The sequence below is a fragment of the Paraburkholderia sp. BR10882 genome (assembly GCF_040948855.1).
Lineage (GTDB): Bacteria > Pseudomonadota > Gammaproteobacteria > Burkholderiales > Burkholderiaceae > Paraburkholderia > Paraburkholderia nodosa_A.
Genome location: NZ_JBFPKP010000004.1, coordinates 57,288 through 282,642, shown reverse-complemented (window position 1 = coordinate 282,642; position 225,355 = coordinate 57,288). Strand labels below are relative to the sequence as shown.

Genomic DNA, 225,355 nt, shown 5'->3' with positions numbered 1-225,355 from the left:
CGTCGCGACGTTCCACAAATCGAAACGCGCGCCAGGTTCGAGCGTTGCAAGCGCCGTCTTCAGGCTGCCGTCTGCGATGCCGGCCAGCAGCTCCGCCTTGCGCGCCTCGTGTCCCGCGCGCCCAATGAGCTTCGCGCCGATCAGAGCCGACGAAACGAACGGCTCCAGCACGAGTCCCCGGCCGAAGGCTTCCATCACGAGCATAGTCTCGACCGGGCCCGTGCCAAGCCCGCCGTGGTCCTGCGGCACGTTCAGCGCGAGCACGCCCATTTCGGCGAGCGTGGACCAGTGCGCATCCGACCAGCCCTGCGGCGTGGCGGCGAGACGACGCCTCGCCTCGAAGTCGTATTCCCTTTCGACGAAACGACCGACCACGTCGGCCAGCATCTGTTCCTCTTCAACCAGCGTGAAGTCCATGGCGTGTCCTCAGATGCCGAGCGCCTGCTTGGCGATGATGTTTTTCTGCACTTCGGTCGAACCGCCGTAGATCGAAATCTTGCGCCAGTCCAGGTAGTGCGCGGCCAGCGCGTTGAGCAATTCGCCGTTCGCGGTTTCGCCGCGCCAGTCCGCCTCCAGCGCTTCGCTTACGAAGGGCACTGCATAGGGGCCTGCGCATTCCATGATCAGCTCGGTGAGCTCCTGCTGAATCTCCGACCCGCGGATCTTCAGCACCGAGGCTTCCGGCCCGATGGGGCGCCCTGCGGTTTCGGCGGAGACCACGCGCAGAAGCGACCATTCGTGAGCGATCAAATCGATTTCCACCTTGGCGATGCGATCGCGAAAGCGCACGTCCTCGATGAGCGGTTTGCCGTGCTTGCGCTCGGTGCTCGCAATCTCCTTGAGACGCCGCATGAAGCGCTTGCAGTTGCCAAGTCCGGCGATATTCGTTCGCTCATGTCCGAGCAGATACTTCGCGATCGACCAGCCGCGATGCTCCTCTCCGACGAGATTGCTCACCGGCACTTCCACGTTGTCGAAGAACACTTCGTTGACGTCGTGACCGCCGTCCAGCGTGCGGATCGGCCTGACCGTGATACCGGGCGTCGACATATCGATCAGCAGGAACGAGATGCCTTCCTGCGGGCGTCCGCTTCCGTCCGTGCGAACGAGACAGAAAATCCAGTTCGCCCATTGCGCGAACGAGGTCCAGATCTTCTGGCCGTTGACGACATAGAACGATTGACCGTCACGCTCGATACGCTCTGCACGCGTTTTGAGCGAGGCCAGATCGGAACCCGCGCCCGGCTCGGAATAACCCTGGCACCACCAGTCCTCCATCGAGACGATGCGCGGCAGGAAGCGCTCGCGCTGCGCCGCAGTGCCGAACTTCTGGATCACGGGTCCGACCATCGAAAGGCCGAACGGCATCTGGCGCGGCGCGCCAGCGGTAAAGCATTCCTCGTCGAAGATATTGCGCTGCGCGGCATTCCAGGCGGCGCCGCCGAATTGCGTGGGCCATGCAGGGGCGCCCCAACCCTTTCCAGCCAGAATTCGTTGCCAGCGCACGTAGTCTTCGCGCGGCACATGGCGGAAGTTCAGCACGCGATCACGAATGTCGTCAGGCAAATGCGTCGCTACGAATTCCCGCACCGTGGCGCGAAACGCCTTCTCGGCGGGGCTTTCTCTCAGGTCCATCGTCAGGCTCCAGTCGCTGCCCGGCAAGTCGCGTTGGCGCTGCCAGGCGCGGTTTCAGGCAATTTCCACGATGCCGTTGTTCAGCACCACCACATCGCGCGCGTCAACACGCGCGCGCAAATGCAGGCGGGTGTCGCTATCCCTCCAGAACTGGAAACGCACTTCTTCGCCCGGATAAACCGGCGAAGTCAGACGCAGGGCGAGCCGCTTCAGACGGGTGGCATCGTTGCCGGCGAAGGTGCGAATCGCGGCGTAGCCCGCCATGCCATAGGTCGCGAGGCCGTGCAGAATGGGGCGGCTGAAACCCGCCTTCGAAGCCACTTCAGGATCCGCGTGCAGCGGGTTGGCATCGCCCGAAAGGCGATAGATCAACGCGGCATGAGCGCCGGTGGAGAAGACGTATTCCGCATCCGGCGCGCGCTCCGGCACCGGCGGAAGCGCTTCGGGCGGCACATCGCTCACGCCCGACTCCGCGCTAAACCCGCCGTCGCCACGCAGAAACGACACCTGGCGGACTTCGGCGAGTTGTTCGCCGCTCGAAACGTCGATGATGTCACGCATGAGCTCGACGATCGCACCCTTTCCCGCGCCTTTATCGGAGATGCGGCTCACGCGCGTCTTGCTGACGATGGTCGCGGCAACCGGCATCGGCCGCACGAAACGGGCGTCCTGCTCACCGTGCACGAGCTTCAGGTAGTCGATGCCCGTACGCGGATCGCGCATCCACGATTTCGGCCACGCGAACGCGGCCGCGCAAGTCGGCATTGCCTGCAGGTCCTTTTCATAGACGTAGCGCAGCTGGTCTGCGTCCAATGGGTCTCCGCCGAGGCCAAGGCCCAGCGAATACAGCATGACGTCGCGTTCGCTGTACGTCTGCGTAACATCTTCGATAGGCCAGTTCTTGACGACTTCGTAGTTCAGCATGAGGGTGTCCTGTAGGTGCTCAGTAGTCCGTGAAGTTGGGCTTGCGCTTCTCGAGGAAGCTCGCCATGCCTTCCTTGTAGTCGTCGCACTGGTTGGCGATCGGCATATCCAGACCGGCCGACATGATCGCCTCGTGCGGCGTCTGGAAAGGCACCTCCCAGACCTGTTCCTTCATGATGCGCATGGAGCGCGGCGAGCAGTAATCCGCCATTTCGCGCGCGTAGGCATAAGTCTCTTCGACCAGTTTCTCCGCCGGGATCGCACGATTCACGAGTCCCATGCGCTCGGCTTCGCGCCCTTTGATCTTGCGGCCCGAGAGCAGCAGGTCGAGCGCATGCGCCTGGCCCACGTGGCGCGCGAGGATCCACGCCATGCCGTATTCGGCGGTCAGACCGCGCCGCGCGAATGCCGTGGTGATGGTGGCGTCTTCCGAAGCAAACCGGATGTCGCAAAAGAGCGCGTGAATCAGGCCAATACCGACGGTCGCGCCATTGAGCATGGCGATCACCGGCTTCGGAATGGCCGGGTAATACGAACAACGCGTCTGCCAGTCCGCGCGCTTGCGCATGTCGAACGGACGCGGCAGCTTGGTCATGAGTGCGGCGGGGTCACCACCGAAGCTGTGAATATCGCCGCCCGCGCAAAACGCCTTCCCCGCGCCGGTGAATACGATGACACGCACACCGCGGTCCGCGCCCGCGGCCCGCATTGCCTCGTACACGTCCGTCGCCACCTGGTCGTTCCAGGTGTTCATGTGTTCAGGACGGTTGAGCGTGATCGTCGCGATACGGTCCTTGACGTCGTACAGAATGGTCTCGAAGCGCATGAGATCCTCTCTCGATGATCAGAATGAACGCGGCAGGTCGAGCACATGCTCGGCGACGTAGGACAGAATCAGATTCGTCGAAATCGGCGCCACCTGATAAAGCCGCGTTTCGCGGAACTTACGTTCGACGTCGTATTCGCAGGCGAAACCGAAGCCGCCATGCGTCTGCAAGCAGGCATTCGCCGCTTTCCACGAAGCCGTGGCCGCGAGATGCTTCGCCATGTTCGCTTCCGCGCCGCATGCCTGATGGTTGTCGAACAGTTCGCAGGCTCTGTAGCGCATGAGATCCGCCGCGCGCAGGTCGATATACGCCTCGGCGATCGGAAACTGGATACCCTGGTTCATGCCGATTGGCCGGTCGAAGACGATACGCTCGTTGGCGTATTTCGATGCGCGTTCAACGAACCAGTAGCCGTCGCCGATACACTCGGCCGCGATCAGCGCACGCTCGGCATTGAGCCCGTCGAGGATGTACTTGAAGCCCTTGCCTTCCTCGCCAATCAGGTTCTCTTCGGGAATCTCCAGATTGTCGAAGAACAGTTCATTGGTCTCGTGATTGACCATGTTGGGAATCGGCCTCACGGTCAGACCGTTGCCGATCGCCTGGTGCAGGTCCACGAGAAAGCACGACAGCCCATCCGACTTCTTCTTCACGTCAGACAAGGGCGTGGTGCGCGCGAGCAGGATCATCATGTCCGAATGCTGCACGCGCGAAATCCAAACCTTCTGGCCGTTGACCACATAGCGGCCGTCTTTCTTCACGGCGGTGGTCTTCAGCTTCGTGGTGTCCGTTCCCGTGGTCGGCTCGGTCACGCCCATCGACTGCAGGCGCAATTCGCCGCTCGCGATCTTCGGCAGATATTTGCGCTTTTGCGTTTCCGAGCCGTTGCGCAGCAGCGTGTTCATGTTGTACATCTGGCCGTGGCAGAACCCGGAGTTGCCGCCGTTGCGGTTGATCTCCTCCATGATCACGGACGCCTCGGTCAACCCGAGGCCGGAACCACCGTACTCCTGAGGAATCAGCGCCGCCATCCAGCCGGCCTTCGTCAACGCGTCGACAAACGCCTCCGGGTACACGCGTTCGTGATCGATGCGGCGCCAGTACTCATCGGGATATTCCTTCGAAAGGTCACGCAGCGCTTCGCGCAGTTCCTGATATTGGTCGGGAGAGGTAATTCGGCTCATGAATGGTTTCCGTATACTTGGCTGGACGCGGCTCACGCTGCTGCATCGATCAGCCCGCCGGCATTGGCGAGCTGGGTCAGATGATGTTCGGTCGAGCCGAACTGGATATCGATCACGCTCAGGCGTCGCATGTAGTGGCCGATCTTGCACTCCTCGGTCATCCCGATGCCGCCGTGCAGTTGCACACCTTGCTGGCCGACGAAGCGGCCCGAGCGTCCGATCTGCACTTTCGCGGCGGACAGGCTGCGATCGCGCTCCCCCGCATCGGGTTCCTCAATCATCATGGTCGCGAAGAGCGCCATGCTGCGCGCCTGCTCCACCATGACCAGCATGTCGACCGCCCGATGCTGGAGGGCCTGAAATGACCCGATGGGTACGCCGAACTGCTTGCGGACCTTGAGATACTCGACGGTTTCTTCGTGCGCGGCGGTCATCGCGCCTACAGCTTCCGCGCTCACCGCGGCGATTGCGTGCGCAACGACTGTCTCAATGAGCGGGAACGCGGCACCCGCGACACCCAGCACGTCGCTATCCGGAACTCGCACGCCGGAAAATTCGATATCTGCCGCGCTCAGCCGGTCCTGTGTCGGATACACGCGGCGTGTCACGCCCGCCGCGTCGCCCCTCACCACGAACAGGCCGATGCCGTCACGCTCGCGCCTGCCGCCCGACACCCGCGCCGACACCACGAGGAGATCGGCATTGCCGCCATGCAGCACGACGCGCTTGGCGCCGTCGATCACCCATGCGTCGCCTTCGCGCCGCGCGGTGGCCGCCACGTCCGCCAGGTCGTAGCGCGACTGCGCTTCGCTGTGCGCAAAGGCCATCAGCAATTCGCCCTGCGCGATCTGCGGCAGAATCGCCGTGCGTTGCGCCGCGTTGCCGCCAAGGCGCACGAAGCCGCCGCCCAGCACGACCGTTGCGAGGTACGGCTCGACCGCGAGGCCGCGGCCGAGCGCCTCCATGACGATCATCGTCTCGACAGGACCGCAGTTGCTGCCGCCGTATTCCTCATCGAATGAAAGACCCAGCAGCCCCATCTCCGCATAGCGCGCCCATTGCGCGCGGCTGAAGCCGTCCGGCTCCACGAGGTACTTCGCACGCTGCTCGAAACCGTACTCGTCCTTGACGAGACGCTCGACGCTGTCCTTGAGCATGCGCTGCTCATCGGTGAAATCAAAGTCCATAGCCCATGCTTCTCCGCTGTTCGACCGTCGCTCAAAGTCCCAATACCGACTTGGCGAGTATGTTCTTCTGAATCTCGTTGGAGCCGCCCACAATCGAAACGTGACGCGCAAAGTAGTGGTTCGGCGCGATCGTCAGCGCCCATTCGGGCTCGCGAACCGCGTCGCCAAGACCGCGCAGGAAGTCGATATCGAGCGGCAACGCATCCGGCCCCGCCACTTCCAGCAGCAGTTCGGCGGAAAGTTGCTGGAGTTCCGAACCCTTGATCTTCAGGATCGAAGTCTTGGGGTCCGGCACATGGCTCTCTTGCGCACGGCTTTCGGCGATCACGCGCATCTGCGTCATTTCCAGCGCCTTCAACTCCACTTCCACGGCCGCGACCCGCTCCCGAAAGCGCGGGTCGTCCCACAGCACGCCGTCCCCGCAGGGCACGCGCTTCGCGAGGTCCTTCGCATGCCGCACGCGCATCTTCGAAACGCCCACGCGTGCAATGCCGCTGCGCTCGTTGCCGAGCAGATACTTGGCGTAGTCCCAGCCCTTGTTTTCCTCGCCGATGCGATTCGCAACCGGCACGCGCACGTTGTCGAAGAACACCTCGTTGGTTTCGTGGTGGCCGTCGATCGTGATGATCGGGCGCACCGTCAAGCCCGGCGTCTTCATGTCGATCAGCAGGTAGGTAATACCCTGTTGCTTCTTCCCGCTCGAATCCGTGCGCACGAGACAGAACATCCAGTCGGCGTGATGCGCCGTAGAGGTCCAGAGCTTCTGCCCGTTGATGACGTAGTGGTCGCCTTCTCGAATCGCCTGGGTGCGCAGTGCGGCCAGATCCGAACCCGCGCCCGGCTCGGAAAAGCCCTGGCAGAACCAGTATTCGAGGCTCGCGATGCGGGGCAGGAAGTGGCGCTTCTGCTCTTCGCTGCCGAACGCGATCAGCACCGGGCCGATCATGTTCACGTTGAACGACAATGTTTCGGGCGCCGGGGCCATGTGCAGCTCTTCCTTGAAGATGTATTGCTGCACCGCGCTCCAGCCGGTCCCGCCCCACGCCTTGTCCCACGCGGGCGTCGCCCAGCCGCGCTCGTAGAGAATGCGTTGCCAGCGGCGCAGGTCGGCCGCCGAATAGCGCTGCCCCAGGGTGGCCTTGCGTCGAATGTCGGCGGGCAGCGCTTCCTTGAAGAAGGCTCTCACCTCATTGCGGAACGCCAGTTCTTCGTCGGTATATCGCAGATCCATGAGTGTCTCGTTTCGTTTTCTTTGGCTCGCCTGGCGTGTGCCACTCAGGCCAGCGTTCCCGCTTCTTTCAGCTCGCCAATGCGGCCCGGTTCGAGCCACGCAGCCAGCGCGGCGTCGACCGTTGCCGCGTCGGGCGCTTCAGGCGCGGTCGGTTTCGCGGGCACCGTGGCGGAAAAGCGCGGCGCCGGAGCGGGCTGCACGATGCCGTCGACTTCGATGAACGTGCCGCGCGCCTTCAGATGCGCATGCTCGGGTGCCTCGGTCCACGACAGCACCGGTGCGAAGCACGCGTCCGAATGCTCGAGCAGCGTGGTCCATTGCTCGCGTGTGCGGCACTTGAACTTCAGCGCAAACAGGGCGCGCGCGGCAGGCCAATTGCTTTCGTCAAGCTGAGCGCCGAGGGTTCGCGTGTCGATGTCGAGCAAGCGCAGCAGTTCGAGATAGAACTTGTCCTCGATGGGACCGATCGTGATCCACTTGCCGTCCGCGCATTCATACACGTCGTAGAAGTGTGATCCGGAGTCCGTGATATTCGTCCCGCGCCCATCACGCCAGATTCCGGCAGCCTGCATGCCGAAGAACGTAGTAGCAAGGTTGGCCGTACCGTCGACGATCGCGGCATCCACGACCTGGCCTGAGCCGCCGTTACGCGCGTGCAGAATTGCCGAGAGCAGCCCCATCGCGAGATACAGCGAACCGCCGGCATAGTCGCCGATCAGGTTCAGCGGTATCGACGGCGGCTGATCGCGGCGGCCAATCGCGTTGAGCACACCGGTGATCGCGATGTAGTTCAGGTCATGCCCCGCGTACTGCGCGAGCGGTCCGTCTTGCCCCCATCCCGTGATGCGCCCATAGGCGAGCTTCGGATTGCGTTGGAGGCAAACCTGCGGACCGAGCCCCAGGCGCTCGGTCACACCAGGACGGAAGCCTTCGATCAAGGCGTCGGCGCGCTCCGCCAGAGAAAGCACGAGTTCGACAGCCTCCGGGTCTTTCAGGTCGAGCGCGATCGTCTTCCGGTTGCGCAGCAACAGGTTGTAGCGCAGCGGGCGCTCGATACCGAGCTTGACCGGCTGGCGACGCTCGATGCGCAACACCGTCGCGCCCAGGTCGGCGAGCAACATCGCGGCCATAGGGCCCGGCCCGATGCCGGCAAGCTCAATGATTCGGACTCCCGCGAGCGGACCCATCGTTCAACCCTTGCGCGCATGGGCGCGCATGGCGTCCCATTGTTCGTCGGTCCAGTCCTGCATGGCACGGAAGGTCGGGCCGCCAACGCCCTGCATCCAGCGGCCGCCGTCGATCACGATCATGTCGCCGGTGATGTAGCCGGACCCATCCGATGCCAGATACGCGTAAAGATCGGCGAGTTCCGTGTGATCGCCGAAGCGGCGCAGCGGAACGGAGCGCTCCTGCGGTTCGACCTGCGAGCCCGGCGGATACAGTTGCTCCCAGGCGCCGGGCGTAGGGAAAAGTCCGGGCGCCACCGCGTTCAGACGGATGCCCTTCGGGCCCCACTCGACCGCAAGGCTACGGGTCATCGCGAGAACGCCCGCCTTCGCCGCGGCGGAGGGCACCGTAAAGGCCGAGCCGGTCATCGTGGGCGTAGACACCGTGCTAATCACGTTGCCCGCGTGGCCCGCGTCGATCCAGCGCTTGCCCGCCGCGATCGTGCAATAGAAGCTACCGTGCAGCACGATGCCGAGCACCGCGTCCACCGCGCGCGGCGAAAGGCTCTCCGTGCGCGCGATGAAATTCGCCGCAGCGTTGTTCAGCAGCACATCGAGCGGGCCGTCCTGCCAGATCGTGTCCATCATTGCCTCGACGGATTCCGCGCTGCGCACGTCCGCCTGCACCGTCGTGACGCGTGCGCCGGGCACCGCGCCGCGAAACTCGTCGGCGGTCGCGCCGAGCACTTCCTTGCGGCGGCCGCAGATGACAAGATCGGCACCCAGTTCGAGATAACGTCGGCCGATACTCTTGCCGAGCCCCGTGCCACCACCGGTGATCAGGATTCGTTTGTTCTTCAGCAGGTCAGGCGTAAACATTGGCATTGAACTTCCTGTAGAGACAGCAATGAAGAACGTCGGCTTCAGGCGCCCGTGAAAACCGGCTTGCGCTTTTCCATGAAGGCCTTCACGGCTTCCGTGTGATCGCTCGTTTGACGCGCCAGCGGATTGAGATCGGTCTCCAGACGGCATGCGTCCTCGATCGAGTTGCCCGCGTTGACGAGGCTCGCCTTCAGGAGCGCCAGCGTCACCGGCGGATAGCTCGCAAAGCGAGCCGCGGCCTCGATCGCCGCATCGAGCGCGTGTCCGCTCACCGTCAGCTCGCTGACGAGGCCGATGCGGCGCGCCGTGGTTGCATCGATGACATCGCCCTTCAGCATCAGTTCGCGCGCCTTGCCGCCACCCACCTTTTGCGGGAGCGTCCAGAGAATCCCGGTGTCGGGCAGCAGGCCTACCTTGCCGAAGGCACACGAGTATTTCGCCGTCTCGGCGCTGACCACGACATCACAGGCAGCAGCCAGCGAGACGCCCGCTCCGTAGCACGTGCCTTCCACTGCCGCGACGACGGGCTTCGTGCCCGTATAAATCAGCTTGAACAGACGCACGCCCACCGCAATGCGTTCACGCAGCGCGAGCAATGGCGGCGTGGCCGCGTGCATTTCCGAGAGGTCGCCGCCCGCGCAAAAATGACCGCCCGCTCCCGTCAGCACGATGGCGCGCGTATCGGGGTCGTCGTTCATGAGTCGCTGAAACACCTCCGTCAGCGCGAGCCGCATCTTCATGGAGAACGCGTTGCGGCGCTCGGGATAGTTCATCGTGACAACGCTCACGTCGCCTTCACGGCGCACCTGCACGACCTCGTCGGCGCCCGCAGTCATTTCCTTCTGCTCGATACTCATCGCATGGGTCCCCGCGCTCATTCACCGGTGAAGACCGGTGTGGTCTTTTCCATAAATGCCTTGCAGGCAGCCTGATGGTCTTTCGACTGACGCAGGATGGGCTGATAGTCGATCTCGGCGCGCAGCGCGCCTTCCATGGTCGTCGCGGCGTTTGTGAGCGACTCCTTCAACAGCGCCACGCCGAGCGGTGGCAAGGCCGCGAGGCCGAGTGCAACTTCAATCGCCCTGGCGCGCGCCGCGCCCGACTCGACCACTTCGTTTGCGAGGTCGATTGCCGCGGCCTTGTTACCGTCGATCTCCGTAGCGAGCGAAAGCATCTCGCGCGCGCGGGCCATGCCAATGCGCTTCGGAAGCGTCCACAGAATGCCGGTATCTGGAATCAGCCCCACGCGCAGAAACGCAGCGCAAAAACGCGCGCTCGACGCTGCGACGACGTAATCGGCCGCCACCGCGAGCGAGAGTCCGGCGCCGAAGGCCACGCCTTCCACCGCCGCCACAACGGGCTTCGGACCCGCTTGCATTTCGCGCACCACCATGCACGATTCCGCCAGAATTTCGCGGCTTTGGAGGATCGTGCGCTTCGTCATCTCGGAGATGTCCGCACCCGCGCAGAAATGCTCGTCGGCGCCTGTGAGTACAATTGCGCGCGACTCTGGGTCGTCGACCATGAGACGATGCACCGTGTCACGCAGCAACTGGCGCATCTGGCGCCCCATCGCATTGCGGCGTCGCGGATTGTTCAACGTCACGATCGCGACCGGCCCCTCGCGGGTCACCTCGATCAGCGCCGCCGTTTCGGTTGCTGCCGTTTGTTTTTCGCTCATGTTGGCTCCCTTCAGTCGGCCACGAACACCGGCTTGCGCTTTTCCATGAAGGCGCTCACGGCTTCCTGGTGTTCGCGGCTGCGGCGCAGGATGGGCTGCAGGTTGACTTCGGCTTCGATCGCCTCGTCGAGCGTGCGGATGCCCGTCGCGAGCGCGGCCTTCAGGTGCGCGGTGGCGACCGAGGGCAATTCCGCGTACTGTTGTGCCACCTTCAAGGCCGCGTTCAGCGCCTCGCCGGGCTCGACGACCTGATTCGCAAACCCGGTCTCGCCCGCTTCTACTCCGTTGAACTCGCGCGCGCTCAGCATGAGTTCACGTGCGAGGCCACCGCCCACGCGTTGCGTGAGCGACCAGTAGAGCCCCGTATCGGGCAAAAGCCCGACTTTCACGAACGCGCTCGCATAGCGCGCCGCCGACGATGTGACGACGTAGTCGCAAGCCGCTGCGAGCGAGAGGCCTGCGCCAAACGCAAACCCTTCGACCGCGGCAACAACCGCTTTCGGGCCTTCGACCATCAGTCTGAAGATATCGAGTGGCAGTTCATTGCGTTGCCGGTACTCGAGCACCTTGCGCGTCTGCATCTCCGAGATGTCGCCGCCCGCACAAAACGTATTGCCGGCGCCGGTCAGGACAATTGCGCGGCAACTTTCCTCGTGATGCATCAGACGATAAAGTTGCGCATACAACGTCTGACGCATCTTCAATGAAAATGCGTTGCGGCGTTGGGGATAATTCAATGTGACGATCGCGATTGCACCGTCTTGCTGGACCTGGACGATCTCTGTCGCGTCGCCGCCGATCTCTACGCTCATCTGTCCGTCTCCCATGCAAAACTGTTGACCGTGGCCTGTGCGGCCGCCGTGTCTTACAGCGTTTCCTCAGTTCCGAGAATCACCGTGGCCTGGCTCGAGAGCACGCCGCCGTTGCCGTGTGCGATGGCCAGCTTCGCGCCGGGAATCTGGCGTTCGCCGGCGCGCCCCGTCAGCTGCCGCATCGACTCTTCGATCAGGAAAAGCCCATACATGCCGGGGTGAACGCAGGACAACCCGCCGCCGTTGGTATTCACCGCGAGCCGGCCGCCCGGCGCGATGGCCCCGTCCGCGACGAAGCGGCCGCCTTCGCCCTTGGGGCAGAAGCCGAGGTCTTCCAGGAACAGAATGGTGTTGATCGTGAATGCGTCGTACAGCATCGCGACGTCGATATCGCTTGCCTTCACGCCCGCCATTTCATACGCGCGCCGGCCCGATTGCGCGGCCGCCGTCACCGTGAGATCGGGCATGCTCGCAATTTCGCGGTGTGACGTGGCCGAAGCCGCGCCGAGCAGATAGACGGGCTTGTCGGTCAGATCGCGTGCGCGGTCGGCGCGCACCATGACGACGGCCGCCGCGCCATCCGTCACGAGGCAGCAATCGCGCACGGAAAGCGGGTCGGATACGAGACGCGCGCCCATCACGTCATCGATCGACAAGGGCGTGCGCATGTACGCATCCGGATTGAGCTGCGCCCATTTGCGCGCGGCGACGGCCACCTCGGCCAGATGTTCGCGCTTCGTGCCGAACTGGTGCATATGCCGCGCCGCCGCGAGCGCATAAGACGAGACCGGATTCATCGGCTTGTACGGGCTCTCCCACGGCGAGGGACGCGACGACTGCACGAGCTTGCCCGCCGCGCTGCGCTGGTTGCTCCCATATGCGATCAGCGCGACGTCGATCTGGCCCGTAGACAAGGCCATCGCCGCAGTGTGTGCGTAAATCTCGAACGCCGAGCCGCCGCTTCGGTTGTTGTCGGTGAACTTCGGGTTAATACCGAGGTACTCGGCAAACGTGAGACCCGAGAGCATGTCGTCGGGCGTGCACACGAACAGGCCATCCACATCGCCGGGCGTGAGCCCTACCTGGGCCAGCGCGTCGACGCAAGCGCGCGCAGCAAGGTCCATTGACGACAAGCCAGGCGCTTCCCCCATCCCATAGGTGGCGCCTGCCACCAGTGCGGTACGCCCGCGCAAGTTGAATTCCATTCGATCTACCTTTCATCAGGTGCGACCGGCTCTTGACGGCCGGTTGCGGGTTAGCGGGCGTCAGGCTGGTTCGAATACGAGCAGTGCCGCATCCCCCCGGTAGACGATCTTCGCCTGCACGGGCATGCCAATGCGCACGGCCTCCGGCTCGATGCCCTCAACGCAGCTGAGCATGCGCACACCTTCCTCCAGATCGATCACTGCGACGTTGTAGCTCGGCGTGGGCGACTTCTGGCGCACGACCGTGGTGGAATAAACCGTGCCTTTCCCGCACGCGTCGACCCATTCCAGATCGCGCGCCCCGGTGACCGGCTCGGCCACGCGCGGATAGAACACATAGCGGCCGCTGCTGCGGCTGCGCTGGATCATCAAGCGGCCCTCGGCCAGAAACTTCTGATAGTCGACTTCAGGACAAAGAGAGTCCATTCCCCGCTCCTCCAAATCGTTTTTGCCTTAGGGCTCCCGCGAATCGAGCCGCTATGTCGGGCCAAAATGGAACAAATAACCGAACACTGTTCCAAATATTAAACGCACCGGAAGCGTGCTGTCAACGGTGGGAAAGCCCTGTCGTGCCCCGCCCCACAAGGCTGACACTACATCCCGGCGAAATTCCGGACGCACCTCGGACAAACCCGCGCCAGCGGGTTTCTGCGCTTGACGGCCACCTGATCCATCGTTTACTTTATCGAACATTGTTCAACATTTTGAAGAGACCGGGGTGATTCGGGAGTGGTCAGCGGGGGCAACCTGGCCCGCTCCGAAAGACGAATCCTGGCCCGATCCGGAAAACCGCCAGTAAGAGAGCTCGAAGTGACATACGAACTAACAGACGACCAGGTTCAGATCCGCGATCTCATCCGTCGCGTCGCAAGGGAGCGTGTGGCACCGCGCGCCGACGAGATCGACCGTACGGCCGAGTATCCGCATGACATGTATGCACTGCTTAAGGAACTGGGCCTCTTCACGTTGCCGTTTCCGGAAGCGTATGGCGGCGCCGGCAGTGTGATGTCGGCCTGTATCGCCGTCGAGGAGTTTGGGCGAGTTTGCTACAACACCGGCTATTTGCTGGTCGTGCAATGGACGCCCTTTGGCGCCATTCTCGAAGGAGGCACGGACGAACAGAAGGCACGCCTTCTGCCCGGACTCGCATCCGGCGAATTGCGCGGCGCGCTCTCGATTACCGAATCTCAAAGCGGCTCCGACGTATCCGGCATTCGCACCACAGCGCGCCGCAAGAACGGCGGCTATGTGCTCAACGGCTCAAAAATCTGGTGCACGAACTCCCATATTGCCGACTTCATTCTCGTCGCGGCAAAGACGCTCGATGAGGAAGGGCAGCCGCTGGGGATCAATCTTTTTATCGTCGATCGCAACACGCACGGGCTCACCATCGGTAATGAAGAAGACAAGATGGGCGCGCGAGGCGTAGCGTCTTGCCCCCTCTATTTCGACGACGCCTTCATTCGCGCGGAAGACCGTCTCGGGCCGGAAGGTGGCCAGGGTTTCAAGGTGGCCATGGAAGCGCTCAACACGAGCCGCCCCATCGTTGCCGCGCGCGCGGTCGGCATTGCGCAGGGGGCGATCGACCATGCCGTCAAATTCATTCAGGATCGCGTAGCGTTCGGCCAGACCATCAGCAACTTCCAGGGTGTGCGCTGGATGATTGCCGACATGGTCACGCAGACCGAAGCCGCGCGCCAACTTGTCTACCGCACCGCGTCGCTCGTCGACGCGGGCGTAAGCGGACGCGAACTCGCTCCAATGGCTGCGATGGCGAAGATGTTCGCATCGGATGTCGCCATGAAGGTCGCGACTGACGCCGTACAGCTTTTTGGCGCTGCCGGCATCTCCAACGAGTACCCGATAAACCGGTATTTCCGCGACGCAAAAGTTGTTCAGATCATTGAGGGCACGAATCAAATCCAGCGCAACATTGTCGCGGACAACGTGCTGGGCCGCATCAAGAAGAACTGAAAAAGACAGTTGAGCTAACAAGCGAGCGACAACAACAGAGGACAGGCAATGGAAGAAGTCGAAACGGTTGGTTTGGGTATCCACTGGGAGGACCTGCCCGTTGGACGCAAGTTCAAGACCGTGGGCCGCACAGTCACCGAAACGGACGTCGTGAATTTCGTATCCGTGACTGGCATGCTGGAAGTGCTGTTTACCAACACAGAGTTTCTAAGGGAGCAGTCCGCGATCAAGGGACGCGTCGCGCCGGGAGCACTCGTGTTTACGCTCATGGAGGGGCTGCTCACGCAGGCCACCATGCAGGGCGTCGGCTTCGCGTTCCTCAACATGGAGCTGGATATCAAGGGTCCCACCTACGTGGGCGACACGATTCATGTGGAATGCGAAGTCATCGAATGCCGGCCCAGCAACGGGCGCCCAGGACTCGGTCTCGTACGCACGCGTAATCGCGTGATCAAGCAGGACGGCACGGAAGTGATGGTGTACACGCCGCTCAGACTCGTGAAGGGCAAAGAATACAAGGCCTGAGCATGGAAAATCCACAACAACCCCTCGAACGGGCCACGGGCCCGTTAGCCGGTGTGCGCGTGATCGACCTGACCATCAACGTGCTCGGTCCGGTCGCCACACAGCTGCTCGGCGACATGGGTGCGGACGTCATCAAGATCGAACCGCCCGAAGGCGACCAGAACCGCAAGAACGGCCCCGGCCGCAATCCCGACATGGCCGTGTTCTATACGATCATGAACCGCAACAAGCGGAGCGTGATCCTGAACCTCAAACAGGCCGAGTGCCGCGAAGCGCTGCTCAAGCTTGTCGAATCGGCCGACGTCATCGTGCACAGCATGCGTCCGAGCGCCGCCGAACGGCTCGGCATCGGCTACGAAGCCGTACGGGCGCGCAACCCGCGCATCGTCTACGCGTCGGGCGCCGGCTACCGCATCGACGGCCCCTACAAGGACCGCCCCGCCTTCGACGACGTGATCCAGGGCGAAACCGGCATTGCCGCGATGAACCGTGACGCTGACGGCTCGCCGCGCTACTTCCCCACCGTGATCGTCGACAAGTTCTGCGGTTACGTGCTGGCCTCCTCAATTGGCATGGCGCTCTATCACCGCGAGCGTACCGGCCTCGGTCAGCTCGTCCATGTGCCGATGTTCGAAACGATGCTGCAGTTCAATCTTTTCGAGCATCTCTGGGAAGGCGCGCTGGGCTCCAATGACGGCACGGGCCTTGGCTATCCGCGCATGTTCTCGCCGTATCGCCGCCCGTATGCGACGAAGGACGGCCATATCTGCCTGCTTGCGGTGAACAACGAGCAATGGCGCCGCGTGCTGTGCGCGATCGATGCGGCGCATCTGCTGGATGACCCGCGCTTTTGCCACATGACCGAGCGCATGCGCAACATCAACGAGTTGTACCGCATCGTCGGCGACGCCATCCGCAATAAGACCACGGCTGAATGGAACGCCATTTTTGCCTTGGCGGACGTTCCGCACGGTCCCGTGCGCGACCTGAAAGACCTGATGCACGACGCGTACGTCAAGGAAACCGGCTTCTTCCAGCGCTTCGATCACCCGACCGAAGGCGACATGGTCATGACCTCGATCCCGGTGCATTTCTCCGAGTCGCCCGGCAACGTTCGCTATCTGCCGCCGAATCTCGGCGAGCACAGCATCGAAGTCCTGATCGAAGCGGGCTATAGCGTAAGCGAAGCCAGCGCGCTCGTCGCCCGTGCCACGGGAAAAGGCCAAGCCGTTACGGAAGCGTTGAGCAAAGACTAACTGGCGCGAACGCGCCTCGCACATCACGGAGGGGAACCAATGAAGGGGCTCAAGGAGAAGGTCGTCATCGTAACCGGCGCCGCGGGCGGGATCGGAACCGCCATCAGCAAGCGATTCGGCGAGGAAGGCTCGACCGTCGCGCTGTTCGATCTGAACGAAGAAGGCGCAGCACGTGTCGCGGCAGAAATCGAGGCGGCGGGTGGCAAGGCGCGTGCGTACCGTGTCGACATCACGGATCACGAAGGCGTGCATGCCGCGGTGGCCAAAGTCGAGGAAGACCTCGGTCCGATTGAGGTCCTCGTCAACAACGCGGGCTGGGACATGGGTTCGTTCTTCCTGCAAACGGAGAAGCCGTTCTGGGACAAGGTCGTCGCGATCAACCTGTACGGCCCGCTGAATATGCACCACGCCGTGTTGCGCCGCATGGCTGAGCGCGGCCGTGGCCGCGTCGTGAACATCTCGTCCGATGCGGGACGCGTGGGCTCCTCGATGGAAGCCGTCTATTCGTTCTGCAAAGGCGGTCTCATCGCGTTCACGAAAACCATGGCGCGCGAAATGGCGCGCCAGCATATTCCCGTCAACGTCGTGTGCCCCGGCCCCACCGCGACCCCGCTGCTCGACAACCTCGCGCAAGGTGAGAAAGGCGAGCGCATCAAGGCGGCGCTCGTGAAGGCCGTGCCTTTCGGCCGCATGGGCGAACCGGGCGATATCCCCGGCACGGTTGCCTTCCTCGCGAGCGACGACGCCGCTTTCATCAGCGGCCAGGTCATCAGCGTGTCCGGCGGCCTGACGATGGCCGGCTAACCGGCGTCTCGAACCTGCTCAATAAACAACATCGGAATACGACATGGAATTCAGGGACATTATCTACAAGGAAGCGGATGGCGTCGCGACGATCACCATCAATCGCCCCAACGTCTATAACGCGTTCAACGCCAACACCTGTGAAGAACTGATCAAGGCCTTCGGTCTCGCGGGGTGGAACAAGGACATCGGCGTCGTGGTGCTCACCGGCGCCGGCGAAAAGGCGTTCTGCACCGGCGGCGACCAGTCCGGCGACGGCTACAACGGCCGCGGCACCGTGGGCCTGCCGATCGAGGAACTGCAAAGCATTATCCGCGACATTCCGAAGCCGGTGATCGCACGCGTGAACGGCTACGCGATCGGCGGCGGCAACGTGCTCGTGACGATCTGCGACCTCGCGATCGCTTCCGAAACCGCGATCTTCGGCCAGGTCGGCCCGAAGGTCGGTTCGGTCGATCCGGGTTTCGGCACCGCGTACCTCGCGCGCATCATCGGCGAGAAGCGCGCACGGGAAATCTGGTACATGTGCCGCAAATACAGCGCGAAAGAGGCACTCGACTGGGGTCTCATCAACGCAGTCGTGCCCCCCGAGCAACTCGATGCCGAAACGAAAAAGTGGTGCGACGAGATTCTGCAGATGAGCCCCACGGCCATCGCGCTGGCGAAGCGATCGTTCAATATCGATACCGAGAATATTCGCGGCATCGGTGCATTCGCAATGCAAGCGCTCGCAATGTATTACGAAACTGACGAGTCCAAGGAAGGCGGCAATGCGTTCCGCGAAAAGCGCAAGCCGGAGTTCCGCAAGTACGTGAAATAAGCGGGAGAATGGCACGCAGGGCGACGCCTGGTTTTGGCGTCGCCCTGCGTGCGCTTGCTACATTGCAGTTGACGTTCAGTACTTGCGAAAATTTACGCCGACACGCGTGCCAAGCCCCGGTAGCCGGTTCATGGGGCGGCTGCCATGCTCCGGCGCCGCTTCGCCCCACGCGAACCATACATCGGGCTCGCGGGTGTCTCCTACACGCCGCCAGCGCCCGTCCACCTGCGGATTCTTGAGCGTCCCAAGACCGACGAGACGCCCGCGCGGATCGGGCACGAACTCCCACTCCTCGCCAAAGGCCGAGTAGCGGATACCCTCCTGCCAGTAGCCATTCGCGCCGAAGTCGACCGTGCCGGTCACGTCATAAGTGAAGCGCACCTCGCCCTTTTCGTTGCCGAGAATCGCAAAGCCGAACATGTCGTTGCCGAGCGTGAAGTGCCCAAAGTCGATACTGCCATCCTTGTATCGCGTGGCCCATGTGTACCAGACGAGTTCCAGTTTCTCCTGTACCAGGGCGTCTTTCGTTTTGTAGATCTCGCCGCCCTCGTACATATGGATCGGATCAAAGCCGATCATGCCGCGCACCTTCTTGCCGAGAATCGTACCTTCCATCTCGAAGATGTTCGCGACGTAATACATGCCAGCATCGCGGCCCGGCAAATACCAGTGCATGCCGGGCTTCACCAGCCTGCCTTTGATATCCATGGCGTTCTCTTCGTACCAGCTGCAGTCGTCGGGTGTCCAGGTGACGTGGAAACGGTTACCAGGCGCTTGTGGATGGCTGCGCCAGTGGATGCGCCCCTCTTCGAGCGATCGCGTAAAGCCGTCGTTCGGCACCGATGTCTTGCCTACCGGATGCATATGCATGCCGTCGTCGTGGCCAAGCGTCGTACACAGGTAGAAACGTCGGCGCGTGTCCTTCGCGTCGGTATTCAGGCCAGCGGGAATGCGTCGCATCGGACAGTAGATCTCACCGTCCTCGTCGCGTAGCGTCCCCCACAGGTAGAGCGCTTCGGGTGGCATGCCGAACTAGGCGCGATTGGACAACATGTCCTCGATGGTGGGCTCGAAGGCGCTGACGAGAGGCTGCCAGCCAAAGTCGCCGCGGCGCGGCATGGTGGGTTTGGTGTCGCTCATGGTTGAAGTGTCCATCGTCGTGGTGAGGTATTTGTAGCACCTCACTACTATAGGTATACCGGCTCACGGAAGAAAACCGGTTGATTCGTCCACCTCATCAGACGTGCGCCCGTGGAGAAACAGGCAGGCCCGTATCGCAGCTACCGCATTGATTTATCGACTTTCGCAGTTGCGCGGGAGAGCACATCGCCATTGCGAAGAGAGAGTTCGTTACATGTAACGATCGCGTGCGCTATATTGAACGCTGTTCGTTTATCGTTGCGACGAGACTGGACATGCCAAAATCCTCCGCCGAACGCGTCGCAGAATATCGCGCGCGAATAAAGACCAAAGGCATGGTGAGCCTGACGCTAGTCGTGCCGGCAGCCGACGTCGCGCTCTTCAATCAGTTCGCCACGCAACGCCGCGAGAAACTGCGCGAAGGCAGGCACCCTGCCGAAGCGCAGCGCCAGCAATGGCTCACGATGCTGGCTGCAATGACACCTGCGCTCTCGCCGGCCGACGAACCGCGCCGCAAGCGCAATTCGCTCGGCACACCCATCACGCGTGCCCAGACGCTCTTCTTGTCGCTTCTGAAGCACATCATCGAGTTGGGGTGGCCTGAGGGACTGCCTCTCGGCTCAGAACAGGATCTAATGAAGATCCACGGATCAAGCCGCACCACGGTGCGCGGCGCGATTCATCTGCTCGAGCACCACTCGATCGTGAGGGTGCAGCGTGGCACCGGCGGCAGCGTAATCGTCGCGCGGCCGGACCTGAACGCGACGATGCAGGGCGTCGGCGTCTATCTGGAGTATGCGGGCATCGCGCCGCGCGATATACTCGCGACTCGCCACGCGCTCGAATTGGCCGTCCTGCACCTCGCCATGGAACGACTCGATCAGGAAGGCGAACAACGTCTGCGTGATCAGGTGCAGGCCGAGGCGCAACTCGACGGCAGCGCAGGGGCCGATGCGCTCCTGCGATTTCATTTCCTGCTGGCCGAATTGTGCGGCGATCCCGCTCTGCGCCTTTTCGACGGCATCGTCCTGCAACTGGCCGACGCCCATTCCACGTTTCACCGGCGCAGCCGGCCCGAGCGAGACCGGGTCGTCGCCAGAATCAAGGCATACCATCGCGAGATTGCGTGCGCAATCATCGCCCGCGACAAGGATCAGGCCCGCGGGCACATGACCGAGTACATCGCTGGGATCAGAACGTGGCTCGAATAACGTTCACGTTTCCCCGCGAACCTCAACGACCGCCGATCTCGATCCACTTCCCGCTACGGCCGGATTCGATCACCGCCTCCACCACCCGGTGCGCGTGCGTGGCTTCCTCGAAGCTGGGTGACGGTGCCCGTTTTTGCTCGATGGCCTGGAGCATGTCGTGAAACATCCATCCCATCGACACCATATACGAAGGCGCGTTCTCCTTCGAGAACCCAGTTCCAGGCACCTCGAAATAGCGTGCGGGCGTTTCGAGCCACTCGCCTGCCGCAGTACCGAATTCGAATGGCTCCGGCTTTCCCGCGTAAAGACGCGACGAAACCCCATCGCCAAACGTGGGATCGACATAGAGCAGGCGTCCTTTCGTTCCCCAAAGTTCTGCGCGAATGCCCGGACCGTCGGCCACGGCCCAACTCGTCTGGACCGTGCCTAGCGCGCCGTTTTCCATGCGCAGCACGCTACAGCCGAGATCGGCGGTGTCCGGCGTGAATACGCTGCCGTCCGGCAGGCGCCATTGCTTGAGGCCCGTTGTGTCCGAACCGGCGGCCGCCTTCACCCGCCCGAGCAGCGGCATGAGCAGCAGCACCATGTGGCTGCCGAAATTGCGCCATGCGCTGCCACCGCTTTGCGCATCGGCAAGCCACTTGTAGGGCGAGACGCCGCCGCCGGGATAGGACGCGTGTGGATAGATGAAACCATCGTGGTTGCGCAGCGGCTGAAGCAGCTGAAAATTGAATCCGAGCGGTTCGCCGAGGAACCCTTCTGCGATCAGCGCCTGCATGTGCATCGCTGCGGGCACCCAACGAAACTGTGCATCGACGACCCCAACCAATCCTTTCTTCGCCGCGAGTTCGCTCTGCGCAACGGCATGCTCCGTATCGACCGAAAAGGGCAGCGCGTCATACACGTGTTTGCCGGCGTTGAGCGCAGCCATGACCATGTCGTAGCGATATGCAGGCCTGCTGCCGACATCGATGATGTCGAGCGTCGGATCGGCGACGAGATCGGCGACGTTCCAATACGCGCGCGGCACGCCGAATGCCTGCGCCGCCGCTTCGGCGGTCTCGCGGTGCGCGGTGCAGACCGCCGCCACCTCCACATCCCGCAGCAGCCGCCAGGCGCTGCCGTGCACTTTCAGGCTCCAGTTGGCGCCGATGATGCCGATTCTGCGTGTCACGATCGCTTCTCCATGTCTTGCATCCGATGGGTTTATTGCACTCACGTCTGCACTCCGACATCGACGCGCAGTCGCTGCAGTTTCATGCTCTTGATAAGCCACTGGCCGTCGATCTTCTCGTAGGTCTCGACATAGTGGCCGTAGCCATGCAGTGTGCGATTCGGATACGCCGACTTCGCCCCCCAGCGCAACATGTCTTCCATTGCCCAGGTGCCGTTGGCCGTGGTGCTCGATGTGATATCGATCTCGGGGCAATGGCCGTGATGAACACTTACGCATCCGGCAAGCGGGACACTGACCGCGCGCACGATGTTCTCCCTGCCCGCAAGAATGCATCCCGGCACATCGTCGCTGATGTCGAGTTGGCCATCAGGCGCGAACACTGCGCCGAATGCTTCCCAGTGCTTCGTATCGACACAGCGCAGATAACGCGCTTTGAGCTGCTTGATTTCCTCGATTGCAAGGAGTCGTTCGATGTCGGTCACGCAGGATCCTCCATGGATCGACGTCTTCGGCACATTGCTTTGATACCCTTGAGAAACAATAGCACCGTCGGTACCATTATTCAATACGCGGATTCTGCCGTGTTCTTCGCTCACTCACATCCCAATGAAAGGAGAAGCCGATGGAATTTCTGGATCGCAGGGGCGCGCTTGGAGGGCGCAGAGCCGTGTTGATTGGTGGCGCGGCAGGAATTGGCAAAGCGATCGCGCTTGCGCTCGGCGAGGCCGGCGTTGACATCGCGTTTTGCGACATCGATGACGAAAGCATTGCAAGCACATCGGCGGCGCTAAGGGAGATGGGACGCCGCGTGTTCGACATGCATGCGGACGCCACACGAAGTGACCAACTCGCGCAGTTCTATGGCGAGACCGCGCGCTTCTTCGACGGTATCGATGTGCTTGTCAACGTGGTTGGCGGCACGTGCATGCAGCCATTCATGGAACGCGCGAAGCGCGATTGCGCCGACGACGTTCAGCGCAATTTCGGCTACGTAGTCGAATCGATGCGTCACGCGGTGCCGCTATTACAGCGCAGCGGGCGCGGCGGATCGATCGTGAATTTCACGACCATCGAAGCACATCGCGGTGCCGGCGGTTTTGCCGTCTACGCAGGCGCGAAAGCGGCAACGACGAACTTCTCGAAAGCGATGGCATGGGAACTCGGCCCGCACGGAATACGCGTGAACCTGATCGCGCCCGATACGACGCCCAGCGCGGGCAACGCCGCAGCCATTCCCGAACCATGGCGCTCGCTCAACGCCGACGCCCCGGCCGAATGGTGGGCGAAGGCCTTTCAGATGTACATCCCGCTGCAAACGCCTCCTGCCGCGGACGACCTCGCCAATGCCGTGCTGTTCCTCGCATCCGACCTCGCGAGGTCGATCACAGGTCAGGTACTGCACGTGGACGGCGGTGCCGCAGCCGCCCTCGGCATGTTGCGCTGGCCTTACGACGAAGGCGCGACGCTCCCCGTTCCCATGGGCGGCACGTTGTGCAAACTGTTTGGTTAGCGCCGCAGCGCAAGCTCTCACTTATTTCCGTGCAGACGCACGCGGCAGTATGCCGTCCAGAAACAGCGTGAGCGCAAACTCCAGCGCGCCTCGCCGCTCGTTCTCGCGAGGCGGCTCGCCGAGGAAGCTGGCGAGACCGCCACTCGTCAGCGCGCCGAAACACGCAGCGGCCGCACGCGGCTCGGCAACAGCGATCTTTCCGTTGCGTGCCAGCGTAGCGAGATAGTCGGCGATGGGAGCCAGCGCCCTATCCTGCTGTTCTACGACGTGCCCCAGCATGTCGCCCAGTTCTTCCCTCGCCTCACTTACCGCCCGCCACATCGCGCGTATGCTCGGATCGGCGTGATAAGACTGAATGATTTCGCCGTAATCGCGCAGAACCGAGCGCGGCGAGCGGCGAGCATCGGTGGAGACCTGGGCAAGCGGATCGAGTAGCAGCGGAACGCCGCGCTCCATCGCCGCGCTCAGCAGACCGGCCTTGCTTCCATAGCGCCGGTAGATCGTGGACTTGCTCGCGCCAAACGAGGCCGCAATGCCGTCCATGGTCGCGGCTCGATAGCCCACAGCCATGAACTGCTCCAGTGTGTGATCGAGCAGTTCGTCCTGGCGCTTCGCCGCGTCGGCCTTGAATGGGCGCCCCCGCTTCGCACCTGGCAAAGCCTCGTCCTCAAGCGTGGCCTGCGGCCTTTTCACTGCGTTCATGGCGTGCCGATAGAGATTGCGTATGCATTACAGGTATTGAAACCAGTACGCCTGAGATTGTAGCCCAGGGGCCACGTGTGCCGGACCTGCCAGACCCCTGCACGCTCTATCGTCGCCATGACAACTTTCTACGTCATCAGTTTGCCCAGCCGGTCCGACGCAGCTACGGCGTCGTCGATCATCTCGTCGAAGATGGCTTCGACGTTCCTCACCGCATCGGCAAAGACCGCCGCGTGGCCGTAGTCGATCATGCCCTTGCGGGTGTCGCCAGTCACGTAGGCATCGTGTGCGAGCGCGCCCATCACGTGAGGACGGAATTGCTCGAATTCGGTCACCTGCGCGCGATCCAGCTCCAGGACCGCCTCAGCGCTCTCGTTGCGCAGCACGCGGTGGTGATCACGGATCGCAGACTTGACCACGACGCTCTCGCTGCCGTCGCCCGCCACCACCTTCGCCTTGACCTCGGGATGAATCCACAGCTCCTCTGCAACCATCATGCGCGTGCCCATGATGACGGCGTCGGCCCCCATCGCCAGCACGCCTGCAAGCTGGCGCCCCGTACCGATGCCGCCGCCAATCACGACAGGCAAGTCAACTTCCCGCGGCGCCTGCGCGGCCTGCACGATACTGCCGATCTGATAGATGCCGGGGTGGCCGCCGCATTCGTTGCCGACGACGATCACACCGTCGACGCCCATCCGCACGGCCGTATGTGCATAGCGCACAGCGGGCACCTTGTGCAAAATCTTGATGCCCGCCTCCTTGAGGATGGGCACGACCGCTTCCGGACTCGCACCCGCCGTTTCTACGCAAGCGACTTTCTCTTCGATCAGAATGCGGATCTGTTGCTTGACGCGCTCCACGCCACCCGCTTGCCGTGATATGTAGAGATTGACGCCGAAGTTCTTCGCACCGCTGAGTTCACGGCAGGTCCGCAACTCGTTGCGAAATTCGTCGGCATCGGGAAAGCCGGCGCCGACGATGAACCCCATGCCGCCTGCATTGACGACGGCGGCGACATATCGAGCGTCGGACACGCGTGGCCCGAGACCGCCGCAAAGAATGGGGTGGCGAATGCCGAGCAGATCGGTGATTCGCGTCTTGAACATCTGTGGGCGCACGATGCGGTTTCCTCGCGCAAATCAGCGAAACGAAATCGTGTGGCCACCGTCCACCACGATCGTCTGGCCGTTGATATAGCCACCCGAGGGCGACGCCAGAAGCACGGCGAGCCCGGCAATCTCCTCGACTTCGCCGAAGCGTTGCGACGGATTGCGGCCACGGTACCATTCGACCATCGCCTCGTCTACCCACTGCGATCGCGCCATCTCGGTCTTGAATGTGCCCGGCGCAATGCAGTTGGCAGTGACCCCCTTCGCTGCGAATTCCATCGCGAGGTTTCGCACCAGTTGCATGTCGGCGGCCTTGGTGAGCCCGTAGGTTCCCGTCACGGCGTCGCCGAACAGACCGACCACCGATGCCACCGAAATGAAGCGGCCATAGCCGCGCTCGATCATGCCCGGAATGGTCATCTGCACGAGCCAGATATTGCTCTGCACGTTGACTTGCATGAACTTGTTGAACGTTTCGTCCTGCAAATCGAGGGCAGATCCAATCCAGGGATGAATTGCCGCATTGGCCATCACGATATCGACTCTGCCCCACTTGCCGTTCGCAGCGTCCACGAGATTTTGCAGTTCGGCCTTGCGCCCGATGTTGCAGGCAAACGGCATGGCCACGCGGCTGCCGATCTTTTCGTTGATGGCTTGCGCGGCGGTTTCGCAGGCGTCGGCATTGCGCCCGGAAATGACGACCTTTGCGCCATGTTCCGCCATGCCGAGCGCGCTGGCGTACCCAATGCCGCGACTCGATCCCGTGATGATGGCGACCTTATCGGTCAAGTCGAAAAGCGAAGAGCCCATGCGTACTCCACATAAGAATGGGGTGCCGATGAAGGAGAATCACCGTGCCAATTAGCCCTGTTTGCGTTTCTGCTGAGCGATGAACGCCGAGGCAATCTCGTGATGCTCATTGCTGAGCGTTGCCGCAAGCTGCCGCGCAAGCGTCGTGTCGAGCATCAGCGCCGCGCTGCGATGGAGGTGGAGATTCATCAGCTTCTTGGTTTCGCGCAGCGCGTGACGCGGTTGCTTGAGCAGCTTTTCGGCAAGCGCCAACGCTTCGTCCATCAGCTTGCCCGGCTCCACGACGCGGTTGGCGAGTCCGTATTCAACCGCCTGCTGCGCAGTGATGCGATCGCCCGTAAAGATCAGTTCCTTCGCCCGCAGCAGGCTCGTGTAGAGCGGCCACGCTACGGAAATACCATCGCCCACGACTAGACCGATGTTGATATGCGGTTCGGCCAGAAACGATTTCTCGGACATCAGAACGATGTCGCACAACGTGGCCATCGTCGCGCCCCACCCTACCGCAGGGCCGTTGACCGCTGCGATAATCGGAATCGGTACGTCGATGAAACCGTGTATGGTCTGGCGTGCGTTCTCTTGAACCCGCCGGGCGAACTCGGGGTCGTCGAGCGTCTTGACGAAATGGTTCATGTCTCCGCCTGCGCTGAATGCCCGCCCCGCACCCGTGAGAATGGCCACGCTCGCCTCGGGATCGTCAGCGAGCGCCGCGAATAGCTTTGGATAGCTAAACAACATCTCCGTGGTCGACGCGTTCAGATCGTCGGGCCGGTTGAGCGTGATGATGCGCAGGCCGCCATCTGCCGTGACTTGAATATCGTCTGGAAGGCCGTATAGATTTGTCATGTTTGGCGCCGTGGGGCTAGAGTTGCTGGATGAGCCGGCGCTACCGCGCCCGGGTTACGCGCCTTGTTCGGCGAATCGATTATTTCTGAACTTGCCACGCCATGCTGCCGCGTTGCTTTCGTTCCGCCAGCGCGGCCTTCTCGATGCGCAAGGCATCCTGGAGTGTTGCCAGCGCGCCCTGATCGATCACCTGCTTGACGGTTGCGACGAGGTCGGGACGACGGCTCGCAATCGTCTTCGCAACCGCCTTTGCCCGCTCCATCAACTGATCGTGACCCACCACCTCGTTCACAAGACCAATGCGCAACGCGGTTGCCGCGTCGATCGGCTCGCTCGTCAGGCTGATCTGCTTGGCCCACCTCGGGCCCACGATATAGGGCAGCCGCGCTGTCATGCCGCCGCCTGCGAGCGCGCCGATTTTCGTATGCGTGTCGGCAAAGCGCGCTCGCTCGGACGCAAGGATGAAATCGCATCCCATTGCAAGCTCGAACCCGCCGGTAACGGCGGCGCCGTTCACCGCCGCGATCACCGGCTTGGTGATGTGCGGCCACATGTCGATCATTTCTGCGACTCGCGCGCGCGGCGCATCGGGCGCGGAGAAGTCATTGAGGTCGAGCCCCGAGCAAAAGGCCGGATCGGCGCCCGTCACAATCAGCACGCGCAGGCTTTCGTCGGCTTCGAAGCGGCGCAGTGCTTCGACCAGCGCTTCGGTCAACGCAAGGTTCAGCGCATTGCGCGCCTCGGGCCGGTTCAGTGTAAGCGTGAGAACGGCGTCCTCACGCGTCGTGCCGAGCAGATCGGTTCTTGTTGCGTCCATGGCAGTGCCTCGATAAGGTTCAAGCCGTCGCCGCCAATGCCTCGTGTTGAATCTGGCACGCGTAGCGATTCAGGTGATAGTCCATGTTGCCGAACAACGCGTCGAGCACCAGATGGCGGCGATAGTGATGACCTACCTTGTATTCGTTCGTGATGCCATAACCGCCGTGCAACTGAATGCCTTGCTGCGTGACGAACTTCGCACTGCGCGTGGTCTGCGCCTTGCAGCCTGAGATCTCCACGCTTCGCTTCGCGCTGTCCTCGCTGAGCGCAAGCAATGCACGGTGCAGTGTTGCGCGCGCCTGCATGGCATCGATCGCCATGTCGGCCATACGGTGTTGCAGCGCCTGGAAGCTGCCAATAGGAACGCCGAACTGCTTGCGTGTTTTCAGGTAGTCCGAAGCGAGTTCAATGGCGTCTTCCATATCGCCCACCAGTTCCGCGCAAATCGCAACGATGGCTTCGTCAACTGCGGCCTGTAGTCCTTCGTAAGCGCGCCCTGGCTCGCCGACGACATCGGCATCTGCCACGATCACGCCATCGAGCAGCAGATCGGCCGACGGCGTGCCGTCGAGCAGCGCGCACGTCTTGAGCGTCACGCCCGCCTGCTTCGGATCGACGAGAAAAATACCGATGCCGTCCTTGTCACCGGCCGCACCCGCGGTGCGAGCGACGACAAGCAGCCGGTCGGCAACGGGTGCACCTACCACGAGCGTTTTGTAGCCGTCCAGGCGCCAGGCGCCGTCTGCCGTCTTCTGCGCCGTGGCCGTGACGTAGTGCACCTGGCCTCGCGCCTCGCGCTCGCTGTGCGCGACCGCATAAACGGCTTCGCCGGAGACGATTTCCCCGAGCATGGTTTCGCGCTGTCCTTCGCGCCCGCAGCGCGTGACGAGCGAGGCCGGAAACACGCCACACATCACGTAGGGTTCGAGCACGAGTGCGCGCCCGATCTGCTCGGCCACGATGGCGCTCTCCACCGGCGAGAAACCGAGCCCGCCCATTTCCTCCGGCACCGCGATGCCAAGCCAGCCCATTTCTGCGAGCACGCGCCATGTCTCACGCGAGAAACCGCCGCGTTGCGATGCCAGATTGCTGCGATGTTCGAACGTATAGCTCTTTTGCACGAAGCGCTGCGCGCTTTCCTGCAGCATCCGCTGTTCGTCGCTCAACTCGAAGTCCATGCTGCACCCTCTATCTACCGGCAATTGATGCGATCACCCGTAACGGGGATCGACGGCTGTTCCTGGATCGACGCAGGCGTCACAGATCGAACATCGCCTTCGCGATGATGTTGCGCTGGATTTCGGCCGTGCCGCCGTAGATCGTGCACGCGCGCCGGTAGAAGACCTCGGCGGCGAGGCCCGGCGCGTATTCGGGCCCGATAAACGACGCGTCGCGCAGTGCATGTTCCTCGTTCGGATCGGGGTAGAACACGGCGCCGTAGTCGCCAATCACCTCCAGCAACATCTCCGTGAGCTTCTGGTGAAGTTCCGAGCCTCGCACCTTGAGCATGGACCCGATTGCCATGCCGCCGCTACGCTCGTCGATCCCTTGATGCAGAATCTTCTGCACCGCCATATCGATCGCCCGAACCTCCAGTTCATGCTGCGCGAGACGCGAGGCAAACGTGGGGTCCTGGATCAATGGCCTGCCCGCCACGCGCTCGCGCGACGCGTAGTGCCGGATCTTGCGCAGATAACGCTTGAGCGCCGGTGCTTCGGCGCCGAGGAACGCACGTTCGTTAAAGAGCAGAAACTTCGTATATCCCCAGCCTTTGTTCACTTCGCCGATCAGGTTTTCGGCGGGCACGCGCACGTTGTCGTAAAACACTTCGGCCAGGTGATGACAACCGTCGAGCGACCCGATGGGCCGCACTGTGACACCCGGCGTCGCCATGTCGAGCAGGAGGAATGAAATGCCCTTCTGCGGCTTCGCTTCGCTGTCCGTTCGTACCAGCACGAAGTTCCATTGGCCATAGGCGCCAAAGCTCGTCCAGATCTTTTGTCCGTTGACGATGTAGTGGTCTCCATCGCGAACCGCCGTCGTGCGCAGCGACGCGAGATCGGAGCCCGAACCCGGCTCCGAAAAGCCCTGCACCCAGAACACTTCGCCGCGCTGAATCGGTGGAAGAAAGCGGCGCTTCTGCTCTTCGTTTCCGAACTCGCAAATCACGGGTCCGACGAGCGATACACCCGCCTGATTCTGCGTTGGAGCGCCCGCCAGATAGCACTCTTCCTCGAAGATGTAGCGCTGCATCGCGGTCCAGCCCGTGCCGCCATCGGCGACGGGCCAATGCGGCACCGACCATCCGCGTGTTTCATGCAGAATGCGGGTCCAGCGCTGCGAATCGTCGTCGCCTGCGAGGAAGCCCTGCTGGCCGCGAAACGCCATATCCGCCGGCAGGTGCGCTTTGAGAAAAGCCCGCACTTCTTCGCGGAACGCAATGTCGGCGGGGTCTACGCGAAAGTCCATATTCTTTAGCTTCCAGCGTTTTCGATACGTTGAACAGGATCTGCTTCGGCAGCGCCGGCATTGCCGACCAGCGTGCGCGGCGTGGGCGGCATGCGATAAAGCTCCTCTACGACGCCGCGACGCCGCTCGAGCACGTTGCGCTGGCTAATCGCGCTCTTCGCGCTCAATTCACCGCTGTCGAGCGTGGGCTGCTCGCTTTCGAGCACAATGCGCGCGATACGGGCAGAACTGCCGCCGGGTCGCGCAGCGAGTTTGTCGATGCCCTTCTGGAAGAACGCCAGCACACCACGGCTGTTGACGATCTGATCGACGCTCGGCGTGAGCTCGTGAAGGTCGTCGCACAGCGCACGGCACGCTTCGACGTCGGGGAATACGAGCGCAGTCAGGTAATCGCGGTCGTGCCCCGCAATGACAATGTCGCGCGCATACGGGCCGAAAATGTTCAACGCATGCAGACGCAACTCGGCGACGTTGACCCACGTGCCGGTGGACAGTTTGAAATTTTCCGCAATGCGGCCATCGAAGCGCAGGCCGAGCTCGATACGCTGCGGGTCGATGAACGTTGCGGCGTCACCGGAGCGGAAATAGCCCTCCTCGTCGAACGAGGCGGCGGTGCGCTCGGGATCTTTCCAGTACCCGGGCGTGACACAGTCGCCAAGGAAGCGGATTTCCAGCTTTGCGCCAACCGGCGCCACCTTCACTTTGACGCCGGGCACGGGCAATCCCGCGATCGCCTCGCGCCGCGGATCCCAGGCTGCCGACATCGGCGTGGGACCCGCTTCCGTGCCCCCGATGCCCGACATGATGAGCACGCGCTGGCCTATCGTGCGTACGGCGAGTTCGTCGAGTTCGGCCCAGATGTACTCCGGCAGACTTGCGCCGCCGTAGTAGATCAGCGCGAGCTTGCTGAAGAATTTCTCGCGCAATGCCTTGTCGGCCTGAAGATGCGGAATGAGCGAGGCCAACCCTTGGGGCGTATTGAGGTAGACCACCGGCGCGATTTCACGCAACGCCTGCACAGTCGGGCCGATTTCCTCCGGCGTTGGCTTGCCGGGGTCCAGGTAGTACGTGCCCCCGCCGTACAGCACCATGCCGAAGTTATGCGTGCCGCCGAAGGTGTGATGCCACGGCAGCCAGTCAACGAGATCCGGCGGCCCGTCCTGAAGAAACGCGAACACCTGCGCGACCTGCTGGCGATTGCTGCACAACATGCGCTGCGGATAGATCACCCCCTTCGGTGCGCCCGTCGTACCCGAAGTGAACATGATCTTGCCCACCGTGTCCGGGCCCACTGCGTTGAACGCCTTTTCGACATCGGCGGTAACCGGCGTCTTCAGCCACTCCGCGACACGCGAACCGGCCCGGCCCTCCGGCAACGGGCCAACGACGACGCACTCCACGTCACCGAATACCTCGCGCAATGCGCGGCCATACTGCGCGCCGTCGTCCGCGAACACGAGCCCAGGTGTGCACACGGCCGCCAGTTGCTTGAGCTTCGAAAAGTCCTGCGATAAAAGCGAGTACGCGGGCGTGACCGGAATATAGGGAATGCCGACGTGCAATGCGGCAAGCGCAAAGAGCGCATGCTCGAAGCTTCGATCCGAAAGAATCATCAACGGACGCGACTGGGACAAACCGCGATCGAGCAGCGCCTGCCCCAGCGCACGCGCACCGTCGAACGCCTGCTTATAGGTGAGGGACTCCCAGGACTTGCCGTCCGGCGTGCGGCGCGCGAGCAGCGCGCGCTCGGGCGTAACACTCGCCCAGTGTTCGAGCCGCTCCGTCAAGCGGACGGGATACGGTTCGAGCGGTTCCTTCAGTGCGTACACCACGCTGCCATCGGGTCTGCGCTCGACAATCGCTTCCATGCTGCCAAGGCGAATCGGGCGAAACGGTACATCCATGAGGGCATCGTGCGAAGCCGTACCTGCATCCATCTGAATCGTCCTGTTGTTATCTGGCAGGCCATGTCCTGAGAGCGTTCGCATCATCTTCCAGCAGACGCAATTCTTGCAGCTCCATAGCAACCAATAATTGAACGTTGATCATCATGTTGAACCAGCATAACGCGAAATCGAACGGACGTCTATCCGGTTGTCACCCGCAAGGAAGGTCAGATGCGCAACTCGCATCTGACGCGAATACGCGTCGAAATGCGCGGCTCGATTGCATCCTTGCGCACTGCACAATAACGTGGACATGGAACAAGAAATGCGCTACTTTATGAATGTCATTCATATTGTTAAACGCGATGCGCAGGTCGTAGCCGAGCGCCGGATCAAGGAGCCATCATGTCGGATGAGGTTGTCGTCACCGCTGCCGTTCGCACGGCGATTGGAGATTTTGGTGGTGCCCTGGCGAGCGTTCCGCCTACGCAACTTGGCGCGACGGTCGTTCGCGCGCTGCTCGACCGCACGAATCTGCCGGGCGACGATGTCGGCCACGTGGTGTTCGGCAATGTGATCCATACGGAGCCTCGCGACATGTACCTCGCGCGAGTGGCGGCGCTCGAGGGCGGCGTGAGTGCGGACGCCCCGGCGCTGACACTCAACAGGCTGTGCGGCTCCGGCCTCCAGGCCATCATTTCCGCCGCCCAGGCCATCGCGCTCGGCGAGACCGAAATCGCCATCGGCGCAGGCGCGGAAAGCATGTCGCGCGCAGCGTACGTTGCCACTAGCGCGCGTTGGGGCTCACGCATGGGCGACATCCGCCTGATCGACATGATGGCCGGCGCGTTGACGGACCCGTTCAGCGCTTGCCATATGGGCGTGACGGCGGAGAACGTCGCGAAGAAGTACGGCGTTTCGCGCGACGACCAGGACCAGCTCGCCGTCGAGTCGCACCGGCGCGCCGCACGAGCCATACATGATGGCCACTTCCGCGAGCAAATCGTGCCTGTAGCACTCCGCACGAAAAAGGGCGACAGCGTGTTCGATACGGATGAGCATGTACGGCCCGGCACGACCGCCGCGGATCTCGCCAAATTGCGTCCCGCATTCCAGAAGGACGGCACCGTGACGCCCGGCAACGCGTCCGGCCTCAACGACGGCGCTGCGGGAGTCCTGCTGATGGCGCGCCGCGCTGCCGAGCAACGCGGCCTTCGTCCACTCGCGCGGCTCGTGTCCTGGGCTCACGCAGGCGTCGATCCTCAATACATGGGCATTGGCCCGGTGCCTGCAACACGCAAGGCATTGCAACGCGCGGGCTTGACCGTGGCGGATCTCGACGTGATCGAAGCGAACGAAGCATTCGCCGCGCAGGCTTGCGCCGTCGCGAAGGAGCTGGAATTCGACAGCGCCCGGGTCAATCCAAACGGCTCGGGCATCTCGCTCGGCCATCCGATCGGCGCGACCGGCGCCGTCATTGCGGTGAAAGCGATTCACGAGCTGCACCGTTGCGGCGGCCGCTATGCGCTCGTCACGATGTGCATCGGCGGCGGCCAGGGCATCGCAGCAGTCTTCGAACGCATTTAGCGCTACACGCAAGCGGCTATTCATTGAATCAGAGGGAGTGACGTGGTACGCCCCGAACAGCTGCTCCACGCGCAGCGCCAACCCGTTTCACCGCGCCCGGCGGCAACGATGCTGTTGCTGCGCAACGCTCAATACAAAGGTGCGCCGGCCATTGAAGTGCTGATGACGCGGCGCTCGGCGCAAGCGAGCTTCGCACCGGGCGCCTTTGTCTTCCCTGGTGGCGCCATCGATCCGTCCGATGCACGCATCGCCGCGTGCGCGTCACGACGCGGCACGCAAGACGAAGCGCAGGCAGTTCAGGCTGTGGCCGCCATACGCGAGACATTCGAGGAGCTAGGCGTGTTGCTCGCGCGGCGAAGCGATGGCGCGTTCGTCGACGACAGCGATATGGCGACGCTCGACCGAAGCGCGGCGATCGGGGAACATTGCGCGCAGCGAAGCCTCACGCTCGCCGCCGACTGCATTTATCCGCTTGCGCATTGGATCACCGACCGCGACCTGCCTCGGCGCTTCGACGTGCAGTTTTTCGTGGCGCGCATGCCTGCCGGACAAACCGCTGTCGCGGATGGCGCCGAGCAATTCGAACCGGTGTGGGTCAATCCCTCCGACGCCCTCGCGCGCCACGCTGCGGGCGACTTCGCCATGATCTTCCCAACCGTGCGCACGCTCGAACGCCTTCGTTCGTTCGACTCGGTCGAAGCGTTGCTTGCGGCATGCGCCGGTGAAAAACCGCTGTGGAGCAGTTGTCCGCGCGGTGGCCTGAAAGCCGGCAACGTCGTGCGTTGCATGGAAGGCGACGCGCCGTACGGGGAGCTTCGCCTCGTGTGCCCTGATGGCCAGGTACTTCACGCGCTCGACTGGCGATCAACCGAGGCCGTCCCGCTGCTGAAAAACGTGATGCGGCTGACCGTCGCGAACGGCGGCATGATGACGGGACCCGGCACGAATAGCTATATCGTTGGCACAGCGGCAACCGGCTTCATCGTGATCGATCCGGGGCCTGACGATCGGGCGCACCTCCAGCGCATTCTCGCCGCAACGGGTGGCGACATCCGTATGATCGTCTGCACGCACTCGCACGCGGACCACGCGCCCGGCGCGCGGCCACTGCAAGCCATGTGCGCGAACAAGCCAGCGATCCTCGGCCTGCCGTCCGGGTCCTTTGCGAGGGCGAGTAGCCATTTCGTCCCGGACCGCGAACTGCGCGACGGTGAATGGCTCGCGCTTGCCTGTGACGGCGAGACACATCGATTGCTTGTCGTTCCGACACCGGGGCACGCGAGCAACCACGTGTGCCTCGTCCTCGTCGAGGACGGATTGCTATTCAGCGGAGACCACATCCTGAATGGAAGCACGACCATCATCGATCCGCCCGACGGCAACATGACTGCGTACCTCGCGTCGCTGGACCGGCTGGACGCGATCTGCGCCGAACATGAAATCGACTTCATTCTGCCTGCACACGGCTACGTGCTCGACCGCGCGCGTGAGCAGATCGCGCGCCTCAAGGCGCACCGCATGGCGCGGGAAGCAAAGATCGCGCAGGCAGTGAAGACACTGCCGAACGGCTCGATCGATGACTGGCTACGCCATGCTTACGACGACGTACCGGCAAAGCTCTGGCCAGCCGCGGCCCGCTCGCTGCTTGCTCATCTCGAACGGTTAGACGAACGAGCCCCGCGTTGCTGAATGCAAACTGCCTGCGCGCGCCCGTTTTCAATCCGGGCACGGGCAGACGATTCGAAAGGCGCCTTAGCGCACGCTCAGTTATCTTCTGCAAATGCTGCCAGCCGGCCGTGAATGAGTGCGCGCGCCTCAGCAACCATCCGGCTCACGAGTTCCGCGCAGGTGGGAATATCCTCGATCAGCCCGATCGCGAGACCGGCAGGGAACGTTCCATCTTCCGTATCCCCCGTTTCGTACATGCGCTTTCCGCGCTCGCCACTCACGAGTGGTTTGAGATCCGCGAACGTCGCGCCTTCCTTGTATTCGAGTTCCAGCACCTTCTCCGCAACTGAATTTCTGAAAATGCGCGAGGTGTTCTTCAGCGTGCGGAAAATCAGCGCCGTGTTGCGCTCGTCGTTCTCGACCAGCCTGCGCTTGACGTTCTCATGAATCGGCGCTTCCTGCGTGGCCATGAATCGCGTGCCCATGTTGATGCCGTCCGCACCGAGCGCGAGTGCGGCGACCATGCCGCGCGCGTCGGCAATACCGCCCGATGCCAGCATCGGTATACGCAGCTTCGCGGCGGCCGCGGGCAACAGAATGAGGTTGGGCACGTCGTCTTCGCCTGGGTGGCCGGCACATTCGAAGCCGTCCACGCTCACGGCGTCACACCCCAATGCCTCTGCTTTCAGCGCGTGCCGCACGGAGGTGCATTTGTGGATGACCTTGATTCCTGCAGCCTTGAACGCCGGCATGTGCGGCTCGGGATTACGCCCCGCCGTCTCGACCACCTTCACGCCGTTCTCCACGATCGCTTGCACGTACTCATCGTACGGAACCGGTTTGATCGTCGGCAGAATCGTCAGGTTCACCGCGAACGGCTGGTCCGTCATCGATCGAACGCGGCCAATCTCGTTGCTCAGCGCCTCCGGCGTGGGTTGCGTGAGCGCGGTGATGGTGCCGAGCGCACCGGCGTTCGAGACGGCAGCGGCCAGTTCCGCGCGGCCCACCCACATCATGCCGCCTTGAACGATGGGATATCGAATCCCAAGCAACTCTGTAATGCGCGTTTTCATGTACTGATCCTGTGATGTAAGTGCAACCTGCTTCTGCAGCGCGCGGCACGTCGAGCGAGGTACACGCGTTTGTATTTACGAACACCGTACAATTATATACACTTTATTCACGTTGCCGATACGGGTGCGCAGCACACGCGCACGCGCGTCGGATTGCACGAGGCATGAATGATCAGGAGAGTTGATGAACACGCGAGACAAAGAAATTGGCACTGAGGTAGCGTCGGTTCGCCCGACGCGCGATCAGGCGGAAGAAGCCGTGCGAACGCTTATCCGATGGGCGGGCGACGACCCCCAAAGAGAAGGTCTCACTCAAACACCCGCACGCGTCGCGCGCGCGTATCGCGAGTTCTTCTGCGGATACGAATCCGATCCGATGCAGATTCTTGCTACGACGTTCTCCGAAGTGGATGGCTACGACGAGATGGTGGTGCTAAAAGACATCCGCTTCGAAAGCTATTGCGAGCACCATATGGTGCCCATTATCGGGCGCGCACACGTTGCTTACCTGCCCGAGCATCGTGTGGTCGGCATCTCCAAGCTTGCTCGCCTCGTCGACGTGTATGCCAAGCGTCTGCAGATTCAGGAGAAGATGACCGTTCAAATCGCCGATGCGTTGAACACGGTGTTACAGCCCAAGGGAGTTGCCGTGATCCTCGAAGCCGCGCATCAGTGCATGAGCACGCGCGGCGTGCATAAACCCGGCGCTTCGCTGGTGACGAGCCGGATGCTGGGTGCGTTTCGCGACGATCCCTCAACGCGCCGTGAGTTTCTGTCGATCGTAGGCCACAGCACGATCATGCCGCTGCCCAATAGCTAAAAAGCCAACGTCGGCTCCACGCCGACGTTGGCTTGCATGAGATGCTGGTTATTCGTGACGAGCTTCGCGCGACGCTTACGCAAGCCCCTAAACCTCGCTGGACTGACGTGTCGTGAGAGGCCGCTCGTAAGAAACGTCTTCGCGATTTCTCGAACTCACGCCATTGCTCATCAAGACTTCGCGCCAGGCAGCAGGCACTACGGCAGGCGTGAGCTCGTTGATCGCCTCCGAGATGCAGACGCGGGCGGCAATCGCCCACACGCCATTGCGCTTTTCGAAGCGGTCGACATAGCGCCCCACCGCAAGCGTGTCCGGCTTGACGCGATTCTCGCCGAAGAAAAGCCAGTACGTTTCCCCGTGCGCCTCGTCGCCCTGCAGTTCGACACTGTGATTGAAGACCATGTGGTGGTGCGAGAGCTGATGCTCGGCATGGTACGCAAAGGCCCAATCTACGAATTCCTTTGCATTACCAACGAATGCGCCGTGGTCATCGATCCCATCCGGATGGTACGCTGACAGCGTCAACTCACGGTCCATGCGGTCGACCCCGCGGCAATAGCGGTGCACGCATTCGAGTATGGCCTGTTTGTCCAACAGCGCTTCCAAGCGTGCGCTCAGCACTTCGTTCATGGTTTCTACCGTTAGTATGTCATAGCGACGAAAAAGACCACCGCGCCGATCACCGCGCCAATGAAGCAATACCCTTCACCTGTCGACAAATCGGTTTCCTCTTCCTGCGCGCGACTCGCAATCGCACACCCAACGAGGCCCGCGAATGCCGTTGCACCGAGCACGGCAATCGTCATCACAACGTCGAACAGCGCCGAACGGCCCAACTCTTCCATGCGCAAGTCGCGTTGCAGCAGCCAGATCGCCGCTGCCGAAATCGACAAGAGGATAAGCGGGAGCCATACCCTGCGCGCTTCTCGAGCGCGCTCGCCAGGCATCGTTTTCATCGTGCCGCCCCCTCCATGCGCAGCTTGCCGAAGATACGGTGCGCCATCGCACCCAGCGCACGCGCCGCCCAATTCGATTGTTTTGCGCGATCCGATTCGTCCGACGAGGGAGGATGGCTGCCAGCAGGCTGGCGCCGATGGTGGAACGTGTAGTCCGCGAGAGGGCCACGTAAATCGCTGTCGAGCAGGTACATCGCATGTCTCCGATCAGGCTTGTGCCACGCGGGCGCATTCGTGGCGCCTCTATGTCGACATCGTAGGTGACGAAGTTCCGTTATGCAACAACTCGTTCAATTAACTGTGTCGGTGTTTTCACCAGCCGCCAGGGCGTAGCGTGCAGCGTATGCGCGAGCGCAAGCTACGCACACGGTCAATTGTGCGCAACGGATCGTATGCAATTTGGGCAAAGCAAAAGGCAGCCCAGGCCGCATCGCCGATGCGGCTTCGCAACGCGAAAAACGGGCCGCCGAGGGGCGATCAGGAAACCTGGAAACCGCCGTCGACAGCCAGGAGCTGGCCGGTGACATAGTCCGATGCCGGCGAGGCAAAGAACAGCACGGCGCGCGCGATATCGGAGGCGACGCCAATGCGGCCCAGGGGCATACGGCCGGGCTGCGTAATCGGGCCGCTTGCCTGATGGACCTTGGTCGATGCAGCTGCGCCCTCGGTCGCCACGCCGCCGGGCAACACTGCGTTCACACGAATTGCGTCTGCTGCAAATTCGAGAGCAGCCACTTTGGTGAGATTGTTGACACCCGCCTTCGATGCGCCGTAATCGCCGTTGTCGAAGATTACGGGCTGCAGCGAAGCCACCGACGAGATATTGATGATGGAACCGCCGCGCTTGGCCGCTTGCATGCGCTTGATCGCTTCGCGCATGCAGAGGAAGGTGCCGCGCAGGTTCACGCCGAGAACCTTGTCCCACTTCTCGGCCGACGTTTCGACGAATTGCGTCTTCGGATAGATACCCGCATTGTTGACGAGAATGTCGAGACGCCCGAGCTTTGCCTGAACGGTTTCGTACATCGCAAGAATCGAAGATTCATTGCCGATGTCCACCTTGACGGCGATCGCCTTACCTGAAGCGCTTTCGATTTGTTTGACCGTTTCCTGCGCCGCTTCCTCGTTCAGGTCCGCCGCGACCACAGCGGCGCCGGCCGACGCCAGCAACAGCGCCGTCTCGCGGCCGATACCCGAACCTGCCCCTGTCACCACCGCTACTTTCTGATCGAGACTGAAAAGACTCGCCACATTCGTGCTCACTGCTCCTCCTTTGGCTCGCCATGCGAGCGGGTTGTTTTGTGAACGTCATTCGTAAACATAAACACCCCGTCTTGGGGTGTCAAGGTGAACGACGAAACGAATGACGCAAGGAGCAGCGAGAACGAATCGGTGCAACGGTGCTGCTGTGAGTGTCACGCCGGGGGCGGCGACGCGATTTCGCGCATGATGTCGAGCATCGAGCGGTGCCAGGGCTTGTGGGGTCTATCCGCCCACACCAGTGACACTTCCGTTTCGCCAGATGCCGGGACATCTTCTATATCGACGTAAGCAACGCCTTCCACAGGCAAGTATCGCGCCGAGTCCAGCATCAAACCGACACCCAGCTCGTGAGCGACGAGGTTGAGCATCGTATAGGGGTGGCGAGCCTGCTGGGTCACTCGCGGCGACAAGCCCTCCTCGCGCCGTGCTGCTTCGAACGCGGCGAACAGCGGTTGCGACATCTGCTGAGGGAACATGATGAGGGAATATCGAGCGAGATCCGCGATGCGAATCGAACGCTGCGTCGCGACCGGCCATTTAGCGGGAACCGCAGCCACCACGCGCAGGCGCTCGATCACCACGCTTTCCAGACCCGAGACGTCCGCCGCGCTGGTTACGACCACGCCCAGGTCGATGCTGCCGTTTTTCACGCTCGCGACAGTCAGGGCACTACCACGCTCGATCAACCGGACATCGACACCCGGCCATTGCTTGCGCAGCCCCTGAATGGCCAGCGGCATGATGCGTAGGGCGCACATCGGCACGAACGCCACGCTCAAGCTCGCCAGTTCATCGGCTGCCTGACGCACCCGCCGCTCGGCCAATTCCGCCTGCGCGATGAGCGGCTTGGCTTCCGCGAGCAAGGCGGATCCCGCGGGCGTGAGGGTCACACCGCGCGGCGTGCGTTCGAGCAGCTTGATGCCAAGCTGTTCCTCCAGCCGCATGATCGACTGGCTGAGCGGCGGCTGAGCCATGCCAAGGCGTGCAGCCGCACGCCCGAAGTGCTGGGTCTCCGCAACCGCTACAAAGTGCCTGAGATGCCGCAATTCCATGGCTTGATATGACTTCGATATCGAGGGTGCCGCCAGCATATCGCCTTTGTCCTATTGCGGTGCACTGCGGATGAACCCTGGTCACATTGTTGAACGCAGGTGGTATCGGGTGCATGCGGACTTGACGTAGACCTGCATTAAACATACGTTTTTGAATATCGTTCTAAATTATGAATAAAACGGGCCGCCCGGATGAACTGGAAGAGGCATGGGGCAAGAGAACATTTCGAAGCGTGAATACGAACTGCAAGACGGTTCGTTGGTCCGGCATCCTCGAGGCGCCGAAAGCTTCGCGCCCGCGCGCGCGGCCCCATCTCCATCCACACGCGTTGCGCCACCCTGGCAGCCCTCACGGCGCGGTCGATATCGCTCACGCTGCCGAGGGGCACGACGGCTTGAGGCCGCCCTGTTGAAGGGTTGACATGTTCGACGCTGGCTGCGCCGTCAGCTTCGACGAATGCACCGCCGATATAGAGGCGCCCGGGGACGTCGAGCGGGCGCCGGTGCGATTGGGAAAGTGCCATGTGCCGTTCCATTGTGCGTTTGACTGCTACAGGCAGGAGACGCGTGCAGGAACCGGCGCCGGTCACGCGCCGTCGAGGTCAGTCGTGTCGTCTCCTGAGCATTTTCGTGGTCGGCCTGGCGCGCGCAGCGCGGGCCGCCTCTGATAAATTCGATTCTAGCGTCGGCTCATGCTCTACACTGCTTACTAAACGGAACATTTAGAGTGACTTTTTTTCATTAATCGACGATGCCAGAAATCCGGAATCTGCAGCCTTTCGTTCAGGCCGTCCGTTGCGGCAGCTTCATCGCGGCGGCAACCCGGCTACAGGTCACGCCGCCTGCCATCAGCAAGAGTATCGCGGCGCTGGAGCGTGAACTCGGCGTGCGCCTTTTCAACCGGACCACACGCAAGTTGAGCCTCACGAGCGAGGGGCGGCAGTTCTATCAACGGGTGGCGCCGTTGTTGAATCAGCTCGACGAAGCCGTCGCCGATGTGCGGCGCAGTCCCGAGCATCCGGAGGGCATGATCAAGGTATCCGTCACGCCGACGTTCGGGAGGCATTGCCTGACTCCGGTGATCGCGGAATTTCTGCAACGCTATCCGCTCGTCGAAATCGATATCAGCTATGACGAAATTGCGCCAAGCCTCGTCAACGACGGCGTCGACGTCAGTATTCAGCACGCGCGGGGACGCGGAACTAATCATGTCTGCCGTCCGCTGTGCGACTACCCCATCGTACTGGTCGCGAGCCCGGGCTATCTGGAACGCAAGAGCGTTCCTCAAACACCGGAGGAACTGGCGGAACACGAATTCGTCGGCATCCGTATGCCGTTCGGACTCGCCGCGCTTCATCTCGAACGCATGCCAGGAAGTACGCGAAAGCGCGGCGCCCGGAAGGACAGGACATTCGTCCACCATCCCCGCGGGCGTCTAACCGTGGCAGGCCAGCCGGACACCAGCCTCGTCGCAGCGCTCAGTGGCGCAGGGATCACGCCGTCTTCCGTGCCCGTGGTGCTACCGTATCTGCGTAGCGGGGCACTCAAGATCGTGCTTCCCGAATACCGGGTGCGCGGCGACGAGGCTGATGGCACGGGGCCGCGCATTTACGTGCACTACCCCCACCGCCAGTATCTGCCCGCGAAAGTCAGGGTTTTTGTGGATTACCTGCTCGAACGGTTTCGTTCGACCGATACCGGCAAAGCGGAACTCGACACCTTTGCCGCCTGAATGCCGGGCAGCTTCATTCTTCATTCGTGGCCGGCACCGCGCCGTCGATACGCGGAAGGACTCATCGCAACGTTTTTGTGGAAGATGTTGCGAAACGCGCGCACATCTGAATAGCCCACCATGACGGCGATCTGCTCGATTGAGACCTGAGTGTTGCGCAGCATGCGCTTTGCTGCCTCGATTCGCAATGAGCTTGCATAAGCCCGCGGCGTCATGCCGAGGCTTCGTGTGAAGCGGCGCAGCAACGTAGCGTGACTGACGGCCAGCACGTCCGCCAGTTCGCTGATCCTGAAGTCCTGGGCGAAACGCTGCGCGAGCCAGAACTGCGCGCTGCTTACGAGCGGATCGTCGCTCGACAGGCGGCCTTCCTCGCGCTCGCCATCCGTGCCTGTCGTCGAGGCGAGCCATTGAGCGGTATGCGATGAAATCGCACGATCGACGAGGCGCGCCACGAGTTGCCATTCGCTTGCCGGCACGCTGCAGGTGTGTGCACCTGCGTGCTCCGCGATCGTGGCGCCTGTGTCTACGCGCACCTTGGGATAGCGCGAGCGCAGCAAGCCCCTGAGCACGCGCGGGACAGCCGCAGGGCCACCGTCGAGAAGGCCTGCCTGAGCGAGCAGCAATACCCCTGTGCCGCTTGCGGCCAGTACCGCGCCCCGGGAACGTTGCCAACGCAGCCACTCCGTCACCGGCTGTGCGTGTTCGAGCAGCGTAACGAGCGCCTCTTCGCTGGCCACCGCAAAGGCCGGGACGTAGACGATGCTGTACTCGGCGTCGCCCAGCAAGTCGCCGTCACTATCCATCTTCCGGCCGCCGGCGAACTCCAGACCGCCCGCGGTGGCGCTCAACAGGCGCACCTGCGTCTTCATCGTGTGGCGGTATGGCGGCGCGAACTGCGTAAATACATGTCGCGCAATGAGCGCGAACCCATCCACCAGCGCGCCTACGCTCGACAGATAGGTGCCCGGCAGCACGAGCGCGGCAACGTCTTTCACTGGCTCAGTCGGCGTGGCGGGCCTGCGAATTTCGATCCCCTTATATGCAGAATTTGATCCTCTTTCGCGGCGATCTTAGCACGCATCATCGTCACCATTGTCAGCAAAAAGAATGGCGGGAAGAGCGGAGCCGCTACCCGCCACCCATAGCCGCGCCGCTGCGGTAAAACAGGAGACGCAAATGAAGAGCCTGGAAGAGAAACACGCCTATGGTTTAAAGGTATTCGGCGAAATCATGGGTGAGGAAAAGGCAGCCGGCCTGCGGGCCGCAAGCGAGTCCAACGGCTTCGGCGCCGATATTTCACGCCTTGCCGTCAATTACGCATTCGCGGACGTATGGGGCGACGACAAGCTTGAGCGCAAACAGCGCAGCCTCGTGACGCTCGGCATCCTGATTGCCAACCGCCAGACGCTCGAACTGAAAAACCACGTCCGCATTGCAGTACGCAACGGTCTGAGCGCACGCGAACTGGAAGGCGTGCTAATCCAGGCGCTGCCGTATGCAGGCTTCCCGGCTGTCGCCTCCGCCACCACGGCCGTACTCGAGACGCTGCGGGAACTGGGTATCGACACTACCACCCGCACTTCGGAAGAACGCGGATTGCTGTGAGACGTCGGCAAAGCGCCCCTGCGACCAGAGGAGACAATTTGTGAGCACACCAATCGTGGATATCGTGCCGACGATGCGCGAGTTCAACGTTTCGAACGATCTGCTAGGCGATCACGCCGCGCTGCAAAAACGCTGGGACGAAGACGGCTACCTGTTCTTCCGCGACGTACTGGACCACGAGCCGCTCGAACGCATGCGCGCGCTGCTCGTTGACCACCTCGATCGCAACGGTTTCGTAGACCGTAACGATCGGGACGTGCGATGGACCGGCAAGGAGCGCGAAAATTTCAGCTTCTTTCCCGTGAAGGAAATGAATGAGCAGCGCGCCGCGCGAACCGTGATGGAAGATCCCGCAACGCGCGCATTCTTCCAGCGGCTCTTCGACGTACCGCTTTATTGGGTGCCGTTTACCGAATACCGCACTTCGCCGCCCGCCATCGACAAAAGCCGCACACGCTTCGACTTCATTCACGAAGATGCGATCTACAGCGACCGCCTCGACTTCATCATTTGCTGGATTCCACTCAGCGATATCGATGCGCAGGTCGGTGGGCTGGCCGTTGCGGAAGGGCTGCACAAGCTTCCGTGCCTCCATAAGAAGGACGGCGACAAGATCATTCCCATCGATCTCGCGAGCGTGCCCGAGGACGCATGGCGCCGCACGAACTACCGCCTGGGCGACGTGCTGTTGATGAGCCGGCGCACGCCGCATTCCGGGCTCAGCAATCATTCCGACCGCTTCCGCCTATCGCTCGACACGCGGATCCTGCCGCAAGGCGGCAGTTTCCCGTTCGCACCGCGGCTGCCCTATGTGGGCACGCTGACGTCTATCGCGCCTGACCAGATCGTTGTGCGCGACGCGGATGGCGAGCATGTCTTGCGGCTCGACGAAACGAGCTATTTGCGCGGTTTCCAGGGCAACCGCGTGCGCGGCGACGAGATTGCCGACGTTTATCAGCCGGGCTGCGAAGTGATCGTCGCCCATGAAGGCGGCCTCGTTCAAACGCTGCGGCCGCAGCATTGATCGTCCATCACAGCGGAAAGACGACGCTTCGTCTTTCCGCTTCGCGTCCTTCAGCCCGGGCATTCACCCAACGTATTTTTCTGAACGTCGTGCTAATATTAGAATAACGGCACAATTCCAGGCCATTCTGGGATGACCTGTCGCCTGGCTAGTGACTTCGCGTGCTATGCGCCCGGCCACGACACGGCTGGCATTTCTCTGTAGTTCGACCACCGGAAAAATCATGGCCGATTCATCCGACGTGATACTCGTCATCGGCGCTACTGGCGCGCAAGGGGGGGCCACCGCTCGTCGCCTCCTTGCGGCTGGGCGTACAGTGCGCTTCCTGACGCGAGATCCAGATTCGCCTGCTGCCCGGGCACTCATCGAAATGAATGCGCAGGGCCTAAGGGGGGATCTGGACGACCGCGAGTCGCTCGACAAAGCGATGGAGGGCGTCCGCTCCGTCTTTTCCGTTCTCCTCCCCGATTTCGATCGCAGCGACAGGGAGCGTCGCCAGGGTTTCGCGCTCATCAACGCAGCGCGCAACGCGGGCGTCCCGCAATTCGTTCATACCTCCGTGGCGCAGGCAGGCAATCATTTGACGTTTCCAGACTGGCACGAGAAGCGCTGGAATCAAAAATACTGGACGGACAAGTGGGACGTCGAAGAGGCCGTTCGCTCTGCAGGCTTCGAATCATGGACGGTCTTGCAACCGGCATTCATGATGGACAATCTTGCTGAGCCGAAAGCGGGCACGATGTTCCCGCACCTGCGCGAGGGCTTGCTGCTCAGCGCGTTGCTGCCCGCCTCCCGGCTCGACTGGATCGCCGCCGACGACGTGGGTGCGCTCGCAGCCAGCGCGCTCAACGACGCGCAACGCTGGCATGGCGAGACTGTGCCGCTGGCTTCGGAGAAGCTCACGATGTCTGAAGTGGGATCTCGCCTCGGTCAGGTCCTTGGCACACAGATTCGCGTTTCGCACGTCTCGCCGGACGAAGCGCGAGCAAAGGGCCTCGCACCGGGGTGGGTGAACGCGCAGGAATGGATCAACGCGGTCGGGTATCGCGTCGACATCGATTCGCTCTCCGAACGTGGCATCCAGCTGACCTCGATGACAGACTGGATCGCCGCAAATCGACAGCACATCCCGCTTGCGTGACAGGTGTGCGAAACAATCCTTGAGCAATGGAAAAGCCGCAATGAATGTCTGTGCCCCCTCCTGGTTCGATCTCGCCATGAGCCAGCCACGCCGCTCTCACTTCACCGAAGCCGGCGGGGCCGCAGTGCACTATGTCTCCTGGAACGCCGCAGACACAGGCAAACCTCCGCTCGTCTTCGCGCATGGATTTCTAGGGCACACGCACTGGTGGGACTTCATTGCGCCGTTCTTCACCGACCGCTTTCGTGTGTTCGCTCTGGATTTCAGCGGCATGGGTGAGAGCGGCTACAGGCAGGAATACAGCGCAGACATTTTCGCGCGCGACCTCGTAGCCGTCGTGGATGCAATCGGCTCCGGTCCGTGCGTCGCGGTCGGCCACAGCTTCGGCGGATCGCGTCTCCTGCAGGCGTGCGCGACTTTTCCCGATCGTCTCTCGCATGCCATCGTGCTCGATTCGTATTTCATGCTACGCGGTGACAGCTTGCCTGCCGTGGAACGACGCCCGCCTCCACGTCCCTATCCGGACTGGCAAACCGCCGTCAGCCGGTTTCGCCTCATCCCCGAGCAGGATTGCGGGCCGTGGCTTCTCGAACATCTCGCGCAGACATCGCTTCGCCAAACCGCCGACGGCTGGGTGTGGCGCTTCGACCCGAAGCTTCGGGATCTCCAGCCGGTCGAAGGCGAGGAAGACCTGCTGACCCGCATCACGGTTCCCGTCAGCTACGTTCACGCCGAGTGCAGCAGCGTGGTCAGAGCGGATCGCGCGCGCCACATCGTAGCGGCAATTCCCGGCGCGAAGGGACCCATCACGATGCCGCGCGCAGGCCATCACATGATGCTAGACCAGCCGCTTGCGCTGGTCAGCCTCTTACGGGCGTTGCTGGCATGAAACCCGACACAACTGCAACCTGGTCGAGCGAGTTGCCCCTCTCGGCGCTGATAGCGCGCGCCGTCGAACGGCACGGCGCTACGCCGCTCCATTTTCATACCCAGGGCGGCGCCTATACGTGCACCACGCAGTCCCTACTGCACGACGCGAGAGAAATCGGCAAGGCGCTGCGAGCGATCGGCCTGCGTCGAGGCGATGTGATCGCGATACAGCTCCCCACGCAACGCGAGACTGCGCTTCTGTATCTGGCTGCACTCGAAATCGGCGCCGTGCTCGTACCGATCGTCCACATCTACGGTCCAGCCGAAGTCGGCTTCATCCTCCGGCAGTCGCGCGCCCGATTTCTTTGCGTACCCGACGTCTGGTGCGGCACGGACTACCTGGAGCGTGTCGCCGCGCTGGGCGACCCACCCGATCTGGAGCGCGTTATCGTCGTTGGCGATCGGGCGCCCGCGAATGGCATCACGTTCGATGCGCTGCAACGACTCGCGGCGACAACGCACGATCGGCATTCTGTGGATGCGCCCATGTCGGAAGACATCTGCCTGCTGCTGTACACCTCGGGAACGACGGCTTCTCCCAAAGGCGTACAGCACTCGCATCGAACCGTTGGCGCAGAGTGGCAGATTCCGTTCATCGACGGGCCAGGGCCATACCTCACGCCCTTCCCTGCCGGGCATATCGCAGGCTTCAATTTTCTGTTGCGCCCCTTCGTCACCGGCACGGAGATGGTGTTCATGGATCGATGGGACGCCTCACTCGCCGCGCGACTCATTGAACAGCACCAGGTACGCCTTTCGGGCGGCACGCCGTTCCATCTTCAAGGACTCCTTGATGCCGCTCATCGTGACGGCCGCAGCCTGGCGTCGCTCGTGTCTTACGGTCTGGGCGGCACGGGCGTCACGCCCGAGCACGTCGCCCTCGTCGATCGTGCCGGATTTAAGGGAACACGCGCTTATGGGTTGACCGAACACTCGACGGTGAGCGTTGGCTGGGCCGATTCGCCTTTTGAAATTCGAGCCAACACGGACGGGCGCGTTCAGCCCGGCTCTCAGGTGCGCGTTGTCGACGAGTTGGATCGCGACCTGCCTGCGGGACACGACGGCGAGATTCTCATCAAGGGACCGGAGTTGTTCGTCGGCTACACCGACCCGGCACTCAATGCGGCGGCATTCACTCTCGACGAATGGTTCCGGACTGGCGATATTGGCCATCTCGACGAAAGCGGCTGCCTGACCATTACTGACCGAAAGAAGGACATCGTGATTCGCGGTGGAGAAAACATTTCGTCGCTCGAAGTGGAGCGTGTGCTTGCCGCTCATCCCGCAGTGCGCGATGTCGCCGTCGTGGCCCAACCCGACGCCCGGTACGGCGAAAGAGTCTGTGCCGTAGTCGTCCTGCACGAACACACGGCACTCGACCTGAACGCAGTTCAGACCCACTTTGCCGCCGCGGGTGTGGCGAAGCAAAAGACCCCCGAGCATCTTTGCATCGTTGCAGAACTACCCCGCACGCCATCGGGAAAAGTGCGTAAAGGCGACCTGCGCAAGCAGCTTTCCACGTAACGGCAGTTCAGTCGGCACCTATCGCGCGTGATTGTCCTGGCGGGACTTGAAAAAGCGATCTCGCTGCCGCGACACCTCTTCGGACGCGGCGAGTCGATCGTAAATCGCACGCGCGGCGGCCAGGCCCGCCTCGAAATCAGTCGACTCGGCGGCTGCAGCGATGGCATCCAGACACTTGCTCTCTATCGCATCGCCACAGGCAAGACGTGCACGCGCCTGAGCGATAACGGGAACCGGATCGTGATCCGGCAATGGCAGCCGACTTATCAATGGCAACGCAGCGCTGCCGATTTTCTCTCGCGCCAGTTCGATCGCCAGACGCAACACGTGCTGCTCATCGCCCTCGACGATTCGGTCGAATAGTGCTGTTCCGGAGAACGTACTCGCGGTCACGATCTGCGCGCCAAGAATGAATTCGATCGATTCTGCGAGGCCCAGCAGACGCGGCAAACGCTGCGTCCCGGACAAAGGGATCACACCAAGCCTGCACTCCGGCAGCCCGATCTGCGCATTGCCCGCGACAAGCCGGTAATGGCAGACCAGCGCCGTTTCCAGCCCACCGCCAATGGCGAATCCGTGAATAGCGGCGACAACCGGCTTCTCGCTCGCCTCGATCACCGGATGAACGTGCAGCGATAACGCGGGGGCTGCCGCCGCAGCGGCCGTGCCGAATTCGCGGATGTCGCCGCCTGCCGAGAAGCCACGACCGCAGCCTTTGAGCACGATCGCTCGAACTTCCGGATCGTGCCGCGCCGCTTCGAACGCAGCGACGAGCCCGCGACGAACTCCGAGGTCCAGCCCGTTGACCGGCGGGTGGCCCATCGCGACGACGGCCACGTCGTCTTCTACGTAATACTCGACGTTCTCGAAGCGCTGAACGTTCCGGTTGTTCATCGATCGTTCGCCAGCCAACTCGGCATATCCGTCGGCCACGGATCCGCATATACCGCGTGCACACCCATTGCGGTCGTGTAGGCAAGATTCAGTACATTGCAAAACGCGACGAAGGCCAGCACGCGCAGCGCCGTGCGAACCGCAGAATGGCACTCGAGACGATCGACGCCTCGTTCGATCGCCGTGTAACCGTTGTTGTCGACGCTCATCAGTAGGAACGCAGAAGCCACGAAGGCGGACGGAAACAGCAGGAACTCGTAAACCGGAAACTGGTAGTAGTGACCGCCCCAGAAGGAAACACGCTGAAACGCGCCCGGCCATGCGTCGAATCCCATGAAGCGGCTGGCGGCGATATCGAGCAAACCCATCGTCATCCAGATGGCCGCAAAGCCCGCGAGCGTGAGTCCAACGTTACCTGCACGGGGCCAACGCTTGCGGACCGCACGCATCGCCCATAGCGCGACCACTGCGGTACCCGTGAAAGTGTAGAAATAGCTCGGTGCGTCTATCAGGATGGGCTCAGCAATGCGCGCATGTGGCGATTGCCAGAACGGAATGAAACGGCACCAACAGCCATAATTCAATGCATAGGCGTTATAGGTGAACATCGGACGAAGAAAGTCCAGCCACGGATCAAGCCAGTAGGCAGAGAGCCAGCCGATCATCATGAGACGCACCGCGTCGATGCGGCGGCTTTTGACGATTCCGTAGACGAACCATATTGCCACCGGAATCAACAGCAACACGCTGACCCATTGGTAATGGTCGATCGTCGCCTTCACGGATTCCGGAATCGTGTCCGTGCCCACATCGACGGGGCGAAAGTCCTCCGAACGAATCCATGCCACGTAGGCATGGATTTGCGCAAACGCGAAAAGCGCACCGAGCGCAGCCCACGCATACACCCTGTGCCAGGTCGTACTGCGTCGAGCGACCATCTCCGACATGCTTGCCTCCTCATCATCACACCATTCACATTTGTGAATGATGGTCTAAAAAATGTACCCTGCTGAGGAGGCAACGTCAAGCGCAATACGCAATGCCGGCTTCGATAGCGGCACGCCTGGCCGTGTCATTCAACGCCCCGAAGGTTGTTATCGGCCGATAAGGTCATGAATCTCGTGATCGAGCGCAGCCATTGCGAATCGCGGGGCAACTGCGCAATTGTTGACTTCCACCTGCCATTCCACCGGGTTCACGAGCCAGAAGAACAGCCCGTAGACGATGTGCCGCCGATACGCCTCGAGCGCGGTTTCAAATGACGGCGGCTCCTTCACCCCGTAAAACGCAAGCCGCTCGAGATAGTGCTCCAGCAACGCACGTTCCCATCGCGGTCGATCCGCAATGTCCAATGCTGAGATCAGGAAATACGTGACATCATGCGCCCACGGTCCGCGTCGATACGACTGCCAGTCGAGAAAACCGGGCGTGCCGTCGCGGTCGAAATACAGATTTCCGAGGTGAACGTCGCCGTGGAGAAGCGTCATCGGCCCGATTCGGTCGAAAGCGCGCAGATCGAGCAACGCGCGCTCCATCCAGTCCCGATCATGAAACCGCTTTGGCACGGCAGCCCCGCGCGGCAACTGCGTATAGCTTGCGAAAACATCGGGTTTCAACTGGCCCCAGTGATACGTGCCTGACTCGCCGTCGGGCAGCGGATCCTGCGGCGCCAGCCAGGCCAGTTCACCACCGCTGTCGAGTTCCGGCGATTGCCAGAACTGGGCGTGCCAACGTGCCTGCGCGTCCAGATTCGCCGCGGCCTGCGCAAATGTGAGCGGCTTTTGCACGCGGCAGAATTCAACGTTCCGCGAGCGTAGATCTTCGAGGATCACGATAGACTGCCCGCTTCGAGCGTCCGTCTCTGCGTAAAAGCAGGCCGGTACGTTCGCGTGCATGTGAGGATGGACTTCCTTGAAGAACCTCGCCTCGTATTCGTATATGTAGGCGTTCAGATTCCGATATTCTGGAACGAAACCGCCCTTCACGATCAACGACTCCGGCAGGCCTAGCTCGCGCCCCCTTGCGTTGTAGCCAGGATGCACCCTGACTTTGGTAGCGGTTCCGTACATCACATCGCTCACTGCGAGTGATTCGACCGTCACGCCCTCATGACCGCGCGCGAGCGCCGACGTCAGCCACGACGTCGTGATTTCCTCGACGTGTAAGGGGAGCCTTTCGGGAGCCGGGTTCGATATGTTCGCAACAAGCATGTTGACGCGCTCCTGAGCAGTGCATGTGAGTTCGCGCATGTTGCGCGGCACCTCCAGACGCTCGCAACAGGGGAAATCCCGGCTGGCGTCATTGTTTTAAATATAGAACACCGTACACGTTTGCGTACATACTTTCACTCCGGTACCGGCCTGGCAATCGCCTCGCCGCCCTGAAGACTCGCCGTCTCGCGCGCTCAGATTTGATGAAAATTATTCACTCTAATTGTTCCATACGGTAACCATTGTGCGTCGTGGGTTGTCGCTAGAATGCAGAAAAATCGACAATCCTTCAGGAGACAACCCGATGACCACGACCGTGCTTGAACGGCTATTCGGCATCAGCGGAAAAGTCGCTGTCGTGACCGACAAGGGACGCAATTCCAGTATCGATATTGCCCCTGTGCTGGCCGAAGCCGGCGCGAAGGTCGTGATCGCGGATCACAGCGCGGCACACATGCAGCCTGTCGTCGACAGAATCCTTTTGGCAGGCGGGGATGCTGTCGCGATCGAGACGGACGTGGAGCGCGAAGCCTCCGTGATCGCGTTGTTCGAACAGGCGAAGGCGACTTGGGGCAGCCCCGACATCGTGGTCAATTGCGCCGCGATGACCAATAACGGACCGCTCACGGATTTCACCGAAGCGGCCTGGGACGAAGTCATGTCGATCGACCTGAAGTCCGTTTTTTTTTGCATGCGAGAAGCGATCAAGCACATGCTCGCCGCGGGCCGGGGTGGCCGCATCGTGAACGTGACCACTATGGGAGCGATGCATGCCGTCCTCAACGGCAATGGCGCTTACGGCGCCGCGCGAGCCGGCGTAACGGGCTTGGCTCGCTCCGCGGCGCTCGACTATGCCTCCGAGCAGATCCTCGTCAACTGCGTGCTTCCAGGCGCCGTGCCCGGCAAGGTTCAGTTTCATCCCGACATGCAGGCTCGCCTGAAGAAAGGAAAGCTCACGGGCCCCGGCACGGATGCAGAGCGACGCTTGCCGCTTGGATGGGGAGATCCCGCCGACATCGCGGCGGCGGTCTTGTACCTTGTGGGTCCATCGGGCCGCTATATGACAGGCCAGTCGATTACGCTCGACGGCGGATTTCTGATTAGCTGAAGGTCCGCCAGGAAGCACAACTCTGAGCGACTACTCACACGGAGCATTCCATGTTTAGCGAAAACCAGATCGGCGCGCGCCTCGCGCAGATTTTCAATCTCACGGGAAAGACTTCCGTCGTTACCGGCTCTGCGCAAGGTCTAGGCCGCGAAACAGCGCGACTGCTTGCTGAGGCGGGCGCCAACGTCGTGATCGCCGACCTGAACCCGGATGTCGCGTCCGCCACTGCGGCGGATATCGAGGCAAACGGTGGCATTGTATTGCCATGCAAGGTGGACGTTGCGGACGAAGCCTCCGTCAAGGCACTCTTTGCAGCCATCGATGCAAAATTCGGTGCCGTAGACATTCTCGTCAACAACGCTGCCCACCGTTCGAAGGCTGAGTTTTTCGAAATGTCTGTGGAGCAGTGGGACCAGATGCAGGACGTCACGCTACGTGGCACTTTTCTGTGTTGCCGCGAGGCGATTACGCGCATGAAGGAAAAGGGCGAAGGTGGCTCGATCGTCAACATCTCCTCCGTCGGTGCGCTTCGCCCGACGTTGTGGGGCGTCAACGCCCACTACGACGCCGCGAAGGCCGGCGTGGACAGCATTACGCGAACACTGGCCAGCGAATTTGCGGTCGATGGAATTCGCGTCAATTCGATCCTGCCTGGCGGTATGGCCAGCGAGGGCGGCAAAAACATCAGCACCACGTTCAGGATACGCGGGCCGATCGTGGGCGCTGGCCGCGTTCCTATGGGGCGGATGGCCGCTCCAATCGAAGTCGCCCAGAGTGTGTTCTTTCTCGCAAGCCCCGCAGCGAGCTACGTCACCGGCCAGATCATCGCTGTGGACGGCGGCTTCACGGTCAGCTAGGCAACAGCCGCAACGATGTGCGCGCAGCAGTAAAAACTTAGGATACTGAAATGCCGAGGATTACTTTCATCGAGCATGACGACACGGAGCATACCGTCGAGGCGAATGCCGGCCAGTCGTTGATGCAGGCAGCCATCGAAAACTCGGTGCCTGGCATCCTCGCCGATTGCGGGGGCTACTGCAATTGCGCGACATGTCACTGCTATGTCGACGACATGTGGGCCGCAAGGATTCCACCCGCGAAGCACGCCGAACTGGATATGCTGAGCGGCGCCATCGATGCGAATAGCAACAGCCGGCTCGGTTGCCAGATTCGGGTGACCAATGAACTCGACGGATTAGTCGTGCGGTTACCCGCTTCGCAAACCTGATCAAAGCAACCGGTGAACACTCGTTCGCGGAGAACTCACATGTCCCATATCGCTGTCCCTCTCGTACCGGTTCCCGATCATGTACCTCAAGAACTCGTCGTAGACTGGGATTTCAGCAAGCCTCCCGGCGGCGAAGCCGACATTGTCGGCGCGTGGAAGCGCCTTCACGATGGTCCGGACATTGTCTGGACGCCGTACAACGGCGGTCACTGGATCCTCACACGAGCGGCGGATATCGAATTTGCGCAGCGCAATCACGACCCGTTCTCGATGCACGAGATCACGCTTCCCGCCAGCACGACGATGCAGATCTTGCCTCTGTCGGCCGACCCTCCCGAGCACGCAGACTATCGTGCGCTGATCAACCGCTTCTTCGCGCCGAAGGTTATCCGTGACATGGAGGGCGAAATCCGGGAACTGGCGGTCTTGCTTATCGAAGGTTTCAAGAAGAAAGGCCGTTGCGAATTCATGTCCGATTTCGCCATGAAGTTCCCGATCACCATCTTCATGCGACTCGTGAATCTCCCGCTCACCGATCTGGACGACCTGCTTGCGTGGACCGAGGCAAGCGTTCGAGCGAATGACCCAGAGCGTCGTGAGTGGTCGCAGCGCATGCTGTTCGGCTACCTTGAGAATATCATTCGCGATCGCCAAAAGGAGCCGGGAGCGGATCTGATCAGTGCAATCGTGAATGGAACGGTATTCGGACGACCTCTCACTGAGCAGGAAATACGCGGCATGATGGTCAACGTCATCTTTGGCGGACTCGACACTGTCGCGTCGACCATGGGTTTTGCCGTGCTCTATCTCGCGCGCAACCCAGCACATCGTCGCCAACTGGCGGAGCACCCGGAATTGGTGGGCAACGCCGTCGAGGAACTGCTGCGCATGTTTGCACCATCCAGCACAGGCCGTGTGATGACTCGCGACTTCGAATATAAGGGTGTCCGCTTCAAGGCGGGAGACCGGGTGTACGTCCGCCCACTGTTGCATGGCATGGATGAACGCAAGTTCCAGTGCCCAATGCATGCCGATTTCGCGCGCGCGAATGCATCCCAACATGCAGCCTTTGGCAACGGCCCCCATCGCTGTGCAGGGGCGCTGCTGGCCCGAAACGAGATTCGCGTTTTCCTTGAGGAATGGTTCCGGCGCATTCCCGATTTCGAACTTGATCCCGCAGGGCAGATTGGCTTTGAAGGGGGAATGGTAAATTGTGTGACACGCGTGCCGCTCGTTTGGAACTCCGATGTCCACCAGCTCAGCGCATAACGTTCGGAGTAGCCATATGGCGCTACGCCGTCATGCCACCTCGGCCATCTCCAGCCTGTTCGCCAGCGCGTCGCGGATCAGCGCGACCGGCCGCACGAGACGCCCCGGCAGCGCCCCGTGCACGAGCCAGACATTCAGGCCCGAGCGGAAGTCGGTCGCGTCGATGATCTGCAACTGGTCGCGCAGCGGGCTGCGCGCGAGCGCCTGCGGCGCGGCGAGCCCGACGCCCATGCCGCGCGCGACCAGCGAAAGCTGCAGTTCCGAACCGAAGGCCTCGACCGCGACGTTGAACGGCAGACCCGCCATGCCCATGGCCCGGCTCAGCGCCGAGCGCATCCCGCAGCCGTCCTGATTCAGTACCCACGGATGGTGCGCGAGCGCCGCGAGCGTGGTGGGCTCGTCGGGCAAACCAAACGAGCGCGCCGCGACCACGAGGGTCGGCGTGTAGCCGAGTTGGGTCGCGACCACGCCCTCCGGCGGCATCACCGCGGCGGGCAGCAGAATCACGGCCGCATCGAGCCGTGCGCGCTCGACCTCGTCGAGCAGGCCTGGCGACCAGCCCGCCCTCACGCGCAGCGTCAGCTTGGGAAACTCGCCGCGCAATTGATCGACGGGCTGTTCGAGCGCCAGTTCCGAGAGAAACGGCGGCACACCGAGCTTGAGCTCGCCGACGGGCTCGCTCGCCGGCGAGGCGACCGACATCAGGTCGTCGACCGCACGCAGGACCGAGCGCGCGAGGCCGTATACCTCGTTACCCGCGGCCGTGGGTTTGAGGGGCTTGCTCTGGCGATCCAGAAGCTCGATGCCGAGCGTCGTCTCAAGGTTTTGCACGCGGCGCGTGAGGCCCGGCTGCGTCAGGAACAGCCGCTCCGACGCCCGCACGAGCGAGCCGCTTTCGACCACCGCCACGAAGGCTTCCAGATCTCGAGTGTTCACAACGACTCCGCATAAAGATTATCGCGATAATTCAATTGTCGCATAACGTAACGCTCCCTACGATAGCTGGACCTGCCACGTTGCGGAGCCAATCGATGGAGCACCCTGCTGAAACCTGTACGCGTCCGATGGCGCGCGAGGCCGCCCCCACGAGCCACGCCAATCAGGCGACGCACACCACCCTCACCCTACCGATGACGCTATTCTTCGCCGCCGCAGTCGGCGTAATCGTCGTCAATCTGTCTGCGGCCCAGCCACTCGCCGGGCTCGTGAGCCATTCGCTGCGTTTGCGCCCGGAATTCGTCGGCGCGGTCGCCATGCTGCCGCAGCTCGGCTACGCTGCCGGTCTGCTGCTGCTCGTTCCGCTCTGCGATTTGCTGGAAAACCGGCGCCTGATTTTCCGCACGCTGCTTGCGTGCTCGGTCTTTCTGGCCCTCGCGGCACTGGCGCGCTCGGGCCCGCTCTTTCTCGCCGCGGCGTTCCTCGCGGGCGCGACCTCCAGCGTGATCCAGATGCTCGTGCCGATGGCCGCCTCGATGGCGCCTGAAAGCCAGCGCGGGCGGGCCGTCGGCAACGTGATGAGCGGCCTGATGCTGGGCATCCTGCTCTCACGGCCGCTCGCGAGCCTGATTGCGGGAACGCTGGGCTGGCGTGCGTTCTACGGCATCGAAGCGGGGGCGGATGCCCTGCTCGCCGTGGTCCTCTTTCTGCGCACGCCGCGCCGCATGCCGAGCGTGACGGCGCGCTACGCCGATCTGCTTTATTCGCTCTGGACGTTGCTGCGCACCGAGCGGGTTCTGCGGCGCAGCGCCTTCCTCGCGGCACTTGCACTAGGTGCCTTCTCGGCGTTCTGGACCGCCGTCGCGCTGCTGCTGTCGCAGCCGCCGTTTTCGCTCGGCATGAACGGCATTGCGGCGTTCGCGCTAGCGGGCGCGAGCGGCGCGATCGTCACGCCGCTCGCGGGCCGGCTGGGCGATCACGGCGTGGGGCGCGCGGTTCAATACGCCGCGCACGCGACGATGCTCGGCGCAGTCCTGCTGTTAGGCGTGGCGGGCGCGGGCTGGGGCGGTTTTGCACCCGCCGCGCATCCCGCGCTGGCGCTCGGCCTGCTCGTCGTGGGCGCGGCTGCGCTCGATGCCGGCGTCATCGCCGACCAGACGCTCGGGCGGCGCGCGATCAACCTGCTCAATCCCGCCGCGCGCGGCCGGCTCAATGCGATTTTCGTGGGGATGTTCTTCATCGGCGGCGCCGCGGGCGCGCTCATGGCCGGCGCGGCGTGGGCCACGGCGCGCTGGAGCGGCGTGTGCCTCGTTGCCCTCGGCTTCACGGTTGCGGTCATCGCGCTGGGCTTCGTTTATCGCGCGTCGCCGGCTTCTGCCCGCTAGCGGCCTGCCTGGTAGGTGGTCCAACGAAAAAGCCGCGGCTGATCCGGCCGCGGCTTTCCTGTGCCTGTGTCAAACCGTCATGCGCGCAGCGATACGCTCACGTCTGCTGATCCGACCCATCCGCGGGTTGCGCGGTGTTGTCGTCGGCGGGCTTTTCGTCTTCCTTCTTCTCGACTAGCTGCTCGACTTCCTTGGCGCCCTCGAAACCGGCAACCGCGGCGGCGGCCTTGGTCAGAAAGCCTGCGTTCGGATCGAGCTTCTCGGCGCCTTCCACAGCGGCAACCGCACCGGCAATTTCACCCACCTTGTCCAGAATGCCCATTTCATCCCTCCAGTTGAAACCCGCTCCGGGCTGACGAGGCGATATCTCGCCTCCCGTGCGCCGCCTTCCATCCAGCGAGCGCGCCGCTTCATTGTGTGCCTGCTCGATGGCCGCATCAATCATTAACTCATTAATCTGACAATAATTAACGATGTGATACACGAACATATATTGCGATGCGTCAATTGTTTGACTATAGTGAGGTTGTCTCCTCCATGTCTCCATTGGCATGGTTCAAGCCCGCATTCGCTGCGGGCTTTTCTTTTTCCCGCCCCGCATTCTCATGACACGCCGGATCACCTCTGGCCTGCTGGCCGCGGCCAGGCTCGCGCCTTCCGCTGGCATAATCGTCCCTTCGCCGTTTTCCAGCCCTCTTTGATCTCGCCGCTGCAATGAATCTGCATACCTGGTGGCTGTTCCTCGTCACCGTCTTCGTCGTCTGCGCCATCCCCGGTCCCAACATGTTGCTCATCATGTCGCACGGCGCGCAGTACGGACTGCGCCGCACGAGCGCGACCATGGCTGGCTGCCTTTCCGCACTGGTTCTGATGCTCGCCGTTTCGGCGGCCGGGCTCGGCGTGTTCCTGCAAGCGTGGCCGACCATGTTCAACGCGCTGCGCTTCATAGGCGCCGCGTACCTCGTCTACCTGGGCGTCAAGGCGTGGGGCGCACCCGTGCCCGAGGCCGCCGCCGATGTTGCAGAACGTGTGGCCGCGCGCCCCGTGCGCTCGCCGCTCGCGCTCTATCGCAACGGCTTTCTCATCGGTGGCAGCAACCCGAAAGCGATCCTCTTCGCGGCGGCGCTCCTGCCGCAGTTCATCGACGCGACCCGGCCGGTGCTGCCGCAGTTCGGCGTGCTCGTTGCAACCTTCGCCGTGTGCGAAGTGAGCTGGTATCTCGTCTACGCGGGTTTTGGCACGCGCATCGGCGCGACGCTCAAGAGCCGCCGCGTGGCAAAGGCGTTCAACCGCGTGACGGGCGGGGTGTTCGTCGGGTTTGGCGCGATGATGGCATGGATTCGGCAGTAGGGCTCGCGGGGCGGCGCGATGGTCGTGGCGCGCTTTCCCGAATGCAGGCACCAGGTCGACCGGCCAGTAGTCGCTGGTCCGACCTGTGGAGATGAGTAACGCTTCCACTCACGCGCAAATTAATCTGGACTACTACGGATAGGTGACTACCTGCTGCAGACCGAAGAGATTCGCACCGCACGTCGGCGAGGCCAGGGTTTTCCCACGTTATGCGAGTCTCGCATAGGGACATGCCACCTCCGCATCGTCCTTTTTTTGACCGCTTCTACCATCCGGTCTGACTCTGGTGTGACGCGTGGTCCATCCCGCTACCAATCGAATTCGGAGTCGTGGGATCGCCCGCTTTGTTCAGTTGAACCGCAACGTCGAAGTCGACGATGGCAAGAGCGGATTTGTCGCGTCGCTCGATCTCAATCCTGAGAAGGCCCGTTTGCTGACCCAACTGCTGATCGCCAATGGGATCACGTCGCCCGACCAGGTACAGGCAGCGTTTTCTGCAACTTACTGATCGCAACCGATGAGGATTGCTTCTGCATTGGGTCAGTGCGGGCGGCGTCGACACCATCGCGGACCTTCGCCAGGTCAGACGCAGTCCTCGACGCGACCTGGTGCAACGGTACCGGCGTAAGATCGGAACTTCCCGAAAACGCCATTTCACGTCCCAGAAGGCGGGCCATACGTATGGAAATCAAGTGGGTCGAGGACTTCATCGCCCTTGCTCAATACCAGAGCTTTTCACGCGCTGCGGAGTTCCGCAATGTGACCCAGTCCGGATTCAGCCGGCGCATTCAATCGCTGGAGCAATGGGTCGGGGCGGAACTGATCGATCGCAGCAGCTTCCCTCCCGTGCTGACGCCCGCAGGTCAACTCTTCCGCGAAGTCGCTGAAGATATCCTGAACAAACTCTTCGATACACGCGCCATCATCCGGACTGAAAAACGGATCGGCGGCAAGAGCCTCCAGATTGCCGCCGGCCACACCATCGCGCTGAATTTTCTGCCTGCGTGGCTCAAGGCGCTTTCCGCCCACTTCGGGGACGTGCGCGCGCGCGTGGTACCGGCCAATGTGCACGACTCGATCCTGTCGCTCGTGAATGGCAACTGCGAACTGATGTTCGCCTACCACCACCCTGAACTGCCCTTGCATCTCGATCCCGCGAGGTATCAGCATCTCACTGTGGGTATCGACACGCTCATGCCTGCCAGCAGGCCGAACCTGCGTTCCGCGCCGACGTATCGACTGCCCGGAACAGCAAAACAGCCATTGCCTCACATTTCATACACGGAAACGAGTTATTTTGGCCGCTGCCTTGCGGTGCTGCTCGCTCGAGCGCCCTCTGCGCCTTCCTTGTTGCTTCACTATGAATCGGACATGGCCGAGGTGCTCAAAAAAATGGTCATGGAAGGCGAAGGGATGGCATGGCTGCCAAAGAGCGCGATAGCCGCGGAACTGGAGGCGGGTGAACTGGTCCCCGCAGGCCCGACGCACTGGAATCTGGATATCGAGTTGCGCGTCTACCGCGACGCTTCGAATCGCAGCGAGTTTCTCGATACGCTCTGGCAGCATCTTCGCGCAGTTCTACAGACCGGCGTCTAGGGTTTTCCCGCGTTATGCAAAATTCGCATATGCACATGCAACAACAGCATCATCGCTTCCTTTGGCACCCCTAATATGCCTCCCAACGCTTGACCGAGGTCGCAGTCGATCTCGCTCCAGGCGTCTCTCAACGTACACCGGTCATGTCTCGACCACCTTGTGTCACTCAAGGACAGACGGAAATGAAAAATCGCCTCACCGTTTATATTGCCGTTGGCATGATACTGGGCGTCATTGCGGGCTACGCGTGCCACGCCAGCACATCTGACCCGGCGACACTCAAAGCCATTGCAGGATACTTCTCGATCATCACGGACATCTTCCTGCGTCTCATCAAGATGATCATCGCGCCACTGGTGTTCGTCACGCTGGTGTCGGGCCTCGCCGGCATGGACAGCGGCCAGGACGTCGGCCGCATCGGTTTGCGTTCGGTGGGCTGGTTCGTTTGCGCATCGCTGATTTCGCTTACGGTAGGCCTCGTCTTCGCCAATCTCCTGCACCCGGGGGCCGGCCTGCACATGGTGGCGGGTACAGGTGAAGTCGATACCGGCCTGAATACCTCGGCGCTGAACTTCAGGGACGTCCTGACCCACGCCTTTCCGACCAGCCTGCTCGACGCCATGGCGCGTAACGATATCCTGCAGATCCTGGTCTTCTCTGTCTTCCTCGGCCTGGGTCTGAGCGCAACAAAGCGTGACGCGCGCGTCAAGGTCGTGATCGAGATCATTGAAGGCATGGTGCCCGTCATGCTGCGCGTGACGAACTACGTCATGCGTGCGGCGCCGTTCGGCGTGTTCGGTGCGATCGCTTCGGCGGTGACGCTGCGCGGCCTCGACGTCATCTACACGTATGGCAAGCTGATTGGCTCCTTCTATCTGGGGCTGGTCGTGCTGTGGGCGATCCTGGTTTTCGTCGGCTATCTGTTCCTCGGCCGTGATGTCGGCGCGTTGCTCAAGGCAGTGCGTGAACCCGCGATGATCGCGTTTGCGACGGCGAGCAGCGAGGCGGCCTATCCGCGGCTGACCGAGCAGCTGGAGCGCTTTGGCGTCGACAAGAAAGTCGTCGGCTTCACGCTGCCGTTGGGCTATGCGTTCAATCTGGACGGCTCGATGATGTATCAGGCGTTTGCGGCCATCTTTATCGCCCAGGCGTTCGGGGTCGACATGCCGATCTCGCAGCAATTCTTCATGCTGCTCGTACTGATGCTCAGCAGCAAGGGCATGGCCAGCGTTCCGCGGGGCTCGGTGGTGGTGGTTGCGGCAGTGGCGCCGATGTTCCATTTGCCGGTCGAAGGGGTCGCCATGGTGCTTGCGATCGACCAGATCCTCGACATGGGCCGCACGATGACCAATGTGATCGGCAACAGCGTGGCGACCGCCGTGATCGCGAAATGGGAAGGTGCTCGCGAGAGCAAGGCTTCCGACTTCGTTGAGGATGGCGAACAGATTTTCGGTCCGGCGCAAGGTGGAGCGAAATGACTTCCGATGTCGCCGGCCACAAGCCCAAGTTCGGTATTGTCGGCGGCCTGGGGCCGCTGGCAAGCGCAGATGTCTTCTTCAAACTGGTGAAGGCGACGCCCGCATCGACTGATGCCGAGCACTTCGACGCAATCTTTCAGCAGTCGCCTTTTCCCAACTCGGGCTCCGGAAGCACCGCGACGACGGAACGCAAGCTCTATATCTTCGAGATGATCCGGGACTTCGAGAAGCGCGGCGTAACAACGGTCGTGCTGCCGTGCTTTCTCAGTCACACCTTCATCGACGAACTGCGCGCGAACACGCGCTTGCAGATCGTGGACATGATCGAGGCGGTTCGCAGCCATGTTCGGCGCAAGTTCCCGGGCGCAAGCCGTATCGGCATACTCGCCTCCGACTACACGCGGGAAAAGCGCTTGTTTGAACGGTACTTTGCGCCCCCCGAGTTCGAAGTCATCCACCCCCGATGCCACGAAGAATTCGATCCGGTCACGGAAGCGGTATATGGATCGGACGGCATCAAGAGTGGCAACCTGCGCGGGCGTCCGGTCGAACTGCTGCGCGAGGCTTGCCGCGATCTGATCGCGCAAGGCGCCCAGGTGATCGTGCCCGGCATGACGGAAATCGCCCTGGTCGCGGACGAAATCGGCCCGCTGGGCGTGCCGCTCGTCGATGCCAACCTCGCGTATGCGCAGTACGTCGTCTCTGGTGGTTACGGTTCGCCGTCGCACGCCTTCAAGGTTGGGGTCGTGGGCGGCGTGGGCCCCGCGGCGACGGTCGATTTTCTGCAGAAGATTGTCCGCAATACACGCGCCACGCGCGACCAGGACCACATCAAGCTGCTGGTCGAACAAAACCCGCAGATTCCGGATCGCACCGATAATCTGATTGGTGACGGCGCGGACCCGACGGTCTCGCTGTACGCGACGTGCAAGCGGCTCGAAGACGGCGGCGCGGACATCATCGCGATTCCGTGCAACACCGCGCATGCATTCGTCGAGCGGATCCAGCCGTACCTCAACATTCCGATTGTGAACATGTTGACGGTCACGGTTGGCTATCTGCGCACGACGTATCCGGCGCTTCGTGATGTCGGTGTGCTAGCGACATCGGGCACGATCGAGAGCGGGGTCTATCGAAAGGCGCTGGAATCGCAGGATCTTCGTCAGGTCGTGCCCTCCCCTGCGCTACAGGAGCGCGTGATGGAAGCCATCTACGGCAAACATGGCGTCAAGGCGGGATTGACGACGGGGCAGTGTCAGGAGGACATCGCCGCCGCGATGGAAGGACTGATTGCCGAAGGCGTTGAAGTCGTCGTCCTTGGGTGCACCGAACTCCCGCTCCTTTTGACCGGGAGTGAATTCGTGGGCAGCGGCGGCGCGCGCGTCAGGCTGGTTGATCCCACCGACGTTCTCGCGCGACGATGCATCGCGTACGCATTGTCGGCCGACGCGACCCTCGCTTGACCCGAATACTCTCCAACGGAGCAAAGCAATGTCCAATCGTTCTGAACGCATCGAACACGATCTTCTCGGCGACCTCGCCGTGCCCAATGAAGTCTATTACGGAGTCCATACGCTTCGTGCGCTCGCCAATTTCGCGATTACCGGCATTCCAATCTCGACTTATCCGAATCTGGTCAACGCCCTGGCGTTTGTGAAAGAAGCCGCGGCGATTGCGAACTGCGAATTACGGCTGCTCCCCGAGCACAAGATGAAGGCCATCGTTCACGCGTGCCAGCAGATTCGTGAGGGGATTGCGCACGACCAATTCGTCGTCGACGTGATTCAGGGCGGCGCCGGCACGTCGACCAACATGAACGCGAACGAGGTGATCGCCAATCTCGCGCTCGAACATCTTGGCCACGAACGAGGAGACTACGCGGTACTGCACCCAAACGAAGATGTGAATCTGGGGCAAAGCACCAACGACGTTTACCCGACTGCACTGAAAATCGCCACGTATATGGGCATCGCGCAACTGGTCGATGCGATGGGTGTCCTGCGCGCGTCGTTCGAACGGAAGGCAGTGGAGTTTCACGACGATCTGAAGATGGGGCGAACCCAGTTGCAGGACGCGGTCCCCATGACCCTGGGACAAGAGTTCAGCACCTTTGCGGTCATGCTCGAAGAAGATCAGGAACGTCTACGGGAAGCGTCGAAACTGATTTGCGAAATCAACCTGGGCGCCACGGCGATCGGCACGGGCATCAATACGTCGCCCGACTATGCGCCGCTCGTCTGCCGCCATTTGGCCAGTGTCACCGGTATCCCTGTGACGACGTCGCCCAATCTCGTGGAGGCGACGCAGGACGTCGGCTCGTTCGTGCAACTGTCGGGCGTGCTCAAGCGCGTGGCGGTCAAGCTCTCGAAGACCTGCAATGACCTTCGCCTGCTTTCGAGCGGCCCGCGCGCAGGCCTTGGTGAAATCAACCTGCCGCCGGTTCAGGCGGGCTCCAGCATCATGCCGGGCAAGGTCAATCCGGTCATTCCGGAGGTCGTGAACCAGATCGCTTTCGAAGTCATCGGCAATGACGTGACGGTCAGCTTTGCTGCGGAGGCCGGTCAATTGCAGTTGAATGCGTTCGAGCCGGTCATTGCGCACAGCCTGTTCAAGAGCGTTGCGCACCTGCGTGCGGGATGTCTGACCCTGGCATCGAGGTGTGTCGACGGCATCACGGCCAATCGCGAGCGGCTTCGTTCGCTCGTTGAAAATTCCATCGGCATCGTGACTGCGCTGAATCCGTACATCGGCTATACGAATGCGACCCAGGTAGCCCAGGAAGCGCTCGTATCGGGAAGGAGCGTCGCCGATATTGTCGTCGAGAGAGGCTTGCTCACGCGGGCGCAACTCGAAGACATTCTCAAGCCCACGATGCTGACGCAGCCGAGGCATCACCTGCCGCTTGCGTAGTTAGCGTACGCCGCCAGGCGAACACCGCCAGCGTATTCTAGTTGCGGCCTTGCGTACGGTAGAGTTCGTTGGCGCGCGTAAGATGGGCGCGCATCGCCGCCTCGGCGGCGTCGCCGTCACGGGCGGCGATCGCATCGACGATGCGTTGATGCTCGGTGAGTGTGAGTTCCTCGACGCCCGGCGCGCGCACGAGCGGCTGGTAGTATTCGCCCGCCCAGCGGAACAGCGACTCCACGATCGAGGGAAAAATCGGGTTGCCGCTGATCTTCGCAATTTCGCGGTGGAACGCCATGTCCCTCTCGATGAATTCCGCGAGATTGACCATGGACGCGCGATGCTGCGCCACGCTCAACTGAAGCCGTGCGACGTCTTCTTCCGTGGCCCGCTCGGCCGCCATGCGTGCGGTGCCGGTTTCGAGAAAAAGCCGCGCGTGCTTGAGGTGCTCGAGCATGTCCGGTTGGGTGCGCAGCAGATGCAGCGCGCCGCCAGCGATCTGGGCAATCAGGCGGTCTGCGGTCGGCACGACCACGCGGGCGCGCTCCCCATGCACGATCTCGACGATGCCGGAACGCTCCAGCGCCTGCAGTGCTTCGCGCACCGCCGGCCGCCCGACGCCGTATATCTCCATCAGCTCGCGCTCGGACGGTAACTGCGCGCCGGGCGCGATCTCGCCCGCACGAATGCGTTCCATGAGTCGATCGACGACTTCCTGATATAGCTTGCGACGTGGAATGATCTCGCCCATTGCAGTGGTACTGTAAACGTCTGGTGTAATGACAATACCACACCACGCCGCCGGCCACCACGTCACCGCTGGATCACTTCGCCTGCCCTTCGCGCACGGCGCCAAAGAAGTCGGCCTGGCCGATCTGTCCGCCCTTGAGCACGATTTCGAGGCCGTCGCGCGCAGCAGCGCTCGACCACGCTCTGCACAGCGGCGCACCGGGCGCCACGCCCGCCGTCACGCTGAGCGCGTCGATGCCCAGCGCGCCGGCGACCTCGCCCGAACTGTCACCACCCGCAACGACCACGCGCGTGACGCCGGTGCGATCGAGCATGCGCCGCATCACCGCCGCGAGCGCGCGGCCTACTTCGCGGGCGGCGTCCTGACGCGTGCGTCCGCAGCGCCGCGCGATCTCGTCGAAGCCGCGCACGACCGGGTCGTCCGGGCCCTCCGCGCTGTGGACGACGGCGCTGCTTCCGCTGATGATGGCTTGCGTAGCGGCACCTGCGGCCCGTTCGATTTCAGCGGGGCCCGCTTGCGGATCGAGGGCACGCGCGAGGTCGAGCCGATCCACGTGAAAACCGTGCTGACGCGCCCAGCCAATCTGCGCCGCGGTGACCGGCGAACAACTGCCGCTCACCACGCCGATCGCATCGACCGGGCTCGCCGCGGGCAACGACGGCGCAGCGGGCAGCCAGCCTCGCGAGCGCCAGTACGCGGCAAGCGCGTACTGGAGGCCCGATGACGAAGCCGTGAACACCCCTTCGCCGCGCGCTTCCCAAACGAGGCGGCCCGCTTCTGCCAACGTTTCGTCGTCGAGCACATCGATCAGCACGACGGGGGTATCCTCCGCCGATAGCATGCCCACGCGTGAGGCACCGTCCCCGGCGCGCAACTGAAGCATGTCGATGAGTTCGATGCGGCGCGACGTCTGCCGCGCGAGATGGCGGCGTAGATCCGCTTCGTCCATCGGCGTCACGGGGTGGCGCGACATCGTCGGATGACGGTCGAGGCGATAGCCGACGCCATCGACGGCTGCGAAGAGGTTGCCGAACACTTGATAGCGTTTCAGGCGCGGTGCGCCGATCACCATCGGCGACCAGTCTCCCGGCATGTACTGCGTGCCGATGTCGACCGCGGCGCCAATCGAACCCACCTCGGGCGACGAATCGAACGTGGAACACACCTTGTACTGCAGCACCGGCGCGCCGAGCGCGGCGAGGCTCGCGAACGCTTGCGGCAGCGCTTCGCGCATCCACGCGGCACTGCGCCCGCGCGACGATCCCGCGATACCCACGCAGCGCGCCTCGGGAAAGCGCGCGAGCGCCTCGGGCGTTGGCGTGTCGAGAAACAGGATGGTGGGGATGCCCGCGGCCGTCATGGCCTCCATCGCATCGGTCGACCCCGTGAAGTCGTCGCCGTAATACGCGAGTAGCAGGCCCTCGGGCAGGGACGCGTTGTTTGTTTCAGCCATCCCGTTGCTCACTTCCAGAAGCCGAGCGCCGCACGCAATGACGGATGCCTCTGCGCATGCTGCTCCAGCGGCACGCCTTCGATGGCGGCGCACCAGGCTTCGCGCAACGCATCGACGCCTGCGGCCACACCCTGCGGGTGACCGAAGATGCCGCCGCCCGCCGTATGGATGAGATCGGCGCAGCCGAGTGCAGCGTAGGTATCGGCGGCCTGCAGGCCGGTCTGCCCCGAGCTGAAAACAGGCATGGCCGGCATGGGGGCGCTCGCCATCACCGGTGCGAGCACGGCGCGCGCCGCAGCGATCACGCTGTCGTCGGGTTCGCTGAACTTGTTGCGCAGGCCGTTCACGTGCATGTGGTCCGCTCCGGCGAGACGCCAGATCATCTGCCACGGCGCGTAGTCCCAACCGAGCGCCGGACTGCGCGAGAGGTAGCCCCAGCCCGCCCGATGCGCGTGGATCGGCAACTGCGAATGCCGCCGCAATTCATGCAGGCCCACGATACCCACGGAATTGAGCACGGCCATCACGCACGTTCCGCCATGCGCGAGCACGAGATCGTGGCGCCGGCGCATCTGGTCGAGGTCGCCCGTGAGATTGAACGCCACCATCGCCTTCTTGCCGGTGCGATCGGCATGGTCGTTCACGACGCGCATCACGGCCTTCACGCGTTCGTCGAAGGGACAATGGGAGCCGTCGGCCTGTAGTTCGTCATCCTTGATAAAGTCGATGCCGCCCTCCACGAGCTCGCGCACCTGCTGCGCGGTTTCCTCGGGCGAAAGCCCCACGCTCGGCTTGATGATCGTGCCGATCAGCGGACCGTGCGCCACGCCCGTGAGCCGCCGCGTGCCTTCGATGCCGAACGCCGGCCCTGGATAGGCCGCCGCGAACGACTCAGGCAGTCGCAGCCCGGTGAGCCTCAGGCCCGACACCTGGCGCAGCTCGAACAGGTTGCCTGCAAAGGTCGACATCAGGTTCGGCAGCGACGCGCCGAAATTCTCCATCGGCCACGAGAGTTCGAGCGTACAGCGCGTGTATGCGTCTGAGCGCATCCCGCCGGGCAGGCTCGGCGCGTCCACGGTTTCCAGCACGTCGAGGCGCTCGACCCGCGCGCCCGAGCGCGCCTTCAGCTCCGGTGTTTCGTTTGGCAGTGCGACGAAAGTGCCGCTCGACTGCTCTCCGGCGATGACGTCGGCGGCACGCCGCGGATCATCGCCGGTTTCCAGCCAGTAAGTCGCGTGAATACGTTCGGTCACGGTGCGATTCCTGTTTCGGGTCAGGTGATGCGGCGAATGCTCTCGGCGATCTCGGCGCGGTCGAATACGCCCTTCCAGTCGTCGCGCATGAGGCGCGGCTTGCCGAATTCGATCGCCTTGTTGCAGGCGTCGGAGAACGCGCCGGGTATCTCGTTGAAGATCACCGCGCTCAGGATGTTCATGTGGCCGAGCAGGAAGTCGCGCGCGGCTTCCCTGGGCACACCGCGCTGGATGGTCTCGTCCATCGCTTCGCGCATCACGTACAGCAGCGTCGCGCAGACCGTTTCGGAGAGACCCGGCTCGAGCATGGCCATCTGATCCACGCTCAGGCGATACGAGCGCAGAATCGGCGCGTAGATCGTTTTCGCCACATCCTCGCCGAGATCGAACGCCGAGTCCGGTCCCTGCATCAGCGCGCTCGTGATCGACTGCTTGGCGTATGCGCCGCCGAAATGATCGTGAAGCGACTTTTCATCGACATCGTAGTTAAAGATGATCGGATGGCACGGATGTGCAACGAAGTACGTGAGATCGGGCCGCTCCGGCAGATGGCCCGCAAACGGCGCGGCGGCGTCGAGCGTCATCACCATCGTGCCGGCCTTCAGCATGGGCGAGATTTCGTGGCTCAGCTTGCCGATCAGCGTATCGGGCACGGCGAGGATGACGACCTGCGCGCCGTCGAGCGCCGCTTCGACCGACACGCACTCTATGTTCAGTTCATCCTTGAGGCGCTTGCGCCCCGCTTCGCCGACTTCCACGTGCGCCACGCGATAGTCCGACTTCTGCAAGTTGCCCGAAAGGCGAAAGCCCATCTTTCCGCCGGCGCCAAAGAGCGCAATTTTCTCTTTCATGTTCATCCTCCTTGCCAGGTCCGTGAGTCCAGCTTCGATCAATTCGCGGCGAGCGCGTGCTCGCGCTCACGCGATGCGCGCGGCTCGCGGGCAAAGGCCAGCGCGAGCACGGCGCTCAGCAGCATCAAGGCGCCGACGACGAACATCGGCGCGTGGTAAGAGCCGGTTGCATCGTGCATGGCGCCCGTCACGTAAGGCGCGACGAAGCCCGCCACATTGCCGACCGTGTTGATGAGCGCGATGCCCGCAGCGGCGCCCGCGCCCGAGAGCGAGCGGGCCGGCAGCGTCCAGAAGCACGGCAGCGCGGCGAACACGGCGCAGGCCGTCACCGTGATGACGGCAATGCTTGCTGCCGGCGACTTCATGTAGAGCGTGACCGGAATGCTCAGCGCGCCAACAAGCGCGGGAATCCCGACGTGCCAGCCGCGCACGCCGCGACGCGTGGCGTCGCGGCTCCAGACGAAGAGCGCGATGGCGGCGGGCAGATACGGAATGGCCGTAATGAGCCCCTTCTGGAACACGTTGAAGTGCGTGCCGAACTGCCCTTCGAATCCGCCGATGATGGTCGGCAGGAAAAACGCGAGCGCATAGAGGCCGTAGACGAGCCCGAAGTACATCAGCGAAAACATCCACACGCGAGGGCTCAGCAGGGCCGCCCCCGCATGCGCGCCGTGACGCATCGCGCCCGCTTCTTTCGTGCGCGCCTCCGCTTCGAGTTCCGCGTTGAGCCACGCCTGTTCGTCGCGTGTGAGCCAGCGCGCCTGCGAGGGACGGTCGCTCAGATAGAACCATGCGATCACGCCCACCACGATGGCCGGCAAGGCCACGCCGATGAACATCACGCGCCACCCCGCGAGCCCGAACCACCCATGCGCCCCGATGAGCAGCGCGGCGAACGGCGCACCGATCACGATGGTGAGCGGCTGCGCGAGATAGAACAGCGCGAGGATATGGCTGCGATGGCGCTGCGGCACCCAGTTGCTGAGAAAGAGGATCGCGCCGGGGAAAAAGCCCGCTTCCGCCACGCCCAGCAGGAAACGCAGCACGTAGAGCGAGGTCGCGCTGTTGACCCACGCAAGCAGGAGCGCGACCACGCCCCACGTCACCATGATGCGCGCGAGCCAGCGGCGCGCGCCGTAGCGATGCAGCGCCAGGTTGCTCGGCACTTCGAGAAAGATGTAGCCGATGAAGAACACGCCCGCCGCGAATCCGAACTGCGCCGCGTCGAGACCGAGGTCGTGCGCCATGCCGTTCGGGCCGGCAAACGAGATCGCGGTGCGGTCAAGGAAGTTGATGAAGAACATCAAGGCGACGAACGGCACGAGGCGCAGCGAGACCTTGCGGATCGTCGGACGTTCGAAAGCGGATTCGGCTTTACCTGAAACGGCTTGCATGCGTTTGCTCCCGCGAGTGATCCGATGCTGATTAACAGATCATATGTGCTGGTATGATGAGTAGACCATCTTGACGGAACGACTACACCTGGTATTTCCACCGACATGCCTGTACGCCGCGGCGCTTATGCGCCGCGGACGCTACGTCAACACCGCGCGCGAAGAGGCGAACACACAGGCAAACGGCCGCAGCGTCATCGCAACACCGGGCGACAGCGTCCATGGCCCGGGTGCGTCGGCCCCCCCGCCCAACGTGCATTCGTCGAGGCTCGTCGCCTGCAGCGATGTGGGTATCGCCTCGTCGAATTCGAGCTGAACCTCGCGTGGCTCGCTCGTCAGATTGGCCAGCACGAGTTCGATCGCGCCGTCGGCGTGGCGTCCTGCGAGGCACGCGATACGGGCGACATGGCCGCTTCGCGTGACGTGCAGGCGCGACGCTCCCGCCATACGAGCCAATGCCTTCGCGACATCGAGAACCGGATAGCGCGCGGGCGTGTGGCCTTCCACATCGGCAAGCCCGCGCGGCCCTGTCAAGGCACCGAGCGTGAGCGTTTCGATTCCCGCGCCTTCGAGCGCGGCCGCATATCCGGCGAGCCAGGCGGCACCGAATAACGCGCGCTGGCGCGGGTCGTTGGCGGCCATGGCCACGCGTTCGCCTCCGGGATTCGGCATCACGCGCGAACCGTATGGGTTCTGTCGCATGCCGATCGAGACCGGCCCGATCGCGTAGGGCTGCCCACCGATCAGCGCGCGGCAAGAGCGCGTGATGTCGGGAATGGTCTCGAGCGTCTGCATCACACTGCGGTCGTCGGCGGCGTGCACGATGGGACACGTCGCATGGGTGACCCAGTCGACCAGGTCGAGCGGCGGCCGCTTGCGGTTCAGCTCCGTGAAGTAGCTCAGCATGCCGCCGCCAAGGCGTAGCCTGGGGAACGCACGGCGCGCCTCGCGATAGACTTCGTCGAGCGCGGGACACGGCGGGCTCACGCTGCCCGGCGGGTTCGACTGCCGATGCACGGCCGGGCTCACCACGATGCCCGTCAAGGCGAGGCCCGCCTGGTCGATCTGGGCGGCGAGGCACGAGAGTTCCACATGCGGCGCCTCGATACCGGGCAAGGCAAACTCCAGCACGGCTGCCACGCCGCTTTCGCGCTGCAACTGTGCAAAGCGTTCAAGCTCGGCCACGCCATCGCCCGCAAGCGGGTCGTAGCTCAGCGTCAATTGCTGCGGCCCGAGTTCTGCAAGCAACACGAGATTCGCGAGCGCCGCTGCGGCGTCGTGTGTGGCAATGGCTACGCCGATCGCCGGCATGGTTTCGTGCTGCCCGAGATTGCCAGAAGCGATTTCGATCTTGTCGGCACGCGCCTCTCGTGTGGCTTCTGCTTTCCCCGTCGCCTGACGCGTACCGGCCACGCTTAGCGTCACCGTCTGCGCGAACGCTGCGCCCTTTTCCAGCGTATAGGGCCACGGCAGTTCAAGCGGGCGTGAATAGGTCTTGAACGAAGCATCGGACCAGTTGCGCTGGTCTTCCATCTCGAACACGTCGCCCGTGAAGGTGCAACGCACCGTCAATCCATTCGACAGATCATGTTCGATTGCCGCGATGTCCTTGAAGGGCTGCCACGGATCGATCAGTGCCGGGAAGGCCGCGCTTTCACGACTGCCGTCGCCGTGCTCCACGCGCGCGGGCGCACCGGCTACGCCGTCGATGGGATGGAGCACGCAAAATCCGCAGCGGGCCGCCAGAAAATCGGCATGCGCGGTGACGTCACAACGAAACGTGAGGGCGCCGTTGGCTGAACACGCCATGGCAAGCGCATAGCTGAGTGCGTGTCCTTCCGGATTCGCACAGCGCGCGTCGTACGCAACGTGAAAGCCGCCCGCCGTCTCTTCGACATCGATGCGTTCGATGTCGGGGCGGCACGTGCCCCAGTCCTTGTCCCGCACGAGAAATGACACGCCGCGTATGACTTCGGTGCCTTGATAGCGGATGTCATGCAATGCGCCGTCGATCAGCCACGCCGACCACGGTCCCGCTTCGAGGCGGCGCCCCGGGGTCACCGGCTGCTGCGTGCCGTAGTAGATCGCGTTGCTCATACCATTGCTCATGACGCCGCCTCTCCCGGCACGACGCTGCGCCGCTCGCGCGCCGAATGATACGTGGCCTCCACAAGCTCCAGCGTGCGCAGATTATCGCTACCGCTCGTGGCCGGCTCGACGCCGCGCCGCAGGCAATCCACCCAGTGCGACTGGATGCTGAACACGCTGCCCTGGATCGCCACCCAGGGCTCGCTCGTCCACGAGAGCGCACGCGGTGCGACGTTGCGCAGCTCGGAACCTGCTCGCGTGTGGATCTGCAGCTGGTAGTCGGCAAAGAGCCGCAGAGAACCCTCGGCGCCGTCGACTTCGATGAGCGTCTGCGGAAAGAGCTCGCGCGGCAACCGCGTCGCGTAGCTGCAATCCACCACGCTGCTCATGCCGTTTTCATGCGCGAGCAGGATCGTCGCGACGTCCTCGCCGCGAATCGAGGGATTCACGCGCGCGGTCGTGGCGCTCACGCGCGCCACGTCGCCGAACAGGAAGCGCGCGACGTCGAGAATGTGGATGCCGAGATCTTCGACGATAAAGCGCTCGCCCTGCGCCAGATAGGGCTGGCCGCTAAACACATCGTATGCCGAACGAAACGACACGCGCCCCCAGAACGGCTGCCCGATCGCCCCCTCGCGCAGCACCCTTCCCACGGCCTGGATCGCGCTCTGCCAGCGAAAGTTTTCGTGAACCATCAGTGGCACGCCGGCCTCGTGGCACGTTTGAACCATAGCGCGCGCATCGGTGAGCGAGGAAGCGAACGGCTTCTGGCAAATCGTCGCCACGCCGGCCGCCGCCGCAAGCTCCACGAGCGCGCGGTGACTCGGCACGGTGGTCGCGATATCGACGAAATCGAGCCGCTCTTCACGCAGCATCGTGGCCGCGTCCGTGTAACGCCGTTCGATGCCAAACCTGTCGCCGACTTCGTCGAGGCGCGTACGGTTCGCGTCACACAGCGCGACGATCCGTGCGCCGTCGACGTCCTGCCACGCATGCAGATGATTGAGCGAGAAGAATCCGCAGCCGATCAACGCGCCCTTCAATTGCGCAGGTGTTGCACTCGTGGTCACACTCATCGGTCACGCCCCCGTTGCGGCCTGCTTTTGTAGCGCAAAGCGCTGCTGCGCGCGCCGCTGGATCTGGTCGACGACCACCGCCGCCACGATGACGACGCCCTTGATCACCGTTTGCCAGAACGAACTCACGCCCATCATCACGAGCCCGTCCGAAAGCATGCCGATCACGAACGCACCGACGATGGTGCCGCCGATCTTGCCGCGTCCGCCCGACATCGACGTGCCGCCCAGCACGGCCGCCGCGATCGCGTTGAGTTCGAATGTCTCGCCGCTCATGGGGTGCGAAGCGACCAGTTCCGATGAAATGATCAACCCGACGATCGCCGCGCAGAAACCGGAAAACATATACACGAACATCTTCACGCGATTCACGCGCACACCCGAGAGCTGGGCGGCGCGCTCGTTGGCGCCAACCGCATAGATCTGCCGGCCGAGCGGCGTGCGCGCAGCAATGTACGCGGCGACCACGCCCACCACGACCAGCAACCATACCGTGAGCGGAATGCCGAGTATCGTCGCGCTGCCGAGAACCGGAAAGCCGCTGGTACCGTAGGCGGGATTGCCCGTGAGGTTCGGGAAGGTCTCGCCGCCCGAGGACAGCAACGCTGCGCCTCGCGCGATATAGAGCGTGCCGAGCGTCGCGATGAACGGCGCGACGTTCAGCCGGGTGATGAGCAAGCCGTTGATCGCGCCTACCAGCACGCCCACGATCAGCGCCACGACGATCACGGCGGGCACGCTCAGAAAGAGCGTGTACTCGCTGCCGATGGGAATGCCCTTGAGGATGAGCCCGCCCGCCACCATGCCCGTGAGCCCCACGACCGAGCCCACCGAAAGGTCGATGCCGCCCGCCACGATCACGAACGTCATGCCGATCGCGAGAAAGGCGTTGAGCGCGACGTGCCGCGACATGATGAGCAGGTTCTCGATGCTCAGAAAGTTATGGGCGGCGAACGAAAAGAAAACCACGACCGCGAACAATGCGATGAACGTACGCAGCTTCAGCAGCAGGAGCAGCGGCGCCTCGCTGAAGCTCGCTCCGGGTGCCGTGCTCTTGATGGCCAGCGACATGAATGCTCTCCAGATGAATGCAGGCTAAACGTTGGAACCGTGACGACCGTTGAACGCGCTTGCTCAGGCCGCCTGTTCGTGCGCAGCATGGGTGGCATGCGCCGTCCTGTGCCCGACTGCGGAGGCGGCGACGAGCGCGTCCTGCGTAGCGTCGGCGGCATCGAATTCAGCAGTGACACGGCCGTTCGACATCACGAGAATGCGATCGGACAAGGCCATCACCTCTTCGAGATCGGACGTCACGAACAGCACGCCCAGTCCCCGGCCGGCCAGGTCGCGCATGACCTTGAAAATGTCCGCCTTCGCGCCGACGTCGATGCCGCGGCTGGGCTCGTCCATCAGCAGCACCTTTGGCGTGGTCATCAGCGCACGCGCGATCACCACCTTCTGCTGGTTGCCGCCGGAGAGCGAACTGACCGGCAGCCGCCAATCGGCGACCTTGATCGCGAGGTTGCGAATGTAATCGAGCACCGAGCGCTGCTCGCGCCGCGGATCGATGTGGAAACCTCGCGCATGTGCCGCGAGACTCGAGAGCGTCATGTTCTCGCCAATCGACATGATGGGCAGCAGCGCGTCGGCCTTGCGGTCCTCGGGAATGAGCGCAAGGCCCTGCACGACGCGTCCCGCGATCGGCTTGCCGTCGAGCGCCTTGCCGTCGAGCACCACGCTGCCGGTTGCGTGCGCATGCACGCCCAGAATGCATTCGAACAGTTCGGAGCGCCCCGCCCCCATCAGTCCGTAGATGCCGACGATCTCGCCCGCGTGAAGCGACAGCGAGACGTGATCCACGAGCAAGCCGCTGCCCTTGCGCGGCAGCGTGACGTCGCGCAGCGTCAGCACCTCGGCGCCGCGCGTGTGGCCGACGGGGCGCGAAAAGTCCTTCGTTTCGCGGCCCACCATTTGCCGCACGATCCACGGCACGTCGATCTGCGCCATCGGCTGATGGCCCGTGATGAGGCCGTCGCGCAGCACCGTGATGTAGTCGCCGATCCTGACCAGTTCTTCGAGCCGGTGCGAGATGTAGACGATCGACACGCCCTGCGCCTTCAGCTCCGCAATCACGCGAAACAGCACGGCCACTTCCGCCGCGCTGAGCGCCGAGGTGGGTTCGTCGAGGATCAGCACGCGCGCATCGTGGGCGAGCGCCTTCGCGATCTCCACGAGCTGCTGCTGCCCGATGCGCAGATCCTCGACCAGCGTGTCGGGGCTGAGGTCGAGTTCGAGCCGCGCGAGCAACTCGCGCACTTTCTCGCGCTGTGCGTCGGCGTCGATATCGATGCCGACACGCGTGATTTCGTGCGCGATGAAGATGTTCTCGGCGATCGTGAGGTTCGGAAACAGGTTGAGTTCCTGAAAGACGATGCCGATGCCGAGGCGTAGTGCCTCTGCGCTGCTAGCCGGTGCGACTGGCTTGCCGTCCAGCACGAGCTTCCCGCTGGTCGGCTGCTCCGCGCCCGCGATGATCTTCATGAGCGTGGATTTTCCCGCGCCGTTCTCGCCCACGAGCACATTGACTGCGCCCCGTCGCACCGAGAAGTTCACACCCTTCAGTGCAACCGTGCCGGGATAGACCTTGGTGACGTCCTCGACCTGGAGGATTACGTCGGCATTGCTGGCATCGGTCATGACTTGCCCCCGACCGTGACCGCGAGCGGTACGATCTCCGGCTGGTCGCTCGACGAGTCGTACGAGAACGCACCCGTCACCGTAATCGGCTTGCCTTTGAGATCGTTGCGCGGCAGCGGCTTCATGACGTGATTCGCCGCGTACGCATTGAGCGCCGTGCCGAATTGCGCATACTCGATCTGGTTGCGGAAATTGCTGAACGAAATGAAATCGAGCGAATCGCGCAGCGTGGTCCCGAGCACCGTCGGACCGATGTCGACGATCACGCTGGCCTGCCCGCTGCCGTCGACGTCCACGCCCACGGTGCCCTGACTCGACTGTGTGTCCACGTCCACGATCGTGCCGTGCAGCGTGGTCGGAAAGTTCCACGGCGCGCCATCGTCCTTGCCGCGGTAGCCGTACTTGTGGCCGGCGGCGTCGGGGTCCGCCTTGATGGCATCGCGCAGCGTCCGATAGTCCACTGCGCGCTTTTCGATGTCGGGCACGATCTTCGTACTCCACATCGACGCCACCATGGCGTTCGGGTCGTAGCCCGCCGACGCGTAGTTGTCGTGCGATCCACCCGAGCCCTGCAGGTCGCTGTTCTTCACCAGCTTGCAACCGTGCAGCGCGCCACCCAACACGGCGGCCACCACGGCAATGACCGCGTACCGAAGCACTCCCATGCATAACCCCATCTGGTTACGGATGTCCTTGCGGAGCGCGCCGCGCCCCGCTCGTGCAATGCTTGTGCTACCGATGCGCGCCTTAACGCAAGGCGAACATGTCGAGCTTGCTGGCGTTCGTCTTCGTGATGAGCGAGCAGTTGATGAGCTGCTTTTCGGGTTTGCCCGTCGCGCCGGTCTTCAGATACTTGTCGGCCTGATCGACCGCGTCGTTGGCCGCTTCGGCCGCTGGCTGCAACACCGTCGCGCGGATCTCGCCACGCTTGATCGCGTCACGCACATCATTGCTGCCGTCGAAGCCCACCACGATGATGTCGTTGCGCTTCGCAGCTTTCAACGCGGCTGTTGCGCCCATCGCCATGGTGTCGTTGCCGGCTATCACGCCCTTGATGTCGGGGTGACTCTGCAGGATCGATTCCATTACCGAATAGGCTTCAGTCTGACTCCAGTTCGCCGATTGACGCTCGACCATCTTCATGTTCGAAAACTGGTCGATCACATCGTGATAGCCCTTCGAGCGGATGCCGGCATTGATATCCGCCTCACGGCCGACGAGCTCCACGTAGTTGCCTTTCTCGCCCATCGCCTTGACGAAGGCGCGCGCGCCGAGCTGCGCACCCTGGTAGTTATTCGAAACAATCTGTGAGATCGCGATGCCAGTCGCGTTGATTTCACGATCGATCAGGAACGCGGGAATTTTTGCGTCCTTCGCCTTCTTGACTGCGGCGATGGACGCCTCCGAGCCGGCGTTGTCGAGAATGATCGCCTTCGCCCCGCGGGCGATGGCGGTGTCGATGAGTTGTGATTGCTTATTGGCGTCGTCGTCATGGACCAGCACGATGGTGTCGTAGCCGAGCGCCTTGGCGCGCGCGTTCGCCGTGTCGGCTTCCGCCTTGAAGAAGGGATTGTCGTGAGAGGGGGTGATGATGGCGATGAGATTGGCCGCTTGCGCGACGCCCGCCGTGCCGAGAACCGCAAATGACATCAACGTCGACGCAAGCCAACGCCTGGGTGCCTTCATGATGCTGTCTCCTGTCTGGTTAAACGCCTTTGTCTGACTACAACCAGCTGACGGTCGTGATTGCCTTTCAACACTCATCACTTATGCCGTCATGATGTCATCATACCAGTAGGCAGGAACTCCGCTATGTTTTTAGATCCAGGGTTTTCTCTCATCTCGCACAAGTGGCAGAATCGGCACTTATCGCCTGCCCAGGTTAAAGATTGATGGGTCCAGGGCCCGCTCGGCGCGCGGCCCGCTTGCGCGCCCATCGCGCGCCTTCTACGCTTTTTATTCCACTTCCCGCTTCCGGCCTGCAATGAAGTCCCATCGGCATACCATCTTCACGGCGCTCCTCGCGGCCGCCCTGTTCGGCATCACCACCCCGCTCGCCAAGGCGCTGCTCGGCAGCGTGTCGCCGTTCATGCTCGCGGGACTCTTCTATCTCGGCAGCGGCTCGGGGCTCGCGGCCGTCCTGGTGTTACGCCGCTTGTCGGCGCGCCGCAGCCATTCAGCCGCCACGCAGGAGCCCGCACAGGACCCGTTGCGCCTGGCCGAGTTGCCATGGCTTGCCGGTGCGATCGCCGCGGGCGGCGTGGCGGCGCCCGCCCTGCTCATGCTCGGCCTGAACACCACGCCCGCCGCCACGAGCGCGCTGCTGCTGAACCTCGAAGGCGTGCTGACGGCGCTCATCGCCTGGGTCTGTTTTCGCGAAAACTTCGACGCGCAGATCGCGCTAGGCATGCTGGCGATCGTGGCGGGCGGCGTGCTGCTCTCGTGGCCCGGCGCGCATGCCGGCGCCGTGTCCGGCATCGCGCCCGGCGCGCTGCTCGTCGCGCTCGCGTGCCTGTGCTGGGCCATCGACAACAACCTCACCCGCAAGGTCTCCACCAACGACGCGATGGTCGTGGCCTGCACCAAGGGGCTCGTGGCCGGGCCGGTGAATATCGGCATTGCGCTCGCCGCGGGCGCGCACTGGCCCGCCTGGCCGGCGGTCAGCGGCGCCATGGCCGTGGGTTTCGCGGGCTATGGCGTGAGCCTCGTGCTCTTCGTCGTCTCGCTGCGCCATCTCGGGACGGCGCGCACCGGCGCCTATTTCTCCGTGGCGCCGCTCTTCGGCGTGGCGCTGTCACTGCTGCTGTGGCCGGAGCGCCCGGCGCTGGCCTTCTGGCTCGCGCTCGCGTTGATGGCGTTCGGCGTGTGGCTGCACGTACGCGAACGTCACGACCACCCACATACGCACGAACCCCTCGAGCACACCCACGCGCACCGGCACGACGAACACCATCAGCACGAGCACGATTTCGCGTGGGACGGCTCGGAGCCGCACACGCATGCGCACCGTCACGCGCCGATCACGCATAGTCACGCGCACTATCCCGACGTGCACCATCGGCACGCGCATTGAGGGCGGCACGCGTCGCGGTGCTTCCCTCGCAAACGGCGTCAAGATTTCCCAGGACCGCCGCGCGTGGCACGCGCACGATGCACTCGTCACACAAAACGAAGGAGACAAGTGCGATGGCTACTGTCTACCGGGACGTTCCCGTTGAAGCCTCGGCGCAAGATGTCTGGGCCGCGCTGCGCGATCCCGCCAACGTCGATCGCGTGTTCGCCGGCGTGCTGACCAATGCGCGCATGGAAAACGACGTGCGATGGGTGACGTTCGTCGACGGCACCGTGATCGAGGAACGCGTGATCGGCGTCGACGATGCCCGCATGCGCCTCGCCTACACCGTGTGCGGCGGACGCTTCGAGCATCATCACGCGACGCTTCAGGTGATGCCGGACTCATCCGATTCGCCCCAACGTTGCCGCGTGGTCTGGATCAGCGACTTCAAGCCCGACGAGCGGATCCAGATGGTCGAGCCGCTCACGGATGCGGGCTGCGCGGCGCTCCAGCGCAATCTGGCCCGGAGTTGAGGGTGGCGGCCGGGCGGAAGTCGTCTACTGTCTGAAAAGACGCAGCACGCCCGCCCGCGCTTCTGCGCCGCGCGTCCTGGAGGCCGGTGTCGCTCATGGCAATGGTCGGATTCTTTTGCGGCCGCGCGGGCCAAATTCGATTGCGGTTGCCGGGCTTGACAGTTAGTTGCGCAAATGAGGCGCGGCCGGACTGACAAAAAGCACAACCCAGGCGCCGAGCCGCCGCGAAACACACTGTGCGACGGCGCCCATACCGGCACGCCAATTGCGGTCAGAATAGTGCCAGATGAGTCGACACCGGGAGCCGCAATGCGGGTAGGTAAATTAACGTTGGCCGTGCGCTGCATCGTCGTCTGCGCGGGCCTTGCTGGAACGCCCGCGGCACGCGCCGCCGGCACCTTCGACGGCGACTGGAACGTGACGCTCACGTGCCCCAAGGGCGCCGGCGACACACCGGCTTACCGATATCAATTCCCCGTCGAAATCCAGCAAAACGTCCTCCACGGAGAACACGGCGAACGGGACGCGAGTGGCTGGCTCACGCTGGACGGCAAGCTCGAACCGGACGGTTCTGCCACACTCGTCGCCCAGGGCCTGACTGCCACATCGCCGCACGCCAACAATCGAGCGCCCTATTCGTATGAGGTCAGCGCACAGTTCGACGCGACTTCAGGCAGCGGCTCGCGCACGACCGCACGCAAATGCGACTTTGTGTTCGTAAAGGAATGACTGGCGAGGATGGCTGGCGGCCTGAGCGAATTGGCGCCAGAAAAGAAAAAGCCCGCTGAGAGAGCGGGCTGAATCCATATCAGGAGGAGACATGGAGGAGACGGGTTAAGTATAGGGTTTTCCCCTAATCTGCGCAACTCCTTTTTTCACGATCTTGCCGCGGCCTGTTTCGACCTCAATCGGCGCGCTTCTCCCGCTGAACCGCGCCGAAATGGAACGCAAGAAAAAGCCCGATGACGAGCGCGCCCGCGAGCAGCGCCGCGACGTCCTCGCGCGTTGCAGGTTGCTCGAGACGTCCAGCGCCCAGCGCGATTGCGATCGCGATATTCACGAAGCCCCAAACCACGTTCACGATGGGCGACGAGTCGCCCCGCCCTCGGGGACGGGCGAAGGGCGTGGGAAAAGGCAGCCCCTGCAGGCCGGAAGCCAGATGTGGAATCGCGTTGCAAAAGAACGCGCCAGCGAAAAAGAGCCACACGTACGGCATGTCATAACCTCGAACGTTCAAACGGGAAGGGGCAGCGTGATGGCGGCAACGGCGGGCGGCAACGGCGGCGATCGCCGCCGCGCCGAAATGCGAGGACAGCCTCGCAAATCATGGTAGTGGGTAGCCTCTCATAAGTCAATTGATCGGCGAGCGGTCGAGACGCACCCTTTCATGTCCGCGTGTTCTTGCGTCTGGCCGACAAAGGCATCCCGCGTGCTAATATGCGAGGAATTCCTCTCATACCCTCGCATTTGAAGATAACGCCATGACGTCATCCACACCCGTTGCGGAAGCCGCTCGCGGCATCGAGCCCAAACGCGAAAGGGGCCGCCAGCGCGTGGCCGCGATCCAGGACGCCGCTGTCGCCGTTTTCACGGAGAAGGGTTACGACGCCGCCACCATGACCGAAATTGCGGCGCGCGCGTCGACGGCGATCGGTTCGCTGTACCGCTTCTTCCCGACCAAGGAGGCGCTGGCCGAAGCACTGTTGCTGCGTTACGCCCAACAGGCGAAGAACGGACTCGCCGAACTGGAGCAACAGGTTCCGGAGATGACGCTCGAGGCCGTCGCCGATGCGCTCGTCGATTTCATGCTGCTGTTGCAATCGCAACGCAGCTTTGCCGTTGCACTCGTCGACGCCCGCAGCGGCAGCGACGACCATCGCAGGCGCTTTCGCGAAGCGATGCGCGGCGGCGTTGCCGACATCCTGAGCCGCGCGATCGCGCATCTGAAGCCGGCCAAGGCAAAAGTCATGGCGATCGTGCTGATTCACATACTCAAGGGCGTCGCCAGCATCGCCAACGAAGAGCCATCGGCGCGCGCCGTGCTGATGGCCGAACAGCGCGATCTCGTGCGCCTGTATCTCGTTGCGGCTGCGGAGCGCGCCGACGGCAAATAGCCGCCACCGGGAAAAGCGGCTTCAGCCGCGCATGATCTTTGTGCGCTACCATCGCTGCATGTCCAAACCACCGCTACCCGCACGCGCGGCTGCCGTGCCGCTTGCCGACACGGCGCAGGCGCAGCCCCCAGGCCTCTACGCCACCGCATTGGCGGCTGTGATCGCGCTGCTCGCGTGGGGGGCGCTCGCCGCGCAAACCGACATTACGATCCAGCGCATGGTGCTGCGCGGTTTCGACACGTTCGAGGCCATCGGCAGGCTTTCGGCCTACCTCACCAATCTCACGGTGCTGCTCGTTGCGCTCACCTTCACCTGCATCGCACTGCGCGTGCGCACGTGGCCGGCGCGCTTGCTTCGCGCTCCGGGCAGCGTGAGCGCGGTTACGGTGTATATCGTCTTCGTTGGCATTGCTTATAATCTGCTGCTGCGGCATCTCTGGACGCCGCACGGTTATCGCGCGCTGCTCAACGAGAGCCTGCATAGCCTGATCCCGCTGCTATGCGCCGCGTATTGGCTCCTGTTCGTGCCGCGCTTCACCCTGACTGCTCGCGACCGCCTCGCCTGGCTCGTCTATCCGCTGGGCTACCTTGCCGTCACCTTCTGGCGCGGCAGCGAGACTGACTTCTACCCCTATCCATTCATCGACGTCGCTCAGCTCGGCTATGCACATGTGCTCGTCAACAGCGCCTTGCTGCTTGCCGCCTTCATGGTGCTGATGACGGTCTTCGTGACGATCAACGCACGCAGGCGCCCTGCCGTCGTCGCAAACGAGGCCCTCGCCGTCACCGACTTGCAGCGCCCTGACTAACTCCTGGCTTCCCGATCGAACCCATGCCCGTCTATATCGCCCTGCTACGCGCCGTGAATGTCGGCGGAACCGGCAAGCTTCCCATGCCAGAACTTCGCGGCATGTGCGAAGCGCTCGGGTTCGCGCAAGTGCGTACCTATATCGCGAGCGGCAACGTGGTGTTCGAGAGCCGGCTGGCCGAAGCATCGGTGAAAAAGAAGCTCGAGCAGAGCCTCGAGGCTTATGCAGGCAAACCCGTCGGCGTGGTGGTGCGTACGGCTGCCGAATTGGCCGCCGTATTGCATGACAACCCCTTTCCCGCTGGCGCGCCTGATCGCACTGTCGCGATCTTTCTCGACACGCCGCCGCCCTCGGACGCGTTCGACAACGTGAGCGGTCAGCAGGCGGAAGAATTCCAGCTGGGCGAGCGCGAAATCTACGTGTTTTACAAGGACGGTATCGGGCGCTCGAAGCTCAGGATCGCTGCGGCGAAGGCCGGAACCGCGCGCAACATGAATACCGTGGCGAAGCTTCTGGAGATGGCGCAAGCGTAGGCTGCCCTTTTAAGCACGGCCCAAGCCCCTACTTCAACGACCAAAAGAGCGTTGTATCGTGAGTTACGAGCGGAGTTTTTTCAGGCCGGTGTTAGCGTAGCGTAAATGCAGCGACGCATCGCAGTCGATACAATGTGTGTCCCGCTACGCGTCACCCTTTTCCAGTCGCCGGCGTCAACGTCCCCTGCCGAGCCTCCCCACTCGCCTGCGCCGGATCGCCTTCGCTCGTATCGTGCAGGCGGTCCGGAATGAACAGCGCCATCACGCCGCTCAGGAAAAACACCGCGCCGACCACAAGAAAACCCATGCCGATCGAAAACTGCGTAGCGATATAGCCGATCACAATAGGCGCCGCGCCCGAACAGAAGCGTCCCACGTTATACGAGCCGCCCACCGCCGTGCCGCGAATGCGCGTTTCGAAGCTCTCCGACATGAACGTCCCGATCGTGCCCAGCGGCACGCCGTAGAGAAAACCGAATACGAGCATCAGCCACGCAATGTTCTCGCGGGTATGGAACAGCACGATCATGGGAAGAAAGACAGCAGCACCGATACAGCCCAGCACATACACGCCGCGCCGGCTCCAGATGTCACCCAGCCAGCCCGCCACGATCTTGCCGATGAACGCCACGACCCACGTCGCGGTCATGTACCCCGTCATCGAGCTGAATTTGATGTGCAATTCGCTTTCCAGATACGTGGGCAACCAGTTGTTCAAGCCATAGAACCCTGAAAGCGCAAACACGGACGCGAGCGACCAGAAAATGAACATCCTGCGTGCCTCGCGGTCCGCGAAAATCAACGCGTAGCGGTTGTCGTGCCAGCGGCGGCCGCTCGGGCGAGCCGCGGCCTCGCTCATGCGCCAGCTCGGCGGCTCGGGCACGAAGAAGTGAATCGCCAACGCGAGCAGCACGGGCGCCGCCGCCACATAAAACAACGTGCGCCAGCCGTAATGCGGCAGGATCCACGTGCTGAGCGCGATCACTGTGATATAGCCTGCGGAGATCGCCGTTTGGAGCACGCCGAGTATCAGCGAGCGTCGCGCCATGGGTACGTATTCGGCCACGAGCGTACTCACCAGCACCATGCAGCCAATGCCCATCGAGCTGAAGAAGCGCACGACCGCGAATTCCAGGAAGCTGTGCGTGAAACCGAGCAGCCCCGCGCCCACCGAGAACAGCACCATCGCCCAGACCACCACGCGCACGCGCCCGAGCGAGTCGCTCGCCCAGCCGCCAAGAATGCCGCCAATCGCCATGCCGAGCAGCGTCAGGCTGCCGAGCGCACCCGCCTCGACATTGGTCAAGCCGAATTCACTCTTGATACGCGAGAGCGTGAGGCCGTACATCATGACGTCGGCACCGTCGACCAGCAGCGCGAGATAGCCGAGCGCGAAGACGAGTAGCCAGCGATTGGCGGTTCCGGTGGATGTCGTTGTGTTCATCGACAAGGGTCCTGCGTTCAGAGACTTGCATGGGCCGCAAAAGACATGCCATGTGCGACGAGCGCGGGCGCGAGAAACGCGCCGAGCAGCAGGCCCGTTTCTTCGTGTTGCGCGGTGTACCAGCCCTCCACGTGCGTGAGGTTCATCGTCCCGACGCAGCGGCCGTCATAGGCAACCGGTATGTTCAGTATCGAGCCTAGCCCCATCGCCGTCATTACCGCGTGATCGTCGAAGGCTTCGCGCAGGCCCTCTGGCGTCGTGGCGCGAAACGGTTCGAGATCCGAAAGAATGCGCTGCGCCCAGGGCGTGCCGCTTTTCCGCTTGCGTCCGCCCGGCGGGTAGACGTCGGGCATGTTCGTGAACATGCGCTCCACCTCCTGGCTCCTGGCGTCGTAGGCCATGATCGTGAAGAGGCGAAAGCCGATGGCTTCGGCGGCGACGGCGCACACTTCGCGGAAAATCGCGTCCGGTTGCCCGGGCTGGCGAATGACGTGCGAAAGGCGCGCGAGCGCGGCAAGTTCGCGTTGGAGCGCGTAGGGTTCGTTCGCGAGGGAAAGGGGCGTTTGCATGGGGCGTACGAGAGTGAGAGTGGCGCGCGCTCAGCCTCGCAGCCCGTCGCGGGCAAGCGGCTTGTGCGCATCGAACTCCGCCTGCGCGCCGCTCGCCTCGATGTCTTCGAGCGAGCGATTGCGGGTTTCGATGCCGAGGAAAAACACGACGCAAGCGCCCGCCAGCAGCACGGCGGTCGTCATGGCGAACACGCCGAAGAAGCCGAACGCCGGATACACGAGACCCACCAGAATGGGCGCGCTTACCGAGCCGATGCGACCGAACGAAGACGAAGATCCCGTGCCGGTCGTGCGTACGGCCGTCGGGAATACCTCCGGCGTATAGGCATAGACGCCCGCAAATGCGCCATTCATGAAGAACGAGAGGCACACGCCCGCCACCGTGATCTGCACGCCCGTATGCGAGAAAGCCAGCGCAATCGCGGCGAGCCCGCCAAGCGTCATGTAGGAGGCCACGACGCCCTTGCGCCCGATCCGCTCATTGAGCCACGCCGCCGAGAAATAGCCAGGAATCTGCGCACCGTAGATGGCAATCGAATAGCCGAAGCTCCTGGTGAGCGTTAGGCCTTCTTTGACGAGCAGGCTAGGAATCCACGAGAAGAACGAGTAATACGCGAAGGCCACGGAGAACCACATCAGCCAGCTCACCGCCGTCGTGCCCACGAGCCGGCGCGAAAACAGCGTCAACACGTTTTGCAGCGCACTGCCGCTGCCCTGCGCGGCGGCGGGAATCGCGCCCACCGAGCCGAGCGGCGCCAGCGCAATGCCCTCCTGCTCGTAGCCCGACTCGATCGCCCGCACGATGCTGTCGGCTTCGGCGGAGCGTCCGCGGCTTTCGAGCCAGCGCGGCGACTCTGGCAACGTCCTGCGCCACCAGAGCAGCATCACGACCGGCAGCGAGGTCAGCACGGCGAGATAGCGCCAGCCGTCCGCGAAATTGCGCACGACGGTATAGCCAAGAATCGACGAGCTTAGATATCCGAACGACATGAATCCGACGAGCGCGCCGCAGAACATGCCGCGATAGCGTCGCGGCACGAATTCCGCGAGGAACGGTGCGATGACGACCGTTTCTGCGCCCGAACCAAACCCCGCGAGCATGCGGAGCGCGAAAAACGTATGCCAGTCGTGCGCCGTGGCGCTCGCCATGGATGCGGCGCAGTAGATGGCTAGCGCGCTCATCATGATGCGGCGGCGGCCAATTACGTCGGCCAGCACGCCCGAGAGAAACGCGCCGAAAAAATAGCCGATATACGTACTGCTGGCGACGAGTCCCGTCTCGGCGCTCGTCAAATGCCATAGCTTGCTCACGACCGGCAGCAAAAAGGCGAGCGACGAAGAGTCCAGCCCGTCGAACATATAGCCGAGCCCGCCGATCAACAGCAGTTTGCGATGGAAGCCCGCGAGCGGCAGTCGTTCGAGTCGGGCGGCGACGGTGGACATGGTGGGTCGGTTCCGGTTGAGCGTGGCGCGTGGTCAGCGGCCGATCGCATAGGCCTGCATCTGGCGCGGCGTGGCCGCGCCGCGCATGAGCCCGTTGCGCATGCCCACCGCGCACACGCGCCCGAGCCCCCATGGCTCGGCCACCGTGAGATCGTGGCCGCGCGCGCGCAATTCGGCGAGCGTGGCTTCGGGAAAGCGCGACTCGGCCGACATCTTGCCGAGCTGCATCGAGCGCGGATAAAACGAGCCGGGGAAATGCGCGGTCTGGAACGAGGGGGAATCCACGGCGGCCTGCAGGTTCATGCCCGCATGCACGTGCCGCAAGAACAGCTGCATCGACCATTGATCCTGCTGATCGCCGCCCGGCGTGCCGAACGCCGCATAGGGCTCGCCCTCGCGCGTGACGAGCGTGGGCGAGAGTGTCGTGCGTGGACGCCGGCCCGGCCCGAGCGACGAAGGCAAGCCCTCTTCCATCCAGAACATCTGCGCGCGGGTGGTGATGTTGAAACCGAGGCCGGGGACCGCCGGCGACGCCTGCAGCCAGCCGCCCGACGGCGTGGCCGAGACCATGTTGCCCCAGCGATCGACCACGTCGAGATGAACGGTATCGCCGCGCAATTCGGGCAGCGGTGCGAACGTCGGCTCGCCCTGCCCGAAGCCGCCCGGCTGCTGGCGCCCTGCGTTGGCGAGGATGCGCGCCGCGCGCGCTTCGCTGTCGAGAAGCGGCCCGGGGCGGAATTCGAACGAGGCCTTGTGCGGATCGACGAGACGGCGGCGCGCGTCGTTGTACGCGTCGCTCAGCAGCGTTTGCATCGGCACGTCGGCAAAGTGCGGGTCGCCATAGAACACGTCGCGGTCGGCAAACGCGAGCTTCGACGTTTCGATGACCGTGTGCACGAAATCCGCACCGAACGGATCCATCGCGTCCAGATCGAAGCCCTTGAGCAGCGCGAGTTGTTGCAGGAACATCGGCCCCTGGCCCCACGGTCCTGTCTTGTGCACGCGCAGGCCCGCGTAGTCGTACGAGAGCGCTTCCTCGTAGGTGGGCTCCCAGCGTGCGAGATCGTCCGCATCGAGCAGGCCGCGATTGCGAAGACCGGATGTGTCGAGCACGTCGGTCGAGCGGAAATACTGGTCGATCGCGTCTGCCACGAAGCCGCGGTAGAACGCCGAGCGCGCGAGTTCGCACTGCTCCGCGCGGTCGCTTTTCGCGCTCGCCTCCCGCAGGATGCGGCGGTACGTGGCGGCAATGGCGGGATTGGCGAACAACGCGTTCGGAGCGGGGGCGTCGCCGTCGCGCAGCCATTGCTCGGCGGAGGTCGTCCATTCGCTGAGGAAAAAGTCCTTGATCGCGAGAATCGACGCGCACATGCGCGGCAGCACCGGATAGCCGTTCTCCGCGTAGCCGATCGCGTAGCTCAGCACGTCTTCGAGCGGCAGCTGCCCGTAGTCGCGCAGCATCATCATCCATGCGCCGAACGCGCCGGGCACCACGGCGGGCAGCAGGCCGGTGCCCGGCACGACTTCGAGCCCGAGCGCGCGCATGCGTTCGATCGTCATGGTCGCCGGCGTCACTCCCTGGCCGCACAGCACGCGCACACGGTCTTGCCTTGCGCTGTAGAACACGACGGGCAACTCGCCGCCGGGGCCGTTGAGATGCGGCTCGACGATCTGCAGCACGAAGCCGGCAGCAGCAGCCGCATCGAACGCGTTACCGCCCTTCTCGAGCACCGCCATCGCCGACGCGCTGGCGAGCCAATGCGTGGACGCCACCATCCCGAAGGTCCCGATCAGCTCCGGACGCGTTGTAAACGACATCTTCCACTCCCTGTGTGAAAGGTTCGGCCCGTGGTCGAACCTTTGCAGATTGGTTCCAAAACCTTTCACGATCAGCATACGAAGGAAGATTTTTGGCTGCACCCCGTGTTAACCCTGTAAATCTACGGAGTACCGTGGATTACGTCGATTTGACGAGCGCACGGTTGCGCGGCGCAGCACAACTGATAGAATCAAACCAATTCATATTGGTTCACGCTACATCATGGAAAGGTCCGTGCTCGACAGTCTGCTTGCCTACATCGCACAGCACCGCTTGAAAGACGGCGACGCGTTGCCTCCCGAACGCAAGCTCGCCGAGGACCTCGGCGTGAGCCGCCGCGAACTGCGCACGGCGCTCGCCTCGCTGGAGGCATCGGGCCGGATCTGGCGCGGCGTGGGCCGCGGCACGTATCTGGGCGCGCGGCCGCTGAAGTTCGCGCCCACGCTGCGCGGCCTGCGCTCGCGTACGAGCCCGGTCGACATCGCGGAGATGCGCCTCATGTTCGAGCCGGCGTTAGCCGGGCTTGCCGCCGCCAAGGCCACGCCCGAGGATCTGGCTGAACTGGAGAAGTGCGCGAAACGGAATGCGACGGCGAAAAACGATGAGGAGTGGCAACTATGGGACCAGCGCTTTCATCTGCTGATCGCACAGGCCTCGCGCAATCCCGCGATCATTGCCCTGATGGAAGTGATCAACGGCATGCGGGTCAAGCCGACCCAACGTGAAAAGACCACGGATCAGGCCACGCGCCATCATTTCGCACAGCAGCACCAGTCCATCGTCGAGGCAATTCTCGCGCGCGACGGCGAAACCGCCGCGCGTTGCATGCGCGAGCATCTGCTGAAGGTCCAGGGGTACGGCTCGCCGCATTGACGGAAGAAGCTACGGCGTTCCGCGCGCTTACTTCACGGTGGAAGCCGCCGCCTTGCACGTGACGGCATCCTGTTCGCCCGTGCCGCCGCTGCAGCCGATCGCGCCGATCACCTTGCCGTCCTCGACGAGCGGAAAGCCGCCGGGCGAAGCCACGAGGTCCGGCACGAGCGTGGCAACGTAGGCATGACCGCTCTCGAACTGGTTATAGAAAACGCGGGTCTCGCGGCGAAAGCGTGCGGACGTGCGCGCCTTGTTCTGCGAAACCTCGACAGAGGCGTATTGCGCGCCATCCATACGCTCGAAGGCAACGAGATCGCCATGCGGATCGACCACGGCGATGTTCATTTTCCAGTCGTGCCTGCGTGCCTCGGCTTCAGCAAGCGCAAGCAGATGCTTCGCCGCATCAAGCCCGATAGGCGAACCGTAAGGAATGTCGTAAGGCATGCGCTCGGGCACGGCAGCCGCTGGCGGTGCGGAAGCTGACGTTTGAGCCTGCACAGAGGTTACAAAGACGAGACAGGCCGCGCCTGCGATCTGAACAGAGTGATGCATTGCACACCCTCCTTCATCGGCGGGCCAAGGCGTTACGCGCGTGCAGCCCTTGCCAGTCAACATACTCGCGCGATACGCCTTGTGCAAGGCCGATGAATCAGCCCTCCTTACCATCGACACGCGGCGCCACCAGCCAGCCTGCGTAGCGATAACAATAGGCTGCGAACGCAACGACCCAGCACGCACCCGACGCTTCGATCCAGAACGCGAGCCACTGCGGCGCGAGCGAGGGTCCCGCCACGCGAATCAGCGCGGCAAGCACGAGCAACACATAACAGGCGATATCGAAGCCGCCCGCCATCAGTTTGCGACCCGTGTATCCGCGCGCCGTGCGTGTGATCATCGCCATGATCGCGCAGCCGATAGCGCCCACCGTGAACGCGTGAATGGCGAGCGTATGCGCGACCGAACCCATTGCTGCGAGCGCGAGCAGCACAAAGCCGACGGGGATCCATGCATAGGCGATGTGCAGGATAGTCAGGATCGGCCGGTTGCCGACGCGCCACGAACGCCAACCCCAGATTCGCGTACCTTGTGCGCACGCCGCCGCGAGCGCGGCGATCGCAACGAGCACGCCGGAGCCGAGCGCGGCGTCGAGCACGAACGCCAGCGCGCTGAGCGGCATCACCGCGCGCTCGACCGCGTTCCAGCGCTGTGCCGCGTAGCCGGGCACGGCGTTGGCCGTGAACGACGGGATGATGCGCCCGCCGATGATCGTGATGAACAGCACCAGCATGCCCACGGCGAGATACGCGCTGTGCAGCGCCCAGTCCGCGCGGCCCGCCAGCATCGAAAGATGGAACGCCACATTCAGCGCGGCGAGCATGCCGAGCGCGACCGGCAAGAAGATGTTGTGGCTGTTCCTGGCGCCGATGAGCACGCGCAGCAGCACGAGCGCGCATGCGGGGAGAAAGAGGCTGTCGACCACGGCGGCGACGCCTGACGGTGCGTAAGCAACCGTGATGCGCCCCGCGAGCCACAACAGCCACAGCGCCGCCAGCGACTTGCCCTGCGCCGGCGTGATCGACGTCCACGCGCGCACCGCGGTCAGCAGAAAACCCGCCACGATCGCCGCGCCGAAGCCGAAAATCATCTCGTGCGCGTGCCAGAACATGCCCGGCAGGTAGGAACTGAGACCCGGCAACGGATGGCCGGCATACGCGGCCATCCAGGCCAGCAGCGCCGCGCCGCCAAAGAGCGCGCCGCCAAGGTAGAACGGCCGGAAGCCGAGCGCCCACAGCGCGAAACCGCCGCGGGCCGCGGGGGTGGGTTCTTCGATTCGAAAAACGGTCATGATCGCTCTCGCCAATACATTCATTTTCAATGCATCTTATATGGACTGGCTGAGAATTGCCGCTGGGAAATTGAATGGTGCGGCACAAAAGCAATTGAAAAGTCTGCGAAAAAACCCGAAAACCGGCGTCGGGCGTGGACAATCGACATGAAAAACTGAAAGAGCGGTGTAATGTCGCGCCCCATTCCCTCCTCAAAGACAGCCTGGATGGTCGTCTCCCATTTTTGTTACTCGCTGAACGCCTTCGCCCTAAAACGTCGACCGGGATCAGGTCATCCCACCCGATTCCGCGATTGCGCATCCCGGTTACAAGCTGAAGTGCTTTTTTTGCGCGATAAAGCTTGGCAGAGCTTGAAAGGGTTTTGCTCTCCCCCTCCTTCGAAGCTTCGCGCAAAAATAAATCGATCGCTGTAACCGGCCCACTGCATTGCGCGAATTAGCTGGTGTATCCGCGACGGATACCTCAAATCTCAATCACTGGAGAACGTCCATGTCCGCAAAGACCACTGTTAGTTCCGCCCTGCTTGCAGGCGCCGTTGCCAGCCTGCTGGCTTCAGTCGCACATGCCGCACCGCTCACGAAGGAAGAGATGAACGCCGCCGTCGCCGCGCACAAGGAGAAGTGCTTCGGCGTCGCGCTGAAGGGGCAAAACGACTGCGCCGCCGGTCCCGGCACGACCTGTCAGGGAACCTCGACGGTCGACTTCCAGGGCAACTCGTGGAAGTTCGTTCAGGGTGGCACCTGCGCGAGCATCGTCGTGCCAGGCGGTGGCCACGGCTCGCTCACGCCGATCAAGTCCTGATCGCTACGACCACGAAAGAGAGGGGACGGTCATGAGCACTCCCATGCAATCAGCGGCGCGGTCCGGCCGTCCCCTTCGCATGGCGCCCGGCGCGGCTGCGCTAGCAGGCACCAGCTACAAGCGTGAGCATCTCGCGGCGATTCTCGAAGACGGTCTGCAGGACGGCTTCTTCGAGGTGCACGCCGAGAACTATATGGGCGCAGGCGGTCCGCCGCACCGCGCATTGAGCGCGATCCGCGAGCGCTATCCAGTCTCGCTGCATGGCGTGTGCATGTCGATCGGCGGACCGGACCGGCTCGACGCCGGCCATCTCGCGCGCTTTGGCGAGCTGGTCGCGCGCTACGAACCCACACTCGTTTCCGAACACCTCGCGTGGTCTTCGCACGGCGGCACGTTCTTCAACGATCTGCTGCCACTGCCTTACACAAAGGCGACACTCGATAAGGTCTGCGATCACATCGATCAGATGCAGGCAGCCATTGGACGTCCGATGCTGCTCGAGAATCCGTCGACTTACGTGGCATTCGCCTCGTCGACGATGAGCGAAACGGAATTCATCCGTGCGGTCGCGCAGCGCACGGGCTGCGGGCTGCTGCTCGACATCAACAACGTTTTCGTTTCAGCGACCAATCACGGTTATCCGGCACACGCGTACCTCGCGGACTTTCCTCTCGAATACGTCGGCGAGATTCACCTGGCCGGCTACAGCGAGCAGCACGACGACGAGCATGCGCCACTGCTCATCGACAGCCACGACCGCGCCGTCGCCGATCCGGTCTGGGCGCTCTACCGCGACGTGATCGCACGCACCGGACCCATACCGACACTGGTGGAATGGGACAGCCAGTTGCCTGCGTGGCCCGAACTGCGCGCACAAGCATTGGCGGTACGGCGCATCGCTTCCGAATTTTTTCGCAACAATACATCGGAGTCCAACACATACCTCAAGGAGCGTGCCAGCCATGAAGCCTGAGCCATCCGCGAGCGACTACGCGACGGCCTTCGCGCCGGGACTGACGAACCCCGACCTCGCCGCACCGAACGGTGTCGTGGCGGCGCACGGCAAGGGCGTCGTGAAGCGCTACAACGTCTATCGCAACAACGTCACGGTCAGCCTCATCGATGCGCTGGCCGCGATCTATCCCGCCGTGCAGCGCATCACGGGCGTCGAGTTCTTCCGCGCGATGGCGCGCTGTCACGTGCGCGCTACGCCACCGGCTTCGCCGCTCCTGTTCGAGTACGGACGCGATTTTCCGTCGTTCATCGAAACCTGGGAGTACGCGCGTGACATGCCGTGGCTTGCGGATACGGCACGCATCGAGCGCGCGTGGCTCGACGCCTACCACGCCGGGGACGCCACACCGCTTGCGGCCGACGCATTCGCGGGCGTCGATGCGGATTCGCTAGCGCAACTGCGCTTTGTCCCGCATCCAGCTACTCGCATCGTGCGCTCGCGCTACCCGGCCGCCGCGATCTTCGCGATGAACCGGACGCCCGGCCCCGTCACCCCGCTGCATTCGAGCGATGCGGAAGACGCGCTCGTCACGCGGCCCGATTACGACGTAATTGTCTCGCGCCTGCCCGCGGGCGGCGCTGCGTTTCTGCTCGCACTCATCGAGGGCATGCCGCTCGGCGCCGCCGCGCAGGCAGCCTTCGAGGAGAGCGCCGCCTTTGACCTGCCGGCCAGCCTGGCCGCAATGATTTCGGCGGGCGTGTTCGCCGCCGTTCAACCAGGAGCGTAACCATCATGCAAACTCGACAGGACTCCAGACCGTCTTTCGCGGGCAACGTCGCGCACGCGATCGGGTGCGCCCGGCGCTTCATCGAACGGCTCGCACAACCGTCGTTCGTGCAGCTCGTGCTGCGCATTGCGCTTGCGGTGCCTTTCTGGAAATCGGGCATCCTCAAGTGGCACGGGTTCCTGCAGCTCAACGACACGGCCATCGATCTCTTCACCGACGAATTCAAGCTCCATCTGCCCGGCGGTCCGTATCCGTTTCCCGCGCCGGCCCTCTTCGCGTTCCTCTCCGCGTGCGGCGAGGTCGGTTTCCCGGTGCTGCTCGTGCTCGGGTTCGGCACGCGCTTCGCGGCCGCAGGATTGCTGCTGATGACCTGCATCATCGAGCTGACGGTGCCGGACGGCTGGCCGATCCACATCACGTGGGCCGCCATGGCGCTCGGCATCGCCGCCTGGGGCCCCGGCGTGATATCGATCGACTACCTGCTCGGAGACCGCGCGTACCGGTCATGAAAACGCGAGAGCTGGTCACCCGGCTCGCGAGCGACGTGTCGCCCATCGAGCGCAACGCCGGCCCAAGGCGGCTCACGCGCGCACTGCTGCACGGCCTCGCCGGTAGCGCGGCCCTGCTGGTTGCGCTGTACGGCGTGCGCAGCGACATGCCCGAGCTGATCCTCACGACGATGTTCTGGGTGCGCCTCGCGTTCCCGCTCGCGATCATCGCCGCGGCCGTGGCGCTCGCCGAGCGGCTGGGCCGCCCCGGCGCGCACCTCAGGCTCGCGGGGCTCGCGGCGACGCTGCCGGTGGCCTCCATGCTGCTCGCCGCCGGCAGCGTTCTGCTGGCGACGCCGCCGGGCTACCGGCTCGAGTTGATGCTCGGCACGACATGGCGCACGGCGACGGCGAACGTCGTGCTGCTCTCGCTGCCCTCGCTCGCTGCGATATTGCGCGCGATGAAGCAGCTCGCGCCGACGCGCCTCGCCCTGGCCGGCGCAGGCGCGGGTCTGCTGGCAGGCGCGCAGGGCTTGCTCGTCTACTCGCTCTATTGCTCGGAGATGGCGGTCCCGTTCTGGGGAGTCTGGTACGTGCTCGCCATCGTCATCACGACTGCAGTCGGCTCGGCCGTCGCGCCGCGTTGTTTGCGCTGGTGAGATTCGCGTCGACGCCGCATGCGCCATGATGGATCGTTCGAAAGGGTGCCGTATGTTCTGGAACGCCTTCAAACCGCTGATCCGCTTCGCGCCCAAACTACGTGCGCTTTGCATGCCGTGGCTGCTTCTTGCCACTCGCGTCTGGTTTGGGCAGGTCGTGCTCGTGCATCAGATCATGACCATGGCGCAAGGCAATCACAGCGGCTCAACCGCCGCCGGATTGCATGCGCCGTCCAGCGTGGAGGCAGCGCTGCACGGTATCGTGCCACTCCTGCTCACTGCTGGCCTGCTGACCCGGCCCATCGCGCTTGCGTTGCTCGTTGGCGGCTACGGATCGATCGCCCTCGGCCCGGACGGCACAACGCTTGTTTTGCTCGCCTGGCTGGTCGTGCTGGGTCCGGGAACATTCTCCCTCGACGCGATGTTGGCGCGAGGCCTGGCGTGGGCGCCACTTGGGCCGGCCCGACAGGTCAGGACATGCTATGAGCTGATCGAGCGATATGTGTCACCTGTGCTCCTGCTCGTCTCGCGCGCAGGCATAGCGGCGTCGCTCAGTCTCGCTTCCGCATTGACGCCTACCCTTTTCGGGCAGGCTGCCCATCAAGGTCTGGCGGCACTGTTCGCCTACCCCTCATGGGTCGCTGCGCTGCTCGCATTCTGCATCGCCTTCGGCTGCATGACGCGGCCGGCGATGTTCATCTATGCCGCCATGGTTCCACTCGCTGGCATCGCCATGTCCATGGACGACCGGCTGGCCATGCTTCTCCTGCTGCTTATGTTTGTCGCCACGGGGCCCGGCGTCATCTCGGTGGATGATTGGCTCGCCCGCTGGGTGCTCGACCGCCCGGACAAAGAAGAAGGCACGCTGGACGAGTGTCCGCATGTCGTGGTGGTCGGCGGCGGCTTTGGCGGGATCGAGACCGTTCGCGGCCTGCGCAATTCGCGCTGCCGGATCACCCTCATCGACCAGCGGAATCATCATCTGTTTCAACCGCTGCTCTATCAGATCGCGACAGCAGCGTTGTCGCCCGGCGAAATCGCGACGCCGATCCGGAGCCTCTTTCGTGGCCAGCGAAATGTCCAGGTCCGTCTGGGAAGCGTCACGGGCATCGACACCGCCGCCCGCGAAGTGCTGATCGGCGCAGCCAGCCTCAAATTCGACTATCTCGTACTCGCGACCGGCGCGCGTCACAGTTACTTCGGCAACGATCACTGGGCGCCTTACGCGCCCGGGCTCAAGAGCATCGAGGACGCGACCTCGATCAGGAGCCGTCTGCTGCGGGCATTTGAAGAAGCGGAAACGGCCGCCGACGAAGCAGCCCGTGCCGCGTGGCTGACGTTCATCATCGTCGGCGGAGGACCGACGGGCATCGAGCTGGCCGGCGCCATCGCGGAACTGGCGCACCACGGGATGGATCAGGAATATCGCACGATCGATCCGTCGACCTCGCGCGTCATTCTGGTCCATGCCGGCCCTCGCGTTCTGCCGACGTTCCCGCCTTCCCTGTCTGCCGCCGCGGAACGTTCCCTTCGCAAGCTGGGGGTCACGATCTACCTCGATACCAGGGTGCTGGGCGTCGATCAGGAGGGCGCCGACCTCGGCAAGGATCGCATTGCATCCCGAACCATCTTGTGGGCTGCCGGAGTGGCAGCGTCTCCGGTCGCCAGATGGCTAAACCAGCCAGAGGACGCGTCCGGACGAATCAAGGTGAACGACGATCTCTCCGTTCCGGCCGCAGAAGGCATCTATGCGATTGGCGACGCCGCTGCGAGTCTGGGCTGGAACGGAGCAGCGGTGCCGGGGTTGGCGCCTGCCGCCAAACAGCAGGGAAGATATGCAGCGCGCGTGATCGACGCACAGCTTGCGGGTCGCCGTCCGCCTCCGCCGTTTCGATACAAGCATTTCGGCAGCCTGGCAACGATCGGGCGTCAGGCCGCGGTGGCAGAAATCGGCCCCATCCGCATGTGGGGTGCGCCAGCGTGGTGGTTCTGGGGCGCCGCACATATCGCGTTTCTCACCGGAGGGCCGAACAGGGTGAAGGTCATGCTGGATTGGCTCTGGGCCTATGTCACCTACCGACGCAGCACGCGACTCATTACCGATCCGGCTTCCGACAGACCGTCGAGTTGATATCCGCTGTGCGCCCACCTCAGGCAACTGGCAATCAAAGCGTCACTGGGTCGAGTGACGGTTGAGGGTAGCTTGCGGGCAGCATATGGGTTAGGCCGTAGGCGGCCAGTTTCCGACACGCGCCGACGTACGCGCGCGGACACTCGAACGGCTGCTACGGCTTGCCACCAGCCGTCGAGGAGCATCTTCACTGTCGCGAGCCCCTTGCCGCTCGTGCCGCCGATAATCACCACCTCTTTATCTTGGTACCGGTTCATATGTGTTTCCCTTGAGAGGGTCACGGTTACTACTTTGCCGATACTTAGCTACTTTGCACTACTAGATTCAAAAATACCGTATTGCCCGTGGGCGATCATGTAACTACCCAATCGCCCGCTGATTCTGGCAACTGCGACCATTTCGTCGCGACCGGCGCGCCTTCAGGACACCGCGCGTAAGGATTCCGCGTACGACCAGTTGACGCCAGAGACATTGGCAACCGCCTGCCACGCGGCTTCTTGATTAGCGCCATCGAGGAGGTGCGGCTGGCGCTGCGCCTGAATTGGGCCAGTGAATTTCCCTTTAGCCGACGCGAAGAATTGCCCTGAGACGTCGGTTCCAAACTCCGACGCCTGAAGGTACCGACGGGCCGCAGTCTCCGGCGTCTGATTCATGCCGGGAATGAGGTTCACGATTGGGATCATCAGATATTTCACCGCCCAGCCAGCGTTTCGCCCCACATTGGTGGCGGTCGCCGCACCGGGCGAGACAGCGAACACGGCCATGCCGGAGGGCAGCCGACGCGCGAGCGCAGCAGCCCACCAAGCAACAATGAGCTTCGCGTCGGCATACGCATTGTTGGGTACATACTTCACGTTAGGACCGTTGCGCAGCAGGGATTCCATAGCAGCGGTCAGGTCGCCCTGGTGGTATTTGGCGGCGAGTGCGTCCACGTCGGTGTACTTGAACATGGGTACGCCCCCTCGGGCGGGTTCCGCGCCGGCGATAACGATCCGCGCATTGGGGCTCAGCAGGTTGGCGCGGAGCAACCCGACAGTCAATTGGTGATGGCCGATGAGCGGAGCCTGAGAAGCCTCGACGCCCGCCGCAGTGATCACCCGCTGCTTACCTGGGACCATTCCGGCATTTAGCAGTAGAAAATGAATCGGCTGACCTCGCTTTTCCAGCTCGGCGAGGGCGGATTGAACGCTGGTCGGCTCGTCCAGCTCCAGCTCCAGCGGCGAAAATACCTGTTTCCTGGTCTGAGCCGCGAGCTGAGCGGCGGTTTCTTGAACCCGGGCCAAGCTGCGCCCGGTGATGAAGACTTGGCGGTAGCCGTTGGTGGCGAGCAAGCGGGCTGCCTCATAACCGACCCCTGAAGTGGTGCCGGTGACGAGCGCGATTGAATGTTCCATGGGCGTCTCCGTGTTAAAGGGTGATGGTCGAGTCATAAGGCCCAGCAAGGCCAACATCAGTTTGATAATTTAGAACTATTCGGTTATAAATTGGTGTGAAGGGAACTGTCAAGGAGTTTTGAACTAAATGATTCAAAATACCGCTAGGCCAGTAGGTCGACCGCGCAGCTTCGACGAAACGGGGGCGCTGGAAAAGGCGATTCAGGTGTTCTGGTCGAAGGGCTACGACGGAGTGACGATTGACGATCTCGTCACCGGGATGGGTGTGGGACGACCGAGTCTGTATGCCGTCTTTGGGGACAAGCGGGCGATATTCTTGCGCGTCCTTAAGGCGTACGCAGAACGGAAGGGCGCATCAGCCGCGAAGGCACTCCTCTCACCACAGGGTCTTCGCGACTCGATCTTGGGCTTTCTGAGGTACGCCGTCGAAAGTGCGACCGAGAAAGGGTCTGCCCGGGGCTGCCTTATGATATGCGTCGCCCCGCTCGTAAACGACGCTGAGGTTCAGCAATTCCTGCAGAGTGCGGTCGCGGGCGGGACGGCGCTGGTGGAACGTCGTTTTCAGGACGGGATCAGTGCCGGAGAAATCCCACCTGACTTTCCCGTCGCCGCGCGCGCAACCCAAGTCACAGATTTAGCGCGTGGGCTAACCATGCGTGCGCAGATGGGCGCGCCGCGCAAGATGCTCCTCAAAGATGCTGAGGAAGCGACGGACCTAGTGCTCCTGCCTAGGCGCGCCTGACGGGTTATCGGAAACCTTAAAAAACTGGTAACTGCCGCTCAGCTCGATCGCCTGATGGGCAGCCGGTCCAGAACGTTGAATAGCTGTCAACATACGGCGGCGAGCGCCAGAAGGCCCGGCTGAACTGCTGTCTCTAAACGGTGGTCTGGATGACCGGACAGCTCCGCAAGCTGCCCTTGGGCCGCGACTGCACGACCGGGTGCAGTGGGTCGGTCAGCGTCCACCGGCACGACGCGCACACTGGATCTCCCTTCAACCTTGGAAGGAGATCGTCATGGAGACGCAGAAAGGCGCCGTAGGCATCCGAGTGCCGTGGAACAAAGGCAAGCTCACCGGACAGAAACCGCCTTTGAAGCTTCCGGAAATATGGGCGATTCGAACCCGGCTCCAGATGTCTGCGAACACCCGCGAATTGGCAATGTTCAATCTCGCGATTGATAGCAAACTTCGGGCATGTGATCTGACGCGGCTACTTGTGCAGGATATCTGTCAGGGCTCTCACGTCGGATCACGGGCAATGGTCATGCAGCAGAAGACGCAGCGACCGGTTCAGTTCGAAATCACGGAGCAGACTCGTCAAAGCATTGAAGCCTGGATGGCGGCCCGCAGATTGAAGCCCACCGACTACTTGTTCCCGAGTCGGCTGCATGCATCGCCACATATTTCAACGCGACAATATGCCCGGACTGTCCATCGATGGATCGCCTCCATCGGGCTCGACGATACCGCCTATGGCACGCACACCATGCGTCGCACGAAAGTTTCGTTGATTTACCGGCGGACGAAGAACCTTCGGGCAGTGCATTTGTTGCTTGGTCATACCAAGCTCGAGAGCACCGTGAGATACCTCGGCATTGAGGTCGACGACGCTCTCGAAATGGCAGAGCAAACAGAGGTCTAACGCGACGGCCGGCGAGAGGACGCTTGCCGGCCATGAACAGACACTGGGCGTCGGTTCGGCGCGGACATTCTAACGGCGGCACCGGCCCAAGTAACGGACACTTGCTACCGCTTCCCAAAAAATTACCTGATGATCAGCACAACCATCCCATGCGGTTATTGCGCCAGGCGCGCGGCGTCATGCCGAAACGCCCGACGACGAACCAGTTCGTGAACGTCCCCTGATGCGCATATCCCACAAGGCCCGACATGCCCGACACTCGTCCGATCGGAAAGCACGAGTTGCTCATGAAGCGCACGGCGAGTTCGTACCGGACTGCTCACTCTCACTAGTCTTCCGTGGTGAGCGGGCGAAGCGGCAGCGAACATACGCACGCGAAGAGTCGTCGGCCACGATCTGCGGTAGACACTCGCTCGGCAACACAATGCCGGGTTCGCAAATCGGCGCCACGAAATATCCGTAGAGCGTTACGACATTCATCGTTGCATCGCCGCGCATTCGGACCGGTCGGGAACGATACGCCTGACGAGGCAAAAGCCGATTATGCGAAATTCAATGGGTCTGCCTCCGTAGCATGACTCGAGCAAAACAGTCCCCGGAACTCCCGAGGCGATTCAATCGCAAGTTTGCACGTCGCCAAGCATGCGTTTTATGAATGCTCGCCGACGAAAAATGTCGTGCAAGCTCCCTGCACCGTACCGAATCCTGCTCGGCTATCCTCATTCCCGGTTCGTATCTCAAACTTAAAAAGGAGACAACAATGTTCGACCTTTCAGGAAAGGTGGCGGTCATTACGGGTGGAGCGAGCGGCATTGGGCTCGGCATCGCGCGCGGCGTGGTTGCGGCTGGTGCGCGTGTTGTGCTGATTGGTCGCGATCGATGGAAGGGCCGTGCTGCAATTGAATCGCTGTCAGGCGGTAGTGCAAACGGCCATTTCATTCAAGCCGACATCACGAATCATGGCGAGTGCACCAAGGCAATCGAGCAGGCCGAGCAGCATTTCGGGTGTCTAAATATCCTTGTGAACAACGCTGGCATGAATATCCGCAAGCAAGGGCACGAGCTAGGCGCCGAGGAATGGCACCAGATTGTCGATACGAACCTGAGCGGCGCGCATTTCTGCGCTCAGGCTATTTATGGTGCGCTCACGCGCGCAGGTGGCGGCAAGATTATCAATATCGGCTCGATGCTCTCCCTGTTCGGCACGACCTACGGTTCGGCCTATGCGGCCAGCAAGGGCGGAATCGTGCAGCTCGGCAAAGCGTGGGCTGTTGAATGGGCACCTCATAACATTCAGGTCAACACGTTGCTGCCTGGCTGGATCGAAACCGATCTGACCGCCGAGGCGAAACGGCTTTTCCCTGACCTCGAAGCGGGCATCTTGAGCCGCACGCCTCAGGGGCGCTGGGGCAAGCCCGAGGACCTTGCCGGCATTGCAGTGGCGCTCTGTTCAAGCGAATGCGACTTCGTGACTGGCGCGGTCATTCCGGTAGACGGTGGATATTCGGTTCAAGGTTAGCCGATTCTTTTTGACGCTGCCATATCAAATACAAAGGAGACACCCAGCATGACCAGCGCTTATGCCGGGCCCGGAAAATATATCCAGCGCGCGGGTGAGATCTCGTACCTTTCACAGCACGTTGCACCGTTGGGCCGCAACGTGCTCGTTCTGATCGATCCGTTTCTGTTCGACCGCTTCGGCAGTTCACTACAGCGCGATCTCGAAGGTGCCAAGCTGTCGGTACATCTGGAGAAGTTCGACGGCGAATGTACTCTGGCTGAAATCGCGCGCGTGGCCGCAATCGCCAGAGGCAAGGAGAGCCAGATTCTCGTGGGCGTCGGCGGGGGAAAGACAGCAGACACCGTCAAGATTGCGGCATTCGAAGCCAACGCGCGGACCGTCATCGTTCCGACGATTGCGTCAACGGACGCACCGTGTAGCGCTGTCGCCGTCCGCTATACGTCTGAGGGCGTATACGAGGGGTCCGCGCGGCTTGCCTCGTAATCCCGATCTGGTCGTAGTGGACACCAGCATTGTGGCGAGTGCGCCAGTACGCTTTCTCGTCGCAGGAATCGGCGATGCGCTATCGACTTGGTTCGAGGCACGTTCGAACCTGGAGTCGCGAACGAACAACTACGTCGCGGGAGGGTTCCCTCGGACAGCTGCTGGTATTGCCACTGCGCGAGCCTGCCACGATGTGCTGATCCGAGACGGTCTGAAGGCAAAGCAGGCGGTCGAAGCCGGTCTCTGTACCACGGCAGTCGAAAACGTCATCGAAGCTAATGCGCTGCTCAGCAGTATCGGCTTCAAGAACTGCGGATGCTCCGCAGCACACGGCATGCATGGTGGACTGACTGCCCTAAGCGAAACCCACGGCATGCTGCACGGCGAGAACGTCGCGTTCTGGACGCTATGCCTGCTCATGCTAGAAAATCGCCCGATCCAGGAAATCGAGGAGATGATCCGGTTCTGCGAACAGGTCGGGCTTCCTACGACACTCGCCGAACTAGGGCTGACCGGCGACCTGCGGTACTACGCGAACCGGATCGCCGAGGCATCGCTCGCTGAAGGAGAATCTACCCACGCGTGTCCCGTCGATGTTTCCGTGGCCCTCGTGAGTGATTCGATACTCGCGGTCGACGCGACGACGACGCGGATGCGGGCGGCGAGACACTAGCGCCTGTTCACATCCTCACCTGCTGGCCAAAGGCGCACACCAGCTGCGCCTCCTCCGGCCTGCGCTTGCCGCAGTGGGTCAGCGCCTTATTTTTGTGTGCCCCCCGCGCCGCTCGCGGCAAATAGCGCTCGCATGGTACGGAGTCGCTGTGGAAAACATCAGAGTGCTGACACCCCGTTCCACAGCGCCGCTACATCCGAGTCTTTGCAACTCAATCCGGCTATCAAAGCCTAAGGCGCCCCACCACTTACCCACGAGCACTGATTTTTAGCGTATTGGCAGCTGCCGAACTCATCTCTTCGTTCGCCACGAATACGATAAGTGCATCTCCATCATTGAGCTTTCCAAGCTGTGCGCGCAGTCGCTCGTCGACGCGCTCAATGGAATCAAGAACCACGATTCTGATTTCACCACGCGTCTGGATGTCGTCAAGGTCACTCAGTCTGGTGACACCATCCCCATAGCGAATATCGACGAGAACCTCTCCGCATGGGAAGCTGTATATGCGAGTTTGGCTGTTGGCTCCGGGGTTGGAAACAAGCTTCTGGGGCATTGTAGGTATCTCAAGTTCTGGCGTATCGCCTTTCCTAATCGACGACGGGAGAAAACGCTCGCGACGGTTTAGCCCAACTCAGCCGGAGCCCAGATTTACGTGCACCTTGGTGATTTTTACGCAGGTATCCGCGTGACCTTTGCGTGCCGGTCAGCCACGGATGGCCCGCAGAAATTTATATGAGGTGCGGAGCGAAAGCGCAAACAGGCGGTGCGCAACAATGCAGCCACCGCCCATGTGATACCGGGCTACAACCCGCGAAAAGGTGTAAGCGTGGGGCGTTTCATCCTCATGAGATCTGTCACCTCAACTCGGTCATCCACCGACAGGATTGGAATTGTCATCCATTTCCCGTCATGATAAGTCCGGGATTCGTCGTACTGTTTGACCAGCGGCGGACTCCAGAAATAACGCCTTTCTTCAAACTTCTCTCGTTCGGCCCGGCCCAAGACGACCAATACGGACAACAGCCTGTATGCCGGAAACAGACTGCAAAACGCCCTGTTCTCCTTGTAGCGCAGTGCCCAACCACGCTTCTTGCCGCCATATATCCAATCCGGCGTGAAAACATTGGGGTAAAACTCGTCGATCCAGCTTCGCAGTTCGCCCCAATGTTCGAACGCCTCCGGACCCAACCAGTCGCGGAGAGTACGCTCATCCGGATGCGAGGATTTGTCAGAAATTCTGTCGCCTATCTCAGCGCTTCGTGCGGTTTTGCTTTCCATTCTTCATCTCCTCAGCTTATCCAGATATTTAACTTTCCATCAAATCACCGCCGTGCGTCGCCGTGCGAAGTCCGGAGCGACCCCAGCAAGAGCGTCAACGATGCAGCCAGCAGGACGAGGTCTTTAAGCAGGAACTGGCCGGGCAACGCCGAAATCGCAGGAAAGCCACCTGCAGTCGCTTCGGCGACGCCAGGGGTGCTCAACATGAAGGTAAGCGTGATCAGATAGGTAGCGGCCGACATCGCAGCGCCCAACGCAGAGAAAAAGGGCTGAATCGATCCGATAATTAGAGCGACTGCGGTCGACAGCTCTAGCAAACCAATCACATCACTTGCCCCTTGAACACCGAACGCAGAATTCAACCAGCCCATGATAGGACTATTCACGATAAACGGCGATATTCCAGTCGCTTCATAGTGGGTGAATTTCATTGCTCCGAACCACAGAAAGATTACGACAAGCGCCCACCTCAGCAACAAAAGACCAGTTCGAGACCCAACGCTCCGTTCTGCGACTTGAAAGCGAAACTGACTTGTACGAATGCTCATTTTGATTTCCCGATTCAGTATGTTGAAGGGTTTTTTACCGATTCACAGCTTTACTTTTCCGATAGCGACTCCGGGACTAACTTCGACCGAAATAGTCACGGAAACGTTAGACACACTGGAGATCCGACCCGACGCCACCCGTTATTTCCATCCAGCTCGCGACGCCTCGCTAGTCTCCAAGTAAAGGCAGGACAGGTGAGATTCACTTGAACACCTTCCGGTACTGTATAAAGCCAGAGCGCTCTCCCACGGCGTCGTAGAGGAGCCTGCCTGGATAGTTCGTTTCGTGAGTCAACCAGTGCACCCGAGGAGCTTTTCGAAGTTTCGCAGCCGCGTACACATGTTCGATCAGTGCGCGACCAATGCCACGCCCACGTGCGTCAGGTGAAACAAACAGGTCCTGCAGATAGCAGTAGTCGGCAGATGTCCAGGTCGACCTTTGGTAGACCGTGTGCGCGAAGCCGCAAGGTTGACCGCATGTCATGGCGAGCACCGCGTGCATCGGTTCGTTGGGGTCGAGGAAGCGCTCCCAGGTGTTGCGCGTCACAGCGTGCGGTATATCAACCTTGTAAAACCGCTGATAGCCTTCCCAAAGTGGCAGCCACATATCGAAATCGCTATTTTCGATGGCTTTGATCTCAACTGATTGCATAGAGTTATCCCGAAGTCCTATGGCAGTAAAGCGATGAAGCGCAACCATGACCAAACCACAGCATCAAGCAATACGATCATTCACAATTAACTTCAGTCTCATGGGCAATTTCTTTCCTCCGGTCGCGAAGGCGTGATTCGGTCGAACCGCAGGTTGACATTTAAAGTCTATTCCCCGGTTAAGCGCATACCGTACTTCCGACGGTACGTACTCTGTATCTCATCTTGACTGCGAGGCGGCTCGGCAAAGATGTGCGCAGGGGAGAGCAATGAAGACATCGAAGTAACATCAATCCTGACAACGTGTTCGACAGGATATTCAGGCCCGTTGCTTATACGAACCCAGTCCGCGATCGTTGAGTATTCGTCACCGTTAGGCGGCAAAATGAACGCCTTTCCTCTGAACCGGTAACCACGCCTCAGGAACACGTCGACTACGTTGATCTCGACGGCGGCGTTGGCATTCAAATTCCTCAACGTCCCGGGCGACGCGATATCGGCGAAGTAGAGCTTGCCATTCCTGACCGTTAAGGAGGCCTTTGGCGAAAGATTCGGCGTCCCATCCTCATTGACCGTCGCGACGAACGACAGTATTGCCCCTTTTATGATCGCTTCGGCGTCTGCGGTGATTTCAATCATGGATTCACTCGTCTGAAAGGACTTCCTGCGCATTGAGAAAAAACTCTCCAGTGCCTCGCAGGATTCGTGTTTGTCGGAAAAATTCCCGCTATCTGAGCGGCGTGGTTAGCGCTTTGTCGTCCGTGTCGAGGACAAACACGGCAAGCAATTTCGCGGGTTGAGTTTTGCTCGCGTTTCGGCTGATTGAATGTATAGCGCCGGGCGGTTCTGACCAGCTCTCACCCGCGCGATAGATGCGGGTTGGGCCGTCATTCACCTTGGACTCTACAGCGCCCTCGATCACGTACGCGTAAATGAATGCGGATTTCGCGTGGGTGTGAGGAACAGATGCCGCGCCGGGCGCGTACGTAACTTCCAGTACAATCACCGATTTGCCGGGGACGTTGGGGATCGCTGCGTCGAAATTCTTCGTGACGGTTTGTCCGTCACCGTCGTGAGCTTCCGCGGAATCGGCGGCCATCGCAGCTAGTGCAACGAAGCTGGCAATGATGATGTTCCGTATCTTCATGGTCTTTTCCTTCTGCGTGTCAGCGAGGCTATGCGGCTAACTGCCCGGCCTGATTCAGGCTGACGGCATCTCGAGGCCGCGCTGCACAGCAGGGCGTGCGAGACCGCGATCGAACCAACGCTGGACATGAGTGAAGCGATCGAAGCCGACAAGGTCGCGCGCCTCGTAAAAGCCAATCAAGTTACGAACCCACCCGAGCAGAGAAATGTCGGCAATACTGAAGTCATCGCCCATCACCCAGTTGCGTCCGGCAAGCCGAGTGTCGAGCACGCCGAGCAAACGCGCGGCTTCCGACGCATAGCGGTCGCGCGGGCGCTTGTCTTCGTAGGCTTTCCCGGCGAATTTGTTGAAAAAGCCGACCTGTCCAAACATGGGACCGACACCACCCATCTGCCACATCAGCCACTGGATCGTCTCAAAGCGAAGCGCTGGGTCCGTGGACAAGAACTGCCCCGTCTTGTCGGCAAGATAGAGCAGGATCGCACCTGATTCGAACAATGCGATCGGGCGGTTCCCGGGACCGTCTGGATCGAAGATCGCCGGAATCTTGCCGTTCGGGTTGAGAGAAACGAAAGCAGGTTCCTGGTTTTCGTTCGCCAGGATGTCGATACGATGGGCCTCGTACGCCAGGCCCGTCTCCTCCAGCATGATGCTGACCTTCACGCCGTTGGGAGTCGGCAGTGAAAAGAGCTGGAGCCGGTCGGGGTGTTGCGCTGGCCAGCGCGTGAAGACTGGATGCTGAAGGGTCATCTTTTTCCTTGATCGGGGACGGCCAGCCATTTAACGAAACTGGCTGACCGTCCCCGCGAATGGTGCCCCCAAGAACGTCGCTCTCGGGTTACCAACGTCATGGGCGTCGCAGTCTCGAGCTCAGATCGAACCGGCCGGCGTGACAGCAGGGAAATCCATGTCCGGATCGAACACGTTATTGAAGAAATTCGTCAGGGAATACATGGCCACCAGTGCGACGATTTCCATCACGTTTGCATCCGTGTAGCCCGCTTCGCGAACTGCGTTCAGGTCGGCGTCGCCCACCTTCCCACGGGTTTCGATGACCTTGCGCGCGAACTGGACAGCCGCATCGCGCTTCGGATCGGCGGCATGGCCTTTGCGCGCGAGGATGATTTCTTCCGCCGGCAGTTTCGCCAGATGCTCAGCGGTGAAACTGTGGACCGTCAGGCAGTAGTTGCAACCGTTCACTTCGGAGACTGCCAGGCCGATGCTGTCGCGCGTCTTCACATCGAGCGCCTTGCTCAGGGAGCCGAGCAGGTAGGCCCAGGCGTTGAACGCGATCGGGCTTTGCGCGAACGCGGCCATCATGTTCGGCGTGAAGCCGATGTTCTTGGCGAAGCCATCGAGCGTTGCCTTAGATTCGGCGGGTACTTGTTCCGGCGTAAGAATGGTGGTACGGGTCATGATAGGATCTCTGGTTAATTCGCACTACTTATCAAGAATGGTTCATTCTTGAACCCTTCTCTCGGATTGCTTCGTGCCCGGGCGCGGGTCGAAGCGGTTCAGGACTTCAGTTGAGCATCATCTTGCCTACGACTACCCTTTTCGCGGCTGGCTGGACGTTATACGTAGTGAACACTCCAGCAACACGCTTAGACGAGGTCGAGCACTTCGTCCACTGGACGACGCGGCTTTTGCGCCCAGTTGCCTTGACGCTCGGCACCGACAGCGAGCAGAAGCGCGGGCACTTCGTCATCGGCCAGGCCGAATTCGCGATGAACCGCCTCAGCGTCGAAGCCGATCATCGGCGTGGACCCCATACCCAGCGAGCGGGCAGCGTAGATCATTGCCGACGCGCCGAACGTTGCCGTGCGTACGGCTTCGTCGCGACGACGCTGCGGATATGCCATATATAGTTCGCGTGCCGGGGTCTCCCACTCCGACACCATCGTCGCCGGCATGACGCCTGCTTCGACCAGCGGAGCCAGGCGATCCGGAATCACGCTAGTGTCGACCAACTGTCCGCAGATGATGAAGGTGACTGCCGCGTCAGCGACAGCCGGCTGGCTCCACGCAAGCGGAAGGAGCTTGGCCTTCGCTGCGGGCGTGCGCACCGCAATGAAGCGCCAGTTCTGCAGATGAAAGGACGTCGGTGCGCTGGTGGAGATCCGCACCAGCTCGCGGATCTGGTCGTCGCTCAACGTCGCCGACGGGTCGTAATACTTCGTGGCGCTACGGCTGACGATACAGTCGATGACTGCGTTGGTCATGGTCGTCCCGCTGTTCAGGGTGGTTTCGCTGTTCATGATGATTCCTTTGGGTGGAGGGACCTGCTGGGTACAGAAGCGCCTCTTACGAGATCGCGCGGCAAAAAATCACTTTCGTGTGCAGATTGCGGATCACCGTCGCCGCTTTCACCGTGACGTCGCAGTCTCTACTGCGTGTTTGCCGTCAAGTGGTGAGGTGTTTCAACTTTAAGGCCCCACGAGGGCTATTTCGAGAGCGAAAATGCTCAATAAAGTGTCCAAAAGGATCAAACTCCACAAGGACTCATCGGTTCGCTCGATCTTGCGACGCCGTAGCGTTCATCGCGCCGGCGCGATTGAAGTCCCTTGTCCAGATTGCATCGAAGGACCCACGGACGAAGAGCGGCTGCTCCGCGTCGACCTCGCCGGATCGTGTCCGATGCTGGTTAGAACCGGGAGCGACAAATTACGGGGGCTATCGCCCCTGACGTGCGAGACGACGCCATTCACCTGGTGTCATGCCCATCCTCTCTGTGAACAAACGCCGGAATGAAGATACAGATTGGTAGCCAACTGATTCGGCTACGGCCTCTGTGGTCATCGTCGGCTTCTTCAACTCGTTCGCAGCGTGGCTCATGCGGATGTCGGTTAGCAAATCAACCGCTGAGCATCCGAGCGTTTCCTGGAAATGCCGCATGAACGTGGCGCGGGACATATTGCACAAGGCGGCCAGCTCGGGCAGGTTCCAGCCGCGAGCGGGATCGGAGAACATCGCCGAAATCGCGGGGGCCAACCGTGGGTGGCCAGCCAGCGCCAACAAGCCTGTTGGGGCCTGCTCGGATTTACTTGCCTCGCGCAGCACGATGGTGAAGAGCGCCGAACTGAGCGAATTAAGGACGGCGTAGCCGCCCACTTTTTCTCCTGTAGACTCATCACGCATGAGCCTCACAAAATTGGCGAGAGGGTTCGAGAGGGACTCGACACCCGACTCATCGTCGGTACTAGAAGTCCGCACCACCAGATTTGTCGGAAGATAATTGCGAATCAGTCGGTCATGCGGCGGTTCAATAAAAAAACGACCGCATAACATATCGAGATGCTCGCCAACGCCGTCATTCTCGCTAAAGGTCCACCCAGCGAGACCCTGACGCTCGCGAGTAGGTCCGGGCTGAATTCCACTCCCGTCGTGCAGGATGTGCGCCGAGCCGTGGGGTAACAAGACGATATCTCCAGCGACCAGTTCCTTTGCCATCCCCGTCTCGGGATCCTCGATGACTGCCTTGCCCCTGAGCACCACGTGGTAGGGGATTTCGTGGATTGCCGCTTGATCCCACTCGACCCGCCACGGTGCTCCGTAGGCGCAGCGGACTTCAGGCCGGCCAGTGACGGTGATCAATTGCAGCAGGTGACTTAACCAGTCGAGGTGAGACATAGAATTCCGTAAGGGCTCAGCATGGGGAAATCAGGTGACGGCAAAAACTCACACATTTTGGCGCCCGAAAATCTTAACGAGCGGAGATTCTCGTTCCACGCCGTCTGCAGTACCGAATCTATCGGCCAGCACTCATCCCGCCGTCGACATGCAGCACCTCTCCCGTGACGAACGACGCTGAATCAAGAAACACAATCGCGTCGGCGATATCGCTCACCTCGCCCATGAATCCGAGTGGAACCAGCGCGGCGAGATCGTCATGGACTTCTGGCTTGTGCATAGTCGACCTGATCAAACCTGGCGCCACCGCATTCACCCGGATTCCCGTGCTTGCATACTCAATGGCAAGCGACTTCGTTGCGGCGTTGAGACCGCCCTTCGTCAATGCCGCTAGTGACGAAGAAACTCCGCTGTACGCGATGTCGGCGACGCTCGCAGTGACGCTCACTACGTGGCCGCGAGAATGCTTCTGCATCTCCGCAATCGCCAGTTGCGTGATGTGAAAGAATCCCGCCATGTTCACATTCATCACCGCTGCGTAGTCCGCCGCGCTATGTTCTGTGAAAGGCTTGCCGATATATATGCCGGCGTTGTTCACAAGCGTGTCGATCCGTCCAAATCGGGCGACCCCTTCGGCGATGACTTGCTGCGCCACAGCAGGATCACCAATGTCGCCAGCTATCGTCAGAACGTCTTTGTCGACAGAGGGTTGTATCGAGCGGGACGTCGCGACGACCGCGTAATCGAGCTTGCGGAACGCCTGAACGATGGCGGCGCCAATTCCCTGCGATGCTCCGGTTACCACCACGACCTTTCGCAATGCGCTCATGATCCAGTGCCCCCTAACATGATGGTTCTTCAGAAAAACAACCTACTGCGGAAGCCAGAATCACCGTATGGCGGTTGACTGGTTTATGCGTTCGACTCACACGAGGGCGAAATATCGGGTCGCCACGGTGTATGGCCTTACCGGACAGCGCACAGACCGCTTCCGCTGGTGCCGATCCAATAGTCCAGATCTGGCTCTCGTAACGTCCCATGCAGGGATCACTCCAGCGGACACTAATCGTCGTCGACGACAGTTTCTCCACAACGGAGACTTGCGAAGGCGTCGGCAGATTTGGCATGAGATATCCGCACGCTCAAACGTGGCTGCACGCGAGAGTGGTCAAAAGCGGCTCAATCGTGGCTATCAGAGAAGCCCGAAGTTGCGCGGATTGATCCTCATCGAGAAATGCAGTTGCCTGCAGCGGCAAATAGTGGATGGTGGTGAAGCCAATGCAAGCCAGTACGGCAGAAAGATAAGGCGTGAGGAAATCCGGCTGGTTGGCGCGTTCGCCAGTAAACACGCCGCCGGAGGCAATGCCGACGAATACCGGACGGTCCCGAAGCATTCCAGCCTTGCCAGCGGGCGTCGACTGCATCGTGCGTCCGACGCGGATAAGCTGATCGATCCACGCTTTCAGGACGGACGGAACCGTCAGGTTATTCATCGGAGTACCGATGACGATCACATCGGAATCCTCGACCTCCTGAATGAGTTCCTCCGCGAAAAGTACAGCGCCAGCGGTCCTTCCTGCAGCAGCCAACGTCGCAGGCGTCGAGAGTATGTCGGCGTAGGCGGCTCCGAGATGAGGTATCGGCTCCAGCCCAAGGTCCCGGCGGCGAACCTCCACGCCCGGCAAGAGCGTTTGAATCTTTTCGACGATTCCCGCCGAGAGTTTTCGGCTATGCGATCCCAGTCTAGGGCTGCAGTCGATGTGCAGAATATTCATACAATTTTCTCCAGCAGATTTGGCAGCAGCTTTGGTCGCGCGGTTGCTTGACCAGCAGACGAAATCGGGCGCGTGAAACATCGGGCACCGAGATCGAAGTGCGTCTTAAATGCCTGGTTAACGAAGGCTTTGTGCAGGCTGTTTCCATCTGTGCAACACTCTGCGCCCTTGCGGCTCCAGCACGGCATGAAAATGCCCCGCATTTGCAGCTCGCTCGCAGCTTCGACCGAATACGGAGAGAAAATCGGGTGCATGCTGCAAGAGCCACATTCCGTATTGACTTCGCGTTTGTAGCACTGTTGGTAGGGCAGATTCTGTACTATTCACGGTGCATAAAACAGTACCAAGATTGTGATTTTCGTGTGTACCAAGACTATGGCTTCAGACTTGCAGATACAGCTCGACCGGACAGCAAAACGGCCCCTCACAGAGCAGATTTTTGAGAGCATCAGCAGAGCAATAGAGTCTGGGCTGCTCGAATCCGGTACACGGCTGCCATCATGGAAAGACCTTGCGTCGCAGCTCGGGGTCGCGCGCGGGACCGTTAAGGCTGCCTATGAGCTTTTGAATGATTCACAGATGATAGAAACGTTTGGAGCTGGGGGAACGCGGGTCGCTCCGCGGCTTCGCGTCGCCACTGCTCAACGAAAGGCGGCGCGGCTCAGTTCGTTTATGAAATCATATGAGGAGATGAAGGCCGGGCCAGCGATTTTCCAACTCGGTATTCCCGCGTTTGAAGGACTGCCGGAAAAGCTTTTTTCGCGGGCTCGCTCTTCCAACCTGCTAAAAACAGCGGGCCTGTCGTCGCTGCTCTATCCTGATCCGAGAGGCGAATTCGACCTGCGCAGAGAGATCGCAGGCAATCTCTCCATCGCGCGAAACTTCCACTGTCATCCGGAGCAGGTTTTCGTGACGTCCGGATACAGCGCTGGCTTAGGCTTGACACTTCGGGTGCTAGGTCTGGAAGGCCAGAAGGTCTGGATGGAGGAGCCCGGTTTCATGCTCACCCGTAAGGGGCTGGAACTGGCTCGCTTGAATATCGTGCCGATCCCGGTAGACGCAGACGGTATCAACGTCGACTACGGCATCAAGACAGCGCCGGACGCCGCGTTAGCGGTCTTAACTCCTGGTCAGCAAGCGCCTCTAGGCTCGACCTTGTCGTTGAGACGGCGCCTTCAACTGCTTGAGTGGGCGGCTTCAAACGATGCGTGGGTCATTGAAGATGACTACCTTGGAGAACTACAGTTGGAAGGCAGGCCGGCGCCCGCCATGGCATCTCTTGGCGAAGGCAAGCACGTCATCCACATCGGCTCCTTCAGCAAGACTGTTAGCCCTGCTCTTCGGCTTGGCTTCGTTGTTGTCCCGGCCGACCTCGTCAATGCATTCGCGGAGGTGGCCGCGACACTCGCTCCCGCGCCGTCACCGGTCATTCAAGTCGCCACTGCGGAGTTTATGCGGGAGGGCCACTACATCCGACGTGTGCGCCGGCTCAAGCGTCTTTATTCCTCGCAGCGCGATGCTCTGACAGCGGAGTTGTGTAGCCGAAACGCGCAATGGGTAAATGCGGGCCTCGCCGTGCTTCTTCGCCTCCCAGAGGGCGCCCCCGATGTGCGAATCGTTCGCGAGGCAATGACTGCGGGCATCGCGCCATCACCCTTGTCCGCGTGGTTCGCAAATCCATCGTGGACGGTGCCAGGCCTTTTGCTCGGGGTTGCGACCGCGCCCGAACAACACCTTGCCAAATCGTGCCAACGATTGTTCGAGATCATCGAAGGGTACTGCTGACCAAATGGGTCACCCGGCGTTGCCTGATTAGCATAAGTGCAGTTTCGTCGAAAAGCGCAGCTATATGGCTGCTAACTGTTAGCAACGGGGAGGCGCTTTTCCGGCAAGATCGCCGTAGCCATACCACCGTGGGTGGCCATTCTCGAACGTACTTCAGGCTAACTGATCTTACCCACGAACCGCGGACACCTTGAGTTGCTACGGTCTATCGTTTTGCACGAGGCGACAGACCGATCGATATGCTCGCCGAGCGCGAATCCAGACCTTAACCAATCCCGGAGCCTCAGGGCCCGGTTGTACGGCTTCTTCACGGGGTTTTCGCTCAGATGGGGAGTCGTCGGCAATTCGCGTCAGCACGGCCATGCACCGCGATCGCGACCAAGTACCCAAGTCAATCGCGGAAATGATGAAGAGCTGGGACGTCGACGATGGGACGGTGGGCATGCTGACCGATGCGGCGCTGCTGCTAATGGCACGCTAAGGCCGGCCGCAGCAACAAGTTTAGGAAAAGCGCGCCGGACAGGCGCGTTCTTTTGACCGCTTCCGCTCGATTCCACGAGGCGACCGCTTCAGCGTTCCGCAGCCACGGCGGAGTCGGGGGCCGGCGGAAGCTGATGGCAAGCCGGTTGTAGGCATTCATCAGGCTGATGGCCATCGTAAGGTCCGCTAGCTCCTTCTCGCTGAACGTCGTCGCGGCAAGCTGGAAGTCCTCGTCGGGTACATGGGTGTCGGCCACGCGGGTGACCGACTCCGCCCACGCCAGAGCGGCGCGCTCGCGATCGCTGAACAACGCACCCGCTTCATGCCAGGCTTGCACAAGCGCCAGTTTCGCGGGCGTGACGCCCTTCTTGATCAGGTCGCGGGTATGCATGTCGAGGCAAAAGGCGCACCCGTTGATCTGGCTGACGCGCAGATAGACCAGTTCGACGAGGACGTCTTCCAGGCCCGACTGCCTGACATAGCCATATACCCCCCCAAATGCCTTCACGCCGCCCGGCGATGCCTTGGCGTAGTCCAATCTCATTTTCAAGCTCCTTACTGGTCGTTGGTTGTCAGTGCTGTGTCGTTCGAATCGACGACAAATACGGCCAGCAGTTTTGCCGGCTTGGTCTTGCTCGCATTGCGGCTGACCGGGTGGCGCGAGCCGGGCTCCTCGAAGAACGCCTCCCCGGCCTTGTAGACGCGTTCCGGCTCGTCGTTCACCTTGCTGGCGACGCTGCCTGAGACCACGTACGCATAGATGAACGCCGACTTCGCGTGGGTGTGAGGCAACGAAGCGCCCCCGGGCGGGTAAGTGACTTCCACGGCGATCACCAATTTGCCCGGAATGTCTGGAATTGCGTGCGAGAAGTTCGGCTTGACGATATCGCCAGCGCCATGGTCAGCGGCGCCGTGCGCCGCGGCAACCCCGGACATGGCCAGGCTGCCAGCGGCAACAACAGAAAGTAAGGTTCGTGAAATTTTCATGATCAGCTCCTTGGTGGCTAGAATCATGCATCGGCTATGGTCCACGAAAAAGGACCAAGAACGCGAAAACTTGATGCACCACCCACCATGACAAATATTCTGGATCTGAAGCTCGACCGTGGTTCCAAGACAGCACTTGCGGAACAGATACGCCTGGCGATTACTGGCGTCATCGAGAGTGGTGTACTGGCCCCAGGCGCCAGGCTGCCGTCGTGGGTGGATCTTGCCGCGCAGCTTGGTGTGGCGCGCGGCACCGTCAAGACCGCCTATGAGCGGCTGACTGATGCGCAGTTGATTGTCTCGTCGCGCGCGGGCGGGACCAGGGTCTCCGAGCACACACCCACCGTGAGCCCCATCGCGGAACGGGCGCGATCGATAGAGACGGATTTGCAGTCGGCGCTATACCAGCACTTCCTGCCCGGCCCTGCGGTGTTCCAGATGGGCGTGCCCGCATCGGACTGTTTTCCAAACACGTTGTTTGCACGTCTGCGCGCCCGGGCGGCACGCGATGAAGTTGAAGCGCCCGCATCCTACCCGGACCCGCGCGGCGAACATGAATTCCGCCGGGAAATCGCCGCGCATTTGGCCTTGTCACGCGGCATTGAGTGCCAGCCCTCGCAGATCTACATCACGGCAGGATTCTCGGGGGCGCTCGGTATCGCGCTACTCGTGCTTCAGGCCCAAGGCCGCAAGGCATGGGTCGAGAATCCCGGATATTTGCTGAGTCGCAAGGCCCTGGAAATTGGCCAGATCACGACGGTTCCGATTCCCGTCGACGAAGAAGGCATTGACGTCGGCTTCGGCGAAACGCATGCACCGGATGCCGCGTTGGCGCTGGTCACCGCGGGACAACAGGCGCCGTTGGGTCCGACCTTGTCGCTCGCGCGCCGGCGGCAACTACTGGAGTGGGCGGCCCGGGCGCAGGCATGGATTATCGAAGACGACTATCTGGGCGAGCTGCAGCTGAAACGCCGCGCGGCGCCAGCGCTGGCGTCGCAGGATCGAGCGGGGCGTGTCATTCACATCGGAACGTTCAGCAAGACCATCAGCCCGACGCTGCGACTGGGATTTGTGGTGGTGCCCCCCGCCCTGGTACCCCGCTTCGATGAAGCGGCAGCGTGCCTGTCTTCCGCACCAGGGCCGGCAGTACAGATGGCAATGGCCGAGTTCATGCGTGACGGGCATTACATGCGGCACTTGCGTCGCATGAAACGCATCTACGCGGGCCGCGGCCAGGCACTGGTGACCGCGCTCGAGTCCAGGGGAATTGACGCCTATCCGGCTGGTCTGGCAGTGGTGGTTCGGCTCGCCGATGGCGCCGACGACAAGCGGATCGCACGGGAGTCCTATGCCTACGGGATCGCGCCCGCGCCGCTATCGATCTGGTACTGCTCCGAGTCCACGCAGCGCTCGGGGCTGCTGCTTGGCGTTGCGCCGGCGATCGAACAACAGATTCCAGCGGCCTGCGATCGCTTGCATCAGCTGATCCGCAAGCTGAGCTGATGCGAAAGCGCCGGCAGGTCGTGGGCCAGCTGGCACGCCATTTCTTCCGGTCTTTGGTACTTTTTTAACGACCAGTGAACGGACACGATGCCGTTCACTGGCTGGCGCGTCACGTTGCGCTGAGCCATATCGTTAAGTCACCGCTGCACTGCGTCGCCACGCAGTCTTAGGAGGAATCGTGAAGATTTTCGTTGCAGGCGCCACCGGCGCCGTTGGACTGCCGCTGGTGCGCGTGCTCTGCGCGCAGGGTCATAAGGTAACGGGGATGACTCGCGCCGGCGCGGGTGACGACAGGCTTCGCGCGCTTGGCGCCCGCGTGACCCTGGCGGACGCCTTTCATGCGGAGTTCGTGAAGGATGCCATCGCGACGGCGTCGCCCGATGTGGTCATCGACCAACTCACGTGGCTTCCGGCGAATCCTGCCGACATCGTCAAGTCTATGCCCAACGATACGCGCCTGCATCGCGAAGGCGGCGCCAATCTACTGTCCGCTGCCAAGGCGCTGGGCGTCAAACGCTATGTCTTGCAATCACGTGGCTTCTACCTCGAAGCCCCGCAGGGCTCGCTGGCCGACGAGACAGCCGCGCTCCGCTACGACGCGCCCGGCGAGATTGGTGATAGTGCGCGGGTCATTGGTGCCGACGAAAATCGCGTCACGGGCTCGATCGCGCTGGAAGGCGTGGTCCTGCGCTACGGCTTCTTCTACGGTCCCGGTACCTGGTACAGGCCTGGGAGCCGAAAGACCCAGCATCGATACGCGACAACATCGCCAACTACGCAACGCCGCGAAAGGCCCCGAGAGTGACGCGCCGCGCGCCGCAAGCCGGCTCTCGAGCCCGGACACATACCGCGTATGGACAATTGCCCCGGCCACGGCCGTACCGAGTATGCCGCCCACCATCCGCGCCGACTGGATCATCGCGGTAGCGATGCCGAGTTGCTGCTTGCCCGCGACCTGCTGGGCGAACACGGTCAGGTTTGGCATGACGAAGCCGATGCCGACGCCGCCGATGAGCATGGCGGCAGGCAATGCCAATCCGCCGTCGCGCACCGGAACGCACGCTATCCCCGCGCACGAAGCGGCCAGCAAGGCAAATCCGGCGTAGAGCAGCAGATTCGGGTTGGCGATCCGGGTGACGATGCGCGTGTTCGCGATTGTGCCCACTGTGATGCAGACGACGAGCGGCGTCACGGCGACGCCCGCCTGTTCCGCGCCGAGCCCGAGCGCGCCTTGCAAAAGCAGAGGCACGTAAAAAAGCAACGCAAACATGGCGACGCCCATCAGAAGCGAAAGCACGAGCAGCACGACGATCACGCGATCGCGCAGCAGCGCGGAAGGCAGGATCGCTTGCGGCGCGTGACGCTCCTCACGAACCAGCAGCGCCAGTCCCGCGACAAATACGGCCGCCTGGATACAAGCGGTGAGATCGATCCCGTGCCGCCCCACGGATTCGACCAGAAGCTGAGAAGCGCCCAGGGTGAGCGCGATCCACAGGGCTCCGCGCCAGTCGGGATTGAGCTTCCCAAGGTGCACGTGGCGGATGTGCGGCAGGAAGCCGCTCGTCAGGCAAAGGCTGACGAGGCCGACGGGGATGTTCACGACGAAGGCCGAGCGCCATCCATAGTGCTGGCTGAGAAAACCGCCCAGCGACGGTCCGATTGCATTGGCGACGCCGAAAGCGCTCGAAAAGAGCACCTGCCACCTCAGCCGCACGAGAGGGTCGGGAAAGAGATCGGGAATCGACGCGAAGCAGGTCCCGACCAGCATGCCGCCACCAACCCCCTGCAACGCGCGGTATGCGATCAGCGTCGCCATGCTGCCGGCCGCGCCGCATAGCGCCGACGCAGCCGTGAAGAGGACGATGGCCGCAATGATCAGGGTCTTGCGCCCGAACCAGTCCCCCAGCCTGCCGAAAATCTGCACGGTGATTACCGATGTAAGCAGATAGGCCGTCGCCACCCACGCATAGAGATCAAAGCCCTTCAGATCAGCGACGATGGTGGGCAACGCCGTCCCTACGACGGTCTGATCGATGGCGACCATCATGACGACGCTGGACAGGCCGAGCATCGCGCATAGCGACTGCGCGAACGTCCGCGCCTGGGCATGCCCGCCGGCATTCAGGGTCTCGACACCCGAGAGGTTCTGCAGGTTCTGACTCATGGCGTCAGCCCGCAGTGTGATTGCCCGCGCGTGCGAGGTAATTGCGCCATACGAGGCCTGCGAGGGCGATGTCCTGCAGACCGATGCCGACGGCTTTGTAGACGATGATGTCGTCTTCGTTCTGCCGGCCGGCCACGCGTGCGCTTAGGACGTCTCCCAGTTCGAGCACGTGGTCCCATTGAACAAGACCAGGCCTCGCGAGCAGCAGATCGCCAGCCTCCACGCGCGCCTGTTCGCGCAGTTCGACAACGATGCGCGCAGCACGCGCAAGCACGGTGTCATCGAGTTCGCGCGTGGTCGGCAGACTTGACCCGATCGCGGCGACGAGCGTGCCCGGTTGCACGCCCGCGCCGTCGATTAGCGGCTGCCCCGCGCGCGTGGCGGTCACGATCACGTCGGCATCGCGCACGGCGCGGGCCGCGTCGCAAGCTAATGCTTCTACGTCGCTCGATCCCTGTTCTTCGTTGAAGCTCGCCACCGCGGCGGCGGCATCGTCGAGACCGACGATACGGAACGATCTCAACCCGGTATGCGCCGCAAGCGCACTAGCATGCGCGCGCCCCTGCACTCCAGCACCAAAGATTGCAGCCGTTTGCGCGCCGCGACGCGCCAGTGAACGCACCGCCAGCACGGTGGATGCGGCCGTCCTGATGCGCGTCAGCGCATTCGCGTCGAGCGTGGCGAGCAGACTGCCGTCGTGCGTCGAGAACAACACGATCATGAAGTTGAAACGGCCGGCGATCGTCGTATAGACCTTCGCACCGGCCACGCCTTCCAGAGGTAGCACGGCGCCCAGCGTGGAGAGCTTGACGCCATCCGCTTCGGTGCGAATGCGCTGCTGTACGGAGGCCCCTCCCGAAGCGAGCTGGACGAACGCGCGCTCGAGGACGGGAATCGCAGAGGAGAAGTCGACCAGCCCGTCGATCTCGTTGTCGGTCAGATGAATCATGTCAGTCCTTGAGTGAATGGCTCGATCATACGAGATGTCGTGCAGTATGTATACAACATACAGATAAATAGACCACAAGGCGTGGAATTTCCTCATTTGACAGCGCATTTTTGAACATATCGTATACCAAATGCGAATCCATCCAGCTTCGCTATCCCCATTTCAGGAGACTCAAGGCATGGCGGTAACAAAACGATCAGTCATCGCCGCTGGTGCGGCGCTCGCCGTAGCCGGCACCGCTCACGCGCAGTCGAGCGTGACGTTGTACGGCATCATCGATGCAGGGTTGGCTTATACGACCAATCAGAAAGGCGGACAGACCTGGCAGGAGATGAGCGGCATCACGCAGGGAAGCCGTTGGGGGCTGCGCGGGAACGAGGATCTCGGCGCTGGCCTCCACGCCGTCTTCGTCCTCGAGAACGGCTTCTCGCTTGCCAATGGCACGCTCGGTCAGGGTGGCCTCATGTTCGGCCGTCAGGCGTATGTCGGCCTTTCCAGCGACCATCTGGGCGCCCTCACCCTCGGTCGCCAATACGAAGAGATGGTCGAGCAGATCTCGCCTGTCACGACGGACCAGTGGGGCGTACTCTTCGAACACCCCGGCGACAACGACAATACCAATCGCGGTTTTCGCGTGAACAACACGATCAAATACGTGAGTCCGACGTTTTCGGGCACCCAGTTCACTGCACTGTACGCACCGGGTGGTCAGCCCGGCTCGATCGCCACTAACAGCGTCTATAGCGTCGGCGCCCACTATTCAGCAGGCGGGCTGTACGCCGGGGCGGCATTCACGCATGTGGACCATCCGGGTGCGCTCGCCGCGGGCACGTTCTGGACCACCGCGAACAGCGTGAACGGCAGCTATGCCATTGCGGCACACGCGTACCAGGTGTTCGGCGTGGGCGCGAGCTATCAATTCGGTTCGGCCAAGGTGGGCGGCGCGTTCACGCAGTCGACCTTCAAGGGCGGCTTCGGCGGCCAGGACGTGCGCTTCCAGAACTACGAGGTCAATGCCTCGTACCGGTTCACGCCCGCCGCACTGCTCGGCGTCGCGTTCGTCTATACCGATGGACGCGTCGACGCAAGCGACAGTCGTCCACGCTACGAGCAGGCCGATCTCTTCTTCGACTACAGCCTCTCGAAGCGCACCGATGTCTATCTGATGGGCACGGGGCAGCACGCGATCGGCTCGGCGAAGTTCGCCCAGGTTAGCCAGTTCCTCTCAGCTTCGACGACGAGCGAGCAGGCGGCCATCGCTGTCGGTATGCGTCACCGGTTCTGACGCCTTCCCAGGTTCACGGCGACGCACGCGGCGCGGCGCCGGTTCGTTTCCCCGTATTCCCACGTGCATCAGAATAAAAACAGCGCCCTCGCACTTTCCGGTGCGGGGCGCCGCGAGATTAAGCATTCAGTCTGCGAGCGTGCGCGTCAACGCGTGGGGCTCACCACACGATGATCGCGATGAAGGTGGACACCACCAGACCGGCGACCACCGGCAGCAGAAGATACCGCACTGCCTGAAGCACCGGCACGCGCGCAAAGCTCGCGACGGCGGCAAGCGCGGACCACGCAGTCAGCGTTTTTCCGGTCCACACAGAACCCATCTGGCCAATTGCGGCGAGCGTCGACACATCGAACCCGACCGCACGTCCGAGCGCGCCCGCGAGCGCCCCGGTTAGCGGCAAGCCCGCAAAACCGGAACCGTCGATCCCCGTTACCATGCCCGCGAACAAGATGCCGTAGGACACGAAGAACTGGTTGTGGGGAATGTATTGCTCGCCCGCCTTGACCAGATCCGCGAGAAGACCCGGCGCGGCCACGCCCGGCGCGAGGCCCAAGATCGGGGCCGCCGTCCCGGCCACGCCGATGAAGAAGAAACCGGCGATCGGCAATACCGAACTCATCGCACGGAAGGAAAACAGGAACCCTTCCGTCACGTGATCCGCAACGCTCTTGCATGCCGAACGATAGTCTCGCGCGGTGGCGACGGCCACCATCAGCAACGCAGAGACGCCACCGACGAGCGCGGCCGCCGCGTTGCCGCTCGCCCCCTTGAAACCCGGCACGACGTGCGGCAGCACCATGAACGCGACGATGGCGGCGAACGCGAGCGGCACGAGAATGGCGAAGCACTTCGACCAGCGCTCCTGGGAAGGCGTCAGCAGATCCCGCGGCGCAGTGATCACCGGCGCCGCATGACCTGCACGGCCGCCTTCACCGACCGACGCGTGTTGCGGCTTGCCGCGGCGGATACGCGCGTGACGCGCCGGAGCATGCGACACAACCGAGTTCGCGGTCACCTGCGTCGCTTCCCAGCGTTCGAGGTGCGCAACGTTCGGTTTCTGGATCTGGCTGCGGATGCGCAGATAGGCAATCGTGAAGGCCACGCCACCGGTAATCAGCGAGAGCAGCAATGCCTTGTCTGCGACGGCAGGCATCGGAACAGCCGCCGCCTTCGCGCTGATACCGGGCGCGACCTTGATGACATAGTCCGACGAAAGCGCCGTACCGAGCCCGGCGATGCCGATACACAGCGCCGCGCCAAGCGGTGGCACGCCCGCGTAGATCGCCGCGGGCAGCAGAATGCCCGCGATAAGCGGAACGGCAGGTGTCGGCCAGAAGAACAGCGAGAGCACATAGCTGACGAATCCGAGCACGAAGAATCCGACATGTCCGTTCACCATGATGCTGCGAAACGGCTGGACCATTCTGACGTCCGCGTTGATCTGCTTGAGCGCGTTGAGCAGCGCGGTCATCAGCGAGATCACAAGGAAGATATTGAAGAGTTCACGCGCAGCTGTGAGAGGCGCGAAGAACACCGCTTCGAAGGCGCTCGACAGATGGCCGGAATAGACGAGCACGGTGGCAAAGGTCGCGATGACCGCCGGTAGTACGACGTTCGCTCTGAGGACGAGGGTGGCAATGATTGCGACGACACCGCAGAGGTAAGTCCAGTGAGCCGATGTGAGCACGACATGGGAGTCCATCATTTCTCCAGGAACGCTTCGTTAGAAGCGCCGGGTTTTAGAAAGGTTTGCGCTTTTTGGTATACTATGTACCAAAAAATTGACCTGCAACGAAAAAAATAATCTCGTTAACCCTGGCCCAGATGACCAATCAGGCCCATCACGCTATCGCGTATCGCCGGGAAGCATCGTGCAAAAAAAGGCCCTCCTGCCCGCTGGTCGGGCTTCCTGTTGATACATCCAGACTGTAAAGAGAGTGCGTGAAGGCAGCACCCGACTTCTTACGACGCGCGCTTCAAATCTTTTCCACTTTTCAAGACTTAGCTTTTTGTATACAGTGTACTTAACGTAACCGCCGCACCCTGCCAGCCGGTAACGTCACACTTCTCAAGGAGTCTCGAATGGCCGAACTGATGTCGCGCGACGCTTTCCGCGCCGCGCTGGAAGAAGCAATCAAAGGAAAGAGCGCTAACCAGGCTCCGTTCAGCATCGCGTGGGCGAGCGGCAAGCTCACGCGTGCGCACCTCGCACGCTGGGCAGAGAATCACTACCACTACGTCGGCCCGTTCGCCGATTACCTCGGTTACCTGTATGCGCGCATGCCGGAGCACATGACCGAGGCGAAAGACTTCATCCTCGCGAACATGTACGAGGAGGAAATCGGCGGCGACCGTCACACGGATCTGCTGATCCGCTTCGCCGAAGCCTGCGGCACGACCCGCGAACGCGTCACCAATCCCGACAACATGTCGCCGACTACGCGCGGCCTGCAAGGCTGGTGCTATGCCGTCGCGATGCGCGAGGACCCGATCGTCGCCGTGGCGGCGTTGGTGGTCGGCCTCGAGTCGCAGGTGCCGTCGATCTATCGCAAGCAAACCCCGACGCTGCGCGAGCAATACAAGTTCACTGACGAGGAGGTCGAATTTTTCGACCTGCACATCGTCTCCGACGAGATCCACGGCGAGCGCGGTTACCAGATCGTGCTCGAACACGCCAACACGCCGGAACTGCAACAGCGCTGCCTCAAGATCTGCGAAGTGGGCGCGCAGATGCGGCTGCTTTACACAACGGCGCTCTACTACGACTACGTCGAGAAAGAGATCCCGCTGCCGGAACTGGGTCTCGCGGCCTGACGAACGATACCGGCCGTACGCGCTACGCGTGCGGCTGGTTTGCGGTGCGTTCCGGCTGCCGGTATCCGGCGGATGAGTCTCTCCGCCGGGCTGCAGCGGCACGTCGCTCTTGTGTAATGCGCAGGCACGGCCATGCGCAGGTCTCTGTCACCGGATGACTCAGTGATGACAAACGATTCCACCTTTTTCAACCACATCGACGGCGAGTGGTGCGCGAGCCTCTCTGGCGCCACCTTCGAGAATCGCAATCCCGCCGATACGCGCGATCTGGTCGGCCACTTCCAGGCCTCGACGGCGGCCGACGCGGCAGCGGCCGTGAAGGCTGCTTCGGCGGCTTTCGCCGGCTGGAAGAAACTGTCGGTCGCGGCGCGCGCGCAGTATCTGCTGAAGGCCGCCGACTACCTCGAACAACACGCCGAACGATTCGGCGACGAACTCTCCCGCGAAGAGGGCAAGCCGCGCGGCCTTGCCCGCGACGAATTCGCCCGTTCGGCTCAGACGCTGCGCTTCTATGCCGTAGAGGCACAGTCGTTCGGCGGCGAAACTTTCCCTACCGACGACGCGAAGATGAGCGTCTACACGCTGCGCGAGCCGCTTGGCGTCGTAACCATCATCAGCCCGTGGAATTTTCCGGTATCGATACCGGCGCGCAAGATCGCGCCAGCGCTCGTGTGCGGCAACACTGTCGTGTTCAAGCCGTCGTCGGATGCGCCGCTTTCAGGGCTGCGCCTCGCGCAAGCGCTCGTCGAAGCGGGACTGCCGCGCGGCGTACTGAATTTCATCACCGGAAGAGCGGCCGAGGTCGGTCCCGGCATCATCGAGGCGCCGGAAATCCGCGCGATCTCGTTCACCGGTTCGACATCGGCAGGCGAACAGATTCATCGCGCCGCGGCGCTGTCGACGCGCACGCAGATGGAACTCGGCGGCAAGAACCCACTCATCGTGCTCGAAGAAGGCGACGTGCCGCTCGCGGTCGATCTGACCATCAAGGGCGGCTTCTCGCTCAGCGGCCAGGCTTGCACCGGTACGAGCCGGGTGCTCGTCACCCCGCAGGCAAAAGCGGCTTTCGTCGCGCGACTCGTCGAAAAGACGCAGACGCTGAAGATCGGCAACGGCATGACGCCGGGCGTGGACATCGGCCCGCTCGCGACCGCCGGGCAGTTCCGCTCCGTGCTGTCCTATATCGAAGCCGGCAATGCCGAAGCTACGCTCGCAACAGGCGGCAAGCAAATCACCCATGGCGATTTCGCGCACGGCTATTACGTCGAACCCACGATCTTCGTCGACGTGCCGCGCGAGGCGCGGATCGCGCGGGAGGAAATCTTCGGCCCGGTGATTGCGGTGATCGACGTCGCCGATTACGACGACGCGATCGCAGTCGCCAACGACACCGAATATGGCCTCTCCGCCGCGCTCGTCACGCGCGACGCTGCGTTGATGGAACGCTTCGCGCACGACATCGAAGCCGGCACCGTGAAGATCAACCGCACGACCACGGGCAATCTCGTCAACGCGCCGTTCGGCGGACTCAAGCGTTCGAGCACGGCAACTTTTCGCGAATCGGGACGCGACGGGCTCGAGTTCTATCTGCAAACCAAGACCGTATATCGCGGCGTTTAGAGCCGCCCCACTCCATCGAAGCCTCGCACATGAAATCATTCTTCAAACTCGAACTGGCCGAAGCGCGCCACATGATCGCCGCGGCTATCGCCCGCTCGCATGAAATCGGCGTGCTGGAATCCGTCTGCGTAACCGACGAAGGGGGCTTTCCTCTTGCGCTCGAACGCATGGACGGAGGTCGCATCACAGGCCCGCAGATCGCCTGGAACAAGGCCTTCACCGCGGCGGGCCACAAGCGCTCGACGCATCTCTTCAGCACGCCGCCGAACGGCCCGGCGCTGCCCGGCAATGAGGCTTTCGGCATTCAGTGGAGCTTCGACGGCAAGTTTGCCGCATTCGTCGGCGGCTTTCCGGTTGTCGTGGACAACCAGGTAGTGGGGGGCATCGGTCTGAGCGGCGGCAATGGTGCTCAGGATACCGAAGCAGCGCTCGCAGGCCTCACGGCGCTGCGCGAGGTGCTGCGGGAGTCCGGTCGCGAAGTGCTGGTTCAGGCCGATATCAAATTGTAACGCGAGGAAAGGTGCCGTCATGGACCATCGGGTCATGTGGATCGAGGAAGGTTGCACGTTCGAGGCCGCCAGCGATGAGAGCGTACTCGACGCCGCCGTGCGCGCGGGCGTCATGCTGCCCTCCGAATGTCGTTTCGGGGCCTGCGGAACGTGTCGCGTCAGGCTGGTGAGCGGCGCGGTGCGTTACGACGAAGCGCCGCCGGGCCTCTCGGAAGCCGAGACCGAACAAGGCTACGCGCTGGCCTGTCAGGCGCGCGCGACCTCGGACCTCGTCCTCAGCACGGACCGGCCGCTGGCAGCACCCATGCCGCCGGCGCGGCAGCGCGCGTCCGTGCATGCGATCGAGCGGCATGATGCTGGAGTCGTGGCGTTGACGCTCGCCATTCACGGCCTCGAGCGGATTGCGTTCCGGCCGGGTCAATACCTGCATGTGCATCTCGGCGAGGCGGGCGTACGCAGCTTCTCGATGGCATCGGCGGCAGGCGCGGCGACCGTGGAACTTCATATCCGCAGGATTGAAGGCGGCTTCTTCACCGACACCCTGCTTCCGACCCTCTCGCCCGGCGACACGCTCGACGTGGAGCTGCCACTCGGCGGATTCGGCTATCACGCAGAGGACTATCGCCCGATCGTGATGATCGCGACGGGCACGGGCATCGCGCCGCTGCATGCGATGCTCGGCGAGATCCTCGCCGATCCCGACCATCCGCCGGTATCGCTGTTCTGGGGAGGCCGAACGCCGTCTGACCTGTACCTGCACGAAGTATTGAGCGCGCTTGCCGCGCACCACGACGACTTCGACTACACGCCGGTGCTCTCGCGCGGTGCTCCGGACTGGACCGGCGCGCGCGGCTACGTGCAGCACGCCGTTGCCGCGCGCTTTTCCGACCTCACGGAATATGCCGTCTACGCGTGCGGCTCGCCGGACATGATCGCCGCGGCCAAACGTGAATTCGCCAGTCGCGGCGTGAGCCCGCGGTACTTCTATGCAGACGGCTTCACGTTCCAGCATGCGCCCTCGGCCGTGCAGGCGTAAGAGCGCCGGTCGTTGCTGACGCGTTATGCAGGTCATGCGAGATGACCGTTGCTTCATGCATTGCGTCGCGGCCAAACGCTGCGGCGAGGAGACAGTAATGCCAAATGTCGTGTTTCACAAAAACGGCGAGACGTATCGCGACTCCGTCAAGGAGAACACCAATCTCGTGGTGCGGGCCGGTATTCGTCAGTTTCCGTATCCGCATCTTCGCTACGAATGCGGCATGGGGAAATGTTCCCAATGCGCCTGTCAGGTACTCAGCGGCGCCGAACATCTGCCCGAGCCGAACTGGAAGGAGCGCAAGCAGCTCGGGGAGCGGCTCGCCCAGGGCTTCCGTCTCGCGTGCCAGTTGTGGATCGACCACGATATCGAGCTCGTCCAGCACGACGCTTTGACATCCTGATTTTTGCACACCTTCTCCATGTACATCATCCTGACCAACAAACCGGGCCAGTACCGTAGCGAGGCGACGGACGGTCTGCGGCCGCTCGAAGCGCTTGCGTACCACTATGAAGGGCGGCACATCGCAACCTTCACGATCGCGGAGCTTCAACGGGAAACGCGCGTGAGGATCGTCGAGGAGACGGCGCCCGCCAGCATCAACCTCGTACCGACGCGGTTCTTCGAGCATTTCGACACGCGCGAAGCGGCGCTCGGTTCGCTAACCCGCCTGGTTAGTGCGAGCCATGCCGATGCACGGCTCGTTGCACTCGCCGAACCCGTCATCGTTTCTTGAGCGTATCCACTCCATGATTCAGGTTACTTTCATCAGCAACGGCGGCAAGACGGTAGCGGCACCGCCCGACAGCAATCTGCTGCGCGTGTCCCTGCGCGAACAGGGCGGGATTCCGTTCAAATGTGGCGGCGGCCTCTGCGGCACCTGCAAGTGCAAGGTGGAGCGCGGACTCGAAAATACCGATACCGTCAAACCGAAGGAAAAGCGGCACCTCAGTCCGGAAGAGATCGCGGCCGGCTACCGGATGGCGTGTCAGACGTTCGTCAAGGGCGATGTGAGCGTGTCATGGTGAAATCCGATCCGGCTCTCGCGCCTTTCAGCACCCTCTCAGAAGATGACCGTCGCGCGATGAACGCGCTCGGTCCGCGCTGGGCCGACGATATCGTCGGCAATCGCAAGGCGGTGGTCGACACCTACACCCCGGTCGTAGCCTCGGCGCCGAAGCTCGCCGCCGTCGAACGGGACGTGCGCTACGGCGAACACAGCCGCCATACGCTGGACATCTTTCATCCTCCCGGGCCGCCGCACGGCGACATCCTGCGCGACGCCGTGGTATTCGTTCACGGCGGGGCGTTTGTCCGCGGTAGCAAGAGCGTGAACGGCGAGATTTATGACAACGTGTGCCACTGGTTCGCCAACCAGGGACTCGTGGCCTTCAACGTCGAGTACCGACTCGCCGACGCCGCCCCCTATCCAGGCGGCGCCGAGGACGTCGCCGATGCGCTTGCATTCATTCGCGGACTGGCCGCCCGGCTTCGCTTCGACTCCCGCCGCATCTTCGTCATCGGACACTCGGCGGGCGGCGCGCATGCCGCCGCCTGTCTATTCGACCCCGCTCTCGCGGTCCGCGCGAATACGCAAAGCGTGGCCGGCCTGGTGTTGATCAGCGCGCGAATCGTTGCCGACGTGAGGCCTGGCAACCCGAATGCGCAACCCGTGCGCGCGTACTTCGGCACAGACGAAACGCTGTACGCGCAACGCTCTCCGCTCACCCACGTAGCCCGCTCGGCGGTACCGCTGATGATTGCGGTCGCCGAATACGAAAATCCGTACCTCGACGAGTACGGCGCCCAACTGTTCATCGATGCCCTGCGCCATCGGGGCGTTCCGCCGCGTTTCGTGCAGATGCGCGGGCACAATCACACGTCGATCGTCGCGCACTTCAACTCAGGGGAGACCTATCTCGGCAACGAGATCCTTGCATTCATCGATGACGCCAACCGGGAAAGCTAAGCGGACGCCACACCGAGCCCTATGACGCAACTCAAACGGTATGACGTGTACTGTCTACAATTTCCGCCGTGCGTTAAAATGGGGCGTTGTCGGCGTGGCCGGCATAGAGCGTGGAGTTTCGATGAGTACCCTCCCGGATACATCCGGCCCGGCCGGCCAATCTGAGCGATCCGCCCCCATTCGGCATAAGCAGTTGTCCGAGCTGGTGCTTGCGCGCATCCGCGAGTCCATCACAGCGGGTGTCTACGCCCCGGGCGACCGCCTCGTGGAAGGCCGCATCGCCGAGGAACTGGACGTCTCGCGCGTGCCAGTGCGAGAGGCGCTGCGCGCGCTCGCCGCAGAAGGTCTGGTGGAAGTCCGCCCGCGCCATGGTGCGGTCGTCGCATCGCTGGACCCGTCGTCCGCGCGCGAAATGGTGCAGATCCGCGCGACCCTGGAAGGGTTGAACGCTCGGCTCGCAGCTGAACACTGCACGCCGGAACTCTCGGCCCGCATCGAACGGGTGCTGGAGGAAGGCAAGAAGCGCGCGAGCAACGGACAAACCGCCGGACTGCTCGACCTGAACGCCCAGTTTCACGATCTGCTCTATGCGGCCGGGGCCAATATGATCCTTGCCGACTTGATGCGTTCGCTGCGCGATCGTACGCGCCGGCTCTTCACTAAGTCGAATGACGACGAGATCCGCATGACGTGGGACGAACACGCCGCCATTCTGCGAGCGGTTCAGGCCGGCGACGCGGCGCTCGCAGCCCTGCTGGCGGAGCGTCACGTGATGCGTGCGGCGCAGCATTATTTGAGCAAGGCAGCGGGATAGGCTTCTGCATTACCCGGACGTCGACGGCGTTCCCCTGCCAGGCCTTCCTGCATTTGTTCCACCCTCATGCCTGGACTCGGGGCACGTTGTGCTGTCGAAGACTTGAAGTTCGCGCGAGCTTCCAATCGATATGCTGACCGCAAAGATGCGGATATGCGAACGTCAAAAGATAGTCCGGAAGGAGCCATCGACGTCGTTCCGTCCCGAGCGGCGGCTTAGGGGCGACTGCCGCCGACCGCATCGGGCAGAGGTCGGCGAGGATCGGTCGTTCGCCCGCCTCCCAGAAATCGTCGACAATGGTGACCTGCATTCAGACACAGAGGAGTCAAATCAGTGAAGGAAGCCGAATTTTGTGAAATGCTTGAACGTCTCTCAGCCACGCACAAGACGGGTGACGACTCACTGTTAATAACAGCGGCGGACGCCCGTGAAATGTTTGATTGGCCGGTGTCTGCGGAGAAATCGGCAGCACGGCTGCTAACTGCACGTCCTGATTTGCGGCTCGTGTCCATAGAGGACGATTACCTCGACATGCGTTGGATGGCCGCTTTCGAGAGTGCCGTTGCTCCGGTGAGAGTCAAATGGCTGCAGGCGATGCTCATCGACGGGCGCAATGGCCGGTAGGATCAATCGAAACTGAGAAATGGGTGATGAACGACGCGCAAGCCTTCAACGCCGAATTGGATCGGTCTCTGGAATGCGAGGGGAAGGTCGACCGCGATACCTACGTCCGGTTTCTCGATGCATACCACTTCGATGCGGCGACGAGCGTAAGCTGGTTGCGATCGAAGCTTCAGATTCTCCAACAGCGGCTCCGCCGCGGAGAACCGATCCATCTCTGGGATGCAGCGATGGATATTCAGATCAAATACACCAAGTTACAAGAATTTTCTGACTGGGTGAGCGCGCATTTTTCCTCTATCCAGTTGTAGAAGGGCCAACATCTGACAAGCGGGAAGGTAAGGACGCAATCGTCTGGCGCGCTGTTTTCCATGTTCGAGCCGAGGTCGAATGGCAGCTTTGGGCGGCACAGAGAGTCCGCTTCGGGTCGGACTATGCCTTTTGCATGACGCGCATGTGCCAAGTGTTCAGCGCGCGGCGCCGTCGGGATCTGCTCGGACCAGAAAGAGACAGTGGACGTTGATGCTGTAGGTAACATTCGAGCAACGGCCGTTCAACCGAATTAGCTCAAGCGCGAACACCGAGGTTGTATGCCGTGCTGTCAAGTTCGTACACGGCAATAGACCGCCATTTTGGAATCAGTCCGCGGTTGAGATTTTAAAGCTCGGGGCGCGGTCTCTGATGTGCTGCCAAAGCAAATTGGCGATTGGCCCGTGGGGCAAATCGCGTCGGCGCGCCGCGGTTATCTCGACGCGTCCGCCTTGCAGATGTCGCCCGCCGATTGAGAGAAGACGTCCATCGCGTAGATCGCTCTCAATCAGAAAATCGTGCAGATGACCCCAGGCCGCGCCCTGCAAAATGATTTCCTTCTTCATCAACTGATCGCCGACCGACCACGTTTGGGCGCCCTCAATGATGTAGTAATTCGGCCGCACGATATGGCGTGCCGTGTCGCGAATGACGCACTGAACGTATCCGCGCATTTGCTCCGGCGTGATCTCCTCCGAAATGGGCATGCGAAGAAAACCCGGCGCGACGACAGGGATGAGTCTGACGGGACACAGATCGATGTACTCGAGCCGCGGATCCGCCTTGTCGATGTGATGAATGATCAGATCGGCTTCGCCGTCAAACAAGCGTTCCCACGGACCTGCAATGGCCTCCATATGCAAATGCAGTTGCGTCGCAGGATGACCGTCGAAGAAAGAACGAAGCAGTGCGAGTACCTCACGCACGGGTGAGAGATCGCCGATCACGACGCGAAGTTCGCGCTCCTCGCCCATGGCCAGTTGCTCGGCATGGTTCTTCAGTCCGCGAAGCTCTTGAAGGAATACGCGCACGTGGTCATGAAACGAGCGACCCGCGTCGGTCAGTGCCACGCGATAGCCGCTCCGATCGAGCAAGGTCAAGCCAAGCTGTCCTTCGAGGTTCTTCACCGCGGCAAACACCGTCGGCTGCGTGCGCAAGAGCTTTTCGGCCGCGGGCTGGAAACCGCCTTCCGATACCACTGCGTCGAAGCACTGCAGCTGATACAACGTCAGGCCCTCGATCATCGACGAGTCCTATTAACTTGATCAAAACTTCATTATTTTTAACAGAATCTCCGATCTCTAATATTAGACGACACTCACTGATATGGAGATTTTCATGCGTGCCATCGTTATCAAACAGTACGGGGGACCCGAGGTACTGAGCATCGAGGAGCGTCCTGATCCGTCCCCGCGGCTCGGCCATGTTCTCATCGAGGTGAAGGCTTTTGGCGTGAATCGCGCCGAGATGCATATGCGCGAAGGAAAGTGGCCCGAGGCGACTGAGATAAGCGGAATCGAATGTGTCGGGACTGTGCGTGCCGATCCGGATGGCCGGTTCGTGCCGGGTCAAAAGGTCGTCGCATTCATGGGGGGCATGGGCCGAAAGATAAATGGAAGCTATGCCGAGTTGACCAGTGTCCCGGCAAGCAATGTCGTTGCCGTGAATACCGATCTGACCTGGGAGCAACTCGCGGCGATTCCGGAGTCGTATGCGACGGCATGGGCAGCCCTCTTTGGCAATCTTGATCTTGAGTCCGGACAGACCTTGGTTGTTCGTGGCGCCACGTCCGCATTGGGTCGGGCGGCGGTGGATATCGCCGCTCATGCCGGCGTTCGGGTTATCGCCACCACGCGTAACCCGGAACGCGCGCCGTCGCTCGAAGCGCTCGGCGCCAAGGAGGTGTTGCTCGAGGCCCCTGATCTTCCACAGCGTGCGCGCGATTTGCATCCTGACGGCGTTGACGCAGTGTTGGAATTGTTGGGCAACAGTACGGTAATCGGTTCGCTGACCATGGCCCGGCGGCATGGTCGCCTTTGTCTGGCGGGATTTCTGGGTGGCACCGATCCGATTAACGGCTTCATGCCCGTGGCCCAGATGCCGAGTGGGGTGCATTTCAGCTTCTTCGGCAGTTTTATGTTTGGGGCGCCAGCGTTTCCGACGGCGGAGATTCCAATGCAACTCATCGTCGATCGCGTGGAACATGGTCAATACAAAGCGATGGCCGCGCGGGTCTTCCGATTTGAGGAAATCCGCGAGGCCCATCGGCTGATGGAGACCGACAGCGCGAATGGAAAGATCGTCGTACGGTTGTGAGTGCAACTATCAAAGCGGCGGCTCGACCACCCGCATAAACCCTCGGACACCTCGTTGGAGGCCTTCGACCTTCATATTGGATCCAGCAGTGAATCCGCACCCAGCATCCGTCACCGGCGTGTCCAGGCGAATGGCCGTTGTGCCATTTCCAGGTTCGGCCAACTCCGGCCAGTCGACAACGGGGCGAAGTTCGTCGACAATGCGTCGGCGCGAATAAACGGGTAGGAGATGGGAAATGACGATCTTTTGGACGTTGAAAAGCATCCCTGAGCTGGCAAATCTAAGCGCGAGAGAGAGACGCGCGTATTGGCGACGTGCCTTTCGTCGAACATGGCGGCATTGGGAGACATGGGCCGGCCTCCTCGGGTGCGCCATATGCGCCGGAGTAGGTTCTGGACTGGGTGCGCTTGCTAATCACACTGTCGTCGGAGCGATGATCGGCGGCGGTGTTGGCGGATTCGTGTTCGGACAAGCGACGGTGCATGTCGCCCGTTTACATTACAAAAACGTACTGCTCAACCGAGACCGTTAAGCAATCGGGCAACTAGCTTGATGCGGCTCCTTCGCTCGAAATCGTTGCCAATCCATACGTCCCGTGGCAAACGACTGGCCGCCGAGGCCAAGGGTTGCCTCCACAATCGTCACGCGGAATTCGCCGGTCGTGTGAGTTCGAAGCGAATCGTGCGATAGGTGCGTTGCACGCTCGATTCGCGGTGCGCTCGCAGCGGCCCGTCAAAAGCCTCGAACAGGGTGTTGCCGCAGACGTCTTCAAGGTCCGGCGCGACGCGAATGGCGGGCCGCATCGCCGTCCAGGGCGAATCCGGCGTAAAGGTCCAGCGTCTTTCGCCCTTTTCGATCGCGACTCGCCCTGTTACAGGCCGTTCGTCGTCGCCTACGACCACAATCGCGCGCCGCAGCAACGCCCAATCCAGCGGCCTGGGAAACACGATCTCCAGAGGTTGACAACTCTGCGCCGCAGGAGGCAGAACCGTCCAATGCGCGAGCGCAACGGGCTCCCGGACCGCCTGAGCGACAACGAACGGCTTGTAGAAATTCTGCCGAAACGGACGACCGGATGAGTCGACCATTGCCGAGCCGATGGCCAACGCGTAGCGTTGCCCCAACCTCAGCGGCGGACCCAGTTCCCGATTGGGACCGACCCAGCGTTTCAGCCTGCCCGGATCCAGCAGAACCGTCAGGCATCGCATGCTCCTGTCCCAAAGCTCCAGCGCAGGCCGATAGAGCACGTCGTGCGCAGGCCGTCCATTGGGGCCGATAAGACTAATCTGCGTTTCGGCACCGCCACGCCGCATCGGGCTGGAAAAGCAAACGTAGAAGCGAAGCAGGTTTTCCGGCAGGACATCGGCGGATGGAAAGACATCCGACACCGAAGCCGGGTCGACGCCGATGGGGTTCGGTAGCGAGAATTCGAGCGTCAGCACGTCCGCATGCCCAATACGGCCGAGCGGCCGCAAATCGAAGCTTGCTCGATAGCGAACGCCCGGTTCGAACGGAAAACGCGGAACGAATCGCACCCCGGCCTCCAGAAGCTGACAGCAGCCAGCCACATCGGGAAGTTCGTCGCCGTCCCGCATGGCTGCATCGATAACGTTCACACGCAGCACGGGTTGCAGCGAGCGGGCCGTCCCCTGGTGTTCGACGAGAAGCGCAGCAAGATCTGCATCGAGGTTGTGCACGCAGACGCAAGCCACCCCGCTCCTCTCGGTCTCGTGCTCGACTCGCAGTGTTGGCTGGAGTGTCATCGGCATCCTTACTCGGTCGCGTTGCGCGATATCCTGCGGCCGGCTGATCTGGCAACCGGCTACGCGTGGTCGATCTCGTTGCGATGTTCGCGGTAGTGGAATGGATCGGGACCATTCGGCCAGTTCATTTCAGCCATTCCCAATCGGCGGTCGAAGAAGTACGGAACCATCAGCGTGCCGATGTCCAGCCGCCAGGACGTCTTCGGATGCCGCCAGATGACGACCGCCCATCGTGGATCGAGAATCGCGATATGTTCCGCCCGGATCGGCAGATCGCGCTGCGTACGCCCGAGGCCACCCGGCCCGAAGTCGATGGGACCACCGGTCGGCTCGGGTTTCGCGGTCGTCAACTCCGCAGCTTCGATACGCGACGCGCTGCGTACGTCGATGGTCACGAGCAAGTAGTCCTTATTGTCCGTCGGATCGGTATAAGTCAGCATATCCAGCGGATTCGACCCATAGCCCAGCTCGCCGATCGTGTCCCCACGCACATGCGCGCCATCCTTCAAATCTTCCAGGCGGAAGCGAACGAGCGGCGTGCAACCGTACACGGCAAACAGGTACGGTTTTCCATCCATCTCCCGGATCAGTTGCCGCACGATCGGGGCGCGCGTTTCGAACTCCCCATGCGTCGGGTGCCAGATTTCGACGGTGCTCGTCGACAGGCGGGAACGGAACGGGTACGGGATGCGATACAGCGTCGATGCAAAGCGCTGATTCGAGATTCCTGTGACGAAAACCTCGCCGTTGTAGTACTTGACGTCCGTAATCGCATAGACCTGCTGGGGCTCGAACTCCAGCATCGCGTTCTGGTCCGGCTCATTTGGAATTACCGTTTTCGAGTGCGCAATACCGTCGAGTTCCAGCAACTCGAGCTTGCCGTGATTGACCTTCACAATCGCAGCCATGGCGCCTGGTCCGCTGCCGCGCTCGACCGACATGAAAATCTGTCGCGACGGCTGATGGATCGCCATATCGTTGATGACGATATTGCCGACTGTCGTCCCGAAGAGCGCAGCGAGCTTCTGATCCACGCCCAGGACCAGATCGCGGCCTTCGAAGTTATGAAAATTTCCCATTTCCACGTCGGCCTGAGAGGTCACGTCCGAATCCTTCAGTGCAAACGCATGAACGGCCGCACCTGTGATATCGCCGACGAAGAGGACATTGCCGGGCCCGAACTCGAGGGCTCCCGCAGACTGGAGTGGACCGCCCGGCCGCGGTGTGCCGCCCTCCTCTACATCAGCCCTGGTCTTTTCGCCCGCGGCCAGCGCCGGGCCCGCCAAGGCAAGCATGAGTGCCGAAGCCGAGCCAGCCCGCAGAAACTCGCGCCGCGCACGGGCCTCTTCCGCCATACCGGATGTTGTCGTGTGATCCATTGCGTTCCCTGGTTGTTGTTCGGTGCTAGATGGTGGCGAATCCGCCACCGGCAGCCGTCAATCCACCGCTGACCTCGAGCGCGTCGATTGCGCCGTGCAGTTCCAGCGGATTGACGCCTTCGCCATGCGTGATCAGGCCGCCGGCGATCGCGATCTTGCGCGCCGATCCTCCGGGCTTGATGCTGAGCGCTGTCGCCGCAAGCCGGACAACGACGCCCTTGACCAATGAGTCGCCGGTACCGCCCCACGTCTCGATGCCCCGGCGGACCGTGATTTCGCCGACAGGTTGGCTGATCTGAATGCCCACTGCGCCATCGGCATGCGTGACGACGCGCTCGAATTGCGCCGACCGCACGGTGCCCGTGTAGACATTGAAGCCGCGCGATCCCTGGCCGAACGTCTCGATCAACGCGTTGACTTCGAGCCGCTCGAGGGAGCCGAAATTCACGAAGCCAATGCCGCTCGGCCCGTGGGACGTGACCTTCCCGTCGACGATCCAGCGATCGACGGCTCCCCAGTTGTCGAGCACCATGTCATTCGGACCGTAGGTCGTCACCGGGCCGTGATTGTGCACGCTGGCCACGAATGCGCCCGACACGACGAATACGCCGCCGGTAATGCGATCCGGCGTGCCGGGCGCGATGCCGCCATCGCTATGGACGGCGCCTGTCTCCAGCCGATTCGCCACGACGCGCCCGCCCGCCTCTCCGGCGCCGCCAATGAAGATGCCGCTGCCGCGAACCGGCGCACCGGCACGGCCCGCCGAAAGCCCGGTGAGGTCCGCCGTGATGACGACGCCGTGGTCTTCGCGCTGATTCCAGAGCGTGAAGACGCCGGGAACGACTTCGACGCCGTATCCCTTCGGGCGCTCTTCATAGCCGCGGGCGTCCGCGGCCCCAATGTCGATATCGTGTGCTTCGACATGGCCGCCAGCCACACTGTCGCGGGCCAGCAGTTGCACGACGCCCGCAACATTCAGATGGCGCAGCACGAGCCGACCGAATCCGTCGACACGCGTGTCATTGAAAATGGCGCGCCGATCGGGGTCTGTGGCAAGCCGCAAGCCTTCTACCCGATTGTCGGCGGAAAGCTGGAGCCCGTCGCTGCCGGGCGCGAAGCGCAGGGCGGCATGTGCGTCGATGCCGGTCAGAGCCAAACCGGGCCGCAGGCGAAGGGCTGCCACCCCATCGATCTGCGCTGAAACGACGATGTGCAGAACCTGGTCGTCGTCGACTGCCGTCTGCAATTCGGCGAGCGTGGAGACGGTGCGCGCTTCGGTGTTCACGATGAGTCGTTCCTCCATGATCTGATGAACGGCGCGCATGCCGCTTAGACGAGCGACACGGCCTCTTTGGCGCTGACCAGCTTGCCAAGCTGTCCATACTCGTGCAGATCGCCGCCAACCTCGATCCGGATCGACTGGTCGATGCCGCCCACGCGCACAGGAGAAAACCCGCTGACGGTAATGAGTCTTGCTACGACCTCGCCGGCTTGCGCATCGTCCGCTGCATAAAACAGCACGGCCCGCTCCGGCGACCGGTTCGCGCCGGCCTCCAGCGATTGCGCGCCCAGCGTGCCGAACGCTTTGATGAGACGCGCCCGAGCCGGGAGCAGCCCGGAAATCAGCACGCCAGAAGATTGCTCGTCAGGAATGGTCTTTCTGTATCCGCCCTTACCGTCCGGGGCGATCGGGTTTGACGGGTCCACGATGATCTTCCCCGCCAGCGCCTCACGATGCGTAACGAGAAATTGCCTGATCGCGTCGAACGGGATCGCCAGGACAATGACGTCCGCCTTGGCGACTGCATCCTCGACCGTCAGCGCTTCGGCATGGCTGCCGAGGTCTCGGGCCACCTCCTCGGCCTCGCCCGGCGTCCTTGCCGCGACGATGATCGTCTCGCCACCCGTTACCAGATTCTTCGCCAGCCGGGAGCCTATGTTTCCAAGGCCGATGATTGCCGTGCTCATGACAGTTGCGCTCCTTTCTGTTTCCCGCTTGCGTGACCGCAATGTGATCTCAATGGTAGCCAACCGTTCGGTCGACCGCTAACGGACAGTGCGGAAATCGGATTTCCATTTCTGGAAAGCTCACGCGAGCGGCCGCGTTTGTATGCTTGAGCGTGTGCCCTGATGAGGAGGAGAAAGCCCATGCTCGCGCCAACCGAAGTGCTGTCTTCGATACTCGAGAAGCCAACCGATATCGAGCGCGTCCGTTCGCTCGTCACACCTGACGTGATCTATGTTTCGCTCAACTACGACAATCCCGATCTGAAGCGGATCATGCCGTGGGCCGGTACGTCTCGTGGTCCCGAGAGCATCGTGAAGACCTTTATGGATGTCGGCCGCTACTGGGAGATTCAGTCCTTCGAGCCGGAGGCGCTGTTCGGCACCGACGAATACGCCGCCATGTTCGGTCGTTTCACGTACCGGTCGACGGTACTCTCAAAGGTCGTGACGACGCCGTTCGCGGTGTTCGCCAAGGTCGAACATGGCCGCTGCACGTATCTCCAGTTCATGGAGGACACGTTCGCGACAGGCGCGTCGTTCCGAAGCGGCGGAAGCTGGACTTTTCAAGGCAATCCGAACGGCGAGCGAGTCGTGCTCTAGCCGACTGGTTCCTTTACCTCGCCACGGGCGGACTGCCGCCTTGCTGCCGCCCGGTTGCGGCGGTAATCTGCGTCAGACGATGGAAGCTGCAGATAGCCAGCAAGTTGCAGGTCGAACGGAGCGTAACGGTAATGAAAGATCTCAATACGCTGCTCATTTTTGCGAAGGTCGTCGAGGCGAGCAGCTTCTCGGAGGGCGCGAGGCGGCTCAAGATGCCCATTTCCTCTGTGAGCCGCCGTATTGCCGAACTCGAAAATCAGCTGGGTGTTCGTTTGCTCGATCGATCCACGCATCACCTGAGGCTCACGGACTTCGGCACCGAAGTATTCGAGCTCGCAAGACAGGCCACGGAGGTCAGCGAAGCCGTCGACAATGTCATTTCGAACCGCCTGCCCGAGGTGTCCGGCGCCGTACGGCTCTGTGCGCCGCCAAACCTCTCCGACTCGCTGATCGTGCCTGTCGTCGAAGCCTTTCAGCAGTCTTACCCGAACGTGGAGGTCAAGGCGTTCATTACCGAACGCATCGTCGACCAGATAGCCGAGGACGTCGATATCGCGTTCAAGGTCGGAACCTTCACCGACGCGACGCTCGCAGCGCGCACGCTTCTGACTTACCGGCATCAGGTCGTTGCAAGTCCGAAGTACCTCGCCAGATGCCCGCCTCCGCAGTCGCCGCGGGACCTTCCCGCGCACCGGCTTTTCGCGTTCTCTTTCTGGAAGCCGGACTATAGCTGGAGCTTCGTTCATGTCAACGGCCGGGATACCGAAACGGTCTCCTTCCAGCCGACAATGGCCATGAACGACTACACCGGGCTCATTGTGGCGCTGCTCGAGGGCTGCGGCATCGGGGAACTGCCGCCCATCGTCCAGCCAGACCTCGTGCGCAGCGGGCAGCTCGTCGAGGTCTTGCCGGACTGGCATCTGCCTGTGTTCGACCTGACCATCGCCAACCTGCGCGACCGCTATCTGCCCCGGCAGGTACGCATCTTCAGGGACTTCGCCTCGAAGATGGTGCCCGGGCTCTTTGGCACCTTACCATCCTGAAAGGCGAAAACAGGCGATACCATCGAACCCGTTTCAACCATTCGAAATCATTCAGGAGTTCGAATGGTCTGCATCTTACTGCGGAAAATCCGGAAACAACACGGGTGCCATTTCAATCGCGAATTCCTTGAAGAGCCTGCACGGTTTCGAAATGTGCCGGTTGCCCAAGTACACGAGCGAGAGGTCGTATGTCGGGAGGCGCCACTGCGGCATCACCTCCACCAGCTTGCCCTCGCGAACAAGATCGGGCCGGACCACAGGGGGCAGTTCACCAATACCGGCACCCGCCAGCAACATGGAAGCGAGGCCCGCAAAATCGTTCATCGCGAACAACGGCTGGAACGTGAGCGTCTGCTTTTCCCCTCCATTCTCGTGCACGAAACACCAGCTGCAATCCGCCTTCCAGTGCGAAAACGCAAGGAGGCGATGCTCGAGCAGATCCTGCGGCTTTCGTATCTCCCCGCAGCGCTTAAGGCACGCAGGCGTCGCAACGATGCGATGACGATAGGCCAGAAGGCGCCGCGCGACCAGCGACGAATCGCGCAATGCGCCAACCCGGAACACAAGGTCGACGCCGTCCGCGATATGTTCGACGTAGCGCTCGGTAACGAGTATCTGAAAACGCACGTTCGGATAGCGCTTCTGAAATTCCAGGACAAGCGGCGTCAACAAGGTGTCCGAAACGCTTGGCGGCGCCGAAAGGCGCAAGAGCCCCGACACGTCCGAGAGATGGCTGGACGCGACGCTGTCGATGGCCTCACCCAGCTCGACGCCTCGCACGGCTTGCTCATACACCTCCTTGCCGAGGTCGGTAAGGGTGAGATTACGCGTGGAGCGCTCAAGGAGCCGAACGCCCAGCGCCTGCTCGAACTCAGCGATGTGCCGGCTGACCGTAGAGACCGGCATGCCAAGCCGGCGTGCCGCCCCGGAAAGGCTGCCCGATTCGACCACCTTTGCGAATATCACCAGCGAGTTGAGGTTCGCCATCGCTTTTCCATCCTTGGAAAACCATTGTGCGCCAATCGTCGGCGACGCCGCAAGGATAGATGCCAACCCGGAGCACGAGCGCCCACGTGACATATCATGGCACGCTGATCTTTCCGGAAGTGGAAAACGATTTTCTGCATTACCGCCTACCGGAAAATCGCCGTTGCTCTATGGTTTCGAATAGACACTCGCGAGCCGCAAAGGAGGCGTCGATGACGACCATGAAAGCAGCAGTGATCCACGAGCCCGGTGGTCCTGAGGTGCTCAAGCTCGAACAACGGCCTATACCGACGCCGCAACGCGGCGAGGTACTGATCCGCGTGAAGGCGTTCGGACTCAACCGATCCGAAATGTTTACCCGCCAGGGATTTTCTCAGAGCGTGAAGTTTCCACGCGTGCTGGGAATCGAGGCGGTCGGCGTCGTGGAAGACGCACCGGGAATGGAGTTCGCCAAGGGCGAGACGGTTGCCACCGCGATGGGAGGCTTGGGGCGTGAGTTCGACGGCAGCTATGCGGAGTACACCTGCGTACCTGCCCGGCAGGTACAAAAACTGGTCACTGGCTTGCCCTGGGAAACGCTCGGCGCAATGCCGGAAATGCTTCAGACCGCGTGGGGCTCGCTGTTCAAGGCCCTCGCGCTGCAAGAGCGGGACCGGCTGCTGGTTCGGGGCGGAACGACATCGGTTGGACTTGCCGCTGCGGCAATCGCCAAAGCGCACGGTGCGTTTGTGATTTCGACGACCCGCAATCCGCAGAAAGGCGACGCGCTGCGTGCGAACGGCGCCGACCGTGTCGTCATAGACTCGGGCACAATCGCGCAGGAGATCGGCGAAGTGTCGCCCGGCGGCGTGGATAAAGTGCTGGAACTCATCGGAACCACGACGCTGAAGGACTCGTTGCGCTGCGCGAAACAAGGCGGTGTGGTGTGCATGACTGGCATTGTTGGCAACCAGTGGTCGTTCGACACCTTCAGTCCGATGGAAGTGATACCGAGCACGGTGAAACTCACCATTTACGACGGCGGAGTCAATGAATTCATGGCGACGCCGTATGACGAATTGCTGGCGCAGGTGAAGGCCGGAACACTTCGCGTCCCCGTTGGGAAGGTTTTTCGACTCGACGAAATCGTAGATGCACACCGGTGCATGGAAGAGAACAAGGCCGGCGGGAAGATCGTCGTGCTGCCATGAAGGCGGCCTTCACGCCCGCCGATGATTGACAGGCGTTCATCAATCAGTAATCCCACTGCACCGGCACGAAACGGAAGCCTTTACCGTTCCTTGCAACGTGACCGATGGACGGGAACGCCACATGTGCTGCGGCCAGCAAAGCGCCGGTTTCAGCAGCGTCGGTGAGCAGCGCGATACGCACGTCCGCAGCCACGTCAGGATCGTGCTCGAAGCCATTCTGCCATTCGGGATTGTCGAAGCCGACTTCGAAAATCGCGTCACCTGCGAACGTCAGTTTCTCGCCGTTCGAGGCGACGTCTACGACGCAATGCCCCGGCGTGTGCCCACCGGTTACGCGCGCCGACACGCCCGTTGCGACTTCGACGGTCTGATCGAACTGCATGATGTTTTCGCTGTAGAGTTCCGTGAACTTCGCAGCCGCTTTGCGGAGCGCGGGAGGAACGGCTTCCGGCATCACCGTCTTGCTGAAGTCCGGACTTTTCCAGAATTCCACTTCGGCCGCAGATACGTGAATGCGCACGTCCTGGCGCAGTCTGGCCTTAACGCCATCGACGTTCAGTCCGCCGACGTGATCCATGTGCATATGCGTAATCACGATATCGGTGATCGCAGCCAGGTCGATGCCAGCCGATTCCAGGCGCATCACCGACCGACCTGCACGCGTGAAGTATTCGAAACCGTCGCCCACACCCGAATCGATCAGGATCAGGCGTTCGCCGCTGCGCACGAGCGCAATATTCAGCGCCCAGTCGAACATGTCGCGTTGCAGGAAGCGACCGTCGAACCATTCGTTGCGGTCCGCTTCGCTCACGTTGGTGGACATGGTCGAGGTCGGAAGCGGCAGAATGCCATCGCTGATCAGCACGACGTCGACGTCACCCACGCGCACGGCGTAGCGGGAAGGCACGAGTTCGACTGAACCTGCTTTGCCAAGGTTGGCGGTAACAGGCTGCACATTGCGGGTTGCTTTAGTCATTTTAAGTAATCCTATTAATAGATTTCGTGAGCCGCGCCGGGCGACGGCATGGTTTACTTCGCTGGCACGAGAACCGGTGCGCCCTTGTCCTTGAGCAGCACTACGATGAACGTCGCGGGCTTCGTCTGGCTCGCATTGCGCCCAACCGTATGAACGTCGTTCGGCCCCTCATAAAACGTCTGTCCCGGACCGAGCGCGACTTGCTTGCCGCCCCTGACCTGCATCACGATGTTGCCTTCCAGCACGTAGATGAAACCGTGCGCATTGTGCCGATGCACGGGGTCCGACGCGCCGGGCGGATATTCCACGCGGATCATCAGCGCTTCCTTGCCCGGATAGTCGTCCAGCGCCTTGGTCATCAGCGGCGTGACTTGTGCTTGCGCCGGCTCGTGCGCTTGCCCAGCGCCCGCAGCGAGCAGCAGCGATGCGATCAGCAATCTCGAAATTTGCATGACGCTACCCCTTTGCGCCGCGGTCAGGTCAGGCCAGGCCCGACTTGTCCACGCCGAAGGCTTTGTCGTAGATCCCCGGCGGGATGCGGAAGCCGATGTTGACCCGGTTCCACGCGTTGATCGACATCACCTGGAAGGTGAGATCGGACAGCTCCTTCTCCGAAAACTGGGTCCGCACGCGGTCGTAGATTTCATCGCTCACGCCAAGCGGTGAAATCTGGGTCAGCGCTTCGGTCCAGGCCAGCGCGGCACGCTCGCGCGGCGTAAACAGGTTGGACTCGCGCCACACGGCGACGTGATGAAGACGCAGCGGACGCTCGCCATGGATCGTGGCTTCCTTCACGTGCATGTCGACGCAGAACGAACAGCCGTTGAGCTGTGAGGCCCGGATATCGACTAGATGGCCGATGGATTCCTCGATAGCGGACTTCTTGAGCACGAGGCTGAATTCGACAAATTTTCTGAACAGTTCCGGGGATTGTTGCTGGTAATCGATGCGCTGGGTCATGGCATGTCCTTTATAGGGTTAAACAGAGGAAAATCGTTGCAGGAATCAGTCTTTCGCAACGGAGAGGCTGAGCCAGGTGTGAAAGCGCGTCGGGCCGACGCGATGGCCACTGCCGGCGACCAGGGTGCGGTCGTCGAGTTCGCTGCCGAAATAGCGTGCGTGGACATCGGCGATTACCGTGCGTGGATCCTTGTGTGCGGCGAGGAACTTGCGGGCCAGGTCGTCCAGCGGGAAGCGGTCCTGACCGGCGACTTCAATGGTGTCGTTCAATGGCATCCCCGCCGCAAGATCGGCGAGGACTGCGGAGACGTCGTCGGCAGCAACCGGCTGGATCAGCGCGGGCGAAAGGTGCACCTCGTCTCGCTGGGTGCCGGAGGCGATGATGCCGCCGACGAATTCGAAGAACTGGGTGGCGCGCAGCAGCGTGTACGGGACCGGCGACGCCTTGATCAGCGTCTCCTGCGCGGCCTTGGCGCGAAAATAGCCGCTTTGCTGCAGGCGTTCGGTGCCCACGACGCAGAGGGCGAGGTGGTGCTCGACGCCCGCAGCGTATTCGGCGGCCAACAGGTTGCGGCCCGCTGTCTGGAAGAAGGCCATCACGGCGTCGTCCTCGAAGGATGGCGCGTTGGCGACATCGACAACGACCTGCGCGCCTTCAAGCGCCCTCACCAACCCCTCGCCCGTCATCAAGTCCACCCCGGTCGAGGGGGATGCGGCCACCACTTCGTGCCCATCGCGGCCAAGCCGCCGCACCACGTTCGAGCCGATCAGTCCGCTGCCACCTATGACGACCACTTTCATGTTGCACTCCCGCTGGCTAAGTTTACGAAGGGCTTGCCGCCTTATCCGATGAGTGCAGTATGATTTCCGGACGCGGGCGCCGCTTTGCCTGCACCTTGTATTTCCGTCCAAAATTCCTTGATCTGCTTCATCGGCGCGCCGGGTACCCCATGCCCGGCGGCCTTCTCGCGCTGGAGCCCCGAATGCAATGGGTTTTCGCTGACTGCACGCTGGACCTGGAACGTCGCGACTTGTGCCGTGCTTCCCAACCGGTCGCCACGACGCCGAAGGTGTTCGATCTGCTGGTTTATCTGGCGAGTCATCGCAACCGTGTCGTGGGCCGTGACGAATTAATCAATGCGGTGTGGGACGGACGCGTGATTTCCGAATCCACCATGGCGAGCCACGTCAATGCCGCGCGCACCGCGGTCGGCGATGACGGTCAGCAGCAGCGTGTGATCAAAACCGTGGCGCGCAAGGGATTCCGGTTCGTCGCCGATATCACCGAACGACCGCTGGCGCTTCAGTCCGGCGAGACAACCACGCCGTCCGAAGCATCGTCGCCGCACGCGGCGCAGCTCAACAAGCCTTCCATCGCCATCCTGCCGTTCGTCAATCTCAGCGGTGACCCGGAGCAGGATTACCTCGCCGACGGCGTGATCGAGGACGTCATCACGGCGTTGTCGCGATATCGCTGGTTATTCGTCGTGGCACGTAATTCGAGCTTCACGTACAAGCATCGAAACGTGGATGTGAAGCAGATCGGGCGCGAGCTTGGCGTGCGCTACGTGCTCGAAGGAAGTTGGCGCCGGGCACAGGGCCGCGTTCGCATCACCGGCCAGCTCGTCGATGCGAGCACCGGCGCGACTCATTGGGCTGGTCGCTTCGAGGGCATGCTCGACAATATATTCGAGTTCCAGGATCAGATCGCCGACAGCGTGGTCGGCGCAATTGCGCCGCAGCTCGAACAGGCGGAGATCGCTCGCGCCCGGTTCAAACCGACCGAAAGTCTGGATGCCTACGACTTCTATCTACGCGGCATGGCGCGGCTTCATCGAGGCACCCGCGAAGCGATTGACGAAGCGTTGCCGCTATTCCAGCGCGCGTTTGAGTGCGACCCGGAATACGCTTCGGCGTATGCAATGGCGGCCTGGTGTCATTGCTGGCGCAAGGTCAACGGCTGGATGCAGGATCGCCCGCGGGAAATGGCCGAAGGCGCGCGTCTGGCGCGCCGCGCGGTCGAGCTTGGCAGATACGACGCCGTGGCCCTGGCGCGTAGCGGGCACGCCCTCGGACATCTTGCCGGTGACCACCTGGCGGAAGGCATTGCGCTTCTGGATCGGGCGTTGGAGCTGAATCACAATCTCGCCGCCGCGTGGTTCCTCGGCGCATTCGTTCGCTTGTGGCACGGCGAAACCGAACAGGCGATCAGGCAATTTTCCCATGCGATGCAGCTGAGCCCGTTGGATCCAGAACGCTACCGGATGCAGTTTGGGTTGTCTGCTGCGCATTTGTTCATGGGCAACTTCGTCGAGGCCGCTGCGTGGGCAGAGAAGGCGATGCGGGATTTGCCGAGTTTCGGCCTTGCCCACGCAACGCTCGCCGCGAGTCAGGCCTGGCTCGGGAATCAACGGGAGGCTCGACAAGCTGCGATTCGTCTACGTGAACTGGTTCCCGATTTGCGCCTCGGCAACTTGACCGAATGGATGCCGATCCAGCGCAACGAAAATCTTGCCGTTTTCACGGAAGGCTTGGCCAAGGCTGGATTTAATCCACAACCCTGCAAGGATTGATGCGATCCGGCGAGCACACCGATGTTACTTCATGACAGTTTCTCTCGCAGTTCAACGAGGCGCTCTCGCCGCCGTCCTGACGAGGAGTGCACGCGTGTCCAACTTCCCGCGTCGGCCGAATCGGTCGTCTACACATGCTTCCCGATTCATGGGCGGCGACCTCCTGCGGCCGCCGCCGTTAGCGCTTACGGTAAGGTGATCTTACGGGTGTATTCGGCCGTCACGTTGGCACTCGTGGCAACACCGAATAAGGGGTAAATAGTTTTCGGTCCGCTAGCGGCCAGCCCCATGTAGTCGCCGAGGAAATGTCCGCCCGCTACAGGTGCGTTCAGGATGTTGAACGAGGCGTCAGTCAGTTTCCGTTCGTTACCCCAGTTGGCGGGGTTCGTGCACGCAGTGGCTGTCGAGCAGAACACCGCGAAATAGTCGCTGCCCTCGAAGCCCACAGGCGTGTTCGTGTCATTACGAAAGTCGTAGTAAGTCACCACGATCGTATTGCCGTCGCCCGAAGGCACTATCGCCGGAATGTACGCCTGCTGACGGCAGGGGTTCGTACCGTTCGGCGGCGTCTTGTTGATCATCACGGGTGCTGACCAGGTCGCCCCGCCGTCATCCGACTCGCTGAAGACGATCCCGACAATCGGAATCGATCCGGTGGGTGTGGTGCAGGTCCCGGACGAAAAGCGATCGTCCTGCCAGGCAAGATAGATAGCCCCCGAGACCGGGTTCACAGCGACACTGTAGAGAATAGCGGCGTCGCGTATCGGCTGACCGCTGTCAGGTGTGACCACGCCGGTGACCACGCCGCCGATCGTATGAATATTGTTGGTGAACGTCGGCCCCGACCAGCTCGCGCCTTTGTCCGTCGACTTGATATAGCCGATGCTCAGTGGCGATGGCGTGACGTTGATCGCGGTGAAGAAGTCGAGCACGGTTCCATCAGGCAGCACGCGCACCATGTTGTCGATTGTCTGCGCGTTCGTGCCAGGCTGGTAGATCGGTGCGGCTGTGCTCCACGTCACGCCATTGTCGGTGGACCGTGAGAAGAAGCTAGGGCCGGTGAAACTGAATTTGGAGGAGGGGGCACCACCCGCGCACGGCGGCGTCCCACATGTCGAAGAGAGGCCCGCCAATTGGCGCGCGATCTCAACACCGTCATTTTGCGCGAGCAGTTGGGCGCCCTCCTTCGTCGGCGGGAACACGCTCAACTGATCCCAGACCGCATAGACGTATTTGTTCGCGGTCGGATCCGCAGTGAGTGAGTTCTTGTCATTGAGCACGTGCGGCGAGTTGGTGCGGATCAGCGTAACGGGAGGCTGCCACGTCGCGCCATGGTCAGTGGAGCGGCTGACCAGCATTCCGCTATTTCGGGCTCCGAAAGGAGTCGTCGGCTGCGCAGGGTCCAGTACCAGAGAGAAGAAGAAGGCCGTTCCGTCTTGCGCGAAATCTACCCAGGGATCGGAGGCTCGCCGGAATTTGCCTGCGGTGCACGCAGTCACGCCGGACGGAATCGTATTGGACCAGGTTGTGCCCGCATCGCTCGAGGCGACGCCGACGAGCCCGCGTGAACCGCCGTCGTTCCAGCGATCCTGCTGGTGGCCGGCGAGGAGACGAGACGGGTCGGTCGGATCGACCGCAATCCATGGCTCAATCGAGGTCGCCGGATACAGGACGCTGCCGAATGCCGATTCCTGCGCATGCACCTGGTCGGCGGCACATCCGCTGAACGGGTCGCCCGCGGCTACCTGGACGAGCGATCCGAGTGTTTGCGCGTTCGCGCCTGGGCCGATCGAGCATGCGAGCGCAATGACCCCGCCGCCTGCCACGCCCTGGAAAGCAAACCGGGATAAGCACCTGATATTGATTTTCATTCTGAGCCTCGCGAAAAAGGGAAAACGCCTGTGCACTTTCCGGCTGTCCGTCACCGGAGCCATGACTGTCATATCGTGATCTTCCGGTATATGTGAAACCGACTTGCCCCCACCGCAAAACCAACGCTTGCTACCGTCCGCGTAAACATGCAGCGAAGATGCCACTACCAAAACACACTAGGTCGCTGTAGGCGCATTTGTGTGAAAAAAACATTACGGATTCCGATTCATCACGCGGCGCCCTCACTAATATTGGCTTGGTACGAGGATTGCAGATCCACGGTCAAATCATGTATACGCTTGCAGAAGCATGGTGACGGAACTCCATGGGAGCCATAGACGACTGCGTGTTCGACGGCTCAGTTCTTTCAAACATCGTTGTTTTATTCGGAATGCTTATTTACCTGGAATGAGAATGATCGCGCTTCCACAAGCGTCGCAAAGGAAGCGTTTCACGATATTCCCGGCGTGCTTCTGGACGAGATGGAGGACCTTATCCGGCACATGTCCCAAGCGCAGATCGATGCGAGTGACATCATCGACCAGGCCGGCAAGCCAAGCGCGCAACTCGACGGCATGGGTGGTGTCTATTGCGCTGACTGCGAGGTCGCACTCGCATTGCCTTGCGACGACTCAATGGAGTTGGTGAGCGTCCCTTATCTGCAGGAGAATCGTGCAAGCAATCAGGAGTATCGTGCTAACACGTATCCGACGCGCGTGCCATGCTAGGTAGCTAGCCACCACAGGAGGGCAATATGCTGAACACGCGCAAGCTTGGACGTGAAGGACTCGCCGTTTCGGAGATCGGGCTGGGGTGCATGGGGATGTCCTACGCCTACGGCACGCCCGACGACGCCGAGTCGATCGCCACGATTCATCGGGCGATCGAGCTCGGTTGCACATTCCTCGATACCGCTGAGATCTATGGTCCTTTCGCCAACGAGGAACTGCTCGGACGCGCGCTAAAAGGGCGTCGTCACGCAGTGACGATCGCGACGAAATTCGGCTTCAAGATCGACAACGGCGTACGCGGCCTCGACAGCCGCCCCGAGCATATCAAGGAGGTGATCGACGCGTCGCTCGTCCGGTTGCAGACCGATCACATCGATCTGCTCTACCAGCATCGCGTGGATCCCGACGTGCCGATCGAGGACGTGGCGGGCGCGGTCAAGGACGCGATCGCCGCGGGCAAGGTTCGCTATTTCGGCTTGTCGGAAGCGAGCGTCGATACCATCCGGCGCGCCCATGCCGTGCAACCCGTCTCGGCCGTGCAAAGCGAGTATTCGCTGTTCGAGCGCGGCGTCGAAGACAAGGTGCTGCCGGCGCTGCGCGAACTGGGTATCGGCTTTGTTCCCTACAGTCCGCTTGGCCGGGGCTTCCTGACCGGCAACGCCAGGCGGGCGGAGGACCTTCCCGCCAACGACTGGCGGGCAGCCAACGATCCGCGCATACAGGGCAGCAACTTCGATACGAACGTCAAGCTCGCAGATTTCATCAAGGCCCTTGCCGACGAGAAGTCCGTGACACCGGGCCAGCTCGCGCTCGCCTGGCTGCTCAAGCAAGGTGACGATCTGGTGCCGATCCCCGGCACCAAACGGCGCCAATACCTCGAGGAAAACGTGAACGCAGCTTCAGTTCGGCTGACGCCGGCGGATCTGGATCACATTCGGAGTTTCCTTGGCGGACACCAGACCGCGGGCACACGTTACCTGCCGCCCATGCTGTCGCATCTCGACCGCTAGCGCACGCCAATCACCATCGAGTTCTGCCCGCCCAGCGGTTCGACCCTGATCTCCCGAAAACCCGCCTCGGTCATCCATTCGCGGCACTGCCTGGCGGTATAGTCGAAACCGCCGGGCGTCTCGACCAGCATGTTTAGACTCATGAGCAAGCCGAACGCATTGCGCCTGCGCTCGTCGTCGATCATCGCGTCGTAGACGATCAGACATCCGCCGGCGGGCAACGCCTGATAACTCCTCGCGAGCAGTTCGCGCTTCTGTTCGAGATTCCAGTCGTGCAGAATGTGTCCCATCACCATAACGTCGGCTGAAGGCAAGGCGTCCACGAAGAAGTCGCCCGGATGAAAGCGAATTCGATCCTCTAGCGCGTTCGCCGCGATGTAGTCGTTGAATACCGGAGCGACGGCGGGCAGATCGAACCCGATTCCCGCAAGATGCTCGTGCGTACGCGCAATCTCCGCCACGAGGGCGCCCTGCGCGGTCCCGACGTCGACGACCGAGCGATAGTTCTGCCAGGGAAACTTTTGCGCAATCTCCTTTGCCAGATCCATGCTGACACCGCTCATTGCGCCCAGAAACTCACGGAGTCCGCGTTCGTCACGATAGATTGCATCGAACGGGTTACCGCCCTCCTTTGCTTCGTTCTGCGGGAGCCCCGTGCGCAATGCTTCGGTCAACGAGCCCCAGAACGGATATAAGCGGTTGTTAGCCATGAGCAAAAATCCGGCGATACAACCCGGCCTGGATCTGTCCAGAAATGCATCGGCCTCGGCGGTATTCCGGTACAGCCCGTCGTCTCGATCCAGGACCCCTAGCGCGACCAGAGCGTCGAGGAAGTCGTGTGCCGATCTCGGATGCAACTGCATTTGATCCATCAGTTGTGTTGCTGTGCGCGGGCCCCTTCCCAGAACGGTGAACAGGTCGAGTTCGACCGCGGAGAGCAGCGTCTTCGAGGCCCAGAAACCCATGGCCAGCTGAAGCAGCTTTTGTGGGGAGGCGGCAGATGCGTTCGCGGTTTCAGACGTCAAGGTGCTCAATTGCGGTTCCATTGTCTTGTTTCCTTTCGCAGAGATAGCAAGTTTCTCGATGGCTTTGCTTTGCTACACGAATCGTCTTTGCGTCAACAGAACACCTTGCGGGCGAAGACTATTCCGCGCCTACCTCATCTTCAGGCGGCTGGAAGCGCACGGCGTCTGAAAGAGTGCTTTGCTTCGGCAAGACCTCGACATGCCGCCTTCGAGCCTTCCGGAGCCGAATCGAGTGTATATACGGGAAAGTGAGCCATGATTTTTCCTTGGGAGTTGGACGCATGCATCAAGGGGCGATGACACGACAAGCAAAGAGTAGTGATGCGCCGCAGCCTCGCCCATTACATGGGGTGTAATACAAAATAGTCGTTCAGGCATCCGGCGAAGGCAACCACGCCTCAAGCGAAAACGGAGAATCGAACCGTGCCACACCTGGGCATTGCGATCATTGTGTTTGCATGCGTGTTTAGCTGCGCCCTGCTCGGCCTGTATCTGCATACCATGCTGCCGGCGCATCATCTCGGCGACGAATCGGTCAGCGTCATTAAGCTGACGATTGGATTGATAGCCACCATGGCCGCATTGGTGCTCGGGCTGCTGATCTCGTCGGCGAAAAGCTCATTCGATGCCGCGAACGCCGCGGTCGTACGCGACGCCACCGAAATCATTCTGCTCGATCGCACACTCGCCCAGTACGGTCCAGAGACGCAGGAGATCCGGGTCTTGCTGAAGCAGGGCGTCGCCACTGGCATCCAGAAGATCACCTCCGGCGATCCGGCTCAGCTGGCAAGCATGCGCAGCCCCGAGGAGCTTAAACGCGGGGAAAATATTCAACGCCGGTTGGCGCAACTGTCACCGAACAGTGAAACGCAACGCCGGCTACAGGCGCGCGCCATTCAGATCGCCGGCGACGTCCTGGCGATGCGCGAGCTTGCACTGCTGCAGGCGGCAGGCTCGACCCCGATGCCGCTGCTGCTCACGCTCGTGTTGTGGCTGTGCATTATCTTCGGCTCGTTTGGGTTGTTCACCTCACCCAACACGACGGTCGTCATCACGTTCTTTCTGGGCGCGATATCCACCTCTATCGCCATTTTTTTGATTCTGGAAATGAACACGCCGCTCGGCGGCATCGTCGCTGTCTCCCTCGCGCCCGTGCATGAGGCGCTCTCCATACTCGGACAGTAGTCGCCGCAGTACCGCCTGGAAGTTTGCCGACGCGAACAGCCCTCCCGGCAACCCGCTCGCGCCTGCTTACGCGCCATCCGGGGCCATCTGCTCCTCACGCGCGTACTGCGTAGGCGGCCGGCCGACGTGCCGCGTAAAGGCAACGCTGAACGTGCTGGCCGAGCTGTAGCCGACAAGTTGCGCAATCTCGGCGATACGGCCGTGATTGCGACGCAACAGGTCCTTCGCGAGCGCCATGCGCCAGGTCAGCAGGTATTCCATCGGCGCGACGCCGACTGCGCGGCTGAAGCGTTCGAAAAACGTCGAACGTGAGAGCGCGGCCTCCTTCGCGAGGGCGGCAACCGTCCACGGCTTCGTCGGGTGCTCGTGCATCTCCCGGATCGCGGCCGCGAGGCGGCTGTCGGAGAGTCCGCGCACGAGCCCCGGTGGCGCATACGTTCCCGCCGTGGATCGCAGTGCTTCGATGAGCAGCACTTCCAGCAGGCGAGAGAGCACCACTTCACGCGCAGGCCGCTGCGCTCTCGATTCCTCGCGCACGAGCTTGACGAGTGTGGCCAGCCGTTCCTGGCCGCGGACATGCACGAGTTGCGGCAGCAGCGAAACCAGCAAAGATGAATCCGGCGACCCGAAGCTGCAGTGGCCCGCCACCATGCGCGAATCGACCGGGTGGTCCGCGGCGCCGATTCTGAATTCATTGTTGCCCAGCGCGACGGGCGTCACTGGCTCGACGTCCGGCGGGGGAGGCTCGAGGCTGCTCACCTCGATGCCATAGGACGCAGGAATCAGGACGAAGTCGCCGGCCACGAGTTCGAGCGGCGCGTGATCGTCGATCGTGATGCAGCACCCGCCATCGAGGATGACGCAATAGAAAGGCTCGCCCGCACCCGAACGACTGATGCGCCAAGGGCCGGCGCCGAGGACGAGTTTGGAGAAGCGCGCACTCGGCTGCAGCAGCGTCACGACTTCAGCCAACGGATCGATCATGGCCGGACTCCTGCAAACGAAATTCGGACCTTTGATTGTAGCAAGTACGGTCTGCGCGATCTATCGTATGGACACACGCAAACCAAAGGAGATTCCATGCAAACCGTGCTGATCACCGGCTGCTCGTCCGGCTTCGGGCTCGAGATCGCCCGCTACTTCCTGGCCCGTGACTGGCGGGTCGTCGCCACGATGCGTACGCCGCGTGACGACGTGCTGCCGCCTTCGGAACATCTGCGCGTGCTGGCGCTCGACGTCACGAAGCCGGAAAGCATACGCGCGGCCGTCATGGCTGCGGGCCCGATCGACGTCCTCGTCAACAATGCGGGCTTTGGCGCGGCGTCCCCGGCTGAGCTTGTTCCGATCGACGCCGTGCGCGAGGTCTTCGAGACCAACACGTTCGGCACGATCGCGGTGACGCAAGCCGTGCTGCCCCAGTTCCGCGCGCGCAAGGCCGGCGTCGTCGTGAACGTTACGTCGAGCGTGACGCTGAAGGCGCTGCCGCTGATCGGCGCGTACCGCGCGAGCAAGGCGGCGGTGAACGCGTTCACCGAGTCGATGGCGCTGGAACTCGAACCGTTCGGCGTGCGCGTGCGCCTCGTGCTACCAGGCCGTTCGCTGGAGACGCGCTTTGGAGAGAACGCGCGTGCCCATATCCACGGCTTCGACAATGAAGCCTATGCGGGTCTCGTCAAAGAAGTCATCGCGCGTCTGGAGGACACGGCGTCCCCGCTCACCCAGGCACAGGACGTCGCCGAAGCCGTGTGGCGCGCGGCGACCGATCCCTCGACTCCGATGCACATTCCCGCCGGTGCCGATGCACAGGCGTGGGCAGCTGAGGCGAGCTAATCAACACCAGGAGATTTGCATGCAGGACAATGTCATCGCGCTCGTCACCGGCGCCAATCAGGGAATCGGTCTGCAGATCGCGAAGGATCTCGCGTTACACGGCCTCACGGTGCTCGTCGGGTCGCGCAATTTCGAACGCGGTGAGGCCGCGGCCAGGGAGATTGGGCCGAACGCGCGTGCGCTCCAGCTCGACGTGACGGATCAGGCTTCGATCGCCGCCGCCGCGCAGCGCATTCGCGACGAGCATGGCCGCCTCGACGTGCTCGTCAACAACGCCGCGATTTCGAGCACGAACCGGCAGCCCGGCCAGTCCGTGGAGGACTTCGCGAAGACCACCCGCCCGAGCAATGTCTCTTTCGACGAAATGCGCGCGGTGTGGGACACCAACGTGTTCGGCGTGCTGGCCGTTTATCAGGCGATGCTGCCGCTCCTGCGCAAATCGATGGCCGCCTGCATCCTCAACGTCTCGAGTGGTGTGGGATCGCTCACGACAAACTCGGACCCTGCGTTCCCGTGGCGCTCGATCTTCGGTCCGGTGTACCCCGCGTCCAAGACGGCGCTCAACGCATTGACCGTTGCCATGGCGATCGAACTGGAACCGGAGGGCATCAGGGTCAACGCCGTTTCGCCGGGCTACACGCGCACGAACCTGAACGGCTTCACCGGCACGGAGACCGTCGAGGAAGGTGCCCGCGAAGCGGTACGCGTCATTCTGCTGGGTCCGAACGGCCCGTCGGGGACATTCACCCGCTGGGAAAATCAGACGATTCCGTGGTGAACGAGGGGCCGCCGCTGAAGCACCCTCATTAAAAGCGACGCGGCCGATCTAGCCCAGACTGCAGCGCACCGCAAGATTCCCTAATTTTGTTGTTGCGCCGTGTCGACACGAAGCGCCGCTATTTTTGTCGGCTAGATGAATGTCACACAGCTTGAGTAATCTGGCTATGCGCCTGCACACGGAATAGCCCCCGTCAGGTGCCCCCCTCGGCCGCGTCCCTGTATGCGGCTTTTTTTATGCACTGCAAACATTTGAGGCGGCTTTCAAAAGGCACACCACTTTCTTGCGGGCAGCATGGCGCATGAAAAGGGGTACTATGAAAGTGCTGTCGAACGCCAGGCCTCGCCGCGCCTGAGCGTGTAACGTCTCCTTACCATGGGGGCCCGCCATGATCCAGTATCACTCCACTCCCGATTCGCCCGTCGTCGAAATCACCGTCGAAGGCAAAATCACCGACCACGATTTGCGCGAAGCCATCGAGCGCATGCGTGGCGATCTTGAACTGAACGGGAAAACCCGTGTGCTCGAACGCATCGAGCATTTCAGCGGTATCGAGCCAAAGGCGCTGTGGACCGACATGACGCTAGGCGTGTCCGTCGCCCGCAAGGTCACGCGCGCCGCGGTGGTGGCCGATGCGGCCTGGATTCGCGCCTCGATGCATTTGGCGCGATTCTTTACCAAGGCTGAAATCAAGGCGTTCCACGTCAACGAGCTGGAACAGGCGCGTGCCTGGATCAACGCGTGAACGTCGCCTGCAACCGCACGCTTCGGACGGTGGGCGGCGAGGAGCCGCCCACTGTTCCCCAACGTCGGATTGACTGATTTCGCAGTCACGATGCGTTTCGCCTTCATGGCAGCAGGCAGCGCCGTATCGAGGACGGCGTGGACACAATTTATTCCGGCAGATCGACGAAGGGTCGCCAAGTACTCGCCGCCAAGCCCCTGCGCGTAGCGCCTATCGACAGAACCGCAAAATCGCATCGGCAACGTCCTTTGGCGCTTCGCGCTGCGGGAAGTGGCCTACGCCATCGAGTACCTTCCTCTCATACCGTCCAACGAACAACGACTCCCGCCCGCTGGAACTATCGGGATGGTTGCAGGTGTCCGCGCCGCCGTGCAGCACCAACGTTGCGACCGACAGCCTCGGCGCGGGATTCAGACGCGCCTCATCCTCGGCATAGGCAGGGTCGCCGTCGACAAAGCCCCAACGGTGCCGGTAGCTATGAAGCACGACCTCTGCCCAATCGTCGCCCTCGAATGCCTGCGCCGCTTCGTCGAAGTCGGCCGGCGCATACCAGCCAGCCGGCGCCCAGGTATCCCACATCTGCCGGGCGAAAGCCTCACGTTCGTCCCGCACCACGCGAGCGCCTCGCGGCGTGGCCATGAACCAGTGGTACCAGTAATTGCGCACCTGCTGCAGGGTCAGAATCTGGTTCGGATCATTGGTACCGTATCCCACCGATAGCATCACCAGATGAGAAGCCACGCCGTCACGCAGGCCGCACGCATTCGCGACCGCGCGTGCGCCCCAATCATGGCCGACCAATACCGGCTGCTCAACGCCCAGCACGGCGAGAAAATCCAGAAGATCGCGGCCCAGCGCGGACAACTGGCCGCTGCGCGGCGTGGCCGTATCGCGAAAGCGGGTGGGCGCGAAGCCCCGCAGCGCCGGCGCGAGCACGCGGTAACCCGCATCGGCCAGAATGGGCGCGACGTTCTTCCAGGACTGGGGGCTGTCCGGCCAGCCGTGCACCAGCACCGCTGTGCGCGCCCCCTGCGGGTTCCATTCGAGCCAGGCGATGTCGAGCCGCCCGGTGGCGGCATGCTGGTAGGTGTTCATCGTGTTCCTCGTGCAAACAGGGAAGTCCCACGATAGCTCGACGCCTCGTGCCGATTGGTGAATAATCACTAATCATTGGTGATTTTTCGCGTTGAATGATCTGATGGACATTCTGCCCACTGCCGACGGTGTTCCGCTCGATACCGTGTTGCTGCGCACCTTTTTCGAAGTCGTGGACCGCGGCAGCTTTGCCACGGCCGCCGAGCGTCTGGCGCTGACCCCTTCGGCCGTGAGCGGACATATCAAGCGCCTCGAACAGATCGTCGGTGTCGGCCTACTGACACGCACGACTCGCCACCTGGAATTGACGCAAGCCGGCGACACCTTGTACGCCTACGGCCGAAACATCCTGGATCTGGAACGCGAAGTCCGCGCGAAACTACGCGGTACGCCGCTGCGCGGGCTGCTGCGAGTCGGTGCATCGGAAGATTTCGCGGGCGCCTGGCTGCCCCAGGTGTTGCAGCGTTTTCGCCGCCAGCATCCCGAAGCGACAATCGACCTGAGAGTCGGCATCACGGCCGATCTGTTGCGTCAGCAGGAGCGCGGCCGTCTGGATCTCGTGTTCGGCAAGCAATGCAGCCGTGTCGGCAAAGGCGGCACGCTGCTGTGGGAAGAGCCGCTAGTCTGGGCCTACGCGGAAGATGCAGATCTGGATCTCGACCAGCCGTTGCCGCTGGCCGTTTTCCCCGATCCCTGCATTTATCGCGAGTCGGCGATCACCGCACTGAACAAAGCCGGTCGAGCGTGGCGCCTGGTGTTCGAGAGCAGCAGCATGGCGGGCTGCCTGTCGGCGGCGAGATCGGGTTTCGCAGTGACGGTCATCGCCGATAGTCAGCGAGTCGATGGCTTGCGCTTGCTGGGTCGCAAGGAAGGACTGCCCGCGTTGCCAGTTGCGCGTTTCTACGCGTTTCCTCGTACCGACTCGCCGGCCTGCGCGGCTTTGATCGATGCTGCATGCCGCGCAGGCCAGCAGGGCCGCTTCAGCCCACGCGCACTTCGCGGGTGATCAGTCGAGCCCGCCCTGGCACAAATACTTGATGCTCAGGTAGTCGTCGAGGCCGTACTTCGAGCCTTCGCGCCCATAGCCAGACTCCTTTACGCCGCCAAAAGGCGCCGCCTCGCTGGCCACGGCGCCTTCATTGATGCCAACGATGCCGGCTTCCAGTTTTCGCGCCACGCGATCGATCCGGCGCACGTCGTTGGTGTAGAAGTAAGCCGCGAGACCGAAAGGCGTGTCGTTTGCGATCCTGATGACCTCATCCTCGTCCGTGAAGCGGAACAGCGGCGCGACCGGGCCGAACGTTTCCTCGCAGCACAGCACCATTGCGTCGGTCGCGTCGGCGAGCACGGTGGGCGCGTAATAGTTCGGCCCCAGTTCGGCGAGCCGCTTGCCGCCCGTTAGTGCGCGCGCGCCATTCGCCACGGCATCCTCGACGTGCTTCGCGATCTTCTCGATCGCACGCTCGTTGATCATCGGACCGATCTGCGCCTTCGGGTCCGTTGCGGGTCCCACGTGAAGCGCTGCGACGCGCTTCGCCAGCAGATCGCCAAATCGTTCGTACACCGATTCATGCACGTAGATGCGGTTGGGGCACACGCAGGTCTGCCCGCCGTTGCGGAACTTGGCCGCCATCAAGCCGTTGACGGCTGCCTCGAGGTCGGCGTCCTCGAACACGATAAACGGCGCGTTGCCGCCCAGTTCCAGCGAGAGCTTCTTGAGCGTGGCTGCCGATTCGCGCGCCAGATGCTTGCCCACCGCGGTCGAGCCTGTGAAGGTGATCTTGCGCACGCGGTCGTCGGCGAGCCAGTCGGCAACAGCGGCGATCCCTTCGTCCCGCGCGGCCGAGATCATGTTGAGCACGCCGTCGGGCAAGCCCGCTTCCTGCGCGAGCGCGGCCAGTGCGAGCGCCGTAAGTGGCGTGTCCTCGGCGGGCTTCGCCACGACTGTGCAGCCTGCAGCGAGCGCCGGTGCGATCTTGCGCGCGATCATTGCGAGCGGGAAATTCCACGGCGTGATCGCGGCGACCACGCCAATCGGCTCCTTGATCGCGCTCATGCGCTTGCCGCGCTGTGTCTGCGGAATGATGTCGCCGTAGACCTTGGTCGCCTCTTCGGCAAACCATGCGACGTACGACGCACCATACGCGACCTCGCCGCGCGCCTCCGCAAGCGGCTTGCCCTGCTCCATCGACATGAGGCGCGCGAGGTCCTCGGTGTTCTCGACAATGAGCGCGTGCCAACGGTTGAGCACGTGCGCCCGCTCGCGGGGCAGCCTGTCGCGCCAGGCGGGCAAGGCGCGGCTCGCCGCGTCCGTCGCCGCGCGGGCGTCGGCGGCGCTGCTGCTGGCCACCTGCGCGAGCGTGCCCTGCGTCGCCGGATTCGTCACGGCGTAACGGTTGCCTCCGGCGGCGGCGCTCCACTTGCCGTCGATGAAATTATCCTGTCGAAGCAGTTCGCCTCGCGTCAACTCCAAACTCACTGCGTGCTCCTTTCTACAAGGGATGTCGTGATCCGTTAAACCGTCGCGACTGGTGTGACCGGCGAACCGAACGCGCGCGGCATTAGCCCGCCGTGCGCACGTCCGCGAAATCGCGCGCGAGCTTGCGCGCCGCGTTCGCGAACATCAGGATGTCCACGCCCGTCGCGACAAACGTGCAGCCGAGCTCCAGGTAGTGACGCGCGAGCGCCGGGTCGGACGTGAGTGTGCCCGCCGCCTTGCCCGACGCGACGATCGTGCGGATCGCGTTGTCGATCGCCTGCTGCACTTCGGGATGCGTGGCCTTGCCGCGATGGCCCATCGAGGCCGCGAGATCGGCCGGTCCGATGAACACGCCGTCCACGCCGTCCACCGCGCAGATCGATTCGAGGTTGCCCAGCGCCGTCGCCGTTTCGGCTTGCACGAGCAGGCACACTTCGTGATCCGAAATATCTAGATAATCGGTCCGCAGACTCCAGCGCGACGCACGGCCCACGGCGCTGCCCACGCCGCGAATGCCATGCGGCGGATAGCGCACGGCGGCGACGAGCGCGCGTGCTTCTTCGGCGGTATCGACCATCGGCACGAGCAGGTTGCGCGCGCCGATATCGAGCAGCCGCTTGAGCAGCGCCGGATCGCCGTTCACGGGGCGAACGACCGGCTCGACCGGGTACGCCGCCACGGCCTGCAATTGCGCGAGGATCGTGCGCAGTTCGTTGGGTGCGTGCTCGCTGTCGATGAGGAGCCAGTCGAAACCGGCCGTCGCGCTCACTTCGGCGAGATACGGATCGGCCATGGAAAGCCAGAAGCCGACTTGCTTCCTGCGCGCGGCGAGCGCGGCTTTGAACGGATTAAGCCCTGACGTCTGCGGGTTCATGAATGCGTGTCTCCTGTGAGGGGTCGCCGAATTGAATGGGTTCCACCTTCCCGAGGAGGAACAGATAGTTGAGGATCGCTATGCCGATCAGCGCCGCCGAGAACAGCAGCGCGGCAACGAACGAGCCGGTCGCGCCGACGATGGCGCCCGTGACGATCGGGCCGACCACACCGCCGAGATTCGACACCGTGTTTTGCAGCCCCGCGATCATCGAAACCGCATTGGGCGGCGCGACGTCGCCGGGCAGCGCCCACACCTGCGAGGCCGCGACCGTGGTGCCGGACTTCGCGATGCACAGCAGCAGCACCGCCACGAGCGCCGAATGCGCGAACGCCGCGAAGCCGATGCTCGACGCCATCACGAGCCCGATCACGAGAAAGAGCTTGCGCGTTGCCGTGAGAGAAAGCTTGCCGCTCGCGAAGACGCGATCCGACGCCCAGCCCGCGAAAATCTCGACGACGATCGACACGAGCAGCGGCAACGAGGCCATCCAGCCCATTTGCAGCACGCTCATGCCGCGCTCCCTCATCAAATACGTGGGCAGCCACGTGATGAAGAAGTACGAGTTGTAATTGATCATGAAAAAGCCGATGCACATCGCCCACACGTTGCGGTGCGCAAGCAGCTTGCGCCACGGCGGACGCACGGGCGGCTGCGCGCTTTGCACGCCTTTATCGCTTTCGATGTGCGCGAGTTCCGCCGCATTCACGCGCCGATGATCGGCGGGTGAATCGGTAAAGCTCACTAGCCACACGACGAACCACACAACGCCGAGCAGGCCCGTGAGCACAAAGGTCATCTTCCAGTCGAACGCGGCCAGCATCCACGCGATCAGCGGCAAGGCAATCGCGCCGCCCAGCTTCGAGCCGCTGTCGAAGATGCCCGCGACGGTCGCGCGTTCCTTGCGCGGAAACCAGCGCGTGGCGATACCGGCGTTGCTCGGGTACGCACCCGCCTCGCCCACGCCCAGCGCCACGCGCAACGCGACGAGCGAGCGAAAGCCGCTCGCGAGGCCCGTCATCGCGGTTGCGAGCGACCACCAGAGCACCGCGAAACCCAGCACTTTCTTCTGGCCCAGGCGATCGGCGAGCAAGCCCGCGGGCAATTGCAACAGCGCATACGACCAGAAGAACGCCGACATGACGATGCCCATCTGCATCGCGTCGAGATGAAACTCCGACTGAATTTTCGGGGCTGCCGCCGAGAGCACCGTGCGATCGATATAGTTGATCGCGATGGCGGCCCACATGAGGCCCGCGACCCACCAGCGCATCTTCGATCGGCCATGCCGTTGTGCAGATTCGAGCATCTGCTGTCTCCCTTCCTGTTCTATTGATACCGATTCGAGGCGCGCAGTTACGCGCCTTCAGCTCACGATGCCCATGTGCCAGGGCACGAATTCGTTGTCGCCGAGTCCGAGCAGTTCGCTCTTCGTGCGCTCGCCGGAAGCCGCGCGAACGAGCAGATCGAAGATGTCCTGACCCATTTCCTCGATCGTGCGTTCGCCGTCGATCACGAGACCGCAATTGATGTCCATGTCCTCTTCGAGGCGCGTGAACATAGGCGTGTTGCTCGCGAGCTTGAGCGTCGGCGCGGGCTTCGAGCCGAACATGGAGCCGCGCCCCGTCGTGAAGCAGATCAGGTTCGCGCCGCTCGCGATCTGCCCCGTCACCGCGACGGGATCATAGCCGGGCGAGTCCATGAACACGAAACCCGCGCGATCGATCGGTTCTGCGTATTCGTACACGGCCTGCAGCGGCGTCGTGCCGCCCTTCATCGCGGAACCGAGCGACTTTTCGAAGATGTTGGCGAGACCGCCCTGCTGGTTGCCCGGCCCGACCACGCCGTTGAACTGACCATTCTGGCCGCGCGTATAGCGCTCCCACCACGCGAGCCGGTCGAGCAGTTTCTGGCCGACTTCGGGCGACACGGCGCGGCGGGTGAGCATGTATTCGACGCCATGAATCTCGGGCGTTTCGGACAGGATCGCGGTGCCGCCGTGCCGCACGAGCAGGTCCATCGCCGCGCCCAGCGCGGGATTCGCGGTGATGCCCGAGAAGCCGTCCGAGCCGCCGCATTCGAGACCGATCTTCAGATGGCTGACGGGCACCGGCGTACGGACGATGTCGTTTGCGGCAGGCAGCATGTCCTGCACGGCCTTGATGCCGGCTTCGATCGTCGCGCGCGTGCCGCCCGTGTCCTGCATCACCAGCGCGTGCACGGCCTTGCCCGTCTCCAACCCTTGCGAGTCGAGCAGATCGCCGACCTGGTTGCGCTCGCAACCCAGTCCGACGATGAGCACGCCGCCCAGGTTAGGATGACGCGCGTAGCCCGCAATGGTGCGGCGGAGCACGTCGAAGTGCTCGCTCGGCGAGGACATGCCGCAACCGCTGGTTTGCGCGAACGCGACCACGCCGTCGACATTGGGATAATCGCGCAGGCGTTCGGGCGTGAAGTAATCGGCGATATGGCGAATGACCGTGGCCGAACAATTGACCGACGCGATGATGCCGACGAAGTTGCGCGTGGCGACGCGGCCGTCGGGCCGCACGATGCCGTTGAACGTCGCGCGCTGCTCGGGCGCAACGTAATCGACTGGCTTTACGTCGAGACCGAAGCCTGGATCGCGGTCGAAATCGACGAGCGTGATGTTGTGCGTGTGAACGTGGTCGCCGGGCTCGATGTCGCGCGCGGCCACCCCGATCACGGTGTCGTACTTGCGGATGGGCTCGCCCGACGCAATGCGCCGCGCCGCCACCTTGTGGCCCGCGGCGACCTGCGCGCGCAGGCGAATCGCTTCGCCTTCGATCAGGACTTGATGCCCGATCGTCAGCGGCTCGCGCGCGATCAGGACGTTGTCGTTTGGGTTGAGCCGGATCAACGGCCCGCTATAGGACTTGTTGGACTGGAGCATTCGCCTGTCTCCGCTGACGATCCGGACGGCGCGCAGGGGCACCTGCTCCGGTCCCATGCGAGATGGTTGCTGGCGGCGCCGGGAAACGCGCTGCCTATCGTTGTGGAACAAAGTTACCGGTTAATGTAACCGGTAACATAGATGCCATCGTAGTACAGTTTTGGGATAATTGCCAACACCTTTTTGCAGTAGGAGCGCCCGCGCCCGTGACCAAGACCTCGACAGAATTCGCCCCGCCCGCCACCGGCACCGCGTCGCGGCGTGCCCGCAAGAACACCGGCCGGGTCACGCTCAGCGATCTGGCCCGTCTGACCGGGGTCACGAAGGTCACGGTTTCGCGCGCCCTCAACAACCCCGAGCTCGTTTCGGTCGAAACGTTGGAGCGCGTGCGCGAGGCCGTGCGGCAAACTGGCTACACGCCCGACCTGATCGCGGGCTCGCTCGCCTCGAATCGCAGCCACCTCGTCGTCGCGCTGATCCCGGCGATGGCGGGCAGCGTGTTCCAGGAAACCGTCGCGGCCCTGACCGCAGAGCTGGAGACGGCCGGCTATCAGTTGCTGCTCGGCCAGAGCGGCTACGACGAATCGCGCGAAGAGGCGCTGCTCGACGCCATCATCGGCCGGCGTCCGGCCGGCATCGTGCTCACCGGCGTGATCCACTCGGAGGCGTCGCGGCAGAAACTGCGCGCGGCCGGCATTCCCGTGGTCGAAACGTGGGACATCACGCGCTCGCCGCTCGACATGCTGATCGGTTTCTCGCACACGCGCGTGGGCGAAGCGGCTGCGCGCTACCTGCGTGAACGCGGCGCGCGGCATCCGGCCATCGTCACCCCGGGCGACCGCCGGGCGAAGCTGCGCGCCGACGCCTTCATCGAAGCCTTCGGCAGCGAGCACGAGATTCCCGTGGCCGCCGTGCCCTCACCCGCGCATCTCGGCGACGGACGACGCGCGTTCGCAAAGCTGCTCGACGACCATCCGCAGATCGACGCAATCTTCTGCGGCGCCGACATCATGGCGCTCGGCGTGCTCATGGAAGCCCATGCGCGCAAGCTCGACGTGCCGGGACGCCTCAGGGTGATTGGCTACGGCGACCAGAATTTCGCCGCCGACGCCGACCCGCCGCTCACGACGATTCGCATCGACGGCACGAAGATCGGCAAGCTGGCGGCGTCCATGCTGATCGAGAAAATCGAGACCGGCACGAGCAAGCGCGCGAAAGTGGACGTCGGTTTCACGCTGATCGAGCGCGGCTCGGCCTGAGATTCGTCGTCTCGCGATGACTACGCAAAAAGGCCTCGCAAACATCGCGAGGCCTTTTGCTTTTAGTGCCTGAAAGCGCGCTCAGAACTTCGTGCGGATACCCGTGAACACGTCGACCTGGCGATTCGTGGACGATGCGCCGCCCGCATAGGCGATCGCCGCGATCCGGCTGTAAGTCGAACCCACGCGCGTCGACGCGTCGCCGGCCGCGAGTTGATACGTGCCCGAAAGGTAGACGTCCGTGCGCTTCGAGAGCGCGTAATCCACGCCCAGCGTGAACTGATGCCACTTCGGCTTGAGCGTCGCGCCGCCCGTGCCCGGCAGACCGTTCGCGCGGCCGTCGGTGAACGTGTACACACCGATCAGCGTCGTGGCCGGCGTGAGCAGGTAGCGCAGGTTCGCGTCGTAGTTGTTGAACTTGCGCGTGGAACCGTCGTTGTAGTTGAGTTCGGTGTGGCTGAACGCAAAGCCCGCAATCGCGCTGCCGATCTTGTAGTTCGCGCCGGCCACCGCAATCTGCTGACGGGCTACGCCGCCGTCGAGCCCGTAGAAGAATCCGCCGCTGTAGTCGTCGCCGGTCGTGCTCGACGCGCCGCCGATCGCGCCGCTCGTGTTGGTCGTCGTGTTCGGATGATCGAGCAGCACGTAGCCGCCGCCGATCGAGAGCGGTCCGTTCACGTAATTCGCGGCGACGCCCCAGGCGCGATTGTTGCCGAAGCCTTGCCCGGCCGAGCCGCTCGCCTGGTTGCTGAACGCGTACATGCCGTCGACAGTGAAGCCCGCGATGGTGTCGCTGCGGAACTTCACCGCGTTGTTGATACGGAAGGTCTGGTTCAGGTTGTCGTTGTCGCCCACGTGCGTGGACGGCGACCACGTGCCCGGACCCGCGTATTGCGCAACGAGATCGGCCAGCGGTTCATACTGGCGGCCGAGCGTGAACGTGCCGATGCCGCTCTTCGCAATGCCTACGAACGCGCTGCGGCCGAACAAACGCCCGCCTTGCGCGGCCGTGCCGTCGCTGGGCTTGAAACCGCCTTCGAGCGTAAACACCGCGCTCAATCCACCGCCGAGATCCTCGTTGCCTTTCAGGCCCCACCGGCTGCCGCTCAGGCGGCCGCTCGTCAGCTGGAACGCCGAGCCGCCCTTGATGTTGTTGACGTAGCCAATACCGGCATCGACGAGACCATACAGCGTGACGGAACTCTGGGCCTGCGCCACAACGGGTGCGACGGACAAAAGCCCGGCCGCTGCGAAAAGTGCTTTTTTCATACAGGTGACCTGTCTGGTTTTAATATTTACAGGAGTACTACGCATTCCGGCTTGAAGGGAATTAGCGGGAATTTTTCCATCGACAAAACGAGGGCCGAACCGGTGGATTTACGGGGCGTTGCTGTACTCGCGCGCCTGCGGCTGCGTCGAGGCACCGTCGAGACGAATCGGCTCGACCTTGCCCAGCAGGAACAGATAGTTGATGATCGCCACGCCGATCAGCGCCGACGACACCACGAGCGCGGGCACGAATGAACCCGTCGCGCCGACGATCGCGCCCGTCACGATCGGGCCAACCACACCGCCGATGTTCGATACCGTGTTCTGGACGCCCGCAACCATCGACACGGCGTTGCGCGGTGCGACGTCAGCTGGGAGCGCCCAGACCTGCGAAGCCGCCACGGTCGTGCCCGACTTAGCAATGCATAAGAGCAGCACCGCAACGGCGGCCGTCGGCGAACGCGGCGAAACCAATGCTCGATGCCATCAGCAAGCCGATCACGAGAAAGAGCTTGCGCGTGGCGGTGAGCGAAAGCTTGCCCGAGGCAAACACGCGATCCGAGGCCCAGCCCGCGAAAATCTCCACCACGATCGAGGCGAGCAGCGGCAGCGACGCCATCCAGCCCATTTCCATCATCGTCATTCCACGCGCCTTCACGAGATACGTGGGCAGCCAGGTGATGAAGAAGTACGAGTTGTAGTTGATCATGAAGAAGCCGATACACATCGCCCAGATGTTGCGATGCGCGAGCAGCTTGCGCAGCGGCGGCCTCGCCGCCCGGTCGCTTTGCTCCGCCAGCAAATCGCTCTCGATGTGCGCGAGTTCCTCGGAATTGACCCGCTTGTGGTCACGCGGCGAATCGCTGAACGTGAACTGCCACACGACGTACCAGATCAGGCCGAGCAATCCAGTCAGCGCGAAGGTGATCTTCCAGTCGAACGCCGTGAGCATCGCGGCGATGAGCGGCAGCGCAATGGCGCCGCCGAGCTTCGAACCGCTGTCGAAAATGCCCGCGACCGTCGCGCGCTCGCTGCGCGGGAACCACTTCGACGCAATGCCCGCGTTGCTCGGATACGCGCCCGCCTCGCCCACGCCAAGCGCCACGCGCAACGCGACGAGCGATTTGAAACCGTTCGCCACGCCCGTGGCCGCCGTCGCCAGCGACCACCAGAGCACCGCGAAACCCAGTACTTTCTTCTGGCCCAAACGATCGGCGAGAAACCCCGCGGGCAATTGCAGCAGCGCGTATGACCAGAAGAACGCCGACATGACGACACCCATTTCGACCGCGCTCAAATGGAATTGCGACTGGATGCGCGGCGCCGCCGCCGACAACACCGTGCGGTCGATGTAGTTGATCGCGATCGCCGCCCACATGAGGCCGGCAACCCACCAGCGAATCCTGGAACGGCTCCGCGCGTTGGTGGCGAGATGCATCTCGTGTCTCCTGTTCTATTAATAATGGTCGCTTCCGGCCGCGCCGGGGTGAATCCCGGCTTTACCCGCCGCAATGTTACCGTTTACTGTAACCGGTAACATTGGGCGCAATCGTAGTATGCCCGCCGGAGAAATGCCAGCGTCTTTTCCTTGGGGTAATTGCGGATACCCGCCTTTCAATTCGCAAGGATTGCCTGCGTTGGCGAGTATGAAACGGCGGAGGACTGGCAAGCGGAACAGGTCGATTTGATATTCCCGCAGGCTCTCGTGCAGACAAGTTACGGACCTCGCGCCATCAACCCAGTATTCGGCGTGGATTTGTTCGTGTTACCAGTAGGAGTCTTAACTAAATTGACAGGCGTTCGCCGCGTGCAGCGAATCTGTCGATGCTTTCGGAGCCTGGCGCGCCCGACTTCTAAGCTATACACCGCCCCTGACACGTTCCCAACCGTGCCTCACAGCCGTCTTGAAGCGTTCCCATCCACTTTCCGGATATCGCGACTCCCAGTTCGCGCGCGCACTCGCTTCCACGCCCTGCCAGTCTGACCCGCGAAACCGCTCGTCGCGTCCGAGCGTGGCGCCGTGTGAGTAGGCACGTCGATACTCGTCGAATGACGCACCCGTGTTCGCGTAATGTGCGTCGTAGTCCTTTTTAAATTCGCTGTCGTACGGGTGTGGGTCGTCATGCTGGGCGCCGAGACCCGGGTCGCCCATGAAGCCCGTCATTGGACGCTGGGCGTTTGCCGCGGCGGCGTTGCCGTCGGGCGCTTGCGCGGCGTGAGGCTGCTTCTCCCCTGCCGGGGTCGGCCCTCGCCCTGCCGCGGCAGGAGCACCCGGGGAAGGCGCCGGCCGCGCCGCCGATGCGGCCCGCGTGTCGCCTGGCCACCCGTGTGTGACTTCCAGCGGCTTGGCGCGTTCGCCGATCACGCCGCCGCCTGGATGCGCTGTGTGTTCCGGACCTTGCGCCTTCGCAGAACCCGTACGCCACGCATTGGCGCGCTCCTCGATGTCAGCAGCGCCCATGCGGCTCATCGTTTCAATCGCCTGATCGACCTGTGATTCAGAAACATCGGCGCTGACTACCGTGCCACCGCGACGGATGAATTCCCTGTAATCCTCCGCATCGGGTGGATACGCTCCCTTCGTGAAGATGCGCGTGAACAACTGCTCCAGTCGATCGAAGACTTTCTTGTGGTGGTGCGTATCGACAGCGCCCTGCACATAGACACGTGGCCCCTTTTCGCGGGGAGCATCAGCCGATATCGAGTAGATGGCAATATCCGCCTGCGCTATCCCAGCCTCGCCCAGTGCGCGCTGCGCCGAACTCGCATTCGCGTAGCTGTCGTACACGCCTAACACGGTTGGCCTCATGACTTTCCCCTCCGCAATTGCGCGCGGCGTCCTCGCCGCCTGTCGGCGCGAGCCGCATAACTCGTGCCCGCGTTCGTCGTATAGACCGCCACGAAGAAGCTTGCACGCCTTGGATTGTAGGCCGTGACCGATATGCGCGTAACATGATCCACGAGCTCGCACGAGATCGACAGTTGCATCGGAGAGATGCAGGTCGATCGACACCTCGGGGTAGAAGCCCGGCAGCAGCGGCGCGACCCAGCGCAGGCCGAACGACATCGGCACGGCCAGGCGCACCGGTCCGCCCGGCTGCACCGACATTTCGCGCGCCGCGCTTTATCGGCATCGCAGACGCAAGATCAGCTTGGGGCGGTATTGATCGGGTCAACTGTAATCTGCTCAAAGCGCGTCAGCGTCGCAACGCTACACACCATGATCTCGTACAAGTCGATTGCCAGCGCGGTCTCGATACCGCGCCGTTCCAGCCCGGATATCCGGCGCTCCTGCTCGGCCACCAGTTCGAAGGCGCGCGCAACGCGCTGATGCTGCCGATTCGCGCTTGCCGATGTCATGCCCGATTTTCCCACCCCGTACGCGGCGCGACGCGACTTCGTGAATTCGCTTGCGCTTCCATACTTCTTGCGCTCTGAAAGGCTCGCAAGGGCATCGAGAAGCAGGCTTGGGTCAAAAGGTTTGTGGAGAAAACCTTCGGCAACGATACCTGCGCGTGTGTCGTCTCCAGACATGAGAATGACTGAAACATCGCAAAACCGTGGGATAGCTCGCAACATCGATACGGCGTCCGGCCCTTCGAGAACAGGCATGTGGACGTCGGAGACAATCACCTCTGGCGTGGCGGCCAGGGCCGCCGAAACCGTTTCCAGGCCATTGCCGGCGGTCGCGACTTCATGGCCGGCGTCGCCCAGCAAGGTCTGAAGTGCATCACGAAAAGCGGTATCGTCGTCAGCCAGTAGTACGCGGCTCATCGCTATTTCCCATACAGTTGGCTACTTCGCCGCATCGGTCGTTCCCACCGACAAATACCAGAAACTGATTTCGGAAACCACGGAGCGGTCGTGCCCCGAATTGGCTCATTGCTCCACTAACGAGGTGCTAGAAAATTTGCGACGTCCTGCACGGCGTCACTGGCGCTTGTTAGGGATGCAAAGAAATGAGGCAGGCCGGACGGCTTGTGTAGTGCTCCAGTTGCATAGTGGGAAGCAAACCCTTCAAATACACTACACCCTGTAATGTTTGGTAATAATCGGCGCATACAATCGTATTCGTGACAGCTGTCCGTCGACGGCGATAACGAAAGGCGCTGACCAGATAGGCGCGCCGGGAGCAGAGGTTACATGCAGGAAAGCAAGGGTGACGTCGGCGTCGCACAAGTTAGCCTCGAACAGGCTTCCGTCTCCACTGGCGTGGCGCACCTGCGGGACTTGACCACGGGCGGTCAGCCGGCGCCGCCCGTCACTCCGTTGCCCCCGGAATTACCAGCTACCCGCAAAGGCGCGCGGGCATTGGCGACTTCACGATTGTTCGTCGGGCTGCTTGCATTCGCGCTCGTTTGCGCCTGGCTCCTGCCTGGCACGCTCGGCCACGATCCCTGGAAGCAGGACGAAACCTACACCTTCGGCATCATCGAGCACATGCTCGACACCGGCGATCTGGTCGTCCCGACCAGCGCCGGGCAGCCCTTCGTGGAAAAACCGCCCGTCTACGATTGGGTAGCCGCCTCACTCGCGTGGATGTTCGGCCGCTTCCTGCCGCTGCACGACGCGGCCCGTCTCGCGAGCGTCGTCTTCGCTGCACTCACGCTTGCCTGCACGGCGCGTCTCGCCCGGCGCGCTACCGGCGCCGTGCGGTGGACCGATCCGCGCGTGCCCGGAACGCTCGCACTCTTCGCCAGCACGCTGGTAGTCGTCAAGCATATCCACGACATGATGACGGATGTCGCGCTGATGGCCGGCGCCGCGCTGGCATTCTGCGCACTTTACGAGCTTGTCTGCGCTCACTTGCGGATGGAAGGCGGCTTGCGTCGTTCTCCTAACGGAGGCCGCAACACAGCACCCGCATGGCCAGAATCCACAACTTCACAGCAAGCGTCCAGCGACTGCGAGAACAGCCGCATTCAAGGGCGCGCTGCCCGTCATGCCGCTGCGATGTTCGGTGTTGGCGTCGGCATCGCCTTTCTGGCGAAAGGCCTGTTCGTGCCGCTCGTGTTGGGTGCGACCATCTGCGCGGCGATGCTGCTTTACCCTGCGTGCCGCAGCAGCCGTTTTGCGCGCTCACTGGCACGTTCGGCGCTCTACTTCGCTCCCTTCGCGCTGATCTGGCCGCTTTGCTTCTATCTGCGCTCCGAAGCGCTATTCAAGATCTGGCTGTGGGACAACAACATCGGCCGCTTCTTCGGCTTTTCGGTGGCGCAACTCGGCTCGGAAAACGTCGGGCACCTGTTTGTGCTGCGCACGGCGTTGACAGTCGGCTTTCCGGTCGTCCCGCTCGCCCTCGTGGCGCTTGCGGGCGGCGCATGGCGACGTCTACGCGATCCCGAAGTCGCACTGCCAGTGCTGTTTTCGGGGATCGGCTTCGCGGTACTGCAGGCGTCGTCGACAGTGCGCGAACTCTACATCCTGCCGTTCATTGCCCCGCTCTCCCTGTTAGCCATGCAGGGAATCCGCTATCTGCCGCCGCGCGTGCACCTCGCGTGGGATATCATGAGCCGTATCGTATTCGGATCGTTCGTGGTGCTTGTATGGGTCGTGTGGTGGAAGATGACGGGCGCCCCCGAGACCCACGGTGTCCTGCATTTGCTTGGCCGCTGGCTGCCGCTCGAATGGGTGATGCCCATTCAGCCGAAGCTGATCATCGCGGCGCTCGCCCTCACGCTCGGGTGGGTATTGCTGCTTCCCCGGCTCAAGTCAGCGGGCAACTGGCGCGGCGCATTCAGCTGGTGTCTGGGCGCCATCGTCGCATGGGGGCTCGTCGGCACGCTGCTGCTGCCCTGGCTCGACGTCGCGAAGAGCTATCGCGCACCGTTCGAGGATCTGCGTGCCAAACTGAACAGCACCTGGAAAGCCGGAGACTGCATGGCGAGCAGTGGGCTGGGCGAATCTGAAGCGCCCATGCTCTATTACTTCGCCGGTGTCATGCACGTGCCCACCGCGGACCCTCAGACCACGTCCTGCAACTGGCTCATCGAACAGGGTCGACCTGCAGACGGTCAGTCGCCCGTCGGGGGCTGGCGACTGTACTGGGAAGGCAGCCGTCCGGGTGACAACGACGAGGTGCTGCGCGTCTATCAGCGCATGGCGACGAAGACGGCTTCGTAATCGGTGCCGCTGAGCCGTTTGAAGATCGCTTCGCCGAAGGGCATGCCGCACGGTTGAGGCCGTCCCTGGCCTCCAGGACTGGCAAACTCATTTGCCGATTAGCTACACAATCCGTCTCAGGTCACGGTTGCAAAACTACCAGGACCGAAGAACAGGCGGCTTTCACACAAGCGACGCTTAGTTGGACAGGAAGTCCAGCACCATGCGATTGAACTTGTCCACGTGTTCCCATTGCACCCAGTGACCACAGCGGTTGAACATATGGAATTCGGCATTGGGGAGACCCGCCATCAGACGAAGACCCATGTCGTAGGGAAGGAACTATCCACTATCCCGATACTGCAAGAACCGTAGCCCGACTGAGTCAACGCTGAGCAAGAAGGGGGCAAGGGCGAAGACTTGAACTCACAACTCGACCTGTTTCGACTCGCCGGCGCGATAGCGGTCGGCTGCCGGCGCACGAGACGGTGGGCCGGCACTTACGCCATCAACCGCAAGTGTGCGACGTCTCGGCCCCGTGCATCCGATTGCCGATCCGATTCAACACCTTGCTTTCCTGACATCGCCGCTCGTGCGCTCAGACAGAATGGCGCTCGCGATGACCTGAAAGAGATGGTCGGCCCGTGGTGCGAATGAGGGTTGGTCACCGAGCCAGCCGAGCGCCGACATCAGGGCGAACAGGTCGTCGCCATTCACATCGGCACGCGCGGACCCCTCGGCCTGAGCACGGAGCAGCAAGCGCTCGCCCGCTGAGTGCACCGCTGCACATGAAGCGTAAAGCGCGGAGTCCGGGGTCGCGTGGGCACTCGCCATCATCGCGACAACGCCGCTATAGCTATGGACGAATGCCACCCCTTCGCGAAACCAGGACACGAGCGCTTCATCAGGTGGACTCGACCTTTCGAGTTCGAATGCCTTCTGCGTCAGCGCGTCCAGATCCTCTCGCAGCAACGCTTCGAACAAGGCTTCTCGAGTCGGGAAATGACGAAACAGCGTGGCCAACCCGACGTCGGCCCGGCGGGCGATATCTCGCATTGACGCATCGGCACCATGCTCGGTGACGACGTCCCGCGCGACTGCTAATAGATGGTCGTAATTCTTTCTGGCGTCGGCCCGCATAGTTTTCTTGACAAGTGGATCGGTGATCCGTATCTTCGGAATCTGGATGTGGATCAGTGATCCACAAGATACAGCGAATTTGTGCAAATGGGAACAGAGACGCTGTCCGACACCACGAAAGGAGCCATTATGGGAAAGCTCGAGGGTAAGGTTGCAGTCATCACCGGTGGATCGAGCGGCATGGCGCTGGCAAGCGCCAAGCGGTTCGTTGAAGAAGGTGCCTACGTTTTCATCACGGGCCGGCGGCAGCAAACGCTGGACGAAGCCGTCAACGCGATTGGCCGGAACGTCACCGGCGTGCGCGGCGACGCCGCCAATCTCAACGATCTCGACCGCTTGTTCGATACCGTCAAGCGGGAAAAAGGCAAGATCGATATCCTCTACGCGAGCGCCGGCTGGGGCGAAGCCGTACCACTCGGCGAGATTACCGAGCAGCACTACGACGCGATCTTCGACCTGAATGCGCGCGGCACGCTGTTTACGGTTCAGAAGGCGTTGCCGCTGTTCAACGATGGCGGATCGATCTTCATGACCGGGTCAGTCGCTTCGGTAAAAGGTTTTCCTGGTTACGGCGTGTATGCGGCGAGCAAGGCGGCGTTGCACTCATTCGCACGCACGTGGCTCAACGAGCTAAAGGGCAGGAATATCCGCGTGAACGTGCTGAGCCCGGGGCCGATCGCCACACCGATGCAAGACCAGGTTCTCGACGAAGAGGCGAAGCGGATGTTCGAATCCGTGATCCCGCGGGGAAAGATGGGGCGCCCCGAGGAAATCGCGACGGTCGCGTTGTTTCTTGCTTCAGACGATTCGAGTTTCGTGAATGGGGTGGAGTTGTCCGTCGACGGCGGCTTGTCGGCTATCTGAAATCATGCCGTAAAGCCAGGAGTGAGTGATCCAGAATTGAGTATATAAATATGGATTCCTTATCAATAGGCGGAATTTCCGCCTGCATGGAGAGTTCGCATGAGCTATTCGATTATTGGCTTTGGCGCCGTAGGCCAGGCGCTCGCCCGAGCGTTTGCAAGAAAGAACATCGACGTGAGCGTCGCCAGCCGGCGCCCACCCGATGCGTTGATGGAGCAGGCACGAGCGATCGGCCCCACCGTTGTCCCGAGAACGCTGCAGGATGCGATCGCGTCCGACACGATCTTCCTGGCAGTTCCGTTTTGGGAACATCGCGAAGTCGCGAAACTGCTCACGACCTGGCAGGACAAGACGATCATCGACACGACAAATGCTTTCGGCGTTCCCGTCGCAGACCTGGAAGGACTGCCGTCGTCCGCGGTTGTCGCCCGGGCGTTTGCCGGCGCCAGGTTCGTAAAGGGCTTTAACCATCTGCCCGCTGCCGTTCTGGCCGCTGATCCGAACGTGAAGGGCGGCAGCCGTGTCGTATTTCTGTCGAGCGATGACGAAAATGCGGTGGCACCGGTCGCAGCTTTGGCCGAACAGCTCGGTTTCGCGCCCATTGCGCTAGGCCCGCTCAAGGATGGCGGCTCGCTTGTCCAGGCCAAGGGGAATAGCTGGGCTCAGCTGATCTTCAAGGATCTCGTCAAGTTCAAATAGCGGCGCGTTGCGACAAAGTCAGATCGGCCACGCGCATCGCTAAATGCGTGCTGGTGATCTGGCCGGGAATCAGTTGGCGCGCTCCTCACCGCCCGCGAATGAATTAATAGGCGCCACCCGTATCGACGGTCAGGTAAAGCATGTCATGCTCGAGAATGCTGATGAAATGTTCGTCTTCCTGGATCAATTCTTCGAGGACATCGCTAGTGGATAGCACGCCGATTACCTGTCCTGAATCGATGACCGGCAGATGCCGGATCCGCCTCGTATGCATCAACGCCAGGCACTGGTCACAGATATGCTCTGGCGTGACGTAAATCACCTCGGAAGTCATGATCTCGCCGACCTTCGTCTCTGCCGCGTTGCGCCCGGCCAGTTCGACCTTGCGCGCGTAATCACGCTGAGACAGGATGCCGACAAGATTGCTGCTCTGCAGCACCAGCACGGTGGTGACATCCTTATCGGCCATCAGACGCAGCGCTGTCAGCACTGAGTCCGCGGGGCCGACCGAGATCACCTCCCGGGGGTTCCCGGACAGAATTTGCCGGGCTGTTTTTCGCTCCTTTTTCATGGTCGTCTCCTATAGAAGACTGGCAGTTGCGCGCCGACGCCATCAGTCGGCTCACAACGAAAGGGTACGCTCCTTCGCGTCGCTACAGGAAAGTCTGCTGCCGCGAAAACCAGGAGACATTCAGCGTCGAAAACGGAAGCTCAAGGCATGGGCCACTATTGCCGCGTGAGCATGAGGTTCAGGTTCTGAACCGCAGCTCCGGATGCGCCTTTGCCAAGATTGTCGAAAACCGCCGACAGCAGGACGTGCCCGTGTTCCTCGTCGTGAAATACGCTCAAGTGCATGTCGTTCGTGCCGTTCAGTACTTGCGGATCCAGCTGTTTTAAGGCGCTCGATTCGTGCAACGGCAAAACTCGTACGTGAGTTGCCTCGGCATAGTGGCGTGCGAGGCATGCGTGTAGCGTGGCGCCATCCACGCCGGGTGCCAGCAGCGGCAACGCCAGCGGCACCGTCAGCACGATGCCCTGACGGAACGATCCGTACGCAGGAATGAAGATGGGACGCTGCGCAAGCCCGGCATGCTGCTCGATCTCCGGCGTGTGTTTGTGCGCGAGTTCCAGGCCATAGACCTGGTATGAGGGCGCGTTGGCGGCTCGCGGCCCCTCATGTTCCTCCACACCGGCACGTCCGCGCCCGGAGTAGCCGGATACAGCATGAATGCTGATCGGGTAATTGCCCGGTATGAGCCCGGCGTGCACCAACGGACGCAGCAGGCCGACTGCACCGGTCGGATAGCAACCAGGATTGGTGACCCGACATGCGTTCGCAATTTGCTCAGCCTGCCCCGGCGTCATTTCCGGAAAACCGTAAGTCCAGTCCGGCTGCGTGCGGTGAGCGGAGCTTGCGTCGATCACCCGGACGGCAGGATTGGCAATGGCGCCCACTGCCTCGCGCGCGGCGGCATCCGGCAAACAGAGGATAGCGATGTCGCAGGCATTGATGGCTTCTGCGCGACGCCGCGAATCTTTGCGCTGCGCAGCGGCAAGTGTGAACAGTCTGATGTCGGTCCGGTTGCGCAGCCGGTCGTGGATTTGCAGCCCGGTGGTACCTTGGTCGCCGTCGATGAAAACTACGGGAGAGCTCATATGTGGATGACTCCGCTGACTATGGATTGGAACAGTTGAACCGAGGTAAAGCGAACCCCTATGTTGCGCGGACGGCTAGAATAGGGAAAGTTGAATTTCACAACGCAAACATTCAGTTTTTCTGAATCTGGACGTCGTCATGCGAGAGATCAGCCTGGACCGCCTGCGCACTCTGGTCGCCGTCACCGACCGTGGTTCATTTGCCGATGCGGCGCGTGCATTGCACCTGGCGCCGCCAACGGTCAGCCTTCACATCGCCGAACTCGAAGACCGCGTTGGGGCTCCCCTCCTGTTACGCAAGCGCGGAAATGTGGGGCCGACCTCGATCGGCGAGGTGCTGGTGGAGCGCGCGCGCCGACTGCTGGCCGACGCGGAGCAGGCGTTAGACGATATTCAACGCCAGGTAGAGGGGCTCGAAGGGCGTGCGCGTCTCGGCGCGTCCACGGGCGTGATTGCGCACCTGCTGCCGCAAGCGCTCGAGGTCCTGCGCGAGCACCATCCTGCCATCGACATTCAGATTGCAGTGCTGACTTCGCAAGAAACGCTGTCCCGGCTGGTGGATGGAACGCTGGATGTCGGGCTGGTCGCGCTGCCTCAGCCCCCGGTGCCTGGACTCGTGATAAAGCCTTGGCGCCGCGACCCTGTGATGGCCTTTGTGCCGGCGCATTGGCGGTGTCCGGCCCGCGTCACCCCCGAATGGCTCGCCGCCCAACCGCTCATTCTCAATGACTCGACCACGCGTCTCTCGCGTCTGACTGCGGAGTGGTTCGCGACCGCGGGGCACCATCCTTCGCCGCGCATACAGCTCAACTACAACGACGCGATCAAGAGTCTGGTAGCGGCGGGTTACGGCGCAGCGCTCTTGCCCCATGAGGCCACCACGCCATTACCCGACAATCGCATTGTCATGCGTCCACTGCGCCCGGCGTTGTGGCGACGGCTCGGCATTGCATATCGCGCGGGGTACGTTGAACGTTCCACGCAACACGTACTCGATGTGTTGTGGGATTTGCGATTTGCGTAGGAGTTACCGGTTGTCGCTCAGATTCCTTTTCGCTGATCCATGCTCTTGCCCGCGACGACGATCTGCCTCGCGTCAAAGCTCCAGGCGTAGCGGCATCTATTCTTTCTTGTTTAGAGAATTCGCCGCGGGCAGTGCCGAGGAAGCTCCGTCAATCTTGCGAAATGAAAGGCAAATAAAAGGGTAGAGAAAGGTATGACGTGTCCTCGACGTGGCGCGTCCCGGCCATCAACACGGTAAAACTGCCCATTTTGGGCAACCTGATTTCGACGCGAGGGACAACATGCGAGTAGACATGCCATCTTATGTATCGAAGAATCTGCGCATCTTGCTTGCGGACACAACGAGACGATAGCCGGCCTCTGCAACCTTCACCTATCTGTCATGCAAGACTCGTAGCCTCTATGGCGAACCGTTGCGCAACCACACAGGCATTGAGTGCCACAATGCACCGGGCCCCGACCGCGCACCAAAGACGGCTAGCGACACCCCCTGCATCGCACCTCGACCTCATTTTTTCGGCACATATGTAACTCAGTATGCCGAAATAACCGACGAAGCAACAGAGAACGATTCGCATTCTGAATATCCACGCTCAGAACATGTCATTCGATTGACATTCGAAACTGACTAAATGTTACCGGGCTGAAAGCGCCGGGATGGCGCCACTGCAATACATCCCACCTGGTCCAATCGCTTGCACGTCTCCGCAATCAGGGGCAACAGACCTGACAAATGATTCCGCTTGAATCGAATTTGGCTTTTCTGTTTTGATTATCTGGAGAGAACCAAAATGAATCGAAACGTCGTTCAATCTGGCATTGCATTAGGATTACTGACTAGCTGTATTGCATTTGCAGCACCGCCGCAAGGCAACATGGAACTTCTGCCGACGGGCCAGTTCATCTCCCCGGGAGCCATTCCGGGTGCTGTGCAGCAGTTGCTCAACCCGCAACTCGCCGCAAAGCCGACCCAGGTCGTCAGCGGCGCCATCCGGTCGCAACTCAGCCCGGACGGTAATACCCTCGCCGTGATCACGGCAGGCTACAACACCGTCTACACGGGCCCCAGTAACAGCACGCTCGACAAGACTGACTCGACTCAGTACATATTCATCTATGACGTGTCGGGCGCCAACAAGGCCAATCCGAAGTTCGTCCAGGCCATTCACCAGAACAACGCGTTCGATGGCCTCGTCTGGAATGGAAACCAGACCCTGTACGGCACCGGCGGCGCTGACGACGCGGTCTACGTGTACGGCCGCCCATCGGCGCTTCCGTCGGCCCAATGGTCGCAAACTGCAGCCATCGCCCTGAATCACAGCAAGGGGATCGGCAACGGTGTGAAACCGAACGCCGGTGGTCTCGCCCTCTCCGGCAATGGCCGGATCCTCGTCGTTGCGAACAACTACAACGACTCGATTACCATCATCGACACGACGACGAACACGGTTACGTCCGAATACGATCTGCGTCCGTTCAACACATCGGGCACGCAAGGCGCCGCAGGTGGCGAATACCCGTGGGCCGTCTCACTGAAGTCCGACGACACCGCGTTCATCTCGTCGGTGCGGGACCGTGAAGTCGTGGTGCTGAACCTGTCGAACCCGGCCGCACCGCAATTCATCACTCGCATCCCGGTGAAAGGCAATGCTTATGGCATGACCCTCTCGCCCGATCAGTCGAAACTCTATGTCGCCGTGGCGAACACCGACCAGGTTGCGGTCATCAATACCGCCAGCCACAGGGTCGAGAGGACGATCGACATCGCCAGCCAGTCCGGCGACGGCGACCGCGACGATCAGGGCCACGGCAACAACAAGAAGTACAGCGGCCGCGACACGGTGAACGTGACCGTGTCACGCGACGGCAGAACCCTGTATGCGGTCAACAATGGCGACAACTCGATCGCCGTGATCTCGCTCGATGGCGACGAAGGCTACCACGTCACCGGCCTGATCCCGACGGCCTATGCGCCCAAGGACATCACGCTGAGCGCCGACGGGTCGCAGATGTACATCATCAATGGCAAGTCGAACACCGGTCCGAACCCGCTGTACACCTCGGGTACCTCGGCGCAGTACCAGTTCGGTCTCGAGCAGAGCAGCCTCGTGAGCGCACCGGTTCCGCGGGGCGACGCGCTTGCCCGGCTGACCAGCCAGGTCGCTGAAAACAATCACTACTCGATCAGAGAGTCGGAAAGCGAGCGCCAAACGATGCATTTCCTGCGCGATCACATCAAGCATGTGATTTATGTCGTCAAGGAGAATCGCACGTTCGACCAGATCCTCGGCGACCTTGGCAACGGCTCGAACGGCGATCCCTCGCTGACGATGTATGGCAAGTCGACCACGCCGAACTTCCACAATATCGCCGGCAACTTCGTCACGATCGACAATTTCACCGATCCGGGCGACGGTTCGATGGACGGCTGGTCGTGGGTGCAGCATGCGCACGTCACGCCGACCGAGGAGGTTTCGCAGCAGGAAAACTACGCTGGCGTAAGCCGCGGCATGTCGTATGAATCCGAAGGCGCCAACCGCGGTCTGCCGGTCGGCCTCGCCACGACTGCCATGCGCGACACCGTCTCGGGCGGCGCCTACTCCACGGTAACGTCGTCGCTGCCGGGCGGCACGGCGAACGCGCTGCCGGGAATCGCCGATATCTCGGTGCCGGATGCCCCGTTCGGCTATCAGAAAGCGAGCATCTACGATGCGGTGCTGCAAGCCGGCGGTACGGTCCGCAACTACGGCGGCATGGTCAACAACACCGGCTCGATCGGCACGATCGCCAGCCCCCTCCTCACCCCGTTTGCCTCCGGCAATATTCAGGTCTACCCGCTCAAGCCGTCGCTCGTCACCTTGACGGACCCGTACTATCGCGGCTTCGACCAGGCCTATCCGGACACGTTCCGCGAACTCGAATGGAACCGCGAATTCCAGCAGTACGTCGCGAACGGCCATCTCCCGTCGTTTGAATTCGTCCGCATGGGTTCCGATCACACCGGCAGCTATGCGCAGAACGTCGGCCAGATGGGCACGGCCGAGCAGGAGCAAGCGGACAACGACTTCGCGGTCGGCAAGCTGATCGAGACGGTCGCGCACAGCCCGTACGCGAAAAGCACGCTGATCGTGGTGGTCGAAGACGACTCGCAGGCCGGCTCCGATCACGTCGATTCGCACCGTGCTCCGGCCTACGTCGTTGGCGCGTATGTGAAGAAGAACGCCGTGGTCAGCACCGCCTACAGCCAGGTCAACGCGGTCCGCACCATGGAAGACGTGCTCGGCACCCAGCACATCGACCTGAACACGGCGTACGCGCAACCGATGGCCGATGTCTTCGACACCGGTTCGGACGGTTCGTGGACCTACACCGCCGTTGCGTCGACGATCCTGAAGGGCACGAACGTGGGCAACGTGGCGACTGGCCCGACGTCGAGCGGCAACGACGGCAACCAGTATGCACAGGGTCCGGACATTCATCCGCTGCATGACGCGACCTACTGGGCGAACGCGACGAAGGGCTTCGACTTCTCCAAGGAAGATCGCGTCCCGCCGGAAGTGTTCAACCGCGTGCTGTGGGCGGGCGTGATGGGCAATAAGCCGTATCCGGAGCCGCACTCGGTCTATACGAAGCCCACGACCGATGGCGCGAAGACGGTCGCCGCTGCTGACGACGATGACGATTGAGCGAATCACGTCGTCCGGGCGTTGCGATGACGGGATCGTGACGCCCGCTGCGTTAAGCGCACTGTAGCTGGCATCGGCGGGCGGCTGTCCATAGGGGCAGCCGCCCGTTGGCATCGACTGCGCAGACGTTCGATAAAGCGAACCGCTTGAACCGGATCTAACGCATGCACATTTCGCTTCCTTTTATTGCCGATCGCGAGCCGGCATGGCCCGACAGACCGAATGTCCGCGCAACGAGCGCCATCGTTGTCGTCGCTGCCATACACGCGGCGCTACTCGCGGTCGTGTCGAGCAGTCGCAACGATCCTGTGCCGCCGGCCGCCGAGCCGCGCACGATCACGGCCGAGCTGCTGAGTCCCGCGCCGGTTACGGCACCTGCCGTCGCGCAGTCGCCTCCTTCCCCGCTCGAGCACCGTGCGACATCCGTCGACATTGCGAAGCCAAAGGTGCAGCCGCAAAATATCAGGAAACCGAATCATGTGACGACGCTGCATGAAACCATGACTCCCTCACCGCGCAGGCTTGCTGCAACCGAACCCGTCTCGGCGCAGTCGAGCACTACCACCACCTCGACACCAGCGGCACCCATGGCCGCTGCACAGCAGGCAGCCGCGTCGTCGCACGATGCCGTCTCCGCCCGCCCAACAATCGCACTGGCCGCTCCGCAGGATATCTCGCATCTGCATTGCAGCATCGCACAACCGCCCTACCCGGCGCTCTCGCAACGACGAGGCGAAACAGGTTCTGTGATGGTGAAATTCATCGTGGGACTGACGGGCCAGCCTGAATCCGTGGAACTGAAGAGCGGCAGCGGGCACGACCGCCTCGACGAAGCGGCGCTTGCCGCTGTGCGCGACAGCACGTGCCAGCCGTATCTCGAGAACGGAACGCCACGCCGTGTGCCGACGTCTGTGCCTTTCGTATTCGCCCTGAACAACTAGTGCGGACGTTTATAGGGAACCCGCCATGCAAAACTATGGTATTTCGCACTTCCTGGCAGCCGGAGACTTTGTGACGCGCGGCATCGCGCTCGTACTGCTGGTCATGTCGGTGCTCTCGTGGAGCGTGATCATCGTCAAGGGCTGGAATGTCATCCGACTCAAAAAACTCTCTCGCGACATCGATCCGACAATCGCACAACTCGACGATTTCACGGACGGGGCATGGCAACCGGAAAACCGCGCAAGCACCACGCGAGACAATCCGTTTCTCGCACTCGCGCTGGCCGGCAAGGAGGCCGCCGATCATCATCGCAGCGCGCAGCCGCTTTTGCGCGAGCGCATGGACGTATCGGACTGGATAACGCGCTGCCTGAAAGACACGATGGACGAGAGTGTCGCCCAAATGCAGGGCGGTCTTTCGATCCTGGCATCGATCGGCAGCACTGCGCCGTTCGTCGGATTGCTGGGTACGGTGTGGGGCATCTATCACGCCATGCTGGCGGTTGGGGCGACTGGCGAGTCGTCGATCGATCAGGTCGCGGGCCCCGTCGGCGAAGCGCTGATCATGACCGCATTCGGCCTTTTCGTGGCCATTCCCGCCGTGCTGGGCTACAACGCGTTGACGCGCGCCAACAAGGCGCTCGCCGGAAAGCTGAGGCGGTTCGCGCATCGGCTTCACGCGTACGTCGTGACCGGTTCGAGCCTCTCGCCGCCTGTCCACGACAGCGGCCTGCGGCTCGCCACCGGCAGCGACTGACCTCGAGATACGGCAATGGCCATAACCCCGTTTAGTGACGACGAAGACGATGGTCTGATGGGCGAAATCAACATGACGCCGCTCGTCGACGTCATGCTGGTTTTACTCATCGTCTTTATGGTGACGATCCCTGCGTTGCGCCATGCGGTAAAAGTTGAACTACCACACGCAAGCAGTCAGAAGGAGGACGCGAAGGCGGCGCAGGTCAATGTTTCGATCGAGGCCAATGGCACCGTGCTATGGGACGGGCAGCCAGTCACCCCCAGTGCGCTGCGCGCGAAAATCGCCGCGGCCGCACACGAGAACCCGCTTCCCGAACTGCATCTCGGCGCAGATCGCAAGGTGGCATACGAAGCGGTGGCGCAAGTGATGTCAGCTGCCTATGCAGGCGGCCTGACGAAGATCGGATTCGTCACCGAGCCCAAACCGTAGGCCATTGCTTCACCAAGCTGCTTCGAGGTAGCGGGCGGGCTGCTCGTAAAACGGCCCACGCGTTGTCTATTTGCAGCTTACATATGCAAGTCATTTCCGTTCAAGAATATAGGAGGCGACGAATTATCAGAAATCGCCAAAAACAGGATGACGTTAATGAAATCGTCCCCGTCTCGCATCGCAATCGCCGTATCGGTTGCGTTTTCAACGCTGTCTTTTTCTAGCGCAGCGAACGCTCAACAGGCCCAACAATCTCAACCGCCATCCGCACTGGATACGGTCGTTGTCCGCGCAACCAGACCGACGACCGCCCCCGACAACGTCAACGATCCTGACCAGACTGCCGACGTCAGCAAGACCGGAACGCCGATAGGCGACCTGCCCATGACTGTGCAGGAAATCCCCAGCGGGCTGCTCAAGGAGCAAGGCGCCACGAAGCTTCAGCAGAGCCTCAGCAACGCCACCGGGGTGAATTCCGGCGGACCGGATGCCAAGGGCTTCTTCGATCACTTCATGATCCGCGGCCTCCAGGCGCAGATTTACACCGACGGGTTTTCCGACGGCGATCAGGTCAACGGCGTTTCGCATTCGCTGAATGGTGTCGAGCGCATCGAGGTTCTCGAAGGACCGGGTTCATCACTTTTTGGCAGCGGACCGCCGGGCGGCACGATCAATATCGTCCACTACACGCCGTCTCCCACGCTTCAATATGGAGGCAGCATCCAGGCCGGTTCATTCGGCACGGTCTGGGGCAGCGCGTATGTCACGGGGCCGACCGGCCTCTCGGGCTTGAACTATCGCGTCGACGCGACGGGTGCGAGATCGGACGGATACCGCAGCCTGTCGTACTGGGACAAGGAGATCCGTCCTGCAGTCGAATGGAAGATCGGCGACCACAAGATCGACTTCTCGCTCGAGGCGCAAGACTCCCGCTCGACGCCGGATTCGTACGGCATCATCTATTACAACGGCACCCCCATCCGGAACGTTCCATTCGACGCGAAATATTCGACGCCGTTCGCCTATGCGCGCGCAAGCTACGTTCGCCCGACCCTCACCGACGAGTGGAAGGTCAACGACGTGCTGACGATCAACAACCGGCTCTCGTTCCTTCACCGCTCCCTGGAGTTCTTTGGCAATGGGGATAGTTCGAAGACGAAGGTGGTCGGCAACGAGGTCGTCAACCGGCAGTTGCGCCAACAAAACGATTCGGACAATACGCTCGACTATCAGCTCGAACCTGTGTGGAAATTCGCAACGGGAAACGTCAAGCACACGCTGCTGACAGGCTTCGAGTATCAGCATCAGACCATCAATACCGATCGCTCCACGGCGGACCTTCCGAATATCGAAGATGTGTTCGCACCGGTGCCGCCTGAAACTTCGATTGCGAGCCTGCATTTCCTTTGCGATGCGAAGCATTCATGCGACAACGATCATCTGGTTGCGAACTTCTACAGCCTGTACGCCACCGATCAGGTGGATGCGACGAGCAAGCTGAAAATACGAGTCGGTGTGCGAAAGGACTGGTGGCAGACTTCGCTGACACCGAATATCACCGTGCCTGGACGGGTGGACAACGAAGGCGTACCGATACTGGCGGGCAATACCTACTCGCGCAATGATGCGCCGGTGAGCTGGAATATCGGCGCGCTTTACAAGCTCACGCCGTGGATGTCGCCGTACTTCGGCATATCGAAGAGCTATCTGACGAACTTCAACTCGGAGAACACGCAGACGGGTATCGGCGCGCCTGAATCGGCGCTGCAGTACGAGGTGGGCGTCAAGTTTTCATTGCTCGACGGCCAATACGTGCTGAACACGGCACTCTTCGACGTATCGCGCGACAACGTGGCGACGCCGACGACCGTCAACAACATTGAAACCGTCGTGTACGACAGCCAGCGCACACAAGGCGGCGAGGCGTCTCTCGATGCCGGCATTACGGACAACTGGCACGTGATCGCCAATTTCACGGCGCAGCACGCCTATGTCACGAGCAATCCCCAAGGGATAACGGCGGTCGGCCACCGCCCGCAGGACGTGCCCGCGTTCATGGCGAATCTGTGGTCGACCTACACATTCGCTATCGCGGGACATCCCGGGTTTCATTTCGGAGCGGGCATCAATTACATGAGCAAGGTGTACAGCGACATCTCGAACATCAATTCGGTGCCATCCTATGTCATCGCCAATGCGGCGTTCGGCTATCAGGCGAATCACTGGGGCGTGGATCTCAATGTCCACAATCTGACCAACCGGCGCTACTTCATCGCCGCCAATGAGGCCGGCGCCTATCTTGGTGAGCCCCTTAGCGCCTACGTTACCCTGCATGCGGATTTTTGAGGCATTCGGCCGCTATTGACTGGCTCCCTGCCCAATCCCCGCCTTTTTTTGCGCGTTCTGGAGATCCTGCGGATAGTTCTGATCATTGGCGCGGCCGGGTTGATAGCCCGCGGCCTCCAGCTTCTTCAATTCGGCGTTCTTTTTCGCCCGGGCTTCCTTTCGGGCCTGCTTGCGCTCCGCTTTGGTTGGCTTCGCAGACGACGCGCCCCCCGGCACTGCGGCATTGGCTGCACCCGAAGCGTCGTCCTGCGCGAAGGTTGGTGTCACTGTGCCAATCCCAAGCGATGCCGCGACGAGCAGGGCCGATATTTGTCTGGCGATAGGCATTTTCTCTCTCCTGTTCCCGGTTAATTGATACGATTGCGAGGACGGCGCCGTTAATCGTTGCTTACGCAACCAACCATGCGCACGAAACCAGGACGCAATTGCCCCGGCGCGATGTGGTCAATCGGCACCGCGCCCGCCTGAACGTACGCAGTTCGACTACTCACTCACGCACGTCCATCCATGCCTCGCATGCGTCTTGCGAAATGGGCTCGCTCCGCGTCGTCCATTAGCGCCAGAAACTGGTCCCCGTCCATATGAACCAGTTCTTCGTGATCGCCCGCCTCGAAGTAGACATCCGGCTGGCCGGCCAGGTTCGTCTCGAGGTAGGTTTTCATCCCATACGCCGCACAGATCGGCGGCAGCGCCCCCGCATCGCAGTCCTTGAACAGCTCACGCAGTTCGTCTTCCGTAGCAAGGCCGAGCCTGCGCCCTGTCTTGTTCCAAAGCTCGGACAATTGCACGGCATAGGTTGAGGGCAGCACGACGGCCACATAGCCGTGCTCGTCCTCGAGCAGCACCGTTTTTGCTAGACGGTCGCCGGGAATGTGCGCCGCAGCAGCACTTTCCATGCTCGAATGACTGTATGGGTGGCGCACGATTTCGTAGCGTGAGCCCTTGCTGCGCAGGCGCTCCTGCAAAGTGGTCGACATCGACATGGCACACCTCCTGTCGAATGCGGAGAAGAAAACCAGCCTCCACTAATCCTTTCAGGATAGTCCACTCGCGAGAGACCCGGTAGCAGAACTCCGCGTTGTTGCCGGGAAGTGGAGCGAATCCACCTTTCTCACCCGGGCGCAGACGGGTGGCACTCCGTGTTGAACCAATAGTCGACCACGCGCTGCGCCGCCTGCAGATCGTCTGGGTAGTACGGGTCGTCGTACCAGGGTGACGGGTTGTAACCCGCTTTCCTCAGGGCCGCCAGTTCGCTTTGGTGCTGCGCCATCGTCGGGGGCGCGTTGCTTCTGAGCGCAGCCAGGTCACGGCACTCGGTTGGGCTCAGATGTGGCCCGCTTTGTTGCACGCTTTGTGACACGCCGATGGCACATCCCGCCAGCAGGAGCGCCAACGCACTCAGCGTCGGGGACATTCTCGAGAGGCTCTTCATGGCGCATCTCCACGCGTCTGATGGGCGCAGCGCAACCCGGGGTTCCATCGCGCCGCAACTCCATGTTACGTGCATGCGAGCCAACGGGCAGGCGAGGCGGAAACACGAATCAGTCGCGACCGATGCAGCCGCAACGCATGGAAGAACTGCGGTAGGATCAGCTTGCTGCACGAGCCGCTGCTGGTGACGGCATTGGACATTGTCGTCATCGCCCTCACGTGGCACGAGTACACGTATCTCCGGAGCAAGCGCAGTGCTGCCTGAGACGCCCGCTACCTCACGCATCCCCATTCCCCGCGCGGTACGCATGCTGGGATACGTGAGCCTTTTCATGGACCTTTCCTCCGAACTCATTCACGCGCTGCTACCTGTCTTCCTCGTCACCACGATGGGTATGAGCGTGAGCGCGCTGGGCTTGCTCGAAGGGGCCGCCGAAGCGACGGCGATGATCGTCAGGATCTTCTCGGGCCCCGTGAGCGACTGGCTCGGCAAGCGCAAGGCGCTGTTGCTGCTCGGCTACGGGCTGGGCGCGCTGTCCAAGCCGCTTTTTCCGCTGGCGCACACGCCCGCGCTTGTCGCGGTGGCGCGTCTCATCGACCGTGCCGGCAAGGGAATTCGCGGTGCGCCGCGCGACGCGCTCCTCGCGGATGTCGCGCCGCCGGAGATTCGCGGTGCGTGCTATGGGCTCAGACAGTCGATGGATACGATAGGCGCGTTCGCCGGGCCCCTCGTGGCCATCGTGCTGATGCTGCGCTTCTCGGATCACATCCGCGCCGTCCTCTGGTTCGCTGTCGTGCCAGCCGTCATTGCGGTCGGTCTGATTGTGTTCGGCATCGAGGAGCCAGCTCATGAACAGGCGTCTCGCAGCTTCCGGTCACCGCTGCGCTGGAAAGCGTTGCGGGAATTTCCGGGGCGCTACTGGTTCGTGGTCGCGATAGGCGCGACCTTCACCCTCGCGCGCTTCAGCGAAGCGTTCCTTGTGTTGCGCGCCCAGCAGACCGGCATCGATATCGCGTGGATTCCCGGCGTCATGGTGGTGATGAGTCTCGCCTATGCACTTAGTGCGTACCCCGCGGGCGCGCTGTCCGATCGAACCGACCGCCGCGTTTTGCTTGCGCTCGGCATCGTCACACTGATCGCGGCGGATCTGGTGCTCGGCGCGAGTGCGTCGATCATCACCGTGCTCATCGGCGTCGCACTGTGGGGCCTGCACATGGGGCTCACGCAAGGCCTTCTCGCTGCGATGGTCGCCGAAACCGCGCCGCAATCGCTCAGGGGCACGGCGTTCGGCGTCTTCAATCTCGCAAGCGGCATCTGCCTGCTGTTTGCAAGCGTCATCGCCGGCTGGTTGTGGGATCGGCACGGCGCGTCCACCACATTCTTTGCCGGCGCCGTCCTGGCACTGCTCCCCCTCGTAATGTGCCGCTTCGCACCGCGCCTCGCGAAGCTCAAACCCTGATAGGGCCTTGTGGCGAGAACAGAAGCTTCATACGTCATCGCATTCGTTCGTTATCCTCATAGGCGGCCGTAGCTGTGCAACCCGGACAGGAACATATTCACACCGAGGAATGCGAAGGCGGTGACCATCAGGCCCGTGAGCGCCCACCACGCGGCAACATGCCCCCGCAACCCCTTCATCAGCCGCATATGCAGCCAGGCCGCATAATTCAGCCAGACGATCAGCGCCCACGTTTCCTTCGGATCCCAGCTCCAGTAACCGCCCCACGCCTCGGCGGCCCACAGCGCGCCGAGAATCGTCGCAATGGTGAAAAACCCAAAACCGACAGCGGTCGACTTGTACATGACGTCGTCGAGCACATCGAGCGTCGGCAGCCGGTCCGACAGCACACCCCGCTCCTTCAGCAGGTACGCCACGCCGACCATTGCGGACAGCGCAAAACTGCCGTAGCCGATGAAGTTGGCCGGGACGTGAATCTTCATCCACCAGCTTTGCAGCGCCGGCACCAGCGGCTGGATCTGCTGCGCGTCGCGTGCGATCGAGTACCACATCAGGAACCCGACCGACGCGCTGATCACGAGCAACACGAAGGCGCCAAGCGAGCGCGTGTTGTAGTGCTCCTCGTAGTACAGGTAAAAGAGCGCCGTGATCACGCAGAACAGCACGAACACTTCATAGAGATTCGAAATCGGAATGTGGCCGACGTCCGCACCGATCAGATACGACTCATACCACCGCACCATCATCCCGACGAAACCCATCAATACCGCGGCCCACGTCAACTTCGAGCCGATTGCACCGCCAGACGGCGAGCGCGACAGCGTGCCCAGCCAGTAAAACAAGGTGGCGAGCACGAAAAGCACGCTCATCCAGAGAATGGCCGACTGGCTGGACAGGCAATACTTCAGGAAGAACGTGCTGTTGGCGCGCCCCAAGTCGCCCTGGTACAACTGGATTGCAAACAGCGACAGCGCTGCGATTGCCGCGATCAGCAGCCGTGCCGGCTTCCAGCGCCAGCCGAGCACGACGAAGGCCGGCACCGAGCACACCAGCACCAGTTGGTCATAGACGCTCATGTACGCGTGGTAGCGCGACAAGGCAAAGCCAGCGCCTCCAGCCATCGCAAGGGCAAACAGCCAGTCGAATGCACCGAGGCGCCTCGCAAAGGGGCGTTCGTCGGACAGCAGGCTCGTTTGAGCCGCTCGCCACGTGGATCGTGGCCGATGTAGTGCCGCTGGCGTCGCCATCGCAGCATCGGAAGACGGTGAGGATGATTTCATGGCATTCGCTATTCAAAGACGACGTCGAAAGATCGCGGTCTGCGCGCCTGATTGCTCATCGATCGTCTGCCGGACTGACGGACGCCTCCCCTTCCGGCGGAAACACCTCGACGTAGGCCGCGACGGCACGCATGTCACGGTCCGACATGTTGGCGCACACAGCCTTCATGACAGCGCCGCGAGGCCGGGTATCCGATTGCTGGAAGACCTTGAGCTGCTTCATGACGTAGTCCGCGTGCTGGCCCGCGAGCCGGGGAAACTGATTTATCCCTTCGCCATGCTGTCCATGGCAAGCCATGCACGCCGAGACGCCCTTGTCCGGCAGGCCCGAATGATAGATCGCGTTGCCTTCGTTGATGAGCGCGAGATCGCTCGCTTCGCCGAGAACCGCGGGTTGACTCGAGAAGTACGTCGCAAGCTCGTCGATCTGCGCGTCGGTCAAATGGGTGAATCCCCACATGAAACGCTGCGCATTCGGGTCGGCCCGCGAATGACTCTTGAAGTCCGTCAGTTGATCGACCAGATATTCCTTGCGCTGCCCGGCGAGCTTCGGAAACGTAGGCGACACCGAAACGCCGTTCACACCATGGCAGTTCGAGCACACCTGCAAGGCGATGGTCTTTCCGCGCACCTGCGGGTTATCGACCTGTCGCGAATGCTCGAGGTCCTGACACGCCGACCCGGCCAGCAGCATCCCAATGGAGACGATATGCGTCACCTTGTTCATGGCAACAACCTCCTTGCTGCAGCCTTTGCTGTCCCCGGTAGCCACGGGACATCACCATGAAGCAGCCCACAGATAGATGAAAAGCGTGTCGTTGTCTCTCGCATTACGGCCCGCGCCGTCGTAATTCGACGTCGCACCGAGAAATTTGGTGTAGTGCGTGTACTGAATACCTATCCGGATGCGTTGATTCGGTATCCAGAATATTTCTGGCGTCCATCCCTGCGTATTGGGGTGGAAATTCGCGCTGGCCGCGTAGGCCGTGCTGTCTGGACTACCTGTCGTATTGAAGAACGAAAGACTGAACCCGTACTTGGCCTGATACACATACGATGCCTTGATCCTCAACGAGTCGAGATTCCCCGATGTGCTGTCGCTCAGGACCAGATTATTCGGATCGTGGACGTTCTCACGCACGTAGCGGGCTTGCGCGGTGATCGTGTGCGGCTCGAGCAGGTACTCGTACTGCGCGTCCACGCCGTAATCGCGGTAGCGCGTCACGCCCTGCGTAAAGATCGGGAACTGGTTCGAGTCGTTCGGATAGATGTTCACGTTCAACAGGAACGCGCCGACCATTGCGCTATGAGGCCCCCAGTCCCGCGTCAACGCAATGCGTGCATACGGGTTGTAACCGCGCAGATAAATTTGCGGGTGAGCCGCGTTTCCTTCCCGGTTGCCGTGACTCATGAACGACCAGATGCCATCGGCCGTGCTGTACGCGGTCAGTTCGGCGTAGACCGTCTTGTTCCAGTACAGGTAGCCGCCGAAACCCACCACCTGCGACGCAAGACTTCCTTCGATAACGGGAAGATTGGGGATTTTGGCAACCGGACTGATCGTCGATGAAATGTACGGATAACCCCATGCCGGCGCGGAGTTCCAGACATCCTGCACGGTTGGATTGTTGTGCAGCGTTGCTCCGAGGATCAGGTCGTTCGCTTCGCCCATGATCCGGTCCACGAACCGGAAGTCTGTATTGTCGGATGCCCAGTGGCCTTCCCATTTGTTCGTTTCGCCATTCTGATGGTCGTAGTTCGTGTAGGTGAATTGCGTAAATGCACCAATTTTGTCGGTGATCTTTCCGGCAAGAAAGATGCTCGCAAAGTCGAAGATCGGCAGACCATTCTTGGTGTTGATGGTGTTGCCGCTCGCATCAGTATTGACTCGCGTCTGGCTCAGATTGCCGATTGCCATTGCGGCAATCGGGATCGTGCGTTCACCGAGCGTATAACCGGTGAGCTTGAACATTCGCCCATATGGCGTGAGCTCAGGAAATTGTCCCCCGGCGTGGCAAGCCACACAACTCTGGCCGGTTTGGCGCGCGAAGATCGGCAGCGCGTGTGCGATGGTCGCCGGCAACAACGCGAGCAACACGAATGCGAGTGCCCAGCCACAGAACAGCCAGTGATGAAATGCTGCATGGCTGACGAGTAACTTTGTCATGGCTGCCACTCCTGCGCCGCATGGAGCAAATACATCGCGTCGGCAGTGAGAGCTGGAGTCCGTATTCCGTGTGCCGCGGCGATCGAGGAGCGCGAGGCTCCAGCTGGTGAAACCGTTCACGATGAACCCTTTGCACGCACGCGACGTCTTCATTGTGCAAATGCGCAATCAGAATCGCGATGGGTCAACCCCCTCTATTTTTGGTAGGGGGCTCGCTCGCGACATGAACTGAATGCGGACAGTAAACGTGAAGTTTCCATTCGACACCTCCTGCGCGTACGATGGACCTGATCGATCATGACGGGTCGCGCAGCGTTGCTTCGCGCGACTCGCGTCCTGCGTAAACGAGAAGGCAGCTCGAATATTCCCGCCGGGTTGTGGCGCGCCAATGGAAAGGCATCCGAAAGAATGCCTGGATAGATGAAGAAAGTTGAGCCGGTGCCGCAAGACGCCACCCGCCTGCGCTGGTTTACACGTGACCACCGCCCACGACGCAGCACATGAACTCAATGGCGCAGACACGCGATGCGTGCGCGGGCCGGCACCCGGCCCGCGTCACCGCACCTCAAATGCGTTACCGCTGCGGTACGCCGTTGCGCCACTCGCCCCAATGCGTGACGATGTCCTGAACCAGCGGATTGCCCGCGAGGAACAGATTATCGATCGCGATCGTGAAGCCGCCTTGCGACGCGTAGTTGAGCAGATTATCGGCGCTCGACTGGCCCGCATACGGCCGGTCGAAGTCCGAGCCGGCGCGCAGCACCGCGACGCGATTCAGGTCGACGCGATGCACGTTTGCCGCACGTGTCAGCGCCTCGAAGGTGGCGTTGTCCTCCTGCTGCGTCGTGCAATAGGTGCCCTTGCCGTCGGTCAGGATCTTCGTCCATTGCCGCGCTCGCTCGCCGAGGTCGGTGCCTGACCACCAGGTGTCGCCCGCGAGCGTGTCGCACTGGATCACGGTCGGCGGACGGTTCGCGGGTGCATAGCTGTACCTGGCGCGCGCGGCCTGCGCCTGGGCGTCGTCGGTGAGCGTCACGTTGCGAGACAACGCGAATGCCGCCTTCGTGAGCGCGGGGTTCAACTGGAACACTTCGGTGCGATAGTCGAGCGGCGGCTTCTGCGTCGGGCCCGTCGTGTTGATGCCGAGATAGCCGGTGTTCCAGCCCGCCGGAATTTCGCGTCCGTCGATCTCCCACTGAATCCCGAAGTCGACGAGCCAGTTCGCCCACGCAGCGGAACCCACGGTCCCCTGAAGCGGATCGATACCGGCGATGCCCGCCACCATGAAGTATGTGTGGCGCAAGTCGAAACGCGGCGAGAACGTCAGCGCCATGATCGACGCGGCGGCGTTCGCGTGCCCCATGCCCGTCGTCATCACGCAGACATCCTGCCGGTTGCAATGCACGGCCGGGTAATCGGGGGACAGACCCGCGACGGTGATGTCCTGCCACGGTCCGAGATGATCGAGCCACACCTGCCCTTCCGGACCGAACATCGAAATGATCATCACCTTGACCGCTCGGCCATGCGACGCGTCGTCGTCCTGCGCGAAGCTGTCTTCGGCATGCGCGATGGCAGGTGCAGCGGCCGCGCCGGCCACGAGCAACGATGAAATCACTGCGCCAAAAGCACGATTTAGCATAAAAGGTCCCACCTGTCATGTAAGAACCGCGGTTACGAAACGTGAATCGCGTGCCGTGTTGTCGACTGATGTCGTGGTTTTTTCTCGGCGTGCAGCGTGGGACCTGGGCATGCGCCATTCAGGCGAGAGTGAGTATAAGCGGAGAAAAAAATCGCCTGTTACGACCTGCAACGACTACGACTGAACCTCTCCCGCAAGCCACCGTCTCACCCGGAGCATTCGGCAGGGGATCGCGTCAGTCAAACGCGGTCCCGCCTTTCAACCGCGATCGGAGGAAACAAACATGCCAAAGAAGCGCTCAGTTCGAACGTCAGCCAGCAATGGCAGTGACGGCGGCAACGGCCGCGTTCTCGCCGCCCCCGTCTTCTCGCAGCCGCAGCCAACGCCAGATCCGCAAACCTTCATCGTCAGGCACGCCTCCGATGTGGCGGCCTACCGGATGATCGACGAACTCAACCGCGAGCACAAACTCAAGGCCCTTCCGTTTCCTGCGCCGCGCGGCGGCGTCGAGCCCCGCCTGACACTCGCGGACGTGATCGACAACGATCAGACCGTCCTCGACCAGATCAACGCGAACGCACAGATCGTTTTTCACTCGACGGGCGATTGCGGCAGTACCCGCGGCCCCAAAACGCAGAACGAAGTCTCCGACAAGATGGTCAGCGACTTCGACGAAACCGATCCTGCCGAAGTGCCGCAATTCAACTTTCTGCTGGGCGACATTGTCTACAGCTTCGGCGAAGCGCAGTACTACTACGACCAGTTCTACGAACCCTATCGCGACTATCACGCACCGATCCTCGCCGTTGCCGGCAATCATGACGGGATGATCTCGCCTTTGCAGCACGAAAAGAGTTTGCAGGCGTTTCTGCGAAACTTCTGCTCCGACTGCTTTCAGGTCTCCCCCGATGCAGGCAATCTTTCACGTACTGCGCAAATTCAGCCGGGCGTCTTCTTTACATTCGAAGCGCCGTTCGTGCGCATCATCGCGTTGTATAGCAATACGCTCGAAGATCCTGGCGTGATCTCGAACAGCGACATCGGCAACAGCCAGCTGAAGTTTCTCAAGGCGGCGTTGACGCGGGTGAAAAAGGAGGGCTACAGGGGCGCATTACTGTTCGCGCATCATCATCCGCCGTATGTCGCTCGCGGACGTCACGGCTGGAGTATCGAGATGCAGCAGCAGATCGATGCGATATGCGAAGAGGTGGGCGTATGGCCTCATGCCGATCTTGCGGGACACGCGCACAACTATCAGCGCTTTACTCGCACGCGTCCGGACGGCACCCACATTCCGTACATCGTGTGCGGCAACGGCGGACACAACGTACAACGACTGACCACCAACGGGCAACCGCCGCTTCGTGCACCGCAGCTGATCCAGGCCGCAACGAAGACCACCGATGCCGTGGTCATCGAAAACTACGACGACCAGAATTACGGCTATTTGCGTATCGTCGCAAACGCCACGCAGTTGCGCATCGAATATCACGCTGCCGTCGACGGACCGTATACCAAAGCGCCCGACGACCAGGTGACCGTCGATCTGGCCACACGCCAGCTTTCCCACTACGTGGCCCGCAATGCTGGCATACCGGCACTCGCCACGCGCATCCGCGAATTTGCGCAAAGCGGGAAACTCTGACGCCGATCGGAACGTCAGCCCCGGTGTTCTGAGGAATTCTGTGGCTCCTCCAGGTTCCTCTTCTCCGGAATCTGCGCACGGTTCATGCTGTCCCGGCGATTGATAAAGACTCTTATTCAAGCCCACTCGGCAGGGATCACACACGTGACATGTGGTCAGATCCGGACATGACGCCTGGAGACTTTGCCGATGCCAATTCTTCAAAATGCCATCGGCGAAAACACCCAACCGTACCAGGAAACGCCAGGGTGAGCGCGGCTGCATCGGGCGATGCATCGTATTTTTCGTAGTTATCCTTACTAGAATCGATTCCCCTGCTCATCGTGGCACATCGTATGCGCGAGACGGCTGCTGGCCTACGCGCAGAATTCGAGCGTGCACCGGCGCACTTTCGAAGCGGTTTGTAGGAAGAAAGGGGCGGACGATGAACCGAGCGACGAAATACACGGCGACATGGGTGGTGGCTTTAGCGCTGTCCGGTGCGGCTTACGCAGCGGCGGGTGGCAACGGCGGCGGCGGCGGCGGTGGCGGCCACGGTGGCGGCGCGGGCGGCAACGGCGGTGGCCACGGTGCTGGCGCAGGCGCAGGCGTGGGTGGCAACGGCAACGGCAACGGCAACGGCAATGGCAACGGCAACGGCAATGGCAATGGCAATGGCAATGGCGGCCACGGTGCGGGCGTCGGTGCGGGCGTCGGTGCGGGCGTCGGTGCGGGCGTCGGTGCGGGCGTCGGTGCGGGCGTGGGTGCGGGCGTGGGTGGCAATGGCGCGGGGGTCGGTGCGGGCGTCGGTGCGGGTGTAGGTGGCAACGGTGCAGGTGCGGGATCGGGAGCGGGCTCCGGCGGCAATGGTGCCGGGTCAGGCGGCAACGGTGCGGGCTCGGGAGGCAGCGGTTCCGGCTCCGGTGGTGCCGGTGCCGGTTCGGGCGGCGCGGGTGCGGGTGCGGGTGCGGGTGCGGGTGCGGGTGCGGGTGCGGGTGCGGGTGCGGGTGCGGGTGCGGGCGCGGGCGCGGGCGCGGGAGCGGGCGCGGGTGCGGGCTCCGGCGGCAATGGTGCGGGCTCGGTTCGGGTGGCGGCGGTGCCGGTTCGGGTGGCGCCGGCGCCGGTTCGGGTGGCAATGGTGCGGGTTCGGGAGGGGGCGGCCACGGTGCCGGCAGCTCTGGCGCAGGCAGCTCTGGCGCAGGCAGCTCTGGCGCAGGCAGCTCTGGCGCAGGCAGCTCCGGTGCAGGCAATTCGGGCACGGGTAGCGCAGGTGGAGGCGCCGGCGGTGGTAATGCGAGTGCTGGCGGCCCTGGCGTGGCATCGGCCAGCGCCCTGGGAAGCATGTTCGCCCGGCTGCGCATGAGGCAGAACGTAGTCGCGGTAATGCCCCGGACCGCGCCGAACTCCATCGCGCACCCCGCGCCGGCAACATACGGCCAACCGAGGGCGGGTGCGGGCGGGAGCACAAACGCCTCCTCGACGGCGACCTCGGATACCGGCTACGGCCCGCCAGGCGCCGTTGGCACGGGCACGGGCACTCGTAGTACGGCAGCCGCCATACCGGTCAGCAGCCAGTACAGCCCGCCGGGTGGCGTCAGCCCGAGTCCCGGTTCGGGTCCCTGGGGCGGCTTCGCCGTGGATACGGGCGGTATTGAACCACCGATCCTGACCCCCAACGGGCCGGTCAAGTGATCGAGGACGGCTGCCACGCCGAAGCGTCATAGCGACAGGGTTGGTGCTGCCGTTGCATCTTCCGCTTCGTGGGGTGGTTCCAGGCGAGTATTTCCGGATCAGCGAGTGATGCTTGCGCCCGGCTCGATGGGTTGAGCCGGGATGTGCCCTCTCTTCAAAAAGCAGGTTGCGGTAGCGGTCGCTAACAGCTTTCCATCGAAGGACTTCAATGTACCCTCCGAGGTCGCGATGTTTCGAGAGATGTGGACCGAGCGAGCCTCGGCCACCAGATCCTGACCGATCGGTACGGGTCGCAACATCTAGACTTGCAGATCGATCGTGCCGTATCCAACGCCCGCTTCCAGCATCGAATGAACTGCGCAGCCCGTTGCGGAGTCGAGTACCGTTGCCGCGAAGCCGCCAGGAGGGTTGAGATGTTGCTTCTCCGCGCGCGCTGAAAGCTTTACATAGCCTGGATCGACGTCCAGAAACGTCATCGGTGGAATACATTGCTATGTCGTCGTCCTTGCTTGCGTCGCGCCGAAGTCAGCGCGACCGCAGATCGCTCGACAGCGTCGGCGATCCGCTTCGACAGCGCCGGATCCGGCACCGCGCGCGCCAGCGTGACTCCGCCCGACAACATCACAAGCAGCGCGATCGCACGGTCGTCGCGCACCGCGCCGGGTTCGTCGGGCAGCCCCGCCGAGACCTCCTCGATCAAGCGGCGCAACTCTGCCTCATTGGCTTCGCGAGTCTTTCGGTATCTACTGCGCCTCCCCCGCGACTGGTCTAAGGCAAAATAAACGCGGAAATCACGCGCGACGGGTGGCACCGCTCGTCGCGCCAATCGCACGCGTGGAGATGCGCCATGGAACGCCGCCCGAAAAACCGCTTCATGCTGACGGCGCTGGCGCTCCAGCTGGCTGGATGTGCCGCCGGCGGCGTCCCACCAAGCGGGCCACATCTGAGCGCAACGGAGTGCCGTGACCTCGCCGCACTCAGGAGCAACGCGCCTCCGACGATGGCGCAACACCAAAGCGAGGTTGCAGCGTTGAGGAAGGCAGGCTACGCCCCGTCACCATGGAACGACCCGTACTACCCCGAGGATCTACAAGTGGCGCAGCACCGGGTCGAGCAGTGGTTTGCAACGGAGTGCCAGCAGTCTCAAGCCGGGTGAGAAGCCCCGATACACCGGCAATCTTCAGCCGTCAGTCGAGACCGTCACGCTCTCCCAGGCACGAATTTCGTCTTCCAGCGCCGACAGCTTGTCCCTCACGAGCCCCAGAGCATCGCTACCGAGCAAAAGATGCGCGGGCGGGTGGTCCGCGGCTATTGCGGCAAGCATCGCGCGTGCAGCCTTTTGGGGATCGCCCAGTTGTTTGCCGCTTTTCTCCTCGCGCGCTTTGCGGACAGGGTCGAATATCGTGTCGTAATCCGGGATCGAACGCGGCGTCCGTTGCATCGAGCGACCGGCCCAGTCGGTGCGGAAGGAGCCAGGCGCGACGGCTGTCACCGCGATGCCCAAAGCCTTGACCTCTTTACCCAGCGCCTCGGAAATGCCCTCCAGTGCGAACTTGCTCCCGCAGTAATAACTGATGCCCGGCATGGTGATATAGCCGCCCATCGACGTGATGTTCAGAATGTGGCCACGCCTGCGCGCACGCATGAACGGCAGAACCGCCTTCATCATGGCGACAGCGCCAAACACATTGACGTCGAACTGTCTGCGCATTTCGGCCAGCGGCGATTCTTCCATGACGCCTTCATGCCCGTAGCCGGCGTTATTGACCAACACGTCGACCGGCCCGACGCTCGCCTCGATTTCCTCGACGATACCGTCGATCGCATCGAAGTCGGTCACATCGAGCACGCGTGCGAATGCGCAATCCGCAGAGAGAGACTCGAACTCGCGCTTCGCCTCCACACTTCTCACGGTACCGACGACTTTGTGACCTGCCACAAGCGCCTCTTGCGCAAGCGCGCGGCCAAAGCCGCTGCTTACGCCAGTGATGAGCAGAATTTTGCCGGACTCCATTGAAGCTTCTCCCGAATGTTGGCTGGTGAGTGCATACTAGTCTGACGCGCGGAGCGCGCAAAGCAAAATTCCGCTATTTTTCTTGCCTAAAACTATGAGCACGAAGCGGGCCTCTACCCACAATCCCGACCTCCCGTCGCGCAGCCGCAAGCGCATCATTGCGTTGCTTCGCGCGTTGGCGCCCGAGGAGGGCTACAACCTCACCGCGCTGCCCGGCGTGCGTATTCTGCGTTCGAACCGGCCGCTGTCACGCACGCCGGTGCTCTACGACCCCGGCATCGTGATCGTTTGTCAGGGGAGCAAGCGAGGCTATTTCGGCGACCATCTCTACCTGTACGACGAACAGCACTATCTCGCCGTGTCCGTGCCGGTTCCGTTCAGCATGGAAACCGATGCGACCGAGCAGCGGCCATTGCTTGCGCTCTACTTGCATCTCGATTTCACGCTGGCCGCGGAACTGGCGGTACAGATCGATCGCGAAGGCGTAACCGGGCACGTGCAAGCGCCCCAAAGCATGATGTCGACGCGGATGGATGACGCAATGCAGATATCTGTGCTGCGCTTGCTCGAAGCGATGCATCGGCCTCTCGAAGCCGCAGTATTGGGCCCGTGCCTGCTGCGCGAACTCTATTTCCGGGTGCTCACAGGCGCACAAGGCGGTTCGATGCGCGAGGCTTTGGCGATGCGCGGTCAGTTCGGCCGAATTGGCAGATCGCTACGCCTGATCCATGCCGGCTATGCAAAGCCGCTGGACGTGATGCAGTTGGCGCAAGAAGCGGGCATGAGCGTTCCGAGCTTCCATAGCCACTTCAAGGCGATCACACAGGTTTCGCCTATGCAGTACGTCAAGTCGACGCGTTTGCATCAGGCTCGTCTGTTGATGCTCCGCCAGGACCTGACCGCCGAAGCAGCGAGCCTCGCAGTGGGTTACACAAGTGCATCCCAGTTCAGCAGGGAGTTCAAAAGACTCTTCGGCCTGACGCCTGCAGCGGAAACGAAGCGGATGCGCGCGAGCTTTGCCATTCCGGAGCCGTTAGCGGATGCGATATATGTTTCGTCGCATTGAGTCTGGCTCGCTTTGGGCTTAATGGGCGACAACGTTGCGGAAACGATGTCAACGGGCAGAGCCCGCGCTCTGTCACGGATGTTCCAGCAGATCCCGTTTCCGCATTAATGCTCTCAGTATTCCAAATTAATATTCACGCGATCTACTTACGCAGACATTTCGCTAGCCCTCTCCGTTCTGATAGGTGTGGAATGCCGCGGCACAGGCTACAGTTTGCATCGAGGGCGCCCCTGCGTCCTCTCTTGGTGTCTCCTCAAACCTCTTGCCCGCCTCGTGCGGGTATTTTTTTGCCTCGCGAATACGCTCACGCAATCACCCTCCCCTTCGACGCAATACGCATAAACCCATTATTTGGGACGTCGAATGATTAAGTGTTTACACGAATGGGTTAGCACGCCACTCTTTTCATAATATCAACGCACTGTATGCGGCGGTACGAGACTACTCCACAGGAGGCACCGTGACGGGCATCCGACTGAGCGGCGTAACGAAGCGGTATGGCGAAACCGAGGTGATCACCGGCCTCGACCTCGACATTCAATCCGGTGAGTTCCTCGTCTTCCTCGGCCCTTCGGGTTGCGGGAAATCCACCTTGCTGCGCATGATCGCCGGCCTCGAAACCGTGAGCGACGGTCAGATCAACATTGGCGAGCGGCGCGTGAACGACCAGCCGCCAGGCAAGCGCGGCGTGGCGATGGTGTTCCAGCACTACGCGCTCTACCCACACATGACCGTGTACGACAACATGGCGTTCGGCCTGCGCAATACCGGCGTGAGCGCGGGCGAAGTCGACCAGCGCATCAACGAGGCCGCGCGCATGCTCGAACTCAGCCCGCTGCTGCAGCGCCGCCCTGCCCAGCTTTCGGGCGGCCAGCGCCAGCGCGTCGCCATCGGCCGCGCCGTCGTCAAGGAACCCGCAGCATTTCTCTTCGACGAGCCACTCTCCAACCTCGACGCCGCGTTGCGCACCCGCACGCGGCTCGAGCTCGCGCGCATTCATCAGCGCCTGCACTCCACCATGGTGTTCGTCACGCACGATCAGGTGGAGGCCATGACGCTCGCCACGCGCATCGTCGTCATGAACCGCGGGCGTATCGAGCAGATCGGCGCACCGCTCGACATCTACAAGCGGCCCGCCACGCGCTTCGTCGCGGGCTTCATCGGCACGCCGGCCATGAACTTCATCGATGTCGAGCGCGTTGGCGACAACGGGGGCCGGCTAATCGTCGCTCTGCCGTTCGATGGCGTTGAGGCGCCCACCGCGATTGCCGCGGCGAGGCTGCCAGCAGGCAAGCTCACGCTGGGCGTGCGTGCCGAACACGTGCTGCTGGACCCGCAAGGGCCGCTGGTCGGCCGCGCCGAAGTCATCGAACGGCTGGGCGACCGCTCGCTCGCGCATGTGAGCATGCCCAACGGTCAATTGCTCGTGGCCGAATTGCCGCGCGCACGCGAGCTCGAAATCGAGACGGGCGACACCATCCGCATGAGTCTCGACGCAGCCCACCTGCATGTGTTCGATGAAACTGGCAAGGCCTGGCATGGCCTCTAACCGCTCGCTCGCCATGCGGCTTGCGCAATCGCGCAAGGGCCGGCGGCGCAACCTGCGGGCGCCGTGGTCCAACGCGCTGTTCGTGCTGCCCTTCGTGATCGTCTACGTCCTGTTGCTGATCGTTCCGCTGTGCTTTGGCTGGTGGCTCAGCCTGCAACGCGTGGATTTGCTCGCCGGCACGAGCGAATTCATCGGCATTCGCAACTATCTCGACCTCACCCTCGACCCGATCTTCCGCGGCGCGCTGCGCAACACGTTCTACTTCGTCATCCTCACGGTTCCCGTGTTCGTGCTGCTCGGCCTCGCGCTCGCGCTGGTGCTGAACCGGCCAGGGCGCTTCGGCGCCGCGCTGCGCGCGCTCTTTTTCGGCTCTTCCGTGTTATCGGTCACAATCGTCACGCTGGTCTGGAAACTCGTGATGATGCCCGGCAACGGCCTGCTCGCCGACCTGAGCCACGCGCTCCATTTGCCGGAATTCGTTCCGTTGATGCACGAGGCCACCGCGCTGCCCGCCATCGCCGTCGTCACGGTCTGGTGGATCATGGGCCTGCCGATGATGCTGTTCCTGGCCGCGCTCCAGCAGATTCCGCAGGAACTCTACGAGGCCGCGGCGCTCGACAGCGCCTCGCGCTGGCGCACGTTCACGAAGATCACGTTGCCTTCCATCTGGCGCACCGTTGCGCTCGTGGCGGTGATCGAAGCCGTGCTGCAGTTTCAGTTGTTCGGCCAGGCCCAGTTGCTCACGGACGGCGGCCCGAACAATTCCACGCGACCGCTCGTGCAATTCATCTACGAAACCGGCTTCCGCCAATGGTCGTTCGGCTATTCCGCAGCGGCGGCGCAAGTCCTGTTCGCGCTGATGCTGATCGGCGTGGTTGCACAGGCCTGGCTTCTGCGCAAGAAGGAGAGGGTATGAGCACGCTCGCTTTCGAAACCCGCTCCCGCGGTTCGCTGACGGGCCGCATGGGCGACTGCCTGATGCTGGGCGCCGTGGTCGTGCTCGCGCTTTTCTGGATCACCCCGCTCGTCTGGGTGCTGTGCCTCTCGTTCAAGCCGAATGCATTTCTCGAACGGCACACCGACGTGCTCTTCTCGCCGCCCTTCACGCTGCAGAACTACACGAACATCCTCAACACCTCGGCGGTGGGCGGGTGGCTCGTCAACAGCCTCATCGTTTCGATCGGCCAGACGCTGCTCACGCTCGTGATCGCCTCGCTCGCTGGCTATGGCTTCGCGCGCACCGAGTTTCCCGGCAAGCGTTATATCTACGTGCTTTGCCTTTGCGGACTCGCGGTGCCCGAACAGGCGCTCGTGATTCCGCTGCACCATATCTTCGCCACGCTCGACTGGCACAACACCTATGGCGCGCTGATCCTGCCGCGCCTTGCCTCGCCGTTCGGCGTCTATCTCATGACGCAGTACTTCAAGGCCGTGCCCATCGAGATCGAGGAGGCCGCGTTGCTCGACAATGCCTCGCGCTTCAAGGTGTTCTGGCGCGTCGTGCTGCCGCTTTCGCTGCCGGCGCAGGCTACGCTCGCCATCTTCACGTTTCTCAGTGCGTGGAACGACTATCTCTGGCCGCTCGTCTCCGCGTCCAAGCCAGAGATGTACACGCTGACGATCGGGCTCGCCTCCACGCAAGGCAATTTCGCGCAGTCCGAAGGCATCGGCTACCTCATGGCGCAGGCCGTCTTCGCCGGCTTGCCCATCTTCGTGCTGTATCTGTTCTTCCAGAAGTACATCGTGGCGGCCGTAGCCGGCACCGCAGTTCGGTAGGCGGTGACACCGAATCATACATCGGCCGGTCGCCCATTGATTCGCAGTACAAACAAACGATCCACTGGTAGCACGTGAACAACGCGCCAGCGGGGTCTAGCACAGGAGAGAGACATGAGAAGATCGTTGGTGCGCGGCGTACTCACGCTGGCTGCGCTCGGCCTCGCGGCGACCTTGACCGCGCCGGCCCACGCCAAAACGGAAATCACACTGTCACGCTTTTTCGGCGCCTGCGACGCCGAATACGGCAAGGTCAATGACGTGAGCCAGGCCTCGGGCGAATGCGGCATCATCACGACGCTCGTGAACCAGTTCAACGCGACGAATAAGGAAGACATCGTCGTCAAGCCGCAGATCATCGAGTGGGCGCCCTACTATACGCAAATCGATGCGCGCATTCTGAGCCGCGACGTGCCGACCATCTCGGTCATGCACGAGGCGGTCCTGGGCGACTACGTGAAGCGCAATCTGGTCGAGCCGCTCGACGACGGCTTCAAGTCGGTCGGCGTGGACACCAACGATTTCACGCCCCAGGCCCACCGCGCCGTGACGTTCGGCGGTAAGACCTATGCGCTGCCGTTCGACACGCATTCGTGGCTCTGGCACATCAACGTCAACCTGTTCAAGAAGGCGGGACTCGTCGACGCGAGCGGCAAGCCCATCCTGCCGAAAACGCCCGACGAACTGCTCGCGCAGGCGAAGCAGTTCAAGGACAAGACGGGTCTGCCCTACTTCGCCGTGCCGATCGCCAATGAATCGGCCGCGCAAACGCGCACGTTCGACACGTGGGTCTATCAGCAAAATGGCACGCTGTTCCCCGCCGGCCCGACGAAGATCGACATGCACACGCCGGCAGCCGCCAACGCGCTCACGCTCTACGACAAGCTCATGAAGGCGGGCGACGTCACGCCGGGGCTCGACTATGGCGCCGCCAACCAGGCGTTCGAGAACGGCAAGGCCGGCGTGCTGATGGTCGGCACGTGGATGATCGAGGACTTCACGAATCTCGCGAAGAAGCCCGATTCCCCGCTCGCGAATGGCTACGACGTGGTGCCGTTCCCGAATCTGTATCAGAAGAAGGCGGTCTGGGCAGACGGCCATTCGTGGGTCATGCTCAAGGGCGGCGCAAAGGACGAAAAGACGCGCCACGCCGCGCTCGTCTTCCTCAAGTTCCTTTACGACCACGATGGCGACTGGGCGCGCACCGGCCATCTGCCCGCGCGCCAGTCGATCATCACGAGCGCCACGTTCAACGCGCTGCCGCATCGCGCCGAAATCAAGGAAATCTCCACCACCGGTTACGCACTGCCGAACACGGTGCCGCGCCAGTTCGCAATCCAGCAGATCGTGGGCGAAGAGATCAGCAACATGCTCTCGACCGGCAAGTCGGTCGCCGACGTGCAAAAGGAAGCCGAACAACGCACCAACGCCCTGCTCGCGCGATAACGCCACGGTAGGTCCGCGCCCGCCCGGCGCGGCCGCCTCACTTCACACCGCTACAGGATGGATAGAGGAACACCATGATCGCTTCCCGCCTCATCGTCGACCGCGACTTCGTCATTTCCGAGCTAGACCGGCGCCTGTTCGGCGTCTTCGTCGAGCACATGGGCCGCTGCGTCTATACCGGCATCTTCGAGCCCGGCCATCCGGACGCCGACGAGCGCGGCTACCGCAAGGACGTGATGGCGCTCACGCGCGAACTCGGCCCGACCATCGTGCGTTACCCTGGCGGCAATTTCCTCTCGGGCTACAACTGGGAAGACGGCGTGGGACCGCGCGAAAAACGCCCGCGCCGGCTCGATCTCGCGTGGTACTCCACCGAAACCAACCAGTTCGGCACGAACGAATTCATCGAATGGTGCCGCTCGCTCGACATCGAACCCATGTACGGCGTGAACCTCGGCACGCGCGGCCCCGACGAAGCGCGTCGCTTCGTCGAATACTGCAATCATCCAGGCGGCACGGCGCTCTCCGACCTGCGCCGCGAGCACGGCTATGAACAGCCCCACGACATCAAATTCTGGTGTCTCGGCAATGAAATGGACGGCCCGTGGCAGATCTGCCGCAAGACCGCCGAAGAATATGGGCGCGCCGCGCTCGAGACGGCCAAGCTCATGCGCTCGGTCGACCCGACCATTCAGCTCGCCGCGTGCGGTTCCTCCACGCACGAAATGCCCACCTACGGCGCGTGGGAGGACCGCGTGCTCGACCATTGCTTCGAGCAGGTCGATTTCATTTCGCTACATACTTACTTCGAGAACCGGCGCGATTCGACCGCGGAATTCTTCGGCAACATCGAAGTGATGGATCTATTTATCAAGGAAATCGTCTCGGTGGCGGACAGCGTGGCCGCGCGCAAGCATTCGTCCAAGCGCATCATGCTTTCATTCGACGAATGGAATGTCTGGTACAAGGCGCGCACCATCAACGACCTGCGCAAGCCGGGCTGGCCCGAGGCGCCACGGCTGATCGAGGAGGTCTACAACCACGAAGACGCGCTCGTGGTGGGCGGCGCGCTGATCACCATGATGAACAATTCGGACCGCGTGAAGACCGCCTGTCTCGCACAACTCGTCAACGTGATCGGGCCGATCATGACGGAGCCTGGCGGCCGCGCTTGGCGCCAGACCATCTTCCATCCGTTCGCTCAGGCCTCGAAATTCGGCCATGGCCGCGTGCTCAAACCGGTGATCGATTCTCCCACCTATGAAGCGGAAACCTTTCCGGAGATCCCCTATCTTTGCGCAGCGGTGGTGGACGATCGCGTCACGGGCACGACGACCCTCTTCGCGCTCAACCGCCACCTGAGCGACGAAATGGAACTCGATGTCGAGCTGCGCGGGCTCGGCAAGGAACGTACGCTCGATCACGCGCTCGAGTTGTATCATGCCAACATGAAAGCGGTGAACACGGTGGAAGCGCCAACGACGGTGGCGCCGGCAGTGAACAACGCCGTGACGGTCGAGGGGGAACGCGTGCGCGCGAAGCTCAAACCGGGCTCGTGGAACGTGATTGTGACGACTGCCCGATAACACAGCACGGACACGCTGTGCACGACGTCCATGAAGGGGAAGTGATGTTCGAGCGCGAACCGATCGTTGGCAATATAACAACGCAGATCGCCAAGATTATCGGCATGCGCGTGGTCTCGGGCGAGTTTGCGCCCGGCGACGCGCTGCCGGTCGAAAGCGAACTGTGCAGCGCGTACGGCGTGAGCCGCACCACCCTGCGCGAAGCGATCAAGCAGTTGGCGGGCAAACGGCTCATTGCCGTTTCGCCCAAGATCGGCACACGTGTCCTGCCCTTCTCCGACTGGAACCTGCTCGACCGCGATGTGCTCGCGTGGCGCCTCAATGCGCAGTTCGACTCGAAGATCGTCGAAGACATCTTCGAAATGCGCATCTGCTTCGAGCCGCGCGCGAGCTTTCTCGCCGCACGCCACGGCAAGGAAGAGACCTTCCAGATCATCGAGCGCCGCTACCTGGAATTGGCTAGCGCTTACGGCCAGTCTGCCCAGCATGGCGCCTCGGACATACGCGCGGCCGCCGACGCGAATCTCGAGTTCCACCTCGCCATCATCACGGCCTCGCAGAACGGCATGTTCATCACGATCGGCAACGCCATCAAGGCCGCGCTGCGCGTGTCGTCGGAAATGATGCAGCGCCAGGCCGCGAAACCTAGCGAAGATCTCGAACTGCACGATGCCGTGCGCCGGCACATCGTCGCGCGCGAAGCCGACGCTGCGGCGGCTGCGATGACGCGCCTGCTCGAGCAGTCGCGCGACCGGATCCTGCGTTATACGATCGCGCCTTGACGAGCGCAGGCGCGCGTTGGCATGGATTGCCGCGTTGTGCCGATTGCACCTGAATCGGACGTCTTCCCCGGGGTGCCAGATCGCCCGTATCGCCAGTTCCGCAATCGGGCATGACCGTTGCGCCCACGCCTCGTACGCGGCGGCACCGCCCGTCGAAAGCGAAGGGAGACAGTCATGAGGCAAACCGTATTGGGCGTCTACGACAGCTATGGGAGCGCATGTTCCGCGCAAAAGGCACTAGGCGACGCAGGCGTCGCGCAAGCCGATATCGCCATTTACTCAATGTCGATGGAGGCCCCGGTGGAAAAAGGACCGAGGGTGTATGCAGCGGGCGCGAGCGATACTGAGCAACGCATGCCGGTATTCGATCAGCTCGAACGCTTGTTCGCGCGGCTCTTCACGCCCGGCGCGTATCCGCCGGTGACCGAAGATTACCGGGAGTTCATCCGTCGAGGCGGAACCGTCGTCAGTGCAGACGTTTCCGAAATGCAGGTAAATCTGGCCCGCGATGTGATGCGCAGCGCGGGTGCAGCGGACATCGAGGAACGCAGCCGTGCCTGGCACCAAGCTTCGTCGGGCATTGCACCCTCCAGGAGTACGGCTCGCGCGGCCGGCAATTTTCACCAGACGTCGCCCGAAGCGCCCGCCGAAACACGGCACGCCGCCTATTCATCTGCAGTGCCAACTGTAGTCAGCGGCATGCAGCAGGTCTCCACGCTCACAGCGACGGAACCCGAACGGACCTCCAGCACGGCCAATGCGCCACAGACCGCGGCCAATGCGCCACAGACATCGGCGAGAGGCCTCGTAGGGGATCCCGTCATGGGCACCCCGCTCGACGACGGATCCGACGAGACGGAAGTCCGCAAAGTCTATGACGCAAATTACGCGGACTCCGGCATGTCCTACGAAGAATATTGCGCAGCCTACGAGCACGGCGCAACGCTCAGCCAGGATGAGCGGTATCGCGGACACGACTGGCAAGGCATTGAGCCGAGTGCTCGCGAGGATTGGGAGTCGCGCTACCCGGAAAGCGGCTGGGAAAGATTTAAGGCGGCCGTGCGGCACGGCTGGGAACGCATGAAGAGGGTTTGACGCCGCCTGCTTCCACCTTATTTTGCTTTCACCCAGGCTGCTGAGCCAGGCAGCCAGCCTGGGAACGTGCGCTCGCCTCACCTTTCTCGTCCTCCCCACCCCTCACACGCCGCGCGCAAATCGCGTTTGCGGATTTCCTTCGGTTCCAACCTAGTTCTGCGCCTCGTCAGCGGCTCCCCGCCGAATTCCCGCCTTTCCAACTTGCACATTCGTATACCCCTGGAAGGACTCGTAAGCGATTGGCCAAAGGCCACGCTGATTCCCGCTTCATGCACACGCTCTGGAAGCGAAGATTTGCCTCGCCGCACGTCGATTGCCCCCCGATCGGCGTAAGGCGGGGCGCGCTTCCCCCTTCTCGGCGCGCCCCTTTTTTGTTCCATTGCGCCAAGGAGGCCCATCATGACCAGCCCTATCGGTTCGAGCAACATCGCGCACACGTCCTCGTTGACGACGCTGGGCGAAAACCGCAACACCAGGAACTCCAGCACGGGAGGTACCGCCGGTAACCCCTTTCCGCAGCAGGAAACCGTGAATCCGGCCCCACCGATCGGTCCGCTCGGCCACAACATCAACACTTCGGCATGACCACTTCGCTGTCACGGGAGCCGTCGACGCAGCGCTCGCCCATGTGCCTGACACCCCGGTTGTCAACGCATCTGGCGCGCGCCGCGTCGGCCATTGCCCTCGCCTGCCTGGCTCTGCCGCTCGACGGCTGCGCCGTGGTGGCCTTTCCATGCCGGGTCGCATCGGCCACGCTGAAGATCGTGCCGCTGGTCGGCCATCCCGCAGCCGTGCCGTTCGACGCGTGCGCGGCGGCGGTCGACTGATCGAGGTTTAGCCGATGAAACGGGCGTCATTGATCGCTTGCGCTTTGAGCGGCGCATACCTGGCCGCGCCGCTCTCGCCCGCGCATGCGGACACGCACTACGAAGGGCGCGTGCAAATGTACGTCGCGCCGCAGGCCCCCGCGCCGGCGAGCCCGCCGAGCGCATTGATTACCGCGAACGCGGTGCATGAGGCAAGCGCAGCGAAACCGCCCGCGGCACCACCCAGAAAACGGCGGCCGTCGCCCGTTTCACCGCCCACCCGTCCGCGCGTTCCGGCGCCGGATGAATCGCCCTTTGCGTTTCGCGGCATTGTGCTCGGTACGCCGCTGAGCGCGCTACGGCAAACGGACATGGTGCGCGCAACGCCGCACGAGAGCGAACTGCTTTGCGAGACCGACATCGCGGGCAGCGACATCGGCATGATGGTCAAGAGTTACACGAGCCAGACGGTCGCTTGCCGGTGGGCTCACCATACGGCGCAAGGCTGGACGCCCTCGCGCGCCGTCGTGGACGGCGTGCCCGCGGTGGACCATATCCTGCGCTTTGCGCACGCATCGGCGGGCGACCCGCTGCGGCTCTATGAAATGTCGTTCGTCGTGGACTCGACAACGGCATTCGACCTGCGCAATCTGCTCGCCTCGCGCTACGGCGCGCCGCGCGTGCTCGGCGCGTCTTCGCTGCCGCTGCTCGTCTGGGAGAACGCATCGAGCACGATCACCATCTGCCTGCTGCCCGACAGCCAGCGCGCGACGCTCACCTACCTGCTCAAGCCCGCCACGCTGCGCGGCAGAGGCAGCGAGAAGACGCTCAAGCTGAGCCAGTTCGACGAAGGCTGAAACGATGCCCGCCAACCCGTCGCCAGAACGAACTCGACGAATCTGCTGACTTCGCTGGATTCGCCAAATCCGATGAATCACTCTTGCACCCGACCGACCGCCATGCCCTACGATCAATCGGAATCCTCAATGTCCAGCGCATGCCGGACGACTCGTTCGAAAAGCTTGCGGCACGTGTTGCTGTGCGCGTCGCTCGGCGCGGCGCTGGCTGGCTGCGCGACGCCGGAGTCGATCGTCAACACGCCGATGACGCCGCCGCTCGCGGAACCGCTGCTGAACGTCAACACCAGCGGCGCGATCTATCAGTCGGGCACCGCCATCTCGCTGTACGAAACACCGCGGGCGCAGCGAATCGGCGACGTGCTCACAATCCGGCTTTCCGAAACCTATAGCGGCAACGATGTCGCGAATGCGGCTGCGAAGCGCGACAGCAACATCACGGCCACAGCCGCTGACCAGTCGACCGGCGCGGCGGCGCGACTTGCGCGCCTGTTCAATATCGGCTCGGCTTCGACTTCGTTCAACGGCAGCGGCAGTCACACGCTTTCGAGCGACATGACCGGCACGCTGGCCGTCACGGTCATCAGCAAGACGCCTACGGGTAATCTGGTTGTGTCCGGCGAGAAGATTATCGCGATGAGCGGTGAGCATCAACGGTTGCGGCTTTCCGGGATCGTTAATCCTAACGATGTCGAAGCCGATAATTACGTTGAGTCGGGGAAGATTGCTAATGCCCGGATCGAGCAGGTGGGGCGTGGGTTGCTGAATGATGCGACTACTGTTGGGTGGTTGCAGCGTATGTTTCTTAGTGTGCTGACGTTTTGATTGTTTTTGCTTTTGTGTTTTCTTGTTTTCTTGTTTTCTTGTTTTCTTGTTTTCTTGTTTTCTTGTTTTCTTGTTTTCTTGTTTTCTTGTTTTCTTGTTTTCTTGTTTTCTTGTTTTCGCGTCGGTATGCATGCGTTGCCCCTGTGCGGGGCGGCACCTACTTTCTTTGCGGCGGCAAAGAAAGTAGGCAAAGAAAGCCGCTCACACCGCTAGCGCCTGCCACGGTTCACATCGCACCACTAATGGTGAATGGCTCCGGAGCGTCTGTCGCCTCGCACCACCCAAGTGAGTGACAAGGCAGTCATTCATCCCGCTGCTCGCTGCGCTCGCTGCGGTTGGGTCTGCATGGGAAACCAAGGGGTATTGCCAAGGTTCGCGAGAATGCACGCGCCCCGCTGGTGTTGGGTTATGCCCTTCGGCGCGCGCAGCGCCGCCGGAAGGATGAGCGCCTTGTCACTACCTTTGAAGGCGCGAGGTGACAGACGCTCCGGAGCCATTCACCATTTATGGCGAGATGTGAACTGTGGCAGGCATTAGCGGTTTGAGCGGCTTTCTTTGCCTACTTTCTTTGCCGCCGCAAAGAAAGTAGGTGCCGCCCCGCACAGGGGCAACGCATGCATACCACCGCGAAAACAAGAAAAGGCCAACGGTTTAAAGAAAAGCACAAAAAAATCCGGTCAGTCCTCCTCATCATCAGGCATTTCACCTTCAAACTCATCGGCATATTCACTGCCGCCTTCACCGGCCGGCTCCCGAGCAGCATGTTCACCAAACCGCTCGGCAAACCCCACCTCACCGTCCGGCACAAACACATACCCATGCCCCCAAACAGTCTGAAGATACCGCGGTTCAGAAGGATCGGTTTCTATGAGCCGCCGCAAACGCCAGATCGCGACATCGAGACTGCGGTTCCGATACCGCCCCGCCTCCCCATACACGATTTCAATAATGCGCTCACGCGAAAGAATCGTCATCGAGTGATTGACGAATAGCTTGAGAAACGCGAATTCACTGGAACGCAGCGGCATGCGAACTTCGTCGCGATACAACTCGCGCGAACGAAAATCGAGTTCAAAAGGGCCGAAGCGAAACGATTCCCGGCTCTCCGGCGCGCCCGTGAGATTCGATATGCTGCGCCGGCGCATCACTGAACGAATGCGCGCCACCAGCTCGCCCGGATCGAACGGCTTGCCCACGTAGTCGTCGGCGCCGAATTCGAGGCCCAGCACGCGGTCGATCACTTCGTTACGCGCGGTGAGCATGATGACCGGCAAGTCGTCGCCGCTTTCCCGCAAAGCGCGCAGCGCGCTGATGCCATCCACTTCCGGCATCATGATATCGAGCACGACAACCTGCGGCCGCTCGGAGCGCAGCCGCTCCTGCATCGCGCGCACGGAAGGCAGCGTCGTGACAGTAAAGCCGCGCATCTGCAGATATTCGGCCGTGACGTCGCGCACGACCGGATCGTCGTCGACGAGAAAGATATTATTTGCCATGCGTAAATCGTAAGGGACGAGAACGAGCCGGTACAGGCCCGCAGCCTTACCAATCCTTTCCCACGCCTCGCGTGGGACACCCGTTTTACTGGTCGCTCGAAGCGGACTGGAATGAATTGCCCAATTGCGTCTGGTCGACCACCATGCTGTCCAACAGCCCCTTGAGCTTCACCGCCGCGCTCGAATAGCGGTCGGTGCCAAGGCCGTGCACTTCGTAACGCCCCGTAACGGCAATATGATTGTGCATGAAGATCGTCAGATTGATTGTCGAAAGATAGGCCCGGCTTTCGTCGCTGAACGTCGGCTTGCCGAATTCGATCGATGCGTTATACACGAGGCGTCCTTCACAACTCACCGGCTCGGTTCCGGCGCCGTAGACGTCCGAAGTCACGCCGCGCTGCGCGAGCACGAGCTGCAGCGATGGCACGAAGTCTCCCGACGTGACCATGGGATTGTTCTCGATGCAGATCGAACTGAGATTGACCGGCCGGCCCGACACGAATTTAGGCGAGGAGTAATTCGACGCGACTGCGTAGCCCGCCTGGATCACGGAGCCGGTCGCATCGGCCGCGGTGATGAGCGTCCATGCACAGCCGTTGAGCGCAAGCGCCGCGGCGCACGGGGCGCCGAGTTTCACCGCGCGCGCCCTCGCACGGCTGACGTATGACACGATTTCATGTGGCATGGGAGCGGATACCCGATGCGTTGATGGGCTGCGCGGAACATGACACATTCCCTGCAGGACTCGCCACGCATGATCGGCGCAAAGCGATGCGCGCGATGGCCGGGACATCGGTCAATGTTGAATGCCACTTTCCACTTCTTCAAAAACCTCCCGCCTGGTAAGGCGTTGAACGGCACTCGTGTGCGCCGTTTCAACGCGGAGGCGCGCACCACAAGCGCTCAACGACCTTCGGTCACGACCGCGGGCGGCTGCGCGTGTAATGTTTCGTAAGCGCTCCTGCATTCTCCCCGCTGAGCGAGACATTGCGGATTCACCGCCGCGCTATCGTTCTCACTGCGGTTCTCACTGCGGCGCCTCGCGCCTTTGCGACGCCGGACGAGCCACACGCTGTTCCTGTCTTTCTCCTGCTCTTTCAACATCATCATGGCTGCCATGAACCGAGAACCGAAAATCCGTCGCGCCCACTTCTTGAAGCGCGGCCTGAACGCTGCTGCGATCGCGCTGTTCGCGTCGCTCGCTGGCTCGCCGTTCGCGCACGCTGCAAGCTTTCACTGCCCGCATAACGCGTCCGCCTCTGAGCGGCTCGTGTGCAACGATCCGACGCTCTCCGCGCTCGACGACAAACTCGCCGCGCTCTATCGCAGCGCGTTCGACGCGAGCACCGACACCACCGCGCTCGAAGCCGACCGCGTGAGCCAGTGGCAATGGCGCCAGCACAACTGCAAGGACAAGGCGTGTGTGACGGACTGGTACGACCGCCGCATCGCCGAACTCGAAGGCGATCTCAAGCATGGCAAGCAGGCTGCCGCGCGCCGCGTGAAGGAAGGCGTCGTCGACCAGCACCTCGCCCCGTCGGCACAAGACGCCGTGCTCGAAATGCACGGCATCCCGCCCGCGCCGAAGGACGATAGCGCAGCGGCCGCGCCCTCTGCGGACAGCACGAAAAGTGTGAAGAAGGCGGGCGCGAAGGTCGCGGGTGCCGAAGCCGATGCGTCGCTGCACCTGCAAAAGATGCCGAGCGGCGTGGCCGCCGACGCGCGCCAGACGCGACTCGCGCAAGCGCAAGCGCAGGCACACGCGCATGGCCTGCCCCAAAAGGATGTCGCCCCGACGGGTGACGTTTCGGCGATGACCGCGAAAATGGCTGGCGCGAACTCGGCGTTCGCCAAAGCGGCAGGCATGGCATCCATCGACGCGCCGGCCGCACAGCCCGCGAGCCCCGCGGCCAATGAAGCAGCCGCGAAGCCGGCGGACCAGGCGAGCGCACTCAACTGCGCATCCGTCGCGTCGACGGAATCCGCGCACGCTACGCAGGCAGCCATCGAGCCAGGCGCCGTCGCCATGAAGTAACACGCCATGTAAGCTACGGCAAGAAATCTGCGGTCGCGCGCTGTTCTGCCGGTTGTCGATATCAAATAAAATACGGCGATGAGTCAACACGTTCTCATCGTCGACGACGATCCGGTCGTGCGCGATCTCCTCTCCAGCTTTCTTCGGGCCAATGGTTTCGAGGCCTCGGTCCTCCACGACGGCACGCATCTCGGCGCTCGGCTGGAACGCGAGCGGCCATCGGTCGTCGTGCTCGACGTCATGATGCCGCGCACGGACGGCTTGCGCGCCCTCGCCGCCTTGCGCGCGCAGGGCGACAACATTCCGGTGATCTTCGCCTCCGCACGCGGCGCGGTGGGCGACCGCATTGCGGGTCTCACGCTGGGCGCGGACGACTACGTCGCCAAGCCCTTCGATCCGCAGGAATTGCTGCTGCGTATCCAGACCGTGCTGCGCAGGCGCGGCAACGGCCCCGCGGGCGCACCCGTGGCGCGCGAACGCTACCGCTTCGGCGATTTCGAGCTCGATTTCATGGCGCGCACGCTCGAACGCGACGGCAAGCGCGTGCCATTGCGCAGCAGTGAGTTCGTCCTCCTGAAGATTTTCACGGAGCATCCGTATCGCGTGCTTTCACGCGTGCTGATTCACGACCTGCTCCACGCAGACGGCCTCGAATTCAACGAGCGCAGCCTCGATGTACCGGTCTGGCGCCTGCGCCGCGTGATCGAAGACAATCCCGCACAGCCGCGCTACGTGCAGACCCTGCGAGGCAAAGGCTACGTGTTCGTGCCGCAGAGCGGGGTCGGCATCGAAGGCGACGCAGGCAACCCCCCAGCAGACGACAGCGGCCGCAGCCTGAACGCGTAATTGCATGAACAATCCGTTGAATACGCTGTTCGGACGCATGGCGCTGATGTCCGCGCTCCTGCTGTTCGCCATTCAGGCATGCTGGTTCATCGTGTTCGCGCCGCAGCCGCGCCGCCACGAAGTGGAAGGCTTCGAGCGCGGTCTGCTGCTCATGCTGCACGCGGCAACCAGCGCAGCGCCCGGTACGGCGACGAGCGCGGCACCCAGCACGCCCCCTAACGAGATGGACCTCGCGCCAGCCCTGCGCGTGCATCTCGTGCCCACCTGGAACATGCCCGCCGATGTGCGGCTCGAAGTGCCCAAACGCGAGCCGCTTGCCGACTTGCGCAAGCAACTCCTGCGCGATTTGCCGCCCGGCACCGAGATTCTCGCCGACCTGCGCCATCGCGAAGCCCTGTGGGTGCGTTTCGCGGGGCAGCCAACGTGGATCGTCGCGCCCGTCGATCTGCCGCCACCGCGAAACCTGCTGCCGCTGTTCGGTTCGATGCTCGCCATTTCGCTGCTGCTCGCGCTACTCGCCATGTGGCAGATGCAACGGCCGCTTTCGCTCGTGGCCCAGGCCGCGCGCGCATTCGGCACCGGCCATCGTCCCGCGCCCGTCAAGCAGCACGGGCCGCGCGAATTGCGCGAACTGATCGGCTCATTCAACGGCATGATGAAGCAGCTCAACGAAGCCGACGACGATCAGGCCGTCATGCTCGCGGGCGTCGCCCACGATCTGAAGTCGCCGCTCACGCGCCTGAAGCTGCGTGCAAGCATGATGGGCTCCGAGCGCGAGCGCGAACAGCTCATCCGCGAAGTCGATTCGCTGAACGACATCGTCCAGCAGTTCCTGGAATTTGCCCGCCAGCGGCCCGAATCGGGTCCCGAGGTGGATGTCGATGCGCTGCTGCGCGAGCAGTTCTTTTCCGATGCAGGCGATGACGACGATGCGCTCTTCAGGCTCGATCTGCGCGCGGGCTCGGCGTTCAGGCTGCCGCGCACGCTGCTCGACCGGCTCGTGTCGAATCTCGTCGACAATGCGCTCGAACACGGCGTGCCGCCCGTGGAAATCGCCACGCGCCGCGAAGGCACGCAGTGGATCATCGAAGTGCGCGATCATGGCCCCGGCATCCCGCCCGAGCGCGTGGCCGCAGCGCTCAAACCCTTCGTACGCCTTGACGAAGCGCGCGGCGGCGAAGGCCATTGCGGGCTGGGTCTCGCCATCGTGACGCGCCTCACGCGCAATCAGGGTGGCCGCTGCGAGCTGACCAATCACCCCGAAGGCGGGCTGCGCGTGCGTATCGCGCTGCCGGCCGATGCACGCTCCGCTGTGTAAGCCCGCTCGGATTACCTGTTGATTCAGCGCTGCGCGCCGCTCAGACCACGAGCCGGCCGCGCAGACGATTCACCGTGTCGGACGCAAGGCCGAGACCCGCGGTGAGATACCGGTTGAGGTCGCCGTAGCTGCCCTGCACCGCGTCGAACGCGGCCTGCAGATAGCTGGCCTGCACGGGCGGCGTGAGATTGGTCGAATCCACACCCGTCGAGCGCCACGCATCGGTCAGCATGAAATCCTTCACGATGATTTCGAGCGGCACGTTTGCGATCAGCAGCAACAGGGCGCACGCCCAGCCCGCCACGTCCACGCCTGTGCCACCCGTGATGAGCAGCGGCCCCGGTGCATCCGCGATGTGTTCGAGCAGCGCTCCGTAGATCGAGCATTGCGTGCGGCCTGTCACGAGCATGCGCCAATGCATTTGCATCGCCGCATCGAGTTCGCCGGCCAGCATGCCCCCGAACGACGGCGGCTCGAGCGTGCCCAGCACATTCAGCGCGAGGTAACTGGCGGTGCTGGGCGTTACGTCGGGCGCCGCGTCGATCTCAGCAGGCGTGCGCAGATCGTAGATGTTGGACAGCGCCATGCGCTCGAGCGTCGCGGCGTCGGCGGCGCTAGGGGTGAGCGCGTCGGAGCGGTAAATCAAGGCGCGGCGCACGTGCGCGCCGTCGCTCGTCGAGTAGCCAGGCGCAGCGCCGCCCAGATCGCGGAAGTTCGCGACGGAGCCGATTACCGGCGTGGGCGCATCCTGCGCGCCGTCGCCTCCCGTGTATTCGCCGCCGCACGCACTCAACAACGTGCTCGCGCAACCGCTCAGCGCGAGCAGGCTCACCGTGCCCTTGAGCAGCGCGCGGCGCGGCGGGTTGTCGAGCGCGCCGCCGCCACTGCGGTTGAAGTTGCCGGTCGCGGCCACAGGCAAACGCTTACGCGCCTGCGCGAACGAAGAAGTGTAGGCGGAGAAAGACAAATTCATCGGTTGGCAGCTTATGTAGGGAACCCGCAGTTCGCGCGGGCCGCTGCAACGTCGCACGTCGCATGCGTTCGGAAAGGCCGCAGTTTACCGGCAGATGCGCCTGAAAAGGTAAAAGCGCAAAACGCGGTAATAATTTTTTCCGATCCACGGTGCATTGCGCACTGATATTTTCCGCCGGTTTGTACTTATATTCTTACCGTACCTTTCTATTCACACCGAACAGGTAATTGCCGTGGTAATGCGCGGTTATTTCCCATTTCAATCCACACCTGAATATCGGCTGCACAGGCCATTCTCTTTATAGATATTCCAGTTTCTTTCCAAATATTATCCTTGACGCTCTTTGTTGCGCTTTTATAATCGCCCGTGAATTCAGGCATTCGCCTGGACCACCGTGGCGGTCGTCGGCTGCCCCTGGGAGTACCACGTCATGTACAAAGGCAGTGTGACCGAAGAAGCGCGTGAAGTGCTGCGCGCAATCGAGCTGATCCAGCTGGGCGCACGCATGCCTGTGCTCGAAAAAGAACTGACGCTTTCGCGCAATCGTTTGATCAGGCTTTATCGGGAACTCAAGAATGCTTCGCCGCCCAAGGGCATGTTGCCGTTTTCGGCAGACTGGTATTTCACATGGCTGCCGAACATTCATGCGTCGCTCTTCTACAACATCTATCTGTTTCTTACGGATAGAGCGAAATGCAGCCGGCTCGATGCCCTCACGCGTGCATACCGCCTTTATCTCGAGCATTGCGAGAGCGCCGAAACCGAGCGCGTGCTGAGCTTCACGCGGGCATGGACGCTGCTGCGCTTCTTCGAAGGCGGCCTGCTCACGCTGTCGAGCTGCACCGTTTGCCACGGCCGCTTCGTGCGCCACGTGCGCGACGCACACAAGCCCACCGCCTGCTGCATTTGCATGCCGCCCGCGCGCGCCGGCATGACGCGTGCCGCACGCGCGAGCCGCACGACGGAATCCGATGCCCCGGCAGCCGCCTCCGCCACGCGGGGCCGCGCCGCAGCAGCACTGGGCGAACTTTCGGGCACCATGCGCGAAACCATGCGCGACACGCTCGCCGAAGTCACGCGCGCCCTCGATCCAAAGCGTTCCGCGAACCGCCTGCGCCTCGTCGCTTCCGTCCCCGTCTAGGTTAAAGCGGCACGTTCCTTACGTCACATCCTCGCGCTCTGCATCCGGCTGCAGAGCGCGAATATCGCACGCACAAATCCGGCAGATTGCTTTGTGATCCTGATGAGCGTGCTGATTCTGACGACGCTCGCATTGCTGCGCCGCAAGCTCGATGGCGTGTGAGTGCGCGGCCTGCCAGATCTCCCACGCGATCTGCGCGCCGCTTTGCGAATAATCGTCGTTTTGATCGCGCTCGAGCGCATCGGGCAGGCGCGTGTGGACTTGCAGATAGATCGTGCGATAAAGCGCCTCGAAAATCTCGCGGCGTGACGGGCGCTTCAAGCTCGCCTCTTCGCGAACGTGAACGGATTTGTGAGGCGCAGAGACTTCATCCACATTCGACGTCGAGGCGTGCTTCTTCTTGCGGGTGGGGAGGATCACACAGACGTCGCGCGGTAATACGCGCACGACGTTACGGATACCGATATTGTCGCAGGCTCTGCAAAAGAATTGGCCGCGGAATATCGCGAATTTTTCGGCGTTATTCGTGAGTCGCTTCAGCGCTGGACCTGCGATTATTGCAGGCATAAGAAAGTCGAAAGGAGTCGACCATGCAAATCGGGGCGGCGACACAGTTCGCCAACGGTAGCGCCAACACGAGCACACTCCGTGCGGGCGCGGCTTCAGACCAGGCAGAACGGGACGGCACGCAGTCGAGCCACGCATCGACGAATGTCGCGCCGTCCACATCGCAGGACGAGGCCGTGCAGATTTCGCCGCAAGGCTACGCGGCTGCATGGACCGACGATAGCGCGGACAGCGGCGACGCCGCGGCCGACACGAGCGATGCGAGCGACACGAGCGACACGAGCGATACCGGCGATGCCACCGACACGAGCGACGCAACCGACGCGACATCGACGCCGGCCAACGCGCAGCCCGTGAAATCGCTCGTCTATGGCGCGCTAGGCCTCGAGCGTCCCGACGCGCCCGCCGACCCGAACCACACCTATACGCTTGGGCGCTGGATCGCGGCGGGCATCACACTGGGCGGCATCATTTCGCTGTTCATCTGAGCGCGCTGCACCGCAATCCGGAGCGCATAATGTTTCGGAGACCCGATGATATGGGCGGCAAGTCGGCTATCATCACTGCCGGCAAGACCATCAACCCATAACGTACACGAGGTCCACCCGTGGTTCTCAGCGCCTTTGCCGCTTCGCAAGCCGTTCCGCTCGCTGCCATCGCCGCCGCGGCCGTCGCGCTCGCCAAGGGCGGCCCGAGGCAGCCCGAGCCGCTCGAATCGATCAACGCGCCGTTCAAGGAGGTCGACTTTTCCGACCTTCCTGCGGTGCGCCGTTATCCGGCGCGAGACGGTGCGTCGCTCGCCTGGCGCGCGTACCTGCCGCAGGCGGGCGCGCCACAAGCGTGTGTCGTGCTCATCCATGGATCGTCGGCAAGCAGCGCGAGTCTCCACCCGCTTGCGCGCCAGTTCGCCGCCGCGGGCTACGCGGCCTGCGTGCCCGATATGCGCGGCCACGGTGAATCGGGGCGCAAGGGCACGATTGCCTACATCGGTCAGTTGGAAGACGATCTCGAAGATCTGCTCGCCGCACTGCCGGGCGAGCTGGCAGCGCTGCCCAGGACGCTGGTCGGCTTCTCGTCCGGCGGCGGCTTTGCGCTGCGCTTTGCGGGCGGTACACGTCAGCGCCTGTTCGAGCGTTACGTGCTGCTCGCACCCTTCCTGCACCACAAGGCGCGCACCACGCGCAACGAGGTCGGCGGCTGGGTCTCGGTCGGCATACCTCGCCTCATCGTGCTCGCTATGCTTAACGGCTTGCGCATCCGCGTCTTCAATCATCTGCCGACGATCGCCTATGCGCTCGCGCCCGAGGTCCGAGACGAGCTCACGCCGCAGTATTCGTTCAACCTGATGCAGAATTTCCGCCCGCACGACGACTACCGCGCGGACATACGCGGCGCGCGGCAGCCGGTGCACGTGCTGGCCGGCGCCGACGACGAGGTTTTTCACGCCAGCGAATACGCGGCGGCGTTCGAGGAAGCGGGCGCACACGTGCCGGTCACGATCGTACCCGGCGTGGGGCACATCGGCTTGACGCTGGATGCCACTGCAATCGCCACGATCATCGGCTGCGTGAAGGGATAAGGCAAAGGCGCCCTCGCCGCCGTTTCGCCTGTCCGTATCCGCCAAACTGGCGGAATCCGCCGATTGATCTTCGCGGCGAAGTGGCCCATATTCAAATGAGTGCGTACATCAGGCACCGGTTTTGCGGCAATTCGTCAATCGAAGCGAAAGCGCGCTCCTCCCATGCTCAACACCCCTGGTCACGACGATTCCGATCCGTCGGAATGCCCCTACTGTGGGACCAGGTTCAATGCGCCGCTTGCACTCTGCCCCCAATGCGGAGCGAATCAACAGGCCGCTGCCGCGCGCATCGCAGGCGCTGACGAAGGCTTGCCGGACGAACGCGCGCACGGGGTAGCCGAGCGCCTGCGTGCAAACCTGGCCCTTGGCGCCAATCGGCCCTACGACGGCGAGTACCCTTCGATCGACGAGGAACACGTCGCCGAGCGTAAGCGGTTGCCGCGCTATGCCTGGGCGGGTCTCGGCGCGCTCGCGATCGCGCTCACCGGCTACGCGTTCCTGCATCGCGGCGAATGGGAGCCGAAGCTCGGCGTACAGGTGGTCCAGGGGGCCGTGAGCGGGTCGAAGGGCACGCGGGGCACTCACGGCAGCAGCCGCAGTGTCGCCGCAGTGACTAATCGGCCACCCGCCGTCCTGCCGCATGCGAACGCGGCGCAGCGCCGCGCCGCCCAGCAGAATACGCCGGTGGTCTCGCATCCGCTCGCCGCGCCGCGCTATGCGAGTGCGCATCCCGAGGTCGCGAGCAATCTGGCCAGCGCGCGTCTGAGTCTCGACAAGAACAACCTCTGGCCCGCACGCAGGGCGCTCACGAGTGCGCTAGCCGTCGAGCCCGGCAACCCTGAAGCGCAACAGATGCAGGCCGAACTCGTCACGCGCGAGCAGCAGCGCGACGCGTTGATCGGCGAGGCGCGGCAATGCGAGCACGAGCGCCAATGGGCTTGTGTGCGGCAAGACGCGGGGCATGCGGTGGAAGTCGACGCATCGAGCCGCGAAGCGAGGCACCTGCTCACGCTCGCCGGCACCGAGCACCAGCCGGCCGCCGGCAAGCGCAATCGCCGTACATGGCCAGGGGAAAGCCAGTATGCGCAGGCAGGCGACAGCCGCTCTCGCCAGGATCCCCTCTTCTGGCATCACTGATCCGCCCCGCAGGCAGTGACATCGGTTCAGTCGCGAACACATCGGCCGCCACCCGGATGGCTACAGTCATGCTGCCTATCCTTGTGCAGGCAGCACGAAGCGCGCAATCGCCTCGCGCAAGCTCGCGGCCTGATCGCGCAACGAGTGCGCAGCAGCCGCGGCTTCTTCGACCAGTGCTGCGTTCTAGCGGCCAACATAGTCGGCAAAGCCACCGCCTGGCTGGTTGCCCGCGGCCACGAGCTTCGGGAACAGCGGCTGACCGGCCCCGTCCATCATGCGGCTCACGTCCTTGCCGGTCATTTGCTGCAGGAACGGGTTCATCACGATCACGAGATGCGAGTCGATGACCGCGAAATAGCCGTCCTTGCCGTAGCGCAGCCCCGCTAGCGCGGCGAGCGCCTGCTTGCGTGCGCCGGAGTCGCTGAGCACCCCTTGCTGTGCGAGGCGGTGGTAGTGCTTGACGAGCGTGTCGGCCTGCTGCACGAGCGATTTCAACTGATCACGCCGGTCGTCCAGCATGGTCGAGCGCATTTGCCATGCACCAAAGCCGCCGATCAATACGAGGCCGATCCACAGCACGGCGATCATCGACAGGAGCTTGCGATTCAACGTCATGTTTGTATTTTTTTAAGGATAACGAATCAGACTCAACAAAGCGCCACCCTGCCCCGCGCGCGGCGGCACTTACCGTGCGACGATCATGCACACTGCCGTTGCCGTGGCGATGAGCTTGTCTTCCTGCCAGAGTTCGCCGTGCACGTTGCATACGCCGCGCCCCCTGCGCACGAGGTTTGCGCGGCCGGTCAGCTTGCCGGGCCTTGCGGCCCTCAGGAATGAAGTGTTCAGGCTGAGCGTCGCGCAGTGCTCGCCTTCGGCGAGCGTGGAGGTAACCAGCGTTGCCGTCACGTCGTCGAGCATGGCACACAGCATGCCGCCCTGCACTTGCCCCGCCGGGTTGCGAAACGACAGGGCGCCCTCGTACTCGGCCTCGAGCGCATTGTCGCTCAGCGAGAGAAACGCGGCGCCCAGCGTGGTCGTGATCGGCGGCGCGCCGTTCACGCCGTATAGACGCGCGAGAGCCGGGTTATCTTCGATTTCCATGAATGCCGTCCTTTTCGTATAGCTTCGCGGGGGTGCTCGTGTTTTGCCGCTCGCGGCTCACTCGCCGCGAAATACCGGCTTTCGTTTCTCCTTCCAGGCGAGCGAACCTTCGCATAGATCGCGCGAGGCATCCGCTTCTTTCACGTCGCGCTGGAATTCGTCTTCGTCGAGCGTTCCACTCGCGATCCGATTCAGGTGCTTCTTCATACCCAGCAGAGCGAGCGGCGCCATTGCCGCCAGTTCGCCGCTCAGGCGCTCGACTTCGTCGAATAACATTGCACGCGCAACGACTGTGTCGAGAAAACCGCAAGCCCGCATCTGTCCGGCATCGAGGGTCGTGGCGCACAACAGCAGCTTCTTCGCCACGTTCAGTCCGAGCCGCGACACGTAGCGCCGCAAACCACCGCGATAGAACAGCAGGCCGAGCCGGGCCGCAGGCACGAACATCTGGCTGCTTTCGACGCCGACGCGGAAGTCACACGCGAGCGCCAGATCGGTCGCACCGCCATAAACGCCGCCGTTGATCGCGGCGATCGTCACAGGCCGCGCTTCTTCGAGTTCGTTGGCGAGCGCCTCGAAACTCGCCCCCGCGTTCTCGTCGGCAACGCTGCCAATGTCGAACCCGGCGCAAAAGTGCTTGCCTTCGGCGCACAGCCGCAGCACGAGCACCTCGCGTTGCGCGTTCACTTCGCGAATGAAACCGCGCAATGTGGCGAGGTCTTCGAATTCGAGGCGGTTCGCCATCTCGGGGCGGCGCAGCGTGATGGTCGCGATCTTCCCGGCGACGGTGAGTTCCGGCGCCTGACCTGCTGAATGAGCGGGTTTCGAGGTCATCGTCAGCCTCAGTGGAAGTTGTAGATCTGCATGGTAGTTTCGCCTCCCTCGATGCGCTTGCAGATCGCGGCTTCGTCGGCTTCGCGCTGCACGCCCTTCTCCACCACTTCTGCCGCGCGGGCACGCGGAACGGCCACCACACCGTCGCGGTCGCCGACGATCAGGTCGCCCGCACAAACCGTGACGTTTCCGATCATCACCGGCTCGTTGATCCAGCCGATCGCGCCAAAGTCCTTGCCCGTGCCGCGAATGGACAGCCCGCGCGAGAACACCGGGAAGCCGATCGACTCCAGCAGGTCGGCGTCGCGCACCGCGCCGTCAATCACGAGCCCCGCAAGACCGCGCACCTTCGCGGCTGTCGTCATCACCTCGCCCCAGTAGCCGTGTTCGTACACGCCGTTCGTGTAGACCACCAGCACGTCGCCCGGCTGAGCAAGCAGGATGGCGCGGTGCAGCCAGAGGTTGTCGCCGCCCGGCGAATGCACGGTGACTGCCGTGCCGCAGATCCTGAAGCCAGGCGCGACAGGCTTGATCGCAGCGGGCAGCGCGCCGATCTTGCCGCCGGCTTCGTGCAGCGTGGCTGCGGGCACCTGGCGGGCCGCGTCGACCACGCGTGCCTCGACGCGTTCGATTAAAGTGCGGATAGTGGTTGCCGAATCGTGTTCTTTCATACCTTTTGCTCCCGCGTTTGCAACTGGTGGTACTTGAACTGCTTGCGCGCTTCGTCCAGACGCATACCGCCGCGGCACGCCTCTCGAATCGCTTCCTCGGCATGATGGATCGCCTCCGCGGCATCGAGGACAGCGTCTTCGTGCTCGCGCGGAATCGCGAGCACGCCATCGGCGTCGCCGCGCAGGATGTCACCGGGCTGCACGCGCGCCTCGCCCATGTTGACGGGAATATTGGTCGCCTCGACCTGCACGCGGTCCTTGCCGGTGCGCATCCAGTGATCGCGGCTGAACACCGGATAACCGAGCTTCAGGCACAGCGAAACGTCGCGGCAGATGCCGTTGATCACAGTGCCCGCAATGCCACGGCGATGCGCGATCTCGGTGAGAATGTCGCCCCACACGGTCGCATCTTCGCGTCCGCCGTTATCGAGCACGATGACCGCGCCTTCCGGGACGTCGTCGATATAGTCGCCCACCGTGCCCGGCGGGTTGGCGGCGGGACCGTACTTGAGCGTCCAGGCGCGTCCCGCGAGGCGGAAGTCCGTGCTGCGCGCCTTGATCTTGTAGCACTGGCCGTTGATGCCGAGCTTGTCGAGCGCGTCGGAGAGCGTGGCGGTGTCGAGCTTGCCGGCGCGCTCCACGTTGCGGTTGTCGTTCGTCGTCATGGTTCTGGATCGCTTGCGTGAATTGTGAATATGCGCTCAGGCGAGCATGTGTTCGTAGTTGCCGCCCATGACCCTGCCGACTGGGACGCCTGCAAGAATCGCTTTTGCCATCGCGGCCTCCTTCGCCACAATCGTCTCCGCGGTGTCCAGCACGAGGCCGATATCGGCAGCGCGAATGAAGATCACGGCGCTGTTGTCGGCCACGACGTAGTCGCCTGCCTCCACCTGCACCTCGCCGATCTGAACCGGCACATTGGTGCCCTTTTCGACCACGCGGCCGCGTGCCGTGCGCGCCGTGGTGGCGCGGCTGAACACGGGCAATTCGTAGCCGATGGCCTCGTCGATATCGCGCACGGGCCCGTCGGCCACGACGCCGGCGACCTGGCGCACCTTCGCGGCGAGCGAGAGCAGGCCGCCCCAGCAGCCGGCTTCCACGCCGCTGCGCTGCTCGACCACGATCACGTTGTCGGCGTCGGCCTGTTCGATTGCGGTACATCCGAGGTGCACGGGCGGTCCGGGCGGCGCGTCACCGGTGCCGAGCTTGACGGTGATCGCGCGGCCCGCAATGCGGCCCTGGCCCGAGCGTTGCGGCAACCCGCTCACCACGCCGGGCAGTTTGAGTTTGTCGAGCGCGTCCGAGACGGCGCAGCAGTCGAGCCGCCGCAGGCGCTGTACATTTTGGTCAGCCATGTTCTAGTCTTCCGTGAAGGTCTTGCGCAAATGAAGCGGATCAGTCCAGCGTGCGCCACGCGGCGAAGCAAAGACCCGTGCCGGTGAGCGCGGGGCTGCGATAGCCCGGCGTGTACGAAACCCATTCGAGGTCGAGCGACTTGACCGCCTCGACCG

General features: G+C 62.3%; 222 protein-coding genes and 7 pseudogenes (2 of these 229 only partly in view). 106 read left to right on the top strand and 123 right to left on the bottom strand.

The window, feature by feature from the left end; translation table 11 throughout:
• The 14 genes in view from AB3X99_RS13640 to AB3X99_RS13575 are tightly spaced (at most 60 nt apart) and all read right to left on the bottom strand, a layout consistent with a single transcriptional unit that may run on beyond the window.
• Positions 1-417, bottom strand: partial view of an acyl-CoA dehydrogenase family protein gene (locus tag AB3X99_RS13640; protein ID WP_368617203.1) — the start only. 717 nt of this gene lie to the left of the window's left edge; the window shows 417 of its 1,134 coding nt (coding positions 1-417); the start codon lies at positions 415-417; its stop codon lies beyond the left edge, outside the window.
• Positions 418-426: 9 nt separating this feature from the next.
• Positions 427-1,635: an acyl-CoA dehydrogenase family protein gene (locus AB3X99_RS13635; RefSeq protein WP_368602283.1), complete on the bottom strand. Its 1,209-nt coding sequence runs from the start codon at positions 1,633-1,635 to the stop codon at positions 427-429.
• A 54-nt stretch (positions 1,636-1,689) separates the two neighbouring features.
• Positions 1,690-2,559 carry a MaoC/PaaZ C-terminal domain-containing protein gene (locus AB3X99_RS13630; RefSeq protein WP_368617202.1) on the bottom strand — a complete coding sequence of 290 codons (870 nt, stop codon included), beginning with the start codon at positions 2,557-2,559 and terminating at the stop codon, positions 1,690-1,692.
• 19 nt (positions 2,560-2,578) lie between these two features.
• On the bottom strand, positions 2,579-3,385 hold the full coding sequence (locus AB3X99_RS13625; protein ID WP_368617201.1) for an enoyl-CoA hydratase: 807 nt from the start codon (positions 3,383-3,385) through the stop codon (positions 2,579-2,581).
• 18 nt (positions 3,386-3,403) lie between these two features.
• Positions 3,404-4,570 (bottom strand): acyl-CoA dehydrogenase family protein, encoded by a 1,167-nt coding sequence (locus tag AB3X99_RS13620; protein WP_368617200.1) that lies wholly within the window; start codon positions 4,568-4,570, stop codon positions 3,404-3,406.
• 32 nt (positions 4,571-4,602) lie between these two features.
• Positions 4,603-5,757, bottom strand: coding sequence for an acyl-CoA dehydrogenase family protein (locus AB3X99_RS13615; protein ID WP_368617199.1), 1,155 nt, complete (start codon positions 5,755-5,757; stop codon positions 4,603-4,605).
• A gap of 31 nt (positions 5,758-5,788) precedes the next feature.
• Entirely contained in the window at positions 5,789-6,988 is a 1,200-nt protein-coding gene (locus tag AB3X99_RS13610; RefSeq protein WP_069266524.1) for an acyl-CoA dehydrogenase family protein, read from the bottom strand.
• 44 nt (positions 6,989-7,032) lie between these two features.
• Positions 7,033-8,175: a CaiB/BaiF CoA transferase family protein gene (locus tag AB3X99_RS13605; protein WP_368617198.1), complete on the bottom strand. Its 1,143-nt coding sequence runs from the start codon at positions 8,173-8,175 to the stop codon at positions 7,033-7,035.
• 3 nt (positions 8,176-8,178) lie between these two features.
• Entirely contained in the window at positions 8,179-9,039 is an 861-nt protein-coding gene (locus AB3X99_RS13600) for an SDR family oxidoreductase (RefSeq protein ID WP_368602278.1), read from the bottom strand.
• A gap of 38 nt (positions 9,040-9,077) precedes the next feature.
• Positions 9,078-9,893: an enoyl-CoA hydratase/isomerase family protein gene (locus AB3X99_RS13595; RefSeq protein ID WP_256094871.1), complete on the bottom strand. Its 816-nt coding sequence runs from the start codon at positions 9,891-9,893 to the stop codon at positions 9,078-9,080.
• A gap of 17 nt (positions 9,894-9,910) precedes the next feature.
• Positions 9,911-10,717, bottom strand: coding sequence for an enoyl-CoA hydratase/isomerase family protein (locus AB3X99_RS13590; protein WP_368602277.1), 807 nt, complete (start codon positions 10,715-10,717; stop codon positions 9,911-9,913).
• 11 nt (positions 10,718-10,728) lie between these two features.
• Positions 10,729-11,529 (bottom strand): enoyl-CoA hydratase/isomerase family protein, encoded by an 801-nt coding sequence (locus tag AB3X99_RS13585; RefSeq protein WP_368617197.1) that lies wholly within the window; start codon positions 11,527-11,529, stop codon positions 10,729-10,731.
• Between the two features lie 53 nt (positions 11,530-11,582).
• A complete protein-coding gene (locus tag AB3X99_RS13580) occupies positions 11,583-12,734 on the bottom strand; it encodes a thiolase (RefSeq protein WP_342947360.1) in 1,152 nt (383 codons plus the stop codon).
• A 60-nt stretch (positions 12,735-12,794) separates the two neighbouring features.
• Positions 12,795-13,160, bottom strand: a complete 366-nt coding sequence (locus tag AB3X99_RS13575; RefSeq protein ID WP_069266517.1) for a Zn-ribbon domain-containing OB-fold protein — start codon at positions 13,158-13,160, stop codon at positions 12,795-12,797.
• Positions 13,161-13,544: 384 nt separating this feature from the next.
• Between AB3X99_RS13575 and AB3X99_RS13570 the strand changes: the two genes are divergently transcribed.
• From AB3X99_RS13570 to AB3X99_RS13550, 5 genes are read left to right on the top strand one after another with little or no spacing between them, the layout of a single operon-like run.
• On the top strand, positions 13,545-14,708 hold the full coding sequence (locus AB3X99_RS13570; protein WP_069266516.1) for an acyl-CoA dehydrogenase family protein: 1,164 nt from the start codon (positions 13,545-13,547) through the stop codon (positions 14,706-14,708).
• 48 nt (positions 14,709-14,756) lie between these two features.
• On the top strand, positions 14,757-15,233 hold the full coding sequence (locus AB3X99_RS13565; RefSeq protein WP_069266515.1) for a MaoC/PaaZ C-terminal domain-containing protein: 477 nt from the start codon (positions 14,757-14,759) through the stop codon (positions 15,231-15,233).
• Between the two features lie 2 nt (positions 15,234-15,235).
• Positions 15,236-16,489 (top strand): CaiB/BaiF CoA transferase family protein, encoded by a 1,254-nt coding sequence (locus AB3X99_RS13560; protein WP_368617196.1) that lies wholly within the window; start codon positions 15,236-15,238, stop codon positions 16,487-16,489.
• A gap of 39 nt (positions 16,490-16,528) precedes the next feature.
• Positions 16,529-17,293, top strand: a complete 765-nt coding sequence (locus AB3X99_RS13555; protein ID WP_069266513.1) for a glucose 1-dehydrogenase — start codon at positions 16,529-16,531, stop codon at positions 17,291-17,293.
• A gap of 43 nt (positions 17,294-17,336) precedes the next feature.
• Entirely contained in the window at positions 17,337-18,113 is a 777-nt protein-coding gene (locus AB3X99_RS13550; protein WP_069266512.1) for an enoyl-CoA hydratase-related protein, read from the top strand.
• Positions 18,114-18,188: 75 nt separating this feature from the next.
• Here AB3X99_RS13550 and AB3X99_RS13545 read toward each other — a convergent pair whose 3' ends face one another.
• Positions 18,189-19,139, bottom strand: a complete 951-nt coding sequence (locus AB3X99_RS13545) for a hypothetical protein (protein WP_368617195.1) — start codon at positions 19,137-19,139, stop codon at positions 18,189-18,191.
• A 389-nt stretch (positions 19,140-19,528) separates the two neighbouring features.
• Between AB3X99_RS13545 and AB3X99_RS13540 the strand changes: the two genes are divergently transcribed.
• A complete protein-coding gene (locus AB3X99_RS13540) occupies positions 19,529-20,464 on the top strand; it encodes a FadR/GntR family transcriptional regulator (RefSeq protein ID WP_368617194.1) in 936 nt (311 codons plus the stop codon).
• A 22-nt stretch (positions 20,465-20,486) separates the two neighbouring features.
• On the opposite strand, the gene AB3X99_RS13535 is transcribed toward AB3X99_RS13540, so the two are convergent.
• A complete protein-coding gene (locus AB3X99_RS13535; protein WP_368617193.1) occupies positions 20,487-21,638 on the bottom strand; it encodes a Gfo/Idh/MocA family protein in 1,152 nt (383 codons plus the stop codon).
• A 41-nt stretch (positions 21,639-21,679) separates the two neighbouring features.
• Positions 21,680-22,237 carry a nuclear transport factor 2 family protein gene (locus AB3X99_RS13530; RefSeq protein WP_368617192.1) on the bottom strand — a complete coding sequence of 186 codons (558 nt, stop codon included), beginning with the start codon at positions 22,235-22,237 and terminating at the stop codon, positions 21,680-21,682.
• Positions 22,238-22,263: 26 nt separating this feature from the next.
• On the opposite strand from AB3X99_RS13530, the gene AB3X99_RS13525 reads away from it, so the two are divergent.
• Positions 22,264-23,151, top strand: coding sequence for an SDR family NAD(P)-dependent oxidoreductase (locus AB3X99_RS13525; protein WP_368617191.1), 888 nt, complete (start codon positions 22,264-22,266; stop codon positions 23,149-23,151).
• 21 nt (positions 23,152-23,172) lie between these two features.
• On the opposite strand, the gene AB3X99_RS13520 is transcribed toward AB3X99_RS13525, so the two are convergent.
• From AB3X99_RS13520 to AB3X99_RS13485, 8 genes are all read right to left on the bottom strand, one after another.
• A complete protein-coding gene (locus AB3X99_RS13520) occupies positions 23,173-23,853 on the bottom strand; it encodes a TetR/AcrR family transcriptional regulator (protein ID WP_083245401.1) in 681 nt (226 codons plus the stop codon).
• 128 nt (positions 23,854-23,981) lie between these two features.
• Positions 23,982-24,962 carry an NAD(P)H-dependent flavin oxidoreductase gene (locus tag AB3X99_RS13515; protein ID WP_368617190.1) on the bottom strand — a complete coding sequence of 327 codons (981 nt, stop codon included), beginning with the start codon at positions 24,960-24,962 and terminating at the stop codon, positions 23,982-23,984.
• A 33-nt stretch (positions 24,963-24,995) separates the two neighbouring features.
• Positions 24,996-25,775, bottom strand: coding sequence for an SDR family NAD(P)-dependent oxidoreductase (locus AB3X99_RS13510; protein WP_368617189.1), 780 nt, complete (start codon positions 25,773-25,775; stop codon positions 24,996-24,998).
• A 51-nt stretch (positions 25,776-25,826) separates the two neighbouring features.
• A complete protein-coding gene (locus tag AB3X99_RS13505) occupies positions 25,827-26,621 on the bottom strand; it encodes an enoyl-CoA hydratase/isomerase family protein (RefSeq protein WP_368617188.1) in 795 nt (264 codons plus the stop codon).
• Positions 26,622-26,700: 79 nt separating this feature from the next.
• Positions 26,701-27,438 (bottom strand): enoyl-CoA hydratase, encoded by a 738-nt coding sequence (locus AB3X99_RS13500; RefSeq protein ID WP_368617187.1) that lies wholly within the window; start codon positions 27,436-27,438, stop codon positions 26,701-26,703.
• A gap of 19 nt (positions 27,439-27,457) precedes the next feature.
• Positions 27,458-28,618, bottom strand: coding sequence for an acyl-CoA dehydrogenase family protein (locus AB3X99_RS13495; RefSeq protein ID WP_368617186.1), 1,161 nt, complete (start codon positions 28,616-28,618; stop codon positions 27,458-27,460).
• A 79-nt stretch (positions 28,619-28,697) separates the two neighbouring features.
• Complete coding sequence (locus AB3X99_RS13490; RefSeq protein WP_342947348.1) at positions 28,698-29,909, bottom strand: acyl-CoA dehydrogenase family protein; 1,212 nt, start codon at positions 29,907-29,909, stop codon at positions 28,698-28,700.
• A gap of 5 nt (positions 29,910-29,914) precedes the next feature.
• Positions 29,915-31,846, bottom strand: a complete 1,932-nt coding sequence (locus AB3X99_RS13485; RefSeq protein WP_368617185.1) for an AMP-binding protein — start codon at positions 31,844-31,846, stop codon at positions 29,915-29,917.
• Between the two features lie 354 nt (positions 31,847-32,200).
• On the opposite strand from AB3X99_RS13485, the gene bktB reads away from it, so the two are divergent.
• The gene (gene bktB / locus AB3X99_RS13480; protein WP_069266503.1) at positions 32,201-33,382 is read left to right on the top strand and encodes a beta-ketothiolase BktB; all 1,182 of its coding nucleotides are present in this window, start codon (positions 32,201-32,203) and stop codon (positions 33,380-33,382) included.
• Positions 33,383-33,424: 42 nt separating this feature from the next.
• Positions 33,425-35,071: an MBL fold metallo-hydrolase gene (locus AB3X99_RS13475; RefSeq protein WP_368617184.1), complete on the top strand. Its 1,647-nt coding sequence runs from the start codon at positions 33,425-33,427 to the stop codon at positions 35,069-35,071.
• Between the two features lie 74 nt (positions 35,072-35,145).
• On the opposite strand, the gene AB3X99_RS13470 is transcribed toward AB3X99_RS13475, so the two are convergent.
• Complete coding sequence (locus AB3X99_RS13470) at positions 35,146-36,123, bottom strand: NAD(P)H-dependent flavin oxidoreductase (protein WP_368617183.1); 978 nt, start codon at positions 36,121-36,123, stop codon at positions 35,146-35,148.
• 184 nt (positions 36,124-36,307) lie between these two features.
• Here AB3X99_RS13470 and folE point away from each other — a divergent pair, with 184 nt between their 5' ends.
• Positions 36,308-36,943: a GTP cyclohydrolase I FolE gene (gene folE, locus AB3X99_RS13465; RefSeq protein ID WP_368617182.1), complete on the top strand. Its 636-nt coding sequence runs from the start codon at positions 36,308-36,310 to the stop codon at positions 36,941-36,943.
• A gap of 87 nt (positions 36,944-37,030) precedes the next feature.
• On the opposite strand, the gene AB3X99_RS13460 is transcribed toward folE, so the two are convergent.
• The 6 genes from AB3X99_RS13460 to AB3X99_RS13435 form a co-directional block, all read right to left on the bottom strand.
• Positions 37,031-37,573, bottom strand: a complete 543-nt coding sequence (locus tag AB3X99_RS13460) for a nuclear transport factor 2 family protein (protein WP_368617181.1) — start codon at positions 37,571-37,573, stop codon at positions 37,031-37,033.
• 11 nt (positions 37,574-37,584) lie between these two features.
• Positions 37,585-37,899 carry a hypothetical protein gene (locus AB3X99_RS13455; protein ID WP_254353341.1) on the bottom strand — a complete coding sequence of 105 codons (315 nt, stop codon included), beginning with the start codon at positions 37,897-37,899 and terminating at the stop codon, positions 37,585-37,587.
• Positions 37,896-38,093, bottom strand: coding sequence for a hypothetical protein (locus AB3X99_RS13450; protein WP_083245399.1), 198 nt, complete (start codon positions 38,091-38,093; stop codon positions 37,896-37,898). The genes AB3X99_RS13455 and AB3X99_RS13450 overlap by 4 nt, the downstream gene beginning before the upstream one ends.
• A gap of 283 nt (positions 38,094-38,376) precedes the next feature.
• Positions 38,377-39,162, bottom strand: coding sequence for a glucose 1-dehydrogenase (locus AB3X99_RS13445; RefSeq protein ID WP_254353343.1), 786 nt, complete (start codon positions 39,160-39,162; stop codon positions 38,377-38,379).
• Between the two features lie 152 nt (positions 39,163-39,314).
• A complete protein-coding gene (locus AB3X99_RS13440) occupies positions 39,315-40,214 on the bottom strand; it encodes a LysR family transcriptional regulator (protein ID WP_368617180.1) in 900 nt (299 codons plus the stop codon).
• Between the two features lie 137 nt (positions 40,215-40,351).
• Complete coding sequence (locus AB3X99_RS13435; RefSeq protein ID WP_368617179.1) at positions 40,352-40,738, bottom strand: aldehyde dehydrogenase family protein; 387 nt, start codon at positions 40,736-40,738, stop codon at positions 40,352-40,354.
• A 227-nt stretch (positions 40,739-40,965) separates the two neighbouring features.
• Between AB3X99_RS13435 and AB3X99_RS13430 the strand changes: the two genes are divergently transcribed.
• Complete coding sequence (locus tag AB3X99_RS13430; RefSeq protein WP_368617178.1) at positions 40,966-41,946, top strand: LysR family transcriptional regulator; 981 nt, start codon at positions 40,966-40,968, stop codon at positions 41,944-41,946.
• 20 nt (positions 41,947-41,966) lie between these two features.
• Here AB3X99_RS13430 and AB3X99_RS13425 read toward each other — a convergent pair whose 3' ends face one another.
• Positions 41,967-42,941: a GlxA family transcriptional regulator gene (locus tag AB3X99_RS13425; protein ID WP_368617177.1), complete on the bottom strand. Its 975-nt coding sequence runs from the start codon at positions 42,939-42,941 to the stop codon at positions 41,967-41,969.
• A gap of 181 nt (positions 42,942-43,122) precedes the next feature.
• Between AB3X99_RS13425 and AB3X99_RS13420 the strand changes: the two genes are divergently transcribed.
• The 5 genes from AB3X99_RS13420 to AB3X99_RS13400 all read left to right on the top strand — a co-directional run bounded on the left by AB3X99_RS13420 (position 43,123) and on the right by AB3X99_RS13400 (position 48,170).
• On the top strand, positions 43,123-43,551 hold the full coding sequence (locus tag AB3X99_RS13420) for a carboxymuconolactone decarboxylase family protein (protein WP_069266493.1): 429 nt from the start codon (positions 43,123-43,125) through the stop codon (positions 43,549-43,551).
• 40 nt (positions 43,552-43,591) lie between these two features.
• Positions 43,592-44,575: a phytanoyl-CoA dioxygenase family protein gene (locus AB3X99_RS13415; protein WP_368602253.1), complete on the top strand. Its 984-nt coding sequence runs from the start codon at positions 43,592-43,594 to the stop codon at positions 44,573-44,575.
• A 241-nt stretch (positions 44,576-44,816) separates the two neighbouring features.
• Positions 44,817-45,716 (top strand): NmrA/HSCARG family protein, encoded by a 900-nt coding sequence (locus AB3X99_RS13410; protein ID WP_368617176.1) that lies wholly within the window; start codon positions 44,817-44,819, stop codon positions 45,714-45,716.
• A 40-nt stretch (positions 45,717-45,756) separates the two neighbouring features.
• On the top strand, positions 45,757-46,605 hold the full coding sequence (locus tag AB3X99_RS13405) for an alpha/beta fold hydrolase (protein ID WP_368617175.1): 849 nt from the start codon (positions 45,757-45,759) through the stop codon (positions 46,603-46,605).
• A gap of 32 nt (positions 46,606-46,637) precedes the next feature.
• Positions 46,638-48,170, top strand: a complete 1,533-nt coding sequence (locus tag AB3X99_RS13400) for an AMP-binding protein (protein WP_368617174.1) — start codon at positions 46,638-46,640, stop codon at positions 48,168-48,170.
• 18 nt (positions 48,171-48,188) lie between these two features.
• Here the strand turns inward: AB3X99_RS13400 and AB3X99_RS13395 are convergent, their stop codons facing one another.
• From AB3X99_RS13395 to AB3X99_RS13385, 3 genes are all read right to left on the bottom strand, one after another.
• On the bottom strand, positions 48,189-49,064 hold the full coding sequence (locus tag AB3X99_RS13395; RefSeq protein WP_368617173.1) for an enoyl-CoA hydratase-related protein: 876 nt from the start codon (positions 49,062-49,064) through the stop codon (positions 48,189-48,191).
• Positions 49,061-50,011: a spirocyclase AveC family protein gene (locus tag AB3X99_RS13390; protein ID WP_342947332.1), complete on the bottom strand. Its 951-nt coding sequence runs from the start codon at positions 50,009-50,011 to the stop codon at positions 49,061-49,063. The genes AB3X99_RS13395 and AB3X99_RS13390 overlap by 4 nt, the downstream gene beginning before the upstream one ends.
• Before the next feature lie 147 nt (positions 50,012-50,158).
• Positions 50,159-51,145: a phosphotransferase gene (locus tag AB3X99_RS13385; protein WP_368617172.1), complete on the bottom strand. Its 987-nt coding sequence runs from the start codon at positions 51,143-51,145 to the stop codon at positions 50,159-50,161.
• Between the two features lie 433 nt (positions 51,146-51,578).
• Between AB3X99_RS13385 and AB3X99_RS13380 the strand changes: the two genes are divergently transcribed.
• The 4 genes from AB3X99_RS13380 to AB3X99_RS13365 are packed head-to-tail and all read left to right on the top strand — an operon-like array spanning position 51,579 to position 54,879.
• Positions 51,579-52,382, top strand: a complete 804-nt coding sequence (locus AB3X99_RS13380) for an SDR family NAD(P)-dependent oxidoreductase (RefSeq protein ID WP_368617171.1) — start codon at positions 51,579-51,581, stop codon at positions 52,380-52,382.
• A 50-nt stretch (positions 52,383-52,432) separates the two neighbouring features.
• A complete protein-coding gene (locus AB3X99_RS13375) occupies positions 52,433-53,239 on the top strand; it encodes an SDR family NAD(P)-dependent oxidoreductase (RefSeq protein ID WP_368617170.1) in 807 nt (268 codons plus the stop codon).
• 50 nt (positions 53,240-53,289) lie between these two features.
• On the top strand, positions 53,290-53,610 hold the full coding sequence (locus tag AB3X99_RS13370) for a 2Fe-2S iron-sulfur cluster-binding protein (protein WP_069266483.1): 321 nt from the start codon (positions 53,290-53,292) through the stop codon (positions 53,608-53,610).
• A 39-nt stretch (positions 53,611-53,649) separates the two neighbouring features.
• On the top strand, positions 53,650-54,879 hold the full coding sequence (locus AB3X99_RS13365; RefSeq protein ID WP_342947327.1) for a cytochrome P450: 1,230 nt from the start codon (positions 53,650-53,652) through the stop codon (positions 54,877-54,879).
• 30 nt (positions 54,880-54,909) lie between these two features.
• Here AB3X99_RS13365 and AB3X99_RS13360 read toward each other — a convergent pair whose 3' ends face one another.
• The gene (locus AB3X99_RS13360) at positions 54,910-55,815 is read right to left on the bottom strand and encodes a LysR family transcriptional regulator (RefSeq protein WP_368617169.1); all 906 of its coding nucleotides are present in this window, start codon (positions 55,813-55,815) and stop codon (positions 54,910-54,912) included.
• 128 nt (positions 55,816-55,943) lie between these two features.
• Here AB3X99_RS13360 and AB3X99_RS13355 point away from each other — a divergent pair, with 128 nt between their 5' ends.
• Positions 55,944-57,200: an MFS transporter gene (locus AB3X99_RS13355; protein WP_256094879.1), complete on the top strand. Its 1,257-nt coding sequence runs from the start codon at positions 55,944-55,946 to the stop codon at positions 57,198-57,200.
• 97 nt (positions 57,201-57,297) lie between these two features.
• On the opposite strand, the gene AB3X99_RS13350 is transcribed toward AB3X99_RS13355, so the two are convergent.
• Positions 57,298-57,522: a hypothetical protein gene (locus tag AB3X99_RS13350; RefSeq protein WP_028205419.1), complete on the bottom strand. Its 225-nt coding sequence runs from the start codon at positions 57,520-57,522 to the stop codon at positions 57,298-57,300.
• A gap of 392 nt (positions 57,523-57,914) precedes the next feature.
• On the opposite strand from AB3X99_RS13350, the gene AB3X99_RS13345 reads away from it, so the two are divergent.
• From AB3X99_RS13345 to aspA, 6 genes and pseudogenes are all read left to right on the top strand, one after another.
• Positions 57,915-58,550, top strand: a complete 636-nt coding sequence (locus AB3X99_RS13345; protein WP_368617168.1) for a LysE family translocator — start codon at positions 57,915-57,917, stop codon at positions 58,548-58,550.
• 343 nt (positions 58,551-58,893) lie between these two features.
• A pseudogene (ansB, locus tag AB3X99_RS13340) lies at positions 58,894-59,058 on the top strand (L-asparaginase 2); the annotation flags it as partial.
• A 173-nt stretch (positions 59,059-59,231) separates the two neighbouring features.
• Positions 59,232-60,146, top strand: coding sequence for a LysR substrate-binding domain-containing protein (locus AB3X99_RS13335; RefSeq protein WP_368602245.1), 915 nt, complete (start codon positions 59,232-59,234; stop codon positions 60,144-60,146).
• A 182-nt stretch (positions 60,147-60,328) separates the two neighbouring features.
• Complete coding sequence (locus AB3X99_RS13330; RefSeq protein ID WP_368617340.1) at positions 60,329-61,624, top strand: dicarboxylate/amino acid:cation symporter; 1,296 nt, start codon at positions 60,329-60,331, stop codon at positions 61,622-61,624.
• Positions 61,621-63,087: an aspartate/glutamate racemase family protein gene (locus tag AB3X99_RS13325; protein WP_368617167.1), complete on the top strand. Its 1,467-nt coding sequence runs from the start codon at positions 61,621-61,623 to the stop codon at positions 63,085-63,087. Before AB3X99_RS13330 ends, AB3X99_RS13325 begins: the two co-directional genes overlap by 4 nt.
• 28 nt (positions 63,088-63,115) lie before the next feature.
• On the top strand, positions 63,116-64,534 hold the full coding sequence (aspA, locus tag AB3X99_RS13320; protein ID WP_368617166.1) for an aspartate ammonia-lyase: 1,419 nt from the start codon (positions 63,116-63,118) through the stop codon (positions 64,532-64,534).
• 37 nt (positions 64,535-64,571) lie between these two features.
• On the opposite strand, the gene AB3X99_RS13315 is transcribed toward aspA, so the two are convergent.
• From AB3X99_RS13315 to AB3X99_RS13265, 11 genes are all read right to left on the bottom strand, one after another.
• Complete coding sequence (locus AB3X99_RS13315) at positions 64,572-65,279, bottom strand: transcriptional regulator NanR (RefSeq protein ID WP_069266474.1); 708 nt, start codon at positions 65,277-65,279, stop codon at positions 64,572-64,574.
• Positions 65,280-65,352: 73 nt separating this feature from the next.
• A complete protein-coding gene (oiaK, locus tag AB3X99_RS13310; protein ID WP_368617165.1) occupies positions 65,353-66,732 on the bottom strand; it encodes a 3-oxo-isoapionate kinase OiaK in 1,380 nt (459 codons plus the stop codon).
• A gap of 8 nt (positions 66,733-66,740) precedes the next feature.
• On the bottom strand, positions 66,741-67,985 hold the full coding sequence (locus AB3X99_RS13305) for a ribulose-bisphosphate carboxylase large subunit family protein (protein WP_368617164.1): 1,245 nt from the start codon (positions 67,983-67,985) through the stop codon (positions 66,741-66,743).
• A gap of 20 nt (positions 67,986-68,005) precedes the next feature.
• Complete coding sequence (locus AB3X99_RS13300) at positions 68,006-68,836, bottom strand: phosphogluconate dehydrogenase C-terminal domain-containing protein (protein ID WP_069266471.1); 831 nt, start codon at positions 68,834-68,836, stop codon at positions 68,006-68,008.
• A 38-nt stretch (positions 68,837-68,874) separates the two neighbouring features.
• Entirely contained in the window at positions 68,875-70,230 is a 1,356-nt protein-coding gene (locus AB3X99_RS13295; RefSeq protein ID WP_368617163.1) for an MFS transporter, read from the bottom strand.
• Positions 70,231-70,371: 141 nt separating this feature from the next.
• Entirely contained in the window at positions 70,372-72,339 is a 1,968-nt protein-coding gene (locus tag AB3X99_RS13290) for a hypothetical protein (RefSeq protein ID WP_368617162.1), read from the bottom strand.
• Positions 72,336-73,394, bottom strand: a complete 1,059-nt coding sequence (locus AB3X99_RS13285) for a Gfo/Idh/MocA family protein (RefSeq protein ID WP_368617161.1) — start codon at positions 73,392-73,394, stop codon at positions 72,336-72,338. The genes AB3X99_RS13290 and AB3X99_RS13285 overlap by 4 nt, the downstream gene beginning before the upstream one ends.
• 3 nt (positions 73,395-73,397) lie before the next feature.
• Complete coding sequence (locus tag AB3X99_RS13280; protein ID WP_069266467.1) at positions 73,398-74,465, bottom strand: ABC transporter permease; 1,068 nt, start codon at positions 74,463-74,465, stop codon at positions 73,398-73,400.
• 63 nt (positions 74,466-74,528) lie between these two features.
• Positions 74,529-76,091 carry a sugar ABC transporter ATP-binding protein gene (locus AB3X99_RS13275; protein ID WP_342947317.1) on the bottom strand — a complete coding sequence of 521 codons (1,563 nt, stop codon included), beginning with the start codon at positions 76,089-76,091 and terminating at the stop codon, positions 74,529-74,531.
• Entirely contained in the window at positions 76,088-76,756 is a 669-nt protein-coding gene (locus tag AB3X99_RS13270) for a DUF2291 family protein (RefSeq protein ID WP_368617160.1), read from the bottom strand. Before AB3X99_RS13270 ends, AB3X99_RS13275 begins: the two co-directional genes overlap by 4 nt.
• 82 nt (positions 76,757-76,838) lie before the next feature.
• Complete coding sequence (locus AB3X99_RS13265) at positions 76,839-77,777, bottom strand: D-ribose ABC transporter substrate-binding protein (protein WP_069266464.1); 939 nt, start codon at positions 77,775-77,777, stop codon at positions 76,839-76,841.
• 298 nt (positions 77,778-78,075) lie between these two features.
• Here AB3X99_RS13265 and AB3X99_RS13260 point away from each other — a divergent pair, with 298 nt between their 5' ends.
• From AB3X99_RS13260 to AB3X99_RS13250, 3 genes are all read left to right on the top strand, one after another.
• A complete protein-coding gene (locus tag AB3X99_RS13260) occupies positions 78,076-79,164 on the top strand; it encodes a DMT family transporter (RefSeq protein WP_342947315.1) in 1,089 nt (362 codons plus the stop codon).
• Positions 79,165-79,277: 113 nt separating this feature from the next.
• Positions 79,278-79,679, top strand: a complete 402-nt coding sequence (locus AB3X99_RS13255) for an SRPBCC family protein (protein ID WP_368617159.1) — start codon at positions 79,278-79,280, stop codon at positions 79,677-79,679.
• 309 nt (positions 79,680-79,988) lie between these two features.
• Positions 79,989-80,408 carry a hypothetical protein gene (locus AB3X99_RS13250; RefSeq protein ID WP_368617158.1) on the top strand — a complete coding sequence of 140 codons (420 nt, stop codon included), beginning with the start codon at positions 79,989-79,991 and terminating at the stop codon, positions 80,406-80,408.
• Positions 80,409-80,583: 175 nt separating this feature from the next.
• On the opposite strand, the gene AB3X99_RS13245 is transcribed toward AB3X99_RS13250, so the two are convergent.
• On the bottom strand, positions 80,584-80,895 hold the full coding sequence (locus tag AB3X99_RS13245) for a hypothetical protein (RefSeq protein ID WP_342947313.1): 312 nt from the start codon (positions 80,893-80,895) through the stop codon (positions 80,584-80,586).
• A gap of 265 nt (positions 80,896-81,160) precedes the next feature.
• Between AB3X99_RS13245 and AB3X99_RS13240 the strand changes: the two genes are divergently transcribed.
• From AB3X99_RS13240 to AB3X99_RS13230, 3 genes are read left to right on the top strand one after another with little or no spacing between them, the layout of a single operon-like run.
• Positions 81,161-81,793, top strand: a complete 633-nt coding sequence (locus AB3X99_RS13240) for a TetR/AcrR family transcriptional regulator (RefSeq protein ID WP_368617157.1) — start codon at positions 81,161-81,163, stop codon at positions 81,791-81,793.
• A 58-nt stretch (positions 81,794-81,851) separates the two neighbouring features.
• Positions 81,852-82,601 carry a Pr6Pr family membrane protein gene (locus tag AB3X99_RS13235; RefSeq protein ID WP_368617156.1) on the top strand — a complete coding sequence of 250 codons (750 nt, stop codon included), beginning with the start codon at positions 81,852-81,854 and terminating at the stop codon, positions 82,599-82,601.
• Positions 82,602-82,624: 23 nt separating this feature from the next.
• Entirely contained in the window at positions 82,625-83,134 is a 510-nt protein-coding gene (locus AB3X99_RS13230; RefSeq protein ID WP_069266458.1) for a DUF1697 domain-containing protein, read from the top strand.
• 151 nt (positions 83,135-83,285) lie between these two features.
• Here the strand turns inward: AB3X99_RS13230 and AB3X99_RS13225 are convergent, their stop codons facing one another.
• From AB3X99_RS13225 to AB3X99_RS13210, 4 genes are read right to left on the bottom strand one after another with little or no spacing between them, the layout of a single operon-like run.
• Entirely contained in the window at positions 83,286-84,578 is a 1,293-nt protein-coding gene (locus AB3X99_RS13225; protein ID WP_368617155.1) for an MFS transporter, read from the bottom strand.
• A 17-nt stretch (positions 84,579-84,595) separates the two neighbouring features.
• The gene (locus AB3X99_RS13220) at positions 84,596-85,147 is read right to left on the bottom strand and encodes a GAF domain-containing protein (RefSeq protein ID WP_368617154.1); all 552 of its coding nucleotides are present in this window, start codon (positions 85,145-85,147) and stop codon (positions 84,596-84,598) included.
• 30 nt (positions 85,148-85,177) lie between these two features.
• On the bottom strand, positions 85,178-86,590 hold the full coding sequence (locus AB3X99_RS13215; RefSeq protein ID WP_368617153.1) for an MFS transporter: 1,413 nt from the start codon (positions 86,588-86,590) through the stop codon (positions 85,178-85,180).
• 33 nt (positions 86,591-86,623) lie between these two features.
• Positions 86,624-88,408, bottom strand: coding sequence for a gamma-glutamyltransferase family protein (locus AB3X99_RS13210; RefSeq protein WP_368617152.1), 1,785 nt, complete (start codon positions 88,406-88,408; stop codon positions 86,624-86,626).
• Between the two features lie 223 nt (positions 88,409-88,631).
• On the opposite strand from AB3X99_RS13210, the gene AB3X99_RS13205 reads away from it, so the two are divergent.
• Complete coding sequence (locus tag AB3X99_RS13205) at positions 88,632-89,282, top strand: FCD domain-containing protein (RefSeq protein ID WP_342947306.1); 651 nt, start codon at positions 88,632-88,634, stop codon at positions 89,280-89,282.
• A gap of 27 nt (positions 89,283-89,309) precedes the next feature.
• Here AB3X99_RS13205 and AB3X99_RS13200 read toward each other — a convergent pair whose 3' ends face one another.
• Both AB3X99_RS13200 and AB3X99_RS13195 read right to left on the bottom strand, forming a co-directional pair.
• Positions 89,310-89,834 carry a heme-binding protein gene (locus tag AB3X99_RS13200; protein WP_069266453.1) on the bottom strand — a complete coding sequence of 175 codons (525 nt, stop codon included), beginning with the start codon at positions 89,832-89,834 and terminating at the stop codon, positions 89,310-89,312.
• Positions 89,835-89,931: 97 nt separating this feature from the next.
• Entirely contained in the window at positions 89,932-91,128 is a 1,197-nt protein-coding gene (locus AB3X99_RS13195) for an NnrS family protein (protein WP_368617151.1), read from the bottom strand.
• Between AB3X99_RS13195 and AB3X99_RS13190 the strand changes: the two genes are divergently transcribed.
• From AB3X99_RS13190 to AB3X99_RS13160, 7 genes are all read left to right on the top strand, one after another.
• Complete coding sequence (locus tag AB3X99_RS13190; RefSeq protein WP_176732932.1) at positions 91,127-91,279, top strand: hypothetical protein; 153 nt, start codon at positions 91,127-91,129, stop codon at positions 91,277-91,279. The genes AB3X99_RS13195 and AB3X99_RS13190 overlap by 2 nt on opposite strands.
• Positions 91,280-91,618: 339 nt before the next feature.
• Positions 91,619-91,930 carry a DUF2282 domain-containing protein gene (locus tag AB3X99_RS13185; RefSeq protein ID WP_069266451.1) on the top strand — a complete coding sequence of 104 codons (312 nt, stop codon included), beginning with the start codon at positions 91,619-91,621 and terminating at the stop codon, positions 91,928-91,930.
• A 79-nt stretch (positions 91,931-92,009) separates the two neighbouring features.
• The gene (locus AB3X99_RS13180) at positions 92,010-92,903 is read left to right on the top strand and encodes a DUF692 domain-containing protein (RefSeq protein WP_368617339.1); all 894 of its coding nucleotides are present in this window, start codon (positions 92,010-92,012) and stop codon (positions 92,901-92,903) included.
• The gene (locus AB3X99_RS13175) at positions 92,893-93,672 is read left to right on the top strand and encodes a DNA-binding domain-containing protein (RefSeq protein WP_069266449.1); all 780 of its coding nucleotides are present in this window, start codon (positions 92,893-92,895) and stop codon (positions 93,670-93,672) included. Before AB3X99_RS13180 ends, AB3X99_RS13175 begins: the two co-directional genes overlap by 11 nt.
• Positions 93,673-93,677: 5 nt before the next feature.
• Positions 93,678-94,181, top strand: coding sequence for a DoxX family protein (locus tag AB3X99_RS13170; RefSeq protein WP_083245397.1), 504 nt, complete (start codon positions 93,678-93,680; stop codon positions 94,179-94,181).
• Positions 94,178-94,819: a DUF1109 domain-containing protein gene (locus AB3X99_RS13165; protein WP_368617150.1), complete on the top strand. Its 642-nt coding sequence runs from the start codon at positions 94,178-94,180 to the stop codon at positions 94,817-94,819. The genes AB3X99_RS13170 and AB3X99_RS13165 overlap by 4 nt, the downstream gene beginning before the upstream one ends.
• A 52-nt stretch (positions 94,820-94,871) precedes the next feature.
• Positions 94,872-96,950, top strand: a complete 2,079-nt coding sequence (locus AB3X99_RS13160; protein ID WP_368617149.1) for an NAD(P)/FAD-dependent oxidoreductase — start codon at positions 94,872-94,874, stop codon at positions 96,948-96,950.
• A 419-nt stretch (positions 96,951-97,369) separates the two neighbouring features.
• Here AB3X99_RS13160 and AB3X99_RS13155 read toward each other — a convergent pair whose 3' ends face one another.
• On the bottom strand, positions 97,370-98,344 hold the full coding sequence (locus AB3X99_RS13155; RefSeq protein WP_368617148.1) for an SDR family NAD(P)-dependent oxidoreductase: 975 nt from the start codon (positions 98,342-98,344) through the stop codon (positions 97,370-97,372).
• 127 nt (positions 98,345-98,471) lie between these two features.
• Here AB3X99_RS13155 and AB3X99_RS13150 point away from each other — a divergent pair, with 127 nt between their 5' ends.
• The 5 genes from AB3X99_RS13150 (at position 98,472) to AB3X99_RS13130 (ending at position 102,665) form a co-directional block, all read left to right on the top strand.
• Complete coding sequence (locus tag AB3X99_RS13150; RefSeq protein ID WP_368602218.1) at positions 98,472-99,086, top strand: TetR/AcrR family transcriptional regulator; 615 nt, start codon at positions 98,472-98,474, stop codon at positions 99,084-99,086.
• Positions 99,087-99,360: 274 nt separating this feature from the next.
• Positions 99,361-99,987 carry a tyrosine-type recombinase/integrase gene (locus tag AB3X99_RS13145; RefSeq protein ID WP_368617147.1) on the top strand — a complete coding sequence of 209 codons (627 nt, stop codon included), beginning with the start codon at positions 99,361-99,363 and terminating at the stop codon, positions 99,985-99,987.
• 655 nt (positions 99,988-100,642) lie between these two features.
• A complete protein-coding gene (locus tag AB3X99_RS13140; RefSeq protein WP_368617146.1) occupies positions 100,643-101,506 on the top strand; it encodes an SDR family NAD(P)-dependent oxidoreductase in 864 nt (287 codons plus the stop codon).
• A 48-nt stretch (positions 101,507-101,554) separates the two neighbouring features.
• A complete protein-coding gene (locus AB3X99_RS13135) occupies positions 101,555-101,992 on the top strand; it encodes an iron-containing alcohol dehydrogenase (protein ID WP_368602215.1) in 438 nt (145 codons plus the stop codon).
• A gap of 16 nt (positions 101,993-102,008) precedes the next feature.
• Positions 102,009-102,665: an iron-containing alcohol dehydrogenase gene (locus AB3X99_RS13130; RefSeq protein WP_368617145.1), complete on the top strand. Its 657-nt coding sequence runs from the start codon at positions 102,009-102,011 to the stop codon at positions 102,663-102,665.
• A 247-nt stretch (positions 102,666-102,912) separates the two neighbouring features.
• Here AB3X99_RS13130 and AB3X99_RS13125 read toward each other — a convergent pair whose 3' ends face one another.
• The 13 genes from AB3X99_RS13125 to AB3X99_RS13065 form a co-directional block, all read right to left on the bottom strand.
• Positions 102,913-103,218 carry a hypothetical protein gene (locus tag AB3X99_RS13125; RefSeq protein WP_368617144.1) on the bottom strand — a complete coding sequence of 102 codons (306 nt, stop codon included), beginning with the start codon at positions 103,216-103,218 and terminating at the stop codon, positions 102,913-102,915.
• A 248-nt stretch (positions 103,219-103,466) separates the two neighbouring features.
• On the bottom strand, positions 103,467-103,943 hold the full coding sequence (locus tag AB3X99_RS13120; protein WP_368602212.1) for a DUF3788 domain-containing protein: 477 nt from the start codon (positions 103,941-103,943) through the stop codon (positions 103,467-103,469).
• A gap of 44 nt (positions 103,944-103,987) precedes the next feature.
• On the bottom strand, positions 103,988-104,491 hold the full coding sequence (locus AB3X99_RS13115) for a YkgB family protein (protein WP_368617143.1): 504 nt from the start codon (positions 104,489-104,491) through the stop codon (positions 103,988-103,990).
• A gap of 202 nt (positions 104,492-104,693) precedes the next feature.
• Complete coding sequence (locus AB3X99_RS13110) at positions 104,694-105,143, bottom strand: GNAT family N-acetyltransferase (protein WP_342949713.1); 450 nt, start codon at positions 105,141-105,143, stop codon at positions 104,694-104,696.
• A gap of 167 nt (positions 105,144-105,310) precedes the next feature.
• Positions 105,311-105,781: a pyridoxamine 5'-phosphate oxidase family protein gene (locus AB3X99_RS13105; RefSeq protein ID WP_368617142.1), complete on the bottom strand. Its 471-nt coding sequence runs from the start codon at positions 105,779-105,781 to the stop codon at positions 105,311-105,313.
• Between the two features lie 88 nt (positions 105,782-105,869).
• Positions 105,870-106,289 (bottom strand): cupin domain-containing protein, encoded by a 420-nt coding sequence (locus tag AB3X99_RS13100; protein WP_342949712.1) that lies wholly within the window; start codon positions 106,287-106,289, stop codon positions 105,870-105,872.
• A 54-nt stretch (positions 106,290-106,343) separates the two neighbouring features.
• Positions 106,344-107,039 carry a glutathione S-transferase C-terminal domain-containing protein gene (locus AB3X99_RS13095; RefSeq protein ID WP_342923972.1) on the bottom strand — a complete coding sequence of 232 codons (696 nt, stop codon included), beginning with the start codon at positions 107,037-107,039 and terminating at the stop codon, positions 106,344-106,346.
• Positions 107,040-107,159: 120 nt separating this feature from the next.
• Positions 107,160-107,705 carry a carboxymuconolactone decarboxylase family protein gene (locus AB3X99_RS13090; protein ID WP_266233118.1) on the bottom strand — a complete coding sequence of 182 codons (546 nt, stop codon included), beginning with the start codon at positions 107,703-107,705 and terminating at the stop codon, positions 107,160-107,162.
• A 188-nt stretch (positions 107,706-107,893) separates the two neighbouring features.
• Positions 107,894-108,511, bottom strand: coding sequence for a nitroreductase family protein (locus tag AB3X99_RS13085; RefSeq protein WP_368617338.1), 618 nt, complete (start codon positions 108,509-108,511; stop codon positions 107,894-107,896).
• 451 nt (positions 108,512-108,962) lie between these two features.
• Positions 108,963-109,919, bottom strand: a complete 957-nt coding sequence (locus AB3X99_RS13080; protein ID WP_368617141.1) for an AraC family transcriptional regulator — start codon at positions 109,917-109,919, stop codon at positions 108,963-108,965.
• A 118-nt stretch (positions 109,920-110,037) separates the two neighbouring features.
• Positions 110,038-110,748 (bottom strand): SDR family NAD(P)-dependent oxidoreductase, encoded by a 711-nt coding sequence (locus tag AB3X99_RS13075; RefSeq protein WP_368617140.1) that lies wholly within the window; start codon positions 110,746-110,748, stop codon positions 110,038-110,040.
• Between the two features lie 13 nt (positions 110,749-110,761).
• The gene (locus tag AB3X99_RS13070) at positions 110,762-111,046 is read right to left on the bottom strand and encodes a DUF3331 domain-containing protein (protein ID WP_342923969.1); all 285 of its coding nucleotides are present in this window, start codon (positions 111,044-111,046) and stop codon (positions 110,762-110,764) included.
• A 15-nt stretch (positions 111,047-111,061) separates the two neighbouring features.
• Complete coding sequence (locus AB3X99_RS13065; protein ID WP_368617139.1) at positions 111,062-111,694, bottom strand: FMN-dependent NADH-azoreductase; 633 nt, start codon at positions 111,692-111,694, stop codon at positions 111,062-111,064.
• Between the two features lie 387 nt (positions 111,695-112,081).
• Here AB3X99_RS13065 and AB3X99_RS13060 point away from each other — a divergent pair, with 387 nt between their 5' ends.
• Positions 112,082-113,479 carry a PLP-dependent aminotransferase family protein gene (locus tag AB3X99_RS13060; RefSeq protein ID WP_368602207.1) on the top strand — a complete coding sequence of 466 codons (1,398 nt, stop codon included), beginning with the start codon at positions 112,082-112,084 and terminating at the stop codon, positions 113,477-113,479.
• A gap of 601 nt (positions 113,480-114,080) precedes the next feature.
• Here AB3X99_RS13060 and AB3X99_RS13055 read toward each other — a convergent pair.
• A pseudogene (locus AB3X99_RS13055) lies at positions 114,081-114,503 on the bottom strand (carboxymuconolactone decarboxylase family protein); the annotation flags it as partial.
• 11 nt (positions 114,504-114,514) lie between these two features.
• On the bottom strand, positions 114,515-114,946 hold the full coding sequence (locus AB3X99_RS13050) for a cupin domain-containing protein (protein ID WP_368617138.1): 432 nt from the start codon (positions 114,944-114,946) through the stop codon (positions 114,515-114,517).
• Between the two features lie 87 nt (positions 114,947-115,033).
• On the opposite strand from AB3X99_RS13050, the gene AB3X99_RS13045 reads away from it, so the two are divergent.
• Both AB3X99_RS13045 and AB3X99_RS13040 read left to right on the top strand, forming a co-directional pair.
• Entirely contained in the window at positions 115,034-116,449 is a 1,416-nt protein-coding gene (locus tag AB3X99_RS13045) for a PLP-dependent aminotransferase family protein (protein ID WP_368617137.1), read from the top strand.
• Between the two features lie 178 nt (positions 116,450-116,627).
• Positions 116,628-117,254: an NAD-dependent epimerase/dehydratase family protein gene (locus tag AB3X99_RS13040; protein ID WP_368602204.1), complete on the top strand. Its 627-nt coding sequence runs from the start codon at positions 116,628-116,630 to the stop codon at positions 117,252-117,254.
• 3 nt (positions 117,255-117,257) lie between these two features.
• Here AB3X99_RS13040 and AB3X99_RS13035 read toward each other — a convergent pair.
• Positions 117,258-118,613, bottom strand: a pseudogene (locus tag AB3X99_RS13035) (MFS transporter); the annotation flags it as partial.
• A gap of 4 nt (positions 118,614-118,617) precedes the next feature.
• On the bottom strand, positions 118,618-119,562 hold the full coding sequence (locus AB3X99_RS13030; RefSeq protein WP_368602203.1) for an ornithine cyclodeaminase family protein: 945 nt from the start codon (positions 119,560-119,562) through the stop codon (positions 118,618-118,620).
• A 178-nt stretch (positions 119,563-119,740) separates the two neighbouring features.
• Between AB3X99_RS13030 and AB3X99_RS13025 the strand changes: the two genes are divergently transcribed.
• Positions 119,741-120,847, top strand: a complete 1,107-nt coding sequence (locus tag AB3X99_RS13025) for a porin (RefSeq protein ID WP_035513575.1) — start codon at positions 119,741-119,743, stop codon at positions 120,845-120,847.
• A gap of 160 nt (positions 120,848-121,007) precedes the next feature.
• Here the strand turns inward: AB3X99_RS13025 and AB3X99_RS13020 are convergent, their stop codons facing one another.
• Entirely contained in the window at positions 121,008-122,552 is a 1,545-nt protein-coding gene (locus tag AB3X99_RS13020) for a hypothetical protein (protein ID WP_368602341.1), read from the bottom strand.
• Positions 122,553-122,932: 380 nt separating this feature from the next.
• On the opposite strand from AB3X99_RS13020, the gene AB3X99_RS13015 reads away from it, so the two are divergent.
• The 11 genes from AB3X99_RS13015 (at position 122,933) to AB3X99_RS12965 (ending at position 130,544) form a co-directional block, all read left to right on the top strand.
• Complete coding sequence (locus tag AB3X99_RS13015; RefSeq protein ID WP_028205513.1) at positions 122,933-123,664, top strand: TenA family transcriptional regulator; 732 nt, start codon at positions 122,933-122,935, stop codon at positions 123,662-123,664.
• A 165-nt stretch (positions 123,665-123,829) separates the two neighbouring features.
• Positions 123,830-125,284: an aldehyde dehydrogenase family protein gene (locus AB3X99_RS13010; RefSeq protein WP_368617136.1), complete on the top strand. Its 1,455-nt coding sequence runs from the start codon at positions 123,830-123,832 to the stop codon at positions 125,282-125,284.
• Between the two features lie 29 nt (positions 125,285-125,313).
• Positions 125,314-125,793, top strand: a complete 480-nt coding sequence (locus AB3X99_RS13005) for a heme-binding protein (protein WP_368602201.1) — start codon at positions 125,314-125,316, stop codon at positions 125,791-125,793.
• Between the two features lie 19 nt (positions 125,794-125,812).
• Positions 125,813-126,829: a 2Fe-2S iron-sulfur cluster-binding protein gene (locus tag AB3X99_RS13000; RefSeq protein WP_368602200.1), complete on the top strand. Its 1,017-nt coding sequence runs from the start codon at positions 125,813-125,815 to the stop codon at positions 126,827-126,829.
• Positions 126,830-126,926: 97 nt separating this feature from the next.
• Complete coding sequence (locus AB3X99_RS12995) at positions 126,927-127,232, top strand: 2Fe-2S iron-sulfur cluster-binding protein (protein WP_368602199.1); 306 nt, start codon at positions 126,927-126,929, stop codon at positions 127,230-127,232.
• A gap of 18 nt (positions 127,233-127,250) precedes the next feature.
• Positions 127,251-127,565 carry a hypothetical protein gene (locus tag AB3X99_RS12990; RefSeq protein WP_368617135.1) on the top strand — a complete coding sequence of 105 codons (315 nt, stop codon included), beginning with the start codon at positions 127,251-127,253 and terminating at the stop codon, positions 127,563-127,565.
• A gap of 4 nt (positions 127,566-127,569) precedes the next feature.
• Positions 127,570-127,857, top strand: a complete 288-nt coding sequence (locus AB3X99_RS12985; protein ID WP_368602340.1) for a 2Fe-2S iron-sulfur cluster-binding protein — start codon at positions 127,570-127,572, stop codon at positions 127,855-127,857.
• Positions 127,851-128,798 carry an alpha/beta hydrolase gene (locus AB3X99_RS12980; RefSeq protein WP_368617134.1) on the top strand — a complete coding sequence of 316 codons (948 nt, stop codon included), beginning with the start codon at positions 127,851-127,853 and terminating at the stop codon, positions 128,796-128,798. Before AB3X99_RS12985 ends, AB3X99_RS12980 begins: the two co-directional genes overlap by 7 nt.
• 121 nt (positions 128,799-128,919) lie before the next feature.
• Positions 128,920-129,612: a GntR family transcriptional regulator gene (locus AB3X99_RS12975; protein ID WP_368602196.1), complete on the top strand. Its 693-nt coding sequence runs from the start codon at positions 128,920-128,922 to the stop codon at positions 129,610-129,612.
• Between the two features lie 333 nt (positions 129,613-129,945).
• Entirely contained in the window at positions 129,946-130,236 is a 291-nt protein-coding gene (locus AB3X99_RS12970) for a hypothetical protein (protein ID WP_368617133.1), read from the top strand.
• A gap of 26 nt (positions 130,237-130,262) precedes the next feature.
• Complete coding sequence (locus tag AB3X99_RS12965; RefSeq protein WP_368617132.1) at positions 130,263-130,544, top strand: hypothetical protein; 282 nt, start codon at positions 130,263-130,265, stop codon at positions 130,542-130,544.
• A 327-nt stretch (positions 130,545-130,871) separates the two neighbouring features.
• Here the strand turns inward: AB3X99_RS12965 and AB3X99_RS12960 are convergent, their stop codons facing one another.
• Complete coding sequence (locus AB3X99_RS12960; RefSeq protein WP_368617131.1) at positions 130,872-131,786, bottom strand: LysR family transcriptional regulator; 915 nt, start codon at positions 131,784-131,786, stop codon at positions 130,872-130,874.
• A gap of 94 nt (positions 131,787-131,880) precedes the next feature.
• Here AB3X99_RS12960 and AB3X99_RS12955 point away from each other — a divergent pair, with 94 nt between their 5' ends.
• Positions 131,881-132,858 carry a zinc-binding dehydrogenase gene (locus AB3X99_RS12955; RefSeq protein WP_368602192.1) on the top strand — a complete coding sequence of 326 codons (978 nt, stop codon included), beginning with the start codon at positions 131,881-131,883 and terminating at the stop codon, positions 132,856-132,858.
• 641 nt (positions 132,859-133,499) lie between these two features.
• Here the strand turns inward: AB3X99_RS12955 and AB3X99_RS12950 are convergent.
• The 4 genes from AB3X99_RS12950 to AB3X99_RS12935 are packed head-to-tail and all read right to left on the bottom strand — an operon-like array spanning position 133,500 to position 138,010.
• The gene (locus tag AB3X99_RS12950) at positions 133,500-134,627 is read right to left on the bottom strand and encodes a hypothetical protein (protein ID WP_368617130.1); all 1,128 of its coding nucleotides are present in this window, start codon (positions 134,625-134,627) and stop codon (positions 133,500-133,502) included.
• Positions 134,628-134,680: 53 nt separating this feature from the next.
• Complete coding sequence (locus tag AB3X99_RS12945) at positions 134,681-136,000, bottom strand: hypothetical protein (RefSeq protein WP_368617129.1); 1,320 nt, start codon at positions 135,998-136,000, stop codon at positions 134,681-134,683.
• 25 nt (positions 136,001-136,025) lie between these two features.
• A complete protein-coding gene (locus tag AB3X99_RS12940; RefSeq protein ID WP_368617128.1) occupies positions 136,026-137,285 on the bottom strand; it encodes a hypothetical protein in 1,260 nt (419 codons plus the stop codon).
• A gap of 44 nt (positions 137,286-137,329) precedes the next feature.
• Entirely contained in the window at positions 137,330-138,010 is a 681-nt protein-coding gene (locus AB3X99_RS12935) for an NADPH-dependent F420 reductase (protein ID WP_368617337.1), read from the bottom strand.
• A gap of 138 nt (positions 138,011-138,148) precedes the next feature.
• On the opposite strand from AB3X99_RS12935, the gene AB3X99_RS12930 reads away from it, so the two are divergent.
• A complete protein-coding gene (locus AB3X99_RS12930; protein WP_342947281.1) occupies positions 138,149-138,607 on the top strand; it encodes a nuclear transport factor 2 family protein in 459 nt (152 codons plus the stop codon).
• Between the two features lie 131 nt (positions 138,608-138,738).
• Positions 138,739-139,650, top strand: coding sequence for a LysR family transcriptional regulator (locus AB3X99_RS12925; RefSeq protein WP_342947280.1), 912 nt, complete (start codon positions 138,739-138,741; stop codon positions 139,648-139,650).
• Between the two features lie 75 nt (positions 139,651-139,725).
• Here AB3X99_RS12925 and AB3X99_RS12920 read toward each other — a convergent pair whose 3' ends face one another.
• On the bottom strand, positions 139,726-140,637 hold the full coding sequence (locus AB3X99_RS12920; RefSeq protein ID WP_368617127.1) for a LysR family transcriptional regulator: 912 nt from the start codon (positions 140,635-140,637) through the stop codon (positions 139,726-139,728).
• Positions 140,638-140,849: 212 nt separating this feature from the next.
• Here AB3X99_RS12920 and AB3X99_RS12915 point away from each other — a divergent pair, with 212 nt between their 5' ends.
• Positions 140,850-141,827, top strand: coding sequence for a zinc-binding alcohol dehydrogenase family protein (locus AB3X99_RS12915; protein WP_368617126.1), 978 nt, complete (start codon positions 140,850-140,852; stop codon positions 141,825-141,827).
• Between the two features lie 43 nt (positions 141,828-141,870).
• On the opposite strand, the gene AB3X99_RS12910 is transcribed toward AB3X99_RS12915, so the two are convergent.
• The 4 genes from AB3X99_RS12910 to AB3X99_RS12895 are packed head-to-tail and all read right to left on the bottom strand — an operon-like array spanning position 141,871 to position 144,564.
• A complete protein-coding gene (locus AB3X99_RS12910) occupies positions 141,871-142,803 on the bottom strand; it encodes an MBL fold metallo-hydrolase (protein ID WP_069266426.1) in 933 nt (310 codons plus the stop codon).
• Positions 142,804-142,856: 53 nt separating this feature from the next.
• Entirely contained in the window at positions 142,857-143,255 is a 399-nt protein-coding gene (locus AB3X99_RS12905) for a cupin domain-containing protein (RefSeq protein ID WP_069266425.1), read from the bottom strand.
• Positions 143,256-143,283: 28 nt separating this feature from the next.
• Positions 143,284-143,763: a carboxymuconolactone decarboxylase family protein gene (locus tag AB3X99_RS12900; protein WP_069266424.1), complete on the bottom strand. Its 480-nt coding sequence runs from the start codon at positions 143,761-143,763 to the stop codon at positions 143,284-143,286.
• Between the two features lie 45 nt (positions 143,764-143,808).
• Positions 143,809-144,564, bottom strand: coding sequence for an SDR family oxidoreductase (locus AB3X99_RS12895; RefSeq protein WP_342947277.1), 756 nt, complete (start codon positions 144,562-144,564; stop codon positions 143,809-143,811).
• A 182-nt stretch (positions 144,565-144,746) separates the two neighbouring features.
• Here AB3X99_RS12895 and AB3X99_RS12890 point away from each other — a divergent pair, with 182 nt between their 5' ends.
• Positions 144,747-146,336: a winged helix-turn-helix domain-containing protein gene (locus AB3X99_RS12890; protein ID WP_069266422.1), complete on the top strand. Its 1,590-nt coding sequence runs from the start codon at positions 144,747-144,749 to the stop codon at positions 146,334-146,336.
• 185 nt (positions 146,337-146,521) lie between these two features.
• Here the strand turns inward: AB3X99_RS12890 and AB3X99_RS12885 are convergent, their stop codons facing one another.
• Positions 146,522-148,207, bottom strand: coding sequence for a sialidase family protein (locus tag AB3X99_RS12885; RefSeq protein ID WP_368617125.1), 1,686 nt, complete (start codon positions 148,205-148,207; stop codon positions 146,522-146,524).
• 378 nt (positions 148,208-148,585) lie between these two features.
• On the opposite strand from AB3X99_RS12885, the gene AB3X99_RS12880 reads away from it, so the two are divergent.
• Positions 148,586-148,936: a hypothetical protein gene (locus tag AB3X99_RS12880; RefSeq protein WP_368602180.1), complete on the top strand. Its 351-nt coding sequence runs from the start codon at positions 148,586-148,588 to the stop codon at positions 148,934-148,936.
• A gap of 26 nt (positions 148,937-148,962) precedes the next feature.
• On the top strand, positions 148,963-149,949 hold the full coding sequence (locus tag AB3X99_RS12875; RefSeq protein ID WP_368602179.1) for an aldo/keto reductase: 987 nt from the start codon (positions 148,963-148,965) through the stop codon (positions 149,947-149,949).
• Here AB3X99_RS12875 and AB3X99_RS12870 read toward each other — a convergent pair.
• Positions 149,946-150,995: a methyltransferase gene (locus AB3X99_RS12870; RefSeq protein WP_368617124.1), complete on the bottom strand. Its 1,050-nt coding sequence runs from the start codon at positions 150,993-150,995 to the stop codon at positions 149,946-149,948. The two genes, AB3X99_RS12875 and AB3X99_RS12870, sit on opposite strands and share 4 nt — an antisense overlap.
• A gap of 402 nt (positions 150,996-151,397) precedes the next feature.
• On the opposite strand from AB3X99_RS12870, the gene AB3X99_RS12865 reads away from it, so the two are divergent.
• Positions 151,398-152,159: a DUF4239 domain-containing protein gene (locus tag AB3X99_RS12865; protein WP_069266418.1), complete on the top strand. Its 762-nt coding sequence runs from the start codon at positions 151,398-151,400 to the stop codon at positions 152,157-152,159.
• Positions 152,160-152,225: 66 nt separating this feature from the next.
• Here AB3X99_RS12865 and AB3X99_RS12860 read toward each other — a convergent pair whose 3' ends face one another.
• The gene (locus tag AB3X99_RS12860; protein WP_368617123.1) at positions 152,226-153,143 is read right to left on the bottom strand and encodes a cupin domain-containing protein; all 918 of its coding nucleotides are present in this window, start codon (positions 153,141-153,143) and stop codon (positions 152,226-152,228) included.
• 96 nt (positions 153,144-153,239) lie between these two features.
• On the opposite strand from AB3X99_RS12860, the gene AB3X99_RS12855 reads away from it, so the two are divergent.
• From AB3X99_RS12855 to AB3X99_RS12845, 3 genes are all read left to right on the top strand, one after another.
• Positions 153,240-153,989 carry an SDR family oxidoreductase gene (locus AB3X99_RS12855; protein ID WP_342947271.1) on the top strand — a complete coding sequence of 250 codons (750 nt, stop codon included), beginning with the start codon at positions 153,240-153,242 and terminating at the stop codon, positions 153,987-153,989.
• 19 nt (positions 153,990-154,008) lie between these two features.
• Positions 154,009-154,767, top strand: a complete 759-nt coding sequence (locus AB3X99_RS12850) for an SDR family oxidoreductase (RefSeq protein WP_368602175.1) — start codon at positions 154,009-154,011, stop codon at positions 154,765-154,767.
• Between the two features lie 388 nt (positions 154,768-155,155).
• Positions 155,156-155,512 (top strand): STAS/SEC14 domain-containing protein, encoded by a 357-nt coding sequence (locus AB3X99_RS12845; protein WP_342947269.1) that lies wholly within the window; start codon positions 155,156-155,158, stop codon positions 155,510-155,512.
• Between the two features lie 210 nt (positions 155,513-155,722).
• On the opposite strand, the gene AB3X99_RS12840 is transcribed toward AB3X99_RS12845, so the two are convergent.
• Positions 155,723-156,607, bottom strand: a complete 885-nt coding sequence (locus AB3X99_RS12840) for an alpha/beta fold hydrolase (protein ID WP_368617122.1) — start codon at positions 156,605-156,607, stop codon at positions 155,723-155,725.
• A 103-nt stretch (positions 156,608-156,710) separates the two neighbouring features.
• Here AB3X99_RS12840 and AB3X99_RS12835 point away from each other — a divergent pair, with 103 nt between their 5' ends.
• On the top strand, positions 156,711-157,613 hold the full coding sequence (locus tag AB3X99_RS12835) for a LysR substrate-binding domain-containing protein (protein ID WP_368617121.1): 903 nt from the start codon (positions 156,711-156,713) through the stop codon (positions 157,611-157,613).
• Here AB3X99_RS12835 and AB3X99_RS12830 read toward each other — a convergent pair whose 3' ends face one another.
• From AB3X99_RS12830 to AB3X99_RS12815, 4 genes are all read right to left on the bottom strand, one after another.
• Entirely contained in the window at positions 157,614-159,086 is a 1,473-nt protein-coding gene (locus AB3X99_RS12830; RefSeq protein WP_368617120.1) for an NAD-dependent succinate-semialdehyde dehydrogenase, read from the bottom strand.
• An 82-nt stretch (positions 159,087-159,168) separates the two neighbouring features.
• On the bottom strand, positions 159,169-159,960 hold the full coding sequence (gene hpaI, locus AB3X99_RS12825; protein WP_368602172.1) for a 4-hydroxy-2-oxoheptanedioate aldolase: 792 nt from the start codon (positions 159,958-159,960) through the stop codon (positions 159,169-159,171).
• A complete protein-coding gene (locus AB3X99_RS12820) occupies positions 159,935-161,269 on the bottom strand; it encodes an MFS transporter (protein ID WP_368617119.1) in 1,335 nt (444 codons plus the stop codon). The genes hpaI and AB3X99_RS12820 overlap by 26 nt, the downstream gene beginning before the upstream one ends.
• Before the next feature lie 57 nt (positions 161,270-161,326).
• Positions 161,327-162,874, bottom strand: coding sequence for a UxaA family hydrolase (locus AB3X99_RS12815; protein WP_368617118.1), 1,548 nt, complete (start codon positions 162,872-162,874; stop codon positions 161,327-161,329).
• A gap of 206 nt (positions 162,875-163,080) precedes the next feature.
• Here AB3X99_RS12815 and AB3X99_RS12810 point away from each other — a divergent pair, with 206 nt between their 5' ends.
• On the top strand, positions 163,081-164,133 hold the full coding sequence (locus AB3X99_RS12810) for a LacI family DNA-binding transcriptional regulator (RefSeq protein WP_342947262.1): 1,053 nt from the start codon (positions 163,081-163,083) through the stop codon (positions 164,131-164,133).
• An 81-nt stretch (positions 164,134-164,214) separates the two neighbouring features.
• Here AB3X99_RS12810 and AB3X99_RS12805 read toward each other — a convergent pair whose 3' ends face one another.
• The 5 genes and pseudogenes from AB3X99_RS12805 to AB3X99_RS12785 form a co-directional block, all read right to left on the bottom strand.
• Complete coding sequence (locus tag AB3X99_RS12805; protein WP_368617117.1) at positions 164,215-165,402, bottom strand: porin; 1,188 nt, start codon at positions 165,400-165,402, stop codon at positions 164,215-164,217.
• Positions 165,403-165,510: 108 nt separating this feature from the next.
• Positions 165,511-165,750 (bottom strand): hypothetical protein, encoded by a 240-nt coding sequence (locus tag AB3X99_RS12800; RefSeq protein ID WP_368617116.1) that lies wholly within the window; start codon positions 165,748-165,750, stop codon positions 165,511-165,513.
• Positions 165,751-165,817: 67 nt separating this feature from the next.
• Entirely contained in the window at positions 165,818-166,840 is a 1,023-nt protein-coding gene (locus AB3X99_RS12795) for an MFS transporter (protein ID WP_368617115.1), read from the bottom strand.
• 1,530 nt (positions 166,841-168,370) lie between these two features.
• Positions 168,371-168,526, bottom strand: a pseudogene (locus AB3X99_RS12790) (LysR family transcriptional regulator); the annotation flags it as partial.
• A 23-nt stretch (positions 168,527-168,549) separates the two neighbouring features.
• Positions 168,550-169,176, bottom strand: a complete 627-nt coding sequence (locus tag AB3X99_RS12785) for a response regulator (RefSeq protein WP_368617114.1) — start codon at positions 169,174-169,176, stop codon at positions 168,550-168,552.
• A gap of 495 nt (positions 169,177-169,671) precedes the next feature.
• Between AB3X99_RS12785 and AB3X99_RS12780 the strand changes: the two genes are divergently transcribed.
• Entirely contained in the window at positions 169,672-171,525 is a 1,854-nt protein-coding gene (locus AB3X99_RS12780; protein WP_368617336.1) for an ArnT family glycosyltransferase, read from the top strand.
• A gap of 177 nt (positions 171,526-171,702) precedes the next feature.
• Here the strand turns inward: AB3X99_RS12780 and AB3X99_RS12775 are convergent.
• A pseudogene (locus AB3X99_RS12775) lies at positions 171,703-171,846 on the bottom strand (2-hydroxy-6-oxo-6-phenylhexa-2,4-dienoate hydrolase); the annotation flags it as partial.
• 219 nt (positions 171,847-172,065) lie between these two features.
• The gene (locus AB3X99_RS12770; protein WP_368617113.1) at positions 172,066-172,644 is read right to left on the bottom strand and encodes a TetR/AcrR family transcriptional regulator; all 579 of its coding nucleotides are present in this window, start codon (positions 172,642-172,644) and stop codon (positions 172,066-172,068) included.
• Between the two features lie 129 nt (positions 172,645-172,773).
• On the opposite strand from AB3X99_RS12770, the gene AB3X99_RS12765 reads away from it, so the two are divergent.
• Both AB3X99_RS12765 and AB3X99_RS12760 read left to right on the top strand, forming a co-directional pair.
• Positions 172,774-173,508, top strand: coding sequence for an SDR family NAD(P)-dependent oxidoreductase (locus AB3X99_RS12765; protein WP_069266401.1), 735 nt, complete (start codon positions 172,774-172,776; stop codon positions 173,506-173,508).
• Between the two features lie 93 nt (positions 173,509-173,601).
• Positions 173,602-174,207: pseudogene (locus tag AB3X99_RS12760) on the top strand (NADPH-dependent F420 reductase); the annotation flags it as partial.
• A gap of 103 nt (positions 174,208-174,310) precedes the next feature.
• Here the strand turns inward: AB3X99_RS12760 and AB3X99_RS12755 are convergent.
• Both AB3X99_RS12755 and argC read right to left on the bottom strand, forming a co-directional pair.
• On the bottom strand, positions 174,311-174,778 hold the full coding sequence (locus AB3X99_RS12755; protein WP_368617112.1) for a CBS domain-containing protein: 468 nt from the start codon (positions 174,776-174,778) through the stop codon (positions 174,311-174,313).
• A gap of 155 nt (positions 174,779-174,933) precedes the next feature.
• Positions 174,934-175,863, bottom strand: coding sequence for an N-acetyl-gamma-glutamyl-phosphate reductase (gene argC, locus AB3X99_RS12750; protein WP_368617111.1), 930 nt, complete (start codon positions 175,861-175,863; stop codon positions 174,934-174,936).
• Positions 175,864-176,002: 139 nt separating this feature from the next.
• On the opposite strand from argC, the gene AB3X99_RS12745 reads away from it, so the two are divergent.
• The 6 genes from AB3X99_RS12745 (at position 176,003) to AB3X99_RS12720 (ending at position 185,048) form a co-directional block, all read left to right on the top strand.
• Positions 176,003-176,887 carry a LysR family transcriptional regulator gene (locus AB3X99_RS12745; RefSeq protein WP_342947253.1) on the top strand — a complete coding sequence of 295 codons (885 nt, stop codon included), beginning with the start codon at positions 176,003-176,005 and terminating at the stop codon, positions 176,885-176,887.
• A gap of 874 nt (positions 176,888-177,761) precedes the next feature.
• Positions 177,762-180,572 (top strand): beta-propeller fold lactonase family protein, encoded by a 2,811-nt coding sequence (locus AB3X99_RS12740; protein ID WP_256094853.1) that lies wholly within the window; start codon positions 177,762-177,764, stop codon positions 180,570-180,572.
• A 479-nt stretch (positions 180,573-181,051) separates the two neighbouring features.
• Positions 181,052-181,513: an energy transducer TonB gene (locus tag AB3X99_RS12735; RefSeq protein WP_368617110.1), complete on the top strand. Its 462-nt coding sequence runs from the start codon at positions 181,052-181,054 to the stop codon at positions 181,511-181,513.
• Between the two features lie 25 nt (positions 181,514-181,538).
• Positions 181,539-182,270, top strand: coding sequence for a MotA/TolQ/ExbB proton channel family protein (locus AB3X99_RS12730; RefSeq protein WP_368617109.1), 732 nt, complete (start codon positions 181,539-181,541; stop codon positions 182,268-182,270).
• Positions 182,271-182,285: 15 nt separating this feature from the next.
• A complete protein-coding gene (locus tag AB3X99_RS12725) occupies positions 182,286-182,702 on the top strand; it encodes an ExbD/TolR family protein (protein WP_368617108.1) in 417 nt (138 codons plus the stop codon).
• Positions 182,703-183,086: 384 nt separating this feature from the next.
• The gene (locus AB3X99_RS12720; RefSeq protein ID WP_368617107.1) at positions 183,087-185,048 is read left to right on the top strand and encodes a TonB-dependent receptor; all 1,962 of its coding nucleotides are present in this window, start codon (positions 183,087-183,089) and stop codon (positions 185,046-185,048) included.
• 12 nt (positions 185,049-185,060) lie between these two features.
• Here the strand turns inward: AB3X99_RS12720 and AB3X99_RS12715 are convergent, their stop codons facing one another.
• The 3 genes from AB3X99_RS12715 to AB3X99_RS12705 form a co-directional block, all read right to left on the bottom strand.
• The gene (locus tag AB3X99_RS12715; protein WP_342947249.1) at positions 185,061-185,375 is read right to left on the bottom strand and encodes a DUF4148 domain-containing protein; all 315 of its coding nucleotides are present in this window, start codon (positions 185,373-185,375) and stop codon (positions 185,061-185,063) included.
• A gap of 164 nt (positions 185,376-185,539) precedes the next feature.
• Positions 185,540-186,031 (bottom strand): aminoacyl-tRNA deacylase, encoded by a 492-nt coding sequence (locus tag AB3X99_RS12710; RefSeq protein WP_368617106.1) that lies wholly within the window; start codon positions 186,029-186,031, stop codon positions 185,540-185,542.
• 128 nt (positions 186,032-186,159) lie between these two features.
• Positions 186,160-186,480: a DUF4148 domain-containing protein gene (locus AB3X99_RS12705; RefSeq protein ID WP_368617105.1), complete on the bottom strand. Its 321-nt coding sequence runs from the start codon at positions 186,478-186,480 to the stop codon at positions 186,160-186,162.
• Positions 186,481-186,787: 307 nt separating this feature from the next.
• On the opposite strand from AB3X99_RS12705, the gene AB3X99_RS12700 reads away from it, so the two are divergent.
• Complete coding sequence (locus AB3X99_RS12700; RefSeq protein WP_069266389.1) at positions 186,788-187,939, top strand: MFS transporter; 1,152 nt, start codon at positions 186,788-186,790, stop codon at positions 187,937-187,939.
• A 56-nt stretch (positions 187,940-187,995) separates the two neighbouring features.
• On the opposite strand, the gene ccsB is transcribed toward AB3X99_RS12700, so the two are convergent.
• The 4 genes from ccsB to AB3X99_RS12680 form a co-directional block, all read right to left on the bottom strand.
• Entirely contained in the window at positions 187,996-189,186 is a 1,191-nt protein-coding gene (gene ccsB, locus AB3X99_RS12695) for a c-type cytochrome biogenesis protein CcsB (protein ID WP_368617335.1), read from the bottom strand.
• Between the two features lie 88 nt (positions 189,187-189,274).
• Positions 189,275-189,946, bottom strand: a complete 672-nt coding sequence (locus AB3X99_RS12690; RefSeq protein WP_069266387.1) for a cytochrome c — start codon at positions 189,944-189,946, stop codon at positions 189,275-189,277.
• A gap of 51 nt (positions 189,947-189,997) precedes the next feature.
• Positions 189,998-191,506 carry a cytochrome C gene (locus AB3X99_RS12685; RefSeq protein ID WP_256094851.1) on the bottom strand — a complete coding sequence of 503 codons (1,509 nt, stop codon included), beginning with the start codon at positions 191,504-191,506 and terminating at the stop codon, positions 189,998-190,000.
• Between the two features lie 454 nt (positions 191,507-191,960).
• Entirely contained in the window at positions 191,961-193,028 is a 1,068-nt protein-coding gene (locus tag AB3X99_RS12680) for a purine nucleoside permease (protein WP_368617104.1), read from the bottom strand.
• A gap of 283 nt (positions 193,029-193,311) precedes the next feature.
• Here AB3X99_RS12680 and AB3X99_RS12675 point away from each other — a divergent pair, with 283 nt between their 5' ends.
• Positions 193,312-194,673, top strand: coding sequence for a metallophosphoesterase (locus AB3X99_RS12675; RefSeq protein WP_069266384.1), 1,362 nt, complete (start codon positions 193,312-193,314; stop codon positions 194,671-194,673).
• A gap of 424 nt (positions 194,674-195,097) precedes the next feature.
• Positions 195,098-196,015 carry a hypothetical protein gene (locus tag AB3X99_RS12670; protein ID WP_368617103.1) on the top strand — a complete coding sequence of 306 codons (918 nt, stop codon included), beginning with the start codon at positions 195,098-195,100 and terminating at the stop codon, positions 196,013-196,015.
• A 427-nt stretch (positions 196,016-196,442) separates the two neighbouring features.
• On the opposite strand, the pseudogene AB3X99_RS12665 reads toward AB3X99_RS12670, so the two are convergent.
• Together AB3X99_RS12665 and AB3X99_RS12660 are read right to left on the bottom strand one after the other, a co-directional pair.
• Positions 196,443-196,805, bottom strand: a pseudogene (locus AB3X99_RS12665) (PaaI family thioesterase); the annotation flags it as partial.
• 11 nt (positions 196,806-196,816) lie between these two features.
• Complete coding sequence (locus tag AB3X99_RS12660; protein ID WP_368617102.1) at positions 196,817-197,053, bottom strand: hypothetical protein; 237 nt, start codon at positions 197,051-197,053, stop codon at positions 196,817-196,819.
• Between the two features lie 138 nt (positions 197,054-197,191).
• On the opposite strand from AB3X99_RS12660, the gene AB3X99_RS12655 reads away from it, so the two are divergent.
• Positions 197,192-197,500, top strand: a complete 309-nt coding sequence (locus AB3X99_RS12655; protein ID WP_368617101.1) for a DUF4148 domain-containing protein — start codon at positions 197,192-197,194, stop codon at positions 197,498-197,500.
• Positions 197,501-197,524: 24 nt separating this feature from the next.
• Here the strand turns inward: AB3X99_RS12655 and AB3X99_RS12650 are convergent, their stop codons facing one another.
• Positions 197,525-198,358, bottom strand: a complete 834-nt coding sequence (locus tag AB3X99_RS12650; RefSeq protein WP_368617100.1) for an oxidoreductase — start codon at positions 198,356-198,358, stop codon at positions 197,525-197,527.
• Between the two features lie 94 nt (positions 198,359-198,452).
• On the opposite strand from AB3X99_RS12650, the gene AB3X99_RS12645 reads away from it, so the two are divergent.
• The 12 genes from AB3X99_RS12645 (at position 198,453) to AB3X99_RS12590 (ending at position 210,146) form a co-directional block, all read left to right on the top strand.
• On the top strand, positions 198,453-199,424 hold the full coding sequence (locus AB3X99_RS12645; protein ID WP_368617099.1) for an AraC family transcriptional regulator N-terminal domain-containing protein: 972 nt from the start codon (positions 198,453-198,455) through the stop codon (positions 199,422-199,424).
• A 460-nt stretch (positions 199,425-199,884) separates the two neighbouring features.
• Complete coding sequence (locus AB3X99_RS12640; RefSeq protein WP_368617098.1) at positions 199,885-200,973, top strand: ABC transporter ATP-binding protein; 1,089 nt, start codon at positions 199,885-199,887, stop codon at positions 200,971-200,973.
• Entirely contained in the window at positions 200,963-201,889 is a 927-nt protein-coding gene (locus AB3X99_RS12635; protein WP_368617097.1) for a carbohydrate ABC transporter permease, read from the top strand. Before AB3X99_RS12640 ends, AB3X99_RS12635 begins: the two co-directional genes overlap by 11 nt.
• Positions 201,886-202,749: a carbohydrate ABC transporter permease gene (locus tag AB3X99_RS12630; protein WP_368617096.1), complete on the top strand. Its 864-nt coding sequence runs from the start codon at positions 201,886-201,888 to the stop codon at positions 202,747-202,749. Before AB3X99_RS12635 ends, AB3X99_RS12630 begins: the two co-directional genes overlap by 4 nt.
• A gap of 114 nt (positions 202,750-202,863) precedes the next feature.
• Positions 202,864-204,195, top strand: coding sequence for an extracellular solute-binding protein (locus AB3X99_RS12625; protein ID WP_069266376.1), 1,332 nt, complete (start codon positions 202,864-202,866; stop codon positions 204,193-204,195).
• A 74-nt stretch (positions 204,196-204,269) separates the two neighbouring features.
• Complete coding sequence (locus tag AB3X99_RS12620) at positions 204,270-205,781, top strand: alpha-N-arabinofuranosidase (protein WP_069266375.1); 1,512 nt, start codon at positions 204,270-204,272, stop codon at positions 205,779-205,781.
• Positions 205,782-205,798: 17 nt separating this feature from the next.
• Complete coding sequence (locus tag AB3X99_RS12615; protein WP_256094849.1) at positions 205,799-206,563, top strand: FadR/GntR family transcriptional regulator; 765 nt, start codon at positions 205,799-205,801, stop codon at positions 206,561-206,563.
• 174 nt (positions 206,564-206,737) lie between these two features.
• Complete coding sequence (locus AB3X99_RS12610) at positions 206,738-207,658, top strand: hypothetical protein (RefSeq protein WP_368617095.1); 921 nt, start codon at positions 206,738-206,740, stop codon at positions 207,656-207,658.
• 399 nt (positions 207,659-208,057) lie between these two features.
• A complete protein-coding gene (locus AB3X99_RS12605) occupies positions 208,058-208,243 on the top strand; it encodes a hypothetical protein (RefSeq protein ID WP_342947239.1) in 186 nt (61 codons plus the stop codon).
• A gap of 41 nt (positions 208,244-208,284) precedes the next feature.
• Positions 208,285-208,485: a DUF6726 family protein gene (locus AB3X99_RS12600; protein WP_069266533.1), complete on the top strand. Its 201-nt coding sequence runs from the start codon at positions 208,285-208,287 to the stop codon at positions 208,483-208,485.
• Between the two features lie 14 nt (positions 208,486-208,499).
• Positions 208,500-209,321: a hypothetical protein gene (locus tag AB3X99_RS12595; protein ID WP_368617094.1), complete on the top strand. Its 822-nt coding sequence runs from the start codon at positions 208,500-208,502 to the stop codon at positions 209,319-209,321.
• Between the two features lie 129 nt (positions 209,322-209,450).
• Positions 209,451-210,146: a flagellar basal body L-ring protein FlgH gene (locus AB3X99_RS12590; RefSeq protein WP_368617334.1), complete on the top strand. Its 696-nt coding sequence runs from the start codon at positions 209,451-209,453 to the stop codon at positions 210,144-210,146.
• Positions 210,147-210,823: 677 nt separating this feature from the next.
• Here the strand turns inward: AB3X99_RS12590 and AB3X99_RS12585 are convergent.
• Positions 210,824-211,642 (bottom strand): response regulator, encoded by an 819-nt coding sequence (locus AB3X99_RS12585; RefSeq protein ID WP_069266727.1) that lies wholly within the window; start codon positions 211,640-211,642, stop codon positions 210,824-210,826.
• 85 nt (positions 211,643-211,727) lie between these two features.
• Complete coding sequence (locus AB3X99_RS12580) at positions 211,728-212,279, bottom strand: hypothetical protein (RefSeq protein WP_342947236.1); 552 nt, start codon at positions 212,277-212,279, stop codon at positions 211,728-211,730.
• Positions 212,280-212,759: 480 nt separating this feature from the next.
• On the opposite strand from AB3X99_RS12580, the gene AB3X99_RS12575 reads away from it, so the two are divergent.
• The 3 genes from AB3X99_RS12575 to AB3X99_RS12565 all read left to right on the top strand — a co-directional run bounded on the left by AB3X99_RS12575 (position 212,760) and on the right by AB3X99_RS12565 (position 215,841).
• A complete protein-coding gene (locus AB3X99_RS12575; protein ID WP_368617093.1) occupies positions 212,760-213,677 on the top strand; it encodes a lysozyme inhibitor LprI family protein in 918 nt (305 codons plus the stop codon).
• A 78-nt stretch (positions 213,678-213,755) separates the two neighbouring features.
• On the top strand, positions 213,756-214,523 hold the full coding sequence (locus AB3X99_RS12570; RefSeq protein ID WP_368617092.1) for a response regulator: 768 nt from the start codon (positions 213,756-213,758) through the stop codon (positions 214,521-214,523).
• Positions 214,524-214,527: 4 nt separating this feature from the next.
• Positions 214,528-215,841, top strand: a complete 1,314-nt coding sequence (locus AB3X99_RS12565) for an ATP-binding protein (protein ID WP_368617091.1) — start codon at positions 214,528-214,530, stop codon at positions 215,839-215,841.
• Between the two features lie 40 nt (positions 215,842-215,881).
• Here AB3X99_RS12565 and AB3X99_RS12560 read toward each other — a convergent pair whose 3' ends face one another.
• The gene (locus tag AB3X99_RS12560; protein ID WP_368617090.1) at positions 215,882-216,814 is read right to left on the bottom strand and encodes a tyrosine-protein phosphatase; all 933 of its coding nucleotides are present in this window, start codon (positions 216,812-216,814) and stop codon (positions 215,882-215,884) included.
• A 430-nt stretch (positions 216,815-217,244) separates the two neighbouring features.
• Here AB3X99_RS12560 and flhC point away from each other — a divergent pair, with 430 nt between their 5' ends.
• Positions 217,245-217,955, top strand: a complete 711-nt coding sequence (flhC, locus tag AB3X99_RS12555; protein ID WP_069266731.1) for a flagellar transcriptional regulator FlhC — start codon at positions 217,245-217,247, stop codon at positions 217,953-217,955.
• Positions 217,956-217,973: 18 nt separating this feature from the next.
• Here the strand turns inward: flhC and AB3X99_RS12550 are convergent, their stop codons facing one another.
• Positions 217,974-218,522 carry a hypothetical protein gene (locus AB3X99_RS12550; protein ID WP_368617089.1) on the bottom strand — a complete coding sequence of 183 codons (549 nt, stop codon included), beginning with the start codon at positions 218,520-218,522 and terminating at the stop codon, positions 217,974-217,976.
• A 23-nt stretch (positions 218,523-218,545) separates the two neighbouring features.
• On the opposite strand from AB3X99_RS12550, the gene AB3X99_RS12545 reads away from it, so the two are divergent.
• The 3 genes from AB3X99_RS12545 (at position 218,546) to AB3X99_RS12535 (ending at position 221,238) form a co-directional block, all read left to right on the top strand.
• Entirely contained in the window at positions 218,546-219,010 is a 465-nt protein-coding gene (locus tag AB3X99_RS12545; RefSeq protein ID WP_368617088.1) for a hypothetical protein, read from the top strand.
• Between the two features lie 119 nt (positions 219,011-219,129).
• Positions 219,130-220,101: an alpha/beta hydrolase gene (locus AB3X99_RS12540; protein ID WP_368617087.1), complete on the top strand. Its 972-nt coding sequence runs from the start codon at positions 219,130-219,132 to the stop codon at positions 220,099-220,101.
• A gap of 162 nt (positions 220,102-220,263) precedes the next feature.
• On the top strand, positions 220,264-221,238 hold the full coding sequence (locus AB3X99_RS12535; protein WP_368617086.1) for a hypothetical protein: 975 nt from the start codon (positions 220,264-220,266) through the stop codon (positions 221,236-221,238).
• 183 nt (positions 221,239-221,421) lie between these two features.
• Here AB3X99_RS12535 and AB3X99_RS12530 read toward each other — a convergent pair whose 3' ends face one another.
• From AB3X99_RS12530 to AB3X99_RS12500, 7 genes are all read right to left on the bottom strand, one after another.
• The gene (locus AB3X99_RS12530) at positions 221,422-221,853 is read right to left on the bottom strand and encodes a cache domain-containing protein (RefSeq protein WP_368617085.1); all 432 of its coding nucleotides are present in this window, start codon (positions 221,851-221,853) and stop codon (positions 221,422-221,424) included.
• Between the two features lie 69 nt (positions 221,854-221,922).
• Positions 221,923-222,339 (bottom strand): PaaI family thioesterase, encoded by a 417-nt coding sequence (locus tag AB3X99_RS12525; protein WP_342947227.1) that lies wholly within the window; start codon positions 222,337-222,339, stop codon positions 221,923-221,925.
• A 57-nt stretch (positions 222,340-222,396) separates the two neighbouring features.
• The gene (locus tag AB3X99_RS12520) at positions 222,397-223,173 is read right to left on the bottom strand and encodes an enoyl-CoA hydratase/isomerase family protein (protein ID WP_069266737.1); all 777 of its coding nucleotides are present in this window, start codon (positions 223,171-223,173) and stop codon (positions 222,397-222,399) included.
• 8 nt (positions 223,174-223,181) lie between these two features.
• Complete coding sequence (locus AB3X99_RS12515) at positions 223,182-223,844, bottom strand: 4-carboxy-4-hydroxy-2-oxoadipate aldolase/oxaloacetate decarboxylase (protein ID WP_368617084.1); 663 nt, start codon at positions 223,842-223,844, stop codon at positions 223,182-223,184.
• Positions 223,841-224,509 carry an RraA family protein gene (locus AB3X99_RS12510; RefSeq protein WP_342947225.1) on the bottom strand — a complete coding sequence of 223 codons (669 nt, stop codon included), beginning with the start codon at positions 224,507-224,509 and terminating at the stop codon, positions 223,841-223,843. The genes AB3X99_RS12515 and AB3X99_RS12510 overlap by 4 nt, the downstream gene beginning before the upstream one ends.
• Before the next feature lie 36 nt (positions 224,510-224,545).
• Positions 224,546-225,199 (bottom strand): RraA family protein, encoded by a 654-nt coding sequence (locus AB3X99_RS12505; RefSeq protein ID WP_368617083.1) that lies wholly within the window; start codon positions 225,197-225,199, stop codon positions 224,546-224,548.
• Positions 225,200-225,239: 40 nt separating this feature from the next.
• Positions 225,240-225,355, bottom strand: partial view of a protocatechuate 3,4-dioxygenase gene (locus AB3X99_RS12500; protein ID WP_069266741.1) — the end only. 883 nt of this gene lie beyond the right edge of the window; the window shows 116 of its 999 coding nt (coding positions 884-999); its start codon lies beyond the right edge, outside the window; the stop codon is at positions 225,240-225,242.

What these genes read in the sequence shown, in the direction of transcription:
- AB3X99_RS13470 (WP_368617183.1), bottom strand. Translation starts at nt 36,123, where the DNA reads ATGAAAACGCGCATTACAGAGTTGCTTGGGATTCGATATCCCATCGTT.
- AB3X99_RS12635 (WP_368617097.1), top strand. Translation starts at nt 200,963, where the DNA reads ATGGCCTCTAACCGCTCGCTCGCCATGCGGCTTGCGCAATCGCGCAAG.
- AB3X99_RS12745 (WP_342947253.1), top strand. Translation starts at nt 176,003, where the DNA reads ATGCGAGAGATCAGCCTGGACCGCCTGCGCACTCTGGTCGCCGTCACC.
- AB3X99_RS13565 (WP_069266515.1), top strand. Translation starts at nt 14,757, where the DNA reads ATGGAAGAAGTCGAAACGGTTGGTTTGGGTATCCACTGGGAGGACCTG.
- AB3X99_RS12850 (WP_368602175.1), top strand. Translation starts at nt 154,009, where the DNA reads ATGCAGGACAATGTCATCGCGCTCGTCACCGGCGCCAATCAGGGAATC.
- AB3X99_RS13230 (WP_069266458.1), top strand. Translation starts at nt 82,625, where the DNA reads ATGCCCGTCTATATCGCCCTGCTACGCGCCGTGAATGTCGGCGGAACC.
- AB3X99_RS13075 (WP_368617140.1), bottom strand. Translation starts at nt 110,748, where the DNA reads ATGAGCGCATTGCGAAAGGTCGTGGTGGTAACCGGAGCATCGCAGGGA.
- AB3X99_RS12690 (WP_069266387.1), bottom strand. Translation starts at nt 189,946, where the DNA reads ATGAACAAGGTGACGCATATCGTCTCCATTGGGATGCTGCTGGCCGGG.
- AB3X99_RS12925 (WP_342947280.1), top strand. Translation starts at nt 138,739, where the DNA reads ATGAAAGATCTCAATACGCTGCTCATTTTTGCGAAGGTCGTCGAGGCG.
- AB3X99_RS12990 (WP_368617135.1), top strand. Translation starts at nt 127,251, where the DNA reads ATGTACATCATCCTGACCAACAAACCGGGCCAGTACCGTAGCGAGGCG.
- AB3X99_RS13550 (WP_069266512.1), top strand. Translation starts at nt 17,337, where the DNA reads ATGGAATTCAGGGACATTATCTACAAGGAAGCGGATGGCGTCGCGACG.
- AB3X99_RS13015 (WP_028205513.1), top strand. Translation starts at nt 122,933, where the DNA reads ATGGCCGAACTGATGTCGCGCGACGCTTTCCGCGCCGCGCTGGAAGAA.
- AB3X99_RS13265 (WP_069266464.1), bottom strand. Translation starts at nt 77,777, where the DNA reads ATGAAGGCACCCAGGCGTTGGCTTGCGTCGACGTTGATGTCATTTGCG.
- AB3X99_RS12895 (WP_342947277.1), bottom strand. Translation starts at nt 144,564, where the DNA reads ATGAAAGTGGTCGTCATAGGTGGCAGCGGACTGATCGGCTCGAACGTG.
- AB3X99_RS13405 (WP_368617175.1), top strand. Translation starts at nt 45,757, where the DNA reads ATGAATGTCTGTGCCCCCTCCTGGTTCGATCTCGCCATGAGCCAGCCA.
- AB3X99_RS13590 (WP_368602277.1), bottom strand. Translation starts at nt 10,717, where the DNA reads ATGAGCGAAAAACAAACGGCAGCAACCGAAACGGCGGCGCTGATCGAG.
- AB3X99_RS12680 (WP_368617104.1), bottom strand. Translation starts at nt 193,028, where the DNA reads ATGCTAAATCGTGCTTTTGGCGCAGTGATTTCATCGTTGCTCGTGGCC.
- AB3X99_RS13545 (WP_368617195.1), bottom strand. Translation starts at nt 19,139, where the DNA reads ATGCCACCCGAAGCGCTCTACCTGTGGGGGACGCTACGCGACGAGGAC.
- AB3X99_RS13600 (WP_368602278.1), bottom strand. Translation starts at nt 9,039, where the DNA reads ATGCCAATGTTTACGCCTGACCTGCTGAAGAACAAACGAATCCTGATC.
- AB3X99_RS13495 (WP_368617186.1), bottom strand. Translation starts at nt 28,618, where the DNA reads ATGGACTTCGAGTTGAGCGACGAACAGCGGATGCTGCAGGAAAGCGCG.
- AB3X99_RS13005 (WP_368602201.1), top strand. Translation starts at nt 125,314, where the DNA reads ATGAAATCATTCTTCAAACTCGAACTGGCCGAAGCGCGCCACATGATC.
- AB3X99_RS13440 (WP_368617180.1), bottom strand. Translation starts at nt 40,214, where the DNA reads ATGGAATTGCGGCATCTCAGGCACTTTGTAGCGGTTGCGGAGACCCAG.
- AB3X99_RS12870 (WP_368617124.1), bottom strand. Translation starts at nt 150,995, where the DNA reads ATGGAACCGCAATTGAGCACCTTGACGTCTGAAACCGCGAACGCATCT.
- AB3X99_RS13110 (WP_342949713.1), bottom strand. Translation starts at nt 105,143, where the DNA reads ATGCAATCAGTTGAGATCAAAGCCATCGAAAATAGCGATTTCGATATG.
- AB3X99_RS12915 (WP_368617126.1), top strand. Translation starts at nt 140,850, where the DNA reads ATGACGACCATGAAAGCAGCAGTGATCCACGAGCCCGGTGGTCCTGAG.
- AB3X99_RS13330 (WP_368617340.1), top strand. Translation starts at nt 60,329, where the DNA reads ATGAAAAATCGCCTCACCGTTTATATTGCCGTTGGCATGATACTGGGC.
- AB3X99_RS13050 (WP_368617138.1), bottom strand. Translation starts at nt 114,946, where the DNA reads ATGAAAATTTCACGAACCTTACTTTCTGTTGTTGCCGCTGGCAGCCTG.
- AB3X99_RS13290 (WP_368617162.1), bottom strand. Translation starts at nt 72,339, where the DNA reads ATGAGCAATGGTATGAGCAACGCGATCTACTACGGCACGCAGCAGCCG.
- AB3X99_RS13080 (WP_368617141.1), bottom strand. Translation starts at nt 109,919, where the DNA reads ATGTCTCACCTCGACTGGTTAAGTCACCTGCTGCAATTGATCACCGTC.
- AB3X99_RS13345 (WP_368617168.1), top strand. Translation starts at nt 57,915, where the DNA reads ATGAATCTGCATACCTGGTGGCTGTTCCTCGTCACCGTCTTCGTCGTC.
- AB3X99_RS12890 (WP_069266422.1), top strand. Translation starts at nt 144,747, where the DNA reads ATGCAATGGGTTTTCGCTGACTGCACGCTGGACCTGGAACGTCGCGAC.
- AB3X99_RS13380 (WP_368617171.1), top strand. Translation starts at nt 51,579, where the DNA reads ATGACCACGACCGTGCTTGAACGGCTATTCGGCATCAGCGGAAAAGTC.
- AB3X99_RS12645 (WP_368617099.1), top strand. Translation starts at nt 198,453, where the DNA reads ATGAGCACGAAGCGGGCCTCTACCCACAATCCCGACCTCCCGTCGCGC.
- AB3X99_RS12885 (WP_368617125.1), bottom strand. Translation starts at nt 148,207, where the DNA reads ATGAAAATCAATATCAGGTGCTTATCCCGGTTTGCTTTCCAGGGCGTG.
- AB3X99_RS13120 (WP_368602212.1), bottom strand. Translation starts at nt 103,943, where the DNA reads ATGGAAAGCAAAACCGCACGAAGCGCTGAGATAGGCGACAGAATTTCT.
- AB3X99_RS13525 (WP_368617191.1), top strand. Translation starts at nt 22,264, where the DNA reads ATGGAATTTCTGGATCGCAGGGGCGCGCTTGGAGGGCGCAGAGCCGTG.
- AB3X99_RS13635 (WP_368602283.1), bottom strand. Translation starts at nt 1,635, where the DNA reads ATGGACCTGAGAGAAAGCCCCGCCGAGAAGGCGTTTCGCGCCACGGTG.
- AB3X99_RS13090 (WP_266233118.1), bottom strand. Translation starts at nt 107,705, where the DNA reads ATGACCCGTACCACCATTCTTACGCCGGAACAAGTACCCGCCGAATCT.
- AB3X99_RS13395 (WP_368617173.1), bottom strand. Translation starts at nt 49,064, where the DNA reads ATGAACAACCGGAACGTTCAGCGCTTCGAGAACGTCGAGTATTACGTA.
- AB3X99_RS13450 (WP_083245399.1), bottom strand. Translation starts at nt 38,093, where the DNA reads ATGTACCTGCTCGACAGCGATTTACGTGGCCCTCTCGCGGACTACACG.
- bktB (WP_069266503.1), top strand. Translation starts at nt 32,201, where the DNA reads ATGTCGGATGAGGTTGTCGTCACCGCTGCCGTTCGCACGGCGATTGGA.
- AB3X99_RS13030 (WP_368602203.1), bottom strand. Translation starts at nt 119,562, where the DNA reads ATGATTCATCTGACCGACAACGAGATCGACGGGCTGGTCGACTTCTCC.
- AB3X99_RS12840 (WP_368617122.1), bottom strand. Translation starts at nt 156,607, where the DNA reads ATGAACACCTACCAGCATGCCGCCACCGGGCGGCTCGACATCGCCTGG.
- AB3X99_RS12715 (WP_342947249.1), bottom strand. Translation starts at nt 185,375, where the DNA reads ATGCCTATCGCCAGACAAATATCGGCCCTGCTCGTCGCGGCATCGCTT.
- AB3X99_RS13020 (WP_368602341.1), bottom strand. Translation starts at nt 122,552, where the DNA reads ATGGACTCCCATGTCGTGCTCACATCGGCTCACTGGACTTACCTCTGC.
- AB3X99_RS12605 (WP_342947239.1), top strand. Translation starts at nt 208,058, where the DNA reads ATGACCAGCCCTATCGGTTCGAGCAACATCGCGCACACGTCCTCGTTG.
- AB3X99_RS13375 (WP_368617170.1), top strand. Translation starts at nt 52,433, where the DNA reads ATGTTTAGCGAAAACCAGATCGGCGCGCGCCTCGCGCAGATTTTCAAT.
- AB3X99_RS13510 (WP_368617189.1), bottom strand. Translation starts at nt 25,775, where the DNA reads ATGGGCTCTTCGCTTTTCGACTTGACCGATAAGGTCGCCATCATCACG.
- AB3X99_RS12805 (WP_368617117.1), bottom strand. Translation starts at nt 165,402, where the DNA reads ATGAAAAAAGCACTTTTCGCAGCGGCCGGGCTTTTGTCCGTCGCACCC.
- AB3X99_RS13180 (WP_368617339.1), top strand. Translation starts at nt 92,010, where the DNA reads ATGGCGCCCGGCGCGGCTGCGCTAGCAGGCACCAGCTACAAGCGTGAG.
- AB3X99_RS12525 (WP_342947227.1), bottom strand. Translation starts at nt 222,339, where the DNA reads ATGGAAATCGAAGATAACCCGGCTCTCGCGCGTCTATACGGCGTGAAC.
- AB3X99_RS13065 (WP_368617139.1), bottom strand. Translation starts at nt 111,694, where the DNA reads ATGAATATTCTGCACATCGACTGCAGCCCTAGACTGGGATCGCATAGC.
- AB3X99_RS13485 (WP_368617185.1), bottom strand. Translation starts at nt 31,846, where the DNA reads ATGGATGCAGGTACGGCTTCGCACGATGCCCTCATGGATGTACCGTTT.
- AB3X99_RS13540 (WP_368617194.1), top strand. Translation starts at nt 19,529, where the DNA reads ATGCCAAAATCCTCCGCCGAACGCGTCGCAGAATATCGCGCGCGAATA.
- AB3X99_RS12910 (WP_069266426.1), bottom strand. Translation starts at nt 142,803, where the DNA reads ATGACTAAAGCAACCCGCAATGTGCAGCCTGTTACCGCCAACCTTGGC.
- AB3X99_RS12550 (WP_368617089.1), bottom strand. Translation starts at nt 218,522, where the DNA reads ATGCCTGCAATAATCGCAGGTCCAGCGCTGAAGCGACTCACGAATAAC.
- AB3X99_RS12770 (WP_368617113.1), bottom strand. Translation starts at nt 172,644, where the DNA reads ATGCGGGCCGACGCCAGAAAGAATTACGACCATCTATTAGCAGTCGCG.
- AB3X99_RS12510 (WP_342947225.1), bottom strand. Translation starts at nt 224,509, where the DNA reads ATGACGACGAACGACAACCGCAACGTGGAGCGCGCCGGCAAGCTCGAC.
- AB3X99_RS13115 (WP_368617143.1), bottom strand. Translation starts at nt 104,491, where the DNA reads ATGAGCATTCGTACAAGTCAGTTTCGCTTTCAAGTCGCAGAACGGAGC.
- AB3X99_RS13170 (WP_083245397.1), top strand. Translation starts at nt 93,678, where the DNA reads ATGCAAACTCGACAGGACTCCAGACCGTCTTTCGCGGGCAACGTCGCG.
- AB3X99_RS12630 (WP_368617096.1), top strand. Translation starts at nt 201,886, where the DNA reads ATGAGCACGCTCGCTTTCGAAACCCGCTCCCGCGGTTCGCTGACGGGC.
- AB3X99_RS13355 (WP_256094879.1), top strand. Translation starts at nt 55,944, where the DNA reads ATGGCGCGCGAGGCCGCCCCCACGAGCCACGCCAATCAGGCGACGCAC.
- AB3X99_RS12705 (WP_368617105.1), bottom strand. Translation starts at nt 186,480, where the DNA reads ATGAAGAGCCTCTCGAGAATGTCCCCGACGCTGAGTGCGTTGGCGCTC.
- AB3X99_RS13435 (WP_368617179.1), bottom strand. Translation starts at nt 40,738, where the DNA reads ATGGCACTTTCCCAATCGCACCGGCGCCCGCTCGACGTCCCCGGGCGC.
- AB3X99_RS13025 (WP_035513575.1), top strand. Translation starts at nt 119,741, where the DNA reads ATGGCGGTAACAAAACGATCAGTCATCGCCGCTGGTGCGGCGCTCGCC.
- AB3X99_RS13515 (WP_368617190.1), bottom strand. Translation starts at nt 24,962, where the DNA reads ATGTTCAAGACGCGAATCACCGATCTGCTCGGCATTCGCCACCCCATT.
- AB3X99_RS12945 (WP_368617129.1), bottom strand. Translation starts at nt 136,000, where the DNA reads ATGGATCACACGACAACATCCGGTATGGCGGAAGAGGCCCGTGCGCGG.
- AB3X99_RS13595 (WP_256094871.1), bottom strand. Translation starts at nt 9,893, where the DNA reads ATGAGTATCGAGCAGAAGGAAATGACTGCGGGCGCCGACGAGGTCGTG.
- AB3X99_RS12740 (WP_256094853.1), top strand. Translation starts at nt 177,762, where the DNA reads ATGGAACTTCTGCCGACGGGCCAGTTCATCTCCCCGGGAGCCATTCCG.
- AB3X99_RS13295 (WP_368617163.1), bottom strand. Translation starts at nt 70,230, where the DNA reads ATGCAAGCCGTTTCAGGTAAAGCCGAATCCGCTTTCGAACGTCCGACG.
- AB3X99_RS12875 (WP_368602179.1), top strand. Translation starts at nt 148,963, where the DNA reads ATGCTGAACACGCGCAAGCTTGGACGTGAAGGACTCGCCGTTTCGGAG.
- AB3X99_RS12700 (WP_069266389.1), top strand. Translation starts at nt 186,788, where the DNA reads ATGCTGGGATACGTGAGCCTTTTCATGGACCTTTCCTCCGAACTCATT.
- AB3X99_RS13010 (WP_368617136.1), top strand. Translation starts at nt 123,830, where the DNA reads ATGACAAACGATTCCACCTTTTTCAACCACATCGACGGCGAGTGGTGC.
- AB3X99_RS12530 (WP_368617085.1), bottom strand. Translation starts at nt 221,853, where the DNA reads ATGACGTTGAATCGCAAGCTCCTGTCGATGATCGCCGTGCTGTGGATC.
- AB3X99_RS13165 (WP_368617150.1), top strand. Translation starts at nt 94,178, where the DNA reads ATGAAAACGCGAGAGCTGGTCACCCGGCTCGCGAGCGACGTGTCGCCC.
- AB3X99_RS13245 (WP_342947313.1), bottom strand. Translation starts at nt 80,895, where the DNA reads ATGCCGTACGTGTGGCTCTTTTTCGCTGGCGCGTTCTTTTGCAACGCG.
- AB3X99_RS12950 (WP_368617130.1), bottom strand. Translation starts at nt 134,627, where the DNA reads ATGCCGATGACACTCCAGCCAACACTGCGAGTCGAGCACGAGACCGAG.
- AB3X99_RS13365 (WP_342947327.1), top strand. Translation starts at nt 53,650, where the DNA reads ATGTCCCATATCGCTGTCCCTCTCGTACCGGTTCCCGATCATGTACCT.
- AB3X99_RS13505 (WP_368617188.1), bottom strand. Translation starts at nt 26,621, where the DNA reads ATGACAAATCTATACGGCCTTCCAGACGATATTCAAGTCACGGCAGAT.
- AB3X99_RS13225 (WP_368617155.1), bottom strand. Translation starts at nt 84,578, where the DNA reads ATGAACACAACGACATCCACCGGAACCGCCAATCGCTGGCTACTCGTC.
- AB3X99_RS13200 (WP_069266453.1), bottom strand. Translation starts at nt 89,834, where the DNA reads ATGCATCACTCTGTTCAGATCGCAGGCGCGGCCTGTCTCGTCTTTGTA.
- AB3X99_RS12620 (WP_069266375.1), top strand. Translation starts at nt 204,270, where the DNA reads ATGATCGCTTCCCGCCTCATCGTCGACCGCGACTTCGTCATTTCCGAG.
- oiaK (WP_368617165.1), bottom strand. Translation starts at nt 66,732, where the DNA reads ATGGCTGAAACAAACAACGCGTCCCTGCCCGAGGGCCTGCTACTCGCG.
- AB3X99_RS12845 (WP_342947269.1), top strand. Translation starts at nt 155,156, where the DNA reads ATGATCCAGTATCACTCCACTCCCGATTCGCCCGTCGTCGAAATCACC.
- AB3X99_RS13350 (WP_028205419.1), bottom strand. Translation starts at nt 57,522, where the DNA reads ATGGGCATTCTGGACAAGGTGGGTGAAATTGCCGGTGCGGTTGCCGCT.
- AB3X99_RS13270 (WP_368617160.1), bottom strand. Translation starts at nt 76,756, where the DNA reads ATGGGAGTGCTTCGGTACGCGGTCATTGCCGTGGTGGCCGCCGTGTTG.
- AB3X99_RS13220 (WP_368617154.1), bottom strand. Translation starts at nt 85,147, where the DNA reads ATGCAAACGCCCCTTTCCCTCGCGAACGAACCCTACGCGCTCCAACGC.
- AB3X99_RS13615 (WP_368617199.1), bottom strand. Translation starts at nt 5,757, where the DNA reads ATGGACTTTGATTTCACCGATGAGCAGCGCATGCTCAAGGACAGCGTC.
- AB3X99_RS12855 (WP_342947271.1), top strand. Translation starts at nt 153,240, where the DNA reads ATGCAAACCGTGCTGATCACCGGCTGCTCGTCCGGCTTCGGGCTCGAG.
- AB3X99_RS13610 (WP_069266524.1), bottom strand. Translation starts at nt 6,988, where the DNA reads ATGGATCTGCGATATACCGACGAAGAACTGGCGTTCCGCAATGAGGTG.
- AB3X99_RS13240 (WP_368617157.1), top strand. Translation starts at nt 81,161, where the DNA reads ATGACGTCATCCACACCCGTTGCGGAAGCCGCTCGCGGCATCGAGCCC.
- AB3X99_RS13580 (WP_342947360.1), bottom strand. Translation starts at nt 12,734, where the DNA reads ATGGAATTCAACTTGCGCGGGCGTACCGCACTGGTGGCAGGCGCCACC.
- AB3X99_RS12710 (WP_368617106.1), bottom strand. Translation starts at nt 186,031, where the DNA reads ATGTCGATGTCGACCACTTTGCAGGAGCGCCTGCGCAGCAAGGGCTCA.
- AB3X99_RS13620 (WP_368617200.1), bottom strand. Translation starts at nt 4,570, where the DNA reads ATGAGCCGAATTACCTCTCCCGACCAATATCAGGAACTGCGCGAAGCG.
- AB3X99_RS13195 (WP_368617151.1), bottom strand. Translation starts at nt 91,128, where the DNA reads ATGACCGTTTTTCGAATCGAAGAACCCACCCCCGCGGCCCGCGGCGGT.
- argC (WP_368617111.1), bottom strand. Translation starts at nt 175,863, where the DNA reads ATGAGCTCTCCCGTAGTTTTCATCGACGGCGACCAAGGTACCACCGGG.
- AB3X99_RS13150 (WP_368602218.1), top strand. Translation starts at nt 98,472, where the DNA reads ATGATTCAAAATACCGCTAGGCCAGTAGGTCGACCGCGCAGCTTCGAC.
- AB3X99_RS13585 (WP_368617197.1), bottom strand. Translation starts at nt 11,529, where the DNA reads ATGAGCGTAGAGATCGGCGGCGACGCGACAGAGATCGTCCAGGTCCAG.
- AB3X99_RS13455 (WP_254353341.1), bottom strand. Translation starts at nt 37,899, where the DNA reads ATGAAAACGATGCCTGGCGAGCGCGCTCGAGAAGCGCGCAGGGTATGG.
- AB3X99_RS12960 (WP_368617131.1), bottom strand. Translation starts at nt 131,786, where the DNA reads ATGATCGAGGGCCTGACGTTGTATCAGCTGCAGTGCTTCGACGCAGTG.
- AB3X99_RS13430 (WP_368617178.1), top strand. Translation starts at nt 40,966, where the DNA reads ATGCCAGAAATCCGGAATCTGCAGCCTTTCGTTCAGGCCGTCCGTTGC.
- AB3X99_RS12655 (WP_368617101.1), top strand. Translation starts at nt 197,192, where the DNA reads ATGGAACGCCGCCCGAAAAACCGCTTCATGCTGACGGCGCTGGCGCTC.
- AB3X99_RS13325 (WP_368617167.1), top strand. Translation starts at nt 61,621, where the DNA reads ATGACTTCCGATGTCGCCGGCCACAAGCCCAAGTTCGGTATTGTCGGC.
- AB3X99_RS13160 (WP_368617149.1), top strand. Translation starts at nt 94,872, where the DNA reads ATGTTCTGGAACGCCTTCAAACCGCTGATCCGCTTCGCGCCCAAACTA.
- AB3X99_RS13235 (WP_368617156.1), top strand. Translation starts at nt 81,852, where the DNA reads ATGTCCAAACCACCGCTACCCGCACGCGCGGCTGCCGTGCCGCTTGCC.
- AB3X99_RS13490 (WP_342947348.1), bottom strand. Translation starts at nt 29,909, where the DNA reads ATGGACTTTCGCGTAGACCCCGCCGACATTGCGTTCCGCGAAGAAGTG.
- flhC (WP_069266731.1), top strand. Translation starts at nt 217,245, where the DNA reads ATGTACAAAGGCAGTGTGACCGAAGAAGCGCGTGAAGTGCTGCGCGCA.
- AB3X99_RS12900 (WP_069266424.1), bottom strand. Translation starts at nt 143,763, where the DNA reads ATGACCCAGCGCATCGATTACCAGCAACAATCCCCGGAACTGTTCAGA.
- AB3X99_RS13335 (WP_368602245.1), top strand. Translation starts at nt 59,232, where the DNA reads ATGGAAATCAAGTGGGTCGAGGACTTCATCGCCCTTGCTCAATACCAG.
- AB3X99_RS13500 (WP_368617187.1), bottom strand. Translation starts at nt 27,438, where the DNA reads ATGGACGCAACAAGAACCGATCTGCTCGGCACGACGCGTGAGGACGCC.
- AB3X99_RS12720 (WP_368617107.1), top strand. Translation starts at nt 183,087, where the DNA reads ATGACTGTGCAGGAAATCCCCAGCGGGCTGCTCAAGGAGCAAGGCGCC.
- AB3X99_RS13155 (WP_368617148.1), bottom strand. Translation starts at nt 98,344, where the DNA reads ATGGAACATTCAATCGCGCTCGTCACCGGCACCACTTCAGGGGTCGGT.
- AB3X99_RS12815 (WP_368617118.1), bottom strand. Translation starts at nt 162,874, where the DNA reads ATGCTCCAGTCCAACAAGTCCTATAGCGGGCCGTTGATCCGGCTCAAC.
- AB3X99_RS13210 (WP_368617152.1), bottom strand. Translation starts at nt 88,408, where the DNA reads ATGTCGTTTACAACGCGTCCGGAGCTGATCGGGACCTTCGGGATGGTG.
- AB3X99_RS12505 (WP_368617083.1), bottom strand. Translation starts at nt 225,199, where the DNA reads ATGGCTGACCAAAATGTACAGCGCCTGCGGCGGCTCGACTGCTGCGCC.
- AB3X99_RS13520 (WP_083245401.1), bottom strand. Translation starts at nt 23,853, where the DNA reads ATGAACGCAGTGAAAAGGCCGCAGGCCACGCTTGAGGACGAGGCTTTG.
- AB3X99_RS13190 (WP_176732932.1), top strand. Translation starts at nt 91,127, where the DNA reads ATGATCGCTCTCGCCAATACATTCATTTTCAATGCATCTTATATGGAC.
- AB3X99_RS12575 (WP_368617093.1), top strand. Translation starts at nt 212,760, where the DNA reads ATGAACCGAGAACCGAAAATCCGTCGCGCCCACTTCTTGAAGCGCGGC.
- AB3X99_RS12905 (WP_069266425.1), bottom strand. Translation starts at nt 143,255, where the DNA reads ATGCAAATTTCGAGATTGCTGATCGCATCGCTGCTGCTCGCTGCGGGC.
- AB3X99_RS12860 (WP_368617123.1), bottom strand. Translation starts at nt 153,143, where the DNA reads ATGATCGATCCGTTGGCTGAAGTCGTGACGCTGCTGCAGCCGAGTGCG.
- AB3X99_RS12515 (WP_368617084.1), bottom strand. Translation starts at nt 223,844, where the DNA reads ATGAAAGAACACGATTCGGCAACCACTATCCGCACTTTAATCGAACGC.
- AB3X99_RS13085 (WP_368617338.1), bottom strand. Translation starts at nt 108,511, where the DNA reads ATGACCAACGCAGTCATCGACTGTATCGTCAGCCGTAGCGCCACGAAG.
- AB3X99_RS13560 (WP_368617196.1), top strand. Translation starts at nt 15,236, where the DNA reads ATGGAAAATCCACAACAACCCCTCGAACGGGCCACGGGCCCGTTAGCC.
- AB3X99_RS13420 (WP_069266493.1), top strand. Translation starts at nt 43,123, where the DNA reads ATGAAGAGCCTGGAAGAGAAACACGCCTATGGTTTAAAGGTATTCGGC.
- AB3X99_RS13135 (WP_368602215.1), top strand. Translation starts at nt 101,555, where the DNA reads ATGACCAGCGCTTATGCCGGGCCCGGAAAATATATCCAGCGCGCGGGT.
- AB3X99_RS12520 (WP_069266737.1), bottom strand. Translation starts at nt 223,173, where the DNA reads ATGACCTCGAAACCCGCTCATTCAGCAGGTCAGGCGCCGGAACTCACC.
- AB3X99_RS12600 (WP_069266533.1), top strand. Translation starts at nt 208,285, where the DNA reads ATGTGCCTGACACCCCGGTTGTCAACGCATCTGGCGCGCGCCGCGTCG.
- AB3X99_RS13575 (WP_069266517.1), bottom strand. Translation starts at nt 13,160, where the DNA reads ATGGACTCTCTTTGTCCTGAAGTCGACTATCAGAAGTTTCTGGCCGAG.
- AB3X99_RS12835 (WP_368617121.1), top strand. Translation starts at nt 156,711, where the DNA reads ATGGACATTCTGCCCACTGCCGACGGTGTTCCGCTCGATACCGTGTTG.
- AB3X99_RS13605 (WP_368617198.1), bottom strand. Translation starts at nt 8,175, where the DNA reads ATGGGTCCGCTCGCGGGAGTCCGAATCATTGAGCTTGCCGGCATCGGG.
- AB3X99_RS13175 (WP_069266449.1), top strand. Translation starts at nt 92,893, where the DNA reads ATGAAGCCTGAGCCATCCGCGAGCGACTACGCGACGGCCTTCGCGCCG.
- AB3X99_RS12730 (WP_368617109.1), top strand. Translation starts at nt 181,539, where the DNA reads ATGCAAAACTATGGTATTTCGCACTTCCTGGCAGCCGGAGACTTTGTG.
- aspA (WP_368617166.1), top strand. Translation starts at nt 63,116, where the DNA reads ATGTCCAATCGTTCTGAACGCATCGAACACGATCTTCTCGGCGACCTC.
- AB3X99_RS12975 (WP_368602196.1), top strand. Translation starts at nt 128,920, where the DNA reads ATGAGTACCCTCCCGGATACATCCGGCCCGGCCGGCCAATCTGAGCGA.
- AB3X99_RS13105 (WP_368617142.1), bottom strand. Translation starts at nt 105,781, where the DNA reads ATGATTGAAATCACCGCAGACGCCGAAGCGATCATAAAAGGGGCAATA.
- AB3X99_RS13285 (WP_368617161.1), bottom strand. Translation starts at nt 73,394, where the DNA reads ATGAGTGTGACCACGAGTGCAACACCTGCGCAATTGAAGGGCGCGTTG.
- AB3X99_RS12535 (WP_368617086.1), top strand. Translation starts at nt 220,264, where the DNA reads ATGCTCAACACCCCTGGTCACGACGATTCCGATCCGTCGGAATGCCCC.
- AB3X99_RS13625 (WP_368617201.1), bottom strand. Translation starts at nt 3,385, where the DNA reads ATGCGCTTCGAGACCATTCTGTACGACGTCAAGGACCGTATCGCGACG.
- AB3X99_RS13260 (WP_342947315.1), top strand. Translation starts at nt 78,076, where the DNA reads ATGAAGTCCCATCGGCATACCATCTTCACGGCGCTCCTCGCGGCCGCC.
- AB3X99_RS12565 (WP_368617091.1), top strand. Translation starts at nt 214,528, where the DNA reads ATGAACAATCCGTTGAATACGCTGTTCGGACGCATGGCGCTGATGTCC.
- AB3X99_RS12650 (WP_368617100.1), bottom strand. Translation starts at nt 198,358, where the DNA reads ATGGAGTCCGGCAAAATTCTGCTCATCACTGGCGTAAGCAGCGGCTTT.
- AB3X99_RS12725 (WP_368617108.1), top strand. Translation starts at nt 182,286, where the DNA reads ATGGCCATAACCCCGTTTAGTGACGACGAAGACGATGGTCTGATGGGC.
- AB3X99_RS13255 (WP_368617159.1), top strand. Translation starts at nt 79,278, where the DNA reads ATGGCTACTGTCTACCGGGACGTTCCCGTTGAAGCCTCGGCGCAAGAT.
- AB3X99_RS13555 (WP_069266513.1), top strand. Translation starts at nt 16,529, where the DNA reads ATGAAGGGGCTCAAGGAGAAGGTCGTCATCGTAACCGGCGCCGCGGGC.
- AB3X99_RS12795 (WP_368617115.1), bottom strand. Translation starts at nt 166,840, where the DNA reads ATGCATCTCGCCACCAACGCGCGGAGCCGTTCCAGGATTCGCTGGTGG.
- AB3X99_RS13280 (WP_069266467.1), bottom strand. Translation starts at nt 74,465, where the DNA reads ATGTCGCTGGCCATCAAGAGCACGGCACCCGGAGCGAGCTTCAGCGAG.
- hpaI (WP_368602172.1), bottom strand. Translation starts at nt 159,960, where the DNA reads ATGAACCCGCAGACGTCAGGGCTTAATCCGTTCAAAGCCGCGCTCGCC.
- AB3X99_RS13370 (WP_069266483.1), top strand. Translation starts at nt 53,290, where the DNA reads ATGCCGAGGATTACTTTCATCGAGCATGACGACACGGAGCATACCGTC.
- AB3X99_RS13000 (WP_368602200.1), top strand. Translation starts at nt 125,813, where the DNA reads ATGGACCATCGGGTCATGTGGATCGAGGAAGGTTGCACGTTCGAGGCC.
- AB3X99_RS12765 (WP_069266401.1), top strand. Translation starts at nt 172,774, where the DNA reads ATGGGAAAGCTCGAGGGTAAGGTTGCAGTCATCACCGGTGGATCGAGC.
- ccsB (WP_368617335.1), bottom strand. Translation starts at nt 189,186, where the DNA reads ATGGCGACGCCAGCGGCACTACATCGGCCACGATCCACGTGGCGAGCG.
- AB3X99_RS13215 (WP_368617153.1), bottom strand. Translation starts at nt 86,590, where the DNA reads ATGTCCACCGTCGCCGCCCGACTCGAACGACTGCCGCTCGCGGGCTTC.
- AB3X99_RS13145 (WP_368617147.1), top strand. Translation starts at nt 99,361, where the DNA reads ATGGAGACGCAGAAAGGCGCCGTAGGCATCCGAGTGCCGTGGAACAAA.
- AB3X99_RS13275 (WP_342947317.1), bottom strand. Translation starts at nt 76,091, where the DNA reads ATGACCGATGCCAGCAATGCCGACGTAATCCTCCAGGTCGAGGACGTC.
- AB3X99_RS12625 (WP_069266376.1), top strand. Translation starts at nt 202,864, where the DNA reads ATGAGAAGATCGTTGGTGCGCGGCGTACTCACGCTGGCTGCGCTCGGC.
- AB3X99_RS12820 (WP_368617119.1), bottom strand. Translation starts at nt 161,269, where the DNA reads ATGCTCGAATCTGCACAACGGCATGGCCGATCGAAGATGCGCTGGTGG.
- AB3X99_RS13070 (WP_342923969.1), bottom strand. Translation starts at nt 111,046, where the DNA reads ATGCCAAATCTGCCGACGCCTTCGCAAGTCTCCGTTGTGGAGAAACTG.
- AB3X99_RS12965 (WP_368617132.1), top strand. Translation starts at nt 130,263, where the DNA reads ATGAACGACGCGCAAGCCTTCAACGCCGAATTGGATCGGTCTCTGGAA.
- AB3X99_RS13100 (WP_342949712.1), bottom strand. Translation starts at nt 106,289, where the DNA reads ATGAAGATACGGAACATCATCATTGCCAGCTTCGTTGCACTAGCTGCG.
- AB3X99_RS13315 (WP_069266474.1), bottom strand. Translation starts at nt 65,279, where the DNA reads ATGGGCGAGATCATTCCACGTCGCAAGCTATATCAGGAAGTCGTCGAT.
- AB3X99_RS13300 (WP_069266471.1), bottom strand. Translation starts at nt 68,836, where the DNA reads ATGAAAGAGAAAATTGCGCTCTTTGGCGCCGGCGGAAAGATGGGCTTT.
- AB3X99_RS12570 (WP_368617092.1), top strand. Translation starts at nt 213,756, where the DNA reads ATGAGTCAACACGTTCTCATCGTCGACGACGATCCGGTCGTGCGCGAT.
- AB3X99_RS13205 (WP_342947306.1), top strand. Translation starts at nt 88,632, where the DNA reads ATGGAAAGGTCCGTGCTCGACAGTCTGCTTGCCTACATCGCACAGCAC.
- AB3X99_RS12545 (WP_368617088.1), top strand. Translation starts at nt 218,546, where the DNA reads ATGCAAATCGGGGCGGCGACACAGTTCGCCAACGGTAGCGCCAACACG.
- folE (WP_368617182.1), top strand. Translation starts at nt 36,308, where the DNA reads ATGAACACGCGAGACAAAGAAATTGGCACTGAGGTAGCGTCGGTTCGC.
- AB3X99_RS12955 (WP_368602192.1), top strand. Translation starts at nt 131,881, where the DNA reads ATGCGTGCCATCGTTATCAAACAGTACGGGGGACCCGAGGTACTGAGC.
- AB3X99_RS12670 (WP_368617103.1), top strand. Translation starts at nt 195,098, where the DNA reads ATGAACCGAGCGACGAAATACACGGCGACATGGGTGGTGGCTTTAGCG.
- AB3X99_RS12930 (WP_342947281.1), top strand. Translation starts at nt 138,149, where the DNA reads ATGCTCGCGCCAACCGAAGTGCTGTCTTCGATACTCGAGAAGCCAACC.
- AB3X99_RS12595 (WP_368617094.1), top strand. Translation starts at nt 208,500, where the DNA reads ATGAAACGGGCGTCATTGATCGCTTGCGCTTTGAGCGGCGCATACCTG.
- AB3X99_RS13460 (WP_368617181.1), bottom strand. Translation starts at nt 37,573, where the DNA reads ATGAACGAAGTGCTGAGCGCACGCTTGGAAGCGCTGTTGGACAAACAG.
- AB3X99_RS12755 (WP_368617112.1), bottom strand. Translation starts at nt 174,778, where the DNA reads ATGAAAAAGGAGCGAAAAACAGCCCGGCAAATTCTGTCCGGGAACCCC.
- AB3X99_RS12585 (WP_069266727.1), bottom strand. Translation starts at nt 211,642, where the DNA reads ATGGCAAATAATATCTTTCTCGTCGACGACGATCCGGTCGTGCGCGAC.
- AB3X99_RS13630 (WP_368617202.1), bottom strand. Translation starts at nt 2,559, where the DNA reads ATGCTGAACTACGAAGTCGTCAAGAACTGGCCTATCGAAGATGTTACG.
- AB3X99_RS13390 (WP_342947332.1), bottom strand. Translation starts at nt 50,011, where the DNA reads ATGTCGGAGATGGTCGCTCGACGCAGTACGACCTGGCACAGGGTGTAT.
- AB3X99_RS13185 (WP_069266451.1), top strand. Translation starts at nt 91,619, where the DNA reads ATGTCCGCAAAGACCACTGTTAGTTCCGCCCTGCTTGCAGGCGCCGTT.
- AB3X99_RS13250 (WP_368617158.1), top strand. Translation starts at nt 79,989, where the DNA reads ATGCGGGTAGGTAAATTAACGTTGGCCGTGCGCTGCATCGTCGTCTGC.
- AB3X99_RS13045 (WP_368617137.1), top strand. Translation starts at nt 115,034, where the DNA reads ATGACAAATATTCTGGATCTGAAGCTCGACCGTGGTTCCAAGACAGCA.
- AB3X99_RS12920 (WP_368617127.1), bottom strand. Translation starts at nt 140,637, where the DNA reads ATGGCGAACCTCAACTCGCTGGTGATATTCGCAAAGGTGGTCGAATCG.
- AB3X99_RS13125 (WP_368617144.1), bottom strand. Translation starts at nt 103,218, where the DNA reads ATGCCCCAGAAGCTTGTTTCCAACCCCGGAGCCAACAGCCAAACTCGC.
- AB3X99_RS12675 (WP_069266384.1), top strand. Translation starts at nt 193,312, where the DNA reads ATGCCAAAGAAGCGCTCAGTTCGAACGTCAGCCAGCAATGGCAGTGAC.
- AB3X99_RS12590 (WP_368617334.1), top strand. Translation starts at nt 209,451, where the DNA reads ATGTCCAGCGCATGCCGGACGACTCGTTCGAAAAGCTTGCGGCACGTG.
- AB3X99_RS12560 (WP_368617090.1), bottom strand. Translation starts at nt 216,814, where the DNA reads ATGAATTTGTCTTTCTCCGCCTACACTTCTTCGTTCGCGCAGGCGCGT.
- AB3X99_RS12785 (WP_368617114.1), bottom strand. Translation starts at nt 169,176, where the DNA reads ATGAGCCGCGTACTACTGGCTGACGACGATACCGCTTTTCGTGATGCA.
- AB3X99_RS12610 (WP_368617095.1), top strand. Translation starts at nt 206,738, where the DNA reads ATGAGGCAAACCGTATTGGGCGTCTACGACAGCTATGGGAGCGCATGT.
- AB3X99_RS12980 (WP_368617134.1), top strand. Translation starts at nt 127,851, where the DNA reads ATGGTGAAATCCGATCCGGCTCTCGCGCCTTTCAGCACCCTCTCAGAA.
- AB3X99_RS13140 (WP_368617146.1), top strand. Translation starts at nt 100,643, where the DNA reads ATGCTCGCCGACGAAAAATGTCGTGCAAGCTCCCTGCACCGTACCGAA.
- AB3X99_RS13095 (WP_342923972.1), bottom strand. Translation starts at nt 107,039, where the DNA reads ATGACCCTTCAGCATCCAGTCTTCACGCGCTGGCCAGCGCAACACCCC.
- AB3X99_RS12995 (WP_368602199.1), top strand. Translation starts at nt 126,927, where the DNA reads ATGCCAAATGTCGTGTTTCACAAAAACGGCGAGACGTATCGCGACTCC.